This window comes from Streptomyces venezuelae (assembly GCF_008642315.1).
GTDB classification, from domain to species: Bacteria; Actinomycetota; Actinomycetes; order Streptomycetales; family Streptomycetaceae; genus Streptomyces; species Streptomyces venezuelae_D.
Genome location: NZ_CP029192.1, coordinates 8353848 through 8582887, shown reverse-complemented (window position 1 = coordinate 8582887; position 229040 = coordinate 8353848). Strand labels below are relative to the sequence as shown.

At 72.1% G+C, this 229040-nt stretch carries 194 protein-coding genes, 1 pseudogene and 2 riboswitches (2 of these 197 cut by a window edge); of the genes and pseudogenes, 100 read left to right on the top strand and 95 right to left on the bottom strand.

Annotation, left to right across the window (positions count from 1 at the left end):
* Positions 1–1085: the 5' portion of a Tm-1-like ATP-binding domain-containing protein gene (locus DEJ48_RS37900; protein WP_150220623.1), read on the bottom strand. Its footprint begins 169 nt before the window's first position; only the first 1085 of its 1254 coding nucleotides appear in the window; the start codon lies at positions 1083–1085; its stop codon lies beyond the left edge, outside the window.
* A gap of 119 nt (positions 1086–1204) precedes the next feature.
* On the opposite strand from DEJ48_RS37900, the gene DEJ48_RS37895 reads away from it, so the two are divergent.
* From DEJ48_RS37895 to DEJ48_RS37885, 3 genes are all read left to right on the top strand, one after another.
* The gene (locus tag DEJ48_RS37895) at positions 1205–2659 is read left to right on the top strand and encodes a PLP-dependent aminotransferase family protein (RefSeq protein ID WP_190537847.1); all 1455 of its coding nucleotides are present in this window, start codon (positions 1205–1207) and stop codon (positions 2657–2659) included.
* 61 nt (positions 2660–2720) lie between these two features.
* The gene (locus DEJ48_RS37890) at positions 2721–4568 is read left to right on the top strand and encodes an ankyrin repeat domain-containing protein (RefSeq protein WP_150220621.1); all 1848 of its coding nucleotides are present in this window, start codon (positions 2721–2723) and stop codon (positions 4566–4568) included.
* Positions 4569–4614: 46 nt separating this feature from the next.
* Positions 4615–5490, top strand: a complete 876-nt coding sequence (locus DEJ48_RS37885) for an AraC family transcriptional regulator (RefSeq protein ID WP_150220620.1) — start codon at positions 4615–4617, stop codon at positions 5488–5490.
* 3 nt (positions 5491–5493) lie between these two features.
* Here the strand turns inward: DEJ48_RS37885 and DEJ48_RS37880 are convergent, their stop codons facing one another.
* Positions 5494–6273: a hypothetical protein gene (locus tag DEJ48_RS37880; protein ID WP_150220619.1), complete on the bottom strand. Its 780-nt coding sequence runs from the start codon at positions 6271–6273 to the stop codon at positions 5494–5496.
* A gap of 378 nt (positions 6274–6651) precedes the next feature.
* Here DEJ48_RS37880 and DEJ48_RS37875 point away from each other — a divergent pair, with 378 nt between their 5' ends.
* From DEJ48_RS37875 to DEJ48_RS37865, 3 genes are all read left to right on the top strand, one after another.
* Positions 6652–7041: an STAS domain-containing protein gene (locus DEJ48_RS37875; RefSeq protein WP_150220618.1), complete on the top strand. Its 390-nt coding sequence runs from the start codon at positions 6652–6654 to the stop codon at positions 7039–7041.
* A gap of 187 nt (positions 7042–7228) precedes the next feature.
* Positions 7229–8008: a DUF1206 domain-containing protein gene (locus tag DEJ48_RS37870; protein ID WP_223832353.1), complete on the top strand. Its 780-nt coding sequence runs from the start codon at positions 7229–7231 to the stop codon at positions 8006–8008.
* Positions 8009–8152: 144 nt separating this feature from the next.
* Positions 8153–8755, top strand: a complete 603-nt coding sequence (locus DEJ48_RS37865) for a TetR family transcriptional regulator (protein WP_150221635.1) — start codon at positions 8153–8155, stop codon at positions 8753–8755.
* Between the two features lie 92 nt (positions 8756–8847).
* Here DEJ48_RS37865 and DEJ48_RS37860 read toward each other — a convergent pair whose 3' ends face one another.
* The 17 genes from DEJ48_RS37860 to DEJ48_RS37780 all read right to left on the bottom strand — a co-directional run bounded on the left by DEJ48_RS37860 (position 8848) and on the right by DEJ48_RS37780 (position 29290).
* Positions 8848–9396, bottom strand: a complete 549-nt coding sequence (locus tag DEJ48_RS37860) for a tellurite resistance TerB family protein (protein ID WP_150221634.1) — start codon at positions 9394–9396, stop codon at positions 8848–8850.
* 44 nt (positions 9397–9440) lie between these two features.
* A complete protein-coding gene (gene dctA, locus DEJ48_RS37855) occupies positions 9441–10880 on the bottom strand; it encodes a C4-dicarboxylate transporter DctA (RefSeq protein WP_150220616.1) in 1440 nt (479 codons plus the stop codon).
* Between the two features lie 26 nt (positions 10881–10906).
* Positions 10907–11962, bottom strand: coding sequence for a tartrate dehydrogenase (locus DEJ48_RS37850; RefSeq protein ID WP_150220615.1), 1056 nt, complete (start codon positions 11960–11962; stop codon positions 10907–10909).
* Between the two features lie 82 nt (positions 11963–12044).
* Entirely contained in the window at positions 12045–12926 is an 882-nt protein-coding gene (locus tag DEJ48_RS37845) for a LysR family transcriptional regulator (RefSeq protein ID WP_150220614.1), read from the bottom strand.
* A gap of 71 nt (positions 12927–12997) precedes the next feature.
* Positions 12998–13684: a PepSY domain-containing protein gene (locus DEJ48_RS37840; RefSeq protein ID WP_190537842.1), complete on the bottom strand. Its 687-nt coding sequence runs from the start codon at positions 13682–13684 to the stop codon at positions 12998–13000.
* A 65-nt stretch (positions 13685–13749) separates the two neighbouring features.
* On the bottom strand, positions 13750–16098 hold the full coding sequence (gene secD / locus DEJ48_RS37835; RefSeq protein ID WP_150220613.1) for a protein translocase subunit SecD: 2349 nt from the start codon (positions 16096–16098) through the stop codon (positions 13750–13752).
* 114 nt (positions 16099–16212) lie between these two features.
* Positions 16213–16584, bottom strand: coding sequence for a hypothetical protein (locus tag DEJ48_RS37830; RefSeq protein ID WP_150220612.1), 372 nt, complete (start codon positions 16582–16584; stop codon positions 16213–16215).
* Positions 16585–16718: 134 nt separating this feature from the next.
* Positions 16719–17711, bottom strand: coding sequence for a LacI family DNA-binding transcriptional regulator (locus tag DEJ48_RS37825; protein WP_150220611.1), 993 nt, complete (start codon positions 17709–17711; stop codon positions 16719–16721).
* Between the two features lie 336 nt (positions 17712–18047).
* Positions 18048–18920: an ROK family protein gene (locus DEJ48_RS37820; RefSeq protein WP_150220610.1), complete on the bottom strand. Its 873-nt coding sequence runs from the start codon at positions 18918–18920 to the stop codon at positions 18048–18050.
* Positions 18917–20650: a class I mannose-6-phosphate isomerase gene (locus DEJ48_RS37815; protein ID WP_150220609.1), complete on the bottom strand. Its 1734-nt coding sequence runs from the start codon at positions 20648–20650 to the stop codon at positions 18917–18919. Before DEJ48_RS37815 ends, DEJ48_RS37820 begins: the two co-directional genes overlap by 4 nt.
* 54 nt (positions 20651–20704) lie before the next feature.
* Positions 20705–23932 carry a glycoside hydrolase family 38 C-terminal domain-containing protein gene (locus DEJ48_RS37810; RefSeq protein WP_150220608.1) on the bottom strand — a complete coding sequence of 1076 codons (3228 nt, stop codon included), beginning with the start codon at positions 23930–23932 and terminating at the stop codon, positions 20705–20707.
* Between the two features lie 33 nt (positions 23933–23965).
* The gene (locus tag DEJ48_RS37805) at positions 23966–24778 is read right to left on the bottom strand and encodes a carbohydrate ABC transporter permease (protein ID WP_150220607.1); all 813 of its coding nucleotides are present in this window, start codon (positions 24776–24778) and stop codon (positions 23966–23968) included.
* Between the two features lie 13 nt (positions 24779–24791).
* Positions 24792–25766 (bottom strand): carbohydrate ABC transporter permease, encoded by a 975-nt coding sequence (locus tag DEJ48_RS37800; protein ID WP_150220606.1) that lies wholly within the window; start codon positions 25764–25766, stop codon positions 24792–24794.
* Positions 25763–27049: an ABC transporter substrate-binding protein gene (locus tag DEJ48_RS37795; protein ID WP_150220605.1), complete on the bottom strand. Its 1287-nt coding sequence runs from the start codon at positions 27047–27049 to the stop codon at positions 25763–25765. Before DEJ48_RS37795 ends, DEJ48_RS37800 begins: the two co-directional genes overlap by 4 nt.
* Positions 27050–27195: 146 nt before the next feature.
* Positions 27196–27954, bottom strand: a complete 759-nt coding sequence (locus tag DEJ48_RS37790; protein ID WP_150220604.1) for an aminoglycoside adenylyltransferase family protein — start codon at positions 27952–27954, stop codon at positions 27196–27198.
* Positions 27955–28097: 143 nt separating this feature from the next.
* Entirely contained in the window at positions 28098–28568 is a 471-nt protein-coding gene (cynS, locus tag DEJ48_RS37785; RefSeq protein ID WP_150220603.1) for a cyanase, read from the bottom strand.
* A 110-nt stretch (positions 28569–28678) separates the two neighbouring features.
* On the bottom strand, positions 28679–29290 hold the full coding sequence (locus tag DEJ48_RS37780) for a carbonic anhydrase (protein ID WP_223832352.1): 612 nt from the start codon (positions 29288–29290) through the stop codon (positions 28679–28681).
* 137 nt (positions 29291–29427) lie between these two features.
* On the opposite strand from DEJ48_RS37780, the gene cynR reads away from it, so the two are divergent.
* The 4 genes from cynR (at position 29428) to DEJ48_RS39985 (ending at position 31708) form a co-directional block, all read left to right on the top strand.
* The gene (gene cynR, locus DEJ48_RS37775) at positions 29428–30348 is read left to right on the top strand and encodes a transcriptional regulator CynR (protein ID WP_150220601.1); all 921 of its coding nucleotides are present in this window, start codon (positions 29428–29430) and stop codon (positions 30346–30348) included.
* 96 nt (positions 30349–30444) lie between these two features.
* Positions 30445–30960, top strand: coding sequence for a lytic polysaccharide monooxygenase auxiliary activity family 9 protein (locus DEJ48_RS37770; protein ID WP_150220600.1), 516 nt, complete (start codon positions 30445–30447; stop codon positions 30958–30960).
* Positions 30961–31164: 204 nt separating this feature from the next.
* Complete coding sequence (locus DEJ48_RS37765) at positions 31165–31512, top strand: PRC-barrel domain-containing protein (RefSeq protein WP_042820572.1); 348 nt, start codon at positions 31165–31167, stop codon at positions 31510–31512.
* 40 nt (positions 31513–31552) lie between these two features.
* On the top strand, positions 31553–31708 hold the full coding sequence (locus tag DEJ48_RS39985) for a DUF6131 family protein (RefSeq protein ID WP_190537839.1): 156 nt from the start codon (positions 31553–31555) through the stop codon (positions 31706–31708).
* Positions 31709–31822: 114 nt separating this feature from the next.
* On the opposite strand, the gene DEJ48_RS40855 is transcribed toward DEJ48_RS39985, so the two are convergent.
* A complete protein-coding gene (locus DEJ48_RS40855) occupies positions 31823–31951 on the bottom strand; it encodes an LPFR motif small protein (RefSeq protein ID WP_263398772.1) in 129 nt (42 codons plus the stop codon).
* A gap of 142 nt (positions 31952–32093) precedes the next feature.
* Here DEJ48_RS40855 and DEJ48_RS37760 point away from each other — a divergent pair, with 142 nt between their 5' ends.
* The 5 genes from DEJ48_RS37760 to DEJ48_RS37740 all read left to right on the top strand — a co-directional run bounded on the left by DEJ48_RS37760 (position 32094) and on the right by DEJ48_RS37740 (position 35423).
* Positions 32094–32474 (top strand): VOC family protein, encoded by a 381-nt coding sequence (locus DEJ48_RS37760; protein ID WP_150220599.1) that lies wholly within the window; start codon positions 32094–32096, stop codon positions 32472–32474.
* Positions 32475–32537: 63 nt separating this feature from the next.
* Positions 32538–32873, top strand: coding sequence for a hypothetical protein (locus DEJ48_RS37755; RefSeq protein WP_150220598.1), 336 nt, complete (start codon positions 32538–32540; stop codon positions 32871–32873).
* A gap of 48 nt (positions 32874–32921) precedes the next feature.
* Positions 32922–33413, top strand: a complete 492-nt coding sequence (locus DEJ48_RS37750; RefSeq protein WP_150220597.1) for a hemerythrin domain-containing protein — start codon at positions 32922–32924, stop codon at positions 33411–33413.
* Positions 33414–33658: 245 nt separating this feature from the next.
* Entirely contained in the window at positions 33659–34540 is an 882-nt protein-coding gene (locus DEJ48_RS37745) for an SGNH/GDSL hydrolase family protein (protein WP_150221632.1), read from the top strand.
* A gap of 76 nt (positions 34541–34616) precedes the next feature.
* Positions 34617–35423 (top strand): endo alpha-1,4 polygalactosaminidase, encoded by an 807-nt coding sequence (locus DEJ48_RS37740; RefSeq protein WP_150221631.1) that lies wholly within the window; start codon positions 34617–34619, stop codon positions 35421–35423.
* A 23-nt stretch (positions 35424–35446) separates the two neighbouring features.
* Here DEJ48_RS37740 and DEJ48_RS37735 read toward each other — a convergent pair whose 3' ends face one another.
* The 6 genes from DEJ48_RS37735 to DEJ48_RS37710 form a co-directional block, all read right to left on the bottom strand.
* A complete protein-coding gene (locus DEJ48_RS37735; RefSeq protein WP_190537837.1) occupies positions 35447–36346 on the bottom strand; it encodes an energy-coupling factor ABC transporter ATP-binding protein in 900 nt (299 codons plus the stop codon).
* Positions 36343–37092, bottom strand: coding sequence for a cobalt ECF transporter T component CbiQ (gene cbiQ / locus DEJ48_RS37730; RefSeq protein WP_150220596.1), 750 nt, complete (start codon positions 37090–37092; stop codon positions 36343–36345). Before cbiQ ends, DEJ48_RS37735 begins: the two co-directional genes overlap by 4 nt.
* Before the next feature lie 6 nt (positions 37093–37098).
* A complete protein-coding gene (locus DEJ48_RS37725) occupies positions 37099–37500 on the bottom strand; it encodes an energy-coupling factor ABC transporter substrate-binding protein (RefSeq protein ID WP_150220595.1) in 402 nt (133 codons plus the stop codon).
* Positions 37500–38273, bottom strand: coding sequence for an energy-coupling factor ABC transporter permease (locus DEJ48_RS37720; protein WP_150220594.1), 774 nt, complete (start codon positions 38271–38273; stop codon positions 37500–37502). Before DEJ48_RS37720 ends, DEJ48_RS37725 begins: the two co-directional genes overlap by 1 nt.
* A 29-nt stretch (positions 38274–38302) precedes the next feature.
* Positions 38303–38487, bottom strand: a riboswitch (cobalamin riboswitch).
* A gap of 133 nt (positions 38488–38620) precedes the next feature.
* A complete protein-coding gene (locus DEJ48_RS37715) occupies positions 38621–40195 on the bottom strand; it encodes a PTS ascorbate transporter subunit IIC (RefSeq protein ID WP_150220593.1) in 1575 nt (524 codons plus the stop codon).
* 56 nt (positions 40196–40251) lie between these two features.
* Positions 40252–41031: a PTS sugar transporter subunit IIA gene (locus DEJ48_RS37710; RefSeq protein ID WP_150220592.1), complete on the bottom strand. Its 780-nt coding sequence runs from the start codon at positions 41029–41031 to the stop codon at positions 40252–40254.
* Positions 41032–41210: 179 nt separating this feature from the next.
* Here DEJ48_RS37710 and DEJ48_RS37705 point away from each other — a divergent pair, with 179 nt between their 5' ends.
* On the top strand, positions 41211–42206 hold the full coding sequence (locus DEJ48_RS37705) for a DUF3048 domain-containing protein (RefSeq protein WP_150220591.1): 996 nt from the start codon (positions 41211–41213) through the stop codon (positions 42204–42206).
* A 99-nt stretch (positions 42207–42305) separates the two neighbouring features.
* Here the strand turns inward: DEJ48_RS37705 and DEJ48_RS37700 are convergent, their stop codons facing one another.
* Both DEJ48_RS37700 and DEJ48_RS37695 read right to left on the bottom strand, forming a co-directional pair.
* A complete protein-coding gene (locus tag DEJ48_RS37700; RefSeq protein WP_150220590.1) occupies positions 42306–44525 on the bottom strand; it encodes an MMPL family transporter in 2220 nt (739 codons plus the stop codon).
* A gap of 396 nt (positions 44526–44921) precedes the next feature.
* Positions 44922–46340, bottom strand: coding sequence for a tetratricopeptide repeat protein (locus DEJ48_RS37695; protein ID WP_150221629.1), 1419 nt, complete (start codon positions 46338–46340; stop codon positions 44922–44924).
* 265 nt (positions 46341–46605) lie between these two features.
* Between DEJ48_RS37695 and DEJ48_RS37690 the strand changes: the two genes are divergently transcribed.
* Positions 46606–48717, top strand: coding sequence for a M6 family metalloprotease domain-containing protein (locus tag DEJ48_RS37690; RefSeq protein ID WP_190537835.1), 2112 nt, complete (start codon positions 46606–46608; stop codon positions 48715–48717).
* Between the two features lie 59 nt (positions 48718–48776).
* Here the strand turns inward: DEJ48_RS37690 and DEJ48_RS37685 are convergent, their stop codons facing one another.
* Complete coding sequence (locus DEJ48_RS37685; protein WP_150220589.1) at positions 48777–49934, bottom strand: epoxide hydrolase family protein; 1158 nt, start codon at positions 49932–49934, stop codon at positions 48777–48779.
* 102 nt (positions 49935–50036) lie between these two features.
* Entirely contained in the window at positions 50037–50180 is a 144-nt protein-coding gene (locus DEJ48_RS39980; RefSeq protein WP_190537834.1) for a hypothetical protein, read from the bottom strand.
* A gap of 149 nt (positions 50181–50329) precedes the next feature.
* Between DEJ48_RS39980 and DEJ48_RS37680 the strand changes: the two genes are divergently transcribed.
* Both DEJ48_RS37680 and DEJ48_RS37675 read left to right on the top strand, forming a co-directional pair.
* Complete coding sequence (locus DEJ48_RS37680) at positions 50330–51112, top strand: arylamine N-acetyltransferase family protein (protein ID WP_150220588.1); 783 nt, start codon at positions 50330–50332, stop codon at positions 51110–51112.
* 100 nt (positions 51113–51212) lie between these two features.
* Positions 51213–51689 (top strand): VOC family protein, encoded by a 477-nt coding sequence (locus tag DEJ48_RS37675; RefSeq protein ID WP_150220587.1) that lies wholly within the window; start codon positions 51213–51215, stop codon positions 51687–51689.
* A 20-nt stretch (positions 51690–51709) separates the two neighbouring features.
* Here DEJ48_RS37675 and DEJ48_RS37670 read toward each other — a convergent pair whose 3' ends face one another.
* Together DEJ48_RS37670 and DEJ48_RS37665 are read right to left on the bottom strand one after the other, a co-directional pair.
* Positions 51710–52159: an ester cyclase gene (locus DEJ48_RS37670; protein ID WP_150220586.1), complete on the bottom strand. Its 450-nt coding sequence runs from the start codon at positions 52157–52159 to the stop codon at positions 51710–51712.
* Between the two features lie 62 nt (positions 52160–52221).
* A complete protein-coding gene (locus DEJ48_RS37665) occupies positions 52222–52971 on the bottom strand; it encodes a class I SAM-dependent methyltransferase (protein ID WP_150220585.1) in 750 nt (249 codons plus the stop codon).
* A 151-nt stretch (positions 52972–53122) separates the two neighbouring features.
* On the opposite strand from DEJ48_RS37665, the gene DEJ48_RS37660 reads away from it, so the two are divergent.
* Complete coding sequence (locus DEJ48_RS37660; RefSeq protein ID WP_150220584.1) at positions 53123–53956, top strand: hypothetical protein; 834 nt, start codon at positions 53123–53125, stop codon at positions 53954–53956.
* A 46-nt stretch (positions 53957–54002) separates the two neighbouring features.
* Here the strand turns inward: DEJ48_RS37660 and DEJ48_RS37655 are convergent, their stop codons facing one another.
* On the bottom strand, positions 54003–54500 hold the full coding sequence (locus DEJ48_RS37655) for a GNAT family N-acetyltransferase (protein ID WP_150220583.1): 498 nt from the start codon (positions 54498–54500) through the stop codon (positions 54003–54005).
* 37 nt (positions 54501–54537) lie between these two features.
* Positions 54538–55065, bottom strand: a complete 528-nt coding sequence (locus DEJ48_RS37650; protein WP_150220582.1) for an ArsR/SmtB family transcription factor — start codon at positions 55063–55065, stop codon at positions 54538–54540.
* Positions 55066–55123: 58 nt separating this feature from the next.
* On the opposite strand from DEJ48_RS37650, the gene DEJ48_RS37645 reads away from it, so the two are divergent.
* Entirely contained in the window at positions 55124–56089 is a 966-nt protein-coding gene (locus tag DEJ48_RS37645) for a S41 family peptidase (protein ID WP_150220581.1), read from the top strand.
* A gap of 12 nt (positions 56090–56101) precedes the next feature.
* On the opposite strand, the gene DEJ48_RS37640 is transcribed toward DEJ48_RS37645, so the two are convergent.
* A complete protein-coding gene (locus DEJ48_RS37640; RefSeq protein WP_150220580.1) occupies positions 56102–56512 on the bottom strand; it encodes a hypothetical protein in 411 nt (136 codons plus the stop codon).
* Here DEJ48_RS37640 and DEJ48_RS37635 point away from each other — a divergent pair.
* The 4 genes from DEJ48_RS37635 to DEJ48_RS37620 all read left to right on the top strand — a co-directional run bounded on the left by DEJ48_RS37635 (position 56507) and on the right by DEJ48_RS37620 (position 59826).
* Positions 56507–56950 carry a DUF3093 family protein gene (locus DEJ48_RS37635; RefSeq protein WP_150220579.1) on the top strand — a complete coding sequence of 148 codons (444 nt, stop codon included), beginning with the start codon at positions 56507–56509 and terminating at the stop codon, positions 56948–56950. The genes DEJ48_RS37640 and DEJ48_RS37635 overlap by 6 nt on opposite strands.
* Before the next feature lie 15 nt (positions 56951–56965).
* Complete coding sequence (locus tag DEJ48_RS37630) at positions 56966–58156, top strand: pyridoxal-phosphate dependent enzyme (RefSeq protein ID WP_150220578.1); 1191 nt, start codon at positions 56966–56968, stop codon at positions 58154–58156.
* Between the two features lie 322 nt (positions 58157–58478).
* A complete protein-coding gene (locus DEJ48_RS37625; RefSeq protein ID WP_150220577.1) occupies positions 58479–58919 on the top strand; it encodes an SSI family serine proteinase inhibitor in 441 nt (146 codons plus the stop codon).
* 154 nt (positions 58920–59073) lie between these two features.
* On the top strand, positions 59074–59826 hold the full coding sequence (locus DEJ48_RS37620; RefSeq protein ID WP_223832349.1) for a cupin domain-containing protein: 753 nt from the start codon (positions 59074–59076) through the stop codon (positions 59824–59826).
* Here the strand turns inward: DEJ48_RS37620 and DEJ48_RS37615 are convergent.
* Together DEJ48_RS37615 and DEJ48_RS37610 are read right to left on the bottom strand one after the other, a co-directional pair.
* Positions 59811–60233 carry a hypothetical protein gene (locus tag DEJ48_RS37615; protein WP_150220576.1) on the bottom strand — a complete coding sequence of 141 codons (423 nt, stop codon included), beginning with the start codon at positions 60231–60233 and terminating at the stop codon, positions 59811–59813. The two genes, DEJ48_RS37620 and DEJ48_RS37615, sit on opposite strands and share 16 nt — an antisense overlap.
* Positions 60234–60263: 30 nt before the next feature.
* A complete protein-coding gene (locus DEJ48_RS37610; protein ID WP_150220575.1) occupies positions 60264–61484 on the bottom strand; it encodes a CaiB/BaiF CoA transferase family protein in 1221 nt (406 codons plus the stop codon).
* A gap of 80 nt (positions 61485–61564) precedes the next feature.
* Between DEJ48_RS37610 and DEJ48_RS37605 the strand changes: the two genes are divergently transcribed.
* The gene (locus DEJ48_RS37605) at positions 61565–62071 is read left to right on the top strand and encodes a GNAT family N-acetyltransferase (RefSeq protein ID WP_150220574.1); all 507 of its coding nucleotides are present in this window, start codon (positions 61565–61567) and stop codon (positions 62069–62071) included.
* 38 nt (positions 62072–62109) lie between these two features.
* On the opposite strand, the gene DEJ48_RS37600 is transcribed toward DEJ48_RS37605, so the two are convergent.
* Complete coding sequence (locus tag DEJ48_RS37600) at positions 62110–62985, bottom strand: TauD/TfdA dioxygenase family protein (protein WP_150221626.1); 876 nt, start codon at positions 62983–62985, stop codon at positions 62110–62112.
* A gap of 430 nt (positions 62986–63415) precedes the next feature.
* Between DEJ48_RS37600 and lpdA the strand changes: the two genes are divergently transcribed.
* Positions 63416–64819, top strand: coding sequence for a dihydrolipoyl dehydrogenase (gene lpdA, locus DEJ48_RS37595; protein ID WP_150220573.1), 1404 nt, complete (start codon positions 63416–63418; stop codon positions 64817–64819).
* Between the two features lie 140 nt (positions 64820–64959).
* Positions 64960–67128, top strand: coding sequence for an MMPL family transporter (locus DEJ48_RS37590; RefSeq protein WP_150220572.1), 2169 nt, complete (start codon positions 64960–64962; stop codon positions 67126–67128).
* 47 nt (positions 67129–67175) lie between these two features.
* Here DEJ48_RS37590 and DEJ48_RS37585 read toward each other — a convergent pair whose 3' ends face one another.
* Together DEJ48_RS37585 and DEJ48_RS40610 are read right to left on the bottom strand one after the other, a co-directional pair.
* Entirely contained in the window at positions 67176–68483 is a 1308-nt protein-coding gene (locus DEJ48_RS37585; protein WP_223832348.1) for an MFS transporter, read from the bottom strand.
* Positions 68480–69739, bottom strand: coding sequence for an LLM class flavin-dependent oxidoreductase (locus DEJ48_RS40610; RefSeq protein ID WP_223832347.1), 1260 nt, complete (start codon positions 69737–69739; stop codon positions 68480–68482). The genes DEJ48_RS37585 and DEJ48_RS40610 overlap by 4 nt, the downstream gene beginning before the upstream one ends.
* Before the next feature lie 410 nt (positions 69740–70149).
* On the opposite strand from DEJ48_RS40610, the gene DEJ48_RS37575 reads away from it, so the two are divergent.
* From DEJ48_RS37575 to DEJ48_RS37565, 3 genes are all read left to right on the top strand, one after another.
* Positions 70150–71679: an MFS transporter gene (locus DEJ48_RS37575; protein ID WP_150220569.1), complete on the top strand. Its 1530-nt coding sequence runs from the start codon at positions 70150–70152 to the stop codon at positions 71677–71679.
* A 138-nt stretch (positions 71680–71817) separates the two neighbouring features.
* Positions 71818–72234 (top strand): YciI family protein, encoded by a 417-nt coding sequence (locus DEJ48_RS37570; protein WP_150220568.1) that lies wholly within the window; start codon positions 71818–71820, stop codon positions 72232–72234.
* A gap of 37 nt (positions 72235–72271) precedes the next feature.
* Complete coding sequence (locus DEJ48_RS37565; protein ID WP_150220567.1) at positions 72272–73504, top strand: RNA polymerase sigma factor; 1233 nt, start codon at positions 72272–72274, stop codon at positions 73502–73504.
* Here DEJ48_RS37565 and DEJ48_RS37560 read toward each other — a convergent pair.
* The gene (locus tag DEJ48_RS37560) at positions 73474–74406 is read right to left on the bottom strand and encodes a LysR family transcriptional regulator (RefSeq protein ID WP_150220566.1); all 933 of its coding nucleotides are present in this window, start codon (positions 74404–74406) and stop codon (positions 73474–73476) included. The genes DEJ48_RS37565 and DEJ48_RS37560 overlap by 31 nt on opposite strands.
* A gap of 220 nt (positions 74407–74626) precedes the next feature.
* Here DEJ48_RS37560 and DEJ48_RS37555 point away from each other — a divergent pair, with 220 nt between their 5' ends.
* Together DEJ48_RS37555 and DEJ48_RS37550 are read left to right on the top strand one after the other, a co-directional pair.
* Complete coding sequence (locus DEJ48_RS37555; RefSeq protein WP_150220565.1) at positions 74627–75382, top strand: sulfite exporter TauE/SafE family protein; 756 nt, start codon at positions 74627–74629, stop codon at positions 75380–75382.
* Positions 75383–75644: 262 nt separating this feature from the next.
* On the top strand, positions 75645–75929 hold the full coding sequence (locus DEJ48_RS37550) for a hypothetical protein (protein WP_150220564.1): 285 nt from the start codon (positions 75645–75647) through the stop codon (positions 75927–75929).
* Positions 75930–75975: 46 nt separating this feature from the next.
* Here the strand turns inward: DEJ48_RS37550 and asnB are convergent, their stop codons facing one another.
* Together asnB and DEJ48_RS37540 are read right to left on the bottom strand one after the other, a co-directional pair.
* Positions 75976–77817: an asparagine synthase (glutamine-hydrolyzing) gene (gene asnB, locus DEJ48_RS37545; protein ID WP_150220563.1), complete on the bottom strand. Its 1842-nt coding sequence runs from the start codon at positions 77815–77817 to the stop codon at positions 75976–75978.
* 247 nt (positions 77818–78064) lie between these two features.
* Positions 78065–78664 (bottom strand): TetR/AcrR family transcriptional regulator, encoded by a 600-nt coding sequence (locus DEJ48_RS37540; RefSeq protein ID WP_150221625.1) that lies wholly within the window; start codon positions 78662–78664, stop codon positions 78065–78067.
* Positions 78665–78863: 199 nt separating this feature from the next.
* On the opposite strand from DEJ48_RS37540, the gene DEJ48_RS37535 reads away from it, so the two are divergent.
* Positions 78864–79865, top strand: a complete 1002-nt coding sequence (locus tag DEJ48_RS37535) for a DMT family transporter (RefSeq protein WP_150220562.1) — start codon at positions 78864–78866, stop codon at positions 79863–79865.
* On the opposite strand, the gene DEJ48_RS37530 is transcribed toward DEJ48_RS37535, so the two are convergent.
* Together DEJ48_RS37530 and DEJ48_RS37525 are read right to left on the bottom strand one after the other, a co-directional pair.
* Positions 79813–80502 carry a TetR family transcriptional regulator gene (locus DEJ48_RS37530; protein WP_150220561.1) on the bottom strand — a complete coding sequence of 230 codons (690 nt, stop codon included), beginning with the start codon at positions 80500–80502 and terminating at the stop codon, positions 79813–79815. The two genes, DEJ48_RS37535 and DEJ48_RS37530, sit on opposite strands and share 53 nt — an antisense overlap.
* Positions 80503–80504: 2 nt before the next feature.
* The gene (locus DEJ48_RS37525) at positions 80505–81983 is read right to left on the bottom strand and encodes an MFS transporter (RefSeq protein ID WP_150220560.1); all 1479 of its coding nucleotides are present in this window, start codon (positions 81981–81983) and stop codon (positions 80505–80507) included.
* A 186-nt stretch (positions 81984–82169) separates the two neighbouring features.
* On the opposite strand from DEJ48_RS37525, the gene DEJ48_RS37520 reads away from it, so the two are divergent.
* The 4 genes from DEJ48_RS37520 to DEJ48_RS37505 all read left to right on the top strand — a co-directional run bounded on the left by DEJ48_RS37520 (position 82170) and on the right by DEJ48_RS37505 (position 86336).
* On the top strand, positions 82170–83057 hold the full coding sequence (locus tag DEJ48_RS37520; protein ID WP_150220559.1) for a Gfo/Idh/MocA family protein: 888 nt from the start codon (positions 82170–82172) through the stop codon (positions 83055–83057).
* Positions 83058–83491: 434 nt separating this feature from the next.
* Positions 83492–84313 carry a helix-turn-helix domain-containing protein gene (locus DEJ48_RS37515; protein WP_150220558.1) on the top strand — a complete coding sequence of 274 codons (822 nt, stop codon included), beginning with the start codon at positions 83492–83494 and terminating at the stop codon, positions 84311–84313.
* Positions 84314–84441: 128 nt separating this feature from the next.
* Positions 84442–85482: a type III polyketide synthase gene (locus DEJ48_RS37510; protein WP_150220557.1), complete on the top strand. Its 1041-nt coding sequence runs from the start codon at positions 84442–84444 to the stop codon at positions 85480–85482.
* Positions 85483–85547: 65 nt separating this feature from the next.
* The gene (locus DEJ48_RS37505; protein WP_150220556.1) at positions 85548–86336 is read left to right on the top strand and encodes a GNAT family N-acetyltransferase; all 789 of its coding nucleotides are present in this window, start codon (positions 85548–85550) and stop codon (positions 86334–86336) included.
* A gap of 18 nt (positions 86337–86354) precedes the next feature.
* Here DEJ48_RS37505 and DEJ48_RS37500 read toward each other — a convergent pair whose 3' ends face one another.
* From DEJ48_RS37500 to DEJ48_RS37490, 3 genes are all read right to left on the bottom strand, one after another.
* Entirely contained in the window at positions 86355–86912 is a 558-nt protein-coding gene (locus DEJ48_RS37500) for an isochorismatase family protein (protein ID WP_150220555.1), read from the bottom strand.
* A gap of 66 nt (positions 86913–86978) precedes the next feature.
* Positions 86979–88262: an MFS transporter gene (locus DEJ48_RS37495; protein WP_150221624.1), complete on the bottom strand. Its 1284-nt coding sequence runs from the start codon at positions 88260–88262 to the stop codon at positions 86979–86981.
* Positions 88263–88378: 116 nt separating this feature from the next.
* On the bottom strand, positions 88379–88822 hold the full coding sequence (locus DEJ48_RS37490; RefSeq protein WP_150220554.1) for a MarR family winged helix-turn-helix transcriptional regulator: 444 nt from the start codon (positions 88820–88822) through the stop codon (positions 88379–88381).
* A gap of 190 nt (positions 88823–89012) precedes the next feature.
* Between DEJ48_RS37490 and DEJ48_RS37485 the strand changes: the two genes are divergently transcribed.
* Positions 89013–89333: a hypothetical protein gene (locus tag DEJ48_RS37485; protein ID WP_150220553.1), complete on the top strand. Its 321-nt coding sequence runs from the start codon at positions 89013–89015 to the stop codon at positions 89331–89333.
* Here the strand turns inward: DEJ48_RS37485 and DEJ48_RS37480 are convergent.
* Positions 89330–89698, bottom strand: coding sequence for an ArsR/SmtB family transcription factor (locus DEJ48_RS37480; RefSeq protein ID WP_150220552.1), 369 nt, complete (start codon positions 89696–89698; stop codon positions 89330–89332). The genes DEJ48_RS37485 and DEJ48_RS37480 overlap by 4 nt on opposite strands.
* Before the next feature lie 95 nt (positions 89699–89793).
* Between DEJ48_RS37480 and DEJ48_RS37475 the strand changes: the two genes are divergently transcribed.
* The 3 genes from DEJ48_RS37475 (at position 89794) to DEJ48_RS37470 (ending at position 92596) form a co-directional block, all read left to right on the top strand.
* Positions 89794–91794, top strand: a complete 2001-nt coding sequence (locus DEJ48_RS37475; protein WP_150220551.1) for a heavy metal translocating P-type ATPase — start codon at positions 89794–89796, stop codon at positions 91792–91794.
* Positions 91791–91919: a hypothetical protein gene (locus DEJ48_RS40850; protein ID WP_263399472.1), complete on the top strand. Its 129-nt coding sequence runs from the start codon at positions 91791–91793 to the stop codon at positions 91917–91919. The genes DEJ48_RS37475 and DEJ48_RS40850 overlap by 4 nt, the downstream gene beginning before the upstream one ends.
* A 71-nt stretch (positions 91920–91990) precedes the next feature.
* Entirely contained in the window at positions 91991–92596 is a 606-nt protein-coding gene (locus DEJ48_RS37470) for a hypothetical protein (RefSeq protein WP_150220550.1), read from the top strand.
* Positions 92597–92670: 74 nt separating this feature from the next.
* Here DEJ48_RS37470 and DEJ48_RS37465 read toward each other — a convergent pair whose 3' ends face one another.
* Positions 92671–93279: a VanZ family protein gene (locus tag DEJ48_RS37465; RefSeq protein WP_150220549.1), complete on the bottom strand. Its 609-nt coding sequence runs from the start codon at positions 93277–93279 to the stop codon at positions 92671–92673.
* 326 nt (positions 93280–93605) lie between these two features.
* Between DEJ48_RS37465 and DEJ48_RS39975 the strand changes: the two genes are divergently transcribed.
* Positions 93606–93926, top strand: a complete 321-nt coding sequence (locus DEJ48_RS39975; RefSeq protein WP_190537832.1) for a hypothetical protein — start codon at positions 93606–93608, stop codon at positions 93924–93926.
* Positions 93927–93981: 55 nt separating this feature from the next.
* Here the strand turns inward: DEJ48_RS39975 and DEJ48_RS37455 are convergent, their stop codons facing one another.
* A complete protein-coding gene (locus DEJ48_RS37455) occupies positions 93982–94266 on the bottom strand; it encodes a hypothetical protein (protein ID WP_150220548.1) in 285 nt (94 codons plus the stop codon).
* A gap of 596 nt (positions 94267–94862) precedes the next feature.
* A complete protein-coding gene (locus tag DEJ48_RS37450; protein ID WP_150181991.1) occupies positions 94863–96089 on the bottom strand; it encodes an acyl-CoA dehydrogenase family protein in 1227 nt (408 codons plus the stop codon).
* A 164-nt stretch (positions 96090–96253) separates the two neighbouring features.
* On the opposite strand from DEJ48_RS37450, the gene DEJ48_RS37445 reads away from it, so the two are divergent.
* On the top strand, positions 96254–96898 hold the full coding sequence (locus tag DEJ48_RS37445) for a TetR family transcriptional regulator (RefSeq protein ID WP_150181992.1): 645 nt from the start codon (positions 96254–96256) through the stop codon (positions 96896–96898).
* A gap of 19 nt (positions 96899–96917) precedes the next feature.
* On the opposite strand, the gene def is transcribed toward DEJ48_RS37445, so the two are convergent.
* A complete protein-coding gene (gene def, locus DEJ48_RS37440; RefSeq protein ID WP_150220547.1) occupies positions 96918–97457 on the bottom strand; it encodes a peptide deformylase in 540 nt (179 codons plus the stop codon).
* A 152-nt stretch (positions 97458–97609) separates the two neighbouring features.
* On the opposite strand from def, the gene DEJ48_RS37435 reads away from it, so the two are divergent.
* From DEJ48_RS37435 to DEJ48_RS39970, 5 genes are all read left to right on the top strand, one after another.
* Entirely contained in the window at positions 97610–98848 is a 1239-nt protein-coding gene (locus DEJ48_RS37435) for a MurT ligase domain-containing protein (protein ID WP_150181994.1), read from the top strand.
* A gap of 39 nt (positions 98849–98887) precedes the next feature.
* Entirely contained in the window at positions 98888–99616 is a 729-nt protein-coding gene (locus tag DEJ48_RS37430) for a type 1 glutamine amidotransferase (RefSeq protein ID WP_150164120.1), read from the top strand.
* A 178-nt stretch (positions 99617–99794) separates the two neighbouring features.
* Positions 99795–100820, top strand: coding sequence for a 6-phosphofructokinase (locus tag DEJ48_RS37425; protein ID WP_150220546.1), 1026 nt, complete (start codon positions 99795–99797; stop codon positions 100818–100820).
* 107 nt (positions 100821–100927) lie between these two features.
* A complete protein-coding gene (locus DEJ48_RS37420) occupies positions 100928–101878 on the top strand; it encodes a cytochrome c oxidase assembly protein (RefSeq protein WP_150220545.1) in 951 nt (316 codons plus the stop codon).
* Positions 101879–101965: 87 nt separating this feature from the next.
* Positions 101966–102124, top strand: coding sequence for a hypothetical protein (locus DEJ48_RS39970; RefSeq protein WP_167357829.1), 159 nt, complete (start codon positions 101966–101968; stop codon positions 102122–102124).
* Between the two features lie 32 nt (positions 102125–102156).
* Here the strand turns inward: DEJ48_RS39970 and DEJ48_RS37415 are convergent, their stop codons facing one another.
* Positions 102157–102606 (bottom strand): SSI family serine proteinase inhibitor, encoded by a 450-nt coding sequence (locus DEJ48_RS37415; protein WP_150220544.1) that lies wholly within the window; start codon positions 102604–102606, stop codon positions 102157–102159.
* Positions 102607–102833: 227 nt separating this feature from the next.
* Between DEJ48_RS37415 and DEJ48_RS37410 the strand changes: the two genes are divergently transcribed.
* Positions 102834–103580 carry a lysophospholipid acyltransferase family protein gene (locus DEJ48_RS37410; protein ID WP_150220543.1) on the top strand — a complete coding sequence of 249 codons (747 nt, stop codon included), beginning with the start codon at positions 102834–102836 and terminating at the stop codon, positions 103578–103580.
* A 302-nt stretch (positions 103581–103882) separates the two neighbouring features.
* Here the strand turns inward: DEJ48_RS37410 and DEJ48_RS37405 are convergent, their stop codons facing one another.
* Entirely contained in the window at positions 103883–105526 is a 1644-nt protein-coding gene (locus DEJ48_RS37405) for an alpha/beta hydrolase (protein ID WP_150220542.1), read from the bottom strand.
* 281 nt (positions 105527–105807) lie between these two features.
* On the opposite strand from DEJ48_RS37405, the gene DEJ48_RS37400 reads away from it, so the two are divergent.
* Complete coding sequence (locus DEJ48_RS37400) at positions 105808–106077, top strand: hypothetical protein (RefSeq protein WP_150220541.1); 270 nt, start codon at positions 105808–105810, stop codon at positions 106075–106077.
* Positions 106078–106211: 134 nt separating this feature from the next.
* Here the strand turns inward: DEJ48_RS37400 and DEJ48_RS37395 are convergent, their stop codons facing one another.
* Entirely contained in the window at positions 106212–107978 is a 1767-nt protein-coding gene (locus DEJ48_RS37395; protein ID WP_150220540.1) for a putative Ig domain-containing protein, read from the bottom strand.
* Positions 107979–108406: 428 nt separating this feature from the next.
* Here DEJ48_RS37395 and DEJ48_RS37390 point away from each other — a divergent pair, with 428 nt between their 5' ends.
* Positions 108407–111472: a helix-turn-helix domain-containing protein gene (locus DEJ48_RS37390; protein WP_190537831.1), complete on the top strand. Its 3066-nt coding sequence runs from the start codon at positions 108407–108409 to the stop codon at positions 111470–111472.
* Positions 111473–111524: 52 nt separating this feature from the next.
* On the opposite strand, the gene DEJ48_RS40605 is transcribed toward DEJ48_RS37390, so the two are convergent.
* Genes DEJ48_RS40605 through DEJ48_RS37360 form a run of 3 tightly spaced genes read right to left on the bottom strand, consistent with a single transcriptional unit; the run spans position 111525 to position 125736 of the window.
* Positions 111525–118013: a condensation domain-containing protein gene (locus DEJ48_RS40605; RefSeq protein WP_223832345.1), complete on the bottom strand. Its 6489-nt coding sequence runs from the start codon at positions 118011–118013 to the stop codon at positions 111525–111527.
* 2 nt (positions 118014–118015) lie between these two features.
* Positions 118016–122311, bottom strand: a complete 4296-nt coding sequence (locus DEJ48_RS37365) for a type I polyketide synthase (protein ID WP_223832344.1) — start codon at positions 122309–122311, stop codon at positions 118016–118018.
* A complete protein-coding gene (locus DEJ48_RS37360; protein ID WP_190537829.1) occupies positions 122311–125736 on the bottom strand; it encodes a non-ribosomal peptide synthetase in 3426 nt (1141 codons plus the stop codon). The genes DEJ48_RS37365 and DEJ48_RS37360 overlap by 1 nt, the downstream gene beginning before the upstream one ends.
* A 346-nt stretch (positions 125737–126082) precedes the next feature.
* Between DEJ48_RS37360 and DEJ48_RS37355 the strand changes: the two genes are divergently transcribed.
* On the top strand, positions 126083–126859 hold the full coding sequence (locus tag DEJ48_RS37355) for a thioesterase II family protein (protein ID WP_150220537.1): 777 nt from the start codon (positions 126083–126085) through the stop codon (positions 126857–126859).
* Between the two features lie 63 nt (positions 126860–126922).
* On the opposite strand, the gene DEJ48_RS37350 is transcribed toward DEJ48_RS37355, so the two are convergent.
* Complete coding sequence (locus DEJ48_RS37350) at positions 126923–127684, bottom strand: LuxR C-terminal-related transcriptional regulator (RefSeq protein WP_223832343.1); 762 nt, start codon at positions 127682–127684, stop codon at positions 126923–126925.
* Between the two features lie 373 nt (positions 127685–128057).
* Positions 128058–129605 carry a class I SAM-dependent methyltransferase gene (locus DEJ48_RS37345; RefSeq protein WP_150220536.1) on the bottom strand — a complete coding sequence of 516 codons (1548 nt, stop codon included), beginning with the start codon at positions 129603–129605 and terminating at the stop codon, positions 128058–128060.
* Between the two features lie 353 nt (positions 129606–129958).
* Between DEJ48_RS37345 and DEJ48_RS37340 the strand changes: the two genes are divergently transcribed.
* A complete protein-coding gene (locus tag DEJ48_RS37340; protein ID WP_150220535.1) occupies positions 129959–130753 on the top strand; it encodes a YqcI/YcgG family protein in 795 nt (264 codons plus the stop codon).
* On the opposite strand, the gene DEJ48_RS37335 is transcribed toward DEJ48_RS37340, so the two are convergent.
* Positions 130693–131931, bottom strand: coding sequence for a cytochrome P450 (locus tag DEJ48_RS37335; protein WP_190537826.1), 1239 nt, complete (start codon positions 131929–131931; stop codon positions 130693–130695). The two genes, DEJ48_RS37340 and DEJ48_RS37335, sit on opposite strands and share 61 nt — an antisense overlap.
* Positions 131932–132158: 227 nt before the next feature.
* Between DEJ48_RS37335 and DEJ48_RS37330 the strand changes: the two genes are divergently transcribed.
* The 9 genes from DEJ48_RS37330 (at position 132159) to DEJ48_RS37290 (ending at position 151644) form a co-directional block, all read left to right on the top strand.
* Positions 132159–133562 (top strand): peptide synthetase, encoded by a 1404-nt coding sequence (locus tag DEJ48_RS37330; protein WP_150220533.1) that lies wholly within the window; start codon positions 132159–132161, stop codon positions 133560–133562.
* Between the two features lie 72 nt (positions 133563–133634).
* Positions 133635–133865: an MbtH family protein gene (locus DEJ48_RS37325; RefSeq protein ID WP_150220532.1), complete on the top strand. Its 231-nt coding sequence runs from the start codon at positions 133635–133637 to the stop codon at positions 133863–133865.
* Positions 133862–137005: a type I polyketide synthase gene (locus DEJ48_RS37320; RefSeq protein WP_223832342.1), complete on the top strand. Its 3144-nt coding sequence runs from the start codon at positions 133862–133864 to the stop codon at positions 137003–137005. The genes DEJ48_RS37325 and DEJ48_RS37320 overlap by 4 nt, the downstream gene beginning before the upstream one ends.
* A 74-nt stretch (positions 137006–137079) precedes the next feature.
* On the top strand, positions 137080–140133 hold the full coding sequence (locus tag DEJ48_RS37315) for a thioester reductase domain-containing protein (protein ID WP_150220531.1): 3054 nt from the start codon (positions 137080–137082) through the stop codon (positions 140131–140133).
* Positions 140130–145889, top strand: coding sequence for a non-ribosomal peptide synthetase (locus DEJ48_RS40845; RefSeq protein ID WP_150220530.1), 5760 nt, complete (start codon positions 140130–140132; stop codon positions 145887–145889). Before DEJ48_RS37315 ends, DEJ48_RS40845 begins: the two co-directional genes overlap by 4 nt.
* Entirely contained in the window at positions 145886–147382 is a 1497-nt protein-coding gene (locus DEJ48_RS37305; protein WP_150220529.1) for an amino acid adenylation domain-containing protein, read from the top strand. The genes DEJ48_RS40845 and DEJ48_RS37305 overlap by 4 nt, the downstream gene beginning before the upstream one ends.
* 221 nt (positions 147383–147603) lie before the next feature.
* Complete coding sequence (locus DEJ48_RS37300) at positions 147604–149178, top strand: MFS transporter (protein WP_190537825.1); 1575 nt, start codon at positions 147604–147606, stop codon at positions 149176–149178.
* Positions 149179–149263: 85 nt separating this feature from the next.
* Positions 149264–150322: an NAD-dependent epimerase/dehydratase family protein gene (locus DEJ48_RS37295; RefSeq protein ID WP_150220528.1), complete on the top strand. Its 1059-nt coding sequence runs from the start codon at positions 149264–149266 to the stop codon at positions 150320–150322.
* Between the two features lie 149 nt (positions 150323–150471).
* The gene (locus DEJ48_RS37290; RefSeq protein WP_150220527.1) at positions 150472–151644 is read left to right on the top strand and encodes an acyltransferase family protein; all 1173 of its coding nucleotides are present in this window, start codon (positions 150472–150474) and stop codon (positions 151642–151644) included.
* 80 nt (positions 151645–151724) lie between these two features.
* Here the strand turns inward: DEJ48_RS37290 and DEJ48_RS37285 are convergent, their stop codons facing one another.
* Entirely contained in the window at positions 151725–152765 is a 1041-nt protein-coding gene (locus tag DEJ48_RS37285; RefSeq protein ID WP_150221619.1) for a cation diffusion facilitator family transporter, read from the bottom strand.
* Between DEJ48_RS37285 and DEJ48_RS39965 the strand changes: the two genes are divergently transcribed.
* Positions 152676–152882, top strand: a complete 207-nt coding sequence (locus tag DEJ48_RS39965; RefSeq protein WP_190538130.1) for a hypothetical protein — start codon at positions 152676–152678, stop codon at positions 152880–152882. The two genes, DEJ48_RS37285 and DEJ48_RS39965, sit on opposite strands and share 90 nt — an antisense overlap.
* Before the next feature lie 116 nt (positions 152883–152998).
* Here DEJ48_RS39965 and DEJ48_RS37280 read toward each other — a convergent pair whose 3' ends face one another.
* From DEJ48_RS37280 to DEJ48_RS37245, 8 genes are all read right to left on the bottom strand, one after another.
* A complete protein-coding gene (locus tag DEJ48_RS37280) occupies positions 152999–153667 on the bottom strand; it encodes an MOSC domain-containing protein (RefSeq protein ID WP_150220526.1) in 669 nt (222 codons plus the stop codon).
* 76 nt (positions 153668–153743) lie between these two features.
* Entirely contained in the window at positions 153744–154487 is a 744-nt protein-coding gene (locus DEJ48_RS37275; RefSeq protein ID WP_150221618.1) for an urease accessory protein UreD, read from the bottom strand.
* Between the two features lie 77 nt (positions 154488–154564).
* Complete coding sequence (ureG, locus tag DEJ48_RS37270; RefSeq protein ID WP_150220525.1) at positions 154565–155248, bottom strand: urease accessory protein UreG; 684 nt, start codon at positions 155246–155248, stop codon at positions 154565–154567.
* A gap of 102 nt (positions 155249–155350) precedes the next feature.
* Positions 155351–156025 carry an urease accessory protein UreF gene (locus tag DEJ48_RS37265; protein ID WP_150220524.1) on the bottom strand — a complete coding sequence of 225 codons (675 nt, stop codon included), beginning with the start codon at positions 156023–156025 and terminating at the stop codon, positions 155351–155353.
* Positions 156026–156101: 76 nt separating this feature from the next.
* Positions 156102–157823: an urease subunit alpha gene (locus tag DEJ48_RS37260; protein ID WP_150220523.1), complete on the bottom strand. Its 1722-nt coding sequence runs from the start codon at positions 157821–157823 to the stop codon at positions 156102–156104.
* Entirely contained in the window at positions 157816–158127 is a 312-nt protein-coding gene (locus DEJ48_RS37255) for an urease subunit beta (protein ID WP_150221617.1), read from the bottom strand. The genes DEJ48_RS37260 and DEJ48_RS37255 overlap by 8 nt, the downstream gene beginning before the upstream one ends.
* Positions 158128–158176: 49 nt before the next feature.
* Positions 158177–158479: an urease subunit gamma gene (locus DEJ48_RS37250; RefSeq protein WP_150175369.1), complete on the bottom strand. Its 303-nt coding sequence runs from the start codon at positions 158477–158479 to the stop codon at positions 158177–158179.
* A gap of 315 nt (positions 158480–158794) precedes the next feature.
* On the bottom strand, positions 158795–159073 hold the full coding sequence (locus DEJ48_RS37245) for a type II toxin-antitoxin system Phd/YefM family antitoxin (RefSeq protein WP_150220522.1): 279 nt from the start codon (positions 159071–159073) through the stop codon (positions 158795–158797).
* Between the two features lie 184 nt (positions 159074–159257).
* On the opposite strand from DEJ48_RS37245, the gene DEJ48_RS37240 reads away from it, so the two are divergent.
* The 4 genes from DEJ48_RS37240 to DEJ48_RS37225 all read left to right on the top strand — a co-directional run bounded on the left by DEJ48_RS37240 (position 159258) and on the right by DEJ48_RS37225 (position 161880).
* A complete protein-coding gene (locus DEJ48_RS37240; protein WP_150220521.1) occupies positions 159258–159896 on the top strand; it encodes an ATP-dependent Clp protease proteolytic subunit in 639 nt (212 codons plus the stop codon).
* Between the two features lie 8 nt (positions 159897–159904).
* Positions 159905–160213: a hypothetical protein gene (locus tag DEJ48_RS37235; RefSeq protein ID WP_150220520.1), complete on the top strand. Its 309-nt coding sequence runs from the start codon at positions 159905–159907 to the stop codon at positions 160211–160213.
* Positions 160214–160572: 359 nt separating this feature from the next.
* A riboswitch (cyclic di-AMP (ydaO/yuaA leader) is annotated at positions 160573–160749 on the top strand.
* 3 nt (positions 160750–160752) lie between these two features.
* Positions 160753–161226, top strand: a complete 474-nt coding sequence (locus DEJ48_RS37230; protein ID WP_150220519.1) for a C40 family peptidase — start codon at positions 160753–160755, stop codon at positions 161224–161226.
* Between the two features lie 81 nt (positions 161227–161307).
* Entirely contained in the window at positions 161308–161880 is a 573-nt protein-coding gene (locus tag DEJ48_RS37225) for a DUF6328 family protein (protein ID WP_223832341.1), read from the top strand.
* A 45-nt stretch (positions 161881–161925) separates the two neighbouring features.
* Here the strand turns inward: DEJ48_RS37225 and DEJ48_RS37220 are convergent, their stop codons facing one another.
* Positions 161926–162378, bottom strand: coding sequence for an ATP-binding protein (locus DEJ48_RS37220; protein ID WP_150220518.1), 453 nt, complete (start codon positions 162376–162378; stop codon positions 161926–161928).
* Between the two features lie 272 nt (positions 162379–162650).
* Here DEJ48_RS37220 and DEJ48_RS37215 point away from each other — a divergent pair, with 272 nt between their 5' ends.
* Complete coding sequence (locus DEJ48_RS37215) at positions 162651–163514, top strand: helix-turn-helix domain-containing protein (protein WP_150220517.1); 864 nt, start codon at positions 162651–162653, stop codon at positions 163512–163514.
* Between the two features lie 9 nt (positions 163515–163523).
* Positions 163524–163748, top strand: coding sequence for a DUF397 domain-containing protein (locus DEJ48_RS37210; protein WP_150220516.1), 225 nt, complete (start codon positions 163524–163526; stop codon positions 163746–163748).
* Positions 163749–163780: 32 nt separating this feature from the next.
* Here the strand turns inward: DEJ48_RS37210 and DEJ48_RS37205 are convergent, their stop codons facing one another.
* Positions 163781–165022 (bottom strand): 8-amino-7-oxononanoate synthase, encoded by a 1242-nt coding sequence (locus DEJ48_RS37205; RefSeq protein WP_150220515.1) that lies wholly within the window; start codon positions 165020–165022, stop codon positions 163781–163783.
* A 120-nt stretch (positions 165023–165142) separates the two neighbouring features.
* Here DEJ48_RS37205 and bioB point away from each other — a divergent pair, with 120 nt between their 5' ends.
* The 4 genes from bioB to DEJ48_RS37185 all read left to right on the top strand — a co-directional run bounded on the left by bioB (position 165143) and on the right by DEJ48_RS37185 (position 169190).
* Positions 165143–166354, top strand: a complete 1212-nt coding sequence (gene bioB, locus DEJ48_RS37200; RefSeq protein WP_150220514.1) for a biotin synthase BioB — start codon at positions 165143–165145, stop codon at positions 166352–166354.
* Positions 166347–167642 carry an adenosylmethionine--8-amino-7-oxononanoate transaminase gene (locus DEJ48_RS37195; protein ID WP_150220513.1) on the top strand — a complete coding sequence of 432 codons (1296 nt, stop codon included), beginning with the start codon at positions 166347–166349 and terminating at the stop codon, positions 167640–167642. Before bioB ends, DEJ48_RS37195 begins: the two co-directional genes overlap by 8 nt.
* A gap of 1 nt (position 167643) precedes the next feature.
* A complete protein-coding gene (bioD, locus tag DEJ48_RS37190) occupies positions 167644–168378 on the top strand; it encodes a dethiobiotin synthase (RefSeq protein ID WP_150220512.1) in 735 nt (244 codons plus the stop codon).
* A 140-nt stretch (positions 168379–168518) separates the two neighbouring features.
* Entirely contained in the window at positions 168519–169190 is a 672-nt protein-coding gene (locus tag DEJ48_RS37185) for a class I SAM-dependent methyltransferase (protein ID WP_150220511.1), read from the top strand.
* 59 nt (positions 169191–169249) lie between these two features.
* Here the strand turns inward: DEJ48_RS37185 and DEJ48_RS37180 are convergent, their stop codons facing one another.
* Positions 169250–169621, bottom strand: coding sequence for a fic family toxin-antitoxin system, toxin component (locus DEJ48_RS37180; RefSeq protein ID WP_069884487.1), 372 nt, complete (start codon positions 169619–169621; stop codon positions 169250–169252).
* A gap of 4 nt (positions 169622–169625) precedes the next feature.
* Positions 169626–169874, bottom strand: coding sequence for an antitoxin (locus tag DEJ48_RS37175; protein ID WP_150220510.1), 249 nt, complete (start codon positions 169872–169874; stop codon positions 169626–169628).
* Between the two features lie 164 nt (positions 169875–170038).
* Here DEJ48_RS37175 and DEJ48_RS37170 point away from each other — a divergent pair, with 164 nt between their 5' ends.
* A complete protein-coding gene (locus DEJ48_RS37170; RefSeq protein WP_150220509.1) occupies positions 170039–170881 on the top strand; it encodes an ABC transporter ATP-binding protein in 843 nt (280 codons plus the stop codon).
* Positions 170882–170893: 12 nt separating this feature from the next.
* A complete protein-coding gene (locus tag DEJ48_RS37165; protein ID WP_150220508.1) occupies positions 170894–173458 on the top strand; it encodes an ABC transporter permease in 2565 nt (854 codons plus the stop codon).
* A gap of 24 nt (positions 173459–173482) precedes the next feature.
* Here the strand turns inward: DEJ48_RS37165 and DEJ48_RS37160 are convergent, their stop codons facing one another.
* On the bottom strand, positions 173483–173869 hold the full coding sequence (locus tag DEJ48_RS37160) for a hypothetical protein (protein WP_223832340.1): 387 nt from the start codon (positions 173867–173869) through the stop codon (positions 173483–173485).
* Positions 173870–173920: 51 nt separating this feature from the next.
* Here DEJ48_RS37160 and DEJ48_RS37155 point away from each other — a divergent pair, with 51 nt between their 5' ends.
* From DEJ48_RS37155 to DEJ48_RS37140, 4 genes are all read left to right on the top strand, one after another.
* On the top strand, positions 173921–174421 hold the full coding sequence (locus DEJ48_RS37155) for a TetR/AcrR family transcriptional regulator C-terminal domain-containing protein (RefSeq protein ID WP_150220507.1): 501 nt from the start codon (positions 173921–173923) through the stop codon (positions 174419–174421).
* A gap of 61 nt (positions 174422–174482) precedes the next feature.
* The gene (locus DEJ48_RS37150; RefSeq protein ID WP_150220506.1) at positions 174483–174923 is read left to right on the top strand and encodes a GNAT family N-acetyltransferase; all 441 of its coding nucleotides are present in this window, start codon (positions 174483–174485) and stop codon (positions 174921–174923) included.
* A gap of 177 nt (positions 174924–175100) precedes the next feature.
* A complete protein-coding gene (locus DEJ48_RS37145) occupies positions 175101–176435 on the top strand; it encodes a hemolysin family protein (protein WP_150220505.1) in 1335 nt (444 codons plus the stop codon).
* Positions 176432–177445: a hemolysin family protein gene (locus tag DEJ48_RS37140; protein ID WP_150220504.1), complete on the top strand. Its 1014-nt coding sequence runs from the start codon at positions 176432–176434 to the stop codon at positions 177443–177445. Before DEJ48_RS37145 ends, DEJ48_RS37140 begins: the two co-directional genes overlap by 4 nt.
* Before the next feature lie 58 nt (positions 177446–177503).
* On the opposite strand, the gene DEJ48_RS37135 is transcribed toward DEJ48_RS37140, so the two are convergent.
* Complete coding sequence (locus DEJ48_RS37135) at positions 177504–177935, bottom strand: barstar family protein (protein ID WP_150220503.1); 432 nt, start codon at positions 177933–177935, stop codon at positions 177504–177506.
* A gap of 34 nt (positions 177936–177969) precedes the next feature.
* A complete protein-coding gene (locus tag DEJ48_RS37130) occupies positions 177970–178230 on the bottom strand; it encodes a holin (protein WP_150220502.1) in 261 nt (86 codons plus the stop codon).
* Positions 178231–178335: 105 nt separating this feature from the next.
* Here DEJ48_RS37130 and DEJ48_RS37125 point away from each other — a divergent pair, with 105 nt between their 5' ends.
* Positions 178336–179115: an SGNH/GDSL hydrolase family protein gene (locus tag DEJ48_RS37125; protein WP_150220501.1), complete on the top strand. Its 780-nt coding sequence runs from the start codon at positions 178336–178338 to the stop codon at positions 179113–179115.
* A 21-nt stretch (positions 179116–179136) separates the two neighbouring features.
* Here DEJ48_RS37125 and DEJ48_RS37120 read toward each other — a convergent pair whose 3' ends face one another.
* On the bottom strand, positions 179137–180048 hold the full coding sequence (locus DEJ48_RS37120; RefSeq protein ID WP_150220500.1) for a glutaminase: 912 nt from the start codon (positions 180046–180048) through the stop codon (positions 179137–179139).
* Between the two features lie 654 nt (positions 180049–180702).
* Between DEJ48_RS37120 and DEJ48_RS37115 the strand changes: the two genes are divergently transcribed.
* The 4 genes from DEJ48_RS37115 to purB all read left to right on the top strand — a co-directional run bounded on the left by DEJ48_RS37115 (position 180703) and on the right by purB (position 196457).
* On the top strand, positions 180703–184686 hold the full coding sequence (locus DEJ48_RS37115; RefSeq protein ID WP_223832339.1) for a non-ribosomal peptide synthetase: 3984 nt from the start codon (positions 180703–180705) through the stop codon (positions 184684–184686).
* Positions 184686–194003, top strand: coding sequence for a non-ribosomal peptide synthetase (locus DEJ48_RS37110; protein WP_150220499.1), 9318 nt, complete (start codon positions 184686–184688; stop codon positions 194001–194003). The genes DEJ48_RS37115 and DEJ48_RS37110 overlap by 1 nt, the downstream gene beginning before the upstream one ends.
* 45 nt (positions 194004–194048) lie before the next feature.
* Positions 194049–194918 carry a TauD/TfdA dioxygenase family protein gene (locus tag DEJ48_RS37105; RefSeq protein ID WP_150220498.1) on the top strand — a complete coding sequence of 290 codons (870 nt, stop codon included), beginning with the start codon at positions 194049–194051 and terminating at the stop codon, positions 194916–194918.
* A gap of 96 nt (positions 194919–195014) precedes the next feature.
* Complete coding sequence (gene purB, locus DEJ48_RS37100; protein WP_150220497.1) at positions 195015–196457, top strand: adenylosuccinate lyase; 1443 nt, start codon at positions 195015–195017, stop codon at positions 196455–196457.
* 69 nt (positions 196458–196526) lie between these two features.
* On the opposite strand, the gene DEJ48_RS37095 is transcribed toward purB, so the two are convergent.
* The 5 genes from DEJ48_RS37095 to DEJ48_RS37075 all read right to left on the bottom strand — a co-directional run bounded on the left by DEJ48_RS37095 (position 196527) and on the right by DEJ48_RS37075 (position 201683).
* Positions 196527–197363: a SigB/SigF/SigG family RNA polymerase sigma factor gene (locus DEJ48_RS37095; protein WP_150220496.1), complete on the bottom strand. Its 837-nt coding sequence runs from the start codon at positions 197361–197363 to the stop codon at positions 196527–196529.
* 385 nt (positions 197364–197748) lie between these two features.
* On the bottom strand, positions 197749–198414 hold the full coding sequence (locus tag DEJ48_RS37090) for an HAD family hydrolase (protein WP_150220495.1): 666 nt from the start codon (positions 198412–198414) through the stop codon (positions 197749–197751).
* 83 nt (positions 198415–198497) lie between these two features.
* Entirely contained in the window at positions 198498–199739 is a 1242-nt protein-coding gene (locus tag DEJ48_RS37085; RefSeq protein WP_150220494.1) for a cytochrome P450, read from the bottom strand.
* Between the two features lie 138 nt (positions 199740–199877).
* Complete coding sequence (gene lysA, locus DEJ48_RS37080; protein WP_150220493.1) at positions 199878–201254, bottom strand: diaminopimelate decarboxylase; 1377 nt, start codon at positions 201252–201254, stop codon at positions 199878–199880.
* Positions 201255–201284: 30 nt separating this feature from the next.
* A complete protein-coding gene (locus DEJ48_RS37075) occupies positions 201285–201683 on the bottom strand; it encodes an SAV_915 family protein (RefSeq protein WP_150220492.1) in 399 nt (132 codons plus the stop codon).
* A gap of 372 nt (positions 201684–202055) precedes the next feature.
* Between DEJ48_RS37075 and DEJ48_RS37070 the strand changes: the two genes are divergently transcribed.
* The 5 genes from DEJ48_RS37070 (at position 202056) to DEJ48_RS37050 (ending at position 209231) form a co-directional block, all read left to right on the top strand.
* Positions 202056–202844 (top strand): GNAT family N-acetyltransferase, encoded by a 789-nt coding sequence (locus tag DEJ48_RS37070; protein WP_150220491.1) that lies wholly within the window; start codon positions 202056–202058, stop codon positions 202842–202844.
* A gap of 167 nt (positions 202845–203011) precedes the next feature.
* On the top strand, positions 203012–204862 hold the full coding sequence (mutA, locus tag DEJ48_RS37065) for a methylmalonyl-CoA mutase small subunit (RefSeq protein WP_150220490.1): 1851 nt from the start codon (positions 203012–203014) through the stop codon (positions 204860–204862).
* Positions 204862–207063, top strand: coding sequence for a methylmalonyl-CoA mutase (gene scpA / locus DEJ48_RS37060; protein WP_150220489.1), 2202 nt, complete (start codon positions 204862–204864; stop codon positions 207061–207063). The genes mutA and scpA overlap by 1 nt, the downstream gene beginning before the upstream one ends.
* Before the next feature lie 23 nt (positions 207064–207086).
* Positions 207087–208088 (top strand): methylmalonyl Co-A mutase-associated GTPase MeaB, encoded by a 1002-nt coding sequence (gene meaB, locus DEJ48_RS37055; RefSeq protein WP_150220488.1) that lies wholly within the window; start codon positions 207087–207089, stop codon positions 208086–208088.
* Positions 208089–208169: 81 nt separating this feature from the next.
* The gene (locus DEJ48_RS37050) at positions 208170–209231 is read left to right on the top strand and encodes an enoyl-CoA hydratase/isomerase family protein (RefSeq protein ID WP_150220487.1); all 1062 of its coding nucleotides are present in this window, start codon (positions 208170–208172) and stop codon (positions 209229–209231) included.
* Between the two features lie 19 nt (positions 209232–209250).
* Here DEJ48_RS37050 and DEJ48_RS37045 read toward each other — a convergent pair whose 3' ends face one another.
* The 3 genes from DEJ48_RS37045 to DEJ48_RS37035 form a co-directional block, all read right to left on the bottom strand.
* A complete protein-coding gene (locus DEJ48_RS37045) occupies positions 209251–209706 on the bottom strand; it encodes a hypothetical protein (RefSeq protein ID WP_150220486.1) in 456 nt (151 codons plus the stop codon).
* A gap of 69 nt (positions 209707–209775) precedes the next feature.
* The gene (locus DEJ48_RS37040; protein WP_190537822.1) at positions 209776–210522 is read right to left on the bottom strand and encodes an ABC transporter permease; all 747 of its coding nucleotides are present in this window, start codon (positions 210520–210522) and stop codon (positions 209776–209778) included.
* 2 nt (positions 210523–210524) lie between these two features.
* Complete coding sequence (locus tag DEJ48_RS37035; RefSeq protein WP_150220484.1) at positions 210525–211466, bottom strand: ATP-binding cassette domain-containing protein; 942 nt, start codon at positions 211464–211466, stop codon at positions 210525–210527.
* A gap of 109 nt (positions 211467–211575) precedes the next feature.
* Here DEJ48_RS37035 and DEJ48_RS37030 point away from each other — a divergent pair, with 109 nt between their 5' ends.
* From DEJ48_RS37030 to DEJ48_RS37020, 3 genes are all read left to right on the top strand, one after another.
* The gene (locus tag DEJ48_RS37030) at positions 211576–212793 is read left to right on the top strand and encodes a sensor histidine kinase (RefSeq protein ID WP_150221614.1); all 1218 of its coding nucleotides are present in this window, start codon (positions 211576–211578) and stop codon (positions 212791–212793) included.
* A gap of 14 nt (positions 212794–212807) precedes the next feature.
* Positions 212808–213470, top strand: coding sequence for a response regulator (locus DEJ48_RS37025; RefSeq protein WP_150220483.1), 663 nt, complete (start codon positions 212808–212810; stop codon positions 213468–213470).
* A gap of 97 nt (positions 213471–213567) precedes the next feature.
* Positions 213568–214725 carry an ROK family transcriptional regulator gene (locus DEJ48_RS37020; protein WP_150220482.1) on the top strand — a complete coding sequence of 386 codons (1158 nt, stop codon included), beginning with the start codon at positions 213568–213570 and terminating at the stop codon, positions 214723–214725.
* 68 nt (positions 214726–214793) lie between these two features.
* On the opposite strand, the gene DEJ48_RS37015 is transcribed toward DEJ48_RS37020, so the two are convergent.
* Together DEJ48_RS37015 and sigJ are read right to left on the bottom strand one after the other, a co-directional pair.
* Positions 214794–215555: a GntR family transcriptional regulator gene (locus DEJ48_RS37015; RefSeq protein ID WP_150220481.1), complete on the bottom strand. Its 762-nt coding sequence runs from the start codon at positions 215553–215555 to the stop codon at positions 214794–214796.
* A gap of 306 nt (positions 215556–215861) precedes the next feature.
* Positions 215862–216755 carry an RNA polymerase sigma factor SigJ gene (gene sigJ, locus DEJ48_RS37010; RefSeq protein ID WP_150220480.1) on the bottom strand — a complete coding sequence of 298 codons (894 nt, stop codon included), beginning with the start codon at positions 216753–216755 and terminating at the stop codon, positions 215862–215864.
* Positions 216756–216955: 200 nt separating this feature from the next.
* Here sigJ and DEJ48_RS37005 point away from each other — a divergent pair, with 200 nt between their 5' ends.
* A complete protein-coding gene (locus DEJ48_RS37005; protein WP_150220479.1) occupies positions 216956–217786 on the top strand; it encodes an alpha/beta fold hydrolase in 831 nt (276 codons plus the stop codon).
* Positions 217787–217811: 25 nt separating this feature from the next.
* On the opposite strand, the gene DEJ48_RS37000 is transcribed toward DEJ48_RS37005, so the two are convergent.
* Entirely contained in the window at positions 217812–218222 is a 411-nt protein-coding gene (locus DEJ48_RS37000) for a VOC family protein (protein WP_150220478.1), read from the bottom strand.
* A 184-nt stretch (positions 218223–218406) separates the two neighbouring features.
* On the opposite strand from DEJ48_RS37000, the gene DEJ48_RS36995 reads away from it, so the two are divergent.
* The gene (locus tag DEJ48_RS36995; RefSeq protein ID WP_150220477.1) at positions 218407–219987 is read left to right on the top strand and encodes an alkaline phosphatase D family protein; all 1581 of its coding nucleotides are present in this window, start codon (positions 218407–218409) and stop codon (positions 219985–219987) included.
* Positions 219988–220114: 127 nt separating this feature from the next.
* Entirely contained in the window at positions 220115–221581 is a 1467-nt protein-coding gene (locus DEJ48_RS36990) for a GNAT family N-acetyltransferase (RefSeq protein WP_223832338.1), read from the top strand.
* Here DEJ48_RS36990 and DEJ48_RS36985 read toward each other — a convergent pair.
* The gene (locus tag DEJ48_RS36985; RefSeq protein WP_150220475.1) at positions 221541–222815 is read right to left on the bottom strand and encodes a trans-sulfuration enzyme family protein; all 1275 of its coding nucleotides are present in this window, start codon (positions 222813–222815) and stop codon (positions 221541–221543) included. The two genes, DEJ48_RS36990 and DEJ48_RS36985, sit on opposite strands and share 41 nt — an antisense overlap.
* 60 nt (positions 222816–222875) lie before the next feature.
* On the opposite strand from DEJ48_RS36985, the gene DEJ48_RS36980 reads away from it, so the two are divergent.
* On the top strand, positions 222876–223391 hold the full coding sequence (locus tag DEJ48_RS36980) for an Lrp/AsnC family transcriptional regulator (RefSeq protein ID WP_150220474.1): 516 nt from the start codon (positions 222876–222878) through the stop codon (positions 223389–223391).
* Positions 223392–223423: 32 nt separating this feature from the next.
* On the top strand, positions 223424–225142 hold the full coding sequence (locus DEJ48_RS36975; RefSeq protein WP_150220473.1) for a DUF885 domain-containing protein: 1719 nt from the start codon (positions 223424–223426) through the stop codon (positions 225140–225142).
* A 21-nt stretch (positions 225143–225163) separates the two neighbouring features.
* Here DEJ48_RS36975 and DEJ48_RS36970 read toward each other — a convergent pair whose 3' ends face one another.
* On the bottom strand, positions 225164–225685 hold the full coding sequence (locus DEJ48_RS36970; RefSeq protein WP_150220472.1) for a rhodanese-like domain-containing protein: 522 nt from the start codon (positions 225683–225685) through the stop codon (positions 225164–225166).
* Between the two features lie 449 nt (positions 225686–226134).
* Between DEJ48_RS36970 and DEJ48_RS36965 the strand changes: the two genes are divergently transcribed.
* On the top strand, positions 226135–226872 hold the full coding sequence (locus DEJ48_RS36965; protein ID WP_150220471.1) for a S1 family peptidase: 738 nt from the start codon (positions 226135–226137) through the stop codon (positions 226870–226872).
* Between the two features lie 116 nt (positions 226873–226988).
* Complete coding sequence (locus tag DEJ48_RS36960) at positions 226989–227435, top strand: Lrp/AsnC family transcriptional regulator (RefSeq protein WP_150220470.1); 447 nt, start codon at positions 226989–226991, stop codon at positions 227433–227435.
* A gap of 13 nt (positions 227436–227448) precedes the next feature.
* On the opposite strand, the gene DEJ48_RS36955 is transcribed toward DEJ48_RS36960, so the two are convergent.
* The 3 genes and pseudogenes from DEJ48_RS36955 to DEJ48_RS36945 all read right to left on the bottom strand — a co-directional run.
* Complete coding sequence (locus tag DEJ48_RS36955; protein ID WP_223832337.1) at positions 227449–228249, bottom strand: SAM-dependent methyltransferase; 801 nt, start codon at positions 228247–228249, stop codon at positions 227449–227451.
* Positions 228250–228358: 109 nt separating this feature from the next.
* Positions 228359–228565, bottom strand: a pseudogene (locus DEJ48_RS41195) (exonuclease); the annotation flags it as partial.
* 122 nt (positions 228566–228687) lie between these two features.
* Positions 228688–229040 carry the end of a tyrosine-type recombinase/integrase gene (locus DEJ48_RS36945; protein ID WP_150220468.1) on the bottom strand. It continues 1324 nt past the right edge of the window, so 353 of the gene's 1677 nt are visible here — the last part of the coding sequence; the start codon falls outside the window, past its right edge; the stop codon is at positions 228688–228690.

The following is a 229040-nucleotide window of genomic DNA, read 5'->3' as shown; positions in this document are numbered from 1 at the left end:
GGGTCGGCGAAGGGCGCGTCCGGCATGTCGACGGCCGAGAGTCCGCGCAGGGGCCAGAAGAGTTCGGCGGGCCCGCGGGCCGCGGCGAGCTTGTGGCCGAGCATGGCGCCGAGGGCCGCCATCTCGCGTGCGGTGGTGCGCATCAGGGTGACCGTCGGGTTGTGGACGAGGAACCGCCGGCCCGCGAAGCGCTCGGGGATGCTCGCGGCGGGGCCGAAGTTGACCATGTCGAGGGCGCCGGGCGCGACGACCTGGGGGATGGCGGCGGCGCCCGCCGCGGTGAGCCGGTCGGGGCCCGCGCTGAGCACTCCCCCGACGAGTTCGTCGGCGAGTTCCGTGGTGGTCAGGTCGAGGACGCCGTCCAGCAGGCCGTCGGCGGCGAGCTTCTCCACGGCGCGGCCGCCCGCTCCGGTGGCGTGGAAGACCAGGACCTCGTAGCCGAGTTCGGCGAGGCGGGCGCGGGCCGTGTCGACGGCGGGCGTGGTCACGCCGAACATCGTGGCGGCGACGACCTTGCGGCGCGGGCCCGCGAGCTCCTCGTGACTGCGCTCCTGGCGGCGGGCCATGCCGGCCGCGGCCGCCGCGGCGTTGCCGAGTATGTGGCTCGACACGGAGTTGATGCCGGAGACGTCGACGACGCTGTACATCATCGTGAGGTCGCTGCTGTCGACGTACGGTGCGACGTCGCCGCCCGCCATGGTGCTGACCAGGACCTTCGGCACGCCGATGGGCAGGGCGCGCATGGCCTGCGAGGCGATGGCCGAGCCGCCGCTGCCTCCGGCCGCGAGCACCGCGTGCAGCTTGCCCTGGTGGTGCAGGTCGAGCACGACACGGGTCAGTCCGTCGGCCATGGCGGCGACCGCCGCGCCGCGGTCCCCGGCGGCGCGCAGCGATCCGAGGTCGTGTCCGGCGGCCTGTGCCACCACGTCGGCGGGAACGTCGGGCACGGGCGCGTGGGCGGGCGGCGGCAGGACGCCGACGTCGACCAGCAGGACGTCGCTGCCGTACTCCCGGAGCCGTTCGCGCAGCCACGCGTACTCCTCGCCCTTGGTGTCCAGCGTGCCGACGAGGACCACGGTCGCCATGTACTCCACACTCCTTCAGGTGCTCGGTGCTGTGATCCTGCGACCGGTATGCGCCCCGGGCAACGGCCAGTGGGACCCGATTGGCCTGCGCGGCCCGGGAGTAGGCGAAGATGAAGGGCATGGCGAAGATCCCGACGGCCCGATTGTCGCGGCTGCTCACCGGCTGGTCATCGGAGGGCGCGGCTCCACTTCCGCGCAGGCTCGCGGACGCTCTGCGCGAGCTCGCGGAGCGGGCGGACGTGGCTCCCGGCTCGACCCTGCCCTCGCAACGCGAACTCGCGGGCGTACTGGGGGTGAGCCGCTCCACGGTGACCGCCGCGTACAGCCTCCTGGAGGCGGAGGGGTGGCTGGAGAGCCGCCGCGGCAGCGGTTCCCGGCTGCGCGGCTCGGGCGCGCTCGAGCAGTCCCCGGACGAGGAGCGGCACGGGGGCGAGGGGCGGCTCGCCAGTTTCGACGCGCGCATGAGCGGCGCCGACCTGTCGAGCGGCGCGCTGGACGGCCTCGGCGCGGTGGCCGACACGGTCGGCGCGCTGTCGGGTGCCGAGCTCGCGCCGCTGCTGCGCGCGGACGGCTATCTGACGCACGGGCTGCCGGAGTTGCGCGAGGGCATCGCGGCGTACTACCGCGGGGCCGGGCTGCCCACCGAGCCGGAGCAGATCCTGATCACGGCGGGATCGCAGCAGGCCGTGTGGCTGGTCGCGCAGTCGCTGGTCGAGCCGGGCGACACCGTCGTGGTGGAGAACCCGACCTACCGGGGCGCCCTGGAGGCGCTGCGCTCGCGCGGCGCGCGGCTCGTGCCGGTCGGCGGGGACCGGCCGGGGGCGGGCGGCGCGGGATCGGACGCGGCGGCGCTACGGCGTCTGGGCGCGAAGGTGCGGCCGCGGCTCGTCTACCTCCAGCCGTCCGTGCACAATCCGACCGGCCGCAGCCTGGACGGGGCGGCGCTGCGGGAGTGGGCGTCGGCGCTGGGCGAGCGCGAACTGTTCACCGTCGAGGACACCGCGTGCGCGGAGCTCGGGCTCGCCGACAACGGTGCGCCCGTGCCGCTTTCGGCCCGCCTCCCGGTGACGTCCACGATCACGGTGGGGACGCTGTCGAAGCTGTTCTGGGGCGGGCTCCGGGTGGGCTGGGTGCGGTCGTCGCCGCACATCGTGGCGCGTCTCGCGAAGATCAAGACGTCGGTGGACCTGTCGTGTTCGGTCGTGGACCAGCTGGTGGCGTCGCGGCTGCTCGCGAGTCTGCCGCAGGCGCGGACCGCTCGCCGCGAGGTACTCCGTGAGCAACTGGCGGGCGCGGAGAAGCTGTTGCGCTCGCGTGCCCCGCACTGGGAGTGGGACCGGCCCGCGGGCGGCCCCGCCCTGTGGGTCCGGGTGCCGGGCACCGACACGGAGGCGCTGGCGCAGCTCGCGCGGCGGCGGGGTGTGGCCGTCGTGCCGGGGTCGGCGTTCTCGGCGGTCGACGGGTTCCGTGACCGGCTGCGGCTGCCGTACGCACACGGCGTCGACCTGCTCGAACGGGCGCTGCCTACGCTGCTCGACTGCGCGGAGCGAAGCCGGGTGCCCGCCGGAGGCTGAGCCTCCGTCACCGGGGATGTGGCGCGGGCCCGTTGTCAGACCCTGCTGACAGCATGACGGCATGGGATTTTTTGACGACTTGGTGTACCCGGCCGGGGAACGGCTCGACGATGTGTCCGACGAGCCGTCGGAGGGTCCGTCCGGGGCACCCGCCGAAGGGCGCGGTGAGGCAATCCGGCTGGGTCCTCCGGGCGAGGACGCGGCCCGGGAGCGGCCACCGCTCGACTGGTTCGCCCCGGCCTCGGTGCCGCAGCCCGCGGTGGCAGGGGCCGGTCCGACCGTCAAGGTCCTGCTGACCGGCTGGTCCGTGTGGCCCGGATCCGTCACGCTGCACCTCGCCGTGCACCGGACGGTCCACCGGCAGCACGAGGGCCGGCCCGACCAGTCGGGGCTGCGCGTCGGGCTCCTGCTGGGCGACGGGCGGCGCGTCACCTCCCTCGACACGGACGGGGCGAACTCCACGCGGGTGCTCGGTCCGGCGGCGCGCCTGGCCGCCGTGCAGTCGGGGAAGCCGACGGGGCTGATCCCGCTGGACTCCGGCGGAATGCGGGACTCACTCTTCAGGACCGACGTCGACCTGTACCTGCCGGAACTGCCCCCGCCCGGCGAGGCGCGGCTGGTGGTGGAGTGGCCGGACGAGGACGTCCCGGAGACGAGTACGCCGGTCGACGCCGATGCCCTGCGTGCCGCGTCCACCCGTGCCGTCGAGGTGTGGCCCGGCCTGCCGACGCCCCGCGCCACCGGGGACCGGTTCCTCGTCTTCGGCCGGTGGGGCGGCCCGCCCGGCTTCCTCGCCCGCCCGATGTCCGCGCACGAACTCGGCGTCCTGCGCGACCGGGAGGAGGCACGGCAGCGGTACGTGCCGCGGGCCGACTGGGAAGGCATCGGGTACGAGGGGTGGTGCGACGCGGCGCTGATCCGGGCTCGGCTCGACGGAGGCGCGTCCGCCGACGCCGACGTCTGGTCCGGCCGCACCCCGCTGCACCTGGCCGCCGAGCGGGGCGGCGCGGAGTCCCTGAGGCTGCTGCTCCCGCATGTCACGGACATCGACGCGCCCGACCGCGAAGGGCACACGGCGCTGTGGCACGCCACCTGCGCCGGCGACGAGGAGTGTGTGCGTACGTTGATCGGTGCGGGCGCGGACGTCTGGACCCCGCAAACCGGGCCCTGGTCGCCGGGACGGCTGCTCCTGACGACACCGCTCGCTCCGGTCGTCGCGGAGCTGCCGGGCGCGGTGGCACTGCCGGACGAGGAGCTGGCGGCCTTCCGCGCCGCCGACGCGCTCGTCGCGGCCTTCACCGACGCGAACAGGTGGACGGAGGGGCTCGGCGTCGCCTTCGTGCGCGGTCTGGGCGGGGCCGAGGTCGTCCGCCGTCTCGGCGCCGACCCGGCGCTCTGCCCCGAAATCCTCCCGAAGGACGCCTCGTTCGAGGAGGACGACGGATTCGCCGAGGACGACGGGACGGACGCGGACGACTGGGAGGACGAGGACGGTTGCGACAGGGCCCTCCGCTTCGTCTCGGTGACCGAGGTTCCGGGCGACCCCGGCGGCTGCGTGATCACCCAGGACGGTTACCTGCCGAGCGACGAGACCCTGCTGGGCGCGATATCCGCCGGCACCACCGCCTTCGGGCTGTACTTCAACCCGAAGGGCGGCACCCACGGCACGCTGGCGCGGGACGGCCGGTGCGTGGAGCACGAGGAGGTCGGCCTCTCCCCCGAGGCCACGGACCCGTCCGCGTACTGGCGCTTCCGTTTCTGGCAGACCGGTCCTGGCGTGCCGTACGACGCCCGCGAGCTTGCCTACGCCTGTGCGGCGGCCGGTCTCCGCGTCTCCGACGGGTGCGCGGCCCTCGACGGCACCGCGCCCCGGCGCCGGGTGGAGCTGCCCGTGGAGCTCGTGCGCTGACCTCGGGCCTCTAGGGTGGTGATCACGGAACAGGAAGGAGCCGAGGGTGCTGGAGCGGCTCAATGAGGCCATGGAGTACATCGAGCGCCACCTCGGCGGGACCGTCGACGTGGCCGAGGCGGCCCGGATCGCGGCCACTTCCGAGTACCACCTGCGCCGGATGTTCTCCGCGCTCGCGGGCATGCCGCTCTCGGAGTACGTCCGGCGCCGACGGCTCACCCTCGCGGGCGCGGAGGTGCTGGCGGACCGTGACACGCTCCTGGAGATCGCGGTCCGCCACGGCTACGGGTCGGGCGAGGCGTTCGCGCGGGCGTTCCGCTCCATGCACGGCGTCGGGCCCGGTGAGGCCCGGCGTTCCGGCGCCGAGCTCAGCTCCCAGTCCCGGGTGACCTTCCGTCTCACCGTCGAGGGCAGCAGCGACCTGCGGTACCGCGTGGTGGACAAGCCGGGCTTCACCGTCGTCGGGCCCAAGGCCCGGGTGCCGCTGGTGCATTCGGGACCGAACCGGTCGATCATCGACTTCGTGCGCGGGATCGCGCCGGAAGACCTGGAGCGGCTGGAGAAGCTGTCGGACCAGGAGCCGCACGGCATCCTCGCCGTCTGCGACGGCCTGGACCCGAGCCGCGCCGAGGGCACCGAACTCGACTACTACCAGGGGGTGATCACGACCTCGGCCGCGCCCGCGGGCACGGCCGTGCTGCCCGTGCCCGCGGGGACGTGGGCGGTGTTCACGACGTCGGGCCCCGCCCCGGAGGCCATCCAGAACCTGTGGCGCGACGTGTTCATGGAGTGGTTCCCGTCGAACCCGTACCGCAGCCGCCCGGGGCCCGAGATCCTGCGCACGCGCGGGGCGTCGTCCGTTGCCGAGACGGACGCCGAACTGTGGCTGCCGGTCGAGCGGGACCCGGGCCGGCCCTCGTAGGGCTCAGTCCGCGGCGGCGGTGACGAAGCCGCGGGTGACATGCGTGCCCGCGCCCGCGTTCTCCGCGTGGTAGCCGGACTCGCCCACGCAGTCGCTGTACTCGTAGTTGGCCCGCGCCGTGCCGCTCAGGCCGCCCGCGTCGGTGGACGTGGGGCCACCGAGGACGACGTCGGACCTGGGCATCTCGGCACAGCTGGGGATGCCCGCGTAGTACTCGACGAAGCCGCCCTGGGAGCCGCGGAGGTTTCCGCTGCCCGCCGGAAGCGTGTACGTGCCGAGGTGGGTCTCCTTGCCGGTCACCGTGTCCCGTGCGGTGCCGGTCCAGGTGTCGGTCCCTTCCCGCTCGACCCTGATGTCGTAGCGGTGGCCGTAGACGGCGTCGAAGTCGACCGCGCAGGTCACGCCGGGGCCTCCGTCCGCTCCCTGGTGGCACAGGGGGCCCGTGGTCGTCGAGCCCGCGACGAAGTTGGAGAAGCGGGCGGAGAGCCGTTCGCTGCCGCCGCTGTTCGCGCGGGGCTGCAGGCCCGTGTATCCCACGTCCGCGGCGTTGGTGAAGCCGAACTGCTGGGCGAAGTAGATGCCGTCCTTGTGGGCGGTGGCCGGGTTGACCGTCATGGGGAAGGTGATGTCGCGCAGGCCCTCGGTGGGGGTGCCGGGGATGGACCAGCTGATCGACACGTTCCCGCCGCCGACCGCCGCGGCGGCCTGACCGGGGAGCATCATGGCCAGTCCGGCGGCTGCCGCGACCGCGCCGCCGCGGCGCCGAATGCTGAGAGCAGACATGTGCTGTTCCTCCTGGGTGGGGGGCGGAGAACAGTGCGGGGCGCCCACAGTGTCGTCCCCGCCGCCCGCGCTCCCGCCATGGACAATCGCGGCGCGGCCTTGGACTCTTGCCCCTTCGCCGTGGAGCACGGCCGAGCGCCGGAGCGGAACGCCGGAAGCACACACAGTGTTACGATTACTCTGCGTAATCGTCGACTTGACACCCCATCAACTCCGCTTTCCAGTCAATCACATCACCACACGAGGGTACGAACGGCTCTGAGCGGGAACTATTGACACATGACCTCGGTGCCGCCCAGGACCTCGGTGGCGTCCGGCGCCGGTCTTCGTACGCCACGCCACCAACATTTTGATTACTCTCCGTGAAGGGAAAAGACACTGCTGGACTGGGAAACGGGCACCGCCGACTTCACCTTCGGCCTGCAGCACCGCGTGGTGAACGGCACTGATGTCCTTGCGTTTTGGGGCGAACTGGACGCCTGGGCCGACCAGGAGCTCGCCCCCCGTGTCATGGCCCTCATGGACCGGGCCGGCCCTCGGGTCGTCGCGGACCTGCGGGAAGTGACGTTCATGGATGCCGGCGGCCTCCGGCTGCTCGTGCGGATCCGGAAGCGGGTCTCCCCCGACCGGGGCACCTTATGGCTCGTACCGGGCAGCGCGCGCAACCGACGACTGCTGCGCATCACCTCACTCGACAAGGCGTTCACAATTCCGGCCGGCGCGCCGGTGCCGTGTACGCGCACCGGCTCCCGGAGCGGGTTCCGCTGACGCGGGCCCGGATCCGTACCTGCGACCGAGCCCCACGTCCGGGGCTCACAGAGGTCGGCATGAGGCAGGGCACCGGGGGCATCCGGTAGCCATGCATCTCCGATCCAAGCGCCTCCCTTCCGTGCGTCTCACGTCGGCCACCGTGCGCGGCAAGGGCAAAGCAAGGCGCGCAGCCAAGGGACGAGGCGTGGCCGCGGTGGCACGCGCCGGTTTCGTCGGACGTGGTGTCCTGTATCTCCTGGTCGGCGCACTGGCCCTGCGCATCGCGTTCTCCGACGGCGGCGACGGCCGCCAGGCGGACCGGGGTGGCGCCCTGGCCGAGATCGCGGAGCGCCCGTTCGGGCACGTCATGCTGTGGCTGCTCGGCGGCGCCCTGGCGGGCATGGCGCTGTGGCGGCTCTCCGAGGTCTTCTTCGGACAGGCGGGGCCGGACGGAAACACCGCGGGCAAGCGGGCCATGGCCGCCGCGCGTTGCCTCTTCTACAGCTTCGTGACGTACTCCGTCATCGCCTACGCCGCGGGCGACCAGGGCAGTGGCAGCGGATCGAGCGACAAGCAGACCCAGGACGCGACGGCGAAGGTGCTCGACTGGCCCGCCGGTCAGTGGCTCGTCGCCGCCGCGGGCGCCGGCGTGCTCGTGGCGGGGGTCTGGATCGCGGGCCGCGCGCTGCTCCGCAAGTTCCGCGACAAGCTGCGCGTCTCCGAGATGCCGCGCCGGATGCGGCAGGCGACCGACGTCCTCGGCGTCACCGGCGGGACGGCACGCGGCATCGTGTTCGGCGTCGCGGGCGGCTTCGCCATCACCGCGGCGCTGCGCCACAAGCCGGGCCAGGCCAAGGGCATGGACAACACACTGCGCTCCTTCGCCGACACCGGCGCGGGGCCCTGGCTGCTCGCGCTGATCGCCGTCGGTCTCGTCGCCTTCGGACTCTTCTCGTTCGCGAGCGCACGCTGGCGCAAGTTCTGACACCCGGCCGGTCGGACCGGCCGACGCCCGGCAGGGCGGCATTCCCCGCCACGAGCGGCACAGAATGCCGCCCTGCCCCCGAGTGACACCGAAGGCATCCGAGTACCCGGCCTGTACGATGAGCGGGTGACCTCCCAGCCCCGCATGAGCCTGGCCGAGCGCAAACGACGCCTCGTCTCGGACGAACTGACCGAGTCCGCGCTGCAGTTGCTCGCGCTGAAGGGGTACGACGCGGTCACCATCGACGAGATCGTGGCCACCGCCGGGGTGTCCCGGCGCACCTTCTTCCGGTACTTCGCGTCCAAGGAGGACGTGGTCGTCCAGTTCCTGGCCGACATGGGCACCGGCATGCGCGCGGAGTTGGCCGACCGCCCCGCCGGCGAATCACCCGCGGAGGCGCTGCGGAACGCCGTCAAGGTCCCCCTCGCCGCCTGTTCCGCACGCTCCGACCAGGCCCAGCGTGCGCTGATCGTGGTGCAGTTGATCCTGCGGACACCCGCCCTGCTGGCCCGCTTCCTGGAGCGGCAGGCGCAGTGGCGTGACGACCTGACGGAGGAGATGGGCCGCCGCACGGGGCTCGACCACGAGGCCGAGCTGTACCCGCGCATGGCCGCGGGGATGGCCCTCACCGCGTTCGACGCCGTGCTGCGTCGGTGGAGCGACAGCGACGGCGCCGAGGACCCGGCCGAACTCCTCGACCGGGCCTTCGACGTGATCGGCCCGGCCCTCGACACCGTGGCGGCGTAACCTCTACCGGTCACCGGCCCCACCGGTTACCGGCACTGCCGAACACCGGCCCCGCCGGTTACCGGCACCGCCCGGTCAGACCCGAACCAGGCTCAGAGCCCGAACTCCTGCGGCGACACGTTCAGCGCCGCGCACGCCTCGCGGAGGACCTGCTCCTCCGCCGGTGCGATGTACCCGTCCGCGCCGGCGACGACGAAGCCGGTCTGCACGACCGCCTTGGCCTCCATCGGCTTCTTTGCCGCTTTGGCGATCTCCTGCATCGCCTCGGTCTTGCCCTGCTGGAAGTTGAGCGACAGCTGGTCCACGTGCTTGTTGAACCGCTGCCGCAGCTGGTCAGGCGGGAAGTTCTGCAGGACGTCGTTCTGCACGATCAGCGACTCCACGTGCTGGCGCTCGGCCGGGTCGACCGAGCCGTCGGCCGCCGCGACCAGGGCGCACATGGCCATGCTCGCGTCGCGGTAGGCACCGCTCTTGAGCTCGGTCTTCAAGGAGGCCAGCTGGGTCTTGAGCACGCCCACGAGCTGCGCCTTCGATCCCCCGCCGGAGCCAGAACCCGGTCGTCCGTGGCCGCCGGAGCCGCGCGACCCCTGCGACTGCTGCAGACCCTTGGCCTGGTCCTTGATCCGGTCCCACATCGCCATCCGTGCCACCTCGACTGCTTCGCTCGTCCACGCGCTTGTGCGCGTCACTCCGCCAACGCCTTCCCCGCCGTCGAAGTTCCGCGCATGCCCGACTCGTTCGAGGGCTCCTTCAAGGACTCCTTGGAGGGCTCCTCCAGGGACTCGGTCGATGGCTCCGTGGAGGGCTCGGGAACTCCGCTCCGCAGCACCCTGTTGACGCGTGCCGTGTCGAGGACGCCCTCCCACCGTGCGACGACGAGCGTGGCGACGCTGTTGCCCGCGAGGTTCGTCAGGGCCCGGCACTCGGACATGAACTTGTCGATGCCGAAGATCAGCATGATGCCCGCGGCGGGCACGGTGCCGACGGTGGAGAGCGTGGCGGCCAGGGCGATGAACCCGGCGCCCGTGACGCCCCCGGACCCCTTGGACGTCAGGATCATGACGGCGAGCAGACCGAGTTGCTGGCCGAGGGTGAGCGGGGTGTCGGTGGCCTGTGCGATGTAGACGGCGGCCAGGGAGAGGTAGATGGAGCTGCCGTCGAGGTTGAAGGAGTACCCGGTCGGCACGGTCAGGCCGACGATGTCCCTGCGCACGCCGAGCCCTTGCAGCTTGTGCATCACCCGCGGCAGCACGCTCTCCGACGACGACGTGCCGAGGACGATGAGGAACTCCTCCCGCAGGTGGTGCAGGAGCCGGAAGATGTTGATCCGCAGCAGGGCGAGCACGCCGCCCAGGACGACCACGACGAAGAACAGCGACGTGCCGTAGAACAGGCCGATGAGCCGGCCGAGGCTGGTGAGCGTGGAGATGCCGTACTTGCCGATGGTGTAGGCCATGGCGCCGAACGCTCCGACGGGAGCGGCGAGCATCACGTAGTGCAGGATCTTGAACACGACCGCGCTCAGCCGGTTGACGCCGTCGACCAGGGGTGCGCCCGCGGGTCCCACGGCCTTCAGCGCCACACCGAACAGGACGGCGAAGAAGATGACTTGGAGGATGTTCCCCTCGGCGAACGCCCCGACCGCGCTGGACGGCACGATGTCGGTGAGGAAGTGCCACCAGCTCTGGTCCTCGCCGTCCTTGACGTACTGCGCGGCGTCGCCGGAGAGCCGCAGGTCGCCGGGGTGGGCGTGGACCCCGGCGCCGGGCTGGAAGAGATTGACCGCGATGAGTCCGACGGCGAGGGCTGCGAGGGTTCCGGCCTGGAAGTAGAGCAGGGATTTCAGCCCCACCCTGCCGACCCGGCGCAGACTGTCGACACCGCCGATGCCCGCGACGATCGTCAGGAAGACGATCGGGGTGATCAGCATCTTGATCGCGGAGACGAACGTGGTGCCGACGGGTTCCAGGGCGACGCCCACGGAGGGCATGAGCCAGCCGGTCAGGATGCCGGCGACGATCGCGGTCAGGACCCAGAAGTACAGCTGCCGGTACCAGGGGGTCGAGGGTTCGGACGGTGGTGCGGTCGGTGGGGTGCCGGAGGTGGTGGACGCGGTTGCTGCCATGGCGTTACTCCTCGCCGGGGAACGTGTCAGAGCAGTTCGAGGAGCTTCTCGGTGAACGCGGTGGTCGTGCTGTCGCCGCCGAGGTCCGGGGTGCGCACATCGGTCTTGGCGAGCACCGCGGCGATCGCGGCCGTGATGTCGTCGGCCGCCGCGCGGTGTCCGAGGTGGTCGAGCATCATCGCCGCCGACCAGATCGCGCCGAGGGGGTTGGCGGTGCCGCGGCCCGCGATGTCGGGGGCGGAGCCGTGGACCGGCTCGAACATCGAGGGGAACTCGCGCTCCGGATTGAGGTTGGCGGCCGGGGCGATGCCGATGGAACCGGCCACGGCGGCGGCCAGGTCGCTGAGGATGTCACCGAAGAGGTTGGAGGCGACCACGACGTCGAAGCGGGCCGGGTCGAGGACGAACTTCGCGGCCAGCGCGTCGATGTGCTCCTGGTCCCACTCCACCGCCGGGTGCGCCGCGCCGCGTTCGGCGACCAGCTCGTCCCAGAACGGCAGGGTGTGCACGATGCCGTTCGACTTGGTGGCCGAGGTGAGCCTGCCGTCGCGCCGCGCGGCCAGGTCGAAGGCGTATTCGAGGACGCGGGTGACTCCCGCGCGCGTGAACACGGCTTCCTGGACGGCCATCTCCTCCGGGAAGCCGCGGTTCAGCCGTCCGCCGATCTCGCTGTACTCGCCCTCGACGTTCTCGCGTACGACGACGAAGTCGACCTCGCCGGGCGCGGCGGCCCGCAGCGGGCTCTCGACTCCCTCGAAGACCCGGATCGGCCGCACGTTGACGTACTGGCGAAAGCCCCGCCTGATCGGGATCAGCAGCCCCCACAGCGAGACGTGGTCGGGCACGCCCGGGTAGCCGACCGCGCCGAGCAGGATGGCGTCCTTGTCGCGCAGCTGGTCGAGTCCGTCTTCGGGCATCATGGCGCCCTCGCGGGCGTAGCGCTCGCACGACCAGTCGTACGTCGTATAGGCGCAGGTGAAGCCGTGGCGGGCGCCGACCGCGTCGACGACCCGCTGTGCGGGAGGCAGCACTTCGGTGCCGATGCCGTCGCCTGGGATGAGTGCGATGTGGTGGTGGGTCATGCCCTGATTGCAGCAACGGGGGTGTTCGGGCGTCCAAGACGCTCTGCCGATCTGCCTTATAGGGCACGCCTATATGCACGCGCTACCTGGACTCGGCCAGCGCGCAGGTGAGGAACGTCCGCGCCGCCGGCGACTGCTCGGCCCTGCGGCTCACCAGCGCGATCCGCAGCGTCGTGCGCGGCTCGATGTCCAGGACCAGCGCACCGGCCCGTTCGGCGGTCGTGCGCCAGGACTCGGTGACGACGGCGAGGCCGACTCCGGCGAGCACCAGCGGCAGGATCGCCACGCGGTGCTCGGTCTCGGCGGCGATGGCGAAGTCGATGCCGCGCTCGCGCAGCCCGTCGACGTACGCGCGCATGCCGGTGCCCCGCTGTCCGACGATCAACCGCCGTCCAGCGAGCTCCTCGCGGGCCACCGGGCGGCCCGCGGGGAAGGGACCGTCGGGCGGGGTGACCAGGACGAACCGCTGCTCGCCCACGTCGTGCGAGAGCACTTCCCTCTCGGCGAGGGGGCCGGAGGTGGCGAGCAGGCCCAGTTCGGCGGCGCCGGTGCGCACCATGTCGATGACGTCGCGCGAGGTGAACGCCGCCCGGATGTTCACGGACACGCCGGGGTGGCGGCCGGTGAAGCCGCGGACCATCGTGGTGAGCGGTTCCACCGCCTGGGAGGGCATGGCGGCGATGTCGAGCCGCCCCTCGCGCAGCTCGTGCACCGCGGCGACGCTGGCACGGGCCGTCTCCAGGCTGCGTACGGCCGCCCTGGCGGGTTCGATCAGCGCCGTGCCCGCCTCGGTGAGCACGGCACGGCGGCCGATGCGGTGGAACAGGCTGCTGCCCAGGTCCCGTTCGAGCGCCCGCACCGCCTGGGACAGCGACGGCTGGGAGAGGTAGAGGGCCGACGCCGCCCGGTTGAAACCGCCGTGGTCGACGATCGCGAGGAAGTACTCCAGCTGACGAACATCCATGCGCCCATCCTCGCGCCGGTGTCACCGCCGCCCGGCCACGAGGTCCTCCGACGGTGGGGGCCGGCCGGGAGTCAGTCCCGGTCGACGTGCTCCCGGACGATCTTGCGGTTGGTCGCGTCGATGTCGTAGGTCGTCTTGTTCCAGTCGTCGGTCGTCACGACGTCGACGGACCACAGCACCATGTCGCCCTTGTCGGAGTCGTCGAGCTCCACCGAGGTGACGGTGCCCTTCTTCTTGTCCGTGGCGGTCTGCGCGGCCTGCTGCGGGGTGACGGTCGCCTTCTTCAGCCAGTCCGCGAGCTCGCGCTTGTCGTCCTGGTCCTGGTCGTTGTCGGCGCGTGCCTGCCCGGCCTTGCCGGTGACCGCGTCGACGTCGACGTCGTGGGAGGCGCCGTCCGCGGTCGCCACCTCCGCCTTCCAGACCGGCTTGTCCGGCGTGCCCTTGAGCTCGATGGAGACCGGCTTCGACTTGTCGACCGTCGCCACCGCCGCGTCCAGCGCCTTGTCGTAGCCGACCTTGGCCTTGGGCACGAGTTCCTTGCGCTCCCGCTGGTCGTCCGTGAGGTTGCCCCCGTCGGACGACGAGGGCGACGCCGCACGTCCGGCCGTGGAGGAGTCGGACTTCGCGGTGTCGCCGTCGTCGTTGCCGCAGCCGGTGAGCAGCGCTCCGGCCGCGGCCGCGACACAGATCAGGCCCGTGCCACGGGTGAGCGCGGGGCGTCCACGCCTGACAGCTGATGCATTTCGTTTTGTGACCATATGGGTACGTTAAGCGAGATACCCGTTCGGCACCTGCGGAGGCGGGACGCGCAGGACGGTACGCCTCAGACGACCGCGCCGGTCCCCCGCTCCCTCCTCCTGCGCGCCTCCAGGGGGCTGTACCCGTCGGGTACGTCGCGAGGGCCGCCCGTGCCGCCCGACCGGCCCGGGCGCGAGGGCGGCGCCGCCGGATTGCCGCGTTCGAGCGCGACGGCGATCGGGACGGCCGTGAAGACGGTCGATGCCATGCCGACCAGGACCCCGGCGATCAGCGCGAGCGAGAAGTCCGCGAGCGAGTCGCCGCCGAGCACCGCCAGGGCGGTGAGGATGAACAGCGCGCCCATGCCCGTGTTCACGGTGCGCGGGAGCGTCTGCACGACGGCCTGGTTGGCGGTGGCTTCCAGGTCGCCGCGCGGATCGCGGCGGCGCACCTCGCGCACGCGGTCGAAGACGACCACCGTGTCGTTGACCGAGTAGCCGATCACGGTGAGCAGGGCGGCGAGGAAGACGCTGTCGACGGGCTTGCCGAGCCAGGCGAACAGGCCCACCACCAGCAGCACGTCGTGGACCATCGCCGAGACGGCCGCCACCGCGAGGGTCCAGCGGAACCGGACGCTCAGATAGATCAGCTGGGCGGCGACGGCGATGCCGAGGGCGATGAGCGCCTTCTGGCGGAGCTCATCGCCGAGGCTCGGCCCGATCATCTCGTCGCGCTCCACGGTGACCGTGCCACCGGGCCCTTCCAGAGCCTCCTTGACGCGCTGCTGTTCGGCGTCGGTCAGCCGTTCCGTGCGTACGGAGATGTCGCCGTCCCCCGACTCCTGCACCACCGCGCGCGGGAAGCCCGCGTCGGACACGGCTTCGCGGGCGGTGTCGGCGTCGACGGACCTGCTGGTGCTGTACTCGACGAGGCGGCCGCCGGTGAACTCGACGCCGAACTCCAGACCGCGCAGCACGATGCCCGCGACCGCCACGACCACCAGGAGGGCGCTGGCGCCGAGCCAGCGGCGCCGGTGGCGCACCAGGTTCGGCCTGCGGCGGGCGAGCCAGGCGCGGACGCGGCCCGTGGAGGCGATGCCCGTCAGACCGGGCCGCTTGCGCACGAAGTCGCGGCCCACGGCGAAGTCGGCGAGGACGCGGGTGATGACCAGTGCCGTCACCATCGACGCGAGGACACCGATGGACAGCGTGACGCCGAAGCCCTTGACGGGTCCGGTGGCGAAGAAGAACAGCAGGCCGGCGGCGAGCAGCGTCGTCACGTTCGAGTCGACGACCGCGCTCCACGCCTTCGCGAAGCCCGTGCGCACGGGCTTGGCCAGGTCGGCGGAGCGGACGCCGAGGTACTCCTCCCGTGCGCGTTCGAAGACGAGCACGTTGGCGTCGACGGCCATGCCGATGGCGAGCACGAACCCGGCGAGGCCGGGCAGGGTCAGCGTCGCGCCGAGTGCGACGAGCGCGGCGTACGAGATGAGGCCGTACAGCGCGAGGGCGAGGGCGGCGAGCGCGCCCATGAGCCGGTAGACGGCGGTGATGAACAGAGCGGTCAGGGCGATGCCGATGACGGCGGCCGTGGCGCTGGCCTCGATGGCGTCGGCGCCGAGCGTCGCGCCCACGGTGCGCTGCTCGACGACGTCGACGGGCACCGGCAGTGCGCCGCCCTTGACGAGTGCGGCGAGGTCGCGGGCCTCGGACTGGCTGAAGTCGCCGGTGATCTGGGTGGTGCCGCCGGTGATACCGGTCTCGCACGGCACGCCCTGGTTGACGCCGGGCGCCGAGATGATCTTGTCGTCGAGGGTGATGGCGACGCGGCGCTCGGGGGCGTTCTGCGGTGCGCAGGCCGCGTCACCCGTGATCTTCGCCCAGGTGTCGCCCGCCTCCTTGCGGAAGTCGAGGGTGACGAGCCAGCCGGCGAGGGACTGCTGGTCGAGCGTGGCCTGGGCGTCCTTGACGCCCTGACCGGTGAGCGCGGTGGGGCCGAGCGTCAGGTAGCTGCCCTTCCGGTCGGGGTCGGGCAGGGTCCGCGATCCGTCGGCGGCGGGCTTCGCCGTGCCCTTGTCGGCGGACTCCCCCGTGACGGGGTGGACGGTCAGCTGGGCGGTGCGGCCGATGACCTCGGCCGCCTTGCGCGGGTCCTGGACTCCGGGGAGTTCGACGATGATGCGTTTCTCGCCGGACCGTGCGATGCCGGGCTCCGAGACGCCGAGAGCGTCGACGCGCTGCCTGAGGACTTCCAGGGCGCGGTCGGTGGACTCGGCGTCCGCCTCGGTGGTCGGTGAGTCCTTGGTCTCCAGGACGATCTGTGTGCCGCCGCGCAGGTCGAGGCCGAGGCGGGCGGACTGGGTGAGGGCGATGTAGAGGGACAGGGCGACGGCCGCGAGCGCGACGATCGCCCGCCACAAGGGCGCGCGGGACATGGGTTCTCCACGATGAGGGCCACGATGAGGGCAGGGCGGAAGGACACCTGACCGGGGCCTCGCGGAAGCGGGTCGCGTGCGGGCCGGGTCAGGCGTCGGGAAGGGTCTGCGTGCTCATCGCCGGGGCGGTCCGCGCGGGGCGGCCGCCGTGCCGGCCCGGCGCGGAACGGCGGGTGCGGCCTCGGGGCGGGCGTCGGGCCCGCCCAGGGCGCGGTGCGGCGCCGTGTCGACCGCCGTGCGCGGCGGTCCTACCGGCTGCGGTCCGGGGAGGTGGGCGTCGAGTCGGTGCGTGACGGTGACGTGGAGCGCCGGGACGTCGTGGGGGGCGGACTGCTGCTCCGCGTGCGCCACGACGGTGTGCCGGGCGAGCGGTCCTTCGGCCGGTGCCCCGAACGCCGCCGCGGAGGGGACGAACAGGGCCAGCACGGTGACGACGAGGGACACCGCGGATGCGGCAAGACGCGCGGGACGGCTCGGCTGCGACACGCGTGCCCCCGTCCCCTCGGCTCTTTTCCGGGTGCGCACGGCGTGGCCCCCGCACTGCTCAACGTACGGACCGACGGGATTCGTTCCACGTCAAGGGCGGGTCTCGTTCCGCGTCGAGGTCGGGGTTCCGCGTCTCACCTGCCGTACTCCACCAGGTTGGTGGGCACCACGATCTGGCGCGGCCGCGCGGGCGCGGCCCGGTCGTGCAGCCGGTCGGCTAAGAGCCGGCCCGCCGCACGCCCGAGTTCGTCGCTGTCGTACGCGACGAGTGTGAGGGGCAGACCGAGCGCGTCGGCGAGTTCGAAGTCGTCGAACCCGGCGAGGGCGACGTCGGCCCCGCCGACACCCCGTGCGCCCGCGTCCCGCAGCGCGCGGAACGCGCCTATCGTGTTGCGGTTGTTGGAGCAGAACAGCGCGGTCGGGGGCGCGGGCAGCGCGAGGAGTTCCGCGGCGGCGCGCGTGGCCTGCCGGGGCTCGGTCTGGCCCTGGCGTACGAGGCGTGCGTCGACGGCGATTCCCGCCTCGGCGAGGGCCGCCGCGTACCCGCGGAGCCGTTCGGTGCCGGTGTGGACGGCGGGCGGCGAGCCGAGGAAGCCGATGCGGCGGTGGCCGCGCTCCAGGAGGCGGGCCGTCGCGGCGCGGGCGCCGCCGAAGTCGTCGACCAGGACGCAGTCCGCCGCGAAGCCCTCGGGCGGGCGGCTGGCGAGGACGACGGGCACCCCGTCGGCCACGGCGGACGCGAGGTGCCGCTGGTCGGCGCCCGCGGGCACGGCGATGATCCCGTCGACGCGGCGGGCCACGAGGTCGGCGACGAGTTCCCGTTCGGCGTCCAGGTCCTGGCCGGTGTTGCCGATGACGGTCTTCAGGCGGTGCTCGCCGACCACGGAGTCGACGCCGAGGGCGAGGCGTGAGTAGAAGGGGTTGGCGAGGTTGGTGACGACGAGGCCGACGAGGCCGGTACCGCGGCCGAGCCGGAGACTGCGGGCGACCTCGTTGGGGCGGTAGCCGAGGACGGCGGCCGCGGCGCGCACGCGTTCGCGGGTGGCGGGCAGGACCTGCGGGTCGTCGCGCAGCACGCGGGACGCCGTCATCGCACTGACCCCGGCCCGCTCGGCGACGTCCCGCAAGGTGGGCTGCCCGCGCTGCGCGTCGCGCGGAGCGCGGGAGCGAGCGTCGTCCGGTGGCCGACCGCTCCGCGCATCACCCGACGGCCCGCCGCCCCCCGGGACTCGCGCGGGCGGCCCGCCTTGCGGATCACCCGCCGATCCACCGCCCCCCGGGCCGCCCCGCGGCCGGTCACCCTGCACATCACGCGGCGGTCGGCCGCCGTCGGGGTCTCGTGGTGCGGGCATGGTGCGGGTCCTTCCGGTTCGTCCGTTGTGCTGTCCCGGCGCGGCGGGGACGGGGCTGTCTCAGCCCCTGCCGGGCGCCCGGCGGGTGTGGGGGCCGGTGGTGCCCGTCCCTCAGCGCACCGCCGCCGCGTGCGCCGCCGCTCCGACGAGTGCCGCGTCCTCGCCGAGTCCGGCGGGGCGCAGTGTGACGGGAGTATCCCCCAGGCCTGCGCGGAGCGCGGGGCGCAGCAGGTCCCAGGAGGCGGCCACCGCGCCGCCGACGACGAGGACGGTCGCCTGGAAGTCGCGCAGATGCGGGGCGAGTACGGCGCCGAGGGTCGTGAAGGCCTCGTCGAGCACGCGCCGCGCCCGCCGCTCCCCCGCGCGTGCCCGGTCCGCGACGTCACGCACGTCCAGCTTCGGATCGGGGGGCAGGTCCGCGCCCTCGTACCGCGCCAGGATCGCGCGTCGGGACACGGTGTCCTCCAGCGGTCTGCCGCCCGCCTCCACGAGGTCGATGCGGCCCTGCGGCGGTACGCCCGGCCCCTCGTGCCGCACGTGTCCGGCCACCAGGAAGGCGGAGCCCACTCCCGTGCCGAGGGTGATGCCCGCGCAGCGGTCGTGGCCGCGCGCCGCGCCCGACCGCCACTCGCCGAGGAGGAAGGCGTGCGCGTCGTTGAGGAACACCGCGTGCGCGGGGCGCGGCCACACCGCGTCGAGGAGGACCGCGCGCACGTCGACGCCGTACAGGTCGTCGAACTTGCCGACGCCCGTGAAGCGGGCGATGCCCTTGTCGTGGTCGAAGGGTCCGGGGACCGCGACGCCCCACACCTCCCCTGCGGGCGCGTCCAGTTCCCCGGCGCAGCGGACGAGCGCGCCGAGGATGTGGTGGGCCGAGTCCCGGGCGCGGACCGGCTCGCGCACCCTGCGCAGCACGGTCGCCGTGCCGGGGTCCGCGAGGGCCGCGGTGACGTGGGTGCCGCCGAGTTCGAGGACGGGTCTCATGTGTCCCCTCGCGGGCCGGTCGGGCCGGGCCGTGCCGCGCGGACCAGGGCCTTGACGACCTTGACCGGTGCTGCGCCGACCGCGGCCAGCCGGTAGGCGCCGACGGCCGCGGGCACCGTCAGCGTCTCCGAGCGGAAGAGCATGTGCCGCTCCCCCGCCGCGGTGTGCAGCGCGACGCCTTCGCCCTCCACCACGTTGAGGACGTGGAAGCGTCCCGCGGTGTCGTCGTCGGCCTCGGCGCCCACGTCGAGCGCGTGGCGCCGCACCTCGTAGAACATCTCGTCCAGCGTGCCCAGGAGCTCCTCGCGCCAGCCCGGAGCCTCGCGCAGCGTGCGCGGTTCCTGGACGAGCTCCCGTGCGACGGCGTCGCCGCGGCGTCCGGACTCCAGGTTGGCGAGACCGTGCTCGTAGGGGAGTTGGCGGGGGCGGCCGTCGGCGTCGGGGCGCAGCCAGTCGTAGAAGCGCAGGGAGTAGAGGTACGGGGTGGCGCTGATCTCCAGGACGACGTGTCCGGCGCCCGAGGCGTGCGGGGTGCCCGCCGGGATCATGAAGAGGCGGCCCTGTTCGGCGGGGAACGTCAGGATGTGGTCCTCGGGGTCCATCGGCACCCCGTCGTGCGCGGCCTCCTCGACCTCCTTGCGGAAGAGGTCCAGGTCGACGTCCTCGCGCAGGCCCAGGAAGACGCGGGTGTCGGGGCTGCCGAGGGCCATGTAGTACGTCTCGTGCTGGGTGTAGGACCAGCCGAACCGCTCTTCCATGTACCGCGCCTTGGGGTGGCAGTGCACGGAGAGATTGCCGCCGCCCAGGGTGTCGAGATAGTCGAAACGGATCGGGAAGGAGGTCCCGAAACGGGCGGCCACTTCGGGCCCCAGCATCGCTTCGGGGTGCAGGACGCACAGCAACTGGAAGGGCACTTCGGCCTGTTGCCCGGGGTGGGTGCCGATGAGGACGCCCGCTTCGGGGGCGATGAGTTCGTAGCCGAGCGCGGTGTTGCGTGTGGTGGGGTCGAAGCCGAGGCGTTCCTGGGCCCAATGTCCTCCCCAGGGCGTCGAGTTGAAGTAGGGGCGGGTCCGCACGGGTCGGCGGGCGAGGCCGGTGAGGGTGGCGCGCAGCCCGTCGCCGTCGATGTACGTGGGGCGCTCGGGGTCCTGGACGTCGAGCCACGCGTCCAGGCGGGGCGCGAGGGCGTCCCGGTGGCGGTCGAGCACGGGCCAGTCGATGAAGAAGAGCCTCCGCAGGCTCCCCCTGTCGTCCGGGAGCCCGAGGTTGCGGCCGGAACCGGCGCTCACGGCCGCTTCGGCGTGCCGCTTGGGCAGGTCGGCGTACCAGAGCACGTCGTGCGGCAGGAGCGAGGCGCCGGGGCCGTGCACGAGGAGCACCTCTCGGCCCTTCGGCGGCCGGGGCCTCGGAAGGTCGTCGAAGAGGTCGCGCAGGGAGTTCCCGGCGAGCCTGGCGTAGTAGGGGTCCTCGGTGTCCGCGGCGGATTCGGTGCGGCGGCGCACCTCGGCGGGCGGGGCGTGGTGGGCGCGCAGGTCGAGGGTGCGCACGGCGGCGCCGCGTGCGGTCAGCTCCTCGGTGAGCCGTGCGGCGAGGTCGTCCCAGGCCGCGGTCGGCGGGCCGTCCACGGCGACGGTGGCGGGGCCCGTGGGCAGGCGCGCGGCGACGGCCTGCCAGCCGGTGGCGAGGACGGCCCCGGGCGCGGGGGCGTAGCGCGGGTCGAGCCGGTACACACGTTCTCCTTCGTGCGGGCATGCGGGCAACGCCGGGAGGCGGGTTTGCGGAACTCAGGGGCGTACGAGCCGCGGAGGGCCGGGAGGGTCTGCGGGCGAACCCGCGTCCGCGCGCTCGAAGAGCACGGCCGTCGTGCCGAGCGCCGGCACATCGAGGGTCGTCGCGTCGTCGGTGCGGGGCAGTCGGTCGGACGCGGTGCCGAGGAAGTCCGCCCGGTACGCGGCGACAACCGCGAAGCGGGTGCGGATACGGCAGGTCAGGGGCTGTTCCGCGAACGACTGGAGGCGCAGCAGGACGTGGCCGGGGCGCGGCGTGGTGGCGCCGACCAGCCGGACGCGCGGGTCGTCGATCTCGACGAAGGAGTGGGCACCGGGCAGGTCCGGCGCGCCGTCCGAGCTCCCCCGGGCTCGAACGGCGCGCATCGGGCGGCTCCAGGCGGCGGCCGTCTGTGGCCCGAGGCCACCGGCACCGGAACCGCTGGCCAGGCTGTAGCGGTAGGTGAATTCGAAGCCCTGCTCAGCGGGGAAGTTGGTGTCCCACAGATTGTTGTGGATCCAGGAGAAGACGGTCGCGGGCTCGTCGTGGCCCATCGTCTTCGGGAACGGCGCGTAGGGCAGGGCGATGTTGCCGAACTGGACGAGCGGCGCGTCCTGCGTCGACCAGGCCACCGTCAGCTCGTCGTCGCCCAGCGTCACCCAGCGGCGCACCGCCCGCATGTGCAGCGCGGAGCCGGGCACGACCGGCAGCCCGCTGCCCGTGACGCCGCCTGACGCCTCCATGCGGACGACCGGGTCGTCGAAGGCGAAGGGGAACGCGAAGTAGGCGCTTTCCTTGCCGGTTCTGGCGTCTTTGTCGAGGCGGTTCTCGATGTCGAGGCGCGGCACGCCGTGCCGCAGGGTCAGTGTGGTGCGCAGCCGGTTCGCGCCCGCCGGGCGGGTCTCGTAGGTGATCGACTCGGCGGTGGGCGTGGAGCGGCGTGCGATGAGCGCGGCGGGCGGGGGGACGGCTCGGGCCCCGAGGTGTTCGAGGCGGTCGGACGCCGTGGTGCGGCTGGAGTTGTGGTTGAAGGCTCCCGCGGTGGTGTAGCTGTCGTGGAGGTAGCCGTTGAAGCCGGTGATGGCGTCCTGGCGGACGAGTTCGCGGCCGGTCCGCCTGTCGGTGATGGAGGCGACGCAGGCGTGCGCGAGGTCGACGCGGACCGCGAAGTACTCGTTCTCCAGGAGGGTCGGTTCAGGGTGCGCGAGGGCTTCGGCCGCGGTGTCCGCCGGGTTCTCCCGTTCGGTGCCGCCGGTCGGGTTCCAGCCGGTGGCGGCCTTCACCGTCGTGGTCCGCGCCTCCTCGTGCGGCTCGGCCGGCTCGGCGAGGACGTCGAGGCGCACCGATCCGGCTGGGGGCACGTCGTCGACGCGGACGAGCAGGAACCGTCCCGCGTCGCGGTGGTCGTCGTTGGTCTGCGGCTGCTCCTCGTACGGGAGGCGGCGTCCGTCGCGGGCGTCGCGGACGGTGACCCGCCGGTCCTGCGGCACGGTGCTCTCGGGCAGGAAGACGCGGACGACGTCGGTGCGCGTCCAGGAGCAGGTGTTGAGGATGTGGTACGTCGCCGCCGCGTCCGGTGCCGCGGCGAGCCGCTGTCCGAGGCGGGCGCTCGCGCGGGCGAGGAGCGCCTCGCCGTCGTCGTGGGCGCGCATCGCCTGCCCGTACTTCCAGTGCCACTGGTGCTCTCCGGAGTGGCCGCCCTCGTCGCCGTGGGTCCACGGGTCGCCGGCGCCCCAGGTGTGCTCGTCGAAGAGCGACACCGCTTCGTAGACCCCGGCGGCGTCCCTGCTGTCGTCCTCGGCCCCCGTGGCGCCGAGGAGGGCGGCGAACGTGCCGATGGTCTGGGCGTCGGCGACCGTGGACTGGGCGGTCCTGGCCAGGGACAGCGGACGCGCCCCCGACCCGACCCCGTCGACCCACCAGTCGGTCCAGTCGCCTTCGAAGGTGCGGATCTCGCCGCCGAGCCTGGCCTCGGCGTCGGTGAAGAAGTCCTCGTTGCGGGAGAGCCGCAGCCGCGGGTAGGCCCAGGTGTCGTTCCAGCGGCGGACGGTGTCGGCGATGACGCGGCGGGGCGGCGCGTTGTCGCCGAACTTGCCCTGGACGCGCAGGTGGAGGATGTCCCACGGGTAGGGCTCGCGTTTGACCTCGGTGTGGTCCATGGCCCAGCCGAAGATGCCGCCGCGGTAGGGGTAGGGGTTGGTGGCGAGGGAGGTCAGGTAGGCGGGGAGCAGCTCGTCGACGTCGGCGTGGTCCGTGTCGAAGCCGAGGAGCGGGCCTTCCATGTAGGCGAGGCCGTGCGGGGTGTCGGTGACCCACACCAGGACGCTGTTGCCGCTCGGTGCGCGCCACCGGAAGAGGCGGGGCAGCTTCTCCCCACCGACCAGGTGCGGTACGGAGCGGCCGGCCCAGTTGTGCGCCACCGACAGGTACTTGACGCCCGCGGCGGCGAGGGCGTCCACGAGTCCGACGACCGCGCCGGGCACGTCGGTCTGCATGGCGGAGGTGAAGTCGACGCCGTGTTCGTCGCGAACGGTGCGGGCGAGCCGCAGGAGTTCGTGCAGCTCGTCCGTGGAGCAGGTCTCGGTGTGCAGGTTGAACGGCAGCGCCGTCAGCTCGATGCGTCCCTCGCGGACCCTGCGGACGAACTCCTCGACCTGCTCGGCCGGCCGCGCGTCGGCCCACTGCCGGAACGACCACAACGACTCGACGCACCACCGGAACTGCGACGCGGCGGGCCAGTCGTCGGTGGCGCGGGTGAGTTCCAGGCAGGAGTCGAGGAAGGACAGGTGCTCGGCGAGGACGCGGCCCTGCGGATCGGTGTAGCCGATGTCGAGGTGGGAGTGGTGGACGAGGTGGAGGGTCCAGCGGCGCTGCGGGGTCAGGCGTACGCCGACGCCGTCCCGCGTGTCGGGGAGGCCCACGGTGACGCGGGTCGGCGCGTCGACGGCGGGCAGCAGCAGCCGTACGGAGCGGCCGGGCCCGGCGACGCGCTCGCACCGCAGGGCCGCGCCGCATTCGGTGCGTACGCTCAACTCGCCCGGCGGCGCCGCCCCGTTGACGGTCTCGACTCTCAGGGACTGGAGCAGCGTGCCGTCGTCGGCGTGGCGCATGAGGGGTTCCTCGGTGAGCCGCAGGGCGGTGCCGTCCGCGAGCGTCCCCTCGGCGCTCACGACGTCGGCGCGCAGGCTCTCGCGGATCCGGTCGTTGTCCCAGTCGGTGGTGCGGACCAGAGCCCGTGTCGTCATGCGGATCTCTCCCGGGGAAGGGGGCGTGTCGGGTCAGCGGGCGGATGCGGTGATGCCGCGCAGGAACAGGCCGCGGAACACCAGGAACAGGAGCAGGGTCGGCACGGACACGATGAGTGCGCCGGCCAGGATGACGGGCGGTCCCGTGGACGAGTAGGCGTTGTTGAGGGTCGTCAGGGCGGCCATGACGGGCTGTACGTCGGGGCTGCGGCTGAGGGTGATGCCGAGGAGGAGGTCGTTCCAGACGGCGGTGAACTGGAAGATGAAGGCCGCGCCGAGCCCGGCCTTCATCAGCGGCACGTGGATGCGCCAGAAGATCCGCCCGAACGACGCCCCGTCGATCAGCGCGGCCTCGGTCAGCTCGGGCGACAGGGTCGTCATCTGGTTGCGGATGAGGAAGAAGGCGAAGGGCACGGCCCACGCCGCGTACACGAGCATCAGGCCGAGCCTGGTGTCGTACAGGTCGGCGTCCGCGTACAGGCCGAAGAGCGGCGCGAGGAACATCTGCAGCGGGAACAGCGTGCCGGAGTAGATCAGCCAGAACCAGAACGCGGGCCTCGGGATGGGCAGGACGACGACGGCGAACGCCGCCATGGCCGCCACGAGGACGGCGACCAGGCCGCACACGACGGCGTACAGCAGCGAGGCCCGGAAGCTGTCGCCGATGCCCGCCACGTCCCAGGCGGTCCGCACGTTCTGCCACAGGTCGAAGCCCTGCACGGTCCACTCGGGCTTGCCCGCGTACTCGGCCGCCGGGGTCAGGGCGTTGACGACCAGCAGGTACAGCGGGATCAGCCAGAGCACCACGCATCCGGCGACGAAGAGGTTGCGTACCGCGCGTCCCATGGGGCTCCCCTCCTCAGCTCTTGCCCGTGCCGGTGTCGGGCATCTGGCGGCGCAGGTACATCCAGGACGAGGCGACGACGATCACGGAGAGGACGAGCGCGATCGCCGAGCCGTAGCCCACGTGGAACAGCCGGAACGTCTCGCGGTACATGCTCAGCGCGAGGGTCTCCGAGGAGCGGGACGGGCCGCCCTTGGTGAGGATCCAGATCATGTCGAACGCCTTGAGGCTGTTCACGATGGCCATGCCGACCACCACGACGGTCACGGCGCGCAGTCCGGGCAGGGTGATGTGCCGGAACATGCGCCAGCCGCTCGCGCCGTCCAGTTCGGCGGCCTCGACGGTCTCGCGCGGGATGGCGCGCAGGCCGATCGCGAAGAGGACGACGTTCAGGCCGGTGGCCTGCCAGGTACTGGCGACGATCATGGCGAGAGTGTTCTGCGGCCACTCCAGGAGCCAGGTCTGCGTCCAGCCGTCCAGGCCGACTCCGCGCAGCATCTGGTTGACCGCTCCGTCGGACGTCAGCATGAAGTTCCACAGCACGGCGGTGGCCGCTCCCGAGATCGCGAACGGCAGCACGATGATCAGCTGCGCGACGCCGCCGAACCGCATGCGGTGGGTGGCGACGGCGATGAGGAGTCCGGCGAGGACGGGCAGCAGCAGTGTCCCGGCCACCCACATCAGGGTGTTGAGGACCGACCGGCCGAAGATCGGGTCGTCGGCGAGCCGGGCGTAGTTGTCGAGACCGGTGAAGCTGCTCGTGAAGCCGTTGTCCTCAAAGAAGCTTCCGTAGACACTGCGGAAGAACGGATAGACGAGCAGGACACCGACGAGGGCGAAGGCGGGCAGCGCCCAGGGCAGGGCGGCGAGGGGGCCGCCGAGCCTGCCGCCGCCCGCCTTCGCGGCCTGGTGCGGGGTGCGGGCGGGCACCCTGCGGCGTATGCGAACGGGCTTCGTCGCGCCGTGTGCCGGGGTCGCGGTTCCTGTCATGTCTCCTCCGCCTCCCGCCATACCCGCCAGGCGTCGTCGGCACGGTCCTGCATGGTGCGCAGCGTCTTGCGGTACGAGGACGGGTTCAGGAGGAATCCGGCGAGGTCGTCGACGGTCGCCTCGACGAGTTCGGGCGGGCCCTGTTCCCAGAAGCGGTTGAGGAGCCACAGCTCGTCGCCGCGCACCTTCTCGGCGAGGCCTTTGATGACGGGGTTGGCGGGTGCGACCTTCGGGTTGGGGCAGCCGTCCTGGAGCGCCCCGGAGAAGGCCCGCATGACCGCGGGGTGCAGCCAGGACCCGGTGGCCCCGACGGCCTCGTCGTGGTCGGCGCCCTTGACGGTGGCGACGAGCGCGCTGGACTCGAAGACGACGCTGGGGCGGGCCCCCGGGTCCGCCATCGGCAGTACGAACGCCCCGACGTTGTTGCCCGGTTTGCCGCCCGCAGCCGCGAGCGTCGAGCCGAGCCAGGTGCCACAGGCGACCATGCCCACCGTGCCGCGCACCAGGGCGGCGGCCGCGTCGGTGTGGCTCAGGTCCATGGGAGTGAACCAGTCCTTGTCGAAGAAGGAGGCGATGGTGCGCAGCGCGCGTTCGGCCCGCGGATCGGTGTACCGCGCACGGCCGTTCATCAAGTCCCGGTAGAACAGCGGGTCCTGGCGGCTGAGGATCTCCTGGAACCAGATGAAGGAGGGCCACCGGTCGGCCGCGGTGCCGTGCAGCGGTGTGATGCCCGCCTTCTTCAGGCGCCCGCACGCGCCGAGGAACTCGTCCCAGGTCTCCGGGGCCCCGATGCCGTGCTCGTGGAAGACCCGCGGGTTGTAGAAGATCACCCAGTAGGCGAGGTTCATCGGGAGGCCGTACACCCGCCGCCGGTAGGTGAACGCCTCCCGCAGCGAGGGATCCACCCAGCCCCTGGCGAGAGCCTTGTCCCACTGACCCGTCAGATCCTCGATGCCGCCGGTGCGGGCCAGGTCCTGGAGCCGGTAGCCGGACCAGTACTTGAGCAGGTCCGGCGTCTTGTTGGTGCGCAGCGAGGACCGCACGATCTGCTCGAACGATTCGAGGGACGGGTTGACCTCGGGCACCAGGCGCAGCGCCGCGACGGATTTCATGGCCGCCCCCGCGGCGGTCATGGGCTTCTCCCAGGCGGTGCTGTCGCCGAGTACGGCCACCTCGCCCGAGGGCAGTCCCTCAGCGGTGGCGCAGGCGGTCGCGAGGGCTCCGGCCGCGGCGGCCACGAGCAGGGTGCGGCGGTCCATCGACGGGTGACGACTACCTGACATGGATGACTCCCTCAGGTGTGCCTGCCGCCCGTTGTTAGCGTTAACACGGGCGACTTGGAGCTTCACCGGGGGCGCGTCGGATGTCAATGGTGTGGGAGCGGCTCAGAACATGAACTCGCCCTGGGATACGTCGGGTTCAGGTGAGCTCAAGCCTGCGGGGACAGCCGCTCGATCTCCCGGACGACGTACTGGGCATGCGGCTTCACCTGCGGGAGGAGGTCGTCCCAGCGCTCCTCGTCGAGGCCGAGGTAGACGGCGCGGGCACGGGCCAGAACAGGCCGGTGCTCGGCCGGAACACGGGCGAGGACCCAGTCGGCCGCCGCGTCCTTGGAGATGATGTCCCCCGTCGCCAGGGTCGTCCAGATGCGGGCGAGGGTCAGCAGGACGTTGCGGGTGTCGGTGTCCAGCTCGGCGAGCAGGTCGGGGACGCCGGCGACCATCGCGCGGGTGACGTCTTCGCGCGGGACCGGGTCGAGGACGTGGTCCGGGGACGGTCCCAGCAGAGCCGTCCTCCCCCGGAGCACCATCGTGAGCAGGAGCGCGAGGTCCGGGTCGGGTCCGGGTTCCGGCGTCCGGCCGCGCAGGTACGCCTCGCGCAGCCACTCCCCGTACTGGAATTCGCTGCGGGGCGGGTACGTCCAGGGGCGGATGTCGCCCTGGACGGCGACGGTCAGCTCGACGGGGCGCGGGGTCTCGCCCGGGGCGCCGCTGAGAGCGAGCAGTCCGTCGGTCAGGGCCTGGCGCTGCCCCGCGGTGGTGCGGCGCCGGACGACGACGAACAGGTCGAGGTCGCTGTGTGGGCGCAGGCCGCCGAGGACGGCCGAGCCGTGCGGGTAGACGCCCACGAGGTCGGCGTCGCCCAGCACGTCGCGCACCAGGAGGATCACGTCGTCGGTCTGCGTCACTCGTCACTCCGTCCGTCCCGCGTTGCCCGCCCGCCCGCATCGTAGGCACGCGGCGGGCCCGGCCGTCACGCGGCCGGGCCCGCCGGGTCACGGGATACGGGATACGGGATACGGGATACGGATCAGGGGTTACGGGTTACGGGTCAGAACGGCTTGGTGGGCAGGTACTTGCCGTCCAGAGTGATCACAGCGCGCTCACCGCCCTCGGGGTCGGCGACCTTCCGCACGTCCAGCTTGAAGTTGATCGCGCTGATGATGCCGTCGCCGAACTGCTCGTGGACCAGGGCCTTCAGCGTGGTGCCGTACACCTGGAGCATCTCGTAGAAGCGGTAGATCGTCGGGTCGGTCGGGATGCCGCCGGGGATGGAGCCGCGGGTCGGGATCGTCCGCAGCAGCTCCGCCGCCTCGTCGTCCAGACCGAGGAGCTCGGCGACGGCCTTCGCGGCGGGTGCGGGCAGTGCGTGCTGGCCGAGCACGGCGGCGGTGACGAAGGCGACGGAGAGGCCCGTCGCGTCGGCGATCTGCTGCCAGGACAGGTCCTCGCGCACCTTGGCCTCGACAGCACGGACTGCGAGGTCCTGGCGGGCGGCGGGGTCGAACTGGGCGTGGATCATGAGGATGTCCTTTCGGGGGCGGTCCGGGGCTTCCGCGATGCGGAGCTCCGGGATTCGGGGGGGTTCCGGGATTCGGGGTTCCGGGATTCGGGGTTCTGTGCGAAGGGGTGTCACGCCGCCGTAGCCACGGACGCCGTGAGGTTCTCGACGGAACCGGTGGCGATGTCGTAGACCCAGCCGTGCAGGGTCAGCTCGTCGCGGGCCAGGGCGCGGGCGACGGAGGGGTGAGTGGTCAGGCGGGTCAGCTGGGCGCGTACGTTCTCGCGCACCAGGGCCGGCACGCGGTCCGCCGAGGTCACGGAGTCGGGGGTGCGGGCGACGGCGTCGTCCGCGTGGCGCAGCCATTCGGCGACGGCCGGGGCGCCGCTGAGGTCGTGCCCTTCAGCGAGGGCCGTCATCGCGCCGCACGCCGAGTGGCCGCACACCACGATGTCGGTGACACCGAGCACGGCCACCGCGTACTCGACACCGGCGGCGACCCCGTCGGCGGCGAACGGAGCGTGCGCCGGTACGAGGTTGCCCGCGGTGCGGATGACGAACAGTTCGCCCGGCTCGCGCTGGGTGATCAGCTCGGGCACGACGCGGGCGTCCGAGCAGCCGATGAACAGCGTGTCCGGGGCGTGGCGGGCGGCCAGGCCCGCGAACAGCTCCGCCTTGGCCGGGAAGACGTCCTGCTGGAAGCGTCTGAGCCCGGCTGCGAGGTCTTGCGTGGAATCTTGCACGGTCACTCCCGTCTCGTGAGGCTCTTGAGGTTCGTGAGGCTCTTGGGGTTCGTGAGGACAACCCTGCATGACCTGCACCTATAGTGTCCAAGACGCAGTAGCCATGACTTCCATCGATGCCATCTATAGTCGAGGGCATGGCCCCTGAACTCCGTCACCTCCGCTATCTGCTCGCCGTCGCCGAGCACGGCAACTTCACGCGGGCGGCCGAGGAGCTGCACATCTCCCAGCCGACGCTGTCGCAGCAGATCCGTCAGCTGGAGCGCGCGGTGGGCGTGCCGCTCCTGGACCGCAGCGGCCGCGCGGTGCGCCTCACCGACGCCGGCGCCGCCTACCTCCCCCACGCCCGGCGCGCCCTCCAGGACCTGGCGGCGGCCGAACGGGCCGTGCACGACGTGACGAACCTGTCCCGCGGGACCCTGCGCCTGGCCGTCACACCCACCTTCACCGCCTATCTCGTCGGCCCGCTGACCGCCCTGCTCCAAGCCCGCCACCCCGGGATCACCCTGTCCCTGCGGGAACTGCCCCAGGAGCGCATCGAACCCGCCCTGCTCGCGGACGAGCTCGACCTCGGCATCGCCTTCCACGGCGCCCACCTGCCGGGTCTTGCCGCGGCGGACCTGTTCACCGAGAGCCTCAGCCTCGTGGTGGGCGATCCGCACCCGCTCGCCGGGCGCACCGCCCCCCTGCCGCTCGACGAGCTCGGCGCCGCCCGACTCACCCTGCTCACCGGCGACTTCGCGACCCGCGTGCACATCGACGCCCATCTCGCACGGCACGCGGTACGGCCGGACGTCGCCGTGGAGGCCACCTCGATCAACGCCCTCACCGAGATCGTCCGGCACTCCCCGCTGGCCACGGTCCTGCCCGACGCCCTCACCCGGAACCGCCCCGACCTGCACACCGTCCCGCTCGACCCCGCCCTGCCCGCCCGCACCGTCACCCTGCTGCACCGCGAGAACGGCTACCGGACCGCCGCCGCGCGCGCCTTCACCGACCTGGCCCACGAGTGGTCCCACGCGCAACACCCGACCCACGAACATCAGTTGAAGGGTTGACGGAATCCCGACAATCAGTAAGGTCTAGGCCAATGAGTCGACCGAGGCGCCCGGTTGCTCTTCCCCCTCATCCCCCCACCCCCAGAGGGAGCAGAGATGCATGCGAAGCGGAAAGTGGCGGCGGTCCTCGGTGCGGCGTTCGCGCCCGTCCTCGTCCTGACCACGGTCTCCCCGGCCGGCGCCCACGGCTACGTCAACTCGCCCCCGAGCCGGCAGGCGCAGTGCGCGGCCGGAACCGTGGCGTGCGGCGAGATCACCCACGAGCCGCAGAGCGTCGAGGGCCCCAAGGGCCAGACGACGTGCAGCGGAGGCAACGAGCGGTTCGCCGAGCTCGACGACGACAGCAAGGGCTGGCAGACCACCGACGTGGGCTCGTCCCAGGAGTTCAGCTGGAAGCTGACGGCCCGTCACAGCACCAGTACCTGGCAGTACTTCGTCGGCGGCAACAAGATCGCGGAGGTCGACGACGGTGGCGCCAAGCCCGGCGAGACCGTCACGCACAAGGTCGACTTCGGCGGACTCACCGGCAAGCAGAAGGTTCTCGCCGTGTGGAACATCGCGGACACGTCGAACGCGTTCTACGCCTGTATCGACGTGAACATCAAAGGCTGACACTCAGCCGATGTGAGCGGCAGAGAACGCTCACCCCGCCCCGCCAGGACCACGATCGGTCCGGGCGGGGCGGGCTTTTTTTATTTCGCTCGCAAGGTTTGACTGGGCCGCCTCAGGACACCCGGAGTCCAGGAGCGGTTGATCATTGTGACTCCCTCCGATATTAAGCATCCTGCGTTTCAGGTATCGATCAAGGAGTCCTGAATGAACAACGAAATGTGGAGCTACGTTCCGACCGCCGGGCACGGCCCCGACAGCGACCTGACCGGTTACAAGGTCGAGGCGGCGGACGGCCACATCGGCAAGGTCGACAAGCACTCCGACGAGGTCGCCAACCAGTACATCGTCGTCGACACCGGTGTCTGGATCTTCGGCAAGGAGGTTCTCCTCCCCGCCAGCACCGTGACGGCGATCGACAACGAAGAGCGGCGCATCCTGGTATCGCTCACGAAGGAGCAGATCAAGAACGCTCCCGAGTTCGACAAGGAAAAGCACCTCGGCGACCCGGCCTACCGCGATCAGCTCGGCGGCTATTACGGCTCGGGTCACTGATCAGGCGTACACTTTAATCGTTCCGAGGGTTGGAGGATCCATGATCGCACTCGGTCTCATTCTGCTCGTCATCGGTCTGTTGACCGGTATTTCCATCCTTTGGACCATCGGCGTCGCACTTCTTGTCATCGGTGCGGTTCTTTGGGTCCTCGGTGCTGTCGGACACTCGGTGGGCGGCCGAAAGCACTACTGGTAACCGGGCGCGGTAGATACGCAGCAGCGGGAAAAAGGAAACATGGGAAGGGGGCCCGGGCAGTAGCCCGGGCCCCCTTCCCATGTTCTGTGCTGAAACAGTTTTTGCGGCTTACGTTCAGTGGTGACCGTGCGCCGTGTCGGAAGCACCGCCGAAGAGTCGTGCGACCGCACGGAACGGCAGAGTGACCACCGTGGCGATGGCTCCGCCAATGGCTCGGAGAACGTCTGCAATGGCCTTCAGCATGATCGGGCCTCCAAAGAGCGCTGGCTCAATAGCTGTTTTCCGCTGCGCGGTGTCCGCACAGCTCTTGCACCCCCTCGGTTGCCCCGCGAAGCCCGGTAAAAACAGTGCTGCTCCGACGGGCGGCGACAGTAGGGTGCCGCCCATGGCATGCCGAATCACTGAACTGGTCATCGACGCGGCCGACCCCGAACGACTGGCCGCGTTCTGGCGCGACGCCCTCGGCTACATCGAGCTGGGAAGGGAGGACGACGGGAGCATCGAGATCGGTCCCGAGAGCGGCTTCGGCGGCCCGCAGCCGACGCTCGTCATCGGCCCCACGCAGGACCCCCGCAACGGCAAGCTCAGGCTCCACATCGACGTCAACGCCACCGACCGCGACCAGGACGCCGAGCTGGAGCGGCTGCTCGCCCTCGGCGCCACCCGCGCCGACGTCGGCCAGTCCGGCTCCGAGAGCTGGCACGTCCTCGCGGACCCCGAGGGCAACGAGTTCTGCCTCCTGCACAGGAGGGTGCGGCCCGTGTGACGCCGCTACTCCCTCTGCGGCCGACCGGAGGCGAAGACCGCAAGGCATGGCCAGGATGACCCCATGGCCAACAGCACAGCACGCACCGAAGCCACCACCACCCCGCGGGCCGACGGCCTCGACGCCGTCACCACGCGCTGGACCGCACGCGACACCTCCTCGCCGCACGGCCGCCTGCGCGACGCCCTGATCTCCTGGCGGACCTCGCTCCCCCCGTCCTTCACCGCCCCGCCCCCGGAAGCGTCCGGCGAGCACGTGCGGCTCGTCGTCGCGCCCGCCGCCCCGGGCACGCCGGAGGACGCGCTGCTCCTCCACCTCAACGCGGGCGAGGTGGAGCGGCTCATCGAACGGCTCGTGGACGACAGTGATCCCCGCGGACGGGGTACACGGCTCCCGTAACGCCCACCCGGACCCCGGGAACCGCGACCTCGAGAAAGGCAGACCCCGATGGCACCGACGAAGGACGTCGTCGAGCTGATCCTCCAGGACCACCGCACGATGGAGGACCTCTTCCGCAGGATGCGCAGTGTGGAGGCCGACCGGGCGGCGGCGCTGAGCGAGTTCGCCGACCTGCTCATCGCCCACGCCCTGGCCGAGGAGGCGGAGGTCTATCCGGCGCTCCGCCGGTTCAAGAACATCGACGACGAAGAGGTCGAGCACGGCGAGGAGGAGCACGAGGAGGGCAACAAGGCGCTGCTCGACCTGCTGGAGGTCGAGGACGTCGGCTCGGACGAGTGGGATGAGAAGCTGGAGGACCTCGTCGAGGCCGTGAACCACCACACGGACGAGGAGGAGCGCACCATCCTCAACGGCGCCCGCGAGAACGTCCCCATGGAACGGCGCGAGGAGCTCGGCACCGCCTTCCTCGCGGAGCGCGAGAAGCAGCTGGCGGCGGAGTGCGGCAGCGCCGACAACATCCGCCGCATCCTCAAGGACTGACTCCGCCGCCTCCCGGGCGCCCGGTCGGGGCGTCCGGCACCGCACCGGCCCGGTGCCCAGGAGCGAACAGCGCTGACCCGCTGCTCGCCCCCTGGGCATCGGGCCGTTCGTGTGGTTGTCACCGACGTGCCAAGACTCCGGGCGGGGATGCGCATGCGCACACGTAGTGAGTTGCAAGATCGTGAACTACGTTGCACGAGCTCCACCCCCCACGCCCTCTCCCCCGGAGGAGAACCCTCATGCGTATGCCCAGACCGCAGCGCTCGGTGGCGGCCCTCGCCGCCGTCACGGGAATCGCCGCTCTCGGCCTCGGCGCGGGGCCGGCCGTCGCCGCTCCCGGCACCGGTGACCCGCTGCGCTACGTCGCCCTCGGCGACAGCTACAGCGCCGGGTCGGGCGTGCTGCCCCTCGACCCGGGCGCCCCTCTCCTGTGCGCCCGCACCTCGCTGAACTACCCGCACCTCCTCGCCCGCTCCCTCGGCGCCCGCCTCACCGACGTGACCTGCGGCGGCGCGCAGACGAAGCACTTCACCGTGTCCCAGTACCCGGGCGTGGCCCCGCAGTTCGACGCGCTGAGGAGCGACACGGAACTGGTGACGCTCACCATCGGCGGCAACGACAACAGCACGTTCATCAACGCGATCCTCGCCTGCGGCAGCGCGGGCATCCTCTCGGGCGGCAAGGGCAGCCCCTGCAAGGACCTCCACGGCAACAAGTTCAAGGACCAGATCGACGCGACGACGTACCCGGCGATCAAGAACTCCCTGAACCAGATCAAGGCCAAGTCCCCGCGGGCGAAGGTCGCGATCCTCGGCTACCCGTGGATCACTCCCGCGAAGGCCGTACCGGGCTGCTTCGCCAAGATGCCCATCGCCGACGGGGACGTGCCGTACCTCCGTGACCTGCAGGCGCACTTGAACGGCGCCGCACAGCGGGCCGCCGCGGAGACCGGCACGACGTTCGTCGACATGGCCGCCGCGTCCGACGCCCACGACGCGTGCCGCCCGGCGGGGCAGCGGTGGATCGAGCCGGTCCTCTTCGGCACGAACTTCGTGCCCGTACACCCCAACGCGCTCGGCGAGGCCGGGATGGCGAAGCAGACGGCGGCGGCCCTGAAACTGTCCTGACCGCGCGTGCTGCGATCATGATCGGGTGAACGGAACAAAGTGGCACAGCAGCAAGAACCGCACCCTGCGGACGGGGATGGGCGGCGCGCTGCTGCTCGCGCTCCTCGTCGGGTGCTCGACCGCCGGATCCGGCACGTCCGCCGGATCCGGCGAGGACGACGTGCGACAGCCGCCCGTGAACGCGACCTTCGACTATCAGCTGGGCGGCCCCTACAAGCCCCCCGCGAAGGTGCGCGCCGTCTCGCGTGACCGCACCGCCGACCCGGCCCCGGGCCTCTACAACATCTGTTACGTCAACGCCTTCCAGGCCCAGCCCGGCAAGCAGGCGGCGCGCTGGTGGCAGCGCGAGCACAGCGATCTCGTCCTCCGCGACAAGGACGGGCGGACGGTCGTCGACGAGGACTGGCAGGAGCCGCTCCTCGACATCTCCACGCCCAAGAAGCGCGAAGCGCTCGCCGAGATCGTCGGGGAGTGGATCGACGGGTGCGCCGAGGCGGGCTTCGACGCGGTGGAGCCCGACAACCTCGACTCCTACGAACGCTCCGACGGCCTGCTCACCACCGATGACGCGGCCGCCTTCGCCCGGCTCCTCGCCCGGCGCGCCCACAGCCAGGGCCTGGCCATCGCGCAGAAGAACACCACCGACCTGCTGGACCACCGGAAGCGGATCGGCTTCGACTTCGCGGTGACCGAGGAGTGCGCCCACTACAAGGAGTGCCCCGACTTCACGTCCGCGTACGACGGGAGGGTCTTCGACATCGAGTACGTGACGAAGGACTTCGACGCGGCGTGCCGCGCCTGGGGCAAGAAGCTCTCCGTCACCTTGCGCGACCGTGATGTCCGGCCGAGGGGCGAGGACGGATACGTGTACCGGCACTGCTGAGGCACCGGCACCCCGCACAGCGGTCAGGCCTCGTCCGCCCCACCTGCCCGTCCCGCCACCAGTGCCGCCAACTCCTCGGCCGTGCGCGGGCCTTCGGGCGTGCCGGTCGGCAGGCCGTGGGCCCGGAGGAGTTCGCCGACCGCGATGCCCCACGGCAGGTGCAGGCCGGCCTGGACGAGGAGGTCGCGGCGGGCCAGCATCTGCGCGGCCGGCCCCGTCCGTACGCCGGAGGGGGTGAGCAGCGCCACGTCGTCCGCCCAGCGCAGGGCCAGGTCCACGTCGTGGGTCGCCATGACCACGGTCGTACCGGTGTCCCGCAGTCCTTGCAGGGTGTCGAGCAGGCGTTCCTGGCCGTCCGGGTCGAGCCCGGCGGTCGGCTCGTCGAGGATGAGGACGCGGGGGCGCATCGCGACGGCTCCGGCGATGGCGGTCCGCTTCCGCTGGCCGTAGGAGAGCAGGTGGGTGGGCCGGTCGGCGAGCCGGGTGATGTCGAGGGCGGCGAGCGCTTCGGCGACCCGGGTCCGGACCTCCGGGTCGGGCAGGCCGAGGTTGAGCGGGCCGAACGACACGTCCTGCTCGACCGACGCGGCGAACAGCTGGTCGTCCGGGTCCTGGACGACCAGCTGCACGGTGGTGCGCAGTCGAGTCAGGCCCTTGCGGTCGTACGTGACCGGGGTCCCCTCAAGACTCAGGCTTCCCTCGGCGGGGCGCAGTCCGCCGCTGAGCAGACGCATGAGGGTCGTCTTGCCGCTGCCGTTGCGCCCCAGCAGCGCGAGCGCGCGCCCGTCGACGACGTCGAAGTCCAGGCCGCTGAGGACGGTGGGCCCGTCCTCGTACGCGTAGGCCGCCGCGCGCAGGGCGACGAGGGACGCGTGCGGTCCTGCGGGAGCGTCCGGCTCACGCAGAGCCCTCGGCTCGCTCATGGGAGGAACCTTTCCAGTACGAGGGTGAGGGCCGCCAGGCCCACGAGAAGTGCCGCACCCGCCGCGATGAACGGGCGGGAGATCCGGGCCTCGGGCACGAGGACACGCAGGGTGCCGTCGTAGCCGCGCCCGGCGAGACCGGCCTGCAGGCGGCTCGCCCGGTCGAAGGCGCGCACGAACGCGGTGGCGCCGAGACCGGCGAGCGAGCGCCAGGTGGCGGCGCGGGTGGTGTGGCCGAGACGCGCGGCCTGCGCCTGCCGGATGCGGCTCATGGAGTCCAGGAGCAGGAAGCTCATCCGGTACGTGACGAGTGCCACGTCCACGACGGGTGCGGGCACGCCCGCCTTCACGAGGCGCGGCAGCAGGTCGGACATGGGGGTCGTGAAGGCGAACAGGAGCACGCCGAGCGAGGCCGCGGAGGTCCGCAGAAGCAGTCCGCCCGCACGCGCCGGGCCGCCTTCCGCGAACGTCACGAACCCGTCGGGGCCGCCCACTTGGACGAGCAGGGTGAGCGCGCCGCTGACGCAGAAGCCGAGCGGCACACGGTAGGCGCGCCACAGTTTGCGGGGCGGGACGCCCGCGGGGCCGAGCAGCAGGACGAGTGCGGCGGCCAGCACCAGGACGGCGCCCGGCCAGGGCGGCAGCGAGACGGCGAGAACGGTGAGGCCGAGTCCCAGCACGGCCTTGTCCACGGGGTGGCGGCGGCGCCAGCGACTGCTGTGCGCCGCCGCGTCGATGGGCAGCACGCCGGGTCAGACCTGCTCGGTCTCGGCCTGGCCGCCGTCCGCGACGACCGGCTCCCGCTCCCCGGAGGACTCGGCCCGCGTCTCGGCGTGTGCCTGCTCGGCGCGTGCCTGTTCCGCGCCCTGCTTGCGGCCCTTGCGGAGCCCGAAGTAGTAGGCGAGGACGCCCGCTCCGAGGGCCGCCTGGAGGGCGAAGAGCGCCGACTCGACCTCGCCGGACGGGGGTTCGTACAGCGGCGAGAACCACGGCTCGTAGTCCGGCTTGATCTCGGTGATCGCCGTCTCCGCCTGGGCGTCGGCGCCGGCGAACGGCTCCTCCTCGTCGTCGCCGAGTCCGAGCGCGAGGGGCAGCACGGCGAGTGCGGCCACGATGAGGAGCAGCACAGTGTTGATCTTGGCATTACGGCTCATCAGGCACTGGCCCCCGTCTGCGTCTCGGTCGGCTTGGTCGACCCCTTGGGCTCGGCCGACTCCGTGGGCTCGGCCGACTCCGTGGGCTCGGACGTCACGGTCGGCTGCTTGCGCTGCAACAGCACGCCGAGGCGGGTGAGTTCGCCCTTGCTCGACTGCACGAGCAGCCGCATCACGAGGACGGTGAGCAGGCCTTCGCTGACCGCGAGCGGGATCTGCGTGACGGCGAAGATGCCGCCGAACTTGCCCAGGGCGCCCAGGAAGCCGCTGCTGGGGTCGGGGAACGCCAGGGCCAGCTGGACGCTGGTGACGCAGTACGTGGACAGGTCGGCGACGAACGCGCCGAAGAACACGGCGACCATGAGCGGCACGTCGTACCGCTTGAGGAGCCGGTAGACGGCGTATCCCGCCCAGGGCCCGACGATCGCCATGGAGAAGACGTTGGCGCCCAGGGTGGTGAGCCCGCCGTGGGCGAGCAGCAGCGCCTGGAAGAGCAGGGTGATCGTTCCGAGCACCGTCATGATCGGCGGCCGGAACAGGATCGCCCCGAGCCCGGTCCCCGTCGGGTGTGAGCAACTGCCCGTCACGGAAGGGATCTTCAGGGCGGAAAGGACAAAAGTGAAGGCCCCGGAGGCGCCGAGGAGCAGCGTGCTCTCCGGGTGTTCCTTGACTTCACGGGTCAGGGAGCGGACTCCGTGGACGACGAACGGCGCGGACGCTACGCCCCAGGCGATCGCGTGCGCCGGTGGGAGGAAACCCTCGGCTATGTGCATGGCTCGGCAGACCCTCTCCAGCACCTCGTGGATGGACAACGCGCCTTGGCCGGTCTCCTGGCTGACGGGTCGTACCGACCGGACTCCGCCTTCCCGGGTACGTGCGTACCCAGTGGCTGCCGCGAGGGCTGGAGCCGGACTTCCCGATCACAGTGGCGAGGGCCGCACCGGCATCACACCGGATTTCCCGTTCACCAAGGCGTGGCGACATTAGTGCGCATCAGACGTGCTGACAACTTGCGCGCCGGTCGCGTCGGTGGCAAGCACGAGCGCGCACACCGTCGCGTACGCCCCTGTTCAGCAGCTGTGACGGGTCGGACGGGGCCCGGGCGCGGGCCTGCGGACGTTCAGGCTCCGGTGTCCGGCGGCGGGGGCGGCTTCGGTGCTCCGCGCGGGGGTGCGATCTTCGCGTAGGAGATCGGTGCGCCGTCGGCCGCCGGGGCGTTCTCCGTGGCGCGGGGTTGGTCCGGCGGCAGCAGGGCGTCGCGGCGGGCGCCGGGGTCCCAGCCGGTCTCCACGACCCGCTTCTGGACGACGATGGCGCCGACGAGCACGGCCGCACCGGTCAGCAGCATCAGGACGATGCCGCCGGTCTCCCCCGTTTTCGCCGCGTAGCCGACGAGCGTGCCGAACCACCCGAAGTCGGCGTCGCCGAAGGTCGTGTTCTCGTCCCCGAATGCGCCGAGGACCTTCAGGAGGAGTGCGGGCAGGAACGTGATGAGGACGCCGTTGACGAAGGCGCCGACGGCCGCACCCCGGCGGCCGCCGGTCGCGTTGCCGTAGACGCCGGCGGCGCCGCCGGTGAAGAAGTGCGGGACCAGGCCGGGCAGGACGAGCGCGAGCCCGAAGGCGGGATGGAAGATCCAGGCGAGCAGGCCGAGGCTGACGAGGCCGCCGACGAAGCTGGAGATGAAGCCGACGAGGACGGCGTTCTGCGCGTAGGGGAAGACGATGGGCGCGTCGAGCGACGGCACCGCGCCGGGCACCAGTTTCTGGGCGATGCCCTGGAAGGCCGGGACGAGTTCGCCGAGGATCGTCCGGACGCCGAAGAGGATCACGGCTACGGCGATGCCGAACTGGAGGCCCTGCATGACGGACTGCATGACGTAGTCGCCGACGCCGCTCGCACCCGCCGCCCCGCTCTCCCCGAAGGCTTTGAACGCCTCCTCCTTGCCCACCTTGGCCAGGAAGACCAGCGACATGATCAGGTAGATCAGCACCATGGACAGGGCGGTCGCGACCATCGAGTCGCGCAGGAAGCGCAGGCCTTCGGGGAGGTCCATCTCCTCGGTGCTGCGGCTGCGGCGGCCCACCAGCTGCCCCGTCGCGCCCGCGGCGATGTACCCGGCCGTCCCGAAGTGTCCGATCGCCACACTGTCGTTGCCGGTGACGCGCTTGGTCCAGGGGTGCGCGAAGGCGGGCAGGGAGACCAGCAGGATGCCGAGCAGGACGCCTCCGACGACGACCACGACCCACGAGGACTGGCCCGCGATGGCCAGGACCATGGTCAGCAGGGTGGCCATGAACAGCATGTGATGGCCCGTCAAGAAGACGTAGCGCAACGGGGTGAAGCGGGCGAGGAGCAGACTGATGGCGAAGCCGAGGATCATCAGCCAGGCGACGCGGGCGCCGTACTGCTCCTGGGCGATGCCGACGATCGCCTCGTTGGTGGGGATCACGCCGTGCGCCCCGGTGGCTCCCTGGATCATCTCGCCGAGCGGGGCGAGGGCGCCGACGACGAGGGTGGCGCCGGCTCCGATGAGCAGGAAGCCGAGCGTCGCCTTGATGGCTCCGCCGACGATCTGCCCTGCCGACTTCTTCAGCGCGATGAGGCCCGCGGCCGTGATGAGGCCGATGAGATAGGCGGGTTGGCTGAGGATCTCGTTGACGAGAAACTCGGCGATCGACACGAGCCAGTCCATGGTGGGTTCTCTCTCCTTGCCCGGTCCGCCGGTGCCACGGCGTCCGCGGCGTCCGGTCAGACGTCGTAGGTGTCCCTCAGGACGCGGTCGGCCTCCGTGGCGCTGGTGAAGTCCTCGACGACCTTCACCGGAACGCCCACGTCACCGAGGGTCCTTGCGATCTCCCGCGAGGTGAGGATGGCGACGGCCTCGTTCGCCTTGCCCTTGGCCGAGATGGTGTCGGTCGCCTCGACGGTGACGTACCGGTCCCATCCCCAGCGGTCCAGGACGCCCTCGACGGTCTGCTTGAGGAACAGGCTCGTGCCGACGCCGTTGCCGCACACGGTCAGGATCTTGTGCAGGTCCCCGCCGCGCGCGGCCCCCTTCCGCGGCGCCTGCTCCGCTCTCCCGCCCCCGCCGAGGATGGCGTGCACGGCCTGCGGGGTGGGTGCCTCGCGCAGGGCTCTCGCCGTGTCGGGGTCGGCGAGCAGCCGGGCGAGCGCGCCCATCGCCGCCGTGTGTTCGGAGGCGTCGCGCGCGGCGAGGCCGACGACGAGCTCGACGGGGTCGTTCGTCTCGTGGCCGAACTCGACGGGGGCCGCGAGCCGCACCCAGGACATGCCGGTGCGCAGCACGGCGGGCGAGGGTCTGGCGTGTGCGAACGCAAGGCCGGGCGCGATGACGATGTACGGCCCGTTCTCCTGGACGTTCTCGATCATCTCCGCGGTGTACGTGTCCGTGGCGGCGCCCGTCGCGACCATCAGGTCACCGGCGCGCCGGACGGCCTCGCGCCAGTCGGCCGCGGGGACGTCGAGGGACACGGCTTCGACGGGGAGGATCTCGTTCAGCGCTGCCATGCCCATGATTCTCTCCGACGCGCACGGCCCGGCACGTCCGCAGCGCCGTTCGGGGCGGCGCCACGCGGGCCGTCCCCCGAAAAGAGTGACCGGGCGTCGGTGGATGGCCCAGGCGTGATTGGCCCTACCGGCGGCCGAGGTACATCTGCGGCTGCCGCCCCGCCACGAATGGAGACGCCTTGAAGGCAGCATCGAGAGCCCGGGCCACCCGCCGCACCCGCATCGGCGCGAAAGTGCTCGCGCTGGTCGCCACCGCCTCGCTCACCGTGGGAGCCCCCTCGTACGCGAGCGCCCCCTCCCCCGAGGACGCCCCGGCGCCCCGGACCACCTCGCCCTTCACCGGACAGTCGGCACGGCAGAACCCGGTCCTCGCCGTGAAGTTCGACAACGCGCGCCGCGCCCGGCCGCACACCGGTCTCGACCGCGCGGACATCGTCTACGTGGAGAAGGTCGAGGGCGGCATGAGCCGTCTGATGGGCGTGTACTCCAGCAAACTGCCGAAGGCCGTCGGGCCGGTGCGCAGTGCGCGCGAGTCGGACATCGAGCTGCTGCGCCAGTTCGGGCGGCCCGCTCTCGCCTACTCCGGGGTGCGCAGCGCCCTGCAGAAGGTGCTGCGGAACTCGCCGCTGTACGCGCGCTCGCACGGCCGCGTGCCGGGCGCGTACTTCCGCCACAGCGGGCGCCCCGCGCCGCACAACCTCTTCGTCCGCCCGAAGGCCCTGCTGCGCTCGGCGCCGCGGGCCACCCGTCCGGCCGACATCGGCTTCCGGTTCGGCCCGGCTCCGGCGGGCGGCGCCCGCACCGCCGCGCGGACCGTCAGGTACGCGTCCGCGAGCCACACCTTCCGCTGGTCGCCGCGGCAGGGCCGCTGGCTCGCGTCCTTCGACGGCGCCCCGGCCCGCAGTTCGTCGGGGCGGCAGCTCGGTGCCCGCACCATCGTGATCCAGTACGTGAACATGCGTCCGTCGCGCTTCAAGGACGTCAACGGGGCGGTGACGCCGTACATCGAGACGGTCGGCCGCGGAAAGGCGACGGTGCTGCGCAACGGCAAGCGGTACGCGACGCGCTGGGAGCGTTCCACGGCGACGGGGGGCACCACGTTCACCCGGCCGAACGGTGAGCCGATGCCCTTCGCCCCCGGCCAGGTCTGGATGGTCTACGCGGACCGCCGCTGACTGCCGGGCCGCGCCCCGGGAACGACCGAGCGGGCCGGTCGGGACTCCCCCCACTTGTGGGGTGTCCCGACCGGCCCGCTCAGCGAGGACCGCGGTGGGTCAGCGGCCCGCGGGGGCCAGTTCCCGGTCGGTCTCGGCGTCGGGCGCCGGGGTGTCGCCGAGGTTCCTGTGGAGCTTCTCGCCCTCCACGTCCACGTTCGGCAGCGCCTTGTCCAGCCAGCGCGGCAGCCACCAGGCGGACTTGCCGAGCAGCGCGAGGACGGCGGGCACGATCGCCATGCGGACGACGAAGGCGTCGAAGAGGACGGCGATGGCCAGGCCGAAGCCCATCATCTTGATCATGTCGTCGTTCTCCATGATGAAGCCGGAGAAGACGCTGATCATGATGATCGCGGCCGCGGCCACGACCCGTCCGCCGTGGGTGAAGCCGGTCACGACCGACTCGCCGGGGCGCGCCCCGTGGACGTACGCCTCGCGCATCCGGGTCACGAGGAAGACCTCGTAGTCCATCGCCAGACCGAAGACCACACCGATCATGAAGATCGGCATCATGCTCATGATCGGGCCCGGCTGGTCGACGCCCACGATGTCGGCGAGCCAGCCCCACTGGAAGACCGCGACCACGGCGCCGAGCGCGGCGGCCACCGAGAGCAGGAAGCCGAGGGCCGCCTTGAGCGGGACCAGGACGGAGCGGAACACCAGCATCAGGAGCAGGAAGGCGAGTCCGACGACCAGGCCGAGGTAGGGCAGGAGTGCGTCGTCGAGCGTCTGCGAGAAGTCGATGGTCATCGCGGTCTGGCCGGTGACCAGGATCTCGGAGCCTGTGTCGTCGCCGATGCCGTCGGCGGTCGACCGGATCGACTTGACCAGTTCCTCGGTGTCGTGGTCGCTCGGGCCCGTCTTCGGGATCACGTTCAGGATCGCGGTGTCGCCCGCCTTGTTGGCCTGGGCGGGGGTCACGGCGGCGACACCGTCGATCTTGGCGATCGAGTCGCCGACGGTCTTGGCCGCGTCGGCGACGCCGGAGTCCTTGCTGACCGTGACCATCAGCGGGCCGTTGAAGCCGGCGCCGAAGGACTGGGACAGCATGTCGTACGCCTTGCGCTGCGTGGTGTCCGGCGCGGACGAGCCCTCGTCGGGCAGGCCGAGCTCCAGGCTCGCGGCGGGCACGGCCACGGCACCGAGGCCGAGGACGGCGACCAGGAGCACGGAGAGCGGGTGGCGCAGGACGAAGCGCGCCCAGCGGGTGCCGAGCTTCGGCTTGGCGTTCGGGTCGGACAGTTCGCTCGCGGACTTCTTGCGGTCCTTGCGGCGCAGCACCTTGCGGCCCGCGAAGCCGAGCAGCGCGGGGATCATGGTGAGCGCGATGAGGACGGCGATCACGACGGTGCCCGCTGCGGCCAGACCCATCTTGGTGAGGATCGGGATGTTGACGATCGCGAGGCCCGAGAGGGCGACGACCACGGTGAGGCCGGCGAACACGACGGCGGATCCGGCGGTTCCGGTGGCCCGGCCCGCGGCTTCCTCCGGTTCGCGGCCCTCGGCTATCTCCGCTCGGTAGCGGGAGACGATGAAGAGGGCGTAGTCGATGCCGACGGCGAGGCCGATCATCATCGCGAGCGTGGACGTCGTGGCGGAGAGGTCGAGGGTGCTGCCGAGCGCCGCGATGCCGGAGATGCCGATGCCGACGCCGATGATCGCGGTCAGGAGCGGCATGCCCGCGGCGACCAGCGAACCGAAGGTGAGGATCAGGACGACCGCGGAGATGGCGATGCCGATGAGTTCGGCGCTGCCGCCCATCTCCTGCTCGGCCATGACGGCGTCACCGCCGGTCTCGACCGTGAAGCCCGCGTCGCGGGTCTTGTCGGTCGCCGCGGTCAGGGCGTCCCTGGCCTTGTCGGTGAGCTCGGAGGCGGTGACCTTGTAGGTGACCGAGGCGTAGGCGGTGGTGCCGTCCTTGCTGACGGCGTTGGCCTTGAAGGGGTCGTCGACGCTCGACACCTGCGGGCCCTTGCCTATGGTGTCGACGAGCCGGTCGACCTCGCTCTTCTGCTGCCCCTCGGTGAGCTTCTCGCCCTTGGGGGCGCGGATCACGACGCGGGCGCTTGCTCCGTCGGCGCTGGCGTCGGGGAAGTGCTCCTCAAGGCGGTCGAAGGCCTTCTGCGACTCCGTTCCCGGCATGGAGAAGGAGTCCTCGGGCGGGGCGGGAGCCGCCGAGGAGGCGAAGATGGCCCCCGCCAGGGCCACGACCCACAGCAGCGCCACGTAGCGGCGCCGCCGGAAGGCAAGGCGGCCTAGTTTGTACAGGAACGTAGCCACGGCGAAGGGGACTCCCGTCGGGTTCGGCAGGCATGGATGACCCACTGCCGAGGCGATCGCCACACGTCAGGGGGTCCAGCAGGATTTCCCCTCAATCTTCACCGCCCTTTGAGGTGAGCAAGTCCGCCTGCGAGCCGGACTATCGACCCACGCTCGCTGTACTGCGTCGCGCGGAGTGTCATCCCCTGGGAGGAGAGCGGATCTCGCTTTCTAGGCCACAGGGTGCAGTCACGTGTCAACGGTTTCTTCACCATTGGCGCGGAATATGCGACTCCCCTTGTGCCGCGCCGCAGCTCGGCCCGCATACCTGCACTACACACACATCTGCGCGGCGAGGCGACAGATACGGCCGGTGGCCGGAATTCGCCGCTGTGGCTCGCCCGAGCCGTCCGCGCGTCAGCGTTCGAGGACCGCCGCGCCGTCCGCCGCCTGCTCGTCCGCCCTGGCGCGGGCCACCGCGGCCCGCGCGTCCTCGCCCAGCGCGTCGGCGAGGCGGGCCTGGGCCAGCCAGTTGTACGGGCAGACCGGGCGCAGGCTGATGCGCTCGCTCAGCAGGGTGCGGGACAGCTCGTGGCGGCCGGCGCGCAGCGCTGCCTCCAGCAGCGTCTTGTGCACGGCGTCGCGCTGGGCATGACTCCCTCCGTATTCGCCCAGGCGGTGCCGTACGGGGAGCAGGAGGTCCACGGCCCGGTCGTAGTGGGCTTCCCCGTACGCGATCAACGCGCGGCACACGGGCAGCCCGATGTCCGCGGTCATGGCGTGGTTGGACACGCCGGAGCCGCCGCACGCGACGTACCGCTCACGCGCGCGCACCAGCCGTTCGGCGTCCGCGCTACGGCCCGCGCCGACGTACGCCATCACCGCGTGCACGTCGTTGAAGGCGTAGTACGCGCCGTCGTGACGGGCGGCCCAGGCGTCGGCGAGCGGCCCCCATCGGTCCCCCGTGTCCTGCCCGGCCAGCCGCAGCCGCCACAACAGGGCGGCCGCGTCCAGGAGTTCCATCGCCGCTCCCGTCGACTCCGCGTGGTGCAGGGCCGCGTCGTAGATCTCCAGGACGCGCGTGGTGTCGCCGGCCTCGAGGGCGTAGAGGCAGTAGTGCCACCAGTTGTGCACATTGAGGTAGTTGCCGGTCGCCCAGTCCGCGGTGCGGGCGTCGAGGTAGCGGATGCCGTCGGCGAACCGGCCCTGCATCTCGTAGGTGTGCACCACGGCGTGGATGCCCCAGACGTCGTGCGGCCTGCGCTCGACGGCGGCGAGTCCGATCTCCCGCGCCTGTTCGTAGTGGCCCGACTCCTCGAGCCCGAAGGCGTACATGCCGAGGACGGGGCCGTACTGCGGGTCCGACGCGTCCCAGGCGGACAGGGCGCCGCCGATGCGGTCGCGCAGGCGCCCCGCGTTGCCGGTGAAGAAGTCGATCTGGTGGCCGACGGCCAGCGCCAGCACGTCGCGCGGGTACTCCACGGAGATCTCGCCGAGCACCCGGCCCGCCTGGTGGAGGTCGCCCCTGAGCCAGGAGGTGGCGGCGGCGACGTGCATCCGCTCGCGCGGTGTCATCTCGCCCCGGTGCACATGCTCCTTGAAGCGTTCGAACACGGCGCGGGCGTCGGCGGCCTCCTTCTCCTCGGTGCCGAGCAGGCCGAGGTGGGCGGCGAGTACGTGGCCCATGACCGAGCGGGGCGCGGCGGCGAGCAGCTGCCGGGACGTGTCGGCCACGTCGGCGCGGAAGAACAGGAGGTGTTCCAGCGCCTGTTCGTAGAGGGCCACGGCCTCGGTGCCGGTGCGGGACATGGGGTGGCCGTGCCGGTCGCCCGCCATGGTCGGCTTCGTTGCCATGGTCGGCTCCTTCCGCGGGGAGACGCCGGACGGTCCGGTGGGCGGCCGCCGGGTGGGAGCACCAATCCTGCCCGCCGCGAGGGCACTTGACGCCCCGCCGCCGACGCGGAACCCGTCTCGGGGCGCCCTGGAGGCACTCTGGCATCACCGCTTCGGGCGGCCTACCTTGGCAGCGGTTGACGCACCACTCGAACGGCTTGTCACGCACTTGTCCCTTTTTCTTCCGGCAAGAGGCACGAGGTGAGCCATGTTCCTCCGTCACAGACGCCCCAGACGTACCGTCCCTGGATCCGCCACCACCCGTCCGCGTCGCCGCCCGGCGCGTCGCGCCACCGTCCTGGTCGCCGTCCTCGCCGCCATGGCGACGGCCGCCGTGGGGACCGCCCGCGCGACGCCCGACGCCACCGAGCGCGCCGCCGACCGCGGCCGGCCGTCCCTGGTGCGGCCCATCGACCCGCAGAACTGGCGCAATCCCGACGACATGACCTGGAACGAGTACCGCTCCGTGCCCGGCACCGACTGGGCGAACCCCGACATCGAGCCCACCGACCGGACGTTCAAGGGCGCTCTCGTCCTCCTCGACTATCCCGACGAGGAGTTCACCCTCAGCAGGCCCGCCGGGTCGACCGTCTTCGGCAATCCGCAGAGCACCGCCTCCGACGTCCCACGCGACCGTCTCCCGCAGTTCTACGAGGACTTCCTCAACAAGCCCGGCGCCCTCAACCGCGGCCACACCATCAACGAGTACTGGATGGAGGACTCCGGCGGCCGCGTCGGCGTCGACCTCAAGGCCTTCGGTGTGTACCGGATGCCGTTCAAGTCCTTCCAGTACGGCATCGAGCCCGGCATGAATCCGGGCGCCTGCCCCGTCGACAGCACGTGCGGCAAGGACATCCGCGCCAACGGCAAGGCGGCCTGGATCGCGCAGGTCGGCGAGGCCGAGGCGGCGAAGTACGACTTCGTCTTCTATCTCACCGCCGGGCAGGACGAGTCCTCCACCTGGCAGGAGTTCGGCCAGATGAAGTTCGGCTCGGAGGGTCAGGTGCCGGGCACGTGGGGCCCGCCGTCCCCCATCCTCTCCGGCGGCAACGCCGCCACGACGCGCTACGTGCCGTGGACCTCCTGGCAGGCCGCCGCCCGTATCTGGCCGAACGCCGTCACCGGCTCGTCGACCCAGGCCGAGAGCTCGGGCATGGGGGTGTACGCCCATGAGCTCAGCCACATACTGGGCATCGGCGACAACTACAACAACCCCTACGGCAAGCCCCTGAGCCGCGCCTACACCGGCATCTGGAGCATGCTCTCGCGCGGCTCGTTCAACGGCCCCGGCGGACCGCACACCCGCTGGAAGATCCCGGCCACCGAGGGCGGTTCGATGGGCTCCCAGCACATCCTGCGCGACAAGCTGAAGCTCGGCATCGTCGACGAGAAGAACGTGCTGCGCCTGGACCGCGACGCGCTCGACGAGTCCGGCGTGGTCGTCGCCAAGGTCACCGCCCGGTCCGCGCCGCCCGGCGAGCGGGGCCTGTCCGGCGTCAACATCGCCATGTCCCGCGACCTCTCCCCCGCCTGCGACCGCGCCACCGACCCCCTGTGCGACGGCGGCGGCTACGAGAACTACACGGTCGAGGTCGTGGACCGGATGGGCATGGACTCCTTCACCCCGGACAACGGCGTGCTGATCACGAAGACCAAGAACCAGGACCGCGCCCCGTTCGCCTGGGTGGTCGACGCCCACCCCGAGGACATCGACATGGTGGACTTCACCCGCCCCGACGGCACCGAGCAGAAGATCACCATGGGCGACTACCGGCAGCTCAGCGACGCCCTCTTCCACGCGGGAACGGACTCCGGCAGCTCCTACGAGTACGTCGACCGCGCCAACCGTCTGCACTTCTACGTCAGCGACATCCGGCGCGACCGCGCGGGCGTGCTGTCGTACACGATCGCCGTGAAGTCGCTCGACGGTGCGGGCCCGCAGCGCCGCGGGGCCGCGCTGCACCGCGGCGAGGCCTCGGGCAACCCCGTGAAGGGCCGCGCGACCTGCACCTTCCCGCTGACCAACACGGGCCGCGCCCTCGCCGACCCGCCGGGTGAGCACCCCGAGAACGCCGCACGCTATCTCGACTCCGACGTCTACCGGCTCTCCGCCGAGGCCTCGGGCCGCGGCTGGTCCGCCTGGCTGCCCAGCGAGCTGGCCACGGCCAGGGCGGGCTCCACGGTCGACGTGGACGTCGCCGTCTCCGCGACGGCGAAAGCCCACGCGAAGGGCCGCCTCACCCTGACCGCCCGCTCGGTCAGCGACCCGCACAAGACGGCCACGGCCACCTGCGCCGTCAGCAAGAAGGGCGGCCGCTGACGGAAACCCACGCGAGTTCTTCCGCCGCCAGCCCCGCGGTCCGTCAGTCCGGCTGTCCGTCAGTCCGCGGGCCGCAAGGGGCGGAAGAACTCGCGCAGTTCACGGGCGACCTGCTCGGGTTCCTCGTGCGCCATGAAGTGACCGCCGCGCCCCGGGGTGCTCCAGTGCCGCAGGTCGGTGAAGACGCGCTCGGCGAGGCTCTTCGGGTAGTGCGCGAACGCCGGTTCGTGGCTGAGGGTGATGGCCCCCGGCACGGTGATGGAGCGCACGGGGGTGTGGTGCCGTACGTAGTCGTAGTACTGCCGGAAGGACGAGCCGATGCTGCCGGTGGCCCAGTAGAGGGTGGCGACGGTCAGCACGGTGTCCTTGTCCCATCGCGCCTCCAGGTCGCCGTCGCAGTCGCTCCAGTCCCGGTATTTGTCGACGATCCAGGCGAGCAGTCCCGCCGGTGAGTCCCGCAGCGCGGCGGCGAGCGTGTCGGGGCGGGTGCACATGATCTCGCTGTAGCCCTGGTCCTCGGCGTCGTACGCGTCCAGGTGGTCGAGGTAGGCCTGCTCCTCGGGGGTCGGCGGCCGCGTGTCGAAGTCCGCGGGGAGCACCGCGGAGGTGACGTGCACGCCGACGACGTGGTCCGGGTAGCGGGCGCCCAGCCACTGGGTGACGCCGCCCCCGATGTCCCCGCCGAAGGCGCCGAAGCGCGCGTGGCCGAGGATGCGGGTCATCAGCTCGTGCCAGATCCCGGCGACGCCCCTGCGGGTGAACGGCCCTTCGGGCAGCCCGGAGTGGAGGAAGCCGGGCAGGGACGGCACGACGACGTCGAACGCGTCGGCGGGGTCGCCGCCGTGGCTCCCCGGGTCGGCGAGCCGCCGCGCGAGGGGCAGCATCTCGACGTAGCTGCTCGGCCAGCCGTGGCTGAGGACCAGCGGCAGCGGCGCGGGGGCGCCATCGGGCCGTACGCCGCGCAGGTGCACGAAGTGCACACGGGCGCCCGCGATCTCGGCGACGCGGTGCGGGAAGGTGTTGAGCGCGGCCTCGGCGGCGCGCCAGTCGAAGCCGTCCGCCCAGTAGGAGACGAGTTCGCTCAGGTAGCGGGGGTCGGTGCCCGCGGCCCAGTAGGTGGAGTCGGAGGCCGCGGTGTAGAGGGTGCGGCGCAGGCGGGTGCGCAGGTCGTCGAGGACGTCGTCGGGGACGGAGACCTGAAAGGGCGTAGCGTTCACGGTGGAGCGGTTCCTTTGCTCAGGAGGATGCGACGTTCGGTCGCGGGGGGCTCTCCTGGCGGGGGCGTCGCGTCTGCGATGCAGGGTGTCCGGCGTGGGACGTCAGACGAGGTCGCGGACGCGGGCCGCGGGCAGGAGGGCCCGGACGGGGTGCTGCGTGCTGTGTCGCGCGGTCATCGGGCTCACCTCCATGCGTCTCTCGTGCCGCTTCGCGCCGGGTGCGGCGCGTGCGTCGTCGGCGATCATACACACGTACGACCGTGCGCCACCGGTGAATTGGCACCCGCTCCCGACGGCGCTCTCGCCGTCCTACGGAAGTCCTAGGACCCCCGGACGGCGCCGATGCCGTCCGGGGTCCGTGGCCGCGGCACCGCACCCCCACCACACTGGTGCGCATGGACACCGAACAGATCGACGCCTACCTGCGGCGCATCGGCGCCGAGCGCCCCGCCGCCCCGACCTCGCGGGCCCTCCGCGACCTGCATCTGGCGCATCTGCGCAGCGTTCCCTTCGAGAACCTCTCGATCCACCTCGGCCAGGACATCGAGCTCACCGACAAGGCGCTGGTGAGCAAGGTCGTGGACGCCCGCAGGGGCGGCTTCTGCTACGAACTCAACGGCGCTTTCGCCGCGCTCCTCAAGGCCCTCGGCTTCGACGTCACGCTGTTGCAGGCCCGGGTGTACGACGACGCCGGGGAGCTCGGCATCCCCTTCGACCACCTCGCCCTGCGCGTGCGCACGGAGGACGGCGGCGACTGGCTCGCGGACGTCGGCTTCGGTGCCCACAGCGAACGGCCGCTCGCCTACGCGGACCGGGGCGAGCAGGCGGACCCGGCGGGCACCTTCCGCATCACGGAGACTCCGGACGGCGACCTGGACGTCGTCAGGGACGGCAAGCGGCAGTACCTGGCCGAGCCGAGGCCGCGCGCGCTGGCCGACTTCAGGGCAGGCGCCTGGTACCACCGCACCTCGCCCGATTCGCACTTCACGCGGTCGCTCGTCTGCTCCCGCCTCACCGAAGGCGGCCGCGTCACGTTGAGCGGGCGCACCCTGACGACGACCGCGGGCGGCGAGCGCGACACCATCGAACTGGCCACGGAGGCGGAGGTCCTCGCCGCGTACGAGCAGCACTTCGGCATCGTGCTGGAGCGGGAGCCGCAGGTACGCGGAGGCGAGTGACCGGTTCGCCGTGTGGCGATGAGTTCCGGGCGGTGCGACGGTCCACCTAGGCAGACAGGAAAAGCGGACGGGACCGCCGCGCACACATCAGGAGAGTGCCATGCCCACGATCACGCCAAGCCTCTGGTTCGACCTGCGGGGCGAGGAGGCGGCGAACTTCTACGTCTCGGTCTTCCCCAACTCGGAGATCACGAGCATCTCGTACTACGGCGAAGGCGGCCCGCGCCCGGCGGGCACCGTCCTGACCGTGGAGTTCGTCCTCGACGGGCGGCCCTACACGGCGCTCAACGGCGGGCCCGACTTCACGTTCAACGAGGCCGTCTCCTTCCAGATCCTCTGCGCCGACCAAGCCGAGGTCGACCACTACTGGTCCAGGCTCTCCGAGGGCGGCGAGGAGGGCCCCTGCGGATGGCTGAAGGACAGGTTCGGCCTGTCCTGGCAGGTCGTCCCCACGGTGCTCAACGAGCTCCTCACCGACCCGGACGCAGAGCGGGCCCGGCGCGCCATGCAGGCGATGCTCGGCATGAAGAAGCTGGACGTGGCGGCGCTGCGGGCGGCCGCCGACGGCAAGGCGTAGCGCCCGCCGTCGGCACCGCCTCAGGCCGTCCCGCCCCGGCCGGACATCGCGCCGATCTGGCGCATGACCGACAGGACGTCGACGACCGCCCAGGTCTCGGCCACCCGCCCGTCGACGAAGCGGGCGATCACGATCTCCTCGTAGCTGACGGACTTCCCGGTGGCCGCGACACCCAGATAGGGCCCTTGATGGGTGCCGGTCACCGTGTTCCTGCACACGACCTTGTCCCCCTCGGCGATCACGTCCTGGACGGCGACGTGCAGATCGGGAAAGGCCCGCAGCAGGAGCCCCCACACGTCCTTCATCGCCTGCTTCCCCGCCGTCCCGGTCGGCGCCGGCGTCCCGATCCGTACGTCCGGCGCGAAGAACTCGTCGACCGCGTGGTCGACGGCCTCCTTGTCGCGGCTGTTCATCGCCGCGTGCAGACGGCCGAAGGTGTCCTTGTTCCTGGCTGCCAGGTCTGCCGGCATGTCGTGCCTCCTCGTCCGGGCCACGCACACGGAGGCGCGGTCTCACCGTGGAGACGGAGGTGCTACCGCTTTTGTGACACGACCAGGCGCCAGTTCGGGCTGCCGTCCGGGCGGCGACCGAAATCCTCCAGCGGCAGCAGACGCACGTCGAAGCCCGCGTCCGCGAGGTCCTCGCGCACCCCGCCGAGCGGGAAGGTCCGGTAGTACATGACGAACGGCGGGCGCCGCACGAGGTTGCGGGCGCGCATCACGCCGTCGAAGCCGAGCAGCGCCCAGTACCAGGGCGACGTGAAGGGCTGCGGGGCGCCGATGGGGAACGCGAAGAGGCCGCCCGGGCGCAGCGCCCGGTGTACGCCTGCGAACAGGGCGGGGCGCTCGGCGGGCAGGAAGTGGCCGAACGCGCCGAAGCTGACGGCGACGTCGAAGCCGGCGTCGAAGCCGCCGCAGGACGGGAGGGCGCGGGCATCGGCCCGTACCCAGTCGACCGTGGGCCCGCCCGGGCCGCCGGCGTCGCCCGGCACCGCTTCCTCTGCGGCGGCCAGCATGCCCGCGCTGAAGTCCACCCCGGTGACCCGCTCCCGGCACAGCGGCAGCAGCGCCTCGACGCCCGCGCCGGTTCCGCAGCACACGTCGAGGCCCGCGTCGAAGGGGCCGAGGGGGCGCAGCGCGGCGGTCGTCGCCGCCAGGAATCGGCCAGGCGTACGGAAGGGTGTGCGGTCGAACTTGGGGGCGAGCAGATCGTACCCGTGCTCGGTGGACGACAACGCCTGAACGGCGAGCTCGCGCAGCGTGGGACCCTGGGAGGAGAACATCGTCTCCAGGGTAGTCAGCGGGGCGGTGGGCCGGGTCCGCGGCGGGGTGGTGCCGTGGCCGGATACCGCCACGAGGTCTATCGGGGGTGGCGAGGGTCCGGTAGGAGTGCACGTCTGCCCCAGACCCTTTCCTCGCTCCCGGAGGTGCCCCATGGCCGCAGACCGGCACAGGACAAGCAATGCGTCGGGCAAGACCCGGTTCGACGACATCTACGACCAGCCGGACCCGCGTGCGTACTTCCGGACGCTGGCACCCTTCGCGTACGAGATACCGCAGCACGCCCAGTCGGTCTTCCGCCGCACCCGTGATCTGCGCGCCCGGGCGGCCTGCGACGGAGGCCCGGTGACCGTCCTCGACCTGTGCTGCTCGTACGGCATCAACGCGGCGCTGCTCAACCACGACCTGACGCTCGCCGACCTGTACGCGCATTACACCGGTGAGGAGGCCGCCGCGCTGACTCCGGCGGAGATGATCGAGCGCGACAAGGACTTCTACGCCTCGCGTCGGCGCTCCGACGCCACCCCGGTCATCGGTCTCGACATGGCGGCGAACGCGACGCGCTACGCCCTGGACGCGGGCCTGCTGGACGAGGCGTACGCGGAGAACCTGGAGCGGCATCCGCCCAGCTCCGGGCTGCGTCGCGCGATGGCCCGCACCGGTCTGATCACGGTCACCGGGGGCATCGGCTACATCTCGCACCACACCTTCGACGCGCTGCTCGACTGTGCACGGCTGCCGGTCTGGGTCAGCGCGTTCGTGTTGCGTACGGTGCCTTACGGGCGCATCACCGAGACTCTCGCGGCACACGGCCTCGACACCGTCACCGACTCGTCGCGGACCTACACGCAGCGGCTCTTCACCAGCCCCGAGGAGCAGCGTGACGCCGTGCGGCAGGTGGTCCTCGCGGGTGAGGATCCCGAGGGATACGAGTCGGAGGGCCGGTATCACACGCGGCTCCACGAGTCGCGGCCGCGCACGGCTTGACCCCGCCCGCGCGACCCTCGGCACGGCAGGGCCCGCCCCGCAGGCCTCAGAGCGTCAGGGCGTAGCTGATCCCCGGGCGGCCGTCGAGGCGGATGTTTCCGACCGGTACGAAGCCGGCCCGCGTGAGCACGGTCTGCGAGGCGGGGTTGTCGAGCGTCGTCGCGGCGCGCAGCCCGGTGAGACCGTACGCGGTGCCGGCGAGGCCGCACAGCTGCCGGACGGCCCAGGTGGCCAGCCCCTGCCCGGCGGCCTTCTCCGCGATCCGGTAGCCGAGCTCGGCACCGCCGTCCGCCACGTCGACCAGGTTGACCCGCCCGAGGATCTCCCCGCCGTCGCCCACCAGGACGTGGAAGAAGCAGTCACCCATGGCCTGCTCGGCAAGACGGGCGCGGCACGTCGCGTCGAAGTCGCGGAAGAAGGCGTCTCCTCGGTCGGGGACGGAGGCCGCGAAGTAGGCGCGGTTGGTCTCCTCGAAGGCGCGCAGCGCGGGCACGTGGTCGGCGCGGAGGAGTTGCAGGTCGGGGCGTGTCTCGGGGCCGGGCATGGGAGAACTGTAGTGAGCCTTGCCGAGCGTGCCCGGGTCAGTCCGCGTCCGACGGCTGCGCGTGCTCGTACAGCGCCACCAGCACGCCGTGCACCGGCTCCCCCGCCGCGTCCTCCTCGGTCTCGTCGACCAACCGGGCCAGGGTCTCGCCGAGTTGGCGTGCCTTGTCCGGGCTGAGGCGGACGTGGCGCAGGGACAGTGTCGTCCGCTCGGACCTGCCGAGTTCGTGGGCCACGGCTCCGAGCATCGCCGCCGTCCCCTCGGCCCGCGGTTCGGCGACGTCCATGCGCTCGCCCACCCGCTGGTAGTACTGCTCGGTGCCGCCTCTGACCTTGCGGGTCTCGGCGACGTGGACGAGCCCGGCGGTCCGCAGCACCTTCAGGTGGTGGGCCACATTGCCCTTGCCCGTGCCGAGCCGTGCGGCCAACTGGCTGATGGTGGCGGGGCGGTGGCCGAGCAGGAAGAGCAGGCGCTGCCGCATGGGATGCGCCAGCGCGGCATGCTGTTCCGGTGACTCGATCGCGAGGACTGGTTGCGGTGGGGACTGCTGTTGCTGCTCGGGCATGCGTCAAGTGTCCAATCTTCTTGACGCTTTGGAAAGAGTCCTGCTGTACTCCCCTGCCATGACGACTGCCACGCACCACCTCGACGTCGCCCCCATCATCGAAGCGACCGGTCAACTCCTGCTGGATCACTACGTGTTCCCCGAGACCGCCGAGCAGCTCGCCGCCCTGCTGAGACGCCGCCTCGCCGACGGCGCGTACGACGTCGAGGACTCCGCCGCGCTGGCCGGTCTGGTCACGGCGGACCTCCAGTCCCTCAACGGCGACCTCCACCTGCGCCTCAAGCACCACGCCGGCCCGGTGCCCACCGAGCAGGGTGCGGCCACTCTGGCGAGGATGCGCGAGGAGTTCGACTCCACCCTGGGCGGCGCGCCCCGCGTGGAGCTGCTCGGGGGCGGCGTCGCCCTGCTCGGACTGGCTCCTGCCCTGTTCCCGCTGTCATGGTCCGCCGAGCCGCTGGGGGCCGCGCTCACCCTCGTCGCACCCGCCGACGCCCTCATACTCGACCTGCGGGCCAACACCGGCGGGGACCCGGACACCGTCGCCTTCGTCTGCGCTCACCTGTTGGACGGACGCACCCACCTGAACTCCATGTACTGGCGCGACGGCGACCGCCTCGAACAGTCCTGGAGCCCTGCGCACGTGCCGAACGCGCGCTTCGGCGGCAGCAAGCCACTCTACGTCCTGACGAGCGCCCGCACGTTCTCCGCCGCCGAGGAACTCGCCTACGACCTCCAGCAGTTGGGCCGGGCCGTCGTGGTCGGGGAGACGACGGCCGGCGGCGCGCATCCGCGCGAGGGCTGGACCGTGCATCCGCACCTGGAGGCGACGATCCCGGTGGGCCGGGCCGTCAACCCCGTGTCGGGCACCAACTGGGAAGGCACGGGCGTACGCCCCGACGTGCCCTGCGCCGCCGAGGAGGCCCTCGACCGTGCGCACGCGCTGGCCGAGGCGAGGCTCGCCGCCGAACCGGCCGACGAGCCCCACCCTGCGAAGGTCACCCCGGAGCAGGAGCAGACAGCTTGAGCGCCGCCTGCGCTACGACGCGTCGCGGACCGTGCCCGTGATCACCGGGCCCGGCTGCGGCCGCCATCCCGTGTCGTAGACGTAGAGCTGGGCCTTGAGGGACTCCTCCGGCTCGCTCACCTCGCCCTTGAGGGTGGGGACGGTGACTTCGGCGGACGTCTCACCGGCGGGCACGCTCACGAACACACCCCGCGCCTGCCCAAGTTTCGAGATCCCCCTCTCCGGCCGGGGTTCCGCGCCGAGCTCATTCCGCAGCCACTGTGGGTCGACGTACAGCGTGCTCAGCTCCGGCGCCGGATCGTCGTTCAGCGCCATCACCCCGCCCCGGCAGGAACCGACCACCACACCCCGCACCGCCTTGACCAGCGCGTCGTGCCCGGTGTCGTAGTCGTAGCGGTTGCCTGCCAGGATGCGGTCATGCACATCTACGAAGAGCGGCTGAGCGTCCCCCGCTCCTGGTGGGGTCTCGTCGCCCTCGGCGGAGTGGGTCTTGCCGTGGCGGCGATCCCCTTCGGCGCGCTCGCCGCGGCGGTCGCGGCCGCCCTAGGCATCGCGGTGTCCGCCACACTCGTGCACCTGCACGGCAGGGTGCGCATCCTGGTGACGCCGGGGTCCCTCGTCGTCGGCAAGCGGGTCATCCCCATCGAGGCGCTCGGTGCGACGGAGATCCTCGACGAGCGGGAGGCCTTCGAGTGGCGCACGGCCAGGGCGAACCCGTACGCGCTGCTGCTCCTGCGCTCCTACGTCCCCACCGCGCTCCGCATCGAACTGCCCACCGCCTGGGGCGGCGCGCCGTACGTCTATGTGTCGACGCGACAGCCGATGAACCTGGCGGCCGTGCTGGCCTTCTCCCGGGGGTGACCGCACGCTGGTGCCGTGACGGATCAGGAGAACGACCTCAGCGCGGCCCGACTTCCCGCTCCGCTTCCCTCGCCCCTCCCCTGGTACGCACGGCCCGCCGCGCGCGCGTGGACCTGCGCCGCCCCCTCGCCGGACGCCCGCGCGTTCCACGCGTCACTGCCCCGGTACGCCTCCACGACCCTGCATGAACTCCCCTTGCTCGCCGCTGAGTTGACGGTGGCCAGGGTCTTCGTGAAGGACGAGTCCTCGCGGTTCGGCCTGCCCGCCTTCAAGGCGCTCGGCGCGTCCTGGGCGATCGACCGGATCCTCGCGCGCGACGCGCACCGCGCACCGGGGCCCGGCGGCGCGCGAACACTCCGGTTCGTCACCGCGACCGACGGCAACCACGGCCGTGCCGTGGCCCGGATGGCCCGGCAACTGGGCAGGCGTGCACATGTCTTCGTGCCAGATGGGGTGCATCCGGCCGCCGTGGCCGCCATCGAGGGTGAGGGCGCCGAGGTCACGGCGGTGGCCGGTTCGTACGACGCGGCGGTGCGCGACGCGCGGGCCGCGGCGGCCGCGCCGGACGCGGTGCTCGTCCAGGACATGGCGTGGGACGGGTACGAGGAGATTCCGGCACTGGTCGTCGAGGGGTACGCGACCCTGTTCGCCGAGGTCGACGCGCAACTGGAGGCGGCGGGCGCGGAGTCGCCCGCCCTGGTCGCCGTGCCCGTGGGTGTGGGGTCGTTCGCCCAGGCGGCGGTCACGCATTACCGCAGCAGGGCGACTGTCGGTCTCCGCAGCGGGGCGACTGCCGGTCTCCGCAGCGGCCGCGGCATGGAGACCGCGCTGCTGGCGGTGGAACCCGTGGGCGCCGCTTGTGTCCTGGCGAGTCTCCGCGCCGGTCGGTTCACGCGCGTACCGGCAGGTGTCACGGCGATGGCCGGGCTGAACTGCGGGACGCCTTCCTCGCTGGCGTGGCCGGTGCTCCGCGACGGCCTGGACGCGGCCGTCGCCGTCACCGACGCCGAGAGCATGTCCGCCGTTCGCGACTTGGCGGAGCTGGGCGTCTCCGCGGGACCGTGCGGCGCCGCCTCACTCGCCGGAGTGCGCGCCGCCCTCACGGGAACCGGCGGTGCCGAACGCCGCGCCGCACTGGGGGTCGGGTCCGACGCGACCGTCGTCCTCATCAGCACCGAGGGAGCAGCCGCCAATCCAGGGCTGTAGCCGCCGAAATGCCAAGGATTCGTATGGATGACGGGCGAATCAGCGATGATTTCCGGACGATGCAAGTAGTCGAAGCAAGAACCAATTTTACGTTTCCGCAGGTCAGCGGTTGGTTCTTGGTTATACCATTGCCTTTCGTCCACATGCTGGACAGGTGACACGGAACCGCTCCCACCACCCCTGAGCTGCCCGAACGAGCGTACGGTCACCGCTCACTGGAACGCCACATCCGGAAATCGACCATCCGTATGGCAATCACTCTCCGCACCGGCAAGACTCCTCACCGCAGTCACCAACCGCATCGATCGAAGGAGAGTTCACCATGCGTCGCACCCTCAAGGCCGTGGGAGCAGCCGCGGCGGCGGCCACCTGCGTCCTCGCCGCGACGGCAGGCACCGCGCAGGCCGAGGCCCCGAAGACGGAGAGCCTCTACGCACCGTCCGCCCTCGTGCTGACGGTCGGCCAGGGCGAGAACGCCGAATCCGCGGCGGTGGAGCGCGCCGTGACGCTCACCTGTACACCCCGGCCCGGCGGCACCCACCCGTCGGCGGCCGCGGCCTGCGCCGAACTCGCCAAGGTCAACGGGCAGTTCACCCAGCTCGTCGGCGCCTCGTCCGACGCCATCTGTACCAAGGAGTGGCGTCCGGTCACCGTGTCCGTCGCCGGTGTCTGGAACGGCAAGCACGTCAACTGGACCAGCACCTTCGCCAACCAGTGCACGATGAAGGCGGGTCTCGGGGAGGGTGCGGCACTGACCTTCTGACGGGATCACAGACCCTGACCACACTCAGGGGAAGTCCCGGTGACCTTTCGTGGGGGAAGGCGGCCGGGACGCGGGGCGGCCCCCGGTGTCGGGCGACACCGGGGGCCGTAGTGTTTCCACCGGTACCAGCCCCCGGCGACGTCGCGAGGAGTCCATGGTGAACCAACCGCACCGAACGCGGGCCATGCCCGTCCCGTACGAAGGACTCCCCGGCGGCATCGGGGTCTCCCGGCTCAGCGTCTACGACTGGCCTGCCGTCGACGGCAGGCGCGGCGGAACTCCCCATCTGCACCTGACCTGTTCGGAGGGGTACGCGGTCACCGGCGGGAGCGGCGCCGTGCAGACCCTCACCGCGGACGGTTTCCAGGAGACCCCCCTCTCTCCCGGCGCCCTGGTGTGGTTCACCCCCGGCACCATCCACCGCCTGGTCAACGACGGCGGACTGACCATCGACGTCCTCATGCAGAACTGCGGACTCCCCGAGGCCGGCGACGCCGTCCTGACGCTGCCGCCGCCGCTGCTCGCCGCCCCGGAGACCTACCGCGCCGCCGTCGCCCTGCCCGCCGAAGGAAGCGACGCCGAGCTCGCCGCCGCGGCCCGGCACCGACGCGACCTGGCCGTCGAGGGGTTCACCGCGCTCGTCGAGGCGACCGAGGCGGGGGACCCGGAGCCGCTGACCGCCTTCCACCGCGCCGCCGTCGCCCTGGTCCGGCCGCTGGCGGCGGCCTGGCGGGAGCGCTGGCGTGCGGGTGCGGCCGCCGCCGCGGAGGCGACCGGCGCCCAGCTCGACCGGCTGGAGCGCGGCGACGCCGACTATCTCGCGCGGGCCACGGTGCGGGCCGAACAGCCCGCGGCCCGCGGCCGGTTCGGGATGTGCGGACGGCTGGACGTCTACGACGTGGCGTGAGTGGGCGCCGACCGCACGCCGTTGCCCCTTTCGGCGAGCCTGTGGAGCACGCGGGTGCGCAGCAGTTCGTACTCCTCGCGGCAGAAGCGGATCTCCGGCGGCCGGGTGACGGCGACGCCCTCGGTGAGGGACTCGCCCGGCAGGAACTGGTCGCCGGTCAGGTCGATGTCGAACCCCGAGTCCAGCCGGTTCCACCAGTGGTACCCCGTGCGTGCCCCGTCGACGTGGACCTCGGCGCATATCAGCTCGCCGCCCAGCAGGTCGTTCAGGACGAGCGCGGTGACGCCGCACTGGTCCCGCTCGGGGTTGCCCGGCAGCCAGGGCTCACCGGAGCGGGGATCGGCCGTGTCCGCACCCCAACTGTCCCGCAGCGCCGCCTCGATGTCGGTGAGTCGCAGTGGTGTCATGCCGGACACCCTCGCACCCGCCACTGACAATCACGCGTCGTCCTTGATGGCAGGCGCCCGTACCACCCCACGTACGACCGCTCCTTCGATCGCCTCCTCGTCGAACCCCCGGGCCGCGAGCACCTCCCGCGTGTCCGCCCCCGCGCCCCGCACCTCGGCCCGCACCTCGGCGGGTGTGCGGGACAGGGAGACGGGCGAGGCGAGACCGCGGTAGTCGCCGTCCTCGACGACGAGGCCGCGGTGGCGCACCTGGGGTGCGGTGAGCGCCTCGGCGACGTCGTGGACGGGCGAGGCCGGGATGCCGCGCGCCGTGAGGAGCGCGGTGAGCTCGGCGCGGGGGCGGACCGCGATGGCCTTCTCCAACTCGGCGCGCAGCTCCCGCTGGTGGCGCACGCGGTCCGGGTTGGTGCAAAAGCGCGGGTCCCTGGCCAGCTCGGGCACGTCGAGGACGTCCGTGAGCGCCCCGAACTGCCGGTCGTTGCCGACCGCGACGAAGAGCGGCCCGTCGGCCGCGTCGAAGGCGTCGTAGGGCGCGATGCTGGGGTGCGCGGAGCCGGTGCGGCGCGGCACGCCGCCGTCGGCGAGCCACGACGCGGAGTGCGGGTGGAGGAGGCTGATCACGGTGTCCAGGAGTGTGCAGTCGACGAGCTGGCCCTGTCCGGAGCGGTGGCGTTCGTGCAGGGCCAGCAGGATGCCGGAGAAGGCGAGGATGCCGGTGACCTGGTCGACGACCGGCACGCCGACACGCATCGCCGGTCCGTCCGTCTCGCCGTTGACGCTCATGAGGCCGCCGTAGGCCTGGAGGACCGCGTCGTAGCCGGGCCGGCCGCCGAGTGGTCCGTCGGTCCCGAAGCCGGTGATGCGGCAGTGGACGAGGGCGGGGAACCGGCGGCGCAACTCGTCGTCCGGGTAACCCCATTTGGCGAGGGTGCCCGCCTTGAAGTTCTCCACGAGCACGTCGGTGCCGAGCAGGAGCGTGTCGAGGATGTCGCGCCCCTCGGGCACGGACAGGTCGACGACGACGTTCTTCTTGCCGCGGTTGAGGTTCCGGTAGTAGGCGGAGGTGTCGGGCGCGACGAACGGCGGGCCCCAGCCGCGGGTTTCGTCCCCGGCGGGCGGTTCGACCTTGATGACGTCGGCCCCGTGGTCGGCGAGCAGCTGGGCGCAGTAGGGTCCGGCGAGGACGCGGGACAGGTCGAGCACCTTGACTCCGGCGAGGGCGCCGCCGTGCGTGCCGGGGGTGTGTGTCATCAGCTGCTCCCAGTTCGGTCGAGTTCACCTATTCGTATACGCGTGCGGCGTGGCGCGGACGGGATCGGCACAATGCACCCATGATCCCCACCGATTTCCGCACGGACCGGCTCGACCTCGTACCGCTGCGCGTCGAGCACGCCGACGAGATGGCCGCCGTGCTCGGCGACCCCGCGCTGCACACGTTCATCGGCGGCGCGCCCGACGACGTCGAGGCGCTGCGCGCCCGTTATCGCCGGATGCTCGCCGGTTCCCCCGATCCGGGCGTCTCCTGGTGCAACTGGGTGCTGCGGCTCCGTGCCGAGGACCGTCCGGGCCTGGTCGGGACGGTGCAGGCGACGGTCACTCCGGAGGGCCTCGCGGAGATCGCCTGGGTGGTCGGGACGCCGTGGCAGGGGCGCGGTTTCGCGTCGGAGGCGGCTCGTGGCCTCGTGGAGTGGCTGGCGCGACGGCACGTGCGTACAGTCGTCGCGCACGTCCATCCCGACCACGCGGCCTCCGCGGCCGTGGCGAGGTCGGCGGGGCTCGCCGCCACGGATGTGGTCCAGGACGGCGAGATCCGCTGGGAGGCGAGGCTCGGGGTCTGAGCCCCGGCCCCGCCCTTGTCAGCGGGCCCCGGCTCGGCTCAGTACGGCAGGTCGCCCGCGATCGCGACGCGCTCCGCGACCCTCCGGTGCGGGGCGTAGTCGTCGACGGCGTAGTGCTGCGTGGCGCGGTTGTCCCAGAAGGCGACGTCGCCCGCCTGCCAGTGGAACCGCACCTGGTACTCCGGCACATGGGCCTGCCGCACGAGGTAGCCGAGGAGCCGGTCGCTCTCCTCGCGTTCCATGCCGACGATGTGCGTGGTGAAGGACGTGTTCACGAAGAGCATGCGCCGCCCGGTCTCGGGGTGCGTGCGCACCACGGGGTGGGTGACGGGCGGGAAGCGGTCCTGGAGCGGGGCGAGCCGGTCCGGGCCGTAGAAACGGGCGAATCCGGGGATGAAGTCGTGCACGGCGCGGGCGCCGTCGATGCGCGCCTTCACGGTGTCGGGCAGGTTGTCGTACGCCGCCGCCATGTCCGCCCACATCGTGTCGCCGCCGAACGGCGGCACCTCGTGCAGCTGCAACACGGCGCCCAACGCGGGACGTTCGCGGAAGGTGACGTCCGCGTGCCAGACGTTCTCGTACGTGGGAGTGGCGCTGCCGCCCTTGTCGAAGCGGACGACGTCGTCGGCGGCGCCGCGGGCGAGCAGCGGATTGGTCTCCAGGTCGCCCCAGTTGAGGGCGAAGGCGCGCTGCTGCTCGGAGGTGATGCGGGCCCCGCGGAAGAACAGGACCTTCCACTCCAGCAGGGCGCGGTTGAGCTCCTCGCGCAGGGCCGCCGTCAGCGGGCGGGCCAGGTCGACGCCGCGGATCTCGGCGCCTATGACGCGGCCCTGGGGCACGACGTCGAGGAGTTCGTAGGGGCGCTCCTGCCAGTTCTCGGGCAGGCGGCGCAGGGTGCGGCGGCCCTCGTACATGCCGTCGGCGGGAACGCGCGCCTCACGCAGGGCCGCGGTGGTGCGGGGCTGGGGTACGACAGTCGTCGGGTCTGTAGTCATCGGGTCTGATCCTTCGGATACGGGAGCGGACGGGCAGGGTGGCGCGGAGCACGGCTCCGTACAGCTAGCGGCCCGATCGCTCGCACCCGCGCCGCCAAGGGACGTTGAACGTCCGTACGGCGGCGGTCAGGTGCTGGATCATGATCGTCATTGTGGGACGTGGGTCGCTCCGGGTCAACCTTCCGTTGCGGCTCGGACCGGCGGGTGTGCCCGGCTCCGGCCCAGGGCAGATGCGGGGCGAGCCCTGTGGTCTGCCTCACCCGCCGCACGTCCGGGCCCGCGCATGACGGATGATCGGGGCAGAGCCATCCGCACCACCGGATCCGTACCACCCAGAGAGGACCTCCCCATGGAAGACCGCTTCGACGTCGTCGTACTCGGAGCAGGACCCGGCGGCTATGTGGCCGCCATCCGCGCCGCCCAGCTGGGCAAGCGGGTCGCGGTCGTCGAGGAGAAGTACTGGGGCGGTGTCTGCCTCAACGTCGGCTGTATCCCGACGAAGGCCCTGCTGCGCAACGCCGAGCTGGCCCACCTCTTCACCCACGAGCAGAAGACGTACGGCATCAAGGTCGACGGGCAGGTCTCCTTCGACTACGGCGAGGCGTTCAGCCGCAGCCGCACGGTCGCGGACGGCCGGGTCAAGGGCGTCCACTTCCTGATGAAGAAGAACGGCATCACGGAGTTCGACGGCCGGGGCACGTTCCTGGACGCGAACACACTGCAGGTCGCGAAGTCGGACGGCACGACCGCCACGATCGGCTTCGAGAACTGCGTCATCGCCACGGGTGCCACGCCCCGGCTGCTTCCCGGCACGAGCCGCAGCGAGCGCGTGGTCACGTACGAGGAGCAGATCCTCGCCGACTCGCTGCCGCGCTCCATCGTGATCGCGGGCGCCGGCGCCATCGGCATCGAGTTCGCGTACGTCCTGCACAACTACGGCGTGAAGGTCACGATCGTCGAGTTCCTCGATCGGGTCGCGCCGCTGGAGGACGCGGACGTCTCCAAGGAGCTGGCGAAGCAGTACCGCAAGCTCGGCATCGACGTGCTGACCTCGACGCGCGTCGAGTCGATCGACGAGTCCGGCGAGCAGGTCCGCGTCACCGTCACGGGCAAGGACGGCAAGCAGCAGATCCTTGAGGCGGACAAGGTGCTCCAGGCGATCGGTTTCGCGCCGAACGTGTCGGGCTTCGGTCTGGAGGCGACGGGCGTGGCGCTCACCGAGCGCGGCGCGATCGAGGTCGACGGCCGCTGCCGCACGAACGTCCCGCACATCTACGCCATCGGCGACGTCACCGCGAAGCTGATGCTCGCGCACACCGCCGAGGCCATGGCTGTGGTGGCCGCGGAGACCCTCGCGGACGCCGAGACGATGGAACTCGACTACCCGATGATCCCGCGCGCCACGTACTCGCAGCCGCAGATCGCCAGCTTCGGCTGGACGGAGGCGCAGGCCAAGGAGAAGGGCTTCGACGTCAAGGTCGCCAAGTTCCCGTTCCAGGCCAACGGCAAGGCGCACGGTCTCGGTGACACCGTGGGCTTCGTGAAGATCATCAGCGACGACACGCACGGCGAGATCATCGGCGCCCACCTGATCGGCCCCGACGTCACCGAGCTGCTGCCCGAGCTCACTCTGGCCCAGCAGTGGGACCTCACCGTCCACGAGGTGGCGCGCAACGTCCATGCGCACCCGACCCTCGGCGAGGCCGTCAAGGAAGCCGTGCACGGCCTGGCCGGGCACATGATCAACTTCTGATCGGCCGGCGGCGCCACGGGCGCCCCAGCGTGCGCTCGAGTGGCCGGAAACGAGTCACACGAGTGGCGGGGGCGCCCGCTCCGGTTGATCCTGGGCGGAACACGACTGTTTGCCTCGGGGGCGAGGAGAGGCAGTAGCCGATGTTCTCTGGCCTGGGCCGATTCGTGGTGCGCCGCCCCTGGTGGATCATCGTGGCGTGGGTGATCGCGGCCGGTGCCGTGATCTCGCTGGCGCCGAAGCTCACTTCAAGCAGCGACGAGGCGAGTTTCCTTCCGGATCACTACGAGTCCATTCGCGCCGCCGACGTCCAGGAGAAGGACTTCCCCGAACAGCAGAACGTCGGCGCGATCATCGTCTTCCAGCGCTCCGACGGCGGGAAGCTGACGGCCGCCGACTCCGCCGACGTGGCGCGCGTCTCCAAGGACCTGCAGAACCGCAAGATCCCCGAGGTGCAGGCCGTCGTGCCGGGCGAGGTCTCGCCCAACAAACAGGTGCAGACCTCCGTCGTCGCCATGCCGAAGATCACCAACCCCGAGGACACCGCGCAGCAGGACGCCGTCAAGGATCTGCGGGACGGCCTCAAGCCGGAGTTGAAGGGCACGGACCTCTCCGCGGGGATCACCGGCTCCGCGGCGCAGGCCCTCGACGAGAGCGACGCGTCGAAGAAGGCGGGGCTGCTCGTCGGCGTCGGCACGATCGTGATCATCGTCGTGCTGCTGCTCGTGATCTTCCGCAGTCCCATCATCGCGCTGCTGCCCGTCGTCCTCATCGGGCTGATCTCGCCGATGGCGACCGGTCTGATCGCCTCCGCCAACAAGGCCTTCGACATGAAGGCCGACTCCTCCATCCAGGAGCTGCTGACCGTCGTCCTGTTCGGCGTCGGCACGGACTACATCCTGTTCCTGCTCTTCCGCTACCGGGAGGCCCTGCGCGCGGGCGAGGATCCCAAGAGCGGCATGGTGCACGCCGTGGAGCGGGTCGGCGAGGCGATCACGTCGGCGGCCGGCGCGGTCATCGTCGCCTTCGCCGCGCTGACGCTGTCCTCGCTCGGCATGCTGCGGTCGATGGGCCCCGCCCTGGCCATCGCGGTGTTCGTGACGCTCCTCGCCGGTCTCACCCTCGTCCCCGCCGTGGTGTCGCTCCTCGGCACGAAGGTCTTCTGGCCGTCGAAGTCCTGGCAGCGGGAGCCGCACGGCACGGGGTTCGCCAAGCTCGGCGCGTCCATCGCCCGCAAACCCGCCTTCTGGGCTCTGGTGTCCGCACTGTTCATGGGCGCCCTCACGCTCGGCGCGCTCGGCTACAAGGCCAACTTCGACCTGGCGGGGTCCTCACTGCCCAAGGACAAGGAGTCGATGGTCGCCCTGGACGACCTACAGAAGGGCTTCCCGGCCGGCAGCACCGACCCGACGTCGGTGTACCTCACCTCCACGAACGACGAGGCGGTCACCGAGGCGCGGGCCGCCGCCTTCCGCAAGCAGCTGGCCGACGTCTCCGGGGTGGGCGAGGTGGCGGCGCCGCGGCTGAGCCCGGACCGTACGACGGCCTCGTACTCCGTGATCCTCTCGGACCCGCCCGCCTCCGACAAGGCCCTGGAGACCGTCAAGGACCGGCTGCGCCCCGCCGCCCACGAGGACGCCCCCTCCGGCACCGAGGCGCTGGTCGGCGGCACCACGGCCGTGTACGTGGACATCAACAAGGCGGTCGACCGCGACTATTCGGTGGTCTTCCCGGTGGCCGCGCTCGCCATCATGGTGATCCTCGGGCTGCTGCTGCGCAGTCTGGTCGCGCCCTGGTACCTGATGCTGTCCGTCGCACTCGGCTTCGGCGCGACGCTCGGCGCGACCTCCCTGATCTTCCAGCAGATCGGCAGCCAGCCCGGCCTGATGTTCATGCTGCCCGTGATCATGTACTTGTTCGTGGTGGCGCTCGGCACGGACTACAACATCCTCATGGTGTCGCGACTGCGCGAGGAGGCCCGTGAGGGACGGTCCCCGCACGACGCGGCGGGCACGGCGGTGCGCCACTCGGGACCGACGATCGGCTCGGCCGGCGTGATCCTCGCGGGTACGTTCGCGACGCTGATGCTCGCGGGCAACTCGACGCTCTCCCAGATGGGTTTCTCGCTCTCCTTCGGCATCCTCATCGCCGCCTTCGTCATGGCGATGATCTTCACCCCGGCGCTGACGGCGCTCATCGGGCACGCGGCCTGGTGGCCGGGGCACGGGGACGAGCAGCGGGACAAGCGTGCCGGGGCGGCCCGGTCGTCGGACGAGGAGGCCTCCGGCAGCGGCGCGACGCGTTCCGGGTAGGCGCCCGGGAGTCGGGGCGTCCGGGTAGGCGCCCGGGAGTCGGGGCGTCAGGCGGTCTCCGTCGCCGACTCGGGCGACTGCGCCTCCGCCGTACGGAGCGACGCCTCCGGCGACCGGTCCCGCACGATCCCCGTCAGCGTCCCGCTCAGCGCCACGCACACCACGCCCGCGCCGACGGCCAGGCACACCTCGGCCACCCCGAACCCGGCCGCGGCCGCGGTGACGGCGGCCGCTCCGAGCGGACCGAGCGAGTAGTGCGTGGTCCAGAACGCGGCGGTGACCCGCCCGAGCAGGTGACCCGGCGTCACCTCCTGTCGCAGGGACATGGAGCAGATCCCGGCGACGCCGGTGGCCAGCAGCATGGCCGCCGAGAGCGCGCCGATCACCGGCACGCTCCCGGTCAGCCCGAGGCAGGCGACGGCGACACCGGCGAGCGTGACGGCGCCGATCCAACTCGGCCCGAACCCCAGGCCTTTGCGCAGACGCGCGACGAGGAAGGAGGCGAGGAACGTGCCGACGGTGCCCGCGCTCAGCACATAGCCCACCGTGCCGTCGCCGTGGCCCAGGTCCTCCTTGACACGGAAGATGATGACGTCGGTCATGCCGTGCGTGAGGAAGATGAACAGGGACAGCAGCACGGTGAGCGGGCGCAGCACGGGGTGCGCCCACAGGAAGCGGAAGCCGGCGAGGAACTCGTCGCGCACGCGCCCGCGTTCGGCGCCCCGTCCGGGGCCGCCCTGTCCTTCACTCCCGGCAGGCCGCGGGGTCGGCCGCAGCTGGACGAGGAGGAGCCCGGCGGCCGACACGGCGAACGTCACGGCGTCGATCCCTAGCGCGGCCACGGGGCCGAACGCCGCCGCGACGAGGCCCGCGAGGGCGGGCCCACCGACCGTCGCCACCGCGTAGGAGCCGTACAGGTGGGCGTTGGCCCTGATGATCTGGCCGGGCTCGACGATGGCGGGCACCACCGTCACGTACGTCACCTGGAAGAGCATCGCGAAGCCGCCGGTGAGCGGAACGACCGTGTAGATCAGCCACATCGGAGTGGCGAAGAGCCAGACCAGCGGGATGAGCCCGTACAGCAGGCAGCGCGCCATGTCGGAGAGCATCATGAGCCCGCGCCGGTCGAACCGGTCGGCGATCACACCGGCGAAGAGGCCCGTGACGATGGACGCGACGCCGGTCAGGCCGGTGACTAGGCCCATCTGGACGACCGATCCGGTGCTGTGCAGCACCAGCAACGGGATGGCCACGAACGAGAACGAGTCCCCGAGGGCGGAGAGCGTCTGGATGACGACGAAGATGCGGTAGTTGCGGTTGCTCCACAGCGAGGTGGTCGGCGCCGGGTCGGTCACGGCTGCCCGCCCGCGCGTTCCGCGGCCAGCGCCTCGGTGACGGCCCTGCGGCCCGCTTCGCGGAACACCCACTCGTTCGCGTCGACTTCGTGCACCCAGGCGCGGTGCACCCGCACGGTACGGGCCTCTCCTGCGAGCGCTTCCCGGACCCCCTCCTCCAGGGCCGTGGCGAGACTCGCGTCGAGGACGTCCGTGCCGAGGGAGTTGAGGAAGGCGTACGCGGCCGGCTCGCGTTCCAGGTCGAGGGTGACCCTGGCCCATCCGCCGCAGCCGGTCTGGTTTCCGGCGGTGGCGGTCCGCCGCACCGGAAGCTCGCGCCGCGCCAACTCGGCCGCCTGGGCCGCCAGTTCGTACTGGGTGCGCCAGTCGGTCTCGGGAAAGCTGAGGACGAGCCTGTCGACTCCTGCGCGTGCGAACTCGACGATCTTCTCGGCGGCTCGCTCCGGTGTGCCGTCGACCGGCATCGCGGACGCCCGTTCGGCGTCGATGCCGTAGCGGCGGAGCACCGTCGGGGCGGGCGGTTCGCGTCGCGCGCGCGTTCCGGGGGCGAGCAGGGTGGACGGGACGGCGACGCTCACCGCGGGCCGGACGACGCGGCCCGACTCGGCGCCCAGTCGCGCCAGGCGGGACAGCACGCGGGCGACGTACGCCGGAGAGGCGAGGTTCGGGAACCAGGCGCCGTGCCGGACCGCGCGCCGCAGGTCCGCGTCCGATTCGCCGCCGATGAGGAACGGCGGCCAGTTGACGCGCGGCCGCAGAGCGAGCCCGGCGGCGTCGCCGACCTCGGCCGGGACGGCGACGAGCAGGCTTCTGAGCTGTTCCAGCACCTGGTCCGTCCGCTCGTGCCGCTCTTCGTACGGCACGCCGGCCGCCGCCCACACGGGCGAGTCCGCCGACCCGCCGCGCCACTGCGCCCAGGCGCTCCCTCCGGTGTCGGCGCCGACCAACAGCCGCCCCTCGGAGAGGAATTGGAGGCTCTGGAGCTGCTGGGCGAGGTGGGCGACGGGGTGGACGGGGACCGTCAGGACTCCGTAGCCGACCTTGACGCGGGTGGTGGCCGCCGCGGCCATGGCGAGGGTGACCGTCGGGTCCAGCATGGGCACGCACCCCGTCAGATGGCCGCCGGCCCACACGGACTCGAACCCGAGCTCCTCCGCCCTGCGGGCCGCGGCGACGGACTCCCCCGCCTGCCCCTGCCCTTCCGCAGACAGCAACGGCAGGAACACCCCGATGTCGATGGCCACTGTCTCCCCCATTCCGATGCAGAGGGTGCACGTTAGCGCGAGTTGCCTTTTCGTGAAAAGTGTGAGCACAGCAAGCACCCCCACCGTCCTTTCCATTGCTCACAGCCGCAGCGAAAATGCAAGTGGAATCCATAAAGTCATCAAAAGTCGGCAGCCTAGGAAAGGGAGCGAAAAGTCAAGCCGTTCGACAGATGTGCCGAGATTTGTTTTTCACGGCCCCGACCAGCGGTTTTGGGGTGTTAGTGTTTTTACTCGTCCCGAGCCGGGCCGCATGTGAACCGGCGCACCGCTCGGATTGCGCTACGGCGCACCGCCCCTTCGCGGCGGCCGCCGTCGCCCTTCACACCGGAATGGAATAAGGCCTCCCAGGTCTGAATGCCGTTCCGGCGGAATGTGTCCACGTCTCGCCCTGGAGATCCTTCATGTCTGCTGACAGCACGGCTGTCACCACGCCCTCGCCCGCGGCCACCGCCGCCGCGCCGCCCGGCGGCCGGCATCTCGGCCTTGCCCTGTTCGTCATCGCCGCGGCCCAGCTCATGGTGGTGCTCGACGGCACCATCACCAACATCGCGCTGCCGAGCATCCAGACCGCGCTCGACGTGTCCGACGCGAATCTCGCCTGGATCGTCAACTCCTATGCGCTGGCCTTCGGCGGTCTTCTGCTGCTCGGCGGCCGGGCCGGTGACCTCTTCGGCCGCAGGCTGATGTTCCAGGTGGGCATCGCCCTGTTCACGCTGGCCTCCCTGCTCGGCGGGCTCGCCCCGAACGAGGGCCTGCTCATCGGCGCGCGCGTCCTCCAGGGCGTCGGCGCGGCCGTCGCCGCGCCCAGCGCGCTCTCCCTGATCGCCACGACGTTCCCCGAGGGCAAGCCGCGCAACAAGGCGATGGGGGTCTACGCCGCCATGGCGGGCATCGGCGCCACGGTCGGTCTGCTGCTCGGCGGCGTCCTCACCGACGCCCTGGACTGGCGGTGGGTGTTCTTCGTGAACATCCCCATCGGCCTGGCCGTGCTGGCCGGGACGAAGACGCTCGTCGAGGCGGAGCGCCACCCCGGGCGGCTCGACCTGCCGGGCACCGTCACCGGCACGGGCGGCCTGATCGCCCTGGTCTACGGCATCACCCGCGGCGGCGAACACGGCTGGACCGACGCCCTGACCCTGTCCTGCTTCGCCGTCGCCGCCGTGCTGCTCGCCGCCTTCCTCGTCATCCAGAGCCGGACGGCGAACCCGATGATGCCGCTGCGGCTCTTCAAGGACCGCAACCGCTCCGGGTCGTTCGCCACGATGCTGTTCATCGGTGCGGGAATGATCGCCACCTTCTACTTCCTCACCCTCTACATGCAGCTGATCCTCGGCTACAGCGCGGTGCGGACGGGCTTCGCCAACCTGCCGTTCAGCCTGGGCATGGGGGTCGCCGCCGCGCTCAGCGCCAAGCTGGTGACGCGGCTCGCGCCGCGCGCCATCGCCGGACCGGGACTGCTCGTCGCGGCGGGCGGCATGTTCTGGTTCGCCACCCTGACGCCGGACTCGTCGTACACCGGGCACCTGATGCCCGCGATGTTCGTCACCGCCCTCGGTCTGGGCCTGGGCTTCGTCCCGATGACGCTGGGCGCGGTCAGCGGCGTCGAGCACCAGGACACGGGCATCGCCTCCGCGCTCCTGAACACCGCCCAGCAGATCGGCGGCGCCCTGGGCCTCGCCGTCCTCGCGACCGTCTCCACCTCGGCGGCCGACGACCGGCTGCCCGACGCGGCTGCCTCCCTCTACCGCGGCCTGGCCACGAAGGACCACGGCCTGGTGGCCGAGGCGGCCGACGCCCTGACCCACGGCTACACGCTGGCCTTCGTCGGCGCGGGCGTCATGTTCCTGGCCGGTCTCGCCGTCACCGCGCTGGCCGTCAACGCCCGCAAGCAGGAGACGGGCGAGGGCGCGGCGCCGGTGCACATGGGCTGACCCCGCTGCGGGATCCGCCGCGGAACACAGCCCGCCGGTAAAATTCTTTCCGCGAGGTGTCGAGAACGCGTCGCGTGCGCCGACGTCCCCTGTGAGAGTCGCCCGCGAGGGGTGACCGCGCAGCCGAGGAGCGAAGTCATGAAGTATCTGGTGATGGTCCAGGGTTCGCAGGCCGACTACGAAGCGATGTCCGGCAAGCCGTCCGAGTCCAGCCCGACCTGGAGCGAGAAGGAACTGCAGGCGATGTTCGCCTTCATGGGCGAGCTCAACAACGACCTCGCCGAATCCGGTGAGCTCGTCGACGCGCAGGGCCTCACCGAGCCCTCGCAGACCCGGTTCGTCAGCCGGGACAAGGACGGACGCCCCGTGATCACGGACGGTCCCTACGGCGAGACGAAGGAGGTTCTCGCCGGGTACTGGGTGCTCGACTGCGAGAGCCTGGAGCGGGTCACCGAGATCGCCCTGCGCATCAGCGAGTGCCCGGGCCCGGAGGGACTCGTGGAGCCGCCAGTGGTGATCCGCCCCATCGCGGACGCCTCGGGGGGCGAGTGCTGAGACGCACCGGGCACGCCGTGAGACGTACGAGCGCGCCGTGAGACCCACGACCGGGACCGAGGACCTGCTGCGCCTGCACGCGCCGCAGGTCCTCGGCGCGCTCGTCCGCCGGTACGGGCACTTCGGCGCCGCCGAGGACGCCGTACAGGAAGCGCTCCTCGCGGCCGCGCGGCAGTGGCCCGACCAGGGCGTGCCGGAGAATCCACGCGGCTGGCTGATCAAGGTCGCCTCGCGGCGCCTCATGGACCAGCTGCGCGCCGACGACGCACGGCGGCGGCGCGAGGAGGACGCGGCGCGGCTGACCCCGCGGGACGCGTTCACCGCTCCCCCGCCTGGTGAGAGCCGCGCCCCCGCGGACGACGACACCCTCACGCTGCTGTTCCTGTGCTGTCGTCCCGAGCTGACTGCCGCGGCCCAGGTCGCCCTGACACTGCGCGCCGTCGGCGGCCTGACCACGGCCGAGATCGCCCGCGCGCACCTGGTGCCGGAGGCGACCATGGCGCAGCGGATCAGCCGCGCGAAGGCGAAGATCAAGGGGGCGCCCTTCCGGCAGCCCGGCCCCGCGGACCGCGACGCGCGGCTCGCCGTCGTCCTCCAGGTCCTCTACCTGATCTTCAACGAGGGCTATACGGCCACCTCCGGCGACGCCCTGCACCGAGCGGACCTCGCCCGCGAGGCGATCCGTCTCACGCGTTCGGTACGCCGCCTCCTGCCCCGCGAGGGACCGGTGACGGGCCTGCTGGCGCTGATGCTGCTCACCGAGGCGCGCAGCGCCGCGCGGACCGGGCCGCACGGCGAACTGATCCCCCTCGAAGAGCAGGACCGCGCTCTCTGGGACCGGCGGGCGATCGCCGAGGGCACGGCACTGGTCGTGGAGGCTCTGGGCCAAGGGCCGCCCGGGGCCTACCAGTTGCAGGCGGCCATCGCTGCCCTGCACGACGAGGCGGCCGACGCGGACGCCACCGACTGGCCGCAGATCCTCGCCCTGTACGACGTTCTCGTACGCCTCGCCCCCGAGCCCATGGCCGAGCTGGGCCGTGCCGTCGCCTACGCGATGGTCCACGGGCCGCGGGCCGGCCTCCAGGAACTGAAGTCGTTCGAGGACGCGTTGAGGGGCCACTACCGTCTCGAGGCCGTCCGCGCCCACCTTCTGGAGAGGGCCGGAGACGCCGAAGGCGCCCGGGCCGCCTACCGGTCGGCGGCCCGTGGCACCCTCAGCCACCCCGAGGCCCACTACCTTCAGACACGCGCCGCCAGACTGGCGCCCTGAACCGGCACCTGCCCGGGCGGTGCGCAGTGGTCGGCGACGGTGTCGGCGAAGGCACGCGCCAGCGGGCTCAGCGCGTCCCATCGGCGCACCGCCCACCCCACCGGCAGCGGCGGCAGCTCCGGCACCGGCACGAGACGCAGGCCCGGAGGCCCGCACGCACGCCAGCCCGGCAGCAGCGGCACGACGGCCCGGCCGAGCCCCAGCTCCGCGAGGAGGACGGCGGTGTCCCAGTCGGCGACGCTGGTGACCGTCCGCAGCGCCACGTCCAGCTCGCCGAGCCGCGCATCGAGGCGGGCACGGGATGTCGACCCGTTCGGTGGCGTGATCAGCTGGCCCTCGGCCAGTTCGGCGGGCTCGACGCGCGGCCGCCCGGCGAGCGGGTCGTCGGCGCGTACGGCGAGGACCCAGGGCAGTTCCACGGCGGGCCGCTGCTCGATGCCGCGCACGGGCTCCCCGACGGTGATCCACGCGAGGTCGAGGTCGTCGGCGGCGAGCGCGTCGAAACAGCCGCGGCTGGAGCTCGTGGTCCGGAACTCCAGGCCGACGCGCGGGTAGCGGTCCCGGAAGTCGACGACGGCCTCGGCCATGAAGTGCCGCACGGAGGTGGCCCCGGTGGTGATCCGCACCGTCCCGCCCTCACCGCGCACCTGCTCCCTGAGGCGGCGCACGGCGAGATCGATGCCGCCGATCCCGTCCGAGGCGGCGGCCCGCAGGGTCCGCCCGGCCGAGGTGGGCACGACACCCCGCGCCCGCCGCTCGAGAAGACTCACACCGAGCTCCCGCTCCAGGCGTTTGACGTGCTGGCTCACGGCGGACTGCGTACAGGACAGCTCACGGGCGACGGCACTGAGGCTGCCCGCGCGGCACACGGCGATGAAGATCCGAAGGTCGTCGAGGGTCACAGCGGATGAAGTTATCCCTTGGGGGGATACAAGGAAACCCGAGGATTGACTGGGGTTTTGACCGTGCACCAAGATCGATGAAGGCCCGGGCGGCGACCCGGCGACGGGCGTCGACCCGGGGGCCACGGCCACGCGTCGAAAGCATGTGGAACAACGGCAACACCGGGCTTCGGGACGTGCGGAAGTTCGGGAACTTCGGGAACTTCGGGAAAGGTGACGCGTGGAAGCGCTCGAAATGCTGGCCGTAGGGGCCGCCGGTATCGCGGCCGGCGGGCTCAACGCGGTGGTCGGGTCCGGCACCCTCATCACCTTCCCCACGCTGCTGGCCTTCGGCTTCCCGCCGGTGCTCGCCAACGTGTCGAACAACCTCGGCCTCGTGCCGGGCACCCTGAGCGCCGCGTACGGCTACCGCCGGGAGATGAAGGGCCAGTTCAGGCGACTGGTGCGGTTCGGCACGGCCTCGCTCATCGGGGGCCTGATCGGCGCGCTGCTCCTCCTGGAGCTCCCCGACGACGCCTTCCAGGCGGTGGTCCCCGCGCTCATCCTGAGCGCCTGCCTCCTGGTGCTGCTCCAGCCGTGGCTCGTCCGCAGGCTCCGGAACCGCGAGGACGGCGGCAAGACGGACGGCGGCATCCCGATGTGGTGCGGAGTCCTCGCCACCGGCGTCTACGGCGGCTACTTCGGGGCGGCACAGGGGGTGCTGCTCATGGCCCTGTTCGGCACGTTCCTCCTGGACGACCTGCAACGGCTGAATGCCGCGAAGAACGTGCTCGCGTCGATCGTCAACGGCGTCGCCGCCGTCGTCTTCATCGTGGTCGCGGACGTCGACTGGACGGCGGCCGGGCTGATCGCCGCCGGTTCGACGGTGGGCGGCCTGGTGGGCGCGCGCTACGGGCGCAGGCTGCCGCCGCTGGCGATGCGCACCTTCATCGTGGTCGTGGGAACCACGGCTTCGATCATCATGCTCGTCCGGTGAGGGACGGAGGGCGGGTCGTCCGGACGCCGTCGGCACCCATACCGAGTGCCGCAGCTCACACGGATCGGGCCCTCACCTCGGAACTCCACCGCATGGTTTATCGTTGAACATGATGTGGCCCCGACCGCGATTCCCCCGTCCGGTCGGGGTCACATCCATTTCACGCCGCCTTCATGTGTGCGTCTTCCCCGGTTTTCACGCCTTCGAGGTCGAATATGCCAACCTCAGCGCGTCACATACGCCCGGGCGGCATCATGCGTCCATGGACGGTGCCAAGCCTGTGCAGGTCTTGTTCACGCCCGACGAGTACGCAGCGATCCTGCGCCATGCCGACCGGCTCGGGGTGCCGGTGGACGAGTTCATCCGCCGCGCGGTGACCGTCGGAACCGAGGAGTCGTCCGGCCCGAGCCAGACGTCCGACACCCGGCGCGGGGCCTGTGTCCCGCCCGTCCAGCGGGGCCTCGGCCCGGACGGGACACCGGCGCTCCGACGGTTCCTCGACACCCTCGCCGCCTCGGCGGACACCGAGGACCAGCAGGGCCGGTGACCGGGGAGAGCGACGCGCGGGTCAGGTCAGGTCAGGTCAGGTCAGGTCAGGTCAGAACGATCTCCGGGCGGTACATGTCCAGCCAGAGCGCCAGGTCGAGCGTCCGTTCCAGGCCGCGCCGCGAGGCCTGGGTGATCTGCGGCGCCTCGCGCCCGGCGGCCCGCGCGGCCTGCTCCCGGTCCACCAGGTCGAAGACGGGGTGCCCGGGCCGCGCGAGCAGATCCTTGACGTGCCCCTGGAGCGCGACGGCGTACTTCGGGTCCTGCGTGGAGGGGTACGGGCTCTTCACCCGGTCGTACACCGACCGCGGCAGCACGTCGGCGGTCGCCTCGCGCAGCAGGCTCTTCTCCCTGCCGTCGAAGGACTTCAGCGCCCAGGGCGCGTTGTAGACGTACTCCACGAGCCGGTGGTCGCAGAACGGCACGCGCACCTCCAGGCCGACGGCCATGCTGGCGCGGTCCTTGCGGTCGAGCAGGACGCGGACGAACCGGGTCAGGTGCAGATACGAGATCTTCCGCATCCGGAACTCGAAGTCGCTCTCGCCCTCCAGGCGGCGGATGCCGGTGACGGCTCCCGCGTAGCTCTCCTTGACGAAGGCGGGCAGATCGAGCGCGGCGGTCAGGTCGGGGCGCAGGATGCCGGCGTCGTCCCCGAAGTGGTCGGCGAACCGGACCAGCCAGGGGAAGGTGTCGGCCGTGCGCGCCGTCTCGTCGAAGAACTGCAGGTAGCCGCCGAAGACCTCGTCCGCGGACTCCCCGGACAGCGCCACCGTGGAGTGCTCGCGGATGGCGCGGAAGAGGAGGTAGAGGGAGGCGTCCATGTCGCCGAAGCCCATGGGGATGTCCCGCGCGCGGATCATCTCGGCGCGCACGTCCGGGTCGGCGAGGGCGTGGGAGTCCAGGACGATGTCGCGGTGATCGGTGCCGGCCGACTTGGCGACGTCGTGGACGTAGGGGGTGTCGGGGGTGCCGCGCAGTTCGTCGGCGACGAAGTTGTCGGCCTGACCGACGAAGTCGACGGCGAAACTGCGGACCGTCTCGCCCGCCTCGGCCAGTTGGCGGGCGGCGATCGCCGTCATCGCCGAGGAGTCGAGGCCGCCGGAGAGCAGCGTGCAGCGCGGCACGTCCGAGACGAGCTGACGGCGCACGATGTCGTCGAGGAGCCCGCGGACCTTCGCGACGGTGGCGTCGCGGTCGTCGGTGTGCGGGCGTGTCTCCAGGGACCAGTACACGTGGCGGCGCAGACCGGAGCGGTCCACCGTGACGACGGTGCCGGGCTCGACCTCGCTCATGCCGTCCCACACGGCGTGACCGGGCGTCTTGACCAGGGCGAACACTTCCCGGAGCCCGTCCAGGGCGACCCGGCGCCGGGCGAGCGGGTTGGCGAGGATCGCCTTGGGCTCGGAACCGAACAGGACGCCGTCGGCCGTCTCGTAGTAATAGAAGGGCTTGATGCCCATGCGGTCGCGGATCATGACGAGCTTGTCGTGCCGGGCGTCCCAGATCGCGAAGGCGTACATGCCGTTGAGCCGCTCGGCGAGGGCCTCGCCCCATTCGAGATAGCCGCGCAGGACGACCTCGGTGTCGGACTCGGTGGTGAAACGGTGGCCGCGTCCCGCCAGTTCGCGGCGGAGCTCGGTGAAGTTGTACGTCTCGCCGGAGTAGACGAGCGCGACGGCGCCCTGCGGTGTCTCGACGGCCATGGGCTGGCGTCCGCCGGGCAGGTCGATGATCGCGAGCCGTCGGTGTCCGAGTCCGGCGGGACCGTGGGTCCAGGTGCCGCGGTCGTCGGGGCCGCGGCACGACATCGTCTCCGTCATGGCGTCCAGGGTGGTGGACTCGGCCGTCAGATCACGGTCGAAGGAGACCCAGCCGGTGATGCCGCACATGCGCTTTCCTTCCGCTCGCCAACTAGGTGTAACTAGCACCTATGCGTGCAGCGTGCTCCTGCGTTTGCGTACGGTCAACGCCCCCTGCGGGCGGCACACTTCACTCACCCCGGCGATTTCGGCCGCGCTTTACCGGCAGCAGAGCCGTGACTCGTGTCAGTGCGAGCCTCCACCCCGCCCCACACCGGGGCCTCCCCCATGGGGAGTGCCGCCGGAAGGAATCATTCCGGCCACGGGCAAAGACTTGTCAACGATGCCCGGACGCCCGCGCCGCAGCGGCGTCCAGCAGCGCCTCGGCGTCACCGCGCGCCTGATCGATGGCGCCCGGGAACACGCGCAGGCCATGGGCGACGAGCGCACCCTCGTGCAGCAGCATGAGCGTGCGCCCGAGCCGCGCGGCCGCCGCCCCGGACGACGCGACACCCCCGGCGAGGTCGGTGAACAGCCCGAGCATCCAGGCCTTCTGACCGGCGATGATCGAGTACGCGGGGTGGGCGGGGTCACTGATCTCGGCGTGCGCGTTGACCATGCTGCACCCCTTGGCCAGATGCCCCTCGACCCCGTCGACCCCCTCGGCCCAGCCGCGCAGGGCGTCGAAGACGGCGAGAATCCGGGCACGGGGCGTCTCCGCGGCCTCGACGTACGGGGCGAGGAAGGCCCGCCAGCGTTCGTCGCGGTCGGCCAGGTACTCCACGACGATCTGCTCCTTCGAGCCGAAGCGGTCGTAGAGGGTCTTCTTCGTGACCCCGGCCTCGACGGCGATCAGGTCCACGCCGACGGCATGGATGCCGCGCTCGTAGAAGAGGCGCCCGGCGGCACCGAGGGCGCGGCGGGCAGCCGGCGTCATGACGATGCGGTGCGGCGCCGCGGCGGCGGCGCCGTCTTCGGTATTCGGCGTGTGGTCACCCATGCACCCCATGGTAGACCGACCGGTATACCTGGCGCCTATACCGATCTGTATACTCCATCGGAGAGGTAGACAGATTGGTTTACTCACCCACGACGGGCTGCCGTGCCGCATCGGAGGCCCGGGACGGGAGAACCCCATGAACTTCCTGCTGTCGACCGCCTTCGTGCTGACCTGGAGCTCCGGGTTCATCGGCGCCAAGCTGGGCGCGGGCAGCGCGTCCGCCGTGACGGTGCTGATGTGGCGCTTCCTGCCGTTGGCCGTTGTCCTGGGGCTGGCCGCCCTGCTGCTGTCCCGAGCGGCGTGGCGTGGCCTGACGGCGTGCGACGTCGGACGGCAGGCGGCCGTCGGCGCGCTGTCGCAGAGCGGCTATCTCCTCACCGTGTACCTGGCGATCCAACTCGGCGTCTCCAGCGGTACGACCGCCCTGATCGACGGCACCCAGCCCCTGGTCGCGGGCGCCCTCGCCGGACCGCTGCTCGGGCAGTACGTCTCGCGCACGCAGTGGACCGGTCTCGGCCTCGGTGTGGCCGGGGTCGTCATCGTCACCGCCGCCGACTTCTCGCAGGGCGGCGCCACCCCTGCCTGGGCCTATCTCGTACCGTTCCTCGGCATGCTCTCGCTGGTGGCGGCGACGTTCCTCGACCGGCGTGCGCCCCGCCCGGTCGCCCCTTCGGTGGCCATGACCGTCCACTGCGCCACCAGCGCCGTCGTCTTCACGGGCCTCGCGCTGGCGTCCGGCGCCGCGACGCCGCCGGCCGAGGCGTCGTTCTGGGGTGCGATCGCGTGGCTGGTCGCGCTCTCTACGTTCGGCGGGTACGGCCTGTACTGGCTCATCCTGCGGCGCTCCGGGGTCACGCAGGTCAACACGCTGATGTTCCTCATGGCGCCCGTGACCGCACTGTGGGGCGCGCTGATGTTCGGCGAGCCCTTCGGGCCGCAGACCGTGGCGGGACTGGCGGTCGGGCTCGCGGCGGTGGTGGTCGTACGGCGAGGGGGACGGGCAGCCCGCGCGGGACAGGAAGCGGGACGGGAAGCGCGGAACTCGGCGCCGCACGCCGCTCCGACCCCCTCCCCGGGGAGGGGGCTCAGCGAGGAGGAGTCAGCAGCGCCTGCACCCCGGGTGCGTACCGGTCGGTGATCTCGTCGATCTCCGTGGCACGCAGGTGCGGGCCCCGGGCGATGCCGTACATCACGCCGAGGCCGAGCAGCATGCCCACGGCGAGCTCGGCCCGCAGCCCCGCGTCCGGCCCCGACAGCCGCTCGCTCAGCCGCTGGGCCACCTGTGCGCGGAAGTTGGCGCGCAGGATGTCGCCCTGCTCTCCGTGGAGCGGGGCGAAGACGATGCGCAGGATCGGATCGGCGCCGCGCTCGGCCTGGCCGGTGAGCAGGTGCCGGACCATGTGGCGGGCGAGGTCGTCGACGGGGGCGTCGAGGAACGTGTCGGCGTCGGCCTCGAACGACATGACCTGACCGAACAGGGCGTCCTTGTTCCCGAAGTACTTCAGGATCAACGGGGCGCTGACGCCGGCCCGGTCGGCCACGGCCTTGAGGGTGATGTCCCCGTGCGCGTGCCGGGCGAGCAGGTACCGGGCAGCACGGATGATGGCCCCCTTGCTCGCCTCGGCGTCCCGGCGCCCGACGGACGCAACGTGCTCGGGCCGCTCGCGAGGGCTGGCGGTGTCCCGGGGGGTGTCGGTCGCCGGGGACGCGTCCTCCGCCCGGCCGTCGGCCTCGTCGTCCAGCCGTCCGTCCGTCTCCGTGCGAACCTCCCCCATGGTCAGCTTCCTTCCAGAGCGGATTCCTGTGCGGGTCCCTCGCGGCCTGCACGCCTCTGGCCGTTCCGTGGGGCCTCGGCCGTGTCCGAGGGTATGGCCAGGGCCAGGCCGCAGGCGATGAGCGCCACCGTACCGGCCAGGGTGAAGGCGAGTTGGTAGCCGTCGAGCGTGGGGAACTCCGTACCTCCGGCGGACGCGGTGTGCCGGACGAGCACCGCGGCGACCGCCGCGCTCGAAACGCTCTGACCGATCGTCCGCATCAGGACGTTCACACCGTTCGCCGACGCGGTCTGCTCGACCGGCACCGCCCGCAGGATCAGCGTGGGCAGTGCCGAGTACGCGAAGGTCGTCCCGGTCGAGACGATCGCGGCGCCCAGCACGATCACCCACAACTCCCGGCTGTCCACGATGCGTACGGCATAGCCGAGCGCCATGACCGCGCCGCCGAGGGCGAGGGTCACCCGGGGGCCCCGCGCCGTGGAGACGCGGGCCGAGAGCGGCGAGAGGGCCAGCATGACGACCCCGTTGGGGAGCAGGCACAGGCCGGTCGCCACGATCGACAGCTCCAGGCCGTAGCCGCTCACGGCGGGCGCCTGCACCAGCTGCGCGGTCACCAACGAGTTGGCGTAGAAGGCGAATCCGGCGAGCAGCGCGGTCAGGTGCGGCAGGGCGACGCGTCGCCCCGCGGCCAGGCGCAGGTCCACCAGTGGCTGCTTCGCGCGCAGCTGCATCCGCCACCAGAGGGACAGGACGACGACCGCGGCCGCGAAGAGTCCGAGGACGGGGCCACTCCCCCACCCCCACTGGCCGCCCTGCGAGACCGCGAGCAGCAGACAGACGAGCCCGGCCGCGAGGCCGACCGCGCCCCACGTGTCGAACCGCCCCGGGGAGCGCACCGGGGACTCCCGCACGGCCCACCGGGCGAGCAGCAGCCCTGCCGTGCTCAGCGCGGCCGTCGCCCAGAACATGGCGTGCCAGTCGGCGTACTGCACGATGAGCGCGGCCAGCGGCAGCCCGAGCGCGGCGCCGATGCCGACCGTGGAGCTCATCAGGGCGACGGCGGAAGCGGTGCGCCGGGGCGGGAGTTCGTCGCGCAGGATGCTGATGGACAGCGGCACCACCGAGGCGGACGCGCCCTGCAGGGCGCGCGCCGCGATCAGCTGCCGGATGTCGGACGTGAGCGCGCAGAGCACCGATCCCCCGGCCATGAGGCCGAGGGCGAGCAGCAGGACGCGGCGCTTCCCGTACATGTCGCCGGCCCGGCCGAGCACGGGGGTGAGGACCGCGCCGGCGAGGAGGGTCGCCGTGACCAGCCAGGACACGGCTCCGGGTGAACTGTCCGTCAGGCGGGGCAGATCGGGGAGCAGGGGGACGACGACGGTCTGCGTGACGGCCATGAGGATGCCGCCGAAGGCGAGCACGGGGACCGTCAGCCGGGCGCGCAGCCCTCCCCCGTCGCCGGGTGCCGGAACCGACGCCATGACATCTCCCCCGGGATGCGGTGAATTCAAATTCACCGTAGTGGGTGAATGGGAATTCACCCAGCGGGATGCGAAAAGGTCATGGACGGTTTGTTTCGCCCGGCCGTGGCCGTGAACCGTCCCGGCCCACCACGTCCCCCTGCCGCGACCGGTCCGCCCTCGGCGGTTTCGGTCATACTGCGGCCCATGAACCGACTCCGCACCGGCCTGGTCGGCACCGGCCCCTGGGCCTCCGCCACGCACGCCCCCGCGCTGTCCCGTCACCCCGGCGTGGACTTCGTCGGCGTCTGGGGCCGCCGCGCCGAGCCCGCGGCCGCGCTCGCCGCCGAACACGGCACCAGGGCGTACGCGGACGTGGACGAGCTGTTCGCCGCGAGTGACGCCGTGGCGTTCGCCGTGCCGCCCGACGTGCAGGCGCCGCTCGCCGCGCGGGCCGCGGCGGCCGGGTGCCACCTGCTCCTGGACAAGCCGGTGGCGACGACGACGGCGGGCGCGCGGGACCTCGCCGCGGCGGCCGAGCGGGCGGGCGTCGCCTCCGTGGTCTTCTTCACGCTGCGCTTCACCGCCGCCTCGGCACGCTGGCTGGCCGAACAGAGCGCCACGGGCGGCTGGTTCACCGGCCGCGCCGACTGGTACGGCTCGTTCTACGCGCCGGACGGCAGCGCCGCGTTCTCGTCACCGTGGCGCGCGAGCCGCGGTGGCCTGTGGGACGTGGGCCCGCACGCCCTGTCGATGCTGCTGCCCGTGCTCGGCGACGTGACCGCCGTGACCGCTGCCGAGGGCCCCAGGGACACGGTCCACCTGATCCTGCGGCACGAGAGCGGCGCGTCCAGCACGGCGACGCTGAGCCTGACGGCCCCGCCGAAGTGCGAGGGCATCGCCGTGGAACTGCGCGGGGAGAGCGGCACGGTGGCGCTTCCGCCGTGGGACGGCGCGGGCGACGCGTTCGGGGCGGCGGTGGACGCGCTCGTCGAGTCCGCGGCCACGGGCACACCACATCCGTGCGACGTACGGTTCGGGCTGCGGGTCTCGGAGATCCTGGCGCGGGCGGAGGAGCACATCACGGCCACCTGACGCGCCCGGAACAACCACGGGCGGCCGGTACCGTGGCCGCTACGTAATGGCGAGTGACGGCACCGACCGCAGCCGGTGGTCCTACGGAACCGGCGGAGGAAGCCGAGCCGTGCGGTCCTGCGCTGCTCCGATTCCGACCACTCGGATCGGAATGCGAACAGTTGTCCCACACGCTTCCCACATCGGGCCCAGTAGGCCTGGGGGGTACCCAATGCCGGGGAATTTCAGCCATTCTCGAGCTCCCCGGACAAGATGCCCCGCTGTTGCGCACGGCTGTCATCCGACGTTCAAACCTGCAGGTCGGTGACCCCGCACTCTCCATCATGCCCGAGCGACTGATCGTTTTCTTCGGGCAATGTTTACTACCAAAGCCGATGTGAATATTTAGACTGATCACGCTCCAACTCGGCGTGCACCAAGAGGGATTACCCACCATGAACAAGACGGCGCTCCGCGCTCTGCTCCGCGAACGACGCGCCCTCATAGCCCCCGAATCGCACGGCTTCGCCCGCCCGACAGGCCAGGGACGGCGCGCACCCGGGCTGTCGCAGCACCAGGTCGACCAACTGCTCCACCGCACGTTCGGGACGTATCACCGGCTCGAATCAGGCAATTACCCCAACCCGCCGACCTCTCTGCTGCGCGACGTGGCACGCCTGTTCGGGCTGAACGAGCAGGAGTGGGTGTCCCTCTGCCGTTACGCACTGCTGCAGGACCCGCCGGGACCGCTCCACCTCTCCTCCGGCAAGGAGGTCCCGGGCGTCTGGCAGGAGGCGGTCGACGGGATCGGACACATGGCCTACGTGACCGACGCGTCCTGGGAGACGCTCGCGTACAACAGCGCCTTCGCCGGGATGTTCCCGGGTGGCAGGGTCCCCGGCAACACCCTGCGCTGGATGCTCCTGGACCCGAGCGGCCGCGAGACCCTGATGAACTGGCACACCGCGTGGGCCCCGATGGTGCTTCCACAGCTGCGGGCCGCGCTCGCCACCAGGCCCGACGACGACATCCTGCGGCAGATCGAGAAGGAGATCCTGGCCGACCCCGAGACCGCGGACCTCTACGCCGCCGGCAACTCCCACCCCCACCCCGACGGCGACGAGCGCCCCTTGATGCACGCCTTGGAGGGCCCCGGCTGGGTCACCATGTGCGCGGCGCAGCCCCTGACGGCACCCGGCTCCCGGCTGATGATCCTCGTGTTCCACCGCGGCTCGCAGCGCATCCAATCGCGCGCGCCCACTCTCCGCTCGGACTGACCGCACGCGGACGCGTCGGCATATCGTACTTACGTTCGACTTAGCGCCTCATAACAGGGCACTCCCGGCACAGTGCAGTAATTTGGCCACATCCCCACTCGCACCGCCGATCCACGGGGAGCCGCCTCATGACTGCCCACGTACTCCGACCCCAGACCGTCTTCGGCGACCACAAGGTCACCACGGCCGAGATAGCCGACGACGTGAGCGCGCACCACGCCGACCATCCACGGCTGCGCGCCATACTCCGCGTCATCGGCAACTGCGGCGTCGAGACCCGCCACTTCACGCGTCCGCTCGACTCCCCCACCGTGTCCGGCACCGCCGACGTCGGGGAGCGCGCCCGGGTCGCCTTCTCCGACGCGCTCGACATGGCCGAACGGGCCTGCGCCAGGGCCCTGGACAGCGCCGGTCTCACCGCGCGCGACATCGACGCCGTCGTCACCACGCACACCACGAGCTGGGCCGTCCCGAACCTGGACATCCACCTCGTCACGCGGCTCGGCCTCCGACCCGACGTGCGCCGCGTCGCACTCACCTCGGTGGCCTGCCCGGGCGGCACACAGGCCCTGACCCGCGCCGCCGACCTCCTCTCCGCACGGCCGGGCAGCACGGTCCTGGTGGTCGGCGCCGAGGTGCTGTCCAGCATCTACCACCACAGCGACACCGCCGTCGAGTCGATGATCTACAAAGCACTGTTCGGCGACGCTGCCTCCGCGACCGTCGTCACCGACGCACCGCTGGGCCCCGGACTGGCCGTCGACGACACCTTCGAGTACGTCCTCCCGGACAGCCTCGAACGCCAGCGCGGCAGAATCGCCGAGGACGGCATCCACTTCGACTCGACCAAACAGGTCCTGGCCGCCGTCACCGACGTGACGCCGCCCCTCCTGGACTGGCTCGGGCCCCGGCGGCCCGACTTCGCCGTCATCCACCCCGGCAGCCCGCGCATCATCGACGACACGGCGGCCGCGCTGCGCCTGGACGAGCACGCTGCACGGCACTCCACGGACACACTCAGCCACGAGGGCAACCTCGGCGGCGTGAGCATCCTGCGCGTCCTGGAACGCACCCACGCCGACCCGCCGGACGACGGCGCGTACGGCGCGGCGATCGCCTTCGGTCCCGGCTTCACCACGGCGGCCCTGCGCTGCCGCTGGCGCTCCTAGGGCCTGCCGGTCGCGACGGAGGAAAACCGGTTGCCGCCGCCCCGGCCCGCTGCTGAGGTGACCGCATGGATCACGCAGCGGTACTGGCCGCGTACGACCGTCAGCTTCGGCACGACACCACGGGCGAGGGCGGTGACACCCGGGTCGAGCGCACCGGGGACGTCGTGCGCGTCACCGGCTCCGCGCACGACTGGAACGGCGTCCTGTGGACCGACGTCGACGCGTCGACCGCGGACGCCGTCATCGCGGAGCAGGTGCGCCATTTCACCGACGCGGGGCGCGAGTTCGAGTGGAAGCAACACTCGTACGACCGTCCGGCGGACCTCGGCGAGCGCCTCCTCGCGGCCGGGTTCGAGGCCGAGCCGACGGAGACCGTGATGGTCGCCGAGGCCGCCGCCCTGCCCGCGGGCCCCGAGCTGCCGGACGGCATCCGGCTGGTCCCGGTGACGGACGCGGAAGGCGTACGCCTCATGGCAGAGGCGCATCTGGCCGCCTTCGGCGAGGGCGACGCGGCGCTGAGCGAACACCTCGCCCGCCGGGTGCTCGCCCAGCTCACCGAGACGCCGGACGACATCGTCGCGGTCGTCGCGATGGCCGACGACCGGCCGGTGTGCGGCGCGCGCATGGAGTTCCGGCCGGGCACCGACTTCGCCGGGCTGTGGGGCGGCGGCACCGACCCGCGGTGGCGCGGCAAGGGCATCTACCGCGCGACGGTCGCCCATCGCGCCCGCATCGCCGTCGAGCGCGGCTACCGCTATCTCCAGGTCGACGCCTCCGACGACAGCCGCCCGATCCTGGACCGGCTCGGCTTCGCCACGCTCTGCACGACCACGCCGTACGTGTACCGGCCGTAGGACCCGCGGGACCGGAGCTCAGCCGCGGCCGAGCAGTTCGGTGATCGCTTCGGCCGTGTCCGTCTCGCCGAGCCGCGGGAAGATCTTCTCCACGCTGTTGCGGTGGGCGTCGGCGTCCATGTCGGTGACGGCGTCGACGGCGACGGTCACGTGGTAGCCGTGCTCGTGCGCCGCGCGGGCCGTCGACTCCACGCCGATGCTCGTCGCGATGCCCGCGAGCACGACCTGGGTGACGCCCCTGCGGCGCAGCTGCAGGTCGAGGTCGGTGCCGTAGAAGGCGCCCCACTGGTGCTTGGTGACGACGACGTCCGTGTCCGTGCGCCCCAGTTCGGGCTCCAGGTCCGCCCAGTCCGCGGGCACGTCGCCGCCGCGCGCGGGTCCCTCGGTGCGGCCGGGGGCGCCGCCCGTCACCCGCACCAGGACCACGGGCAGCCCACGCTCGCGGAAGGCGGCGGCGAGGGCGGCGGACCGTTCGACGATCTCCTGGGAAGGGTGGGCGGTGGGCAGCGCCGTGATGCCTTTCTGGAGGTCGACGAGGATGAGGGCGGTGGTGGGGTCGAGGACGGTGGCGGTCATGGGTGGTGCCTTTCTCTGGCTGTACTGCTGGTTGCTTGCGTACGTGATGGCTGTGGCGCCTGCCGCCTACTCGGCCGGGCTGCGGCGCAGCGCGCGGTCGGTGACGGTCAGGACGACGAGGGCCAGGGCGAGGACGGCGCCGACCACGGCCATGAGGTGGAGCCCGCCGTCGTCGGCGCGCTGCCCGTAGGCGAGACCGATCAGGCCGGAGGCCGTGATGGCGCCGATGTACTGCGCGGTGCGCTGGAGTCCCGCCGCGGACCCGATGGCCTCGGCGGGCGCGAACTGTTGCACGGCCGCCTGGTTGCCGGTGCCCATGAGCCCCTGCGGGATGCCGAAGCAGGCTCCGGCCAGGAGCAGGACGGCGAGCGGCGTGGACCCCGTGGTGAAGAGGAGCAGTGCGCTGCCCGCTGCGAGGAGCACGGCGGCGACGGTGAGCGGCGCGCGGATGCCCTTGGTGCGCGCCCCGATCAGGGAACAGGCCAGGGCGGCGAGGGACATCGGCAGCATGACGAGTCCGGTGTGCAGCGAGGAGTAGCCGCGCTCCTCCTCCAGCCACTGGGTGAAGCCGTACATCACGCAGTACACGACGAGGTAGCTCAGTCCGTGCCGCAGGTAGGTGCGGGCTAGCGCGTGGTTGGCGCCGAGCATGCGCAGGTCGACGAAGGGATGCGGGTGGCGCAGCTGCCACCGGGTGAGCAGGGCGGAGAGCAGGACGACCGGGGCGAGCAGGGGCCACATCGGGTGGCGCAGGTCGAGCAGGAACACGACGAGGCAGCTCAGCGCACCCGTGAAGAGCACGATGCCCAGCGGGTCGAGCGTCCCCTTCGGCCCGGCCGCCGCCCTGTCCCGCGGTGTGTCCTTGGGTATCCAGCGCAGAGCGGTGGCGTACGCGATGACCGCGACCGGCACGTTGACGGCGAAGACGGCGCGCCAGCCGGCGGTCGCGACGAGGAGGCCGCCGAGGGTCGGGCCGATCGCCGCGCTGCCGAGCGCCGCGAAGGAGAGACGGCCGAGCACGGTGCGCGGGGTGGGGGTGCCGAGCCGGGTCGACTCGTCGCGCAGGACGGCCATCGCCGCGGGGTACGCGGCTGACGTGCCGATGCCGAGGAGCGCCCGGGAGCCGAGCAGCCAGCCGAACGCGGGGGCGAGCGCTCCGATGAGGCCCGACGCGACGACGAGGACGAGTCCGCCGAGGAAGACACGGCGCGGGCCGATGCTGTCGGCGAGCTTGCCGAGCACGGGCTGGGCGACGGCGCTCGCGAGGTAGAGCACGGAGACGAGCCAGGCGGTGTCGGAGGCGCCGACGCCGAAGTCGTGACCGATCGCCACCAGGCCGGTGGAGATCATCGTGGTGTTGAGTGGGTTGAGCAGGGAGCCGAGGAGCAGGGGCGCGGTCAATCGCGCTCCGAAGCCGGTCCGTTCCCGCGCGGGGCGCCGTTTCGTCCGGGCGAAGGACGTGGCGTTCACTTCTGCACCAGTCGCTCCAACAGCGCGACGGCGTCGGCGAGTTGACGCCGCTCGGCCGGGTCGAGCTCCTCGGAGACCGCCTCCGACAGCCAGCCTCGCTTGGCCGCGCGTCCGTCGGCGAGGGTATGGCGGCCCTGGTCGGTCAGGGAGAGGACGGACTGCCGCCCGTCGTTCGGATCGGGTGCCCGCTCGATGAGTTCCATGGATTCCAGGGCGCTCACGGTCATCCGCATCGACTGCGGCCGCACGAACTCGGCACGGGCGAGCTCCGCGGTGGTGGTGGGGCCGCCCCGGTCGAGGCGTGCGAGGACGGAGCGCTGCGAGGGGCTGAGCCCGTTCATGGGCGACGCGCCGCGCAGTTTCCGTACGAGACGTCCGACGACGTGCGTGAGGTCGGCGGCGACTTGCTCCGGGGTGGGCTCTCCAGGGTGTCCGCTCATGAGGCGACGGTACGAGATGGAAAGGAAAACTTGCAAGCCTTCCTTCCCATCTTCCCTCCCGAGAGCGTCGCGCCCGTTTCGCCGCGGAGACTCCTTGCACCCGTTACATCCCTTATGGGTCGACTTGATGTCGAGTACGTAGGTTCGTGGATATTCCACACGACCCGGAGCGACCCAGAGGAAAGAGATCATGTCCACCCGCGTGCGCTTGAGGGCCCTCATGATCGTCATCGCGGCTCTCGCCGCCGTCGCCATGCCCACGGCGGCGGCGTTCGCCGACACCCCCCGAACCCACCACGCCACGACCGGACCCCCGCCCCACCTCTCCCCGCGCGAGGAGATCCAGCCCGCCGCCCACATCGTCGGCGACCTGGCCCGCAAGAGCGCGGAACGCTCGACGGGCCGGCCCATCGGAATGCTGCCCGAGCAGTCCAGGGACACGGCGTGCGATCCCGTCACCGCGGCGAGGGCCGCGAAATCAGCGGCCGGGCAACGGCAGTCGGCGCCCTAGCGTCCGGTGACGAGCTCGTCGCGCAGGCCGAGCCGCAGGTGCTCGACGTGGAAGAGGGCCTGTTCGAGCAGTTCGGCGACGTGACTGTCGTAGAGGGCGTAGACGATGGAGCGGCCCCGGCGCTCGCCCGTGACGAGTCCGAGATTGCGCAGCAGGCGGAGCTGGTGGGAGCAGGCGGAGGCCTCCATGCCCACGGCCTCGGCGAGGCCGCCGACCGCGCAGGGCCCTTCCTGCAGGCGCGCCAGGATGCGCAGCCGCGAGGGGGTCGCCAGGGCCTGCAGGGTGGCGGCGACGTCAGTGGCTCCCACCACGTCAAGGCGCTCGCGGGGGGTGGCGTGATTCCTGGCGTCGGCTCCATGACCCATGGCGCCCATCATACTGACGACACATGAAGACCTGTTCAGATGTTCCTGTACGGTAGGCGCGTCGCCGTCCTCCACCCCGAAGGGGTTGCCTCGCCATGCCCTCCGACCTGCTCCCGCGCCCCGACCGGACCGCTCAGGCCGCCCCGCGCACCGAGAGCAGACGCCGCACCCGGGTGTTCGCCCTGCCGGAGGCGCGCTGGGCCGCCGCGGCGCTGGTGCTGTTCCTGATCGCGCTGCCGCTCCAGCTGACCGGCGCGTCCGCCTGGTCGTGGGGAACCCTGTACGCCGCCGCCTACGTCACCGGCGGGTGGGAGCCCGCATGGGCGGGGCTGACGGCGCTCCGTGAGAAGACCCTCGACGTGGATCTGCTGATGATCGTCGCCGCCGTCGGCGCGGCCTCGATCGGGGAGACGATGGACGGCGCGCTGCTGATCGTCATCTTCGCCACCTCCGGCGCCCTGGAGGCCCTGGCCACCGCCCGGACCCAGGATGCGGTGCGCGGCCTGCTGGACCCCGCACCGACCGTCGCCACCCGACTGTCCGACGACGGCAGCGAGTCGACGGTCCCGACGCGGGACCTGCTGGTCGGGGACACCGTCCTGGTCCGCCCCGGTGAGCGGGTCGGCGCGGACGGCCGCGTCCTGTCCGGGGTCAGCGACGTGGACCAGTCCACCATCACCGGTGAGCCGCTGCCGGCCGCGAAGAGGGCGGGGGACGAGGTCTTCGCCGGCACCCTGAACGGCACCGGCGCCCTGCGGGTCAAGGTCGAGCGGGACGCCTCGGACTCGGTGATCGCCCGGATCGTGGCGATGGTCGAGGAGGCCTCCGAGACCAAGGCGCCCACCCAGCTGTTCATCGAGAAGATCGAGCAGCGGTACAGCCTGGGCATGGTCGCCGCGACGCCGGCGGTCTTCCTGGTTCCCCTCGCGTTCGGCGCGGAGCTGACCTCCGCACTGCTGCGGGCGATGACCTTCATGATCGTGGCCTCGCCGTGCGCGGTGGTCCTGGCGACGATGCCTCCGCTGCTGTCGGCGATCGCCAACGCCGGACGTCACGGCGTCCTGGTGAAGTCCGCGGTGGTGATGGAGCGGCTCGGACAGGTCGACGCGGTCGCCCTGGACAAGACCGGCACCCTGACCGAGGGCACCCCTCGCGTCACCGACATCCGACCGGTGGCCGGCTCAGGTCTGACCGAGGACACCCTGCTGGCACTGGCGGCCGCCGCCGAGCACCCCAGCGAACACCCCCTGGGCCGTGCGATCGTCGACGCCGCCCGCACCCGCGGCCCGGCCATCGCCGACCTGCGGGACTTCACCTCCACGCCCGGCGTCGGCGTCACCGCCACCGTCGCCGGCCACACGGTCACGGTCGGCGCGCCCGCCCGCCTCCTCGGCCGCGACGACGACTCCGCGACGACGGGCGCCGCCGATATCGCGGCCGAGCTGGAGGACGGTGGCCGTACGGCCGTCGTGGTCCTGCGCGACGAGGTCCCGGTCGGAGTGCTGGGCATCGCCGACCGGCTGCGCCCCGGTGCCGCCGCGACCGTCGCCGACCTGACCGGCCTCACCGGTCGCACCCCGATGCTGCTGACCGGCGACAACCCCCGCGCCGCCACCCGCCTCGCCGCCGAGGTCGGCATCACCGACGACGAGGTCCACGCCGGGCTCCTGCCCGAGGACAAGGTCGAAGCCGTACGGCGCCTGGAGGCGCGCGGGCACAGGACGCTGGTCGTCGGCGACGGTGTCAACGACGCCCCTGCCCTCGCCGTCGCCCACACCGGGATCGCCATGGGCCGGGCGGGCTCCGATCTGGCCCTCGAGACCGCCGACGCCGTCATCGTCCGCGACGAACTCGCCACGGTCCCCAAGGTCATCGCCCTGTCCCGGGCGGCCCGCCGCCTGGTGGTGCAGAATCTGGTCATCGCCGGGGTGTTCATCTCCGGCCTGGTCCTCTGGGACCTGGCGGGCGATCTGCCCCTGCCGCTCGGCGTGCTCGGCCACGAGGGCTCGACCGTCATCGTCGGCCTCAACGGGCTGCGCATGCTGCGCGACGCCGCCTGGACCGCCACTCCCCACCCGACAAGGAGCACGCCGTGACCACCGTGGCCCTGTACCTCCCCGGCTCCGGCGCCCTCCCGCGCTGGGCGCAGATCGCCGTCGGCGTGGTGGTTCTGGGGCTGGTCGCGACACGGATCTGGCTGACCTTCCGCCGCCGAAGGTAGCCGCACTCCCTCTCCCCCGCCTACCGCTTCTTCCCTACGGCGTCCCAATCAACTCAACCCTGGGGGCACACATGCGGACTCGCGCCACCGCGGTCGCGGCCCCCCTGCTTCTCGCCGCGCTCGCCGCGTGCGGCAGCGGCGACGGCGATCACTGCGCCGGTAAGGACGGCTCCGGTACCGGTGGTGACAGGACCGATGGGCGGGCGGCTGACCTTGAGCTCGGTGAGCCGGCGCAGACCATCGGCGACGGCGGGGCGGGCGTCCTTCGGATCACGCCGAACACTGTCGTGTACGCGCGGGAGGGCAGTGGGGAGAAGGCGGCGAACGGCACCTTCGCCGTGATCGCGATGAAGGTCCAAGCGATGACCGGAGCGCCGGCGGAGCAGACCACGCCAATCACGGGCGACGGATGGAAGTGGATCGCCCCGGACGGCGAAGCGATCGGCTTCGACAGCGGCAATTCCACGATGATCAGCATGGACAAGTACAACAGCGGCGGTGCCGTGCAGCCCGGTACCTATGAGTGGGACGCCGAGGCCTTCGACCTGACGGAGGCGCAGGCAAAGGGCGGCACGCTCCTCTATACCGACGGCGATGGCACCGCTTACCGGTGGAAGATGCCCACCACCGACACGGGGCCCGACGTCGCGGAGCTGAAGAAGGAACTCGCAGGCTGAAACGGAAGATGCCCCCGGCTCCTCGGCGACAACCGGTGGACGGCCCGCGCCGCACCTTCCAGTGGCCGGTCGGGTCAGTCCCTGAGCTGCGCCAGCCATGACCGCAGCGGATGCGTCCGGGCTGCGTGGCGCCGCACGTCCTGGCCGGCACCCCGCCCTGTGACCCTCCAGGCCGCGCTGCCCAGCAGGCAGCCAATCAGGGCTCCCGCCGTGTTGAAGATGACGTCGTCGACATCGACGACACGGCCGGCGTTCATCACCAGTTGCACTGCTTCGATCGTGACACTCAGCGCAGTACAGCCCAGCACGATCACGGTCGGGGAGGGGGCTCGAGCCGCCGTGTAGGCGAACAGGCCGAGCGGCACGAACATGGCCGCGTTGGCGACCTGCAGAACGAGGATCATGTGCCGTTCGCCGGCGAACATTGAGTCGGCAGCGCTTCCCCACAGACCCTCCCCCGGGATCATCGCCACGTAGGGGACACCAGAGCCGATCGGCCGGTCCGGGACCACCGTGGCGGCCAGCGCCGCAACCAGACACGCCCCCCACAGCAGCCGGGCCGCCCGGCGCTGCCGACGCGGCGACGCCCGCCGCCACACGCCCAGCCCCACGGCCACCCCAGCGACAGCGGCGAGGAACAGGGACACCGTCCACGTATTCACGTAGAAGACGATGCGCCACACGCTGAGCTCCCCTGCCCTGTCGGGTCAGCAGTCAAGGTATTTGGAGATGTAGAACTTGCCACGGTGCTTCATCTTCGCGCGGATACACGCGTCGTCGCCCATCGGGAGGCGCTTGGTGAAGGCGGCATATCGCCTGCCTGGTAGGGGCCAGCATCTGGGGTGGAGCGAGCGGAAGGCCAGCGCCACTCCGGGAGGTTCACCCGGCCGTGTGCACGGCCGACGGTCAGGACCGATCCCCACGTGCTCGTAGAGATCAACGGCGAGCCTGGTGGCGGGCGGTGCAGTCGCGGCCCCGAATCACACCGTGCTCCGCACGGGCTTCGGTCGTGCCGTCCTACCTGGCCGAGGTAGCTGATTTGCAGGACGGTGACGATTTTGAGGGTGCGGCCGACGAGGAGGACGGCGAATGCGTGTTCGGTGACGGATATTCGCATGATTCCGTCGTCTTCGCCGTAGGGCTCTGTGGCGCCGAGAGGGTCGCCGCAGGCGGCGGCGAGGGCCTGGCTGAGCCGTTCGCTGACCTGTGTGGGAAGTGCGTCGTGGACGGCCTCAACCCCAGGGTCGTACTTCAGCCGGTAGATCACGTCTCGTCCTCGATTCCGGGCACCCTGAAGGGCGCGATGAAATCACTGGACGGCGGGCAGTGACTCTTTCGGGACGAAGCGTAGTGCTCGACCCGTCGGCGGGGCGCCGTTTCGAGTATCAGGCGGCGCCGCGGGCACGTGCCCGTTCGGCTTCGGCGAGAACGCGGTCGGTGACGTCGATCCATTCACCGGGGGGCTCTTCGCCACGGGCGTCGTAGGCGGCCAGCTCTCGCCCGCGTTCTACGGCGGCGAGGTTGTCCTTGGCGATGCGTTCCCACTTGGCGAAGACGCCGAGGAGTTCGTGTGCGGGTGCCTTGTTGATCTCGCTGGGGAAGCGTTGGGCGAGCAGCGGGTTGCCGAGGGCGTCACGGATGGACTCGATGGTCCACGGCTGTTCGCTCATCGCAGGCTCCTCGACACCGCTTCCCCAATGAGTTCACGGATTGCAACGCGGATTGGGTTCGCGCATACCAACAACGAATAACCAAGTGGATGCACCGTAGCGCAATACGTGTTGCGTAGAGTCTGCCTGTCAAGCTGACCTGTGACCTGCAGTTTCTTCTGCTGGCGTGACTGTCTGGCGGGACCTGCGTCGATCGGCCGCGGATGAAGGGGCGTGGTCCGTGGGGCGAGAGCCCGCGAGGGGATCAGGCCAGTCCTGGGCATGGAAGGGCTGACGCCGCACGGGCTGCGGCACTCGCAGAAGGTCTGGCTCGATGAGAGGGGTCAACTGGCAATGGAGCCGGCGATCGCTGCGGACCTGCAGCGTCAGTGGGAGCAGTCCCTCAGGGTCGTGGTGAACCGCCGGAGGTGCGGCGCCTACGCTCCGCTGACGCCGGCCGGGGGACCATTTCCGGAAGCGGCGACATCGCAATCGATCTCCCGAAATTGCCCCAGAAGTCAGTTGATCTTCTTTTGGGTGCCTGAAAGAGCCCGCTTCCGGGATGGGGGCGGGCTCTCGAAGGGGATCGCTCCATGCGCGTCCCCGTGCTGGCTTTCCTAGCGGATCGGCATCCCCGAAAGAGTCCGGGCGATGACCAGGCGCTGGATCTCGCTCGTGCCCTCGAAGATGGTGTAGATGGCCGCGTCGCGGTGCATGCGCTCCACCGGGTACTCGCGGGTGAAGCCGTTGCCGCCGAGGATCTGGACCGCCTGCGCGGTGACCTTCTTGGCGACCTCGCTCGCGTAGAGCTTCGACATGGAGCCCTCGGCCGACTCGAACTTCTTGCCCGTGGTGGCCATCCAGGAGGCGCGCCACACCAGGAGGCGGGCCGCGTCGATCTGGGTGCGCATGTCGGCGAGCTGGAAGGCGATGCCCTGGTTGTCGATGATCGGACGGCCGAACTGGGTGCGCGTCTTGGCGTACTCCAGGGCCTCCTCGTACGCGGCGCGCGCCGTGCCCACGGCCATGGCGCCGACCGCCGGGCGGGACGCCTCGAACGTGGCCATCGCCGCGTTCTTGACGCGCTCGCCGCCGGACTTGGCGCGCTCGCGCGCGCGGGCCATGCGCTCGTCCAGCTTCTCCTTGCCGCCGAGCAGGCAGTGGCCGGGGACGCGGACGTCCTCCAGGACGACCTCGGCGGTGTGCGAGGCGCGGATGCCGTGCTTCTTGAACTTCTGGCCCTGGGACAGGCCGGGGGTGTTCGGCGGGACGATGAAGGACGCGTGGCCCTTCGAGCCGAGCTCGGGGTCGACGACCGCGACGACGACGTGGACGTTGGCTATGCCGCCGTTGGTCGCCCAGGTCTTCGTGCCGTTGAGGACCCACTCGTCCTTGGCCTCGTCGTAGACGGCGCGGGTGCGCATGGCGGCCACGTCTGATCCTGCGTCCGGCTCGGACGAGCAGAAGGCGGCGACCTTGACGTCGTTCACGTCGCCGTACATCTGCGGGATCCAGGTGCCGATCTGCTCCTCGGTGCCGTTGGCGAGCACGCCGACGGCGGCCAGGCCCGTGCCCATGATGGACAGGCCGATGCCGGCGTCACCCCAGAAGATCTCCTCGGTCGCCATCGGGATGCCGAGTCCCGAGGGGTCGAAGAATTGCTGGGCGTAGAAATCGAGCGAGTAGATCCCCAGCTTCGCCGCTTCCTGGATGATGGGCCACGGGGTCTCTTCGCGCTCGTCCCACTCGGCGGCCGCGGGGCGGATCACATCGGCGGCGAACCCGTGGAGCCAGTCCCGGACCTCCTTCTGTTCGTCGTTGAGCTCCATGGTGAACTCGGCCATGACCCCTCCAGGACCTGCGATCATCTGCGACGTTACTTGCGGTAACCGCAGTCTGTTACCGGCCAGTAGTCCATGTCAACTCCCGGTGGCCCGTTCGATCCGGACGGGACGACGGGTGTTACGTTGCGCGGGCGTCACCGATTCAGCACGGGCGGGGAGAAACAATGGAGACCACGCAGCGGACCGATCAGCAGCGGTCCGCGGAGCACCGGCGGCGAGAGCTCCTCGAGGCCGCGGACCGGGTCGTGCTCCGCGACGGCCCGGGCGCCTCGATGAACGCCATCGCCGCCGAGGCGGGCATCACCAAGCCGATCCTCTACCGCCACTTCGGCGACAAGGGCGGCCTGTACGCGGCACTCGCCAAGCGCCACACCGACGCCCTCCTCGAAGCGCTGCGCGCCGCGCTCGACGCCCCCGCCGAGCGCAGGGAGCGGGTCGAGGCGACGCTCGACACCTACCTCGCGGCGATCGAGGCCCGCCCTCAGGTCTACCGCTTCCTCATGCATCCGTCGGAGGCACCCTCCCCCGGCGAGCAGGGCTTCGACGTCGGGCTCCACTCGGCCCCCCTGCTGCGCCGGCTCGGCGAGGAGCTCGCGGAGGTCATCGAGGAGCGCGTCGACCTCGGCCCGGAGAGCGCCGAGCTCGCCCGGGTGTGGGGCCACGGCATCGTCGGCATGATGCACGCGGCGGGCGACTGGTGGCTCGGCGAACGGCCCTGCCCCCGCGCCCAGTTGGTGCGCAGCCTGGCCGACCTGCTGTGGGGGCGGCTCGCGGCCGCGGGCAACCGTGTCGGGGGGCCCGGTTTTTGAGAGCTTGTCTTTGAGCCCCTCAGGAATTCCAGGGTGCCTTCGCGGCGGCCCGCAGCACCCTGCGGCGCCGCCAGCCCGTGACGCGGTCGGTGTAGACACCCCCGTCGAGGTGGTCGCACTCGTGCTGGAGACAGCGGGCGAACCAGCCCGTCCCGTGCACCTGGACGGGCTCTCCCCGCAGATCGACGCCTTCGACGACGGCGTGGTCGAAGCGCGGCGTGCCCGCTTCGAGTCCGGGCAGCGAGAGACAGCCCTCGGGGCCGCGCACCGTCACGCCGTCGGCCTCGACGAGCCTCGGATTGACCACGTGCCCGAGGTGGCGGACATCCTCGTCGTCCGGGCAGTCGTAGACGAACACCCGGCGGCCGACGCCGATCTGGTTCGCGGCGAGACCCACGCCCCGTGCGGCGTACATCGTCGCGAACATGTCCTCGACGAGTTCCGCCAGTTCGGGGCCGAAGTCGGTGACCTCCTCGCACGGCGCGTGCAGCACCGGGTCGCCGAGGAGGGTCAGAGGTCGTACGCGCCCCGAGGCGCCCGGGATCGTGCCGTGTCGCATGGCGGCAAGAGTACGGTCCAAGGGACGGAGCGGCACCGCCGAGGTGCCGAGGTGGTGCCGCAATTCGGGCTCGCAGATGGATCTGGATAGGCTGAGCAGCGAAACGATGCCGGGGGCAGGCGCGGCGCCGTACGCAAGGAGGATCTCGACAGATGTCAGGCAACACGGACCCGCTGTCGCCGCGGGCCAAGCTGGCCGTGACGGCGGGCAAGGCGGCCGCGGCGGTGTCCCGGGCAGCGGGCCGCGGCAGCGGATCGGTGATCGGCGGCAAGGTCGCGCTCAGGCTCGACCCCGAGCTGCTCGGACGGCTCGCCACGCACCTGGACGTCGTCCTCGTGTCGGCCACCAACGGAAAGACGACCACCACGCGCCTGATCGCCGAGGCGCTGCGGGCCAGCGGCCCGGTCGTCTCGAACGCGCTCGGTGCGAACATGCCCGCCGGAATCACCTCGGCGCTGGCCGGTGGCTCGGACGCCAGGTTCGGTGTGATCGAGGTCGACGAGAAGTACCTCGCGGGCGTCGCCCGTGACGTCGACCCCAAGGCGATCGCGCTGCTCAACCTCTCGCGCGACCAGCTGGACCGCGCCGCGGAGACCCGCATGCTCGCCGAGAAGTGGCGCGAGGGCCTGGCCGGCTCCAAGGCCGTGATCATCGCCAACGCCGACGACCCGCTGGTCGTCTGGGCGGCCTCCTCCTCGCCGAACGTGGTGTGGGTGGCGGCGGGCCAGGAGTGGAAGGACGACGCCTGGTCGTGCCCGTCCTGCGGTGGCGTCATGCAGCGCCCCGGGGACGACTGGTTCTGCGGCGAGTGCGGTTTCCGCCGTCCGGCGCCCAGCTGGGTGCTCTCCGGCGACCACGTCCTCGACCCGCACGGCTCGGCGTGGCCGATCCACCTGCAGCTGCCGGGCCGGGCGAACAAGGCGAACGCCGCCTCGTCGGCCGCCGTGGCCGCCGTCTTCGGCGTGCCGCCGCAGGTCGCCCTCGAGCGCATGTACCAGGTGCAGGCGGTCGCAGGACGCTACGACGTGGTGCAGTTCCAGGGCCGCGACCTGCGTCTGCTGCTCGCCAAGAACCCCGCGGGCTGGCTCGAAACGTTTTCGCTGATCGACCCGCCCCCGACCCCGGTGATCCTCTCCGTGAACGCGCGCGGCGCCGACGGCACGGACACCTCCTGGCTCTGGGACGTCGACTACACCCGGCTCGCCGGTCACCCGATCTTCGTGCTCGGCGACCGCAAGCTGGACCTCGCCGTGCGCCTCGAAGTGGCGGGCCTGGACTTCCGGGTCTGCGAGAGCGTCGACGAGGCGGTGCAGTTCGCCCCGCCGGGACGCATCGAGACGATCGCGAACTACACCGCGTTCCAGGACCTGCGCCGCCGCGTCGGCAACTGACCCGCCCGGCCCTCTAGATCTTCGTAGGGACAAATGAGCATGAGCGACAACAGCCTGCGGCTGGTGTGGGTCTACCCCGACCTGCTGAGCACGTACGGAGACCAAGGCAACGCCCTGGTCGTGGAGCGCCGGGCGCGTCAGCGCGGCCTCCAGGTCGAGCGCTACGACGTGCGCAGCGACCAGCCGGTGCCCACCTCCGGTGACATCTACCTGATCGGGGGCGGCGAGGACCGCCCGCAGCGGCTCGCGGCCGAGCGGCTGCGCCGCGACGGCGGCCTCCAGCGCGCGGTCGGCAACGGCGCGATCGTCTTCTCGGTCTGCGCCGGTTACCAGATCCTTGGCAACGAGTTCATCAACGACCTCGGCCAGCGCGAGCCGGGTCTCGGCCTCCTCGACGTGGTCTCCACCCGCGGCGAGGGCGACCGGTGCGTCGGCGACGTGCTCGCCGACATCGACCCGCAGCTCGGCCTGCCCCCGCTGACCGGTTTCGAGAACCACCAGGGCATCACGCACGTCGGCCCGGCCGCGCGGCCGCTCGCCCGCGTGACGCTCGGGCGGGGCAACGGGACGGGGGACGGGACCGAGGGGGCGTACAACGGGACCGTGTTCGGTACCTACATGCACGGCCCCGTCCTCGCCCGCAACCCGCTCATCGCGGACCTGCTCCTGAAGCTGGCCCTCGACGTGAACGCGCTGCCGCCGACGGACGACCGCTGGTACGAGGCGCTGCGCAACGAGCGCATCAACGCCGCGCAGCAGCCCGCGTAACACCGCTGAAGCGCCCCGTCCGAGGGCCCCTCTGACGCCCCGCCCGCACATGTGAGCGGGGGCGTCCAGCCCTCGGACGCCGGGTGCGGCCCGGCCCCCCGGCGCCTATAGGGTGGCGGGGATCCAGCCGGACGACGTGGTCCGGTCATCGACCCACGTTGCAAAGGTATTCCGGGCCATGCGCATTGGTGTCCTGACCTCCGGCGGCGACTGCCCCGGCCTCAACGCCGTCATCCGCTCCGTCGTGCACCGCGCGGTGGTGGACCACGGCGACGAGGTCATCGGCTTCCACGACGGCTGGAAAGGCCTCCTGGAATGCGACTACCGCAAGCTGGACCTCGACGCGGTGGGCGGCATCCTCGCCCGCGGCGGCACGATCCTCGGCTCCTCGCGCGTCCAGCCCGCGCACCTGCGGGACGGCGTGGAGCGCGCCAGGGGACACGTCGCCGAGCTCGGCCTCGACGCGATCATCCCGATCGGCGGCGAGGGCACCCTCAAGGCGGCCCGGCTCCTCTCCGACGCGGGCCTGCCGATCGTCGGCGTCCCCAAGACCATCGACAACGACATCGCCGTCACGGACGTCACCTTCGGCTTCGACACGGCCGTCGGCGTGGCGACGGAGGCCCTCGACCGCCTCAAGACCACCGCCGAGTCGCACCAGCGCGTGCTCATCGTCGAGGTGATGGGCCGGCACACCGGGTGGATCGCCCTGCACTCCGGCATGGCCGCGGGCGCGCACGCGATCGTCGTCCCCGAGCGCCCCTTCGACATCGAGGAGCTGGCCGCGAAGGTCGGCGAACGCTTCTCCGCGGGCAAGAAGTTCGCGATCGTCGTGGCCGCCGAGGGCGCCAAGCCCCGTGAGGGCTCCATGGAGTTCGACGTGGGCGGCAAGGACGTCTACGGCCACGAGCGGTTCGCGGGCATCGCCCGCCAGCTCTCCCTCGAACTGGAGCAGCGCCTCGGCAAGGAGGCCCGTCCGGTCATCCTCGGCCACGTCCAGCGCGGCGGCACCCCCACCGCGTACGACCGCGTCCTCGCGACCCGGTTCGGCTGGCACGCCGTGGAGGCCGTGCACCGCGGCGAGTTCGGCAACATGACGGCGCTGCGCGGCACGGACATCACGATGGTGCCGCTCGCGGAGGCCGTGGAGACGCTGAAGACGGTGCCCGAGGAGCGGTACGCCGAAGCGGAGTGCGTGCTGTAGTCCGCTCCCCCGTCGAACTCCTGCCCCCGGTCGCGTCAGCGGCCGGGGGCAGTTCTACTCTGGTGCCGACACACGTCGCACAATCCGCACGAATCAGGAGCCACTGGATGGATCACAGCGGGCACGGCATGAACATGGATCTGCCGCCGTTCACGCTGGGGCGAGGCCTCGAGCTGTCGGCCGACCCCTTCTTCCTCATCGGCTGCCTGGTGGCCCTCGCCCTGTACGGATGGGGCGTGGCGCGGCTCGTGCGGCGCGGTGACAAGTGGCCGGTCGGCCGCACGGTCTCGTTCGTGCTCGGCATCCTGACCGTGCTCCTGGTGATGTGCACCAAGCTCAACGACTACGGCATGGTCATGTTCAGCGTGCACATGGTGCAGCACATGGTGATCAGCATGCTGTCGCCGATCCTGCTGCTGCTCGGCGCGCCGATCACGCTGGCGCTGCGTGCGCTGCCGGCGGCGGGGCGCGGCCGCAAGGGCCCGCGCGAGTGGCTCCTCCGGCTCCTCCACAGCCGCTACATCAAGATCATCACGCATCCCGCGTTCACGATCCCGCTGTTCATCGCGAGCCTGTACGCGCTCTACTTCACGCCGCTGTTCGACACGCTGATGGGCTCCAAGGCGGGCCACATCGGGATGATGGTCCACTTCCTCGCCGTCGGCCTCGTCTTCTTCTGGCCGATCATGGGCGTCGACCCGGGACCGCACCGCCCCGGCTACATCATGCGGATGCTGGAGCTCTTCGCGGGCATGCCGTTCCACGCGTTCTTCGGCATCGCACTGATGATGGCGAGCCAGCCGATGATCGGCACGTACATGCACCCGCCCGCCTCGCTCGGCATCGACGCGCTCGCCGACCAGGAGGCCGCGGGCGGCATCGCCTGGGCGTTCAGCGAGATCCCGTCCGTGGTGGTCCTGGTCGCCCTCCTCTTCCAGTGGCGGCGCTCCGACGACCGCGAGGCGCGCCGCAAGGACCGTGCCGCGGACCGCGACGGCGACAAGGAGCTGGAGGCGTACAACGCCTATCTGGCCTCACTGGCCGCTCGCGGACGCTAGCGCCAGAGGGTCTTCCCGGGTCACGATGGTCTTCGGACCGCGGTCTGGACGCGTGAGCGCCGCAGGCTGCCGGGAGGAGGCTGAGCGATGCCCGGTTCCACGAAGACCATGGGTGGGTTCACCATCGGAGGCCTCGTCATGGTGACGGCCTACACGGTGGCTCTCGGAAGCAACGGCTGGTTGTGGTTCGGCTGGGTGGTGCTCGGTCTGATCACGCTGGCGATGGTGCTGTCGCGGGCCACGTGAGCGTGGCGGCGCACGTCGGGCCCCCCGGGGTTTCAGAAGCGGAACACGACGCCCGTGTCCGCCGCCAGGGCGCAGGCGTTCGGGTACGTCTTGTGCCAACTGATCGCCTTGCCGTCGTACGACCCGGTCGCCGTCGCCGTGACCGGGTCGAACTCCTTCGTGCAGGCGCGCGGGTCGTCCGGCAGCTCGTCGAAGTCTCCACGGGCCAGAGCCAGCGCCTCGCACGCCTCGGCCGCCCGCGGATGGGCCCCGGCGGGTTCGGGCACACAGTGCAGCAGCACGCCGCGCACCCAGGTGTTCTCGGCGCCCGAGACGGTGAGGAAGAGCCCGCGCTTCGGGGCGGGCGTGGCGGCGTGGGCGGGCGCGGCGGCGTCGGCGGCGTGGGCGGGCGCGGAGGTATGGGCAGGCGCCACCGCATGGGCCGGCGTGAGCCCTCCGAGGGCCAGCAGGCCGACGGCGGCCGCGAGAGGGAGCGAGCGCATGGGAGACCTCCGGGGTACGCGTCGGACGGGTCGACGGCGGTGACGTTCCGTGGCGTCGGACGACACCGGGAAGTAGCCACGGCACCCCTCTCCGGCGGCGCGCGCCGCACCGCCACGCCGCTCGTTCACCCGTCCGGCGGCACGCAAGGGCCCGTACGGGCTCTCGCATCCGCGCCGTCGATTGACTACTGTGCGTCGGCACCGGGACCAGGGGGAAGGCGGCCGCCATGTTCTACCTACTGCTCAAGCACGTGATCCTCGGCCCGCTGCTCCGGCTGATGTTCCGGCCCAGAATCGAGGGCCTGGAGCATGTGCCGGACGGCGGCGCGGCGATCGTCGCGGGAAACCACCTGTCGTTCTCCGACCACTTCCTGATGCCGGCGATCATCAAGCGCCGCATCACGTTCCTCGCGAAGGCCGAGTACTTCACGGGGCCCGGCCTCAAGGGCCGCCTGACCGCCGCGTTCTTCCGCAGCGCGGGTCAGATCCCCGTGGACCGCTCCGGAAAGGAGGCGGGCCAGGCGGCGATCCGCGAGGGCCTCGGCGTGCTGCGCAAGGGCGAGCTGCTCGGCATCTATCCGGAGGGCACCCGCTCGCACGACGGACGGCTCTACAAGGGCAAGGTCGGCGTGGCGGCGATGGCGCTCAAGGCGCAGGTGCCGGTGGTCCCGTGCGCCATGATCGGCACCTTCGAGGCGCAGCCGCCCGGCCGGAAGTTCCCCAAGTTCAAGCGGGTGACGATTCGTTTCGGCGAGCCGCTCGACTTCACGCGCTACGTGGGCATGGACGGCGAGAAGGCCGTCCTGCGGGCCGTCACCGACGAGATCATGTACGCGATCCTCGGGCTCTCCGGACAGGAGTACGTCGACAAGTACGCGGCCGTCGTGAAGGCGGAGGAGGCGGAAGCGGAACGTGAGCGCGCGGCGGCCGGGGGGAAGGAACCCCGGAGGCGGCCGCGGATGCCGTTGAGCTGAGGAGGCCGGCACGGGTGAGCCGATGAGGTCGGCACGGGGTGCGCCGCCTGAGGCGGCACACCCCGCCGTCGCTGTCCCCCGTCGCCATCCGGAGAACACCGCGTGCGGAACCGTGGCCCCGCCGTACACCCCGCCGCCGCCCGGCATCATGATGCACTCGTCGTCCGGCGGGTTCTCCATGACCCATCGGAACAGCAGGACGTGACGGGGCCCATGGCCGCTCCCCCGGGAAGGCACCCGAAAGGAGCGGCGGCCGCCGCGTGCGCTCCGGGGGCACGCGGCGCATGACCAACCGCTCTCCGCTACGGCTTGGGAGTGGCGTGCGGGCCGCAGGTGACGTCGGAGGCGTCGACCTTGCCGGTCAGCAGGTAGGTGTCGACCCGGTCGTTGAGGCACGGGTTGGCGAGGTTGGTGATGCCGTGCGAGCCGGCGTCCTTCTCCGTGACCAGGCGGGAGCCCTTGAGGCGCTTGTGCAGCTCGACGGCGCCGCGGTACGGCGTCGCGGCGTCACGCGTGGACTGCATGATCAGCGTCTTCGGCAGACCCTTGTGCGTACGGACCTCGACCGGGCGCTGCTGCTTGCTGGACCAGGTGGCGCAGGGCAGGTTCATCCAGGCGTTGCCCCAGGTCATGAAGGGGCTGGTCTTGTGGATGCGGGTGTTGTCGCGGTCCCACTTCTGCCAGCTCCGCGGCCACTTGGCGTCGGCGCACTCGACTGCGGTGTAGACCGCGTTGCCGTTCTCGCTCGCGATGTTGCCCGCGGTGTCGGACAGGTCGGGGCTCGCCGCCTCGATGAGGGGCTTCGGGTCGCCGGCGACGTACTTGCTCCAGTTCGTGGCGATCTCGACCCAGGAGGAGTCGTAGTACGGCGCGCTCTGGAAGTACGAGTGCAGCTCGGCCGGGCCGACGACACCGTTCAGGGGCTGCTTCTTCGCGGTGGCGCGGAGCTTGTCCCACTGGCCGCGGACTTCGGCGTAGGTGTCACCGAGGTGGAAGGCGGCGTCGTTCTTCGCGACCCACTTCATCCAGTCGATGAGGCGCTTCTCGAAAGCGACGTCCTGGTCGAGGTTGACCTCGTACCAGATCTTGTCCGTGCGCGGGTTGACCACGGAGTCGAAGATCATGCGGCGCACGTGCGTCGGGTAGAGGGTGCTGTAGACCGCGCCCAGGTAGGTGCCGTACGAAACACCGAGGAAGTTCAGCTTCTTCTCGCCGAGCGCGGCGCGGATGACGTCCAGGTCGCGGGCGGTGTTGGGCGTCGTCATGTGCGGCAGCATGCGGCCGCTGCGCTCCTGGCAGCCGTCGGCGTACTCGGCGGCGAGCTTGCGCTGGGCGCGCTTGTCGGCCTCACTGTCGGGTATCGGGTCGAGCTTGGGCGCCTTCACGAACTCCTGCGGGTCGACGCAGGAGATGGGCGCGGAGTGCCCGACGCCGCGCGGGTCGAAGCCCACGAAGTCGTACGCCTTGGACGTCTTCTCCCACAGCTTGCTCTTGGTCGTGACACGGCGCGGGAAGCGCATGCCGGAGCCACCGGGGCCGCCCGGGTTGTAGACGAGAGCGCCCTGGCGCTCGTCCTTGGTGCCGGTGCTGCCGATACGGTCGACGGCGAGCTTGATCTTCTTGCCGTCGGGCTTGGCGTAGTCGACCGGGACGGTGACCCAGCCGCACTGGATGGGCTTCTCGAACCCCCAGTCCGCCGGGCAGTCCCGCCAGTCGATACCGGCCTTCGCGGCGCGCTGCGCGGCGAGGGCGGCGCCGCGCGTCTCGCGGTCCTTGCCGGAACGGGCCGCGTGGTCCCGCACCGCCGAAGCCGCGTCGGCGTTCGCCGTCGGGGCCGCGACGGCGCCCGCTATCAGCGTCGCGGCGACAAGAGCCCCCGCGGATCCGAACACCGCCGTCCGCCGTCTGGTCCCTGGGGTCCTTCTCAAGTCGGGCCTCCCGCACATCGATTCGAGCAGATTCGAGCAGTACGGGGGATCTTTGCGTCTGAGGGGTGGCTGAGAACAGATGGGATGGGGGTTCTTTACCAATCCGATAAACGGTTCGGTGCGTACCGGTGAGCGGCCAGGGCGGGTCGGCCGCCCGGCACGGGCGCGGCGCTCGGCCAGGGGGTGGTGCGGGGCTTGTGCGGGAACTGGCCGTATAAGGACGGGAGTTCGGGGCACTCGAGCGTTAGTCCGGTCGCTTGAGACCGGTTCTTGGAGCGACCGACCCGAAGGAGTGGGAGATGAGTACGCAGTACGGCAACCAGCCGGTCGGGCAGCACCACGCCACGGCCAGGAGCGGCGCCGCCAGCGAGAACGTTCTCAGCATCATCGCGATCGTGATGGGCGCGATCGGTCTTCTCTTCCTGCCGATCGTTTTCGGGCTGGGCGGCCTGATCCTGGCCGTCGTCGCCAAGTTCGCCCGGCACGAGCGGCTCTCCACCATCGCCCTGCTGGTCGGCGCCGTCGGCCTGATCGGCGGGATGATCCTCGGTGCCGTCGTCGCCGGTTAGCAGGGTCTGCCTGACACAGCCCGGTGTCGCTTCGGCGGCCCGGAGCCCGCATCGCACGCCGGGCTCCGGGCCGCCGAAGCTGTTCGCGGTTCCGGCCTCGCGTGGCGCGTGCTGCTCCGCGTCACGCGCCGCGGTCAGGACCAGACCGTGAAGATGACGGTCACCGACGCCTTCTTGCCCGCGGCGTCCGTCACGGTCAGCGTCGCGTTGCGGAAGCCCCAGCTCGTCGGGGTGCCGGAGATCAGACCCGTGGTCGACTGGACGGTCAGGCCCGCGGGGAGGTTCGTCGCGGAGAAGGTGTACGGGGCCGTGCCGCCGGTCGCCTTCAGGGGCAGGCTCACCGGGCGACCGAGGTAGACGTTCTGGTTGCCGGGGTTCGCCAGCTGCGGGGCGCCCGTGCCGGGGGCGGTCACCTTCCAGGAGAAGGACGTGGACCCCTTCTTCCCGGCCGCGTCCGTCGCGGTCACCGTGACCTGGGACGTGCCGGTGGCCGTCGGGGTGCCCGTGACCGTGCCGGTGGACGAGGAGATGGAGAGCCCCGCGGGCAGGCCGGAGGCGCTCCACGTGTAGGGAGCCGTGCCGCCCTCCGCGCTGTTGCGCAGTTCCACCGGGGTGCCGGTGACGCCGGTCTGCGCGGACACTGCCGCGACGGTGACGTCGCCCGGCTGCGGAGTCGACGTCACCAGTCGGGCGCCGAACTTGGCCAACGCCTCGCCGACCGGCTGGAAGATGGTGAACTTCTCGCCGCTCCCGCCGCTGCACGTGGCGCTGCCGCCGCCCGAGTGCAAGCCCACCGCGCGCCCTCCGGCCGCCGTGACGTAACTGCCGCCGGAGTCGCCGCCGGCCGAGCAGGCGCTGGAGTAGGACAGCCCGTCGATCACCACGTTGCCGTAGTCGACGCTCTGGTCGACCTTGGTCACCTCACCGCACTGGTACCCGGTCGTCTGGCCCGAGTGGCACACGGCCGTCCCCACGACCGCCTCCGCCGAGCCCGTCACGGCGACGTCCCCCTTGCCCCACCCCGCGACCTTGGCCGCCAGTGACCAGCCCGACTGGTCGACGTCGACGATCCCCATGTCGCCCTCGCGGGCGTTCACCGATCCCGAGCCGTTGCTGTTCGACGTGCCGACGCGCGTGCCGTCCTTCCCGTACGCGGGCTGGTTGACGTCGTTGGTGCAGTGCCCCGCCGTCAGGAACGCCTTGCCGCCGCCGCTCGTACGCGTCACGGGGAAGCCGATCGAACAGGGCGATTCGCTGCCGGGCGTCCACTTCTCGCCGCCCACCACGTCACCGCCCTGCTGGCGGGGCACGTCCCGGGACTCGACCACGCGTATGAGACCGCCGAGGGAGGCCAGCTTGCTGCGCAGGCCACGGGTGGCCGCGGTCGACACGGCGGGGTCGACGACGACCTCGACGCGTCCCGCGCGGGCGTCCGGGCCCCACGAGCGCACGCCGGGCACCCCGCGACTCCACGCGCCGACGGTACGGGCCGTCGCCGCCAACTCCGCCCGCGTGCTGTGTGCTTGGTGCGGCACGGCACCGGCGGCCCTCGCCTGCGCGGCGGCCCGTTCCGTCGTGACCGCCGCGTGCAGGCGGCCTTCGGCCGCGTCGAACCACAGCGCCGTGGCCCGGTCCCCGACGGTGGCGCGGACGGCCGTCGCCGCGCGCTGGGCCCGGCTCTCGTCGGCCAGGCGTTCCCGGACTCCCTCGGCGTCGAGGCCGAGGTCGCGTGCCAGGGCGGCGCGCAGTCCGGCGGGCAACGAGGGCCGGGCCGTGGGGGCCGGTGAGGGAGGTGCGGGGGTCTCGGCGTGTGCGGTGGGGGCCGGTACGGCCGCCGGCCCGGCCAGGACCGCGGCGGCCACGAGGCCGGTGAGGAACGGCCGGTGGGAGTGAGAGCGCATGGGGTGGGTGCCTTTCGGGGAGGGAGAGCGGGCCCGTCGGTGACGGGTGATCGGGTGTGATGTGGTGCGGCGCGCCGAGCCGTCGGGGCGTAGGCGCAGACGTAGGCGTACGCATAGCTGTGTCTGCATGGCTGTGCATGCGGGGGTGTGCATGCGTGGCTGTGCATACGTGGGTGTCGGGGTATCCGTCCGGGCTCCACAGGTGCCGTCGAGGACGTGCGGTGCGCAGTCCGGGACGGGCCACAGCGTCCTGGTGCCGGGGCGTCGGCGGTATCCGGGAAGGCCCCTGCTCTCGGCCGCTGCGGGAACGCGTGACGACTTGGGAGGGGCGACAAGGTCGCGCAGGTGTCAGGGAGTTCCCTTGTCCGGCACGCGGGTCGTGTCCGGGGGCGTTGTGGCCGGGCGGACGTGCGCTTACGGTGCCCGGTGTGCGAGAACGGACGGGCGCGGACGGCGACGTGGGCGCGGCGCAGGACGGCTGGGCCGCGGTGGTCCACGAGGCCGCCGCGCTGCTGGAGCGCCACGGGCGACTGGCGGTCAGCGGGCCCTGGGGTGCGGGCAAGAGCACCCTTCTCGACGCGCTGGCCGAGCGGACGCGGGGTGAGGAGCTCGGCCGGGCGGCTCGACGCTGTCTTCGGGTCCGTACACAGGAGGAGGACGCGGCCATCGCCCACGGGGCGCTGGTCCAACTGCTCAGCGCGGCAAGGGCGGAGGGAGCCGGTACCGATGGGGTGTGGACCAGTGATCCGTGGTCCTCGGCCCCGGCACCGGCTCCGGGTCGAGGTGTTGGCGGCCTCGACCTGCCCGGCCCGCCCGCGACATCATCCATGCGACCCGTGCCCGAAAACCCTGGTCTTCGCACCGCCGGGCCGACCTCTCCGGTGCCCGTTCCGGCGTCGCACACGACGCCTCCGGATCAGGTCCGACTACCCGGTCCCGCCCGGACACCCGGCGGCACCGACGATCCGCTGCGGTTGCGTCTGGCCCTGACGCGGCTGCTCGACGAAGGGCCTCCGGTCCTCCTCCTGATCGACGGCGCCCAGTGGCTCGACCCGGCCAGCGCGGCGCTGATCGGGTACGCCGTGCGTACGCTCCCTGCGGCACGGCTCACCGTCGTCGCCGCCGAGCGCACCGGCGGTTACCCACGTGCCGCGGCCGCCCTGCTCGGCGGGCACCCGACCGTGCTGCCCGTACCCTCCGCCGACCTCGCCGAGACGACCGCGGCCTGCGCGCGCCTCGGGCTGCCCACGCGCTGGGCCGCGCCCGTGCACCGGCACTGCGGCGGCCACCGGGCCCTGCTCGACGCATGGTTCAAGGCCCTGCCCACCGACAACCGGTCCGGCGGCGACGCGGCCGGCGTCACGGGACCACCCGCCCCGGGACGGCTCGTCCCAAGACCACTCGTCCCAGGGCCACCCGTCCCAGGACCGCCCGCCCCGCCGCGCCAGGTGCGCGACCTGGCCGCCGCCTGGCTCGCCTCCGTCCCCGCCGACGTCCACACCACGCTCCAGGTCGCGGCGCTCGCGGGCAGCTGTGACGTCGACCTGCTGCGGCACAGCGGGCGACGCGACGCGGAAGACCACCTCGCCCACGCCCTGGACGCCGGGCTCCTCGCCGCCGACGACACCCCGCAGCACGCTCCGGCCGGCGCCGCCCCGCCCCACCGGTTCGCCGCGGCGGCCCTCGCCGACGCCGCGGCCGCCACGGTGACCCGGGAGCGGCGCACCGCCACCCACCGCGCGCTCGCGGTCTGCTGCCACGACCCCGTGGCCCGCGCGCTGCACACCGCGCTGGCCCAGGAGTCCCCGGACCGGGCCGTCGCCGAGGACACCGCGCAGGCGGCCGTCGCGGCCGGGGCGGCGGGGCAACGCCCGCGCGCGGCCGAGCTGTTGTTCCTCGCCGCCCGCCTCACGCCGGCCGACCGGCCCCGCCTGCGCCTCGACCGCCTCGCCGAGGCCGCGCGGGAAGCCGCGGCCGCCGGGTCCGCGACCCTGACCAGGCTGGCGGCGGACCGGATCGTGGCGGAGCACGGCACCGCCGCCCAGCAGGTGCACGCCCTGCTGGCCGTCGTCGACGCGCACGGCCAGGACACCGCGGGCATCCGCCCGGTGCTCGCCGCCGCCCGCGGGACCGCCGCCGACGATCCCGCGCTGCTGGCCGCCGTCGAACTGCGCGCCGCGGTCCAGGAGAACGTCTCCGGCGACGACTTCGCCCGGGCCCTGCACCACGCCCAGGTCGCCACCACGCTCGCCCGACAGGCCCGTGCCGTACCGCTGGAGGCCGCGGCGCTGACGATGACCGCCCGCATGCAGCGCGTCCTGGGCCGTCTCGACGCGGCGTCCTCCGCGCTGGAGCGCGCCCTCGCGCTGGACGTGCCCCCGGAGCGGCTGGGCATACGGAACAGCCCGCAGTACCTCGCCGCCCGCCACGCGGTCTTCGACGCCCGGCCGGCCGAGGCCCGCGAGCTCCTCCTTCCGCTGCTTCCGGTCGCCGAGGAGTCCGGGGAGGCTGAGGACCTGGTGGATCTGTGGCGCAGCCTCGCCGAGGTCGACGCGGGGCGCGGCGCCTGCGGACAGGCGCTGCACTGGTCGGCCCGTGCCGTCGACCTCACGGCGGCCGCCGGGTTGTCCCCCGGTCCCGCCTGGTACACCGCCGCGCTGGCGCAGACCTGCGGCGGCACCTTCGCGCGTGCGCTGAGTCTCGCCGCCCACGGCGTACGCGCGTCCCGCGAGGAACGCGACGCCCTGCACACGGCGCGCGGTCTCTGGATCCTCGGGGCGACCCAACTGCACACAGGCCGCGTCGAGGAAGCCGCCGGGACCCTGGCCGAGGTAGCGGAACTGGAGTCCCGGTCCGGGGCGATCGATCCGGCCCTGCTGCGCTGGCAGGCCGATGCCGTGGAGGCGTACGCGCTCAGCGGGCGCATGGACGAAGCCCACGAACTGCTGGAACACATGCAGGAGCGGGTGGGCCCGCACCCCGCGCACGCCGCCCTGCGGGCCTCGCTCACGAGGGCTCGCGGGCTCTGCCGTCATCTCGGCGGCGCGGGCGAAGAGGCCGCGGAACTGCTCGCCGACGCGGCGGACGTCTTCGCCGGACTCGGTCTGCCGGTCGAGGAGGGCCGCACGCATCTGCTGCGCGGCCGTGTCGAGCGCCGCAGACGGCGGGCCGCCGCGGCGCGCTCCGCGTGGGAGAGTGCGCGTGAGCTGTTCGACGGTGCTCAGGCGCGCCCGTGGAGCGCGCTCGCGGTCGGCCATCTGGACCATCTGACGGGCCGGGCGTCCGCGCCCGGCTCCCCCGGCGGGCCTGCGGTGCACGGTCTGACCGAGCACGAACTGCGCCTGGCCGAGCTCGTGCGCGCGGGCGCGACCAATCAGGAGGCGGCGCAGCGGATGTTCATCTCCGTGAAGACCGTGGAGACGGTGCTGAGCCGGGTCTACCGGAAGCTCGGCATCCGCTCGCGGACCCAGCTCGCCGCCGCGCTCACCGGATGACCGGGCTCCGCAGGCCACCTCCTCGGTCGCTGGTGGGTTTCGAGTGCCGGTGTCAGCGCGGGCGTCGGCGGCTCCGGGCGGACTGGCGGCGGTCGGCCCGCGCCTGGGCCGCGGCTCGGGTGGGAGGCGGCGTCGCGGGGGTCTCCAGGAAGGCCGCGAGGCTCGCGACCGTGGGGTGGCGGAAGAGGTCGACCATCGAGAACTCCCGTTCCAGGGCCGCCTCCAGGAGGTTGTGCACGCGGGCGAGGTGGAGCGAGTGTCCGCCGAGGTCGAAGAAGTTGTCGTGCGGGCCCACGCGGTCCACGTGCAGGACGTCGCGCCAGGTGCGGACGACCAGTTCCTGGGTCGGGCCGGCCGGAGCGCCGGCGGCGCCGGACGGCGACTCTCCCCCGGCCTCGGTCAGGACGCAGCTCGTCGGGTGGCCGTAGCGGTCGGACAGTACTGCCGGGGACTGCGCCTGCGGTGCCGGGGTGTGGGCGCTCAGGCGGTGGACCAGTCGCGCGGGAGCGTCGAGACGGCTGCGGATGAACGGCTTGGACGCGTCGAGGCCGATCAGTACGTGCGGGCGGTCGTGCCGCAGGGCGTGCAGGAAGGCGCGCAGTCCCTCGCCGCGGCCGATGGGGTGGTAGCCGCGGGCGCGGCTGGGTTCGGTGAGGTGACGGCCCCTGCTCATGCCGGTCTCCTCCCACAGGCTCCAGGCGAGACTGCGGACGCGCAGGCCCTCCGACCGGTGCGCCCTGGCGTCCAGGTGGGCGTTGGCGGCCGCGTACCCGCTCGCCAGCGCCGCGCCGAGCGCGCCGTTGACGGAGGAGAAGCCGATCAGAACGGTCTCCCCACCGCCCTCGGCGAGACAGTCGACGAGGACCTGCGTGCCGGTGGTCTTGGGTGCGAGCACTTCGGCGAGTTCGTCGACGCTCTGTGTGAGGAAAGACTGCTGGCGGAAGCCGCCCGCGAGGTGGAGCACGGCGTCGGGCTCGCATGACCAGCGCGCCCGGGCCAGGTCCAGGGCGGCACGTGTCCGCTCGGCGTCGCAGACGTCGGCCGCGGCGTACAGGACGTCGCCGCCACGGGCCCGCAGCGCCCGCAGGGTCTCCACGCGTGCGCGGGCCACGGGATCGTCGGCCGTCGTCCCGGCATCCTCCGGCAGCGGGGTGCGGCCTAGGATCAACAGCCGGGCGTCGTAGGCGTCGAGCAGATGCGCGCAGATCTCGGCGCCGAGCCCGCCGAGTCCGCCGGTGACGACGTACACCCCTCGGTGCCGCAGCGGCGGACCCGACTCCGCGGGGACGGCGGGCAGTTGGGCGATGCGCGGGGCGAGGCGGCGACCGTCGCGTACTGCGGCCTCCGGCTCACCGGGGCGGGCGGTCAGTTCGGCCAGCAGGTGCGGCAGGTCGGTGCCGGGGGTGCCGTCGTCGGGCAGGTCGAGGTGGGAGCCGGTGAGCCAGGGGATCTCCTGGAGGAGGCTGACGAGCAGGGCCAGGCGGGCCGCCCGGTCGCTGTCGGGCTCGTCTCCGGGGACCGCGTGCTGGGTGTGGCGCCCCGCGACGCGCAGGGTGCGGTGGCCGCCGTCCTCGTCGCGGTGGGCGTCGAGGGCCTGTACGAGGTGGACGAGGAAGACGGTTTCGGTGGGTACGGGCCGATCCGGTCCCTCCGTGGCGGGCGGCGCGTAGGTGGTGAGGTCGAGGATCTCGCCCGGGGTGAGGCCGTCGGCGTCGAGCGCGTCGAAGAGCCAGTCGTGGTCGTCGCGGTGGTCCGGGCGTACGCGGTAGTGGCCGGCGGCGAGCCTGGCGCGCTCCTCGCCGAGGTCGACGCGGGCGGCGCGGCGCCCGTCCGCGTCGAGCAGGGGCAACAGGCCGTCGGCCAGGCCAAGGCGGTCGGCGAGAACCAGCACGGTGGCATCGGAACGGGGGCCCTGCTGCGGCCGGGCCGGGGTCCAGCGGCGTTCGTGGAACCAGTTGGGCAGGGTCCGCTCGTTGCCCAGGGCGAGGTCGGTGGCGCGGATCAGCTCGGTGAAGTCCCCCGCGTGGAAACGGTCGCGCAGCTTGGAGCGCTGGATCTTGCCGATCTCGGTCTTGGGGATCTCCTCGCGGTCCACGGGCAGCACGTGGCGGGGGTTCAGGCCGGTCCTGCGCACGAGGTGGGAGCGGATCTCGCGAATCGCCTCCGCCGGGTCGGCCGGACCGCCCCTCAGGTGGACGAAGAGCACGAGTCCGTCGGTGGTGGCGCCGGGGTCGCGGACCGCGCACGCAGCGGTGAAGGAGTTCTCGACGCCGTCGAGTTCCTCCACCACGGACTCGATCTCGTGGCAGTAGTGGTTGACGCCGTTGATGATGAGGACGTCCTTGGCGCGCCCCGTGATGGTCAGGGCGCCGTCGCGGAGCACGCCCAGATCGCCGGTGTCGAACCAGCCGTCGGCCGTGAACGCGGCGCGATTGGCGTCCGGGTTGTCGTGATAGCCCGACGTGACCGTGGGCCCCTTCACCAGCAGGCGCCCCGGTACCCCCTCGGGCAGAGTGCGCTCCTGCGCGTCGGCGATGCGCAGGGTCGTACCGGGAAGCGGACGGCCGACCTCGGTGAAGGGGTCGTCGTCGCCGGTGGATTCGAGGGTGAAGGCGTCGGAGTACGTGACGGCCGACGACGTCTCGGACATGCCCCAGGAGGGACGCATGGCGGTGGCGGGCAGGCCGTGGGGGGCGAGCGCGGACAGGAACCTGCGGGCGACGCGGGGCATGATGGCCTCACCCGCGTTCTGGATGAACCGCAGGCACGACAGGTCCCAGGCCGCCCCGGCGGCTTCGGCCACCCGGTCGTTGACGAGGCCGAACGCGAAGTTGGGCGCCCAGGTCAGCGTCACCCGGTGGGTGTCGACCGCCTCCAGCCAGCGCAACGGCTCCTGCAGGATCCACGCCGTGGGTGCGTGGATCTGACGGCAGCCGAGGTAGACGTCCCGCACGTGGAACATCACGATGCCGCCGACGTGGTCCAGAGGCATCCAGTTGAAGGACACGTCGTCGGGGCCGAAGCCGTTGGCGGCGCCGGTGGCCGCGCAGCGGGCGAGCACGTTGCGGTGGCGCAGGGCGACGGCCTTGGGGGCGCCGGTGCTGCCCGAGGTGAGCAGCAGCAGCGCCACGTCGTCGGGGTCGGCGGGGTGCGGTGTGCCGGGGGCCGCGGTGCGCAGTTCGTCCAGGACGCCGATGCGTACCGGAGTGGTCCAGGAGCGGTGGGCGGCGGCCTCTTCGACCGCGGCGGCGGTCGTGGTGTCGGTCAGGACGATCGGCGCGCCCAGGAGTTCCAGGGCTCCGGCGAGCCGGTCGACGGCGGGGCCGTCCTGGGCCGGGGAGACGGGTGCCAGCGGTACGGGAACGATGCCGCCGAGCACGCAGGCCCAGAACGCGACGAGGAAGTCACGGTGGTCGGGGCATTGCAGGAGGGCGCGGTCACCGGCGGTCAGGCCGGCCGCCCGCAGTCCGCCGAGCACCCGTCCGGCGTCGTCGGCGAGCGCCGCGTACGCCAGTTCGCGCTCCTCTCCCTGCTGGTCGACGAGCAGGATGCCGCCTTCGGCGGTGGCGGCGGCGCGGTGCAGCGCCTCGGGGAGGGTCGTCACGTCCGGTACCGCGCTGCCGGGGCCGGTGAACAGGGCGGGGCGGGTGTCGTCGCCGGGCGCCGTGTGCGGTGCGGCGGAGTCGGTGGTCCTGGCCGGGTCTCCGTCGTCCGCGGGACGGTCGGTGAACTGCCCGGGGATGTCGGTGTGGACGCGGTCCTGCGGGATCGCGGCGGTGTCCTCGGTCAGGGTGACCTTCGCCGAGGGCAGGGCGTCCTCCCACCGGCGGATCAGTTCCTCGTCGAGCACCGGCAGGGCCCGCAGGGCGGCTTCGTCCAGGTGTCCGGCGCGGGTGCGGGGCAGGGAGGTGACCGCGACGTAGGAGCCGGGGACCAGTGCGGCGGGCAGGAGCGCCGCCGCGTGGGCGCGCAGCCGTGCGGGGTGGAAGGGGCCGGTGGGCACCACGTACGCGACGAGTTCCTCGACCCCGTCGGTGGTGGTCAGGGGCAGCACGGCGCAGGCGGCGAGCGACTCCTCGCGCAGCAGCGCGTTCTCGATGTCGGCGGGTGCGGCGCTGCGGCCGTCGCGCCGCAGCCGGTCGGCGGTGTCGTCGAGGGAGAGACGGCCTGCGGGCAGCAGGCGACCGCGCCAGGTGACGGGCTGCCGCGACCCGGGGGCGTGCAGGGGTCCGGGGATGCCGGTCGCGAGCGGCCGGGAGCGGGTGTCGACGGGGACGACCGGGCGGTTGCCCGGCTCCGCGTTGCTCAGCTCCTGGTCGGTCAGGCCCGGTGCGCAGTGCAGCGCCGCGGCGTAGCCGCCGGCTTCGGGGAGCGGCCACAGGCGGTGCAGCTCGGCGTCGCCACGGGCGTGGAACCGGCCGGCGAGGCGGGCGGTGAGCCGTCCGCCGTCGGTGAGCACCAGGCGCAGGCGCGCGGGTGCGGTGGCCAGCGCGGTGGGCGGCAGGAACGCGACGGTCGCCGAGGTGTGCTCGGCCGACCCGGCCGCGTGCGCGGACGCGCCGTGCAGCAGCGGCCACAGCAGAGCGTGGACGGCGGAGAGCAGCGCGTCGGGCCGGTGGTGCAGCACGGTGTCGTCGGCGGTGAGCGGGGTGCGCCGCTGCAACCAGTCCACGGTGTCGCAGAGTTGGGCGTGGGTCACCGGGACGGGTCCGTGGTCGCCGTGGACGACGACGGCCGGGTCGTCGGGGCGTACGAGCGGGGTCTCGGGTTCGCGGGCGCCCTCGGCGGCCGGCAGGTCGGCGAGGTCCAGCGTGGGCAGGGTGAGCGGCCAGGGCGGCGCGCCGGTGGTGAGCAGCAGCCGCGTCTCGCTGTCGGCGAGGAAGGCGTGCGCCGCGGCCTCGGGCAGTGCGGATTCGAGCGGGACCCAGACCGCGCCGAGCCGCAGCAGGGCGAGCGCGGTCGTCACGGAGGTGTCCCCGGGCGGCAGGCACACGGCGACTCGCTGTCCGTGGCGCACCCCGTGAGAGCGGAGTCGCACGGCGGTGGCCTCGACGCGTTCGGCGAGGTCCTCGTACGCGTACCGGTCGGTGTCGGTCGTGAGAGCCGTGGCGTGCGGGGTACGGAGGGTCTGCGCACCGAGACGTGCCGGGACCGTGTCGGGCGCGAGGGCGGCCGGGGCGGGGAGGGCGGCCGTGTCGTCCAGCGGCAGGTCCGCCACGGGGCGTTCGGGGGTGCGGACCGCTTCGGCCAGGAGGCGGTGCAGGTGGCCGGTGAGGCCGCGTACCGTCGATTCGTCGAAGAGGTCGGTGCTGTACACGATCGTGCCGCGCAGCTGTCCCGCGTCGAGCCACAGGTGGAACTCGAGGTCGAACCGGGTGGATGCGCGTGGCAGTGCCTCGGCGCGCAACTGCGCTTCGGGCAGGGCGCGTTCGGTGTCAGGGCCGCTCTGCAACGCGAAGAGGGTCTGGAACAGCGGCGTGCGGCTCGCGTCGCGCTCCGGCTGGATGTCCTCCACGAGCTTGTCGAGCGGGACGTCCTGGTGGGCGAAGGCGTCGGTGCACATCTGGCGTACGCGGCCGAGCAGTTGGGCGAAGGAGGGTTCGCCTTCGAGGTCCGCGCGCAGCACGAGGGTGTTGACGAACAGACCCAGCAGGGCTTCGGTCTCGACCTGCTCGCGGCCCGCCACCGGGGAGCCGATCAGCACGTCGTCCTGCCCGGTGTAGCGGTGCAGCAGTGCGCTGACGCCCGCGAAGAGGGTCATGAAGAGGGTCGCCCGGTGGGTTCGGCCGAGCGCGGTGAGCGCCTCGGTCAGCTCGGCGGGCAGGGTGAGGTCGACGCGGGCGCCGCGGAAGGCCTGCTCGTCGGGGCGCGGGCGGTCGGCGGGCAGCTCCAGGGCCGGCAGGTCACCGGCCAGCTGCGTGCGCCAGTAGGCCAGTTGGCGTTCGAGCTCGGGTCCTTCGAGGCGGTCGCGCTGCCACTCGGCGAAGTCGGCGTACTGGATCTCCAGCTCCGGCAGTCCGGTGGGTTCGCCGGTGAGGTGTTCGCGGTAGAAGGCGGTCAGCTCCCGGGTCAGGAGGTTGAGCGACCAGCCGTCGGTGACGATGTGGTGCTGGCAGAGGACCAGCAGGTGCCGGTCGGGTCCCGTGGTCACGAGCGCGGCCCGCAGCAGCGGCCCGCCCGTCAGGTCGAAGGGCCGGTCCACCCAGTCCAGGGCCCACTGCCGCTCCCGCTCGGGCGGCACGTCCGCGGTCTCCAGGGCCACTGTCCCCGAGGGGGCCACGACCTGGAGCGGTTCGCCGTCCTCCGTGGCGAAGGTGGTGCGCAGGATCTCGTGGCGCGCCACCACCTGTGCCAGGGCGGAGCGCAGCGCCGCGACGTCGACACGGCCCGTCCACCGCAGCGCGAGCGGGATGTTGTAGTACGGGTTGTCCCGCTGCAGTTGGTGGAAGAACCACATGCGCTGCTGGGCGTACGAGGCGGGGAAGCGCAGCGGTCCGGCGTCGGCGTGGGTGGTGGGCTCGGGGTGCTCGGCCAGGGACACGGCTACTCCGTCTCGGTCTTGGCGTGCTGCTCGGAAGGGTCGCCCTGGGCGGGCGCGGGGGCCGCGGCGGCGGGCCGGCCCCGGCGGGCGCTGCGGCGGATGCGGCCCGCGGTGGCGGGCGCGGCCTGCTCCAGGAGGAGGACGAGGTCGGCGACGGTGGGGGCGTCGAAGATGCGGCGCAGCGACAGTTCGACGCCGCACCGGTCGCGCAGCCGCGCCATCAGCTGCATGGCCAGGAGCGATTCGCCGCCCAGGTCGAAGAAGTTGTCGTGGATGCCGATGCCGTCGATGCCGAGCACGTCCTCCCAGACCGCGACGACCTCCTTCTCGCGCGGGGTGGTCGGTGCGGTGTGGGCCACGGACAGTTCGGGGCGCCGGTTGAAGGAGCGGCCGACGGCGGCGGTCCGGGGGGCGGCGGTCCTGTCGTCGGCGCGGGCGGCGGTGCCGCGGCGGGCGACGACGAGGGTGTGGTCGCCCGCGTCGTCCGTGGCGGAGCGGGGGAAGGTGGTGACATCGGTGAGGCCCTCGGAGCGCAGCAGGTCCTGCCACACCTCCTTGCCGACCAGCGGGGAGCCTTCGCGCAGGTCGTCGTCGAAGTACCACCAGCCCTCGTACAGGCCCGTGGTCATCAGCGACCAGCGCTGCTGCCGGGACGCCTCGAGAAGCATCGTCACCCCGTCGGGGACGAGGAGGCCCGCGGCGTGGCGCACGGCCTGGCGGAGGTCGGGGGTGGCGTGCAGCACGTTGAAGGCGAGGACCAGGTCGAAGGAGCCCGCCGGGTAGCCCTGCGGCGCCGGATCACGGGTGATGTCGAGGACACCGAACTCCATCCCCGTCAGCTCTCGTTCCTGTGCCTGGCGCTGTCCTTCCAGGACGAAGGAGCGCCCCAGGTCGGTGAAGTGGTACTCGACGCCCGGCAGCGAGCGCAGCTCTTCGGCGACCTCCCAGGTGAGGTAGCCGCGTCCGGCGCCGATCTCCAGGATGCGCAGCGGCCGCCCGCCCGACTCCGCGGCCAGCCTGGCGACGGTACGGGCGATGAGTTTGCGGTAGAGCGGGATGTCGCTGAAGGCCAGCCGACGGTCGATCAGGGCGCGTTGGCGCTCGTCGCTTCCCTCGGGCAGCAACACCTCGGTGCCCGCCAGCGCTCCGGACAGGACCTGGGGGTAGTGGCGTACGCAGTGGTCGAGGTAGGCGAGGTCCTCGGCCTGGTCGGGGTGGTCGCGGACGATGGCGGCGGTGAGCGCCGCCGGGTCGCCCACGGCGGCGACGGCCGGAGTGAAACGCAACTGGTCCGCGTCGTCGGTCAGCAGGCCGTCGTCGACGAGCAGGGCCAGCAGGGCGTCCACGAGCGGCCGGTAGGCCGGGACGGTGCGGAACGCCGCGTGGACGGCAGTGCGTTCGACGACGGCGCCGGGTGTGGTGGGGAGGCCGGCCCGGTGCAGCAGCGCGCGGACGTGGGCCGCGGCCAGGGCGTCGAGGCTGCGGGTGAGTTCTGCGGGCAGCCTGCGGGCGGCGTGCTCGGCGCCGAGCTGTTGCGCGGTGACGGTCATCCAGTCCAGGTGCGCGGAGAGTGTGGCCGGGACCCGCGCCGCCGGTGGGGCGGCGAGCGGCTGGACGTCGATCCAGTGCCGGGTGCGGGCGAAGGGATAGCCGGGCAGGGGGACGCGGCGGGGGTACGGCCCGGTGGGCAGGGCGTCCCAGGTGACGTCCGCGCCGTGGCTCCAGGCGTCCCCCACGGCCTGGAGCAGGGTGCGCCGGTCCGGCTCCTGGGCCTGCGGGTGGCGCATCAGCGGCAGCACCGGCGTACCGGGGCCCGCCTGGGCCCGGGCCAGGGTGGCGAGGGCGCGGCCGGGGCCGACCTCGAGGACGAGCGGGTCGTCCTCGGCGAGCAGGGTGCCGAGCCCGTCGGAGAACCGCACCGGCTCGCGGGTGTGGCGTATCCAGGCGGCGGGGTCCGTGGCCTGTTCGGGGGTGACCCAGGTGCCGGTGAGGTTGGAGACGTACGGGATCTCGGGGGCGTGGAGGGTGACGGTCTCCAGCGTCCGGGCGTAGGTGTCGAGGACCGGGTCGAGCAGGGCGGAGTGGGCGGCGGCCCCGAAGCGGATGCGCCGGTGGTCGACACCCTGTTCCGCCAGCCGTTGTCCGACGCGGGCCAGCGCGTCCTCGGGCCCCGCGACCACGCACGCGCGTGGTCCGTTGACGGCGGCGAGCGACAGCTCGGGGTCGAGCCGAGCCGCCTCGGCCTCGTCGAGCGCGACGCCCATCATCCCGCCGCTTCCGGCGGCCCGTTCGAAGAGTTCCTCACGCCGCACGACCAGCGGCAGGGCCTCTTCCAGACGCAGTACGCCGGACACGCAGGCCGCGGTGTACTCGCCGAGGCTGTGGCCGAGCAGCGCGGTGGGACGCAGGCCCCAGGACATCACGAGGCGGGCCAGTGCGTACTCGGTCGCCACCAGGGCCGGGAACACCCCGCCGGTCGCGGGCTCCTCCTCGTACAGCATCGTCCGCAGGTCGGTGGGCAGGTGCGGACGGAGGATCTCGGCGCACCGGTCGATCTGTTCGCGGAACACGGGTTCGCGCTCGTACAGGTCGCGGCCCATGCCGAGGTGCTGGGATCCGGCGCCGGGGAAGAGGAAGACCACGGGGCGTCCGGGGGCCGCCCGGTGGGACGGGCCGCCGGGGGCGAGGGCGCGGGCCCCTTCGAGGGTGTCGCGGGCGACGACGGCGCGTCGGTACGGGTGGGCGCGGCGGCCGGAGCTCAGGGTGTGTGCCACGTCGGCCAGGGCCAGTGCCGGTTCGTCCCGCAGGCGCTCGCCGAGCCGCTGCCCGAGGTCGTCGAGGGCTTCGGGGGTGCGGGCCGAGAACACGAGCAGGTGTTCGGCGGTGTCCTCGGAGCGGGGCGCGGCGGCGGGAGCTTCCTCCAGGACGACGTGCGCGTTGGTGCCGCCGATTCCCAGGGAGCTGACGCCGGCGCGCCGGGGGTGGGGGGCGGCGGGCCAGGGGCTGGTCGTGGTCGGCACGTAGAAGGGGGTCGTGTCGAGCGACAGGTGCGGGTTGGGGTTGCGGAAGTTCAGGCTGGCCGGGACCGTGCGGTGTTCCAGGGCGAGGACGGCCTTGATGAGTCCGGCGATGCCGGCCGCGGCGTCCAGATGACCGATGTTGCTCTTGACCGAGCCGAGCGCGCAGAAGCCGGTGCGGTCGGTATCGAGTGCGAACGCCCTGGTCAGCGCGGCCACTTCGATGGGGTCGCCGACCGGGGTGCCGGTGCCGTGCGCCTCGATGAGGCCGATGGTGTCGGCGTCCACTCCGGCCAGGGTGCGGGCGGTGACGAGCACTTCGGCCTGACCGGCGACGCTGGGGGCGGCGAAGCCCACCTTGCGGTCGCCGTCGTTGTTGATCGCGGTGCCCTTGATGACGGCGTGGATGTGGTCGCCGTCGGCGAGGGCATCGGCCAGCCGCTTGAGGAGGACGGCGCCCACTCCTTCGCCGCCGAGCATGCCGTTGGCGTCGGCGTCGAAGGGGCGGCAGTGCCCGTCGCGGGAGAACGGTCCGTCCTGTACGTAGCGGTAGCCCTGGCGCAGGGCCGGGTTGAGGGAGACGCCGCCGGCCAGTGCGACGTCGCAGCGCTCGTCCAGCAGGTCCTGGCACGCGAGATGCACCGCGACGAGCGAGGTGGAGCAGGCGGTCTGCACGGAGAGGCTGGGGCCGGTCAGGCCGAGTTCGTACGAGACGCGGGTGGCGAGCGTGCTGGTGACGTTGCCGAGCTGCGCGTGGTGCTGGGCCAGGGTGTCCCCGGCGCGGACGCGGGGGTGGACGTGGTCCAGGTAGTAGCGGCTCTGCTGCGCTCCGGCGTACACGCCGACCGGTCCCTGGGTGGTGCCCGGTCCGTAGCCGGCGTGTTCCAGGACGTGGTGCGCGCATTCGAGGAAGAGGCGCTGCTGCGGGTCGAGGAGTTCCGCTTCGGCGGGCGGGTAGCCGAAGTACTCGGCGTCGAACTCGTCGATGCCGTCGACGACCGAGGCCATCTTGACCAGGTAGGGGTCGTCGAGCCGGGCGGGGTCGCCGCCCGCGGCGAGGTATTCGGCGTCGTCGATCGGGGCGACCGACTCGCGCCCCGCCGTCAGGTTGTCCCAGAAGGCCGTCAGGTCGCGTGCGCCCGGGAAGCGTCCCGCCATGCCGATGACGGCGATGTCCGTGTCGGCGTACGCCTCGTCGGGCGTCTCGGCGACGTCCGTGACGTCGCGTCCCTCGTCGGGCGTCTCGGCGTCTGCTGCCAGTGCGTTGTCCACAGTCCTCATCACGTCCTCTCACCGGGGCCCTCGTGGGTCCCGGCCGTGCCCGCCGCCCCTCGGCCCGCGCGCCGTTTGCGGCGCCGGGCCCGGTCCCGTACGCGCGCCAGCTCCGGATCTCCGCCGTCGTCCGGGTCCCGGGCCAGGTGCGCCGCGAGCGCGGCCACGGTGGGGTGGTCGTACAGCTCGACCAGGGGGATGTCCCTGCCCAGGCGGCGCCTGTACAGGGTCTGCGCGCGCACGAGCAGCAAGGAGTGCCCGCCCACGTCGAAGAAGTTGTGCCGGGTGCCGATGTCGGTCCGGCCGAGCAGCTCGGCCCATACGGCGGCGACCTCGCGTTCCAGGTCGCTCTCGGGGTGGACGAGGGCGACGGCGGGTGCGGGGGCCGGCTCCAGGGCGAGGAGGGCGGCGCGGTCCGTCTTGCCCGCCGCGGTCAGCGGCAGCGCGCTCAGCAGGTGAAGTTCGCCGGGCACCGCGTAGTGCGGCAGCCGGGCCGTCAGCCATGCCCGCAACTCGCCCTCGTCAACGGGCCGTTCGGGTACGCACCAGACGGCGAGGCGGTCGCCGCCCGGCGCCGAGGAGCGGACCAGTGCCACGGCCCTGCGCACCGCCGGGTGGGCGCCGAGGGTGGCCTCCACCTCGCCCAGTTCGATACGGAAGCCGCGGACCTTGACCTGGTGGTCGGCGCGGCCGATGAACTCGACGCGCCCGTCCTCGCGGTAGCGGGCCAGGTCCCCGGTCCGGTAGAGCCGTCCGCCGGGCTCGATGCCGAACGGGTCCGGCACGAACGCCGCCGCGGTGCGCGCCGGATCGTTCAGATAGCCGCGGGCCAGCGGCATCCCTCCGATGTGGATCTCCCCCACCACGCCGACGGGGACGGGCTGTTGGGCGGGGTCGAGCACGTACAGGCGGGCGTTGGGGTTGGGCCTGCCGAGGGTGACGACCGCGCCGTCCTCGTCCTCGTCGAAGACCTGGCAGCTGATCCCGATGGTGGTCTCCGCCGGACCGTAGCCGTGGTACATGGTGGCGTCCAGGCTGTCGCGGAAACGCCGGTAGAGCGCGGGGGTGAGTGCCTCGCCGCCGCACCACAAGTGGCGGATCGAGCGGGCGGAGCGGTTGATGTCGTCGCGTTCGAGGAGGACCTCCAGCATCGAGGCCACGATGTAGAGGAAGGTGATGCGCTCCCGCTCGATCAGTTCGGCCAGGTATCCGACGTCGCCGTGGGCGCCGGGGTCGGCGAGGACGAGGCGGGCGCCGTTGACCAGGGGCAGGAAGATCTCGTTCACCGAGATGTCGAAGCCCATGGGCGCCTTGTGCAGGACCCGGTCCTCCTCGGTCATGCCGAGGAGCGCGGACTGCCACACCAGGCGGTTGGCGATGGCCTGGTGACGGATCATCACACCCTTGGGGGTGCCGGTCGAGCCGGAGGTGTGGATGACGTAGGCCACGTTCTCCATCGCGGGTTCGCCGCGGGAGGGGGCAGGGGCGTCGAGCCGGGGCAGGGGTTGTGCCAGGTCCAGCACGGGAACGTCGAGCGGCGGAGGCGCCGCGGTGTGCCGGCTGTCCGTCAGCACCAGTCGGGGACGGCTGTTCTCGACCACGGAGCGCAGCCGCAGAGCGGGCCAGTCCGGCTCCAGCGGCATGAACGCGCCGCCCGCCTTCAGGACCGCGAGGAGCGCCACCACCAGTTGCGGGGTGCGCGTCAGGTGCACGCCGACGATGCGCTCGGGGCCCACCCCGTCGGCGCGCAGCCGATCGGCCAGCCCGTCCGACCGGGTCTCCAGTTCGCGGTACGTGAGGGTGGTGGCGCCCGCGACGACGGCGATGTTGCCGGGGGTGCGGGCCGCCTGCTCCGCCACCAGTCGGTGCAGCGGGCGGTCCTCGGCGGGGTCCTCGCGCGAGCGGCTCCACTCGGTCAGCGCCCGGTGTTCCTCGGTCTCCGTCAGGATCCGCAGGGTGCTCAGCGGGGTGTCCGGGCGGGCCGTCGCGTCCCGCAGGAACGTCAGGACGTGGCCCAGCATCCTGTCCAGGGCCGTCGGCGAGAAGAGGTCGGCCCTGCCGGTGAGGCCGAAGGCGAGCCCGTGGGGGGACTCCCGCACCTCGAGGACGAGCGGGAAGCGAGCGGTGCCGTTGTGGTGCGGGTGTTCGGCGAAGCTCACGGTGGGGGTGTCCACCCGCCGGGGCTGTGCGGTGACGAAGGAGAACACCACGTCGAACAGGGGGGCCTGGCCGACCGCGTCGGCGGGCCGCAGCGCCTCGACGACCCGGTCGAACGGAACGTCCTGGTGGGCGAAGGCGTCGGCGCAGACGTCCCGGGTGCGGGCGAGGAGCGAGCGGTAGGACGCGGCGCCCGCGAGGTCGGTGCGGAGCACCACGGTGTTGCCGAAGTTGCCGACGACGTCCTCGAACTCGGTGCGGCCCCGGTTGACGACGGGGGAACCGACGGCGATGTCGCTCTCGCCGCTCCAGCGGTGCAGCACGGCCTGGTAGCCGGCGAGGAGGGCCGTGAACAGCGTGGCGCCGCTCGTGCGGGCGAGGTCGCGCAGGGCGTGGCTCTCCTCGGCGCCGAGCAGCGCGTCGCGGCGGACGCCGTCCGTGTCACCGCCGGTGTCGCCGTCTGGGCGCGGGTGGTCGGCGGGCAGGGCGAGGGTGGCGGGCCGCTGCCCCAGGCGGCCCTTCCAGTAGTCCAGTTGACGGTCCCAGGTACCGCCGCCGCGCTGGTCGCGCTGCCTGCGTTCCCACCGTGCGACGTCGGCGTACTGCACGGACGGGCGGGCGGGCACGGCGCCGTGCCCGCCGCTCGCCACGGCGTAGCGGGCGGCGAGCTCGTCGAGGACGCGGCCCCAGGACGTGTCGTCGAAGGCGATGTGGTGAACCGTGAGCGTGAGCAGGTGGTCGGTCGGGGTGAAGCGCAGGAGCCGCAGGCGCAGCGGCGTCTCCTCGTCGAGCCGGAAGGGCCTGCGCCCCTCCTCCTCGATGGCGCGGTCCGCCGCGTGCGTACGCTCGTCGTCCGGCAGGTCGCCCAGGTCGGTCAGGTCCAGCGGGACCGTGTCCGGCGCGGGCAGGACCTTTCGGACCGGCGCTCCGTCGTCCCCGGCCGGGTAGAGGGTGCGCAGGATGTCGTGGGCGGCGGTCAGGCCGGTGACGGCCTCGGTCAGGGCGCCGGGGTCGAGGGCACCGGTGAGGCGTATGCCGCCGCAGAGGTTGTACGCGATGTCGTCCGGTCGCAGATGACGCAGGAACCACATGCGTTCCTCGGCGGCGGTCAGCGGCGCGGGCACCGACTCGGCGTCACCGTCTTCCGGCTCGTGGGCGGCGACGGGGGCGAAGGCGGAATCCGGCTGCCCGAGTCCCGCCTCCGCCAGCAGCAGCCGGGTGAGTTCGCGCCTTTGTTCTTCGGGGGATATCTCGGTGCGGTCATCGGTGCTCGTCACTGCGCGGGTCCCCTGTTTTCTCTCTTCGGAACAGTGAGCCGGATGCCCCGACAGGCATTCCCGGAATTCCCGGAGCCGTTGTTCTCCGATGGTGCCGGTAACCGACTCCCCCGGCCCGGACCGAACGTAGCAGCGGGGTGCGCGGCCGTCTTCCAACTCCGGTAGCCATCGCAGACTCCAACTGTGGTTCCGCCTCGCGCACCGGCGTATCCCCGGCCTTGTCCATAGGCAGGAGCATATGTACGATCGCGGCTCCCCTGGCGGCCGGGAATTACTCGGAGAGAGCCGGACGAAAGACGATGTCCCTTTGGGGCGCCACAGCCAAAAGACATGCGGGAGAAGGAGCATGACGGCCGAAAAGACAGATCCCGGGCGGTGGCTGCGCCGCCATCCGGGGGAGCCCGGGGCGCCGCGCCTGGTGTGCCTCCCCCATGCCGGCGGCGGCGCCAGTTCCTACCAGGGGTGGGCACGGGAACTCGCACCCCGGGTGGAGGTTCTGGCGGTGCGCTACCCCGGGCGCGAGGACCGGTTCGAGGAGCCGCCCGCACCGAGCGTCGAGGCGCTCGCGGACGAGATCGCCGCGGCGCTGCCGGTGTCACGGGAGCGGCCACTGGTGCTGTTCGGGCACAGCATGGGCGCCGCCGTCGCCTTCGAGGTGGCCCGGCGGATCGAGCGGGATTGTCCGGGCGGGCTCGCGCGGCTCTGCGTGTCGGGGAGTCCCGCGCCGCACGCGGCCCCGCCGTCCGCGGTGCACCTCCTGTCGGACGACGCCATCGTCGAGGACCTGCGGGCGATGGACGGCACGTCGCGCGACATTCTCGACAGCGCCGACTTCCGGTCCCTTTTCCTGCCCGGAATCCGGGCGGACTACCGATTGATCGAAACGTACCGGCCCGATCCCGGAGCGCGGATCTCCGCCCCGGTCTCGACGTTCTGCGGCACCGACGACCCGCATGTGAGCCCCGGGGAAATGCTGCGCTGGGGCGAGGTGACCGACGGCGGTCTCAGCTCCCGCGTCTTTTCCGGCGGGCACTTCTACCTGCACGAACGGCTTTCGGAAGTGATCGGGGAGGTGACCGGGGTGCTGGGCCTGGCGCGACGGCAGGACGCGCCTTCGGCGTAAGGGGCACCAAGTGCCCGCCGTGTGACCGGCGGTGCGGGGCGCCCTCTCCGGCGCCCCGCACCGTCAGCCGGCGACGCTGGTTTCCGAGACCGCGCCGGCGACACCCATCTCGTACGCGAGGATCACCGCGTCGACCCGGTTGCGCAGGGCGAGCTTGCGGCAGATGCGGTTGAAGTGGGACTTGACCGTCGCCTCCGAGAGCACCAGCACATCGGCGATCTGCTGGTTGGTCAGCCCCTGGGCGACGAGCTGGAATATCTGCATCTCACGGGGTGTGAGCAGGGCGAGTTCCCCGGAGGGCCGGAGCGCGTCGAGCCGGTGGGTGCGCCGCAGCGCCTTGAGCACCTGGCCGACGATGCCCGGGCTCATGGCGGCGCCGCCCCAGGCGACGTCCCGGACGCCCGAGACGATCTCGGACGACTCCCGCTTGAAGAGGAAGCCGCGCACACCCGCGCGGGCGGCTCCCAGCACGCTCCCGTCGGCCAGTCCGCCCTCGGACGCCAGGAGCACCACGCCGGTGCTGCCGTCGAGACGGTCACCGACCAACCGGCGCACCACGTCGAGCAGATCGGGGCCCGGCAGGTCGGCGTCCATCAGCACCATGTCGGGCCGGTGGGTGCTCGCCAGTTCCAGCAGCGAGGCCCCGTTGGCCGCCTCGCCCTGGACCCGGAAAGCCGGGTCGTTCTCGAAGAGCGCGCGCAATCCACGCCGCACCAAGGGCTGTTCGTCACCGAGCAGCAGCTTGATGCGGCCGTTGCGCACGCCTGGTCTGGGCCGCGCCGGCGTCAGCCCCTCTCGGCCGTCGGCAGCCTGTATGGCACTCACGCATCCCATCGCCAGTTCCCCCATCAGACAAGTCATCCATCCGCCGGTGCGCCTGCTACGCACAAAAAGCGTGGTCTGTTATGAGCCACAGCCTAAGTGAGGCTTACACAATTTTGCCGGAATTTAATCTTCCGCTTTTATGTTGGCGCGTTTTTCCCTCCCGTCGGGACGTCGGGAGTCCGCACCGGAGGCGTCACTTCCGCTCCAGCCCTGCGCTCTCAAACCTTTTGCGATATGAAAACTGTTATCACGTCGATCTGTGGGTACCCTTATTCAGCCACAGAATTCCTGCCCCTTACCGATGCCGGACGGCCGGACCAACTCGTGCATATGGCACGAAGTTGGACCGGGCGCCCTCTAAACGTCGCCCGGATCACGCCCATTGAATCGAGCGCAACGCGCCTTCGACGGACACGCCACCGGGCTGGTCCGGCAGCGACTCCAGGAGCACGAAACGCCCCGGCAGCACGGACTCGCCGCCCTGCGCGCGCACATGGGAGCGCAACTTGACCGGGCTCAGGTTCTCCACCCGCCCGTACCACGGCCGGTTGACGGGGCGACGCGGCGGGGCCGGCTCCTCGGGGAAGCGGACCTCCGGCGCCACCGCTCCGCCGTCCACGCGCACCAGGCTCACGTCGAACGCCCCGTCGGGCAGTGAACGGGCCCAGCTGAGACGGACCGCGTAAGGCAGGTCGTCACCGAGCGACCAGATCTCCTCCGGCTCCACGCCATGGGCGGACTCGGCGTCGGCGCGGGCGCGCACCTCCCCCGCCACGGACGGGCGGTCAGGACGCGCGAGGAGTTCGGCGGCGACGTGGTCGGCGAGCACCCGCGCGTTGGGCACACCGAGCAGCCCGAGCACGGCGGGGCGCTCCGCCTCCAGGTGACGGCGGAGTTCGGCCGCGCCCCAGCGGTCCCGCTCCCAGGGCTGCCACTCGGGCACCACGGCCTCACCGCCCGGCAGGCGGTCGAGGCGTATCACCACGTCGTAGCGGAACCGGTTCATCTCGGTGCGGCGCGTCCCCCGCCGCAGCAGCACCGCCACGTGCGCGACGCGCGGCAGCCGGCCGACCAAGGCCGTGAAGTAGCCGGGGTCGATGATGAGCTCGGTCCCGGTGCAGCAGCGGCGCTCGACGAGGGCCTGCACCTTCTCGCTCGGCGCCCGCTCCGGGGCGCGGGCCAGCTCGAGGCCCGCGCCGAACGCCCGGTTCAGCGCCGCCGAACGCACGTCCCCGATGAAGAGGAACCCTCCGTCGTCCACCGCGTCGACGGCCTGGCACACGACCCGGTCCAGATACTCCTCGTCCGGGAAGTACTGCGACACCGAGTTCACGACGAAGCCGTCGACGGAGCGCGGGGGCACCGCGGACATGTCGTCGGCGGGCGCCTGGAAGACCTCCACACCTTCCGGCAGTTGGCCGCCGAAGGCACCGCGGATGCGGTCCACCGCGCCCGCCGAGATGTCGCTGGCCAGATAGCGCTCGGTGCCCGGAGCCAGCCGGTGCAGCAACAGGCCGGTGCCGCAGCCCACTTCCAGGAGGCGCCGCGCGCCCAGGCCCTTGATGCGGGTCACCGTGCCGTCCAGCCAGGCCCGCATGTCGTCCTCGCTCAGCTCGCCGCCGGTGTAACTGCTCAGCCAGCCACGGATGTCGAAGGTCGGGTCGTCGGACGTCGGCTGGGCGTAGACGTGGTCGTACACGCCCTGCCACTCGGCGACGTACTGCCGGCCGAGGGCGACGCCGTCGTCCTGGACGACCTCGTTGCGGCGCGGCACCACATACGCCGTGCGCACCGGCACACCGTCCGGCGCCACCTCGGTCAGGACGGTGCAGTGTTCGACACCGGGGTGGGTGCCGAGGATGCGCTCCAGCTCGTCGGCGGCCGCCGCCGCTTCGGAAGTCACCGCGTCGAGAGCGGGCATGTGATTCTCCTTCTCTGGGGGCCATGGCAGGCCGGCAGCGGCAAGCCATCGGAAGTGCGGATTCACGCGATCGGCCACGGGAATGCGGAAAGGCGGTTCGGGTGCGCCCGTATCACCACCGGAAGATGTCCACATGCTATCGATCGGCATTGTCCACCGGAAGGCGATTGTCTGCCGAGCGGTGCACTACATCCCACGGTTTACACGGCATCCGCTTCTTGCACACTCGGTTGCAGAGCGGATTGCCTACTCGAGTTGGAAGACCCGCTCCACGGAACGCTGGTAGCGTCCTCGCCGATCGGTGCCCGGGGCCAGGGCAGCGCAAGGAATAGCTACCGTCGGGGTGAATTCACATGGCAGAGAACGTCATCGGCGAAATACCCGAGTGGGGTCCCGAGTGCATTCGGGATTTGCAGGAGACGCTCCTGTCGAGCACATCGCCCTTCCCCTGCACTTTCGCGGTGTCGGGGACCAAACGGGACAGCCTGCGCTTCGGCTTCGTGGAGTCCCTGGACGACCGGAGCACCTGGGACGCACTCGGGGACACGCTCGACGCGTATCTGTCCGGGTACAAGGAACTTGGCCGGGAGACGTCACTGATCGTCTTCTTCCGGCCGGACGGCCGCACCCGCACGATGGAGGAGTACCGGGCGAAGTTCTGGTCGGTGCTCCAGCATCTGCACGACACGGACGAGAGCCCGTGGCCCGCGGAGGTGCCCCACGACACGGACGACCCGTGGTGGGAGTTCAGTTACGGCGACACCCCGATCTTCGTGGTCTGCAACACCCCCGCGCACGTCCTGCGCCGCAGCCGGCACAGTCCCGTCTTCTTCATCACCTTCCAGCCGCGCTGGGTCTTCGAGGAGTTGGGCGCCGACACGGCTCCCGGTGCCGCGGCGCGGCGCATCATCCGCAAGCGGCTCAGCCGTTACGACGCCGTCGAGGCGTCCGAGGAACTCGGCTCGTACGGCGACCCGGACAACCGGGAGTGGCGCCAGTACTTCCTCGCCGACTCGTCGGACGCCCCGGAGGCCGAAGCGGGCCGCTGCCCCTTCCGGCCCCGCGACGGCGAACGCGTCACCGCCGGTCAGGCCACCGGGCTCGACAGCACCATGCGCTTGGAGCCGAGGACGGTGGGCGACGTGTAGGGCACCGGCGGCTCGGCGAAGCGCAGGTCGGCGCATCGCTCCAGGAACATCCCCAGCGCGATCCGGGCCTCCATCCGGCCCAGCGGGGCCCCGATGCAGAAGTGGACGCCGTGACCGAAGGACAGGTGCGGGTTGGGGCTCCGCGTGATGTCGAAGGTCTCGGGGTCGGTGAACTGCCGCTCGTCGTGGTTGGCCGAGAGCACCCAGGAGGCCACCATGACGTCCGCCGGGATGTCCACCCCGCCGAGCGTGGTGTCACGCGTGGTCAGCCGGTACGCGAGCGGGGCGGGCGGGCTGTAGCGCAGCACCTCCTCCAGGGCTCCGGGGACGGCCGCCGGGTCCTCGCGCAGGGCGGCGAGAGCGGTCGGATTCTCGTCGAGACACACGAGGCTGTTGCCGAGGAGCAAGGTGGTGCTGATGTGTCCGGCGAGCAGCATCATGAGAGTGATGGTGAACACCTCGGACTCGCTGAGGCGTTCGCCGTCCACCTCGGCGGCCACCAGTCGGCTGAGCACGTCGTCGGACGGCCTGCGGCGCCGGTGCGCGGCGTGGTCGAGAATGTAGTCCTGCATCTCCAGCAGCAGCGCGTTCATGTTCTCGGGCACTTTCAGCCGCTCGGCGTCGACCGCGCTCGCGTCGTGGTTGGCGGCGACGAGGTCGTCGGCCCAGCTCCGGAACATCGCATGGTCCGACGCAGGGACGCCGAGCAGTTCCGCGATGACGGTGACCGGCAGCGGGTTGAAGAACCCGGTGACCATCTCGACCTCGTCGCGGCCCGCCATGGCGTCGAGGAGCCCCGAGGTGATCTCGGTGATCTTCCCTTCGAGCGCGAGGACGGCACGCGGGGTGAGCGCCTGGGCGACGAGCTTGCGCAGCTTGCTGTGGCGCGGCGGATCGGTGACGCTCAGGTGTCCTTCGAGCAGGTTCGGCACCGGGCGCCCGTCGGCCGTGGTCGCGGCCTCCCCCGTGGGCGGCGGCACCAGTCTGCCGAAGTCGGATGAGAAGGTCTGCGGGTCCTTCAGCATTTGCTGGGTTTCGGCGAAGCCGAATACCTGGCAGGAGCGCGTGGCCTCGTCCCAGTGCACCGGGTTCTCCCGACGGTTTCGGGCCAGCCATTCGCGCAATGGCCGTCCGCCGTCCTCGCTTCCGGGCGGCGGGCTGGTCACGGTCTCGGTCATCGGTCCACTCCCCATTCACGGCCGTGGTCGGGTTCACAAGTCGGCCGGCCCGATCACCATAACCACGGTGGCGGCGCCTTGCCCAGGACTCTCAACTGCGGGTGGTAGACGGGGTTTCCACCCCTGGTTGGACGACTCCCGCCGAGGTCCGTTGTTAGCTTCATATCCGCTCGAGGTCGCGCGCGAACAGTGCGTCACCATCGGCGCCGAAGAAAGGGAAAGAATTCATGTCCCCTGTCTCGCGTATCAAGAGCGCCCCGGACGACCCCAATGGAATTGTCCGGCGATACGCAGCCAATAGCCCTTTCCGCAGTGCGACGGCGGAAGAACTGGTCAACGAGGACAACCCGTTCAGGCGGCCGGTCCGCCCGCACGACCTGGGTTTCCTCGACTACGGCACGCCGCTGACCGCCGACCGCGTCCTGCGGCTGAGCGCCCTCCTCGGCCACCGGATGCTGCGTACCGTGCACGACGCCGACCTGCTGTTCGTGCCGGCCGGTGGTGCCGGTCACCCCAGCGCCGACGACGCCGAGGCGTTCCGTTCGGTGGAGAACCGCGTCCTGGCACTCCAGGCGGGCCAGGTACTCGAACACCACCTCTTCCACTGGCTGGGCGAGCAGCACACCCCGGTCGAGGGCGGGACCGACGCCGTCGTCCGCCATGTGCAGGGCGTCCTGGAGGAGCGGCGGGCCCACCCCGGCAAGGCCCTCGACGTGGCCGGGTCCACCCGTCACCGCGCCGACGCGGCGACGTACCTCCTGGCGCAGCTGACCGCGGCTCGACCGGCCGTCCAGAGCGCCGTGGGCCGTGGCCTGCTCGGCGACTACGGCACCGCGCACCCCGCGCTGCGGGAGCTGCTCCTCGACGACCTGCGCGAGCGCGCGGCCCGCCTGCCGCACTACGAGGCGCTGCTGGGCGGCGCGGAGCTGTCCGCCGAGCCGTACGCGTACTGGCAGTTCCTGCTCGGCTCGTCGCTGGCGGGCGCCAACCACCTGCACTCGGTGGCCCGCGACCACGCGCGCCTCGGCGAGTTCCTGGGCGCCTGGGTCCACCACCGCCTGGACGAGTCCGTCACCGCGGCCGCGTACGGCGAGGTGTTCCGGGAGGCGTTCGGCGAGGACGGCGCCGCGTACTTCACCGGTGTGCCGCAACTGACCGGTGAGGGCATCGCCGAACTGACCGGTGCGCTGCTCGGGCCGCTCGTGGAGCGGTTCGGCGCCGAGGGCGCGCTCTCCTTCCACCGCGGCTTCGAGGACGCGCGCCGGCTCGCCGCGGTGTCCGACGGCGATCTCGCCGTGCAACTGGACTGGGCGGACCGGCTCGACGAGTACAAGGACAAGGCGGAGAAGCTCGACGCGCTGATCGCGGCGAACAACATCGAGGTCGACCTCGAGACGTTCGTGGAGTCCCACGAGGAGACGTCCACCACCCACGTGCACGACGACCACCGGCTCGTCGTCGTGGAGGTCGGGCAGATGCACTTCTGGAACAACGTGGGCCAGATGATCCCCATGAACGAGGGCGACAAGCTGCTCATCCCCGCCGAGCGGCTGCACGGGTCGATGGTGCGGTCGGGGACCTGCACGTACCACCAGCCCGTCATCTCGGAGGAACTGCTCGGCCAGGTCTGAGCCCGCCGTCCCCCGCCCACCCCAGCACGCCGTTCCACGGGCCGGCGCCCGGTACTTCGCGAAGGACTTCCGGTGACACTTGCGGCAACACAGGAGCAGGACGGCAGCGCGTACCGCGTCGTCGTCAACGACGAGGAGCAGTACGCGCTGTGGCCTGCCGACCGGGCCGACCCGCCCGGCTGGCGCCGCGAAGGAACCACGGGGACCCGCGCGCGGTGTCTGCGCCGCATCGAAGAGGTCTGGACGGACATGCGCCCCGCGTCGCTGCGGCGCCTGATGGACGGGCGGGCGACGGCACAGTGAACGCATACAGCCACGACGACGCGTCCCTGGAGCGGGGCGGCGAGGACGAGCGCAGCGACGACCGGATCGCGGTCGTCGGTTTCTCCGGCCGCTACCCGGGCGCGTCGTCGCCGCGGGAGTTCTGGGCGCTGCTCCGCGACGGCAAGGAGGCGCACACCGAGTTCACCGATGAGCAGTTGCGCGCCAGTGGTGTTCCGGAGGCGCTCCTGACCGATCCCCGGCTGGTGCGGCGCCGTCCGGTCCTCGACGGGGTGGAGCTCTTCGACGCCGCCTTCTTCGGCTGCACCCCGCGCGAGGCCGAGCTGATGGACCCCCAGCAGCGGTTGTTCCTGGAGTGCTCCCTGGAGGCGCTCCAGTCGGCCGGGTACGACCCAGCGGCCTTCGACGGTTCGATCGGGGTGTTCGGCGGCGGCGGGCCGACCTCCTACTGGCAGCGCCACCTGTCGGCCGATCCGGCCTACCTGCACGAAGTGGGCGAGTTCCAGGCCCTGTTGGGCAACGAGAAGGACTTCCTCGCCCCCCGGGTGTCGTACCGCCTCGATCTGCGCGGGCCGAGCATGAGCGTGCTCACGGGCTGTTCGTCGTCCCTGGTGGCGGTGCACCTCGCGGTGCAGAGCCTGCTCGGCGGCGAGAGCGATATGGCTCTCGCGGGCGGCGTCACCGTGTACTTCCCGCAGCGGGCGGGCTATGTGCACAACGATGGGGGCGTCAATTCGCCCGACGGCCGCTGCCGGGCCTTCGCCGCCGACGCCAACGGCACCGTGCCGGGCGACGGCGCGGGCGTGGTCGCCCTCAAGCGTCTCGCGGACGCGCTGGCGGACGGCGATCAGGTGCTCGGCGTGCTGCTCGGCACGGCCGTGAACAACGACGGCGCGCACAAGGTGGGCTTCACCGCGCCGAGCGTCGGCGGGCAGGCCGAGGTCATCGCCGAGGCGCTGGCCGTGGCCGACGTCGAGTCCGAGTCGATCTCGTACGTCGAGACACACGGCACGGGCACCCCGCTGGGCGACCGGGTCGAGGTCGCCGCGCTGACGGAGGCGTTCGGGACGGAGAAGCGCGGCTTCTGCACGCTCGGCTCCCTGAAGCCGAACATCGGCCACACGGACACGGCGGCCGGTGTGCTGGGCCTCATCAAGGTGCTGCTCTCGCTGCGTCACGAGGAGATCCCGCCGGCCGTCAACTGCGCGGAGCCGCACCCCGACATCGACTTCCCGAACACCCCGTTCCGCGTGAGTTCCCGGCCCACGCCGTGGCCGCGCGGCGGCGAGGCGCGGCGCGCCGGCATCAGCTCCTTCAGTGTGGGCGGCACCAACGCCCACATCGTCGTGGAGGAGCCGCCCCTGCCGGGTCCCTCCGCCGCCGACGAGGGCCCGCAGCTCCTCGTGCTCTCCGCCCACGGCGACGCGGCGCTGCAGCGTTCCGGGGCGGCGCTCGCGGACTGCCTGCGCGCCGATGAGGCTCCGGCGCTCGCCGACACCGCGCACACCCTGCGGGTCGGCAGGCCGGCCTACGCGCACCGCATGGCGCTGGTGTGCCACGACCGCGCCGAGGCCGTGTCGGCCCTGGACGGCACGGGTGTCACTCCCGTCGCCGTGGGGCGCACCGATCCCACCGGGCCCGCCCCCGACGTCGCGTTCCTCTTCCCCGGCCAGGGCAGTCAGCGTCTCGCCATGGGGCGCGGGTTGTACGGGACACAGCCCGCGTACCGCGCCGTCGTCGACGAGTGCGCCGCACTGCTCGCGCCCGAGCTGGGCGAGGACCTGCGCGCGGCGCTGTACCCGGACACCGACGACGCCGGTGCCCTGGACCGCGCGACGCGGCGCCTCACGGAGACACGGCTCGCCCAGCCCGCCCTGTTCACCACGGAGTACGCCCTCGCCCGGCTGCTCGGCACCTGGGGCGTGCACCCCGCGGCGCTGCTCGGGCACAGCGTCGGCGAGTTCACCGCGGCGTGCCTCTCGGGTGTCCTCGCGCTGCCGGACGCGCTGCGCATGGTCGCCCTGCGGGGCCGGCTCCTCCAGGACTGCCCGCCGGGCGCGATGGCTTCGGTGCCGCTCGCCGCCGAGCGGGTGCGGGAACTCCTCGACCCGGCGGGCGAGGTGACGGTGGCGGCCGTCAACGCCCCGGAACAGACCGTCGTCTCGGGTCCCGTCGCGGCCGTCGAGGAGCTGACCGGCCGACTGGTCGCCGCCGGGCACCGCGTCACCGCGCTGCGGACCTCGCACGCCTTCCACTCGGCGCTGACCGCCTCGGCCGTGGAGCCGTTCACCGCGGCGATGGCCGGTGTGCGGCTCGGTGCGCCGGAGGTGCCGTACCTGTCGAACGTGACGGGCACCTGGATCACCCCGGAGCAGGCCACCGACCCCGCCTACTGGGGACGGCAGTTGCGCGAGCCGGTGCTGTTCGGCGCGGCACTGCGCACCCTGCGTGACGCGCCCGCCCGGACGCTGCTCGAGGTCGGCGCGGGCAACACCCTGCGGGCTCTCGCGGGGCGCGGCACCGGCCCCGGCAGCGCTCCGGTGGTGGCCACGCTCGGCTCCGGCGAGGACGCGGCCGACGCGGCTCCCCTGTTGGACGCCGTGGCCCAGCTGTGGGTGCGCGGCGTGCCGGTGGACCTCGCCGCGCTCGGCGGGGACGTGCCGCGGCACCGGGTGGCGCTGCCGACCTACCCCTTCGAGCGGCAGCGCTACTTCGTCGACGTGCCCACCGGCGTCGTCGGCACTCCCGTGGCCGGGCCGCCCGCCTCCGCCGCGACTACGACCCCCGAGCCGACCGTGCCGGCCGAGACGCCGGAGGAGCCCCGGCCCCGCCTCACCCGGTACGACCGGCCCGAGCTGCCCACCGCGTACACCGCGCCGCGCACCCCGCTGGAGGAGACGGTCGCGGAGGTCTGGCAGGACGTCATGGGCGTCACTCCGGTCGGGGCGCACGACAACTTCTTCGATCTGGGCGGGCACTCGCTGCTCGCGGCGCAGGTGGTCGCCCGGCTCCAGGCCCTGCTGCCGGTCACCCTCACCGTCACCGATCTGCTCTCGCAGGCGCAGACCGTCGCCCAGACGGCCGAGGCCGTGGAGCGGCGGCTGCACGAGAAGTTGCTCGACATGTCCGACGAGGACGCCGCCCGGCTGCTCGGCGAGTGACTCCGGTGCCGCCCTGCGGCACACCAGAACATCCCAGCGCCCGCTACCGGGCACGAGCGAAGGTTGACGCCCCCATGGTTCCACCTGGTTCCCGCGCGGACGGCGCGGAGCTGTCCACGACGAAGCAGCGGCTGATGGAGAAGTGGCTGACCGGAGGCGCCGGGCCCCAGGCGCCGCGGATCCCGCGCCGGGGCCTGGCCACGGCCGACCTGTCGTTCGCGCAGGAGCGCCTGTGGTTCCTCGCCCAGCTGCACCCGGAGAGCGCCTACCACCACATGGTGGAGGCGATCCGGCTCCGCGGCCCGCTCGACGTGGACGCCCTGCGGCACGCCCTGGAGCAGGTCGTACGCCGTCATGAGGCGCTCCGCACCGTCTTCCACGTACAGGAGGGCGAACCCCGGCAGGTCGTCCTCGCGGAGCAGCCGCTCGCCTTCGACGTGGACGACCGGGTGCGGGGCGAGGACGAGGCGGTAGAGCTGCTGCGGCAGGACTCCGACCGGCCCTTCGACCTCACGAAGGGCCCGCTCATCCGCTTCCGGCTGACGCCGCTGGGTGGCGACGAGCACGTCCTGATGGTGACCATGCACCACCTCGTGGGCGACGGCATGTCGATGGGCATCCTCTTCCGGGAGCTGTTCGCCTTCTACGCCGCCCGGGTCGAGGGGAAGGACACGGTCCCGCTGCCCGAACTCCCGGTGTGCTACCCGGACTTCGCCCAGTGGCAGCGCGATCTGCTGCGCGGCCCCGAGCTGGAGCGGCGTCTCGCGCACTGGAGCCGGGCGCTGCGTGAACCGCTGCCCACCCTGGACCGGCTCACGGACCGGCCGCGCCGGGGCCGTACCAGTCTGCGGGCCGTCAGCCGGGCCTTCACGCTCGACGAGCCGGTGGCGGGGCGGCTGCGCGCGCTGGCCCGCGAGCACCAGGCGACTCTCTTCATGGCGCTGCTCGCCGGTTTCAACACGCTGGTGCATCTGCGTTCGGGAGACGAGGACATCGTCACCGGGTCGGTGGTGCACGGCCGTGACCAGCCCGAGGTGGAGAACCTCATCGGCTTCTTCGCCAACACCCTGGCGCTCCGCTTCGACCTGCCGGCCGGGCTCACCTTCGCGCAGGTGCTGGGACGGGTGCGGGAGACCTGCCTGGAGGCGTACGCCCATCGCGACACGCCGATCGAGGTGGTCGCCGCCGAGTTGCGCCCCGGGCGCAACGGGGGCGACAACCCGCTGTTCCAGGCGGCCGTGGTGGGAGAGAACCCGGCCGGGGCCGCGCGCATGGGCGACCTGGAGGTGGCGGCCTTCGACTTCGGGCTCGACACCTCCGAGTTCGACCTGGTGCTGCACTACTGGGAGACCGACGGGCGCATCGAGGGCGGGGTGCGCGGCAGCGTGGACCTGTTCGACCCGGAGTCCGTCGACCGGTTCACGGAGGACCTGCAGCGGCTCTTCGCCGCGGTGCTCGACGCGCCCGACCTGCCGGTGGCCGAACTCGGCCTCCTCGAAGCCCCGGTGGAGCGGACCGCCCGGCCCTCCCCGGTCGTGACCGAGGCCGCGACCGACGAGGCTTCCGTCGCGACGGCGGACGGCGACGCGGCGCTCACCGCCACCGAGCGGGAGGTCGCGGCCGTCTGGCGCGAGGTGCTCGGCCTGCGCGAGGTCGACCCCGACGAGGACTTCTTCGAGGCGGGCGGGCATTCGCTGCGGGCCGTGCGGGTCCTGCTGAGGCTGCGCGAGCGGCTCGGCGTCGACCTGCCCGTCCAGGTGTTCTTCGACGCGCCCACGGTGACCGAGCTGGCCGCCGTGTTCGACCGGGCACGCGCCGGGGACGCCGGGGGCGCGCAGGAGGAGACGGCCGACGCCGACGCGGCGGAGCTGCGGGCCGACGCCGTCCTGGCGGAGGACGTCGTCGGCGCCGGCGCTCCGGTGGACCCGGCACGCGTGGCCGCGCCGGAACACCTGTTCCTGACGGGCGCCACCAGCTTCCTGGGCGCCCATCTGCTGGCCCGGCTGCTGACGGTGACCGAGGCCCGCCTGCACGTCCTGGTGGACGCCGAGGGCCCCGGCGAGGCCGAGCGAGCACTGGCCCGCGCTCTGACGCGCTTCCGCCTCGACGTGCCGATGGACCGGGTGACCGTCCTCGCGGGCAGTCTGCGCGAACCGTTCCTCGGCCTGTCGCCGATGACGTTCGCGCGCCTGGCCGGGACCGTCGACGCGATCCACCACGTCGGCTGCGAGGCCAACCTGGCCCAGCCGTACCGGCAGTTGAAGGCGGCCAACGCGGGCGGCACGGCGGAGGTGCTCAGGCTCGCGGCGCGTGCCCGCACCAAGCCGGTGCACTACGTCTCGTCGCCCGGCGTGCTCTTCGCGCGCGGCGCCGAGCCGGGAGTCCTGCGCCCGGACGGCAGGGTGCCCGCGGACGCGGTCCTGCCCTCCGGTTATGTGCGCAGCCGTTGGGTGGCCGAGGAACTGGCCGACGAGGGCAGGCGGCGCGGGATACCGGTGTCGGTGTACCGGCCGGGACGGCTCGGCGGCGATTCGGTGACCGGCAGCGGTGACCCCGACGCGGCGTTCTGGCGGTTCATCGGTGCCTGCGTGGAACTGGGCGCGGTGCCCGACTTCGGGGCGGACGCCGACTTCGACCTGGTACCCGTCGACTTCGCCGTCGCCGCGCTCACCCAGCTGTCCCTCACGCCCTCGGCGCTGGGCGGCACCTATCACCTCGCCAACCCGGAACGGACCCGGCTCGACGCGGTCGTGGCCAGGCTGCGTGCGGCCGGGTACCGGCTGGCGTCGACCGACGCGGACCGCTGGGCGCGGCTGGTGTCGGAGGACGTCCTCGACGCGGGCGGCGACGAGGGCTCGGTGCCGGTGGCGGCACTGGCGGGAGCCTCGCACGGCATGCCCGGCTTCGGCAGCCTGCGCCTCGACGTCTCCGGCACGCTCGACGCGCTCGCCGGCTCCGGGGTGCGCTGCCCGGTCGTGGACGGACCGCTCCTCGACCGTTACGTGGACCACCTCGTCGGCGCGGGCCTGCTGCCCGCACCGGACCGTGCGGGCCCCGCCCCGCACTCCCCCGGCACCCTCCCGGCCCCCCGCGAGGCCCAGGACTTCCGATCGGAGAACACCGTATGAGCACCGGCCTCGCCCGTGAAACCGGCGCCGCGGTCCCGCGCGGCCCCCGCCTGCCCCTGTCGCCGCAGCCGTCCGGCGGCGCCCGCGCGGACCATCGCGTCCACGTCGACCCCGGGGTGTGGCGCGGGGTCACCGAGGGGGCACGTGCCGCGGCCCTGGACACCACCGCCGTGCTGCGCACCGCTTTCGCGGAGATCCTCGGCCTGTGGTCGCGGGACCCCCGGTTCACGCTGCGCGAGCGCACCGCGGACGGCTGCCGAACCCTGGTGGCGGACACGTTGGCGAAGGGCGGGTTCGCGGGCCGTGCCGCCGCGCCCGCCGGGGCGGTCGACGCCTCGGGCCCGGACGTCGGTCCGCTGGTCGAGTTCGTCGACGCCCTGGACGCCGACCCGGCGCCGGCACCCGCGGGCCCCGACCCGGTCCTCGCGCTGCGGGTGTCCCGGGCGGACGGCAGGGTGGAGGCCCGGTGGGAGCACGCCGACGGCGCGCTGCCCGACGGCATGGTCGCCGACCTGGCGGAGTCCTGGCTGGACCTGCTCGCCTCGCTGGCCCGGCGCCCCCCGGCCTGGACGGCGGCGGTCACGCCGGTGCGGCTGCCCGCCGCGCAAGAGCGGCAGCGCACGGAGGTCAACGCGACCGAGGCGCCGCTGCCCGAAGGGCTCCTCCAAGAGGCGGTGGCCCGCGCCGCCGCACCCCGCCCCGGGCACACCGCCATCGTCTCGGGCGAACACCGCGTCTCGTACGGCGAGTTGATGGGCCGGGCGCGCCGCATCGGACGCCGCCTCAGAGAGCTGGGCGCACGCCCCGGAGAGCCGGTCGCGATCTGCATGGAGCGTGGCTGGGAGCAACCCGTGGGGCTGCTCGGCGCGTTGGAGTCCGGGGCCGCCTGGATGCCGCTCGACCCCGCGCTGCCCGCCGACCGCCGGGAGCGGCTGCTCGACATGACCGGCGTACGCCTCGTCCTCACCCAGCGGAAGGTGGCGGGGCGGTGGGAGTGGCCACGCGACGTCACCGTCCTCGCGGTGGACGACGACGCGGCGTGGGCGGACGTGGACGACAGTCCGCTGACGGCCGCGCAGAGCCCCGAGGACCCCGCCTACATGTTGTTCACCTCGGGTTCCACCGGCACCCCCAAGGGTGTCCTGGTGCCGCACCGGGGTGCCCTCAACACGCTGCTCCATGTGATCGAGAAGTACGGCGTGACGGAGCGGGACCGGGCCATCGGCCTGTCGGCGATGAGCTTCGACCTGTCCGTCTGGGACATGCTCGGCACGCTGTGCGCCGGAGCCACCCTGGTCCTGCCGGACGCCGGGACCGACCGGGACCCCGGACACTGGCTGGACCTCGTCCGCCGGGAGGAGATCACCACCTGGCTGGGCGCCCCCGCCCTGTTCGAGCTGTTCTGCGAGCAGGTGGAGCGCGACCCCGAGCCGTGGGTCGCCTCGCTGCGCCTGCTGGTCCTCGGCGGCGACTGGATCCCGCTGTCCCTGCCCGAACGCGCCAGGGACATCGCACCTGACGTGCGGTTCGTGGGGCTCGGCGGCAACACCGAGGCGTCGATCCTCTCCAGTACGTACGACGTGGACGAGGTCGACCCTGCGTGGTCCAGCATTCCGTACGGCACTCCCCTGCCCAACCAGACCCTCCACGTGCTCGACGCGGCGCTGCGCCCCCGGCCCGTGGGCGTGCCCGGTGACCTGTACATCGGCGGTGCCGGGCTCGCGCTGGGCTACTGGCGCGACCCCGAGCGCACGGAGCAGGCCTTCCCCGTCCACCCGGTGACCGGCGAGCGGCTGTACCGCACCGGGGACATGGCGCGGTTCCTGCCGGACGGGAACGTGGAGTTGCTCGGCCGCGAGGACTTCCAGGTGAAGCTGGACGGCCACCGGATCGAGCTGGGCGAGATCGAGACGGCGCTGCGCTCCCATCCGGCGGTCGGCACCGCGGCGGTCGTCGCCCTGCCGCGCCAGGACGGCGAGTTGGGCAACCAGGCGCTCGCCGGATACGTGTCCCCCGCTGCCGACGTGCTGCCCTCGGCGGCGGAGCTGCGCGAGCACATCGCCGGACGCCTCCCGCACTACATGGTGCCCGCGCACCTCCTCGTCATGGCGGCGCTGCCGCTGACCGCGCACGGCAAGGTGGACCGCGCGGCGCTGCCCCGGCCGGGCAGCGCGCAGCCCTCGGCGGCGGACACGGGCGCGCCGCGCTCCGAACTGGAGGAGCTGGTGGCCGGCCTGTGGTCGGAGCTCCTCGGCGTGGACCGGGTGGGCGTGCACGACACGTTCTTCGAGCTGGGCGGCAACTCGCTGCTCGGGATCCGCGTGATGAACCGGCTGCGCGAGCGGCTCGGCCTCGACCTGGACCCGCACAGCGTGTTCCGGCACCGCACGGTGGCCGAGCTGAGCCGGGCGATCGAGTCGGAGCGCGGCGGCTCCGACGACGACAGGGACGGCGCACCGCTGCCCGTGGTACGGCCCGATCCGGCGGCGGCGCACGAGCCGTTCCGGCTCACCGACCAGCAGCAGGCCTACTGCGTGGGCCGCACCGGGTCGCTGTCGTCCGGGAACGTCTCCGCCCACATGTACCTGGAGTTCGAGGGCGAGCACCTGGACGTGGAGCGGTTCCGTGCCGCCTGGCAGCGGGTGGTGGACCGGCATCCGATGCTGCGCGCCGTGGTGCTGCCCGACTCGATGACCCAGCGGGTCCTCGCGTCGGTGCCCCCGTACGAGATGCCGGTCGTCGATCTGCGCACGGCGGACGACGACAAGGTGCGCCGGGGACTCGCGGAGATCCGTGAGCGCTACTCGCACGAGGTGCGTCCCGTCGACGTCTGGCCGCTCTTCGACGTCGTCGTCGCCGAGCTGCCCGGCGACCGGTTCCGGGTGCACTTCAGCATCGACGCGCTCTGCGCCGACTTCGCCAGCATCCGGGTCCTCTGGGACGACCTGACCCTGTTCTACGGCGATCCGGACGCGGACCCGGCGCCGCCCGCCATGGACTACCGGGACTACGTCCTCGCCACCGCGGATCTCTCCGGCACGGAGGCGCACCGGCGCTCGGCGGAGTACTGGGAGCGACGGCTCGTCGATCTCGCGCCCGCGCCCCGGCTGCCGATGGTGCGCACGCCCGAGTCGGTGGAGCATCCGCGGTTCGTCCGGCGGTCGGTGCGGCTGACGGCGGACCGCTGGCAGCGCGTCACCGACCGGGCCGCCGAGGTGGGGCTGACGCCCGCGGGGCTGCTCCTCGCGGCGTACGCCGAGGCACTCTCGCCCTGGGCGCAGGCCCCCCGGTTCACGCTGAACGTCACCAACCTCAACCGCATCGGCGCGCATCCAGATGTCGACGGCACCGTCGGCGAGTTCGCCTCGTTCGCCCTGGTGGAGGTGGACTCCGCCACGCCCGGCGGCTTCCTGGACCGCGCGCGCCGCGTGCAGGAGCAGCTGTGGAACGACCTGACGCATTCCTATGTCAGCGGCGTCCATCTGCTGCGTGAACTCATGCGGCTGCGCGGCGGGTTCGACGGGGCGTTGATGCCCGTGGTGTTCACCAGCGCGGTCCCGCTGAGCGGCGGCAGGGGCACCCTCCTCGACGGCCTGCTGGAGCAGACGGGCGGCATCACGCAGACGCCGCAGGTCTGGATGGACCTCCTGACCGAGGTGCAGGACGGCGCTCTGGTCGTCAACTGGGACGTGAACGAGGCCCTGTTCGACCCCGCCATGGTGGACGAGGTCTTCACCGGGCTGAGCTCGCTGCTCGACAGGCTGGCCGACGATCCGGCCGCCTGGGACGAGCAGGAGCCCCTGGTGGCTCCGGTGCCGCTGGGTGCGGACGGCAGGGAGTTCGGCGACGGCGGCATCCGTCCGCTGCCGGACCGGCTCGTGCAGGACGACTTCCTCGACCAGGTGGCCGCCCGCCCCGACCAGGTGGCGGTCGTCGCCGACGGCCGAACGCTCAGCTACGGCGAGCTGCACCGCGAGGCGTGCCGGGTGGCCGCGTGGCTGCTGGCGAACGGCGCCTCGCGGGACAGGCCCGTCGGCGTGGTCCTGGACAAGGGCTGGGAGCAGGTCGTCGCCGTGTACGGCGTGCTGTACGCCGGGGCTCCCTATCTCCCCCTCGATCCGGAGGTCTCGCCCGAGCGCGCGGCCGGCCTGCTCGCCCGGTGCGGGGCGGACCTGGTCCTCACCCGGCAGGGCCTGGCCCCCCTCGCGGGCGAGCGGCGCGTCCTGTGCCTGGACGCGCTACCCGAGGACGTGCGCGAGGTGGAGCACGCCCTGCCGGACGCGTCGGCCCAACCGTCCGATCTCGCCTATGTGTTGTTCACCTCCGGCTCCTCCGGGCAGCCCAAGGGCGTGATGGTCGAGCACCGGGGCGTGGTCAACGCGCTGCGCGAGACCCGGGAGACCTTCGCGGTCGGTCCCGGCGACCGGGCCCTCGCGCTGACCGCGCTCCATCACGACATGTCGGTCTTCGACCTGTTCGGGGTGCTCGGCGCGGGCGGCACGCTGGTGCTGCCGCGGGCGTCTGAGCGGCGCGAGGCGGCGCACTGGGCCGACCTCATGACCGAGCACGGCGTCACCGTGTGGAACTCGGTGCCCGCGATGATGGAGATGCTCGTGGAACATCTGGGTCCGCAGCAGGGCCCGTTGGCGGCGCTCCGGCTCGCCTTCCTCGGCGGTGACTGGCTGAACGTGGCGACGGTGCGGCGCCTGGTCGAGGGGTCGGACGTGCGGGTGGTGAGCGTGGGCGGGCCCACCGAGACGACGCTCTGGAACATCTGGCACCCCGTGGACCGGCCGGACCTCGACCGCCGCAGCATCCCGTACGGCAAGCCCGTCGCCAACACCCGCTACCGCATCCTGGACGACCGCATGCGGGACCGCCCGGTGTGGGCGACCGGCGAGATGTACTGCTCCGGCGTGGGGTTGGCCCGCGGCTACTGGGACGATCCTGAACGGACCGCGGATTCCTTCGTCACGCACCCGCGCACCGGTGAACGCCTTTACCGCACAGGCGACTTGGGACGCTTCCTGCCGGACGGGACCATCGAGTTCATCGGCCGTGCCGACTTCCAGGTCCAGGTGAACGGGCACCGGATCGAGCCGGGCGAGGTGGAGGCCGCGCTGCTCACGCACCCGGACGTCGCCGCCGCCGTCGTGGTGGGACAGGAGCGCGCGGGACGCGCGGGCCACCGGGGACTGACCGCGTACGTCGTGCCGGGCGCCGGAACCACGGCACCCGCGGACCTCGCGCTGCGGGAGCACCTGCGGGCGACGCTGCCCGAGCACATGGTGCCGTCGGTGTTCGTGACACTGGACGCGCTGCCGCTCAACGCCAACGGCAAGGTGGACCGGGCGGCGCTGCCCGAGCCGCGCCCGGAGCCCTCCGGGGCCGCGCAGGACGCACCGCGCTCGGCTGTCGCCGAGGTGTGCGCGCAGGTGTGGGCGCAGGTGCTGGAGGTGGAGGAGGTCGGCGAGCAGGACAACTTCTTCGCCCTGGGCGGCGATTCGGTCCTCGCGACCAGGATCGTGACCCGGTTGCGTCAGGTGTTCGCGTCGGACGCGGTGACGCTGCGCACGGTGTTCCTGTCGCCGACGGTGGCGGGGCTCGCGGCGGGCGTGGTCGCCGCGGAGGAGGTGCCGGGCCGGGCCGAGGCCATGGCCGATGTGCACCTTCGGGTGGCCCGGATGTCGCCCGAGGAGGTCCGGCGGGAGCTGTCGGCCCGGCGGAACGCGGCCGGAACGGCGGCGGACGCGTGAGCGCGGGTGCGGCGCGCCACCCGCTCATCCATGAACTCGTGGCCCGTCAGGCGGCCCTGACCCCGGACGCGGAGGCGGTCGTGGCCGGCCGCGAGCGGCTGAGCTACGGCGAGCTCGAGGAGGCGGCACGGCTCCTCGCCGGGCATCTGCGCGGGCTCGGCGCGGGTCCGGAGACCCTGGTGGGCATCTGCCTGGGCCGGTCGCCGTGGATGCTGGTGGCGATGCTCGCGGTCCTGAAGGCGGAGGCGGCCTACGTGCCGATCGACCCCGCCTTCCCTCTCGACCGCCGCCAGTTCATCCTGCGCGACAGCGGCGCGGAGCTGATCGTCACCGAGGAGGCGCTGCGGGACAAGTGGCCGGACCGTCCCTGCACGGTGGTCTCGCTCGACCGTGGCTGGGACCGCATCGCCGCCGCGCGGCCGTGGTCGGCGGCGGACACGGGCGGGGACAGGCACCTGGCGTACGCGCTCTACACGTCCGGGTCCACCGGCCGGCCCAAGGGCGTCGCGGTCGAGCATCGCAGTGCGGCCGCTTTCCTGGCCTGGGCGCTCGAGTGCTTCTCGCCGGACGAGCTGCGGTACACCCTGGCCTCCACGTCCATGTGCTTCGACCTGTCGGTCTTCGAGCTGTTCGCGCCGCTGGCGGTCGGCGGCACGGTGGTCCTCGCGGATACGGTGTTCCATCTGCCGGTGGCCGCCGCGGACCGGCCGGTGACGCTGGTGAACACCGTCCCGAGCCTGCTGCTCGACCTGCTGCCGTGCGGGGCGCTGCCGCCCTCGGTGGTGACGGTGAACCTGGCCGGCGAGGCGCTGCCCGCCGCGCTGGCCCGGCAGTTGTACGCGACGGGGACGGTGCGCAAGGTCTACAACCTGTACGGGCCCTCGGAGGACACCACGTACTCGACCTGGAGCCTGGTCGGGCGTGACGTGGACAAGCCGTCGATCGGCCGTCCCGTCACGGGCACCACCGCCCATGTCCTGGACGCCGAGGGGCGTCTGGTCGTGAACGGCGAGGCCGGGGAGTTGCATCTGGGCGGCGACGGGCTCGCGCGGGGCTATCTGGGGCGACCCGGCCTGACGGCGGAGCGGTTCGTGCCCGATCCGTTCTCGGACCGCCCGGGTGCGCGGCTGTACCGGACCGGCGATCTCGCGCGGTGGCTGCCGGACGGCGAGCTCGACTATCTGGGGCGCGCCGATCAGCAGGTGAAGGTCCGGGGGCTGCGCATCGAGCCGGGCGAGATCGAGCAGGTGCTGATGGAGCACCCAGACGTCCGGCGCGCGGCGGTGGTCGCGCGGTCCGGGAGCGCGGACGAGTCCGGCCTGGTGGCCTATGTGGTGAGCGGGGAGGGCGTCGATCTCCCCTCGGTGCGGCGGTTCCTGCGGGACCGGCTGCCGTCGTACATGGTGCCGGAGCGGTTCGTGCCGGTGGCGTCCATCCCGCTCACGGTGACGGGAAAGGTCGACGTCGGGGCGCTGCCCGCCGTCGCGTCATGACCGGGGGCCTGCACAATTTCACCGCACACGGGGAAATCATTTCATTTTGATGCGCCCTTCAAAGCGCTGGAAAACGAGTGCTACACTCACGCAACCATGCGCGGTAAGGTAAGCCTTACCCTGAATGGCGGCACTGTTCCTGAATTGCATTGGAAACGGTTTTCAATGCACCGCGCACGGTCGGACGGGGCCGCCGCACCACGCCTTCGGAAGAGGAATTCGTGAGCGCCACGGATACCACGACGAGCTCCCAGGCTCGTATCGTCCTGATTATCACCGTCGTAGCGTCGGCGCTATTGGTTATCGATATCACCATCGTTTCCGTAGCGTTACCCGAGATCCAGTCGGACCTCGGGGGGTCGCTGGCCGCCCTGCAGTGGATCATCATCGGCTACACGGTCACCTTCGGCGCCTTCCAGCAGGCGGCAGGCTCGCTGTCGGACCGGCTCGGCCGACGAGCCATGTTCATGGGCGGCATCGCCCTGTTCACCCTGTCGTCGCTGGCCTGCGGCATCGCCCCGAACGCCATCGCGCTCGACATCGCCCGCTGTGTGCAGGGCATGGGTGCCGCCTTCGTGCTCGCCAACGCGATGCCGCTGATCGCCCAGGTCTACGAGGGACAGGCCCGGAACATGGCCATCGCCGTCTGGGGCACCACGCTCGGCGCCTGCGGTGCCGTCGCCCCGGTCGTCGGCGGTCTCCTCGTGGACCTCACCGAGTGGCGCTACCTCTTCCTGATCAACGTGCCGGTCGGCGTGGTCGCGCTCTTCCTGTGCCGCACCCGCCTGCCCCTCGACCCGCCGCGCAGCTCGCTCGCCGGCATCGACTGGACCGGCGCCGGCCTGCTCGTCCTCACGCTCGGCCTGGTCAACTTCGCGCTCACCCGGGGCGAGGACCAGGGCTGGGGTTCGGCGGCCACCCTCGTCCAGCTCGGCGTCTCCGCGGTGCTCCTGGCCGGCTTCCTGTTCCTGGAGCGGCGGGTCGCCGCGCCGACCCTGGACCTGTCCCTGTTCAAGGTGCCGACCTTCGTGGCGGCCACCCTGATCGCCTTCTTCTCCCGCTTCGCCACCATCGGCGGTTCGGTCTACTACATCCTGTACTTCCAGAGCGCCCGTGGGCTGAGCCCGCTGCAGACCGGCCTCATGATGATGGCCATCTTCGCGCCGCAGCTCGGCATGGGCCTGGTCGCGGGCAAGCTCCAGGCCAAGTACTCGCCCTCGCACATCATCGGTGCTGGCTTCGGCATCCTGGCCCTGGGCGGGCTCGCCATGTCCTGGTCCTTCGACCTGGACCAGGCGATCTGGGTGGCGCTCCCCGGCCTCCTGCTGTGGGGCGTGGGCGGTGGCCTCGCGGGCAGTCCGTCCATGTCGCTCGCGGTCAACGTGGTGCCCAAGCAGCGGGCCGGCATGGCGTCCGGCGCGATCAACAGCCTGTTCATGTTCGGGGCGGGCATCGGCGCCGCGATCTTCGGTGTCCTGTTCCGCAGCCGGATCGAGGACCAGGCGGGCGGCGGTCTCCGTACGGGGTCGGCCGACCGGGACGACGTCATCTCCGCCGCGGCGCAGGGCGACATCTCGCGGGCCGTCAAGCACGTCCCTGACGACCTCGCCGGCCAGGCGCGGAGCACCCTGGAATCCGCCATCGCCGACGGTGCCTCGTTCGTGATGCTGTGGGCCGCGGTGGTCTGCGTCGGCACGGCGGCCGTCGCGCTCACCCTGGTCCGCAAGAAGGACCTGCTCACCGGCGCCCCCGAACCCGCCAAGGAGGACGACAAGGCGGCGCCGGAACCGGCCTGACGCAGTGGGGCGGCCCCCGGCCACGGGGGCCGCCCCACACCCGTCTCCCACCTCCCCCGTACGCACGCCTGCCAGGAGCCCCGCGATGTCCCCCAGTCCCCCCACAGGCCCGCCGCTGCGACTGCTGGTGCTCGGCGGTACCGGTTTCGTCTCCGGCGCCGTGGCGGCGGAGGCTCTCGCACGCGGCCACGACGTCACCTGTGTCGCCCGGGGCACCGGCGGCGCGCAGCCGCCCGCCGGGGCACGGCTCCTGCGGGCCGACCGCAATGCGCCGGAAGGCCTCGCCCCGCTGCGCGGCATCCGTTTCGACGCGGCCGTCGAGACCGCGACGCTCTCCCTGCCCTGGGTCCGCAGGGCCCTGCGCGACGTGAGCGCGGAGCACTGGACGTTCGTCTCCTCGATCAGCGTGTACGCCGACACCTACACGCCCGGCCAGACCGCTCGCACCGCACGGCTGCGCCCCGCCCTGACGGACGTCGGCACCTATGACCCCACCGTCGACCCGGAGCCCTCCCAGGCGACGTACGGCGGCGTGAAGCTCGCCTGTGAACAGGCGGTCCGCGAGGCCACCGGCGACACGGCCTTCGTGGTCCGCCCCGGCCTCGTCGTGGGCCCCGGCGACGACGTCGGGCCCTTCGGCTACTGGCCGCTGCGCATGGCGCGCGGCCGCGCCGCGGCCGTGCCCGCGGCGCACGGCGCCGACGGCCTCGCCCTGCCCGCTCAGTGCGTCGACGTGCGGGACCTCGCCGCCTGGATCGTCGACCGGGCGGCGGCGCGCGCGTCCGGGGTGTACGACGCGGCAGGCCCGCCCGTGCCCCTGGAGTCACTGCTCCACGAGGTGGCCGACGCCGTGGGCCACAGCAGCCTGGAACTCGTGCCGGTGCCCGAGGGCGTGCTGCGCGAGGCCGGGGTGCGGCCGTGGACCGGGCGCCCCTCGATGCCCCTGTGGCCGCCCCGCGAGCTGTACGGCGCCCTCAGCCGCGACGTCTCGTCGTCCTTCGACGCGGGCCTGCGCGTCCGACCGGTCTCCGAGACCGCGCAGGCGGTGCTCAGCGACCGCCTCGGCCGCGGCGCGGGCACGCCTCCGGTGGCGGGCCTCACCCCCGTGGAAGAGGCCTCGCTGCTGCGCCTCGCGGGCGTCTGAGACCTCCTCGGACGGGGCCGTCGACGCTTCCCGAAGGCCCGCCAAGAGCCCCTTGTGCAACCGGGGTTGGACGGCACGATGCCATCTCGGGGTGGCATACATCCGGCCATGTCCGTTGATACGTTCGGCGCGTTTTTGACGCTTCGAACATGTCAGGAGACGCCGTGGCCACGGCCGTGCCGTTCCTTCCGTCCGCCGCGAGACTTCCCTCGCTGACCGGCCTTCGCTTCGTCGCCGCGTTCGCGGTCTTCGCCTCGCACGCCTATCTGGCGATCTGGTTCGACGGGGTGTGGGAGGACAACACTCCGGCCATGGTCGCGCTGATCACGGCGCGTTCCGGGGTCGGGTTCTTCTTCCTGCTCAGCGGGTTCGTCCTCGCCTGGTCCGCACGGCCCGGCGACAAGGCGGTGTCCTTCTGGCGCCGGCGCGCGGCGAAGATCTACCCGGTGCACGCGGTGACCTGGTTCGTCGCGCTCGTCCTGATCAACTGGACGGGCGGTCAGGTCGCGGCCCGCCAGGCCGTTCCCAATCTCCTCCTCGTGCAGTCCTGGACCTCCACGTTCGACGTCTACGACAGCGTCAACGGCGTGTCCTGGTCGCTGTCCTGCGAGGCCTTCTTCTACCTGGCCTTCCCGCTCCTCATCCACCTGATCCGCCGCATCCCCGCCCGCATGCTGTGGGCCTGCGCGGCCGCCGCGGCCCTCGCGGTGATCGCCATGCCGCTGGTGGCCACGGTCGCGTTCTCCTCCGAGCCCAAGTTCTTCTCGTTCCCGGTGACGCTGCACCAGTACTGGTTCATCTACACGTTCCCGCTCACCCGGCTGCTGGAATTCGTGCTCGGCATCCTGCTGGCCCGTGCGGTCCTGGAGGGCACGCGGGTGACCGTCCGCTTCCGGCACGCCCTGCCGGCGCTCGCGGTCGGCTATCCCCTCGCGCTCCAGGTGCCGTTCCTGTACGCGATATCCGCGGTCCTCGTCGTCCCGATGGCGCTGCTGGTGCTGGCGGGGGCGGGGGCCGACATCCGCGGTTCGCGCTCGCCGGTCCGGTCGCGGCCCATGGTGTGGCTCGGGGACATCTCGTTCGCGTTCTACATGGTGCACATGCTCGTACTGACGCATGTCTACCGCCTGATCGACGAGGAGCACACCGCGTCCGGCGCCGTGCGGGCCGGTTCCGCCGTGCTGATCTTCGGGCTCTCCCTGCTCGCGTCGTGGGCGGTGAACGTCCTGGTGGAACGCCCGGCGACGCGGCGCTGGGGATCGGGCAGGGCCGTACGGCCTGCCGCCGGGGCGCCGCGCGACGAGAAGCCCGTCGCCCCCTGATCCGTGCGGACACGGGTCAGGGGGCTACGGCTGGACCGCCCCGTCGGGGGAAGGCCGGGGCGGTCCGGATCGGGGAGGAATCAGTGGACCGGTGATTCCTTGCGGAGCACGGTGCCGTGCGGCTCCTCGCAGTGCTGTCGAGCGTCCGCGGCCGCTCCGGCGAGCCGCTCGGGGGCGTGGTCGACCTCCAGCGTGGCGTGCGTGATGCCGTGGTCCTCGCGCAGCCGGGCCTGGATGCTCTTGCGCACGGCATGGCAGTCGCCGCCGGGCTCGACCAGCACATGGGCCGAGAGGACCGGCTGACCGGAGGTGATCTCCCAGATGTGCAGGTCGTGGATCTCGACGACGCCGTCGAGGCCGACCATGTCACCGCCCACGTCGTCGGGGTCCAGGTCGGCGGGCGCGGCCTCCAGGAAGATCCGTCCCGAGGCCCGGACCAGCGAGACCCCCGAGCGGAGCATGAGCACGACCACGATCATCGAGGCGATGGAGTCGGCCCTCGCGAAGCCGGTCGTCATCACGACGGCACCGGACACGGCCGTCGCGATGAAGCCGTAGAGGTCGGTGAGGATGTGCTGGAAGGCGCCCTCGACGTTGAGCGACGAGCGGTTGGCCTTCGACATGCACCAGGCCGCGGCGATGTTCACCACCACCCCCGCGAGCGCGGTCACCAGGACCAGGGTCCCGCCGACCTCCGGCGGGTCGAGCAGCCGCTCGACGTTCTCGTACGTCAGCCACGCCGAGAGCAGCAGCAGCGTGAGTCCGTTGGCCTGGGCCGAGAGGATCTCCGCGCGCTTGAAGCCGTAGGTGAAGCGGCCGCGCACCGGCCGGCTCGCGAGCTTCATCGCCCACAGCGCGAGCGCGATGGCCGCCGCATCCGAGAGCATGTGCGCCGCGTCCGCGAGGAGGGCCATCGACTGCGCGGCGAACGCGACGACGACCTCCACCGCCATATAGCCGACGATCAGGGCGAGCGAGAGGGATAACCACCTGCGATCCGCGTCGTCCGCGACCGCGTGACTGTGCCCCGCGTGGCTGTGCCCCGCGTGGCTGTGCGCGTGCCCTTTGTCGCCATGGTGATTCGATGCGTGGGAATGCCCGTGGTCATGCCGGTGATTCATCGAATTCCCATCACTTCGCGTGTCGTGGACAAGCAAAGTGAAGCGCATCATTCACTCAATTTCAAAGGCTGCAATGAAGACGATTATCAATTACCGGATCCTTTTGTCATTGCATGAGGAATCCGACCGGTCGACACATGGATGTACCACCCCCGTATGGCCGGAAACCGGTCCGAGAAGGGCAAGAAAGCACCGGTCGAAGGGCAGCGCGGGGTCACGCGCACCACCGCCGATCAGGATCCGTACTTCTCCGTGTAGGCGCGGGCGATTCCCAGTTGCTCCCGCTCCATCCACTCGGCGGCCACCAGCACACCGGGAAGCTCGGTCCGCTCCACCGTCAGAGCACGGAACAGCCGGGAGACGGTGACGTCGTGGGAGGGCCGGTGCACGACGTCGACGGCATCCCCGGCACGGACCTCGCCGGGCTCGATCACCCGCAGCATCACCCCCGGGGACGCGGCGCGGGTGAAGCGCGGCAGCCACCGCCGCTCCCCCAGCCAGGCACCGAAGGTCCGGCACGGGAGACGGCCTCCGGTCACTTCGAGCACGGCATCGCCGCCGATGCGCCAGCGCTCACCGACCAGGGCGTCGCGCAGCTCGATGCCGAGAGTGGTGAGGTTCTCGCCGAACGCCCCGTGCGTGAGCCCGCGCCCCAGCTCGCGCCCCCAGCCGTCCAGGTCCTCGCGCGCGAAGGCGTAGACGGCCCGGTCGTCACCGCCGTGGAAGCGCAGGTCGCACACCGTGTCGCCGGACACTCCGCTCGCGCCGACCCCCGCGGGGCCGGGGCGCTCGACCCGTACGGGACCGTTGACCGGCCGCTTGTCGATGCCCGTGGTCCCGGACGGGGCATCGGTGTAGTCGACCGGTCTGGCCCTGCCGACGTTGACGCTCAAGATCTTCATGACGCCGCATCGTACGTCCGCCGGGAGGCGCCGCAGGAGCCGGCGGCATCGCGGGGCGGTTCGCCCGACGGCCGCTTCAGCCGAGCTGCCGCAGCGCCTCGTCCATGGCCCGGCGCACCAGGAGCGCGTCCGGCGCGACCGCGGTGACCAGGACCCCGGGCCCGGCCAGGGGCGTGAGCGCGGCCCACTCCCCCAAGAGCGCGGGCTGCGGCTTGTCCCGCACGAACTCCGGTCGTACGACGATGAGTTGACCCACCGAACGCTGGCCGGCGAGGACGGCGGGACCGTCCCAGCCGCCGGGGGCACCGGGACCGCACGACAGCTCCTGGTCGAGCAGGAGCCGGCCCGCGCGGCGCACGGTGAGGCGGCTGGTGAGGCGGCCGGGGGCTTCGCCAGTGCGGCCCAGGACCTGTTCCTCGCGCAGGACGAGGCGGGCGTCGGCGCCCAGGTCGGCGCGGGTGGTCACGCGCAGATCACTCTCGCGCACGGAGATCAACTGCTCGGGTAGCCAGCGCAGTTCGGCGCCGTCCGCGACGGTGAGGCGCACGTCGTAGCGGGCCGTCGGCTCGGTCTGGCCCGGCAGCGCGATGGTGGCCGCCGCCGAGTCGACGTGGAGCACCGCGCCCTCGTGGGCCGTGGCCTCGACGGTGAGGTGGTCACCGCCCAGCGGGCCGCTCATCGCGCCGACGAGCGTCACGCGTGCCGCCGGGCCAGTGGAGCGGGTGCGGCGCAGGGCCAGCGGCCCCTCGCCGTCGAGGACGGGCAGAGTCGTGCGGCCGCGGTCGTCGACCCGCGCCTCGATCCGGGAGGTGGCACGGATGCCCGCGCCACCGGTCCGGGGTGCGGCCCGCCGGGGGCGGCCGGGTGCCGTGCCGGCCCGCTCGGCCAGGTCCACGCTCACTCCGACGCGGTCCACGCCGCGTACTGCGCGCGCACCCACGCGGCCACGGGGCCGACACCTTCGTCGGAGCGCAACGACTGGAAGGCCACGGGGAGTTCGGCGCGCTGGGCCTTCGCGTCGGCGGCCATCCGGGCGAGGTCGGAGCCGACGTGCGGGGCGAGGTCGGTCTTGTTGACGACGAGCAGGTCCGCCGTGGAGACGCCCGGGCCGCCCTTGCGGGGGATGTCGTCGCCGCCCGCGACGTCGATGACGAAGATCTGCGCGTCGACGAGGCCCTTGGAGAAGGTCGCCGTGAGGTTGTCGCCGCCCGACTCGACGAGGATCAGGTCGAGCGGACCCACCTCGTCCTCCAGGTCCTCCACGGCCTCCAGGTTGGCGGAGATGTCGTCGCGGATCGCGGTGTGCGGGCAGGCCCCGGTCTCCACCGCGGTGATGCGCTCGGGCGGCAGGACGGCCTCGCGCAGCAGGAACTCGGCGTCCTCGCGGGTGTAGATGTCGTTGGTGACCACGGCGAGGGACAGTTCGTCGCGCAGGTCGCGGCAGAGCGCGGCGACGGTCGCGGTCTTGCCTGAGCCGACCGGGCCGCCGAGCCCGATGCGCAGTGCGCGGCGGCTGCCGTCGGGGCGGTGGGCGTCGGCGGACACGGCGGCGGGGCCGTCGTGCGAGTGGTCGAGGTGCATGTTGCTGCTCCTTCGTGTGGTGCCGGTCGAGCGGATCGTGCCGGTCGTGCCGGTCGTGCGGAAAGAAGGCGGGGTGCGGTGACCCGTACGGGTCACCGTCCGCTAGGAGGCGAAGAGCCGCACGGGCCACGCCGCGTGGGCCTCCGCGTTGATCTCCAGAAGCGGCGCGGACGCCGCGGGCAGCGCGTCGACGCCCTCGTCGACGACGCGTCTCGCGGTCTCGGCGGCCCGGTGCGCCACTTCGTCGACGTCCGGGGCGAGCCGGGCGAGGACCGCCGTGGCGTCGAAGGGGTCGAGGCTGAGGAGCCGGACGGTGGCGGTCGCGGGACCGCTGATCCCTTCGTACGCCGAGCAGTACGCGGCGTCCTCGGGGCCGAGTCCGGCGGCACGGGCGGCGAGCCCGAGGACCACCGGCTGGTGAGCCCCCTTGGGGAACCGCCCCGCCAGCGCGTCGAGCTCGGAGTGCGGCCAGGTCGCGCGGGCAGCCCGCATCATCTGCCGGCCGAGGCGCCGCGCGGCGGTGCGCAGGGCAGGGGACGGTGTGCGGGCGTCCGCCGCCGCGTCCAGGGCGACCGGGTCGACGCCGAGGGCGGCGGCCGCCGCGAGGGCGGCCGCCACGAGGCCGGAGGTGTGCAGCCGGCCCCGGCAGAACGCCTCCAGGCTCGCCGCACCGGTGACGCGGCCCGCCTTGACGGCCGCTTCGGCCCCGCCCGAGTGGGCGTGCCCACCGGCGGGGAAGCGGCCGTCGGCCAGGACGAGGAGTGCTGCTCGTGACATGTGATCGTCGCCAGGCTCGTCAGGGGTCGGAATCGGGATCGGGGTCGGGATCGGGCCTCGGGCCGTCAGCGGGCCGTCAGAAGAGGAAGTACCGCTGCGCGAGCGGCAGTTCGGCGGCCGGTGACGGCTCGACCAGTTCTCCGTCGATGGTCACGGCGAAGCTGTCGGCCGCGACCTCGACACGGGGCAGCGCGTCGTTCTCGCGCATGTCGGCCTTGCTGCGCCCCCGCGTGGAGCGGATCGCGGCGAACGGCTTGTCGAGGCCCAGGCGTTCCGGCAGGCCGTCGTCCAGGGCCGACTGCGTCACGAAGTTGACCGAGTTCAGGGCCGGGGCCCTGCCGTGTGCGCCGTACATGCGTCGGGGCAGGACCGGCTGCGGGGTCGGGATGGAGGCGTTCGCGTCGCCCATCTGCGCGTAGGCGATCTGGCCGCCCTTGAGGACGAGCTGCGGCTTGACGCCGAAGAACGCCGGCTCCCACAGGACGAGGTCGGCGAGCTTGCCGGACTCGACCGAGCCGAGCTCGTGGTCGATGCCCTGGGCGACGGCCGCGTTGATCGTGTATTTGGCGACATAGCGACGTGCGCGGCGGTTGTCGGCGCGGGTGTCCCCCGGCAGGAAGCCGCGGCGTCGCTTCATCACGTGCGCGGTCTGCCACGTACGCATGATCACTTCACCGATGCGTCCCATGGCCTGGGAGTCCGACGACATGATCGAGATGGCGCCGAGGTCGTGGAGGATGTCCTCCGCCCCGATCGTGCTGGGGCGGATGCGGGACTCGGCGAAGGCGAGGTCCTCGGGGACGGCCGGGTTGAGGTGGTGGCAGACCATCAGCATGTCGAGGTGTTCCTCGACGGTGTTGACGGTGTGCGGCCGGGTGGGGTTGGTGGAGCTCGGCAGCATGTTCGGCAGCGAGACCGCCGTGATCATGTCGGGGGCGTGCCCGCCGCCCGCGCCCTCGACGTGGAAGGCGTGCAGGGTGCGGCCCGCGACGGCGTCGAACGTGGCGTCGATGAACCCGGCCTCGTTCAGCGTGTCCGTGTGGACGGCGAGCTGGGCACCGGTCTCCTCACAGACGTTCAGACACGCGTCGATGGTGGCGGGCGTCGCACCCCAGTCCTCGTGGATCTTGAAGCTGACGGCGCCGGCGCGCAGCTGGGCGTGCATCGACTCGGCGTTGACCGTGTTGCCCTTGCCGAGGAACCCGATGTTGACCGGGCTGTTCTCCAGCGCGGCGAACATCCGGGCCAGGTGCCAGGCGCCGGGCGTGATGGTCGTCGCCTTGCTGCCCTCGGCGGGGCCCGTACCGCCGCCGAAGAGCGTGGTGACACCGGAGGCGAGCGCCTCGTCGACGATGGTCGGCGAGATGAAGTGGATGTGGGTGTCGATGCCGCCCGCGGTGAGGATCTTGCCGTTGCCCGCGATGACCTCGGTCTCGGGGCCGATGACGAGATCGGGGTGGACACCGTCCATGGTGTCCGGGTTGCCGGACTTGCCGATGCCGGTGATGCGGCCGTCGCGGATGCCTATGTCGGCCTTGACGATGCCCCAGTGGTCGATGACCACCGCGCCGGTGATGACGGTGTCGGGCGCGCCTTCCGCGCGGGTGGTGCGGGACTGGCCCATCGACTCGCGGATGACCTTGCCGCCGCCGAACACGGACTCGTCGCCGGAACGGCCGGGTCCGCCCGAGCGGTCCTCCTCGATCTCGATGAGGAGGTCGGTGTCGGCGAGCCGGATGCGGTCACCCGTCGTGGGGCCGAACAGATCGGCGTACGCGGCACGGGACAGCTCAGGCATCGAGGGCACCTCCGGTCTCGCCGCGCAGACCGGGCACGACACGCTTGCCGGCCAGCGGGACGAGTTCGACGTCGACGGGGATTCCGGGCTCGAAGCGCACGGCGGTTCCGGCGGCGATGTTGAGCCGCTTTCCGTGCGCGGCGCCGCGGTCGAAGTCAAGACCCGGGTTGGCCTCGGCGAAGTGATAGTGGGAGCCGACCTGGACGGGCCGGTCGGCTGCGTTGAGGACGGTCAGGCGGGTGACCTCGCGGCCCTCGTTGTAGGGGACGGGCTCATCGGCGAAGAGGATCTCTCCGGGGACCAGCCCTTGTCCCGTGCCGTGCGGAGCGGCATGCATGCGGCGCTAACTCCCGTCAGACGATCGGCTCGTGGACGGTGACGAGCTTGGTGCCGTCCGGGAAGGTGGCCTCGACCTGGACGTCGTGGATCATCTCGGCGATGCCCTCCATGACGTCGTCCCGGGTGAGGATCCGCCGCCCCGACGACATGAGCTCGGCGACGGTGCGGCCGTCGCGGGCGCCCTCCAGGATGTGGGAGGTGATGAGGGCGATCGACTCGGGATGGTTCAGGAGCAGTCCCCGCGCCCTTCGCTTCTCGGCCACGTCAGCGGCCACATGAATGAGCAGTCTCTCCTGCTCGTGCGGGGTCAGTTGCACGGTTCCCACCTCACAGTCCTCGCTCCGAACCATGCGGGGTCCGGTTGCCGCGGCCACCGCGACGGATATAGGTGTAACACACATCGAACGCACGCGATCTTGCGCACCCCGGACAGGAAAACCGCTGGTGGCGTGGCACGGGAGGGTAGTTGGGAGGAGTTTCAACGAGGTTAACCAGTCGTTGACCAACGCATGACTGTCCGCTGGCCTGGGCCATACCTGTCGATGCCCTGGGCAACTTTTGGGGACCCCGGGCGCAACTCGAGGCAGAGGCGCAACCGTTACGTCGCCCGGGTCCGCGGAGCGCGACCGGCGCTACGTCGCCCGGGGGCCTCGATGCTCGGCCGCGATGCCGAACCGCTGCTGCTCCGACGGCGCGGGCGTCACGGACCCGACCGACGTGACCGTGGTGACCGTCTGCTCCTCCACGGCCGCCGCGAGCCCTTCGAGACGCTCCAGATCGGCGGCGGACACGAGCGCCACGAGGGGCTTGCCGTGCCGCGTGACGACGACCCGCTCGCCTCCGTAGACGACGCGGTTGATCAGCTCGGCGAGCTCTGCGCGGGCTTGCGTCACCGGAATCTCGTAGGCCATGCGTCCAGCTTAGAGCCTGTTTCACACCCCCGGCCGGATCGATGGGTGGCCGCCGACGCGGGGAATCGCGCGGCATCGAAGCGTACGTCCTGTACATTTTTCACAGAGACCGGCGACCGGACCGGATCGCCCGACGACCGGCGATCGGCGACCGGCGACCGGCGACCGGAAAGAGAGGCGTGCCATGAACCGTCCACTGTCCGCCCGTTACGTCCTGCCCGAGTTCACCGAACGCACCAGTTCGGGGGCCCGGACCATGGATCCGTACTCCAAGCTCCTCGAAGAACGCATCGTCTTCCTCGGCACCCCCATCGACGACACCTCGGCGAACGACGTGATGGCGCAGTTCATGCACCTCGAGTACCAGGCACCGGACCGCGACATCTCGCTGTACATCAACTCCCCCGGCGGCTCGTTCAGCGCGATGACGGCGATCTACGACACGATGCGGTTCGTCAGCTGCGACGTGGAGACGACCTGTCTCGGCCAGGCGGCCTCCGCCGCCGCCGTCCTGCTCGCCGCGGGCACCCCCGGCAAGCGGTCCGCGCTGCCCGGCGCGCGCGTCCTCATCCACCAGCCCGCCGTCGCCGAACCGATCAGGGGGCAGGCCACGGACCTCGCGATCCAGGCGGACGAACTTCTGCGCACGCGCAGCCTGTTGGAGGAGATGCTTGCGCGTCACACGGGACGGAGCGGGGAGCAGATCGCCGCGGACATCGAGCGGGACAAGATCCTCGACGCCCCCGCCGCCGTCGAGTACGGCCTCGTGGACCGCGTCGTCCCGAGCCGCAAGACATCGCTCGCCGCCCGCGACCCGAGGTGACCCCGCCGATGCTGCCGCCCGAACTGCCGCCGCTGCCCGCACTGACCCGTGCCGAGGGGGAGCTCGTCGACCGCTATCTCGAGGTCGTCGACCTGCTCGGCCGCATCAATCCGGCCCGCGCCGAGCTCACCTACGGCGGACTCCGCGCCGCCCAGGCCCTCGTCGGCCGGGCCCGCGCCCTGCGCGACGCGCTCGCCCTCATGCACCAGCGGGGCGAGAGCGAGGTGCACGCGCCGACGCTCGCGCAGGCCCTGCGCGTCCTCGACGGGGAGCGACGGGCCACAAGAGTCACCGTGCCGCCCCCGCAGGGCGGCTGAGACACCGTCGGCCGCCTGCGTCCCGCGACACGTCGACGTCCGGGGGCACTTCGAAACGGACCAGTCGGGCTACCCCGGACGGCGTACCAATACGTCGTTACTCGCAGCGGTGAAAGTTGCGTTCCGCGAGTACAGCACCGGCGGAATTGTGCATTCCGCTGCTGGTCGAGCGGTCGTCGGACCACGCCGTCGGGGACCGATTTCGGCAGTGTCCACCTGAACAGGTCAGTCGTGAGGAGCCTCACAAAACGCCGTTTCGGCTCGGTTTTTCGACCCATCTCGGGTCAAGATCCCTTCCGACGACAAGCCCCCGCCACAGCGGCGGGGCGGTCCGGGCGGACGCCGAGTCCTGCCGCCACCCGGATGACCGGTCGACATCTGTGCAACGGCAGGAGTGGAGGACCCAGGTACGACGGGCCCGTCCGGGAAGTCCGGACGACGCCCTTGGGGTGAAGCCGCAGAGCACCACGCGGCCGGGCATCTTCGCCTGCCCGAACCCGACAGGTCATCTTTCACAGGCGGCTGACGAAGGGTTGCGCATGACCGCGCTGAATCATGTTCCGTCGCTGCTCACCAGGACCGGTGCCGCATCGGTCCTCACGCTCGCCGTCGTAGGCGGCACCGTCGTGGCCCCCGGGCTCGCGTCGGAGGCCGAGGCGGCCACCCACGGGACGAAGGCGCTCAAGATCGCGGCGTCCAAGAAGGGCTCCCCGTACGGCTACGGCTCCGCGGGACCCAACCGGTTCGACTGCTCGGGTCTCACGCTCTACTCGTTCAAGAAGACGGGCAAGAAGCTCCCGCGCACCGCCGCCGCGCAGTACAACAAGACCAAGCACATCTCCCGGTCCAACCGGACCCGCGGCGACCTGGTGTTCTTCCACTCCGGTCGGAACGTCTACCACGTCGGGATCTACGCGGGTAACAACCGTATCTGGCACGCTCCGAAGCGGGGAACCGTGGTGCGCCTGGAGAAGATCTGGTCCAAGAGCGTCTGGTACGGCAGGGTCCGCTGACCCACCGCGGCCGGTACGGCGCACTCCACGGACCGTCAGGTGCCGGTGCGTGGGGTGCGCCGGCGGGGATACCCGTAGGGGATGTCCGACGACTATGCCTGTACCGCCCGCAATGAGACACCGCTGGAGCGCGCCGACCGCAACTTCGCGGAGCTGCTCCAGGAGCTGCGGGTGACGCAGACGGGCGTCCAGATCCTCTTCGCCTTTCTGCTCACCCTCGCCTTCAGCCCGCGCTTTCCGTCGCTGGACGGGATGCAGCGCGGCACCTACGTCACGACGCTGCTGCTCGCGGTGCTCGCGGCGGCGCTGTTCACGGCGCCCGCCGCGCTGCACCGCTCGCTGTTCCAGCAACGGGCCAAGCCGCTCATCGTGCGGGTGTCGTCCCGGCTCGCCGCCATCGGGCTCGGCGTTCTCGTCCTGACCCTCGCCGGTTCGGTGCTGCTCGTCGTCGATGTGACGTCGGGCCGGACGGAGGGCGTGCTCGCGGGCGCGGGGACGCTGCTGGTGTGCGTCGGACTGTGGGGCGTACTGCCGCGGCTCGCGGGGCGCCCCCTCGCTCGGGTCGAGGCGGCGCTCGCCGAGGAGACCGACGCCAGGACGCCGGGGGCCCGAGGGGGTGCCCCACGCCCGCTGCGCAGGGAGCGGTGCAGGTAGCGGTGCAGATGGCGCGCGAGGCCGTAAGGCGTCGCGGCCCCGGAGTCAGTGGGCGGCGTCGCGGGGGGTGCGGCGGACGGGGGCGCGCCAGGGGAGCGCGATCCACACGGTCTTGCCTCCCTCGTCGGTGGGGCTGACCGAGAGCCTGCCGCCGCATTCGGCGGTCAGCCAGCGAATGATCACCATGCCGCGGCCGTTGTCCTGCTGGACGGCCGCGGGGAGGCGCTTGGGATAGCGCGGATGGCTGTCGGTGACGCCGATCCGCAGCTGCTCGTCACGTTCCAGTTCGACGTCGACCGTGAAGGTGGGCGACTGTCCCAGGGTGTGCTGCACGGCGTTCGTGGCGAGCTCGGAGACGATCAGTCTGATCGTCTCGGCCACCTCGGCTTCGCCGGGCAGGCCCCATTCCGCGAGCACGCGCGAGACGTATTTCCGGGCGGCGGGGACCGAGGCAGGATCGCTCGGCAGGGTGACGGAGGCTTCCTGGTGGTCTGCCATGACGGCGCTGTCCCTTTCCCACCGGGACCGGTCTCCGACCCGCGGCGGATGACTCGAGGACAGTCCCGGACTGGTGCTTCGCGCCAGCCTGCCACTCCTTGGCCGGTCACGGGTGGCGATCCACCGAGATGTGCATATATCTGTCGCTCGAAGCGGTGAACTCTGCTACGGCAGACCGTATTTGGGCGGGAGAGCGGTACTTCCTCTAATCTCGCCTACTGCCCCGCCCCGCCGCCGGGAAATCCGACGGCTCCGTCCGAAAGGAGACGGGCATGCAGTACGGCCCCGCGGTGCGCCGTCGTCAGCTCGGTGCAGAGCTCCGCGCGCTGCGCGTGCAGGCGGGACTGACGAGCAGCCAGGCCGCCGCCAGGGCCGGCTGGCACCAGTCCAAGGTGAGCCGGATCGAGACGGGACGCAGCGGTGTGAAGGCGGCCGACGTGCGGCTGCTCCTGGAGGTGTACCAGGTACAGGACCCGCAGCTCAGTGAGCTGCTCATAGCGTTCACCGGCGTCGACGACCCGGGGGCGGGACGCCACCACTGGTGGAAGGCGTACCGCGATCTGCTGCCCGCGACGTACCGGGACTTCATCAGCCTGGAATCGCAGGCCAGTTGGATGCGCACCCTGGAGACGGCGGTGGTGCCCGGCCTGCTGCAGACGCCCGCGTACGCGCGTGCGGTGACCCGGGCCGCGCTCGGCGGAGTGCCCGAGAAGCAGGTCGACGCGCTGGTCGAGGTCCGTCTCGCCCGTCAGGACGTGCTGCGCGCGGATCCGCCGCTGCGTCTGAACGTGATCATGGACGAGGCGGTGCTGCGGAGGCCGGTGGGCGGGGCCGAGGTCTTCGCAGAACAGTTGAATTGGCTACGACAAGCATCCCTTCTGCCCCATGTCGAGCTGCAGGTACTGCCGTTCGCCGCAGGTGAGCACGTGGGCCTGATCGGTTCTTTCGTTATTTTTTCATTTCCGGACATTGCTGATCTGGATGTGGTTGTTCTCGACCATTTGACGAGTAGCCTCTACCTCGAACGGAAAGAAGACCTCCAGGCGTACTCGGAGGCCTACTTGTCCCTTCAAGTACAAGCGCTCTCACCCGAGGACTCAACGGAATTCATCGCCGGGCTATGCGACGGCGCGTGAGGAGGCACCATGACCGCACTGCCTCGGTTCGTACCTTCCAGCACGACACTTCAAGGTGCGCGGTGGCAGCGCAGCAGTTTCAGCAATGGCATGAACAACTGCGTCGAGACCGCCACGCTCGACTCGGGTCCGCTGACCGGCCTGCGCGCCGTGCGTGACTCGAAGAACATCGCAGGGCCAGCCCTGCTCGTCTCCCCCGGCCCCTGGGAGTCGTTCCTCAACAGCCTCCGGTAGTCGCCTCCCGGCCCCTGACGGGGCCCGGCACGCTATCGGTGCGCACTGCGGCTGATCACCCGTACGGCACCGGCGATCTGTGCGTCGGTGAGGTCCGCGCGGGCGGTCAGCCGCAGCCGCGAGATGCCGTCCGGCACCGACGGCGGCCTGAAGCACCCCACGGCAAGGCCCGCGGCCCGGCAGTCCGCTGCCCACCGCACGGCCCGCTCCGGCGACGGCGCGCGCACCGAGACGACGGCGGCGTCAGGACGTACCGCCGAGAGCCCCTCGGCCGTGAGCTGCCGATGCAGTGCGGCCGCGACCTCGCGGGCGCGCGCGGCGCGTTCGGGCTCGCGGCGCAGCAGGCGCAGGGCGGCGAGCGCGGCACCGGCCGCGGCGGGCGCGAGACCCGTGTCGAAGATGAACGTGCGGGCCGCGTTCACCAGGTGCTCGATGACACCGGCGGGGCCGAGCACGGCGCCGCCCTGGCTGCCCAGGGACTTGGAGAGCGTGAGGGTGGCCACCACGTCGTCCGCTCCCGCGAGCCCCGCCGCGTGCGGGGCTCCCCGACCGCCGTCGCCGAGCACGCCGAGACCGTGGGCGTCGTCGACGATCAGCCCTGCCCCGAACTCCCGGCACACCGCCGCCTGTTCGGCGAGCGGCGCCATGTCGCCGTCGACCGAGAACACCGAGTCGGACACCAGCACGGCGGGTCCTTCGTGGGCGTCCAGCGTCTTGCGCACCGCTTCGGGGTCGGCGTGCGGCACCACCTGGGTGGCGCCCCGTGCGAGCCGGCACCCGTCGATCAGGGACGCGTGGTTGCCCGCGTCGGAGACGATCAGCGAGCCGTGCGGGGCGAGCGCGGTGACGGCGGCGAGGTTCGCCGCGTAGCCCGAGGAGAAGACGAGGGCCGCCTCGAAGCCGCAGAACTCGGCGAGCTCCCGCTCCAGTTCGGCGTGCAGCTCCGTGGAGCCGGTGACCAGGCGCGATCCCGTCGCTCCGCCGCCCCACCTGCGGGCCGCGGCGGCCGCGCCCTCGGTGACCTCGGGGTGCCGGGTCAGGCCGAGGTAGTCGTTGCCCGCCAGGTCGAGGAGGCCGTCTGGGTCCGCGGAGCGCGGGCGCAGCGTGCGGACGAGTCCGGCGTCCGCACGCAGCCGCGCCTGCTCGCCGAGCCAGCCGAACGCCGCGCCCGAGGAGGTGCTCGAAGCCGCGCCCGACGTGGTGACCGAAGCGGTGCTCGACGCCGTGCCCGGCGCGGCGGACGCGCCCGTCAGGGGGTGCCTGTTTGTAGACATTGCACAGACCTTAGCCGCCGGAACCCCTGGCCAGGATGTGGCAATACCCACACCTCAAACCGTTTCTGTTGTGCGAAACCTCCTTGGCCGGGGAGGCTGCCGTGCGTAAGGATCAGCGCCATGGACCTGCTGAACACGCTGGTGGACAAGGGGCTTCGGCGCGAGCTGCCGACCCGTGAAGAGGCGCTGGCCGTACTGGCCACCTCCGACGACGATCTCCTGGACGTAGTGGCCGCAGCCGGGAAGGTGCGGCGGCACTGGTTCGGGCGACGGGTCAAACTCAACTATCTGGTCAACCTCAAGTCGGGCCTGTGCCCGGAGGACTGCTCGTACTGTTCGCAGCGTCTCGGCTCCAAGGCCGAGATCCTCAAGTACACCTGGCTGAAGCCCGACGAGGCCTCGCAGGCCGCGGCGGCGGGGGTCGCGGGCGGCGCGAAGCGGGTGTGCCTGGTCGCGAGCGGACGCGGGCCGACCGACCGCGACGTGGACCGGGTGGCGCAGACCATCGCCGCGGTGAAGGAGCAGAACGAGGGCGTCGAGGTGTGCGCCTGCCTCGGTCTCCTCTCGGACGGGCAGGCGGAGCGCCTGCGGGGTGCGGGCGCCGACGCGTACAACCACAACCTCAACACCTCGGAAGCCACGTACGCGGACATCACCAAGACGCACACGTACGCCGACCGCGTCGACACGGTCCAGAAGGCGCACGCGGCGGGCCTGTCCGCCTGCTCGGGGCTGATCGCCGGCATGGGCGAGAAGGACGAGGACCTCGTCGACGTCGTCTTCTCGCTGCGTGAACTCGACGCGGACTCGGTGCCGGTGAACTTCCTGATCCCCTTCGAGGGCACGCCGCTGGCCAAGGAGTGGAACCTCACGCCGCAGCGCTGCCTGCGCATCCTGGCGATGGCCCGCTTCGTCTGTCCGGACATCGAGGTGCGCATCGCCGGTGGCCGCGAGGTGCATCTGCGCTCCCTGCAGCCGCTCGCCCTGAACATCGCCAACTCGATCTTCCTCGGCGACTACCTGACCAGTGAGGGCCAGGCGGGCAAGGACGACCTGGCGATGATCGCGGACGCCGGCTTCGAGGTCGAGGGCACGGACCAGGTGACGCTGCCGCAGCACCGCGTCGACGCGGCCGCGGCAGCGAAGGGCTGCGGCTCGCACGGGGACAGTGGGTGCGGCAGCCACGAGGGCGGCGGGTGCGGGCCCTGCGGTTCGGGCGTGACCGCCGCCGAGGCGGTGGACGCGCCCGTGGCGGATTCCAACGAGGCGCGCACAGACCTGGTGGCGGTACGCCGCCGGGGCGCGGGAACGGACCTGGCGCCCAATGCCTGACCTGTCCAGGCCGGCCGCGGAGCACCTGCTCGCCCTCGACCGGCAGCACGTCTGGCACCCCTACGCGCCGATGCCGGGCCGCCAGGAACCCCTGGTCGTCGAGTCGGCGAGCGGCGTCCGGATGCGTCTCGCGGGCGGCGACGAGCTGATCGACGGCATGTCGTCCTGGTGGTCGGCGATCCACGGCTACAACCACCCGGCCCTGAACGAGGCGGTGCGCGGCCAGCTCGACCGCATGAGCCACGTGATGTTCGGCGGGCTCACCCACGAGCCCGCCGTCTCCCTCGCCAAACGTCTCGTCGACATGACGCCCGACGGCCTGGAGCACGTCTTCCTCTCCGACTCGGGGTCGGTCGCGGTCGAGGTCGCCGTCAAGATGTGCCTGCAGCACTGGCGCTCCCTCGGCCGCCCGGAGAAGCAGCGGATGCTGACGTGGCGGGGCGGCTATCACGGCGACACCTGGCAGCCGATGGCCGTGTGCGACCCGAAGGGGGGCATGCACGAGCTGTGGCAGGGCGTCCTGCCGCAGCAGGTGTTCGCGGACGCGCCGCCGAGCGGGTTCGACGCGTACGAGGAGTCGTACGCCGAGCATCTCCACGAGCTGATCGGGCGGCACGCCGCCGAGCTCGCCGGAGTGATCGTCGAGCCGGTGGTGCAGGGCGCGGGCGGGATGCGCTTCCACTCCCCCGGCTACCTCCGCGCGCTGCGGGAGGCGTGCGACGCCCATGACGTCCTGCTGGTCTTCGACGAGATCGCGACGGGCTTCGGCCGCACGGGCGCGCTGTTCGCCGCCGACCACGCGGGGGTCACACCCGATGTGATGTGCATCGGCAAGGCGCTGACCGGCGGATATCTGTCGATGGCCGCGACGCTGTGCACCTCCCGGGTCGCCGACGGGATCTCGCGGGGCGAGGTGCCGGTCCTGGCGCACGGCCCGACGTTCATGGGCAACCCGCTGGCCGCCGCGGTGGCGGGCGCCTCGATCGACCTGCTGCTCGGGCAGGACTGGCACACCGAGGTCAAGCGGATCGAGTCGGGTCTGCGGGAGGGGCTCGCCGAGGCGGCCGCCCTGCCCTCCGTCCGTGAGGTCCGTGTCCTCGGGGCGATCGGCGTCGTCCAGCTCGACCACCCGGTCGACATGGCGGCGGCGACACGGGCGGTGGTGCGCGAAGGCGTGTGGGTGCGGCCGTTCCGCGACCTCATCTACACGATGCCGCCGTTCATCACGGGCGACGACGACGTGGCACGGATCGCGCGCGCGGTGTGCGCGGCGGCGAAGGAGGGCTGACGTGACGGTGATCGTGGTGTCCGGCACGGGCACGGAGATCGGCAAGACGGTGACGACGGCCGCGGTGGCCGCCGTGGCCCGCGCGGCAGGCCGCAGCGTCGCCGTGCTCAAACCGGCGCAGACCGGGGTCGCCCCCGGTGAGCCCGGCGACGCCCAGGAGGTCGTACGTCTCGCGGGCGACGGCATCGCCACGCGTGAACTCGCCCGCTATCCGGAGCCGTTGGCGCCCGATGTGGCCGCGCGGCGGTCAGGACGTGCCCAGGTCCACCCTCAGGAGGTGGCGGACGCGGCGGCGAAGCTCGCGACCGAGTACGACCTGGTCCTGGTCGAGGGGGCGGGCGGGCTGCTCGTCCGTCTCGACGACGAGGGCGGCACCCTCGCGGACGCCGCCCGGCTCCTCGGGGCGCCGGTCCTCGTCGTGGTGTCGGCGGGCCTCGGCTCGCTCAACACGACGCAGCTGACGGCGGAGGCGCTGCGGGCGCGTGGCGTGCGCCAGCTGGGTCCGGTGATCGGCAGCTGGCCGGCCGCCCCCGACCTGGCGTCCCGCTGCAATCTCGCGGACCTGCCGAAGGACGCGGGCACGCCGCTGCTCGGTGCCATTCCGGAAGGTGCCGGGGCGCTCGACGGCGCCGACTTCCGTGCGGCGGCCGCGAGTTGGCTGGGCCCGGAGCTCGGCGGCACGTGGGACGGGCTGACCTTCACCGAACGGGAGGCGCCTGCGCCGCGGGCGCACTGACGCGGTGAGCGGGGCGGCGGGCGGGTGACTCCGGGGGCGCGGTCGGTGAGACGCGTCCGCCGTTCGGGGTCGCCCGCCCGCCGCCGGGGCACCATGGCGGTATCCCCTCGATCCGCCGAGATCTCCACCCGGGAGGACCCATGTCGCCGCGCTCAGCCAAGCCCGTCTCCCGGGACGCCGTGCACCACCCGGTCTTCGCCCGCTTCTACGCCCGGCAGAGCGTGGCCGCCGAGCCCGTGCTCGGCGCCCACCGCCGTGAGCTGCTCGGCGGTCTCTCCGGCCGGGTCATCGAGGTCGGGGCGGGCAATGGACTCAACTTCGCGCACTACCCGGGCGCGGTCTCCGAAGTGGTGGCGATCGAACCCGAGCGGCTGCTGCGGCGGCTAGCGGTGTCGGCGGCGCTGCGCGCGGACGTACCGGTGGACGTCGTGCCTGGCGCCGCCGAGGCGCTGCCCGTCAAGAGCGAGGCGTTCGACGCGGCCGTCGTCTCCCTGGTGCTGTGCAGCGTGCGGGACGTGCCACGGGCGCTCGGCGAGCTGCGGCGGGTGCTGCGGCCCGGCGGTGAGCTGCGGTTCTTCGAGCACGGCAGGGCGCCGGGCAAGCTGATGGCGATCACGCAGCGCGCCTTGGACCGCACGGTGTGGCCGCCTCTGTTCGGCGGCTGTCATGTCGCGCGGGACACCTTGACGGCCCTGCGCGGGGCAGGGTTCGCGATCGGTGCGCACCGGCGGCTCCTGGTGCCGGCGAAGGGGCCGCGGCTGCCCACGTCGTACTGCGTGCTGGGCAAGGCGTTCCGACCCGACGACTCCTGACGCACCCGCCATGCCCGGCCGGGCCCTCGAACGCGGGCTCACGGACTCACTCACGCACCTCACAGGCTCCACAGCCGCAGCTGGTCCGCGATGGCGTGCACGCTCGCGCCGTCCTCCTTCACCAGCCGGGCGAGATCACGCACCTGCTCGGGCGATGTGACGACCTTCAGGCCGCTGGAGACGAGGTAGGCGTAGGCGACGGAGGAGGCGAAGAGGGCGTTGGAGCGTTCGAGCGCCGGGATGTGGAGGAGGACCTGGAGGAGCGCCGCGGCGCGGTCGTGCGGGGTTTCGTAGACGGGCACGCCGAATATCTCGGCCTCGTGTCTGCTCACGGCGGCGACGAGTGCGCCCCAGTCGGTGACCTGGGGGTCTCCGGGCGTCTTGTGCTCGGCGATCATCAGGAGCCAGGCAAGGTCGATTCTGAGGTTCAACGGCTCAGCGACGACCTTCACGCAGCGGGCGGCTGCCCTCGCGCTCCATGCCGAACTCCTCGGCGAAGACGGATTCGTACTGCTTCATGAAGTCGGCGGCGGCCTCGACGAAGGTGTGTCCGACTTCCCCGGCGTCCTGTTTGACCAGTTCTTCTATGTAGCGGTTCACGCTCATGCCCCGGGCCAGGGCGCGCTCCCGCGCCGCCCTGGCGGTGTCCTCGTCCACCCGTACGTTCAGCTGAGTCTTCGCCATACCGTCAAGCTAGCGGCCATGTGCTAGCACGACAAGACCGCAAGGACCTTGTCCCTTACATACGTCCCGGGGCCCGACCTCGGAGGGATACCGGACACCCGGGCAGCCCCACTACTCTCTGCGGAATTACGGGAGTTGGTACGGCCACAACCCAGGAGGCCGCCTTGTCCACACCTGCTTCGGTGCCGTTCGCGGACCGTTCGGAACCCGCCGGGATCGCCGCGCGCGCCCGCGGCCTCACCAAGGCGTACGGCTCGGGCGAGACGACCGTCCTCGCCCTCGACTCGGTCGACGTCGACGTCACGCGCGGACGCTTCACGGCCGTCATGGGTCCCTCGGGATCGGGCAAGTCGACCCTGATGCACTGCCTCGCCGGGCTGGACAGCGTGTCCGCGGGCCAGGTGTGGCTCGGCGACACCGAGATCACGGGTCTCAAGGAGCGCGAGCTGACCCGGCTGCGCCGCGACCGCATCGGCTTCATGTTCCAGTCCTTCAACCTCATTCCCACCCTCAACGCCCTGGAGAACATGACGCTCCCGATGGACATCGCGGGGCAGCGGCCCGACCGCGACTGGCTGGAGCACGTCATCGACACGCTGGGCCTGCGGGACCGGCTGAAGCACCGGCCCGCGCAGCTGTCCGGCGGTCAGCAGCAGCGGGTGGCCTGCGCGCGGGCGCTCGCCGCGAAGCCCGAGCTGATCTTCGCCGACGAGCCGACGGGCAACCTGGACTCGCGGGCCGGGCTCGAAGTCTTCGGCTTCCTGCGCGACGCGGTGGACCAGCTCGGCCAGACCGTGGTCATGGTGACCCACGACCCGAGCGCGGCCGGCCACTCCGACCTCGTCCTCTTCCTGGGTGACGGACGCATGGTCGACGAGATGGAGCGGCCGACGGCGGACGCGGTCCTGGAGCGCATGAAGCGGTTCGACGCGTCGCACACGGCGGCGCCGGGCGTGCCGGGTACGCCGGGTGCGCCCGGGGACCGTCCGTCCGAGCAGCAGAGCTGAGCGGGGGCTGCGGTGCTGAAGACCACGCTCAGAAGCTTCCTCGCGCACAAGGGCAGGCTGGCGCTCTCCGCGCTGGCCGTGATCCTCTCGGTCGCGTTCGTCGCGGGCAGCCTGATCTTCTCGGACACGGTCACCCGCACCTTCGACCGCCTGTTCGCCTCCACGTCGGCCGATGTGACGGTGGCGCCGAAGGAGGACCTCGACGAGGCGGTGCCGTCCGGGCAGACGCCGACGCTGCCCGCGAGCCTCAAGGACCGGGTGGCCGGGGTCTCCGGGGTCGCGGACGCGCACATCGACGTGTCCGTCGACAACGTCACCATCGTCGACCGCGACAACGAGTCCGTCGGCTCCACGACGGGCGCTCCGACGGTCGCCACGAACTGGTACCCCACCGACCGCAGTCCCGTGGAGCTCACCTCGGGCCACGCGCCGCGCGGCGACGGCCAGGCGATGATCGACGCGGACACGGCGGACAAGAAGGACGTGAAGATCGGGGACACCCTCACCGTCCTCGCCCGTCCCGGCTCGTTCGAGGTCGAGGTCGTCGGCATCGCCACCTTCACCACCACGAACCCCGGCGCCGCGCTCGTCTTCCTGGACACCGCGAGCGCCCAGCGCGAGCTGCTCGGTTCGACGAAGGCGGCGACGAGCATCTCCGTGACCGCCGACGACGGGGTGAGCGACACCGCGCTCAAGCGCCGCGTCGGCGCCGAACTGGGCTCCGGCTACGACCTGGAGACCGCCGACGAGCAGGCCGAGTCCGCGGCGTCCGAGCTCGGCGGCTTCCTCGACGTCATCAAGTACGTGATGCTCGGCTTCGCCGGTGTCGCCGTCCTCGTCGGCATCTTCCTGATCGTCAACACCTTCTCGATGCTCATCGCGCAGCGCACCCGCGAACTGGGGCTGCTGCGCGCGCTCGGTGCCGACCGCAGGCAGGTGCGCCGTTCCGTGCTCGTCGAGGCGCTGCTGCTCGGCCTCGTCGGTGCGACGCTGGGGCTCGCCGCGGGCATCGGGCTCGCCCTCGGCCTGATCGAGCTCATGGGCCTGCTCGGGATGAACCTGAAGTCCACGGAGATGGTCATCGGATGGGGGACGCCGGTCGCCTCGTACGTCGTCGGGGTCGGCGTCACATTCGTCGCGGCGTACCTCCCCGCCCGGCGCGCCGCGCACGTCTCGCCGATGGCCGCGCTCGCGGACGCCGAGATCGCCGGTGTGGGACGGCCGTTGAAGGTGCGGGCGGCCGCCGGCGCGCTCGTCGGGGCGGCCGGCGCCACCGCACTGGTGGGCTGCGCCACCGCGGAGAAGACGTCGTCCGCGGCGTCACTGCTCGGCCTGGGCATCGTCCTGACCCTGATCGCCACGGTCGTCGCGGGGCCACTCCTGGTGCGGCCGGTGATCCGGGTCCTCGGTGGCGCGTTCCCCGCGGTCTTCGGCTCCGTCGGCCGGATGAGCCAGCGCAACGCGCTGCGCAATCCCCGCCGCACGGGCGCCACGGCGGCCGCGCTGATGGTGGGGCTCGCACTGGTCGGCGGCCTCTCGGTGGCCAGCGCGTCCATGACGAAGTCGTTCGACCGGCAGATCGACCGGACGCTCGGCGCGGACTTCGTCGTGCAGAACAGCAACTTCATGCCGTTCTCCTCGGAGATCACCGGGAAGGTCGAGAAGACGGAGGGCGCCGGTCTCGTCGTACGCCAGCGCTTCACGCCCATCGAACTGGCGCTGCCCGACGGCAAGAACGTCGAGTCGACCGCCGCGGGCTACGATCCGCGGCTCGACGACGTCGCCAAAGTGACGTACGCGCAGGGCGGTTCGCGGGACGCGCTCGCCGCGGGCCGGATCGGCATGGACGTGGACTTCGCGAAGAAGCACGAGGTGCGGGTGGGTGACACGCTGCCCGCGACGTTCCCGGGCGGGCGCGGGACGAAGCTGACCGTCGGCGCGCTCACCGACCAGGACTCGCCCGAGGGCTTCGGCGTCGAGGGCGGGCTCTTCCTCGGGTTCGGCACGGTCGAGAAGTACGTGCCGGGCGGCCAGGACTCCGCGCTGTACGTCAACGCGGCGCCGGGCACGAACGCGGACACCCTGCGCGCCCGTCTGGACAAGACCCTCGACCCGTATCCGCAGGTGCAGGTGCGCGACCAGGCCGACTACAAGGAGCTGATCCGGCAGCAGATCGCCGTGATGCTCTACCTCGTGTACGCCCTGCTCGGTCTCGCGATCGTCATAGCGGTCCTCGGCGTCGTCAACACCCTCGCCCTGTCGGTCGTGGAACGCACCCGGGAGATCGGACTGCTGCGCGCCATCGGCCTCGGCCGTCGTCAGCTGCGCCGGATGATCCGCCTGGAGTCGGTGGTGATCGCGGTGTTCGGGGCGCTGCTCGGCCTTGCGCTCGGAATGGTCTGGGGCGTCGCCGTGCAGCAGGTGCTCGCGCTGCAGGGCATGAAGGAGCTGGCGTTCCCCTGGACGACGATCATCGCGGTGGTGATCGGTTCGGTGGTCGTGGGCCTCGCGGCGGCGCTGCTGCCGGCGCTGCGCGCGTCACGCATGAACGTACTGGCGGCCATCGCGCACGAGTGAGAGCGGCACCCGCGCGCCGGACGCTCAGTGGCGGGCCCGCGGGAGCCGACCCGCAACACGCGGCCGGCTCCACAGGAACACGACCGCCAGGAGCGCCGCCATGCTCGGCGCCATCCCGGCCCACCCCAGCGCCGGTGGCAGACCGGTCTCGCCGGACGTGTCCGTGGTGAGCAGCCCGGTCAGTCCGACGGTGGCGGCGCACACGAACAGCACGAGCGCGGCGGGGCGGGCCCACCGCCTGCCCGCCTTCACGGCCCGGGCGGTCCCGAGCCACGCGACGGCGCCGAGCGCTCCGATCACGGACAGCAGGACGAGGTAGGTGGTGACGGCCGCGTCGATCCGTGACGGGGTGTACCCGGGATAGCCGTCGCGGATGTGGTCGGCCAGCAGGTGGGTGGTGACGCGGTCCACGTACGGGAGGACCGTCGCGGCGACGGTGAGGCCGAGGCCAGGACGAAAGACGTGGCCAGACGGACCCAGGGCACCTCGGCGGGGCTCGACCGCGCCCGGAGTGACGCGGTGTCCGAGGCGGTGCTCGGCGAGGTGGCCGTCGGCGCGGACGAGGGCGCGCCCCGCCACTGGGAGGACATCGCCCGCCGGACGGCCCACCGCTATCGCGACATGGCCTACCGGCACCCCCGCGTGTTCCCGGTGCTGGTGACGCGGGCCCAGACCTCGCCGGTCGCTGTCGCCGCCCTGGAGGAGCTGGTCGCCGCGATGCGTGCGGCGGGGGTGCCCGACCGGGTGGCCGCGGACGCGCCCATGGTGCTGTTCGGCTTCCTCAACGGCCATCTGCTGGCGTGCACCGCCGACGAGCCCGGCGCCGTGCCCGCGTTCGACGCCGCCGCGCACCCGGGCATGGCCGCACTCGCTCCCCTGATGGAGGGCTTCGGGTCCCGGGCGGAGTTCGACCGGATGCTAGAAACCGTCCTCGCCGGGATCAGACTCTCGTCCGCATCCTGACTCTCGTCCACATCCTGAAATGTCCGTGCGTCACCGCTTCGGCCGGTGGTGGGATGGCCGTATGGATGATCTTCGGATACGGGCCGCGGCGCCCGATGAGCTGGACGCGGTGCTGGCCTTCTGGAAGGTGGCCGCGGAAGGCACGAGCATCAGCGACGACCGCTCCGGCGTGGAGCGGCTCGTCGCCCGCGACCCGGAGGCGCTGCTCGTCGCCGAGCTCGGCGGGGAGCTCGCGGGGACGGTCATCGCGGGTTTCGACGGCTGGCGCTGCCACCTCTACCGCCTCGCGGTGCACCCGCACCACCGCAGGCGCGGCGTGGGCTCGGCGCTGCTCGCCGCGGCCGAGGAGCGGTTCGTGCGGCTCGGCGGGCGCCGCGGCGACGCGATGGTCCTTGACCACAATGAGCTCGCCCACCACGCCTGGCACGCGGGCGGATACGCTCCCGAGCCGCAGTGGAGCCGGTGGGTGAAGCCGCTGGGTGAAGCGCCCCCGGCGGGGTAAAGGGGTAGCTCCTGCAGATCTCGACAGAGGTTCGAGTGGCTTTGCTGATCCTTTACCATGGACGCAATACTCGTATCCAACTGAAAGGTGTGAGCGTCCGCCCATGGGCGAGCCTCCTAGTACCCGACATCGCGCATTCCTCCTGCCCCTGCCCGATCATGGGACGGAGGTGACCCGATGACCGAAGTGCTCCTGCTCCTCGTGGCGGTGCTGCTCTGCCTGGCGTGCGGTGTGTTCGTCGCCGCGGAGTTCTCCCTCACGACGGTCGAGCGCAGCGAGCTCGAGCGGGCCGTCGAGCGCGGCGAGCGCGGTGCCGCCGGTGCCCTCAAAGCCGTCAAGAACCTCACTTTCCAGCTCTCGGGCGCGCAGCTCGGCATCACCGTCACCAACCTGGTCGTCGGCATGCTCTCCGAGCCGTCCATCGCCGCCCTGATCGCGGGCCCGCTGCGCGACCTCGGCATACCCCGGTCCGCGGCGTCCTCCGTCGCCCTCGTGATCGGAACGGCCCTGTCGACCGTCTTTCTGATGGTCATCGGTGAGCTGGTGCCCAAGAACTGGGCGATCTCCTCGCCGCTCGCCGTCGCCAAGCGCGTGGCGACGCCGCAGCGGCTGTTCAGCGCCGCGTTCCGGCCGTTCATCGCGCACCTGAACAACACCGCGAACCGTTCCGTACGCCGCTTCGGCATCGAGCCCGCCGAGGAGCTCGCCTCCGCGCGCGGCCCCAAGGAGCTGATCGCCCTGGCCCGCCACTCCGCCAAGGAGGGCGCCCTGGAGGCGGACACGGCCGAGCTGTTCGTGCGCACGCTGAACCTCGCCGACCTCACCGCGGAGAACGTGATGACGCCCCGTGTGCAGGTCATGGCCCTGGAGACGCACGCCACCTGCGAGGACGTCGCGAACGCCACGCGCGCCACCGGCCTCTCCCGCTTCCCCGTGTACCGCGGGAACCTCGACACGGTCGTCGGCGTCGCGCACATCAAGGACGTGCTCGCCGTCCCCGCGGAGCGCAGGCAGCGCGTCTCCGTCGCCGAGCTGATGCGCGAGCCGCTGCTCGTGCCGGAGACGCTCACCGTCGACCGGCTCCTCGACCGGCTCTCGGGCAAGCGCACGATGGCCGTGGTCATCGACGAGTACGGCGGCACGGCCGGCGTCGCGACCCTGGAGGACATCGTCGAGGAGGTCGTCGGCGAGGTGCGGGACGAGCACGACCCGCACGAGACGCCCGACATCTCCCACGAGGGCACCGACGACGACGGCAGGACGCTCTACTCCGCCGACGGCTCCGCCCGCACCGACCAGCTCGCGCGGGTCGGCCTGCGGGTGCCCGACGGGCCGTACGAGACGCTCGCCGGCCTCGTCGCCACCGAACTCGGCCGCATCCCCGCCGTCGGTGACGGCGTCGAGGTGGGCGGCTGGCGGCTCGACGTCGTGGACGCGTCCGGGCGGCGTGCCGCCCGGGTCATGCTGCACGCCCCGCTCGACGCCGACGGCCACGAGGAGGACGTCCGATGATCGCCGTACAGTTGCTGATCGGTCTGGCGACGCTCGTCGTCAACGCCTTCTTCGTGGGCGCCGAGTTCGCCCTGATCTCCGTGCGCCGCAGCCAGATCGAGCCGCACGCGGAGGAGGGCAACCGGCGCGCCAAGAGCGTGATGTGGGGCCTGCAGCACGTGTCGGCGCTGCTCGCGGCGGCGCAGCTCGGCATCACGCTGTGCACCCTGGTCCTCGGTATCGTCGCGGAGCCGGCGATCGCGCATCTGCTGGAGCCCGCCTTCGACGCGGTGGGCGTGCCGCACGGTCTGGTCCACCCGATCTCGTTCGTCATCGCGCTGACCCTGGCGACGTATCTGCACATGCTCCTGGGCGAGATGATCCCGAAGAACATCGCCCTCGCGGAGCCCGTGCGTTCCGCGCTGCTGCTCGGGCCGCCGCTGGTGGCGCTCGCTCGGGCGCTGCGGCCCGTGATCTTCGCGATCAACGCGTTCGCCAACGGTCTGCTGAAGCTGTTGCACGTCGAGGCCAAGGACGAGGTGTCGGCGAGCTTCTCCGACGACGACCTCGCGCGCATGGTCAAGGACTCCGGAGACGCGGGGCTGATCGACAACCGTGCGCAGGAGCGGCTGCACGACGCGCTCGAACTGGGCCGCCGTCCGGTCCGGGACGTGGTCCTGCCTCTGGAGGCCGTCGTCTACGCGCGCGTGGGCGTCACCCCCGAAAAGCTGGAGCAGCTCTCGGCCGAGTCCGGGTTCTCCCGCTTCCCCGTGGTCGACGACGGCCGCCGGATCGTGGGCTATCTGCACGTGAAGGACGCGCTGGACCGGGCACCGCGCGATCTGCCGTTCCGGGTGCCGGACATGCGCAAGATCGCCCAGGTGCGCGAGACGACGCCGCTGGACGACGTCCTGACGGCCATGCGCGGCAGCCGCACGCATGTGGCGGCGGTACTCGGCTCGGACGGCCGCCTCGCCGGCATGGTCACGATGGAGGACGTCCTGCAGAAGCTGTTCGGGCAGCCTGTGTAAGGGCAGGACGGTGAAATCCCGAGGGGCCGCACACGCACGTGCGCGGCCCCTCGCGGCGTCAGTCCAGAGAGCGCGCGGCCGGAGCCTGAGCCGGGGCAACGTACACGGAGACCTGTGTCGGCCTTCCGCCGGTGCGTCGGACGTCGGCGAGGGACCCGGTCACATCACGGAGGATCTCCAGCGCGATCCGGAATTCACCCTCGGCGCCCGCGACGGGCCCCGCATCGGGCCAGACGATGACCACGCGGGAGGACGTCAGCTCGTGGAGACCGCCCCAGAGGGAATCCGAGAGGGCGTCCCACACCATGCGGTGGGTCCCGAGCGGCGGGTCCAAGGGAAGCGTCTCCCGTACCGCCCCGAAGAACGCCTCCTTGTCGGTCCGCCCGTCGGTGGAGAGCGTGAACACGGGGACCCCCCGGCGGGCGGCCTCGTCGAGTACGCCGGGGATATCCGCGCCGGGAACCTCGTGGAAACCGCTGTCGATCACCATGCGCAGAACCGTACCGGTGCGTGCTCCCGCCACCTCACCCCGCCGACTCCCCCGCTCCCGCGCGCACCCGCTTCGTCGGCTCCTCCGTGAGGCCGGGGCCGGACGCGCCCACCTCCGAGGCGCCGATCGCCGTCAGGACCGCCAGGACCGCGGCGAGGCCCGCCGTCGCGAAGGCCGCGCCCCACTCCACGTCCAGGAGACTGGTCGCCCCCGCCACCAGCACCGCGGCCAGCGCTTGTGCGAACGTGCGGATCGCGCGTTCCGCGGTGGACTTCCAGAATGCTGCGTTCCACATGGCGGGCTCGCTCTCTCGTGACGACGGCGTGCCTATGACATACCGCCGTCGGGCCACGCTGCCCAGATCCACCGGCCGGGGCGCCAGGTTACGATCGTCTCTGCCATGCAGATGAATGCTAACTACACCAGTCTCGTCGCGGTGGGCGACTCCTTCACCGAGGGCATGTCGGATCTGCTGCCCGACGGCACCTACCGCGGGTGGGCCGACCTCCTCGCCGCCCGGATGGCCGCGCACACCCCGGGCTTCCGCTACGCGAACCTGGCCGTGCGCGGCAAGCTCATCGGGCAGATCGTCGACGAGCAGGTGGACCTCGCGGCCGCGATGCAGGCCGACGTGGTCACTCTGGTCGGCGGCCTCAACGACACGCTGCGCCCCAAGTGCGACATGAACCGTGTCCGCGGCCTGCTGGAAGAGGCCGTCGAGCGGCTCGCCCCCTCGTGCAAGCAGCTCGTCCTGATGCGCAGCCCGGGACGGAACGGCCCGGTGATGGAACGTTTCCGTCCGCGCATGGAGGAGCTCTACTCGTACGTCGACGACCTCGCGTCCCGGCACGGCGCGATCGTCGTGGACCTGTACGGCGCCGCCGTACTCGGCGACCAGCGCATGTGGGACGTGGACCGTCTGCACCCGACGGCCGAAGGGCACCGCAGGATCGCCGAGGCCGTGTGGCAGGCGCTCGGTTACGACCCCGAGGACGACTGGCAGACGCCGCTGCCCGCCGCCGTGCCGCCGGGCTGGGCCACCCGCCGCGTCGCCGACGTCCGGTTCGCCAGGCAGTACCTCGGCCCGTGGATCGGCCGCCGCCTCACCGGCCGCTCGTCCGGCGACGGACGCGCGCCGAAGCGACCCGACCTGCTCCCGTACGACGGCCCGCTCCCCTAGGGCCCGCCCGAAGGATCAGGGCTAGAACACCGACCAGCCCGTCACCGTCGTGAAGTGGTCGAGCGCGGCCACGCCGGCCACGGAGTTGCCGTACGAATCGAGGCTCGGGCTCCACACGCACAACGTGCAGCGGCCCGGAATCACGGCGACGATGCCGCCGCCGACGCCACTCTTGCCCGGCAGTCCGACGCGGTAGGCGAAGCTGCCTGCCGCGTCGTACGTCCCGCAGGTGAGCATGACCGCGTTGACCTGCTTCGCCTCGCGCGGCGGCAGCAGCCGCGTGCCGTCGTTGCGGAGCCCGTGCCGCGCCAGGAAGGCCGCCGAGAGGGCGAGATCGCGGCAGCTCATGCGGATCGCGCACTGCCGGAAGTAGTGCTCCAGGACCGTGGACACGGGGTTGTCGAGATTGCCGTAGCTCGCCATGAAGTGGGCGAGGGCGGCGTTGCGGTCGCCGTGCTCGGCCTCCGAGGCCGCGACCACCGGATCGAAGGCGACGTCCGGGTTGCCGCTCTCCGCGCGCAGGAACTCCAGCGTCCTCGTGCCCGCGTCCCCGGTGAGACTCTGCAGCCGGTCCGTGACGACCAGCGCACCCGCGTTGATGAAGGGGTTGCGCGGGATGCCGTTCTCGTACTCCAACTGGACCAGCGAGTTGAAGGGGTTGCCGGACGGCTCCGTGCCGACGCGGTCCCAGATCCGGTCACCGCCCTCCGCCAGCACCAGCGCGAGGCTGAACGCCTTCGAGATGGACTGGACGGAGAACGGTTCCTGCCAGTCCCCCACGCCGTGCACCTCGCCGTCGACATCGGCGACCGCGATCCCGAAACGCTCGGCGTCCACGTCCGCGAGCGCCGGGATGTAGCCGGCGACCTGACCGCGGCCCACCAGGGGCCGGGCGAAGGCGGCGACTTCTTCGAGAACGGCCTGGTAATCCACAACCCAGCTTTCTTCGGATACGTGATCGGCGTTGTGCGCGACTTGCGCGATATGCATGTGATGCAAGACATGGCCCGCTGCGACCGTTTCGCACAGGAAAGCCGCTGGATACGGGCTATGTCGTCGGCCGCGGCCACAGGATAACGCCTGGCCGGGAGGCGCCCCCGTCCGGGACGTCACGCATGCCAGAGTCTTGGTGGAGCGTCGACGGCCAACGGGCGGACGGCCAACGGGGGAAGCCAAGAGGACCGGTCCTCGAACGCTCCTCCATGCCCGGACCATGTGGCATCACGCCACGCGAGGGTCGAGCGCGTCGCCCGTCCGGAGCGGGATGCGCGGCGTCCGTGCCCGAAGGGTCGTCCTCGATGCCCGGGTTGCTGTCCGGAGTGCCCAAACGGGCACCAATCGGGCCTCAGGCGCCCGTTGACACAGGGAAGAAGCGGGGCGAATGATGGTGGCTGGCCGGACCCCCTGACCCTCTGACCAGGCCTGACGATGGCTCGCGATGCGATGCGCTGCGATTGTGCCCGCGCCGCACGCGCCGCACGCGCCGTTCCCCTCCTCCACCTCACCAGCCTCACCCGCCCCGCGGCGACGCCGCGCCCGGGCTCTCGTCGGCATCGATCGTTCACCTCACGGCAGAAGGACCGCTCCTTGACGGCGATACGCACCCCCCACCCCGTGTCCTCCTTCGGTCAGCAGCGTCTGTGGGCGCTGGCGCAGGCCGAGGGCTCCAACGCCGCGTACAACGAGCAGTTGGCCTACCTCATCGAGGGAGACCTGGACCGCTCGCTGCTCGCACGCGCCCTCGACACCGTCGTCGCACGGCACGAGACGCTGCGCACCCGATTCGTGCCGGTGGAGGGCGAGGCGCGGCAGGACATCGCGCCGCCCGATGCCGGGTTCGCGCTGCGTTCGGAGGATCTGTCGGGTCGGCAGGACAGCGACGAACTGCTCATCGCCCGGCAGCGGGAGGAGTGCGAGACCCCCTTCGACCTCGGGGCAGGGCCGCTCGCCCGGGGGCAGCTCCTCACGCTCGCACCCGACCGGCACGCGCTCCTCCTGACGCTGCACCACTCCATCCACGACGGCCTGTCGGTGGGGCTCCTGCTGACCGAGGTGAGCACCGTCTACGCCGCCCTGCTGCGCGGCGAGCCGGACCCGCTGCCGCCACTGCCCGCCCAGTTCGTCGACCATGCCGCGCGCCAGCACGCGTGGGTCGGGGGCGAGGAGGCCGAAGCGCAGGCCGACTACTGGCGCGAGCAGTTGGCGGACGCCCCGGCGCTGCTCGCCCTGCCCGCCGACCGGCCGCGCCCGATGCTCCAGGACCACACCGGCGGCCGCGTCCCGGTCCGCCTCTCCCCCGCGCTCACCGAGACGTTGGAGAGCGCCGCACGGGCGCAGGACGGCACGTTGTTCACCGCCGTCCTCACGGGCTGGCACGTGCTTCTGAGCCTGCTCTCCGGGGAGGCGGACACGGTCGTCGGCATTCCGGTCGCGGGGCGGCGCCGGCCGGAGGACGAGCGCCTGATCGGATTCTTCTCCAACTCCCTCGCGATACGCGCCGATCTGTCCGGCGATCCGACGGGCACCGAGGCGCTCGGGCGGGTGCGCGCGGTGCTGCGCGAGGCGCTCGACCACCAGGAGCTGCCCTTCGAGCGGGTGGTGAACGCGGTGAACCCGCATCGCAGCCTCTCCCACAGCCCGCTGTTCCAGACGATGTTCGCCTGGGGCATCACCTTCCGCGGCTGGCTCCGGCTTCCCGGGGTCCGGGTCGAGACCCTCGACATCCCGCACGCCCCCGCGAAGTTCGACCTCACGCTGATCCTGCACCGGGAGGACGGCGGCGTCGTCGGGCATCTCGACTACGCCCGCGCCCTGTTCGACCACGACACGGTCGAGCGGTTCGTCCGCTACTTCACGCGCGTGCTGGAGCAGCTGGTCATGGAACCCGAACGCGAGATCACCGCGTACGAGCTGCTCGACCACGACGAACGCGCCGCGCTGCTCGCCGAGGGGCGCGGGCGGGTCACGTCGGGTCCTGTCGTCGGGCCCGTCGAGCGGTTCGCCGAACAGGTGCGTCTGCGGCCCGACGAACCGGCGCTGGTCAGCGGCGGTACGCGACTGACGTACGCCGAACTGGACCGGCGGGCCAACCGTCTCGCGCACGCCCTGCTCGCCCGGGGCGTACGGCCCGGACAGGTCGTCGGCCTGCACTGCGGGCGTACGGCGGAGTTCGTCGTCGGCATGTGGGGCGTCCTGAAGGCCGGCGCCGCATATCTGCCGCTGGACGCCGGACAGCCCCACGGCCGGCTCCGGGCGATCGTCGAGGAGGCCGCGCCCGCCCTGGTGCTCGGCGACGTGGCGGACCCGCCGGGCGACTGGGCGCAGTTGACCGAGGTGGAGGCCGAGGGCGGACGCGACGACGCGCCCGCGCGGCTGCCCACGCCGTCGCAGCTCGCGTACGTCATCTACACGTCCGGGTCGACCGGCCGCCCGAAGGGCGTGGCCGCGACCCACGGCAACATCGCCAACCTGCTGGAGAACTGGCTCCACGCCTACGGAGCCCTGCCCGGCGAGCCGTCCTCCGCGTGGGCCAGCTTCGGCTTCGACGCGTCCGTGCACGAACTGTTCCTGCCGCCGACCACCGGTGGCGTACTGCATCTCGTGCCCGAGGAACGCCGGGGCGACCCCGAGGCGCTGCTCGACTGGATGCGGGAGCACCGGATCGCGCACGCGTGGCTGCCCGCCTCGTACATCTCCTGGATCGACGAGGATCCGGGCGCACGCCTCGAAGGCCTGTCGCTGCGTCAGCTGGCGACGGGCGCCGAACCGTTGCCGGAGCGTGCGCTGTGGCGGCTCTGCGAGGCACTCCCCGGTCTGCGCGTCTGCTACGTCTACGGGCCGACCGAGACCACCGTCTACAGCATCACCCACAACGACCCGGGGGACCTGGACCGCCGCTCCCCCATCGGACGGCCGGTCGACAACACCCGGATCTACCTCCTCGACCGGCGCCGTGAACCGGTGCCTCCCGGGGTCGTCGGAGAGCTGTACGTCGGCGGGGCCGGCGTCACCCAGGGATACCTCAACCGGCCCGACCTGACCGAGGAGCGCTTCCTGGCGGACCCGTTCGTACCGGGCGAGCGGGTCTACCGCACGGGCGACCTGGCACGCCGACTGCATGACGGGTCCTACGAGTTCGTGGGGCGCGCCGACGACCAGGTCAAGCTGCGCGGGTTCCGCATCGAGCCCGGCGAGGTCGCGGCGGCGCTGCGGGAGCTGCCCGGCGTCCAGGAGGCGGCCGTCCTCGCCGACCGGGACGAGGCCGGGGAGCTGTGTCTGGTCGCGGGCATCGGCCGGGGTGACGCCCCCGAGTCCACCCCCACTCAGTGGCGCGCCGCGCTCGCCGAGCGGCTGCCCGAGTACATGATTCCGTCGCTCTTCGCCGAGTTCCCGCGGCTGCCGCTGAACCGCAGCGGAAAGCTCGACCGCGGGGAAGTCCTCGGACGTGCCCGCGCGTCGCGGTCCGACCAGGTCAACACCCTGGCGCCGCGCGACCGGCTCGAAATGGCGCTGTACCGCATCTGGCGCCGGGTACTGCTGCACCGCGACATCGGCATCACCGACGACTTCTTCGCCGTGGGCGGCACCTCACTGTCCGCGATCAAGGTGGCGCACCTGATCCGGGAGGAGTTCGGCCGGACGCTGCCGACCCGCGACGTCCTGCAGTACCCGACCATCGAGCGGCTGGCCGCGCGGCTGCGCGGGCAGACGCCGGTGACGCCCGACAACGGGCTCGTCGAGATCAGGGCGGGCGGGGGCGGACGCCGGGTGGTCTGCGTCCACCCGGCGGGTGGCACCGCCTTCTGCTATCTCCCGCTGGCGGGCGCCCTGCCCGACGGCATCCACGTGCAGGGGATCCAGGCCCGCGGCATCGACCCCGGCGAGGAGCCGCTGCGGTCGGTGGAGGAGATGGCGGAGCACTACCTGACGCTGCTGCGACCCGAGCCGGACGAATCCCTGGTGATCCTCGGTCTCTCCTTCGGAGGTCTCGTCGCGCACGAGATGGGGCGGCGGCTCGCGGACGCCGGGCACCGCGAGGTGTCCGTGGTGCTGCTCGACACGCACGGGACGGACGACCCGGCGGAGCGGCAGCGGTTCGCGCCGGTCGACGCCGCCGAGTTCCGCGACAAGCTGGTCCGTTTCAACGGCATGTACCCAGGGATCGACGACGCGCAGGTCGACCGGTACTTCCGCATCTACAACCTCAACCGTGAGGCCGCCGGCGACTACGTGCCGGGGCCCTCGAAGGCTCCGCTGCTCCTCGTGCAGGCCGCGGAGGCAGAGGTGGCGGACGGCTCCGACCCCGAGGCCGCCGGCGAGGCACTGCGGCGGTTCTGGCTCGACCGTGCCGGTGCGGGACTCACCGTGGAGGTCGTCGACGGCGGCCACTGGGACGTCCTGGAGGGCGAGCGGATCCCGCTGATCGCCGGCCTGGTCGCGGAGCGGCTCGACCGGCCCGCGCCGCCCGCCGCCACCTCGACGGAGCCTGCCCCTACGGGCACCCGCACCTCTGCGACTGCACCGACTGCACCGACTGCACCGACTGCACCGACTGCACCGACCGAGGACTGATGCACACCTCATCCCGTTCCGCCGGCCTGGCCCGCGCGGTGTACGAACAGAGCCTGCGCACCCCCACGGCCCCCGCAGTCGTCGACGGCGACCGCACCCTGAGCCACACCGCGGTGGACGCATCCGCCGCCACCGTCGCGGCCGGGCTGCGGGCCCACGGGATCGGCCCCGGCGACGCCGTCGCCGTCGGCCTCCCCCGATCGTGGCAGCTCGTCTGCGTCATGCTGGGCGTGCTCCGGCTCGGTGCCCGTGTCGTCCCCGCCGACCGGCTGAGCCCCGCCGACCGCCTCGGGCACATCCTCGACGACTCCGGTGCCCGGCTCCTCGTGCACGACGACGCGTTACGGCACGGCCTGCCGGACGGGGTCACCCCCGTCCCGGCGGACGCGCTGCTCGACGCGCCGGTGGACACGGCGGACGGTCCGCCGCCCGCCGACCCCGCGCCGGCCTCCTTCACCTTCTACACGTCGGGCACCACCGGGCGCCCCAAGGGTGTGGAGGTGCGCGACGCGGGAATCCTGCGCCTGGCCGACCCGGCGTTCCTCCCGGACTCGCAGGGCGCCCGCTTCGCCTGCCTGTCGAACCCCGCCTTCGACGCGCTGAGCTTCGAGGTGTGGGTACCGCTGCTGACCGGAGGCTGCTGCGTCATCCTCGCCGACGAGGACGTGCAGTCCCCCGATCGGCTGGCCGCGGTGCTCCGGCGGGAGCGCGTCCACACCGCCTTCGTCACCACGGCCCTGTTCAACGCCGTGGTGGACACGGAGCCCAGCTGCTTCTCCGGGCTCACCGAGCTGCTGGTCGGCGGCGAGCAGCTCAACGCGCCGCTCATCCGGCACTGGTACCGGCACAACGCCGCTCCCGGCAGCCGCACCCGGCTCCACAACGTCTACGGCCCCACCGAGTGCACGACGTTCGCGCTGCACCACCCGGTCCCCCGGGACTTCGACGGCTCCGTCGTGCCCCTGGGCCGGGCCCTGCCCGAGACCGGCATGGCGTTGGTCGCGCCGGGCACCATCCGGCCGGCCGCACCCGGTGAGGACGCCGAACTGCTCCTGTCCGGTGCCGGGGTGGCGGCCGGGTACCGCAACCTGCCCGAGGAGACCGACCGCCGTTTCGTGACGCTGCCCGGCGACGACGGCACGCGCACCACGTACTACCGCACCGGCGACCTGGTGCGGCGCTCGGCCGACGGCGACCTGACGTACGTCGGCCGCGCCGACCGGCAGGTCAAGGTGCGGGGGTTCCGCATCGAGCCCGGGGAGGTGGAGCGGCACATCGCCGAGCACCCCTCCGTGCGGCAGGTGTACGTGTGCGCCCACCGGGACGGGCGGGGCGGCCCGGCGGAGCTGCTCGCCTACCTCGTCGCCGAACAAGGCCTGACCTGGGCTGAGTTCGAGGGTCACCTGGCGGCGGGGCTGCCCGGTTACATGCGCCCGCACCACCTGCACCGCGTCCCCGCTCTCCCGCTCACCGCCAACGGAAAGGTCGACGAGGCGGTGCTCCGCGCGAGCGCCGGCGCACCATGGCGCCCCGAGGCCGCGAGCCAACCGGCAGCCACCGCCCCGGGGCACGCCGACGAACCGCTGCGCGTCGTCCTCGACCTCGCGGGCGAGATCCTGGGCGTGCCGGAGCCGCGTCCCGAGGACCGGTGGATCGCGTGCGGCGGCGACTCGCTGAAGGCGCTGCGACTGCGCCACGAGATCCGGCGCCGCCTGCACTGCGAGGTCACCGCGCACCGCGTGCTCCACGGCGACCTCGCCGATGTCGCCGCCGCCGTCCGCGAAGCCCTGGCCGACAGCGCGCCCGCGCTTCCGCAAGCCACCGCGGCCGGAGCCCTGTCCGGGCCCGCGACCGGCGAACAGGAACGTCTCTGGTTCCTGCGGCAGCGGTCCCCGGACTCCCGGGCCTACGACGTACGGCTGGCCTTCGCCGTATCGGGGCCGGTGCGCCAGGACGCCCTGCGGACGGCTCTCGCCGCTCTGGTCGCACGTCATCCGGCACTGCGGACGGGTTTCGCGGCGACGGCCGAGGGGCTGCGGCAGCGGATGGGCGAGCCGTACGACCCGTGGACGACCGCCTCCGAAGACGCAGACGGAGACGGAGACGGTGACAGTGACGGGAGGCACGATCCTGAGGACGCCTTCTTCTCCGTACCGTTCGACCTCGCGGTGCCCAGGATGCTGCGCGCATGCTGGCTGCCGTCGGGGGGCGGCGGCACGCTGCTGCTGCACCTGCACCACATCGCCGTGGACGGCTGGTCGGTGAACGTGCTGCTGCGCGACCTGTCCGCCGGGTACGCGGCGGCCGTCGAGGGTGCTCCGGTGCTGACCGGCTCCGCCGGGGCGCCCACACCGCTCGACTTCGCCGACTGGCAGCGCAGTTGGCACGCGAGTGAGGCGTACGCGACACAGCGGGAGGAGCTGTCGGCTGTGTACGCCGACGACTCCCCGGGTCCCCGAGCGACGGCGCAGCCGCTTCCGCTGCCCCGGTCCGGGCGCGGCCCGGCGGGACGGTTGCTCCTGGACCCGCTGGACGCGGGCGGCCGGGCGGCGCTGGACCGGCTCTGCGGCGAACTCGGTCTGACGCGGTTCGAGTTGCTGGCCGGTGTCTACGCCTGGGCGCTGTACGGCGTGACCGGCCTGACCGGGCTGCGCGTCGCCGCGCCGGTCGCCCACCGGCCCGTGCGGGAGTTCGCGGACAGCGTCGGCATGTTCGCCAACACCGTGCTGCTCCCGCTGTCCGTGGACCCGCGGGCGGCCGTGCGGGACGAGGTGATGCGGACCGCGGCCGTCGTACGTGCGTTGCTGGCGCATCAAGACGTGGCGCTCACGGACGCCCTGGCCGCCCGCTCGCACACCGCCGCGGACGACTCGCCGTTCGACTTCCTCCTCGTACTGGAGAACACCGACTACGACTCCCTCGCGCTGCCCGGCTGTGCCGCGCGCCCGCTGTGGCCGGTGCCCGCGGAGGCCAAGTGCGCGGTGACCCTGACGGTCGTCGAGCGCCCCGAGGGGCTGGAGTGCCTCTGGGAGTACGCCGACGACCGCCTCGACGCCGAGCGGGCGGCCGCCCTCGCCCGCCTCTTCCGCGAGGGTCTCGCCGCGCTGTCCGCGAACCCCGGCACCACACCGGCTGAGCTGGTCGCGCCCTACCGCGACACGCTTCCCGAGCCCGGCCGGGGCGCGCCCGCGGAACCGCCGTGGACCACGGTCGCCGAGGGCTTCGCACACCAGGCGGCCCGGACCCCGGCCGCGCCGGCCCTGCGCACCGCGACGGGCACCGTCGACTACGCGACGCTCGACCGGTACGCGGCCGCCCTCGCCACGGAACTGACCACGACGCTGCGGCTGCCGGATGCGTACGAACAGGGCCACGTCGCGCTGTTCCTCCCACCGTCCGTCGAGCACGTGGTGGCGCTCCTCGCACTGGCCCGGCTGAACCTGACGGCGGTGCCGCTCGACCCGTCCTACCCGCCCGCGCTCCTGCGGCAGGTGCTGGAACAGACCGCACCGCTGTGCGTCCTCCTCCCACCGGGGGGTGGTGCGGCGTTCGACGGGCTGGCAGCCGGTGACGTACCGCGCATGCAGGTCGAGCTGTCCGAGACGGACACGGCGGCCGACGGCGCCGGACCGCTGCTCCCTGCGCACCGGGCCACGCGCCCGCTGTACACCCTCTTCACCTCCGGCTCGACCGGCCGGCCCAAGGGCGTGCGGGTCTTCGACCGTACGTTGAGCAATCTGCTGCACTGGCAGTCGGGCCCCGGCGGTCTCGGCACGCCCGCGCTGACCCAGCAGTTCTCCATGCTCTCCTTCGACGTCTCCTTCCAGGAGGTCTTCGGCACCCTGTGCACCGGCGGCTGCCTGCGGCTCATCGACCCCGCCCTGCGGCGGAACGTCCCCGCGCTGCTCGACCAGATGGAGTCGGAGGGCATCGAGCGGCTCTTCCTGCCGTATGTGGCACTGCAGTTGCTCGCCGAGCACGCCGTGCACCTGGGCCGCCACCCGTCCCGGCTGCGCGAAGTGATCACCGCGGGCGAGCAGCTGGTCTGCACGGAGGCCGTCCGCAGGTGGTTCGCCGGCATGCCCGGCTCACGGCTGTTCAACCACTACGGGCCGACCGAGACGCACGTCGTCAGTGGCCTCTGCCTGGACGGCGATCCGGCCGACTGGCCGGACCGGCCCGCGATCGGGCACGCGGTGTCCGGCGCGGTGCTGCGCGTCGTCGACGAGGCGGACCTGCCGGTGCCGCCCGGCGGTGTCGGCGAGCTGCTCATCGGCGGTGTGACGGACGAGCCCTGCTATCTGGGCGAGACCCCGTTGAACGAGGAGCGGTTCGTCCGGCTGCCCGGCGACGGACTGTTCTACCGCAGCGGCGATCGCGCACGGTTCGATCACGACGGGCTGCTGCACTGCCTCGGCCGCGCGGACGACCAGATCAAACTCAGCGGCCACCGCCTGGAGCCGGGGCAGGTCGAGGCGGCGCTGCTGCGGCACGAAGCCGTCGTCGGGGCCGTCGTCGGCGTCGACGGGGCCTCGCTCGTCGCCTGCCTGGAGTGCCGGGGCACCGCGCCGACGCCCGCGGAGTTGCGGACGCATCTGGCCGGGCTGCTCCCCGGGCACATCCGGGTCGAGCGTTTCCGCGTCATGGAGCGGCTGCCGCGCACCCCGAGCGGCAAGCTCGACCGGGAGGCCGCGCTCGGTGCGCCGGGCCGGGATCCGGCGGGCACCACCGGCCGGGGCACCCGGGCTCCGTCCGCCAGGGAGGCGCACCTGGTCGCTGTGTTCGAGGAAGTCACCGGTCTGCCCATCGCACCCGACCAGACCTACTTCGAGGCGGGTGCGTCCAGTCTCGGCCTGATGCGTTTCCACCTGCGCTGCACGGCGGGGCTCGGGCTCCGCTTCACCGTGGCCGATCTCTTCGAGCACGTGACGCCCAGGGAGTTGGCGGGGTTCCTCGACCGCTCGGAGCCGGGGCCGGCCGCGGTGCCCGCAGCCGCTCCACCGGTGGCGGACGACCGCGTCGCCGTCGTCGGGCTGGCCGTCCGCGCGCCCGGCGCACCGGACCTCGCGGCCTTCTGGGACCTGGTCGTCGCCGGGCGCAGCGGCATCGAGCACTTCGACGCGGCGGACGGCCTGGTCGGGGCGCGCAGTCAGCTGGACGGAATGCTGGACTTCGACCCCGCGCGGTTCGGCATCAGCCGTCAGGAAGCACGGCTGATGGATCCGCAGCAGCGCCAACTGCTCATGACCTGCGTCGAGGCGCTCGCCCACGCGGGCATCGCCGACCCCGGCGCGGCGCGGACCGGCCTGGTCGCGGGAGCAGGTGAGAACACCTACTTCCGGGCGATGCTCCGCGACACCGATCCCGCCGCGCTGCCCGACGACTTCCAGCTGGCCCTCCACCACGAGAAGGACTTCCTCGCCACCAAGGTCGCCTTCCACCTCGGGCTCAGCGGTCCGGCGTTCGCCGGGCAGACCGCGTGCTCCAGTTCACTGGTCGCCGTGCACCTGGCCGCGTCGCTGCTGCGCCTGGGCGACGCGGACGTGATGCTCGCGGGCGGCGTACTCGTCGACGCGGAGCTCACGGACGGCTACCGGTACCGCCCGCAGCACATCTTCTCCGCCGACGGCCACTGCCGGCCCTTCAGCGACGACGCGGGCGGCACCGTCGGGGGCAGCGGCGCCGGGGTGCTCGTGCTCAAGACGCTGGCCCGCGCCCGGCGCGACGGCGACACCGTCTACGCGGTGATCAGTGGCTCCGCGGTGAACAACGACGGCGCGGCCAAGCTCAGTTACAGCGCGCCGTCCCTGGCCGGGCAGCGCGAGGTGATCCGCAGCGCCCTCGCGCGCAGCGGTCGTACGGGGGCCGACGTGGCGTACGTCGAGGCCCACGGCACCGGTACGCGGCTCGGCGACCCGGTGGAGGCCGGAGCCCTGCGTCAGGCTCTCGGCGTGGCCGAGCCGGACCGCTGCGCGCTCAGCTCCGTGAAGAGCCAGATCGGCCACCTGGGCGCGGCCGCCGGCGTCGTGGGTCTGATCAGGGCGGTGCTCGCCGTCCACCACGGCCGGATTCCGCCCACCCGCGACTTCCGCGCGCTCAACCCGGAGATCGGCCCCGACCCCGCGCCGTTCTACGTACCGACACAGGTGCTTCCCTGGCCCGAGGGCCGGGAGCGGGTCGCCGCGGTGAGCAGCTTCGGCATCGGCGGCACCAACGCGCACGTGATCGTGGAAGCCGCCGCCCCGTCGACGCACCCGGCTCCGCGGGAGGCCGCGGACTCCGAGGTCGTGCCGCTCGTCGTGCTGTCCGGGGTGAGCGAGGCCCAGCTCGCCGCGGACGCCGAGCGCGTCGCCGCCCACCTCACCGACCGTCCCGACCGCTATGCGCGCACGCTGCGGCACCTGCAAGCGGGCCGCCCGCAGGGGTCACTGCGGGCCGCCGCCGTCTGCCACGATGCGGCCGCCGCCGTCGCCTGGCTGCGCACGGCGGCCGCGACCGCGACACGCCCCGAGCCCGTTCCCGGACCCGCCCTGGAGACCCGGGGCCGCCCGGCGGCGGACCTGGCCGCCCACTGGCTCACGGGCCGCACGCTCGCCTGGCCCGACGGCCCGGCTCAACCGCCGTGGGACTTCCCGGCCCCGGCCTTCGACCTCGCCCCCTACGACTGCCGCCGTGCGGAACCCCGACTTCCGGCGCCGCGGTCGGCAGATGCGAAGGCCACGCCCGACACCGTGGCGATACCGGCCCGGCTGCCCGAGACGGAGTGGCTGCACCAGCCGCAGTGGACCCGGCTGCGACGGGCCGCGACGGGCGCTCCGGAGCCGTGCGCACGGACGATGGTCGTCGTGGCCGACGGGCCGGCGGACGGCCCGGCCCCGCTCGCGCTCGCCTCGGGCCACCGCCGCGTGGTGTGGGTCCGGGCGGCCGAACACTTCGCCCGCCCGGAGCCCGACCGTTTCGAGGCGGACCCGGCCGACCCCGGGCAGCTGCGGCGCATCCTGCACGCGCTGGCCGAGGAAGGCCGTGCGGAGGTCGACTGGCTGCATACGCTGCCGCTCGGCATCGACGGGCCGCTCGGCGACAAGGCGCTCGACCGGGCGGTCTGGGCCTGCCTCGATACACCTGCCGCCGTGGTCCAGGCCCTCCGGACGGCACCGCCGGAGCTGACCGTGCGTCCGTGGTGGCTGTCGTGCGGGGCCCGTCCGGTGCTCGGCGCGGTCACCCGCCCGGAGGGGGCGCTGCTCGCCGGTGTCACCGAGGTCGCGCCGCAGGAAGGTGGCCCCGACGGACACTGGGTGGACGTCGAGGCCCCGGACGACTGGGCTCCGCAGGTGTCCGCGCTGCTGTCCGCGTCGGCCGCCGCGTCACCGCCGCGTCACCTCACGCTGCGCGACGGCTTCTGGTGGGAGCAGGTGACACTGCCCGTACGGGCGGGAGATCCGGACAGCGTGACGGCCCGCCCCATGAACGGCGACCACGTCGTCCTCGGCGGCACCGGAGGCATCGGCACCGCCCTCGCCACCTGGCTGCTCGAACACACCGGGGGACGTGTACTGCTGCTGTCCCGCAACCCCCGGCTGCCCGCGGAGCTGACCCCCTGGACGGACCGCGTCGACCTGGTCGAGGCGGATCTCGCCGTCACACCGCCGAAGGACGTGGCCGCCCTGATCGCCGCCCGCACGACGGCGCTTGCCTGCGTGGTGCACGCCGTCGGGGTGCCTGCGGGCGGCCTGTTGTCCCGTCGCGAGCCGGGCCGCGCGCACACGGCGCACACCGCCAAGGCGCGCGGCGCGCTGGTGGTGGAACTCCTCGTCGAACAGTTCAGGCCGGACGTCGCGGTCTACTGCTCGTCCATGTCGGCACAGTTCGGAGGCGTCGGCCAGTACGACTACGCGGCGGGCAACGCCCTGCTCGACGCATTCGCCCAATACGACGGTGACGGGACAGACAGGACGGACGAGACGGACGGCGCGGGCGGGACCGCGCGGATCGGTATCGGCTGGGACGTGTGGAGCGAGGCCGGCATGGCGTTGCGCGCGCCGCGCGGCGACAGCAGGCACCAGGCGCACCTCGGGGTCGGACTGACCGTGGCGGAGGGGCTGCGCACATTCGCGCGGGCGCTCGAACTCCGGCTGCCGCACGTGTTCGTGTCCACCACCGACCTGGAGCAGTCGCGCGTCTTCTACGCGGGACCGGCGCCCGGCACGCCCCGTCCACCACGTCAGGAGACCGCACCGACCGAGAGGCCGGGCGAGCTGCTGGCCGACTGGGCGCGGGCCGCCCTGGACATCGAAGACCTCGCCCCGGACACGTCGCTGTACGACCTCGGCGCCGACTCACTCACCCTCCTGGACCTGATCGAGAAGATCGACCAGCGCTTCGGCGTGGAGCTGGACCTCGCCTCCCTGAGCCACCGGGCCAGCATCGCCGAGATCGAGGCCCTGCTGGCCGAGGAGCGGGGCGAGCCGTCGAGCCGAGGCGGTACCGCGGACACGTACCCCGACATGCACGCCGCCGCTGTCCGCGCCGACGACCGCCACACCGACGAGGTCGCGGTGGAGGTGTGGCAGGAGGGCACTGGCAACGATGTCGTGTGCCTCGTGCACCCGGTCGGCGGCGACATCCAGTCCTACCGTGCGCTGGTGGCCGCCCTCGGTCCGGTTCCGACCGTCGCCCTGATCGCCGACCCCGGCCTGCGGCAGAACGCCCCGGCCGGATCCTCGGGATGGACGCTGCGCGAACGCGCCCGCCGTTACGCGTCGGCCGTGAGGGCCCGCTTCCCCGAGAGCACGTGGTGCCTGCACCTGGCGGGCTGGTCCTTCGGGGCGTGGGTCGCCGCGGAGATGGCGGCCGTGGCCGAGACCGCCGGGCGGCCGGCCGGCTCGCTGCACCTGGTCGACCCGCCGCCGCCCGGCAGCGGCCCGGTCTTCGAGGCGTACGACGACACACAGTTGAGCGCGGTGTTCGCCGCCGAGCTCGGTGTCGCAGGTGACGGCCGGGCCGGGCAGCAGGCCCGCGCGTACGCCGACCGGCTCGCCCGGTGCTGCCGGGCCAACCTGCGCAGCTTGGCCGCCCACGAGGTGCCACGGATCGACGCCACGCCCACCCGGCTCTGGCAGGCCGAGCACCCTTTCGCCGGTCTGCCGGCGCTCGGCAGCCCGGCGGAGCAGCGCGCCCGGTGGCGCTCCCACCTTCCGGACTCCACCGAGTGGGGCGTGCTGGCCACGGACCACTACGGCGTCGTACGGCAGCCGCACGCCGGAACGATCGCGGAGGCGATCAACGCCGGGATCACCACCGGCGCCCGACACACCTGATACGCCGACCCACCGACCCACACCCCACGACCCCAGGAGGACCCTGTGGAGCAGTACGAGCTTGACGCCCTCGAAGCGATCACGACCAGGCCGCCGAGGGGCTACCAGGAGATATCCGTCGCCCCGCTGACACCCGTCATCGGCGCCGAGGTCACCGGCGTGGACCTCGGCGAGCTGTCCGACGCGCAGCTGGCCGAGGTCAGGACGGCCTTCCTCGACCACCACGTCCTGGTCTTCCGCGACCAGGACATCACCGAGGAGGAGCACAAGCGGCTCGCGGGGCACTTCGGCGAGCTGCGCCCGGTGAACCCGCCGCCGCCGGAGGGCGACCCGTACGTACTGGAGATCAAGACCAGCTCGGCCGCCGCGAACGTCGCGGGGAACGCCTGGCACGCGGACGGCACCGCGGACGCCGAGCCCTCCCTCGGCTCGATGCTCTACATCACCGAGACCCCGGCGGGCGGGAGCGGCGGCGACACCCTGTTCGCCAACATGCACCTGGCCTACGAGATGCTCTCCCCCACCTGGCGCGGGCTCCTCGACGGCCTGACCGCCGTGCACGACGGCGAGCAGAGCTTCCGCGGCTACACCGTGCCGCCGAACTACGAGATCCCCGTCAACGAACACCCGCTCGTGGTCCGGCACCCCGAGACCGACCGCCCGATCCTCTACGTGAACCCGGCGTACACCTCCCGCATCCCGCAGCTGTCGGAGGACGAGAGCCGCGCGGTGCTCGACATGCTCTTCGCCCTCGTGACGAACCGCCCGCTGCTGACCTGCCGCGTCCGCTGGACCCCGAACACCCTGGTCTTCTGGGACAACCGGTGCGTGCAGCACCACGCGACGTACGACTACTATCCGCTGACCCGCTACGGTCGGCGCGTCGCGATCAACGGCGGCCCGCTCAAGGGCTGACCCTCGTTCGCCGGGCCTCCAGGTGCTCTGACCTGGAGGTTCCTACATACGCGGATGGTTCGGAGCCTGTATGGACGCCCGGTAAACTCCGTACACGTGACTGCCGCGCCCGCAAAGCCCCGTATCCCGAACGTCCTCGCCGGACGTTATGCCTCCGCCGAGCTCGCCACCCTCTGGTCGCCCGAGCAGAAGGTGAAGCTGGAGCGTCAGCTCTGGCTCGCCGTGCTGCGTGCCCAGAAGGATCTCGGGATCGAGGTTCCCGACGCCGCCATCGCCGACTACGAGCGCGTGCTCGACCAGGTCGACTTGGCCTCGATCGCCGACCGCGAGAAGGTCACGCGGCATGACGTGAAGGCCCGCATCGAGGAGTTCAACGCCCTCGCCGGGCACGAGCACGTCCACAAGGGCATGACCTCGCGCGACCTCACCGAGAACGTGGAGCAGCTGCAGATCCGGCTCTCCCTCGAGCTGATCCGCTCGCGTACCGTCGCGGTCCTCGCCCGGCTCGGCAAGCTCGCCGGTGAGTACGGCGAGCTGGTCATGGCCGGTCGCTCCCACAACGTCGCCGCGCAGGCGACGACGCTGGGCAAGCGCTTCGCGACCGGCGCCGACGAGCTGCTCGTCGCCTACCGCCGCCTGGACGAGCTGATCGGCCGCTACCCGCTGCGCGGCATCAAGGGCCCGGTGGGCACCGCCCAGGACATGCTCGACCTGCTCGGCGGCGACGCCGCGAAGCTCGCCGACCTGGAGCAGCGGATCGCCTCGCACCTGGGCTTCGAGTCGGCCTTCACCTCGGTCGGCCAGGTCTACCCGCGCTCCCTCGACTACGACGTCGTGACCGCGCTCGTGCAGGTCGCCGCCGCGCCCTCCTCCATCGCCAAGACGATCCGTCTGATGGCGGGCCACGAGCTGGTCACCGAGGGCTTCAAGCCCGGCCAGGTCGGCTCGTCCGCGATGCCGCACAAGATGAACACCCGCTCCTGCGAGCGCGTCAACGGCCTCACTGTCATCCTGCGCGGCTACGCGTCGATGACCGGTGAGCTGGCGGGCGACCAGTGGAACGAGGGCGACGTCTCGTGCTCCGTGGTTCGACGGGTCGCGCTGCCCGACGCGTTCTTCGCGCTCGACGGTCTTCTGGAGACGTTCCTGACCGTGCTCGACGAGTTCGGCGCCTTCCCGGCGGTCGTGGCCCGCGAGCTCGACCGCTACCTCCCCTTCCTCGCCACCACCAAGGTCCTGATGGCCTCGGTGCGCGCGGGCGTCGGCCGCGAGGAGGCCCACGAGGCCATCAAGGAGAACGCGGTCGCCTCCGCCCTCGCGATGCGTGAGCAGGGCGCCGAGCGCAACGAGCTGCTCGACAAGCTGGCCGCCGACTCCCGCATCCCGCTGGACCGCGCGCAGCTCGACGAACTCATGGCCGACAAGCTGTCGTTCACCGGCGCCGCGAGCGACCAGGTCACCACGGTCGTCGCACAGATCGAGGCCCTGCTCAAGGAGCACCCCGAGGCCGCGGCGTACACGCCCGGCGCGATTCTGTAGCGGCGCTCGCTCCGCACCGGCACAGCGGCCCGTCCACCGATGCGGTAGGCGGGCCGAGCTGTGTCGCGGTCAGGCCGCGCGGGCCGCCGGGCGGCCGTCGGCCTCGGCGCGTACCCGGGCGCAACTGGTGCTGATCAGGCGCGAGACGTGCATCTGCGAGATGCCGAGCTCCTCCGCTATGCGGCTCTGCGTCATGTCCTCGAAGAAGCGCAGGTAGAGGATGGTCCGCTCGCGCTCCGGCAGCTTGCGCAGGCCCCGCTTCGCCGCCTCCCGGTCGGTGACGATGTCGTACGCGGCGTCGGGCGCGCCGAGCGTGTCGGCGAGGCTGAAGCCGTCGGGGTCGGTGGACGAGATCTCGGCGTCCAGCGACAGGGCGCTGTAGCCCTCCATGGCCTGCATGCCGTCCTTCACCTCGTCCTCCGTCAGGCCCGCGTGCGCGGCGATGTCGGCGAGGGAGGGTTCGGGGCCGCTGCTGCCCGGCAGGTCGCGGAGTTCGCGCCGGGCGACACGGACCTTGTTGCGCAGGTCCTGGACGCGGCGGGGGACGCGCACGTCCCACATGCGGTCGCGGAAGTGCCTGCGCAGTTCACCGGTGATGGTGGGCACGGCGTAGCTCTCGAAGGCACCGCGGCCCGGCTCGAAACGGTTGACGGCCTTGACCAGACCCATCGCGGCGACCTGCCGCAGGTCTTCGAGGCTCTCGCCCTTGTTGCGGTAGCGGGCGGCGAGACGGTGGGCCATGGGCAGCCATGCCTCGACGATCTCCGCGCACAGGACCTCCCGCTCCGGGCCGTCGCCGAGAGCGGCGAGCCGGGCGAACTCAGCGGTGGTGTCGGGTGCGTCGTGGTGCGTGTGCCGGGCCGCGGTGCGGCGGCGAGCGGAGTATTCATTGAGGTTCGTAAGCATCGGTTCGCTCCTCAGCGATGCGCCAACAAGGACCGCGAGGAAACGGGCCACCCCGGTATCGGGCATCCACCAGGAGCAAACACACCGCTCCCCGCAAACGCGCCTCCGGTCCGAAGCACGACGTTCGCCTGCCCCTGCGTCGAACCACCAAACAGGTGTCCGCACATGGATGTGGCGAACGGCCCGTGAGCCCGACTGCGGGATTCCGCATGTGCGTTCGCGACGTCACTCGATCTGTCGGTGCCTTGCATGTACCGGCGTGCGCGGGGCACACGGGACGCGGGGTGCGCGGCGTCGGAACGGCCATCGGGCGCACGCATCGCCGACCGGCCGCATTGGGGTGCGGCCGGTCGGCCCTCCTCCCCCCGCCTTCTCGCCGGGCGGGTCACTTCTCGCCGGTGAGGACCTCACTGTCCAGGCGGCTCAGCATGTCGGCGGGGTCCGCGAACACGGCCGATGCGCCCGCCTCCTCCAGGTCGCCTCGGGGGATGCCGCCGCAGAGGAGCGCGACGCTGCGGACGCCGGCACGGGACGCCGCCTGCATGTCCCACACGGTGTCGCCGACGAACAGCGCGTCCCCCGGGGCGCATTCGGCGATCTCCAGGGCGTGGTGGACGGGGTCGGGGGCCGGTTTGCCGGCGGACACGTCGTCCGCGCTGGCGACTCCGGCGATGACGTCGTCGGCGTCGATGGCCCGGCGCAGCGCCCCGAGCTCCTCGCCGCCCGCCGAGGTCGCGAGGACGATGCGCCATCCGCGGTCGTGCAGCGCGTGGAGCAGGTCGCGGGCTCCGTTCAGCGCGGGCAGCCGGTCGAAGTACGTGCCGTACAGCGTCTTGTGCGCGGCGCTGATCTTCTCGTCCTGGTCGCGGTCGCGGTCCTCGCCGAGGAGCCGGGCGATGAGGTCGGTCGAGCCGAGGCCGATGGACCGGTGGATGTCGTGCATGGCGACCTGTTGTTCCGCTTGGCGGAACGCCTCCCACCAAGTGGTCACATGCAGGTGATTGGTGTCGGTGAGTGTTCCGTCCACGTCGAACAGCGCCGCTCGGGGCATGCCTCGCGCCTTTCCGTAGGTGTGTTCCGTGCTGGTGTTCCGTGCTCTTGTTCTGTCCCCGAGGCCGAATTCAGCCGATCGGCTCAGCGCACTCCGGTGATGACGAAGCCGCTGCGGGGCCTGGTCGGCATGCGGTGCAGGGTGATGCGCAGGTCCTGCTGGGGGACGTCGTAGTCGAGCCGGGCGAGGTGCGGGAGCAGGGTGCTCAGGACCGCGAGGGTGACGTCCTCGCCCGGGCAGCGGTGCCCCTCGGAGACCTCTCCACCGCCCTGGGGGACGAGTTCGTCGCGGCCGGGCTCGCGGCCGTCGAACCGGTCGGGGTCGAAGACGTACGGCGAGTTCCACAGCTCCGGGTCGTGGTTCTGTCCGTAGAGGTCGAGGAGGACCATCGCGCCCTCGGGGATGGGCTCGCCGTGCCACTCGATGTCGGCGGGGGCCAGACCCGCGACGAACGGCGCGAACGGGTAGAAGCGCCGCACCTCGTGGGCGAACGCACGCGCGTACCCCTCCTCCCGCGCGGCGAGGCGTTCCCGCAGGCCCGGATTGCGGTGCAGGGCGTGCGCGCCGAACACCGTGTACCAGGTGACGGCGACGGTGGGCCGGAGGATGTTGAGGATCTCCACGGCGGCCGTACGCGGATCGAGCAGCTCGCCGTCGGCGTCCCGGTGGAGGGCCACGGCGCCCACCACGGACGGCGGCCGCCCGTCCCCGTCGGACGCCTCTCCCCCGGTCGACCGGAGGTCCTCGACGAGGCGGGCGAGCCTGCCCTCCTGGCGCTGCCTGGCGCGCCGCGCCTTCCAGTGCCGGGGCCCGGCGGTGGCGAACCCGTCGACCATCGCCACCAGGTCCCGGGCGGTCCGCCGTGCCTCGTCGTCGGGGTGCTCGGGCAGCGGCACGCCCGCCCAGGTGCACACGGCCCGCGTGATCAGCAGGCTCACCTCGTCGAACAGCGTGACCTGCGAGCGGCCCGTCCACTCCTTGGCCGACCGCTCCCACTCCCGCTCGACATGGCGCGCGAGCCCGGCGACCCCTTCCGTGTCCTTGAGGACCCTCACGAAGAGCGCCTTGCGCTGCCGGTGCTCCTCCCCGTCGAGCGTGTGCACCGCGCCCTTGCCGAAGAGCGTGCTCAGCACGGGCTCGGGCAGGGCCGTGCGGCGGCGGACGTGGTCCTCGTCGTAGAAGAACCCGACGGCCGCGGGCCCGCGCAACGCGACGACCGGTTTGCCGAGCAGCCGGGTGCGGACGGGCCCCGGCCCGTTGCGGCGGCTCAGGTCGGGGAGCCACGCGTAGCCCTTGGTCAGCAGCTGCAGCGTGTTGTCCGGCATGGGTCCTCCTGGGTGGACTCCTGGGTGGCAAGGACGCAGGCCGCAGGAGTCGACGTACGGAACGGGATCCTCGTGGCCTGCCGATCACTGCTCACGGGTTCCCCGGCTCCACCTCCGCGAATCAGGGCGAAAGGTCCTCTAGAGGCCGATGTCCCGGCTCCTGAAGTCCTCCAGGGACTCCCGGCGGACCAGCAGCCGGGCGTGTCCGTCGGACACGGCGACCACGGGCGGGCGGCCGACGAGGTTGTAGCCGGACGCCATCGACAGGTGGTACGCACCGGCGACGGGGACACCGAGCAGGTCGCCGGGCCGCACGTCGCCGGGCAGCGCGACGTCCGAGGCGAGGATGTCGCCGGCCTCGCAGTGCCTGCCGACGACGGTGACCGCGGCGGGTTCGGCCGTGGAGCGGCGCCCGACGAGCCGGGGCAGGTAGCGCACGCCGTACAGGGCGGGGCGCGGGTTGTCGCTCATGCCGCCGTCGACGGCGACGAAGGTCTGCCCGCCGGTGCGCTTGACCGCGAGAACCCGGTAGAGCGCCACACCTGCGGGGCCCGCGATGGCGCGTCCGGGCTCCACGGTCAGGCGGGGCACCGGCAGGTCCGCCGCCGCGCAGCTCCCGGCCAGTTCGGCCCGCACCCTGCGGGCGAGCACGGCGATGTCGAGGGCCTCCTCGCCGGGGCGGTACGCGATGCCGTGCCCGCCTCCGAGGTCCAGTTCGGGCAGGGCGAGCCCGTGCTGGTCCTTGATGCGGGCCATCAGGCCGACCAGGCGGCGCACGGCGGCGAGGAACGGCTTCTCGGCGGTGATCTGGGAGCCGAGGTGGCAGTGCAGGCCCACGAGTTCGAGGGTCGGCTGGCCGAGGATGCGGGCGACCGCGTGCTGGGCGGAGCCGTCCGTGAGCGAGAGGCCGAACTTCTGGTCGTCGGTGCCCGTGCGGATCTTGGCGTGGCCGCCCGCGGCGATGCCGGGCACCACCCGGACCATCACCTTCTGGCGGCTGCCGGGCGGCACGGCGGCGGCGAGCCGCGCGATCTCCGAGGCGCTGTCGATGACGATCCGGCCCACACCGAGCCGGAGGGCGGCCGCCAGGTCATGTGGGCTCTTGGCGTTGCCGTGCAGCACGATGCGGTCCGCGGGGAAGCCCGTGGTGACGGCGAGTTCCAGTTCCCCCGCCGAGCACACGTCGAGTCCGAGGCCCTCCTCCTCCACCCAGTGCGCCATGGCGCGGCACAGGAACGCCTTGGCGGCGTAGAGGACGTCGGCGTCCGGGAAGGCGCGCCGGTACGTGCGGCAGCGGGCGCGGACGTCGGCCTCGTCGATGAGGTAGGCGGGAGTGCCGAAGCGCTCCGCGATGTCGGTGAGCGGGACGCCGCCGACGGTGAGGTCGCCGTGGGCGGGCCGGGTGGTGGTCGTGGGCCAGACGGACAGGTCGGTGTCGAGCGGGGCCGCGGGGGCCGGTGCCGGGAGCGGGGCGGGGGGCTGTGCCGGGAGCGGGGGAACGCGCAGTGTGGTCATGGCAGCTTCTCTCTTCGCCTTGTCTCGTCCTCAGCCGTTCCGCGTGATCAGGGCCCGCAAGGGCTCGCTCGTGCCGGTGGCACTCGGAGCGCCGACGGGACGGAGGTCCGGTTCCCGTCGGACGGTGGTGCGGGGCGGTCCGACGGGGTGGGCGGCGAGCCGGGGGTCGACGGTGACCTCGCGGACGCCGAGCGGCTCGGCGAGGGACCGGAGCGCCGGTTCGGAGAGCCTGATCCACGGCTGTCGGGGGCCGAGGGCCGCGCTCAGGAGCCGGGGAGTCGTGAAGGCGACGGCGGTGCGGCCGCCGACGGGTGTGCGGAACAGGCGGGCGACGTGGCCCGCGGGTCCCGGCCGGACGGGGACGAACAGCGGTCCGGCCGGGCCGGGTTCGCAGGGCTCGGGGTCCTCGTCGTACAGGAGCTCGGCCATGGGTTCCTCCAGGGAGACGGCAAAGGATGGCGGCAGGGAACGTGGAACGGAGACCGCGGTTCCGGTGGGAGTCCGACGGCATACGGTGACGTTATGCCCGGCACCGGGTGTCAACCGACCCTCCATGACGCGACGTTGACGCAACCGCGCCGCCCTCTGACGCGATGCCTGCGCCGGAGGCCGCCCGGCCCCGCACCGTCCCGCCGTAAGGGAGGCGTCGATTCCGCAAAGGCGCTCTTGAGCGAGCGGCCCGGGGCCAGTTGGATGTCGTACGGAACGGGAACCCGGCGCCCAGGCAGCCGGCCACCGGTCACGGCCCTGCCGACCGGTGCGCCCCGTTCACTCGAAGGTCTCACTCCGGAGGAGCGTCTGATGATGCAGCTTCCCTCGCACCACCTGCCCGCCGTGCCGCGCTGGTTCGCGCCCGGCTCCCCCGGGCCCGCGTCGCTCCCCGAGCACGTGACCACCACGGGCGTCGGCCACTGGTGGGCCGACCGCGCCCTCGATCCTCGGGCCGTGGCGGTCTCGTGCGCCGGCCATGTGCTGCTCAGCGGCGACCCGGGCGGCGTCGCGCCCGACCTGCTCGCGCCGTTCGCCCGCAGCCATGTGGAGGCCCCCGCCCGCTTCCTTCCGGTACTCGGCGCCGCCTTCGACCGCCTCGTACCGGACGAGCGCATGGTGTACGTCCACCGCGAACCGGTGCCGCCGCCGCGGACGCCGCGCGGTGTGACCGTGCGCCGTCTGGCGGCCTCCGACGCGCCCGCGCTCGCCGCGCTGTCGCCCGACTCGACGTGGATCCACGACAGTTGGGGCGGCCCCGAGGGTCTCGCGGACTCCGGGCACGCGTGGGCGGCGGTGGACCGGGGCGGCCGTGTCGCCGCGGTGGCCTGCAGCTACTTCACCGGGCAGACGTACGAGGACGTGGCCGTGCTGACCGCCCCCGAGCGCCGCCGCGAACGACTGGGCCTCGCCTGCGTCACCGCCCTGTGCGCGGACATCGCCGCGCGCGGCCGCACGGCGAGCTGGTCGTGCAGCCGTGACAACCGTCCCAGCCGTCTGCTGGCCTGGACGGCGGGGTTCCGACTGCACCGCGAGTACGTGCAGTACGTCACGGGAAAGGCGATCGCACCGCCCCGGACCTCCAGCGACGTCCCCGCCTGACGTCTCACTGCCGCGATATCTGCCGCCATGCCCGACTTGGTGCCGGACTCGATGCCTCCGGCAAGCAATAGCCCTCCGCTCGTTTGAGATCAAGAGCCATCGGAAGAGGGCAAGGTCACAGCCATTCATGGCACCCCGTGCCATGAATTGCGCCCTAGCATCGGGGCATGACGGTCCTGCCTGACGACGGGCTTTCGCTGGCCGCCGAGTTCCCTGATGCGACCCATGAGCAGTGGCACCGCCTGGTGGAAGGCGTGCTGCGCAAGTCGGGTAAGGACGTATCGGGGACGGCCGCAGAGGAAGCGCTGTCCACCGCTCTCGAGGACGGGCTCACCACCCGCCCCCTGTACACCGCGCGCGACGCCGCGCCCGATGCCGGGCTCCCCGGCTTCGCCCCGTTCGTCAGGGGTTCCGTTCCCGAGGGCAACACCCCGGGCGGCTGGGACGTCCGGCAGCGGTACGCGAGCGCCGACCCCGCGCGCACCAACGACGCCGTCCTCACCGACCTGGAGAACGGCGTCACCTCCCTCTGGCTGACCGTGGGCCACGCCGGCCTCCCGGTCACCGGCCTGGAGCGCGCCCTCGATGGCGTCTACCTCGACCTGGTGCCCCTCGCGCTCGACGCGGGCGACCAGGCAGGGCCCGCCGCTCGGGAACTCCTGCGCCTGTACGAGGCCGCGGGGGTCGCCGACGACGCGGTGCGCGGCACGCTCGGCGCCGATCCGCTCGGGCACGAGGCCCGCACCGGGGACACGGCGGCTTCCTTCGAGGGAGTCGCCGAGCTGGCCCGGCTGTGCGGCGAGCGCTACGCCGGGCTGCGCGCCCTGACCGTGGATGCCCTGCCGTACCACGAGGCGGGCGCCTCCGCCGCGCAGGAGCTCGGCGCCTCGCTCGCCACGGGCGTCGCGTACCTGCGCGCGCTCCACGAAGCCGGTCTGAGCGTCGACAAGGCCTTCGCGCAGCTGGAGTTCCGGTACGCGGCCACCGCCGACCAGTTCCTGACCATCGCCAAGCTGCGGGCCGCGCGCCGCCTCTGGGCGCGCGTCGCCGAGGTGTCCGGGGTCCCGGCGGCCGGGGCGCAGCGGCAGCACGCGGTGACCTCTCCCGTGATGATGACCCGCCGCGACCCGTGGGTGAACATGCTGCGGACGACCGTGGCCTGCCTCGGTGCGGGTGTGGGCGGCGCGAACGCCGTCACGGTCCTGCCGTTCGACCACGAGCTCGGCCTGCCGGACGCGTTCGCGCGCCGCATCGCCCGCAACACGTCGACGATCCTCCTGGAGGAGTCGCACCTGGCGCGCGTCATCGACCCGGCGGGCGGCTCCTGGTACGTGGAGAAGCTCACCGACGAACTCGCCCACGCCGCGTGGGACTTCTTCAAGGAGATCGAGCGCGCGGACGGGCACGGCGCGGCCCTGCGCTCCGGGCTCGTCGGCGACCGGATCGCCGCGACCTGGGCCGCGCGCAAGAAGAAGCTGGCCAAGCGCCGCGAACCCATCACGGGCGTCAGCGAGTTCCCGCTGCTGACGGAACGTCCGGTGGAGCGCGAGCCCGCTCCGGTAGCGCCCTCCGGCGGTCTGCCCCGGGTGCGCCGCGACGAGGCGTACGAGGAGCTCCGCGCCCGCTCGGACGCACACCTGGAGACGACCGGCGCCCGCCCCAAGGTGTTCGTCGCCGCGCTCGGCCCGGCCGCCGCGCACACCGCGCGGACGACGTTCGCCGCCAACCTCTTCATGGCGGGCGGGATCGAGCCCGTGCACGACCCGGTGACGGTGGACGCGGACACGGCCGCGGAGGCGTTCGCGGCGAGCGGCGCCGCGGTGGCGTGCGTCTGCTCCAGCGACGCGCTCTACGCAGAGCAGGCCGACGCGGTCGCGCGGGCCCTGAAGGCGGCGGGCGCGCTGCGCGTGTTCCTCGCCGGACGCGGGGAGTTCACCGACATCGACGAGTACGTCTTCGCCGGCTGCGACGCGGTCGCCGTGCTCACCTCCACCCTCGACCGCATGGGAGTGGCGTAATGCGGATCCCCGAGTTCGACGACATCGAGCTGGGCGCGGGCGGCGGGCCGTCCCCGTCGGCCGAGCAGTGGCACGCCGCCGTCAAGGAGTCCGTCGGCAAGTCCGAGGCGGACCTGCTGTGGGAGACGCCCGAGGGCATCGCGGTCAAGCCGCTGTACACCGGGGCGGACGCGGAGGGCCTCGACTTCCTTCAGACGTACCCGGGCGTCGCGCCGTACCTGCGCGGCCCGTACCCGACGATGTACGTGAACCAGCCGTGGACGATCCGGCAGTACGCGGGATTCTCCACCGCCGAGGAGTCCAACGCGTTCTACCGCCGCAACCTCGCGGCCGGCCAGAAGGGCCTGTCGGTCGCCTTCGACCTGCCCACCCACCGCGGCTACGACAGCGACCACCCGCGCGTCACCGGTGACGTCGGCATGGCGGGCGTCGCCATCGACTCGATCTACGACATGCGGCAGCTGTTCGACGGGATCCCGCTGGACAAGATGACGGTGTCGATGACGATGAACGGCGCGGTGCTGCCCGTGCTCGCGCTGTACATCGTGGCGGCCGAGGAACAGGGCGTACCGCCCGAGAAGCTGGCCGGGACCATCCAGAACGACATCCTCAAGGAGTTCATGGTCCGCAACACCTACATCTATCCGCCGAAGCCCTCGATGCGGATCATCTCCGACATCTTCGCGTACACCTCGCAGAAGATGCCGCGCTACAACTCGATCTCCATCTCCGGCTACCACATCCAGGAAGCGGGCGCGACGGCCGACCTGGAGCTCGCGTACACCCTCGCCGACGGCGTGGAGTACCTGCGCGCGGGCCGGGACGCGGGGCTGGACGTGGACGCGTTCGCGCCGCGGCTCTCCTTCTTCTGGGCGATCGGCATGAACTTCTTCATGGAGGTCGCCAAGCTCCGCGCGGCGCGCCTGCTGTGGGCGAAGCTGGTCAAGCAGTTCGACCCGAAGAACGCCAAGTCGCTCTCCCTGCGCACCCACTCGCAGACGTCGGGCTGGTCGCTGACCGCACAGGACGTGTTCAACAACGTGACGCGCACGTGTGTCGAGGCGATGGCCGCGACGCAGGGTCACACGCAGTCCCTGCACACCAACGCGCTCGACGAGGCGCTCGCCCTGCCGACCGACTTCTCGGCGCGCATCGCCCGCAACACGCAGCTCCTGATCCAGCAGGAGTCGGGGACGACCCGGACGATCGACCCGTGGGGCGGCAGCGCCTACGTCGAGAAGCTCACGTACGACCTGGCGCGGCGCGCCTGGCAGCACATCGAGGAGGTCGAGGCGGCGGGCGGCATGGCGCAGGCCATCGACGCGGGCATCCCGAAGCTCCGCGTCGAGGAGGCCGCGGCGCGCACACAGGCGCGCATCGACTCAGGGCGCCAGCCGGTCATCGGCGTCAACAAGTACCGGGTGGACAGCGACGAGCAGATCGACGTCCTGAAGGTCGACAACTCCTCGGTGCGCGCCCAGCAGATCGCCAAGCTGAAGCGGCTGCGCGAGGAGCGCGACGAGGCGGCGTGTCAGGACGCGTTGCGCGCGCTCACCGCGGCCGCCGAGCGCGGCCCCGGCCAGGGCCTCGAAGGCAACCTGCTGGCGCTCGCGGTCGACGCGGCCCGCGCGAAGGCGACGGTCGGTGAGATCTCCGACGCACTGGAGACGGTGTACGGGCGGCACGCGGGCCAGATCCGTACGATCTCCGGTGTGTACCGCACCGAAGCAGGCCAGTCCCCGTCCGTCGAGCGCACGCGCGCGCTGGTGGACTCCTTCGACGAGGCCGAGGGGCGCAGGCCGCGCATCCTGGTCGCGAAGATGGGCCAGGACGGGCACGACCGGGGCCAGAAGGTCATCGCCACCGCCTTCGCCGACCTGGGCTTCGACGTCGACGTCGGCCCGCTGTTCCAGACCCCCGCGGAGGTCGCGCGCCAGGCCGTGGAGGCGGACGTGCACATCGTGGGCGTCTCGTCCCTGGCCGCCGGTCACCTCACCCTCGTACCGGCGCTGCGCGAGGAGCTGGCCGCCGAGGGCCGCGAGGACATCATGATCGTCGTGGGCGGCGTCATCCCGCCGCAGGACGTCGAGGCCCTGCACGAGGCGGGCGCCACGGCGGTGTTCCCGCCCGGCACGGTGATCCCCGATGCGGCGTTCGACCTGGTGAAGCGTCTGGCGGCCGATCTCGGCCACGAACTGTGAGTCGGTGAGCGGCGAGAAGAGCCATGCCTGTGACGATCGACATCGATACGTATGTGAAGGGCGTCCTCGACGGGAAGCGCGCGTTCGTCGCGCGGGCGATCACTCTCGTCGAATCGACCCGTCCGCAGCACCGCGCGCTGGCGCAGCAGCTGCTCACCGAGTTGCTTCCGCACAGCGGGCGGGCGCGACGGGTCGGCATCAGCGGCGTGCCGGGCGTGGGCAAGTCCACGTTCATCGACACGCTCGGCACGATGCTGACCTCGCTCGGGCACCGGGTCGCGGTGCTCGCGGTCGACCCGTCGTCGACGCGCACGGGCGGTTCCATCCTGGGCGACAAGACCAGGATGGAGCGGCTCGCGACGGATCCCGCCGCTTTCGTGCGGCCTTCTCCCTCGGCGGGGACGCTCGGCGGGGTCGCCAAGGCCACGCGCGAGTCCATCGTGGTGATGGAGGCGGCGGGGTACGACGTGGTGCTCGTGGAGACCGTGGGCGTCGGGCAGTCGGAGACGGCGGTCGCGAACATGGTCGACACGTTCCTGCTGCTGACCCTCGCCCGCACCGGCGACCAGCTCCAGGGCATCAAGAAGGGCGTACTGGAACTCGCCGACGTCATCGCCGTGAACAAGGCGGACGGCCCGCACGAGCGGGACGCGCGGTCGGCGGCACGTGAACTGGCCGGTGCGCTGCGGCTGATGCACCCGGCCGACGCGGCCTGGACTCCCCCGGTGCTGACCTGCAGCGCACGGGAGTCCAGCGGCCTCGACACGCTGTGGGAGCGGATCGAGCAGCACCGCGCCCTGCTCGACTCGACGGGCCGTCTCGCCGCCAAGCGCCGCGACCAGCAGGTCGACTGGACCTGGTCGATGGTGCGCGACGAGCTCCTCGGCCGGCTTCTCGGCCACGCGGAGGTCAAGCAACTCGCCTCGGACCTCGAACAGCGCGTCCGCGAAGGCACCTTGACGGCCACGTCCGCCGCCGAGCAGATCCTCGACGCGTTCCAGGGCGGCGACCGCGACCGCCCCTGACCTCGACTGGCGTACACCCCCGTGATCCGCGTACGTTCCCCGTGATCCGCGTACGCCCCCGTGAACGGAGCCACCCGCACCATGACCGCCACGCCCGACGCGCCCGTCGACGCCCCTGTCCTGCACCACCGGGAGGGCCGCGCCGGGCACCTCGTCCTGAACCGGCCGCGGGCCATCAACGCCCTGAACCACGAGATGGTCCGGATCATGGCGGAGACGCTGGACGCCTGGGAGCGGGACGAGTCGGTGGCGACGGTGGTGGTCACCGGGGCCGGGGAGCGCGGGCTGTGCGCGGGCGGCGACATCCGCTCGATCCACGACGACGTGCGCGCGGGCCGCGCGGCGGCGTCGGCCGCGTTCTGGCGCGACGAGTACCTCCTCAACGCGCGCATCGCCCGCTTCCCGAAGCCGTACGTGGCCGTGATGGACGGCATCGTGATGGGTGGCGGTGTCGGTGTCTCGGCCCACGGGGACGTCCGGGTGGTCACCGAGCGGTCGCGGGTGGCGATGCCGGAGACGGGCATCGGCTTCGTGCCCGATGTGGGCGGTACGCATCTGCTGACGCGGACGCCCGGCGAGCTCGGTACGCATCTGGGGCTGACGGGGACGCCGGTGGGCGCGGGTGACGCGCTGCTGTGCGGGCTCGCGGACCATTACGTGCCGTCGGAGCGGCTGCCGGAGTTCACCGCGGCGCTCGCCGACACGGACGTGGTGGATGTCGTGCGCGAGTTCGCGGCGACGCCTCCGGCCGGTGAACTGGCCGCCCGCCGCGAGTGGATCGACCACTGCTACGCCGCGGACTCCGTCGAGGAGATCGTGGACCGGCTGCACGCCAGTGGCGACCGGCACGCGAAGGAGGCGGCCGAGACGATCCTGTCCAAGTCCCCGACCTCCCTGAAGGTCACGCTGGCCGCGCTGCGCAGGGCGCGTGAACTGCCCACCCTGGAGGCGGTCCTCGAACAGGAATACCGCGTGTCCTGTGCTGCCCTGGCCTCGCCCGATCTGCCCGAGGGCATCCGGGCCCAGGTCGTCGACAAGGACCGCAGGCCGCGCTGGTCGCCCGCCGAGCTGTCGCGGGTGACGGAGGCGGACGTGGCCCGCTTCTTCGAGCGGACCGGCACGGACTCGCTCGGTCTCGTCTGACGGGGACCGCACGCCGTGGTCACGGCGGGTCCGTCTCCGTGACCACGGCGAGCAGCTGGAACGGCTGTTCCTTGTCCCACTGGGCGACACCGAGGGCTATCCAGCGGCCGTCGACCCGCCACAGGTGCAGGTCCGGCACGCAGGAGCTCAAGTGGGCCCACGGCTCCGGTATCTCCTCGTCCGCGTCGCCGAAGTCCGCCGCCGTGGAGCGTTCGAAGAGGCTCGCCAGGCTGAACTGCTGGGGCGGCCCCCAACGGTCGGCGAGGAGCACGGTCAGGGCATCGCGCTCGGCGTCGTACTGCTCCTCCGCCAGGTGCCACCGCGTGCCGTCGTCCTCCCAGAAGGTGTCACTCGTCAGTAACTCCGCGATGTGGAACCCGGGCCCCTGTGAGCCGTGCTCGGACCTGCCGTGCTCCGCGGGGAAGTCCCGGGAGCGCAGCAGGTCGATCACGGCGAGGTGGTGTGCGCTGCTCATGACGTCCAGTAAAGCGGCCGCCACTGACAACGCGTCATGCGTCGCGTGTCCCGCCCGATGCGTCGCACGTCACGCGTCACGGCGGCGCACGGCCCACCAACCGGCGAGCAGCACCGCGGCCGTCCAGGCCGCGCTCACCGCGAGCCCGGCCCACGGACCGAGACTCCCGGTCGGCGTCTCGTGCAGCACCTGCTGGCCCGCCTTGTCCGGCAGGTATCCGGCGGCACCGCTCGCCACGTCGCCGACGACGAACGACACGATCAGCGTGAAGGGGATCAAGATGCTGAGGACGGCCACGCCGCTGCGCAGTACCGCCGTCAGGCCCGCCGCGAGCAGCGCCATCAGCGCGAGGTAGATGCCGCCGCCGACGCAGGCGCGCACGGCGCCGGGGTGGTCGAGCCCGATCGCGTACTCCCCCATGAAGGCCTGACTGGTCAGGAAAGTCGCGAAGCCGGTGACGAGCCCGGCGAGCAGCGCGAGACCGCCGACGACCAGCATCTTGGAGCCGTAGAAGAGCCCGCGGCGCGGCACGGCGGCGAGCGAGATCCGCAGGGCGCCGCTCGTGTACTCCGAGGACACGGCGGTCGTTCCGAAGCTGATGGCCGCGATCTGGCCGAAGTTGAAGGCGTAGAAGGCGTCGAAAAGCGGCTCGGCGTCGGGGTTGTCCGCCTCGGCCCGGCCGATGGTCGCGGAGGCGAGCACGGTGACGGCGAGGGTCGCGGCGAAGATGACGAGCAGCGAGATCAGGCTCGCCCGCAGCGACTTGATCTTGATCCACTCGGCGTGGGTGACGGGCAGTACGGCGGAGTTCGCCATGGTCAGGCCTCCTGTCGGGATGCGGGGACGGTGGCGCTGCCTGCGGTGAACTCGGCCGCGTCGGCCGTCAGGGCGAGGTAGGCCTGTTCCAGTGAGGTCTGTTCGTCGGCGAGTTCGAGCACCTGGACCCCGGCAGCTGCGGCGATCGCGCCGATCTCCTCGGCCTTCGCCCCGTCGACCGTCCAGCGGCCCTCGACCGGCTCCCCGAGGACGTATCCCCGGCTCGCCAGCAGTTCACGGAGCAGTTCGGGGTCGGTCGTGCGTACGCGGGCCCGTGCCCGGCTCTGCGACGCGATGAACTCGGTCAAGGGGGCGTCCACGAGCAGCCTGCCCCGGCCGAGGACGACGAGGTGGTCGGCGAAGGTCGCGGTCTCGTTCATGAGGTGGCTGGAGACGAGGACCGTGCGGCCCTCCGCCGCCAGGCGCCGCATCAACTCGCGGATCCAGATGATGCCTTCGGGGTCGAGCCCGTTCGAGGGCTCGTCCAGCATCACGACCTCGGGATCGCCGAGGAGCGCGGCCGCGATGCCGAGGCGTTGCCGCATGCCCAGCGAGAACGTCTTGATCCGCTTGTCCGCGACAGTTGCCAGCCCGGATTCGTCGAGGACCTCGGCCACGCGCCGCGCGGGGAGCCGGTTGCTGACCGCGAAGGCGAGGAGATGATTGCGGGCGGTGCGCGAACCGTGGGCCGCCTGCGCGTCGAGGAGCGCCCCTACGTGGCGCAGCGGTTCGGCGAGTTCGGTGTAGCGGCGGCCGCCCACTGTGGCCGTGCCCGAGGTAGGGCGGTCCAGGCCGAGGACGAGGCGCATGGTGGTCGACTTGCCGGCGCCGTTGGGGCCGAGGAATCCGGTGACCCGGCCGGGGCGGACGCTGAACGTGAGGGCGTCCACGGCGCGGGTCGTGCCGTACTCCTTGGTCAGGTCTTTGACGTCGATGCTGGTCATGGGCATCAGCCTGGCCGTCACCGGCCCGCCGGGTCTTCCCCCGCCCGGGGAGATCGTCTCCCCCTCACGGGGGAGTCCTGCGGTACGGGAGGCCTGGCACGATGACGCCATGCCCGGCTTCCTTCGACCGCTGACGCGTGCGGTCACCTACACGCGCTGGCTGCACATCTTCTTGGGGTCGGCCATCGCCTGGGTGATCGCCGCGATCTATCCGGGGCTCTCCGAGCCCTCTTCCCTCGACTGGGTGCTCGTCGGACTCACTCCCATACCCTTGCTGGTGGCGGCCGCCCTGGTGCCCGTCATCCGCAGGGCCGAGGGGCTGCAGGCCCGGATGATGCTGTTTCCCGGTCACCACGCGCCCGTGCCGGGCGGCGAGGTGGAGGAATCCGGCATCTCCGTTGCCCCTTCCGCCTCCTGGCGGGACCGGGTGCGGACCGCCCTATGGCTGGTGTTCCGCCTGGAGACAGGCATCGCCCTGGTTCACCTGACGGGTCAGCTCATCGGGATGGTCTTCGCCCTGGTCGGTGCGAACGACCAGGCGCCGGAGACGGACGGTCTGTTGCTCACCCCGCCCGACACGGCCTGGATCAAGGCACCGCTGAGCCTCCTGCTCGTCCTGGCGGAACTCGGCGTGCTGCTGGCGGCGGGGCATCTGACGGCCGTGGTGGCCCGGCGCCTCCTCGGCCCCTCAGCCGCCGAACGCCTCGCCGTCATGGAGGAACGCACCGAGCAGCTCCTCGAACGCAACCGCATCGCGCGCGAACTGCACGACTCCATAGGCCACGCCCTGACCGTCGCCGTCGTCCAGGCGGGCGCCGCCAGGGCCGCGTCCGACCCGGAGTTCACCGCACGTGCCCTGGAAGCGGTGGAGGAGACCGGGCGGGCCGCGCTGGAGGACCTGGAGCGGGTCCTGCGCGTGCTGCGCGAGGACGAGCAGCCGGTGAGCGGACGGCCCACGCTCACCGACGCCGACCGGCTGCTTCAGTCGGCGCGTGCCTCGGGCGCGAAGGTCGACGTCGAGGTGACGGGTCCGGTGGAGCGGCTGCCGGGACCCGTCTCCCGCGAGGGCTACCGCATGCTCCAGGAGGCGCTGACCAACGCCCTGCGCCATTCCGGCCCCGTGCCGGTGCGCCTGCGCATCGCCGTGGACGACGCCCGCCTGGTGATGAACGTGCGCAACGCGCTGCCGCATGCCACCGGTTCGACGGGGCGCGGCGGCAGCGGACTCCGCGGCATCCGGGAACGCGCCACTCTGCTCGGCGGCCGGGCCACCACGGGACCGCACGACGGCGAGTGGCAGGTGCACGTCGAACTTCCGCTGAAATGATCTACGCTGACCGAATGCCGGTCACAGTGCTCCTCGTCGACGACGAACCCCTCGTACGCGCGGGCCTGCGTGCCGTCCTGGAGGCGCAGCCGGACATCCGCGTGGTGGGCGAGGCGGCGGACGGCGCGGCGGTGATCCCCCTCGTCCGCGAGCTGCGCCCCGACGTGGTCGCGATGGACGTCCGCATGCCGCTGCTCGACGGCATCGAGGCGACCCGCGCGGTGCTGCGTACCGTGCAGGATCCCCCGAAGATCCTGGTGGTGACGACCTTCGAGAACGACGAGTACGTGTACGAGGCGCTGCGCGCGGGCGCCGACGGGTTCCTGCTGAAGCGCGCCAGGCCCGCGGAGATCGTGCACGCGGTGCGGCTCGTCGCCGAGGGCGAGTCGCTGCTGTTCCCCGCGGCGGTCCGGCAGCTGGCCGGCGAGTACGGGGCGGAGCGCGGCAATCCGCAGGCCCGGGACGCCCTGGAGAAGGCCGCGCTGACGGAGCGCGAGGCGGAGGTGCTGCGGCTGATGGCGCGCGGTCTGTCGAACGCGGAGATCGCCACCCGCCTCGTCGTCGGCACGGAGACGGTCAAGTCGCATGTCAGTGCCGTCCTCGCGAAGCTCGGGGCGCGGGACCGGACGCAGGCGGTCATCGCCGCGTACGAATCCGGTTTCGTCGCACCGGGGTGACGGCCGTGTGTGCGGTGCAGGCGGGCCCGGCCCTCGCCGCCGTACCGTCCTGCGAGTACGATCCGGCCATCACGCGCACGAGCAGGGAGGACGGACGTTGGGGCAGCTGAGCGGCGGGGACCCCTCTCTGTTGCGGCGTATCAACTCCGCGGTGGTGCTGCACGCGCTGCGCGCCGCGGACTTGGCGACGCTCACGGAGATCACCCGCGTGACCGGGCTCTCCCGGCCCACCGTCGAGGGGGTCGTCGAAGGGCTCATCGAGGCCGGGCTCGTGGTGGAGTCGGCGGCCGAGGACGGCGGCGCGCGGCGCCAGGGCCGGCCTGCACGGAAGTTCCGGTTCCGGGCGGAGGCGGGACATCTGCTCGGGCTGGAGATCGGCCCCCACCGGGTGGCCGCCGTGCTCTCGGACCTGGACGGCAAGATCCTCGGGGCGGCGTCGAAGGCCGTCTCCGCGGAGGCCTCGGCGGACGACCGGCTCGAACGTCTGCGGACGGCGGTCGCCGATCTGCTGCGCCGCGCCGGGATCGCCCGCAGTTCGCTGCGGGCCGTCGGAGTGGGCAGTCCAGGCATCCTGGACGCGGACGGCACGGTGCGGCTGAGCACGGCGCTGCCCGAGTGGACGGGGCTGCAGCTGGGCGAGCGGCTGCGCCGGTCGTTCAAGTGCCCGGTCCTCGTCGAGAACGACGCCAACGCCGCGGCCGTGGCCGAGCACTGGAAGGGTGCGGCGACCGACACGGACGACGTGGTGTTCGTCCTCGCGGGGCTGAGCCCGGGGGCGGGATCGCTGATCGGCGGGCGGCTCCACCGGGGGTACGGCGGCGCGGCGGGCGAGATCGGCGCGCTGCACCTGCTGGGCCGCGAGGTCACTCCGGAAACGCTGCTCTCGACGACGGACGAGCCGCTGCACCCCTTGGACGAGCAGGCCGTCGCCGACGTCTTCGCGCACGCGCGCGAGGGCGACGAGCGGGCGCGGGCCGCCGTGGAGCGATTCATCCAGCGGCTCGTGCACGACGTGGCCGCCCTGGTCCTCGCCCTCGATCCGGAGCTGGTCGTCGTGGGCGGCTGGGCGGCGGGGCTCGATGGTGTGCTGGAGCCGCTGCACCGGGAGCTGGAGCGCTACTGCCTGCGGCCGCCCCGGGTGGCGCTGTCGTTGCTGGGCGAGGCGGTGGTGTCGACCGGGGCGCTGCGGCTGGCGCTCGACCACGTCGAGGAGCAGCTGTTCGCCGTCGAGGGGACCGTCACCGCACGACGGTGAGACGGTCCCCTCGATGAGGCGAAGACGCCGGCGACGCGATCGACGCGGACCGCGCGGGCGGGGCAGCGTCAGGAAGCGCGGCGCTCGGCGTCGTGGTGGATCTCCACGCCGCCGGAGTCCCCGAACGTGAGGCGGCAGGTGTCGGCGCGGTAGGTGGCCACGGAGACCGCCGCCGTGCGTCCCTCGGCGAGGAAGCGGGTCGTCACGACGAGCACCGGTGCGCCGGGCAGGCGGTCCAGGGCCTTGGCGTCGTCCGCGCGTGCCGAGCCGAGTTCGACGGCGCGGTCCTGTCCTTCGAGGCCGAGCCGGGACAGCTCACGCAGGACCACACGCGCGCGTGCCGCACCTGACGGCTCGTCCATGCCGGTCAGCTCGGCTACCGAGGACGTGGGCACGTACAGCAGCTCGGCGGCCACGGGCTGGCCGTTCGAGACACGGGTGCGGCGCACCACGTGCACCTGCTCGTCCGCGATGGTCCCCAGCATCCGGGCGACGTCCGCCGGCGGGACCGCCGGGGCGCAGTCCGCGAGCTGCCAGGCGTCGCCGACCGCGCCCGGCCACGAGCCCTGCGCGGATCCGACGGCCACGCCCATCCGCGGCGGAGCGACCGTGGTGCCCACTCCGCGGCGGCGCTGGAGCCTGCCTTCGAGTTCGAGCTGTTCGAGAGCCTGCCGGAGGGTGGCGCGGGCGACGCCGAAGCGGGCCGCCAGATCGCGCTCGTTCGGCAGGATCTCCCCGACGGAGAACTCGGAGTCGAGCGCCTCACTGAGCACGGTCTTCAGATGCCAGTACTTCGGCTCCGGCACCGTTTCGAGCTGCGTGGTCCCCACCCTGTCCTCCGCAATCGCCGTGACCGGCGGCGTTTTAGCGCCCTTGTTTATTAAAGGTTCCTGCACTATCCCTGCGACCATAGGCCCGCACCCACCCTTGGTCAAGACCAATCCTCGATCCGTTACTGCCTGCACAGGGACGATGCCACAGAGCATTCATGCGGTGTTCGCGCGGGGCCAAGCAGGCGTAATCGGCCAGCCGTTCATGAACGGCCGGCAAAGAGCGCACGACAGAGCCCCCGTCCGCCGGGACGGGGGCTCTGAACTGGGGCGATGCGCCGCCGACTGTGACGCGGAGGCGGAAGGCTACGGGATGAGCGACACGAGCTTGTCCGGATTGCGGACGATGTAGACGTCCTGAATGAGGCCGTCTACGACGTCCAGCTGGAAGATGCTGTCGGGCATGCCGTCGTAGAGGACGAAGAGGCAGTCCGCGCCGTTCACCTCGATGAAGCGGACCTCCAGGCGGCCCCCCGCCTCCCGGACCGACTTGCCGACGGCGCCGTGCAGGAAGCGGCCCACCTTGTCCGCGGTCTCCAGGATGCGCACCGGCGCCTTCGACTTGCCGCCGCTGTCGCCGACCAACCGGACGTCCGGCGCGAGGAGGGACATGAGCCCCTCCAGGTCGCCCTCGGTGGCCGCGGCGAGGAAGCGCTCGGTCAGGTCGCGGCGCTGCGCGGGGTCCACCTTGTAGCGGGGGCGGCCCTCGTGGACGTGCTTGCGGGCCCTGCCCGCGAGCTGGCGCACGGCGGCCTCGGTGCGGTCGAGCGTGACCGCGATCTCGGCGAACGGGAATCCGAACGCCTCGCGGAGCACGAACACCGCCCGCTCCAGGGGCGAGAGGGATTCGAGGACCACGAGGACCGCGAGGGATACGGACTCGGCGAGCACGGCCCGCTCCGCGGTGTCGGGCACGGACGACCCGAGGTCGGTGACGTAGGGCTCGGGGAGCCACGGACCGACGTACGCCTCGCGCCGGGACTGCAGATGGCGCAGGCGGTCGATGGCGAGCCGTGTGGTGACACGCACCAGGAAGGCGCGCGGTTCGCGCACCTGGTCGCGGTCGGACTCCGACCAGCGCAACCAGGCCTCCTGGACGACGTCCTCCGCGTCGGCCACCCGGCCGAGCATGCGGTAGGCGACGCCCATCAGGACGGGTCGGTGCTCTTCGAAGACGTCGGTCATGGTGTCGGTGGCCACGCTCCTATCCCAGCCCACCGAGCAGCGTCTGTCCAGGCACTTTGGCTGCGGCACGCGGCACATTCGGCGTCGCGGCGACCCCGCGCTCGAAGCGACTCGGGCCGCCCTCTTGAACTGGGCCCTACTGAACGGTAATTGTTGCTGACAGCGCGTCTAACACATCGGGAATCCGTCGTCCGGCGGCGGGGACAGGAGCAGTCATGGCCGCAGAGGTCTCCTTCAGCGTCACGTCGCCCGGCGGCCCGCACACCGTGACGATCTCCTACGAACGGGCGGGCACAGGCGAGCCGTTGCTCCTGCTGCACGGCATCGGCCACCACCGGCAGGCCTGGGACCCGGTGTTCGAGATCCTGGCCGCCGAGCACGACGTGATCGCGGTGGACCTGCCGGGCTTCGGGCGCTCCCCCGCGCTGCCCGAGGAAATGGCGTACGGGCTGCCCGCGGTCGTCCCCGCGCTCGGCGCGTTCTGCGAGACGCTGCAGATCGAGCGGCCGCACGTGGCGGGCAACTCCCTGGGCGGACTGCTCGCCCTCGAAATGGGCCGCGAGAAGCTGGTCCGCTCCGTCACCGCGCTCTCCCCGGCCGGCTTCTGGACGGCCGCGGAACGCCGCTACGCGTTCGGCACGCTCCTCGCGATGCGGCGGGGCGCGCGTCTGCTGCCGCGTCCCGCGATCGAGCGGCTGTCCGCGAGCGCGGCGGGGCGCACGGCGCTCACGAGCACCATCTACGCCCGCCCTTGGCGCCGCTCCCCCGAGGCAGTCGTCGCCGAGACGCTCGCGCTGCGCGAAGCCACCGGGTTCGAGGCGACGCTGCTGGCCGGACGCGACGTCCTCTTCCAGGATGACGTGACGGGCCTCCCTGTGACCGTGGCCTGGGGCACGAAGGACCGTCTGCTCCTGCGCCGCCAGGGGATACGCGCGAAGCACACCATTCCCGGCGCACGGCTGGTCCGGCTCCCCGGCTGCGGCCATGTGCCGATGAACGACGACCCCGCGCGCGTCGCCCGCGTCATCCTCGACACCTGCCGCTGACCGGCGCCCGTCGCCGGGCCGCGGATCAGGCGTTGGACCACGCGCGCGTGGAGAGCACCAGCCGGTACCCGTCGGGGTCCTCGACCGTGACGCCCCATTCGTTCCAGTACGGGTTCGGCGACTGGACCCGCTTGCCGCCGTGCGCCTCCAGCCGTGCCACCAGCTCCTCGGGCACCTCGTCGTCGAGATAGACGACGAGCAGGTCCTCCTCGGTGGGGCGCGGCAGGACCGGCGCGGACGCCTCGTGGACGAGTTCGAGGTGCCACGAGGCGTCCGGCCTGCCCACCATGAGGAGGTCGTGCTTGCCGGGAGCCCGGCCGCCCTCCGCCCGGTACAGGACGCCCAGTCCCAGGCCGTCCACCCAGAACCGCTCGGCTGCCGCGAGATCGCGGGACGGGCGGGCGATGCGGATGTGACTCTGACCGGTGAACGGCACGTGACTCCCCCTCGACAGCGACGCGCCCGGCGGCGCGCCGTCGACGCCGAGCTTATGCAGTCGCCGCGCGGCGGTTCCCCCCGGCCTGTGGGGAGTTGTTCACTTGGGCTTCGTGTGGGCGCTGTGGCGCGGTGCCGACCGCGCGCCCGCACACTGGTCGCACCCGTCAACTGGAGGCGCATTCATGTCGCAACGTCAGCCGAGCCCGTCCCCCCGCCGCCGCAGCGTGCTGCGCGGATCGCTCGCCGTACCGGCGGCGCTCACCGTGCCCGCACTGGCCGGGGCCGCGCCGTCGCTCGCCCTGTCGGGTCGTCCGAAGGCCGGATGGGGCGTACAGGCCGGAGACGTGACGGCGCACTCGGGGCTCGTCTGGGTACGCTCCGACCGGCCCGCCCGGATGATCGTGGAGACGTCCGCCACCGAGTCGTTCCGCGATCCGCAGCGGTGGCGCGGCCCGCTCCTCGGCCCGGACACGGACTTCACGGGGACGACCAGGCTGCACGGGCTGCCCGCGGGCGAGCAGATCCACTACCGGGTGCTGCTCGCCGACCCCGACGATCCGCGCCGCACGGGCAGACCGGTCACCGGCACGTTCCGCACGACGCCGAAGGCCCGCAAGCAGGACGTGCGCTTCCTGTGGTCGGGTGACATCGCGGGCCAGGGCTGGGGCATCAACCCCGACCGGGGCGGCTACCGCATCTTCGAGGAGATGCGCCGGCGCGACCCGGACTTCTTCCTGTGCAGCGGTGACAACATCTACGCCGACGGCCCCATCCTGCCGAGCGTCACGCTGCCCGACGGCACCGTGTGGCGGAACGTCACGACGGAGGAGAAGTCCAAGGTCGCCGAGTCCCTGGCGGAGTTCCGCGGCGCGTTCCGCTACAACCTGCTCGACGACAACCTGCGGCGGTTCAACGCCCAGGTGCCGTCGATCGTCCAGTGGGACGACCACGAGGTGCGCAACAACTGGTACCCGGGGCAGATCCTGGACGACGCCCGGTACACGGAGAAGAACGTGGACGTCCTCGCGGGCCGCTCGCTGCGCGCGTTCAGCGAGTACTTCCCCGTCTCCACGCTGCCGCCGGGCGACGAGGACGGCCGCGTCCACCGCGTGCTGCGGCACGGCCCGCTCCTGGACGTGTTCGTCCTCGACATGCGCTCCTACCGCAACGCCAACTCGCCCAACAGGCAGCCCGACGACGCCACCGGCATCCTCGGCGCCCGGCAGCTGGCCTGGCTCAAGCGCGAGCTGTCCCGCTCGCGGGCCGTGTGGAAGGTCATCGCCTCCGACATGCCGCTGGGCATCGTCGTGGCGGACGGCAGGGAGAACTTCGAGGCCGTGGCGCAGGGCGACCCCGGCGCGCCGCTGGGCCGCGAGCTGCAGATCGCCGAACTGCTGCGGCACATCAAGCACCGCAAGATCACCGGCACGGTGTGGCTGACCGCCGACGTGCACTACACTTCCGCGCAGCACTACGACCCCTCGCGCGCGGCGTTCAAGGACTTCGCGCCGTTCTGGGAGTTCGTGTCCGGGCCGCTGGCGGCGGGCGGCTTCCCCGCGACGAAGCTCGACGGGACGTTCGGCCCCGAGCAGAAGTTCATCAAGGCGCCGAGCCGCGCCAACACGTCACCGGCCGAGACGCCGCAGTACTTCGGCGAGGTCGACATCGACGGCGGCAGCGGGGAGTTGACGGTGCGGCTGCGCCAGGAGGGCGGCGGCGTGCTGTTCACCAAGGTGCTGCGGCCGGGCCGGGTGGGGCAGTGAGCGGCGGCCGCTGACCCGCGCCGACGGAATCGCCGCCAAAGGGGCAGATGACCTCTTTACCCATCAGTCACAGGGCGTTCGTGATCACGAAACACCGGTCCAGCACAGTGAACGTATGAGAGCTGACATGCCTGACGTGACACGGACCAAGCACGGACGCCCGGTTCATCACTGGCGGCGCGACGTGGTCGAGCTGGCGGCGCTGTTCACCGCAGTGGCGGTGGCCGACGCCGTCGCGAACATGGTGGGGCACGGACCCGACGGTCCCGCCCTGCTGGTCGTCTCGGCCGTGGTGCTGCTCGCCACGGCCGGTTTCCACATCTGGTGGGCCAGGCGCCACGGCCACGCCCCGCCGGCGCACGATACCGCCGCCCGGCCGCCCGCCGAGGCGGAGCAGGCCGGGCGCGCCACGACCACCACCCACGCCTCCGGGACCACTCCCGCGAGCACCGCCGAGGCCGATGCGCCCTCGACGCTCCCCGGCACGACCACCCTGTGGCGGATGCGCACGACCGTCCGGGACGAGCCGGGCTCCCTGGCCGCCCTGTGCGTGACCCTCGCCGAGCGCCGCGTCGACATCCTCAGCCTCCAGGCCCATCCGCTGGCCGAGGGCACCGTCGACGAGTTCCTGCTGCGCGCTCCCACGGACCTCGCCGGTGCCGAGATCACCCGGTCGATCGCGCGGGCGGGCGGCGAGGGCACCTGGATCGAGCGCGCCGACGCCCACGATCTGGTCGACGCCCCCACCCGCATCCTCGGGCTCGCCACCCGCACCGCGCTCGACGCGGCCGAACTCCCCCTGGCTCTGCGCCACCTCCTGGGCCGCTGCACCATCCGCTCCCTGCCCGCCGCCGCGCGCACGGGGACCCGCAAAGACGACCCCGCCCGTTCGGAGTCGGTCCCGGTCGACGGCGTACTCGACGGCACGGTGCTCAGGCTGAAGGGCCCCGACGGCGAGGTCATCACCGTGGAGCGCCCCTACCTGCCGTTCACTCCCACGGAGTTCGCCCGCGCGCGGGCCCTCGTCGAGCTCGACACGCGGCTCGGCCCGCGCATCCCGCGCAGCCAGGACGTCCTGACGCTCCCCGAGGGCAACTCCATCACCGTGCGGCGGGCCGACACCTCCGACATCGAAGCCGCCAAGGCCATGCACGAGCGGTGCTCACCGGGCACCCTCGACAAGCGCTACCACGGCCCGGTGCACGACGCCGACCGCTACCTCAACCACCTCCTCAGCCCCCGGTTCGGCCGCACCCTCGCGGTGCGCACCGCGTCCGGGCGGATCGTCGGCATCGGCCATCTCCTGTGGGACGGCGACGAGACCGAGGTCGCGCTGCTCGTCGAGGACGAGTGGCAGCGCCGCGGCATCGGCGGCCAGCTGCTCGGCCGCCTGGTGGCGATGGCGGTCGAGGCGGGCTGCGAGAGCGTGTACGCGGTGACACAGGCGTCCAACACCGGCATGGTGGCCGCGATGCGTGGGCTCGGCCTGCCGCTCGACTACCAGATCGAGGAGGGCACGCTGGTGATCACGGCCCGCCTCGACGCGACACCGGTCAGTTCGCGGCTCCCGTACGACCACGCACGGCGCCCCTGAGCCCTTCGGCGGCCGCGGCGCCCACGGTCCCTGTGGCCACCGGGGCGGGGATGGTGACCGGCACGGGGCCGAGCGCCCGGTCCAGGTCGTGCCAGAGGTCGTCGACGTCCTCGAGACCGCACGACATGCGCAGCAGCCGGTCGCTGACGCCGGCCGAGCGCCGGTCCTCGACGTCCACCACGCGGTGGCTGATGGAGGCCGGGTGCTGGATGAGCGAGTCGACGCTGCCGAGGCTGACCGCCGGGGTGATCAGCCGTACGCCCGCGATCACCCCGTGCGGGTCGCCGCGCACCTCGAAGGCGACCATGGCGCCGCCCATCCGCGGGTAGTGGACGCGCTCGACGCGCGGGTCGGCCGCGAGGCGGCGCGCCAGCTCCGCCGCGTTCGCGGAGGCCGCGCGCACCCGGACGGGGAGCGTGGACAGGCCGCGCAGCAGCAGGTATCCGGCGAGCGGATGCAGCACCCCGCCCGTGGCGAACCGGACCTGGCGCAGCCCTCGGGCGAGCTCCTCGTCGCACGCCACGACGCCGCCGAGGACGTCGCCGTGCCCGCCCAGGTACTTGGTGGCGCTGTGCAGCACCAGTCGGGCGCCGCTCTCCGCGGGCCGTTGCAGCACGGGCGTCGCGAAGGTGTTGTCGGCGAGCAGCGGCACGGTGCCGCAGGCGCGGGCGACCTCGGCCAGGTCGAGTTCGGCGAGCGTGGGGTTGGCGGGCGACTCGACCATGACCAGGCCGGTGTCGGGCCGGATGGCATCGGCGATGTCCTCGGGGTCCACCCAGGTCACCTCGGTGCCGACGAGCCCCGCGGAGAGCAGGTGGTCGCTGCAGCCGTACAGCGGCCGGACGGCCACGACGTGGCGCAGGCGCGCGGATCCTCGTACGAGAAGCACCGCGGTCAGCGCCGCCATGCCGCTCGCGAACGCGACCGCGCTCTCGGTGCCTTCGAGGCGGGCGAGTGCCGTCTCGAAGCGGGCGACGGTCGGATTGCCGAGGCGTGCGTAGACCGGCGGCCCGCCGTCGAGGACCCCTTCGGCGGCGAACGCGTCGATGCGGGCGGCCTCGCCCCGGCTGTCGCGGGAGGGGTAGGTCGTGGAGAGGTCGATCGGCGGGACGTGCAGGCCCATTTCGGCCAGATCGTCCCGTCCCGCGTGCACGGCTTCGGTGGCCAGGGCGCGTGACGGCGAGGCGCTGTCCGCGGAGGGTGTGTGCGGTGCTGTCCCGGTGTTCGCTTCCATGCCGCACAGGCTGAACATCGCACGGGGGCAAGGGGAGACACCCCGTGCTACGTTCGGCCGATGGCCGATTCCGTCGCACTGGACCCGGTGGATCTCCACATACTGCGCGTGCTGCAGAACGATGCCCGGACCACCTACCGAGACCTGGCGGCGCAGGTCGGTGTCGCGCCGTCCACGTGTCTCGACCGCGTGACGCGGCTGCGGCGCTCGGGGGTCATTCTCGGACATCAGCTGCGCCTGGACCCGGCGAAGCTCGGCCGCGGGGTCGAAGCGCTCCTCTCCGTGCAGGTCCGGCCGCACCGGCGGGATCTCGTCGGGCCGTTCGTGGAGCGCGTTCGGGCGCTGCCGGAGTCGCTGTCCCTGTTCCACCTCACGGGCCCGGAGGACTTCCTGGTGCACGTGGCGGTGGCCGGGCCCGCGGATCTGCAGCGGCTCGTCCTCGACGAGTTCACCGCGCGGCGTGAAGTGGCACGCGTGGAGACCCGGTTGATCTTCCAGCAGTGGGCGTGCGGTCCGCTGCTGCCGCCCGACGCCCCGCCCGACATCTCGCAGGATCCGCCGGGTGAATCATGGTGACGCGAACCGCTTCTCTGTACGACGATGTCCGCATGTCAGCCACCGAGAACCCGCATACGAACACCGGCCCCCTGCCCCGCGCCGTCGCCGACGCCTACGTCGACGAACTGATCGCCCTCGACCCCATCACGGGCACCTACCTCGGTGTCGAGGAGAGCAACAGCAGGCTCCCCGACACCTCGCCCGAGGGCCAGGAGGCCCTCGCCCGGCTGGCGCGCACGACCCTGGCGCGGCTGGACGAGGCGGAGCGCAGGCCCGGCGCGGACAGCGAGGCCGAGCGCCGCTGCGGGCGGCTCCTGCGGGAGCGGCTGACCGCGCAGCTGGCCGTCCACGAGGCCGACGAAGGGCTGCGCGCGGTCGGCAACCTGCACACGATGCCGCATCAGGTGCGGGAGATCTTCACCGTCTCTCCCATGGAGACGCGGCAGGACTGGGCGGCGATCGCCGAGCGGCTGCGTGCCGTGCCGGCGGCGCTCGAAGGGTATCGGGCGTCCCTCGAACTCGGCCTGGAGCGCAAGCTGTTCGGGCCGCCGCGCCCGACCGCCACCTTCATCGGGCAGCTCACCGAGTGGGCGGGCGAGACCGGCGACCACCCGAGCGGGCGCGGCTGGTTCGACGACTTCGCGGCGGCGGGTCCGGACGCCCTGCGGGCCGACCTGGACAGCGCCGCGCGGGCCGCCACCGCCTCGGTCGTGGCGCTGCGCGACTGGATGCGTGACGTCTACGCCCCGGCGATCGAGGGCGCCCCGGACATCGTGGGCCGCGAGCGCTACGCCCGGCTGTCCCGCGAGTGCAACGGCACCGACCTGGACCTGGACGAGGCGTACGCGTACGGCTGGTCGGAGTTCCACCGGCTGTTCGCGGAGATGAGGACCGAGGCGGAGAAGATCCTGCCGGGCGCGGCCACGCCGTGGGTGGCCCTCGCCCACCTCGACGAGCACGGGACGCACATCGAGGGCGTGGAGGAGGTCCGGCTCTGGCTGCAGGAGCTGATGGACGAGGCGATCGACGCGCTGGACGGCACGCACTTCGAACTCGCCGAGCGGGTACGGAAGGTGGAGTCCCACATCGCACCGCCGGGCGGCGCCGCGGCCCCCTACTACACGGGCCCGTCCGAGGACTTCTCCCGGCCCGGCCGCACGTGGCTGCCGACGATGGGCGACACCCGCTTCCCCGTCTACGACCTCGTCTCCACCTGGTACCACGAGGGCGTGCCGGGCCATCACCTCCAGCTCGCCCAGTGGGCGCACGTGGCGGAGAACCTCTCCCGATACCAGGCGACCGTCGGCATCGTCAGCGCCAACGCCGAGGGCTGGGCGCTGTACGCGGAGCGGCTGATGGACGAGCTCGGCTTCCTGACCGACCCCGAGCGCAGGCTCGGCTATCTCGACGCGCAGATGATGCGCGCGCTGCGGGTCATCGTCGACATCGGCATGCACCTGGAGCTGGAGATCCCCGCGGACTCCCCCTTCCACCCGGGCGAGCGCTGGACGCCGGACCTCGCCCAGGAGTTCTACGACGCGCACTGCAGCCGTCCCACGGAGTACGTGGCCAGCGAGATGACCCGCTATCTGACCATCCCCGGTCAGGCCATCGGGTACAAGCTGGGCGAGCGCGCCTGGTTGCTCGGCCGGGAGAACGCGCGGACCCGGCACGGTGCCGCGTTCGACGCCAAGGCGTGGCACATGGCCGCCCTGTCGCAGGGTTCCCTGGGTCTGGACGACCTGGTGGAGGAGCTCTCCGCGCTCTGACGACGTCAGGACGTCGGGAGATCAGCAGCCGCAGTCCCCGGCGTCGGTCGGGGCCGTGAGCGGGTCGGCGTCGCGCCGCTCACGGCCCTCCCACGTCTCGAACTCGAACCCTTCGCGGGCCCAGTACTCGAATCCGCCGAGCATCTCCTTGACCTGGAAGCCCAGTTGGGCGAGGGCGAGGGCGGCGCGGGTCGCGCCGTTGCAGCCGGGTCCCCAGCAGTAGGTGACGACCGGCACCGCCCGGTCGAGGAGCGCCTCCGCCTGCTCGGGGATCAAGGCGGTCGGCAGGTGGACGGCCCCGGGGACGTGGCCCTGGTCCCACGAGGCGGTGGAACGGGTGTCGATCACCACGAAGCCGGGGTCCCCGTCCCCGGCGAGCGCGGAGGCCACGTCGGACACGTCGGCGTGGAAGGCCAGACTGGCGCCGAAGTATGCGGCCGCGGCGGCCGGCGACGCCGGCGGAACCCGCAGCACCGGGTTCCGGGCGGTAGCGGGAGTGTGACCTGAGGCGGGGGCGCTGAGCTGCGCGTTCGTGTTGTTCATGGCGAAAAATCTACGGGTGGCGCACGGAACTCTGAAGCGGTGATTCCCGGCGTCCGTATGGGCCGACCGGCGAATCATCGGTAGTTCGGCGTTCTACGACCCCATTCCCCTGTGGCCCCTCCTCCCCTTGGGCCCAACAGGGTTGTCGCGAAAGCGCGTTGCCAGGAGCACGTCAGGTCCGTCGACAATGGTCCGGACCAGGAATTGTTTTGAACATGCACTGATCCGCAAGCCCAACCACAGCCGCACTGTCGCCACGGAAGCCTTCACCGACCCCTTGCGCCGCCCACAGCTCCTCTGCCAGATTCTCTCCCGCCAGATATGGCATGCACGCGCCAGGAGATACCCGCCTTCTCGGCGTGCGCAGTGACTGCATACCTATGCGGTCCCGTCCTCAACAAGGACGCTTCATCGCCACACAGCTTCATCCCCACACAATGGAGACGAACGTGCGAATATCCAGACTCGTCCCCGCGCTCGCGGCCACCGCCCTCGCCGTCCTGGGGCTCGCGCCCACCGCGGCGGCCCAGAGCGCGACGCGCGCGGAAACGCCCGCCGTGGCTTCGGCCAATGGCCCCCAGCCGATCATCGGCGGCGGCTACGCCAGCAACGCCCCCTGGGCGGCCAGGCTCTTCTCCAACGGCCGGCAGACCTGCAGCGCGACGATCATCGCCCCCACCTGGATCCTCACCGCGAAGCACTGCGTCAGCGGCGGCGGCCTGTCGTTCCGCATCGGCAGCCTCGACCAGACGTCCGGCGGCACCACGGCCAACGGCATCAGCGTCACCAGCCACCCGTCGTCCGACCTGTCCCTCGTCAGGCTGGACCGCTCCGTCCCCGGCACCTACGCGCGCCTCGGCTCCCCCGGCTCGGTGTCCGTGGGCCAGACCGTCCAGGTGTACGGCTGGGGCGCGACGTCCCAGTGCGGCCAGGAGATCAACTGTCAGTCCCGGCTCCTCAAGGTCGCCGACGTCGTCGTGACCGGCGGCTGCCGCGACGCCTACCAGGGCCAGGCCATCTGCGCCCGGCGCGGCAACGGCATCACCGCGGGCGGCGACTCGGGCGGCCCGATGATGGCCAACGGCGCACAGGTCGGCGTCGCCTCCACCAGTGACCGCCAGACCACGACCGCGTACACGAACGTGACGGCGTACCGCTCCTGGATCCAGAGCATCGCGGGCGTCTGAGCCCGGCCACTCGTCCGCACCCGTTTCTGCTCGCTCTCGCTCGCCTTTGCGGACGAGTGGCACAAATCCCCGGCCGCCTCTTGATCGGCCGGGGATTTCCCTGTTACCTCTCGGCCATGACCGGTTATTCCACGGACGCCACCGACTGGCGCATCCTCGATGTCCTCCAGCGGGAGGGCCGCGCCAGCTACGCGGAGCTGGCGCGCGCCGTCTCGATGTCGGCGAGCGCCGTCACGGAGCGGGTGCGGCGCCTCGAGGAGGCCGGCGTCATACAGGGGTACGCGGCCGTGGTCGACCCGGAGCGGCTCGGTCTCCCCATCCTCGCGTTCGTGCGCCTGCGCTATCCGAACGGCAACTACAAGCCGTTCCACGACCTGGTCGACGCGACCCCCGAGATCCTGGAGGCGCACCACGTGACGGGCGACGACTGCTTCGTCATCAAGGTCGCCGCACGCTCGATGCAGCACCTCGAAGAGGTGTCGGGCAGGATCGGCGCGCTGGGTGCCGTGACGACGAGCGTCGTCTACTCCTCTCCCCTGCCGCGCCGACCCCTGGGCCGCTGACCGCAGGGTCGCCTCAGCCGGCCTTGCGCGCCACCCCGCCGTAGATCCCGATCGCCTCGGAGCCGACGGGCGACGGAGCGTCCGGACGCCAGAACGGCACCTGGGCCAGGCCGGGTTCGACCAGCTCGAAGCCGTCGAAGAACCTCATGACCTCGGGCTTGGACCGGAGGTTCAGGCTGGCGGTGGCCTGGTTGTAGACGGCCTCGGCGTCGCGGCGGTCGGCGAAGTCGCTCGTGGCGTGCGAGAGGACCAGGTAGCTTCCGGCCGGCAGCGCGTCGCGCAGGGTGGCGACGATCCGCTCGGGCTCGTCCGCGTCGGTGAGGAAGTGGACGATGGCCACGAGGAGCAGGGCGACCGGCCGGTCGAAGTCGATGATCCGGCGGACGTCGGGGTGGTCGATGATCGCCCGTGGGTCGCACAGGTCGGCGAGGACGGTGCCGGTGGCGCCGGAGCCGCCGAGCAGCGCTTCGGCGTGCGTGTTCACGATCGGGTCGTTGTCCACGTAGGCGACGCGCACGTCCGGCGCCAGTTCGTCGGCCGTCTCGTGCACGTTCGGAGAGGTGGGAAGGCCGGTGCCGATGTCGAGGATCTGCCGGACCCCCTCGCCGACGACGTGGCGGACGGCGCGGCGCATGAAGTCGCGGTTGGCCCGCACGCCCAGCCGCACCTCGGGCGCGGCGGCGGCGAGTGCGTCCCCGGCGCGGCGGTCGACCTCGTAGTTGTCCTTGCCGCCCAGCAGGTAGTCGTAGATCCGGGCCGGATGCGGCCTGCTGGTGTCGATCTCCTCGGCGAGGAAGCCGCCGTCCTGTCTCACACTTCGCCCCTTCCGACGACCGTCACGGCCCCTGTCCCGCGCCCGGCTCGCGACAGCTTGCCACATCAACTCCCCTGCGCAGCAGGGGGTTCCGGGCTGCCGGACCTCCTCACGCCCCGCCCCGTCGGCGCACCGCCGAACCGGCCCGTCCCTTCACCACCTCCAGCTGCGCGTGCACGCGCCGTCGCAGGTCGGCGACGTGGCTGACGATGCCGACGCTGCGGTCGCGTTCGCGCAGGGAGTCGAGGACGTCGAGGACCTCGTCGAGGGTCTGGTCGTCGAGGCTGCCGAAGCCCTCGTCGATGAAGAGGCGGTCGCAAGTTCGACAACTGCGGGGGTAACCCCATCTGATCAGGCAAAACAGGGCAGAAAAGAGCCCCCGTTGATTGCTTCGGGGGCTCTTGATCGTGGCCGGGGGACGTGCGGGGGACAGCGCGCTCAAGCGGCGTTTTGCGCCTGGTCTCCGCGGTGGATACGTACTACGTGCAGGTGTCGTTCTTCTGGGTTTGCGGCGGAGGCGACTGCCTCATCCTGTGCTTCTGCTCCGGGAGGAACCGAAGCCGCGGCCTGCTCGTGGTCTATCTCTGATGCGGAGGTCTGTTCACCTTCGGGCTTCTCCACTCCGTTGCGGCGTGGCACGAGTTCAAGCGGGGCGTTGGCGGCGGCATGCTCGAACTGAGGCAACAGGCTGGTGTAGGTGTCAGCCGTCAGTTGGTAGCTGCTATGCCCGAGCAGGGCTTGGATGGCCTTCATGGAGAGGCCGGCAGCCAGGCTAAGTGAGGCTGCGCAGT

Bases quoted from the DNA above. Each gene is read 5' to 3' on its own strand.
- DEJ48_RS37895 (WP_190537847.1), top strand. From the start codon at position 1,205: ATGGCGAAGATCCCGACGGCCCGATTGTCGCGGCTGCTCACCGGCTGG.
- DEJ48_RS37890 (WP_150220621.1), top strand. From the start codon at position 2,721: ATGGGATTTTTTGACGACTTGGTGTACCCGGCCGGGGAACGGCTCGAC.
- DEJ48_RS37880 (WP_150220619.1), bottom strand. From the start codon at position 6,273: ATGTCTGCTCTCAGCATTCGGCGCCGCGGCGGCGCGGTCGCGGCAGCC.
- DEJ48_RS37865 (WP_150221635.1), top strand. From the start codon at position 8,153: ATGAGCCTGGCCGAGCGCAAACGACGCCTCGTCTCGGACGAACTGACC.
- DEJ48_RS37860 (WP_150221634.1), bottom strand. From the start codon at position 9,396: ATGGCGATGTGGGACCGGATCAAGGACCAGGCCAAGGGTCTGCAGCAG.
- dctA (WP_150220616.1), bottom strand. From the start codon at position 10,880: ATGGCAGCAACCGCGTCCACCACCTCCGGCACCCCACCGACCGCACCA.
- DEJ48_RS37850 (WP_150220615.1), bottom strand. From the start codon at position 11,962: ATGACCCACCACCACATCGCACTCATCCCAGGCGACGGCATCGGCACC.
- DEJ48_RS37845 (WP_150220614.1), bottom strand. From the start codon at position 12,926: ATGGATGTTCGTCAGCTGGAGTACTTCCTCGCGATCGTCGACCACGGC.
- DEJ48_RS37840 (WP_190537842.1), bottom strand. From the start codon at position 13,684: ATGGTCACAAAACGAAATGCATCAGCTGTCAGGCGTGGACGCCCCGCG.
- secD (WP_150220613.1), bottom strand. From the start codon at position 16,098: ATGTCCCGCGCGCCCTTGTGGCGGGCGATCGTCGCGCTCGCGGCCGTC.
- DEJ48_RS37820 (WP_150220610.1), bottom strand. From the start codon at position 18,920: ATGAGACCCGTCCTCGAACTCGGCGGCACCCACGTCACCGCGGCCCTC.
- DEJ48_RS37810 (WP_150220608.1), bottom strand. From the start codon at position 23,932: ATGACGACACGGGCTCTGGTCCGCACCACCGACTGGGACAACGACCGG.
- DEJ48_RS37805 (WP_150220607.1), bottom strand. From the start codon at position 24,778: ATGGGACGCGCGGTACGCAACCTCTTCGTCGCCGGATGCGTGGTGCTC.
- DEJ48_RS37800 (WP_150220606.1), bottom strand. From the start codon at position 25,766: ATGACAGGAACCGCGACCCCGGCACACGGCGCGACGAAGCCCGTTCGC.
- DEJ48_RS37795 (WP_150220605.1), bottom strand. From the start codon at position 27,049: ATGTCAGGTAGTCGTCACCCGTCGATGGACCGCCGCACCCTGCTCGTG.
- cynS (WP_150220603.1), bottom strand. From the start codon at position 28,568: ATGATCCACGCCCAGTTCGACCCCGCCGCCCGCCAGGACCTCGCAGTC.
- cynR (WP_150220601.1), top strand. From the start codon at position 29,428: ATGGCCCCTGAACTCCGTCACCTCCGCTATCTGCTCGCCGTCGCCGAG.
- DEJ48_RS37770 (WP_150220600.1), top strand. From the start codon at position 30,445: ATGCATGCGAAGCGGAAAGTGGCGGCGGTCCTCGGTGCGGCGTTCGCG.
- DEJ48_RS37765 (WP_042820572.1), top strand. From the start codon at position 31,165: ATGAACAACGAAATGTGGAGCTACGTTCCGACCGCCGGGCACGGCCCC.
- DEJ48_RS39985 (WP_190537839.1), top strand. From the start codon at position 31,553: ATGATCGCACTCGGTCTCATTCTGCTCGTCATCGGTCTGTTGACCGGT.
- DEJ48_RS40855 (WP_263398772.1), bottom strand. From the start codon at position 31,951: ATGCTGAAGGCCATTGCAGACGTTCTCCGAGCCATTGGCGGAGCCATC.
- DEJ48_RS37760 (WP_150220599.1), top strand. From the start codon at position 32,094: ATGGCATGCCGAATCACTGAACTGGTCATCGACGCGGCCGACCCCGAA.
- DEJ48_RS37755 (WP_150220598.1), top strand. From the start codon at position 32,538: ATGGCCAACAGCACAGCACGCACCGAAGCCACCACCACCCCGCGGGCC.
- DEJ48_RS37750 (WP_150220597.1), top strand. From the start codon at position 32,922: ATGGCACCGACGAAGGACGTCGTCGAGCTGATCCTCCAGGACCACCGC.
- DEJ48_RS37745 (WP_150221632.1), top strand. From the start codon at position 33,659: ATGCCCAGACCGCAGCGCTCGGTGGCGGCCCTCGCCGCCGTCACGGGA.
- DEJ48_RS37740 (WP_150221631.1), top strand. From the start codon at position 34,617: ATGGGCGGCGCGCTGCTGCTCGCGCTCCTCGTCGGGTGCTCGACCGCC.
- DEJ48_RS37735 (WP_190537837.1), bottom strand. From the start codon at position 36,346: ATGAGCGAGCCGAGGGCTCTGCGTGAGCCGGACGCTCCCGCAGGACCG.
- DEJ48_RS37725 (WP_150220595.1), bottom strand. From the start codon at position 37,500: ATGAGCCGTAATGCCAAGATCAACACTGTGCTGCTCCTCATCGTGGCC.
- DEJ48_RS37720 (WP_150220594.1), bottom strand. From the start codon at position 38,273: ATGCACATAGCCGAGGGTTTCCTCCCACCGGCGCACGCGATCGCCTGG.
- DEJ48_RS37715 (WP_150220593.1), bottom strand. From the start codon at position 40,195: ATGGACTGGCTCGTGTCGATCGCCGAGTTTCTCGTCAACGAGATCCTC.
- DEJ48_RS37710 (WP_150220592.1), bottom strand. From the start codon at position 41,031: ATGGCAGCGCTGAACGAGATCCTCCCCGTCGAAGCCGTGTCCCTCGAC.
- DEJ48_RS37695 (WP_150221629.1), bottom strand. From the start codon at position 46,340: ATGGCGGGCGACCGGCACGGCCACCCCATGTCCCGCACCGGCACCGAG.
- DEJ48_RS37690 (WP_190537835.1), top strand. From the start codon at position 46,606: ATGTTCCTCCGTCACAGACGCCCCAGACGTACCGTCCCTGGATCCGCC.
- DEJ48_RS39980 (WP_190537834.1), bottom strand. From the start codon at position 50,180: ATGATCGCCGACGACGCACGCGCCGCACCCGGCGCGAAGCGGCACGAG.
- DEJ48_RS37680 (WP_150220588.1), top strand. From the start codon at position 50,330: ATGGACACCGAACAGATCGACGCCTACCTGCGGCGCATCGGCGCCGAG.
- DEJ48_RS37675 (WP_150220587.1), top strand. From the start codon at position 51,213: ATGCCCACGATCACGCCAAGCCTCTGGTTCGACCTGCGGGGCGAGGAG.
- DEJ48_RS37670 (WP_150220586.1), bottom strand. From the start codon at position 52,159: ATGCCGGCAGACCTGGCAGCCAGGAACAAGGACACCTTCGGCCGTCTG.
- DEJ48_RS37665 (WP_150220585.1), bottom strand. From the start codon at position 52,971: ATGTTCTCCTCCCAGGGTCCCACGCTGCGCGAGCTCGCCGTTCAGGCG.
- DEJ48_RS37660 (WP_150220584.1), top strand. From the start codon at position 53,123: ATGGCCGCAGACCGGCACAGGACAAGCAATGCGTCGGGCAAGACCCGG.
- DEJ48_RS37655 (WP_150220583.1), bottom strand. From the start codon at position 54,500: ATGCCCGGCCCCGAGACACGCCCCGACCTGCAACTCCTCCGCGCCGAC.
- DEJ48_RS37650 (WP_150220582.1), bottom strand. From the start codon at position 55,065: ATGCCCGAGCAGCAACAGCAGTCCCCACCGCAACCAGTCCTCGCGATC.
- DEJ48_RS37645 (WP_150220581.1), top strand. From the start codon at position 55,124: ATGACGACTGCCACGCACCACCTCGACGTCGCCCCCATCATCGAAGCG.
- DEJ48_RS37635 (WP_150220579.1), top strand. From the start codon at position 56,507: ATGCACATCTACGAAGAGCGGCTGAGCGTCCCCCGCTCCTGGTGGGGT.
- DEJ48_RS37625 (WP_150220577.1), top strand. From the start codon at position 58,479: ATGCGTCGCACCCTCAAGGCCGTGGGAGCAGCCGCGGCGGCGGCCACC.
- DEJ48_RS37620 (WP_223832349.1), top strand. From the start codon at position 59,074: ATGGTGAACCAACCGCACCGAACGCGGGCCATGCCCGTCCCGTACGAA.
- DEJ48_RS37615 (WP_150220576.1), bottom strand. From the start codon at position 60,233: ATGACACCACTGCGACTCACCGACATCGAGGCGGCGCTGCGGGACAGT.
- DEJ48_RS37610 (WP_150220575.1), bottom strand. From the start codon at position 61,484: ATGACACACACCCCCGGCACGCACGGCGGCGCCCTCGCCGGAGTCAAG.
- DEJ48_RS37605 (WP_150220574.1), top strand. From the start codon at position 61,565: ATGATCCCCACCGATTTCCGCACGGACCGGCTCGACCTCGTACCGCTG.
- DEJ48_RS37600 (WP_150221626.1), bottom strand. From the start codon at position 62,985: ATGTACGAGGGCCGCCGCACCCTGCGCCGCCTGCCCGAGAACTGGCAG.
- lpdA (WP_150220573.1), top strand. From the start codon at position 63,416: ATGGAAGACCGCTTCGACGTCGTCGTACTCGGAGCAGGACCCGGCGGC.
- DEJ48_RS37590 (WP_150220572.1), top strand. From the start codon at position 64,960: ATGTTCTCTGGCCTGGGCCGATTCGTGGTGCGCCGCCCCTGGTGGATC.
- DEJ48_RS40610 (WP_223832347.1), bottom strand. From the start codon at position 69,739: ATGGGGGAGACAGTGGCCATCGACATCGGGGTGTTCCTGCCGTTGCTG.
- DEJ48_RS37575 (WP_150220569.1), top strand. From the start codon at position 70,150: ATGTCTGCTGACAGCACGGCTGTCACCACGCCCTCGCCCGCGGCCACC.
- DEJ48_RS37570 (WP_150220568.1), top strand. From the start codon at position 71,818: ATGAAGTATCTGGTGATGGTCCAGGGTTCGCAGGCCGACTACGAAGCG.
- DEJ48_RS37550 (WP_150220564.1), top strand. From the start codon at position 75,645: ATGGACGGTGCCAAGCCTGTGCAGGTCTTGTTCACGCCCGACGAGTAC.
- asnB (WP_150220563.1), bottom strand. From the start codon at position 77,817: ATGTGCGGCATCACCGGCTGGGTCTCCTTCGACCGTGATCTGACGGCC.
- DEJ48_RS37540 (WP_150221625.1), bottom strand. From the start codon at position 78,664: ATGACGCCGGCTGCCCGCCGCGCCCTCGGTGCCGCCGGGCGCCTCTTC.
- DEJ48_RS37535 (WP_150220562.1), top strand. From the start codon at position 78,864: ATGAACTTCCTGCTGTCGACCGCCTTCGTGCTGACCTGGAGCTCCGGG.
- DEJ48_RS37530 (WP_150220561.1), bottom strand. From the start codon at position 80,502: ATGGGGGAGGTTCGCACGGAGACGGACGGACGGCTGGACGACGAGGCC.
- DEJ48_RS37525 (WP_150220560.1), bottom strand. From the start codon at position 81,983: ATGGCGTCGGTTCCGGCACCCGGCGACGGGGGAGGGCTGCGCGCCCGG.
- DEJ48_RS37520 (WP_150220559.1), top strand. From the start codon at position 82,170: ATGAACCGACTCCGCACCGGCCTGGTCGGCACCGGCCCCTGGGCCTCC.
- DEJ48_RS37515 (WP_150220558.1), top strand. From the start codon at position 83,492: ATGAACAAGACGGCGCTCCGCGCTCTGCTCCGCGAACGACGCGCCCTC.
- DEJ48_RS37510 (WP_150220557.1), top strand. From the start codon at position 84,442: ATGACTGCCCACGTACTCCGACCCCAGACCGTCTTCGGCGACCACAAG.
- DEJ48_RS37505 (WP_150220556.1), top strand. From the start codon at position 85,548: ATGGATCACGCAGCGGTACTGGCCGCGTACGACCGTCAGCTTCGGCAC.
- DEJ48_RS37500 (WP_150220555.1), bottom strand. From the start codon at position 86,912: ATGACCGCCACCGTCCTCGACCCCACCACCGCCCTCATCCTCGTCGAC.
- DEJ48_RS37495 (WP_150221624.1), bottom strand. From the start codon at position 88,262: ATGATCTCCACCGGCCTGGTGGCGATCGGTCACGACTTCGGCGTCGGC.
- DEJ48_RS37490 (WP_150220554.1), bottom strand. From the start codon at position 88,822: ATGAGCGGACACCCTGGAGAGCCCACCCCGGAGCAAGTCGCCGCCGAC.
- DEJ48_RS37485 (WP_150220553.1), top strand. From the start codon at position 89,013: ATGTCCACCCGCGTGCGCTTGAGGGCCCTCATGATCGTCATCGCGGCT.
- DEJ48_RS37480 (WP_150220552.1), bottom strand. From the start codon at position 89,698: ATGGGTCATGGAGCCGACGCCAGGAATCACGCCACCCCCCGCGAGCGC.
- DEJ48_RS37475 (WP_150220551.1), top strand. From the start codon at position 89,794: ATGCCCTCCGACCTGCTCCCGCGCCCCGACCGGACCGCTCAGGCCGCC.
- DEJ48_RS37470 (WP_150220550.1), top strand. From the start codon at position 91,991: ATGCGGACTCGCGCCACCGCGGTCGCGGCCCCCCTGCTTCTCGCCGCG.
- DEJ48_RS37455 (WP_150220548.1), bottom strand. From the start codon at position 94,266: ATGAGCGAACAGCCGTGGACCATCGAGTCCATCCGTGACGCCCTCGGC.
- DEJ48_RS37450 (WP_150181991.1), bottom strand. From the start codon at position 96,089: ATGGCCGAGTTCACCATGGAGCTCAACGACGAACAGAAGGAGGTCCGG.
- DEJ48_RS37445 (WP_150181992.1), top strand. From the start codon at position 96,254: ATGGAGACCACGCAGCGGACCGATCAGCAGCGGTCCGCGGAGCACCGG.
- def (WP_150220547.1), bottom strand. From the start codon at position 97,457: ATGCGACACGGCACGATCCCGGGCGCCTCGGGGCGCGTACGACCTCTG.
- DEJ48_RS37435 (WP_150181994.1), top strand. From the start codon at position 97,610: ATGTCAGGCAACACGGACCCGCTGTCGCCGCGGGCCAAGCTGGCCGTG.
- DEJ48_RS37430 (WP_150164120.1), top strand. From the start codon at position 98,888: ATGAGCGACAACAGCCTGCGGCTGGTGTGGGTCTACCCCGACCTGCTG.
- DEJ48_RS37425 (WP_150220546.1), top strand. From the start codon at position 99,795: ATGCGCATTGGTGTCCTGACCTCCGGCGGCGACTGCCCCGGCCTCAAC.
- DEJ48_RS37420 (WP_150220545.1), top strand. From the start codon at position 100,928: ATGGATCACAGCGGGCACGGCATGAACATGGATCTGCCGCCGTTCACG.
- DEJ48_RS39970 (WP_167357829.1), top strand. From the start codon at position 101,966: ATGCCCGGTTCCACGAAGACCATGGGTGGGTTCACCATCGGAGGCCTC.
- DEJ48_RS37415 (WP_150220544.1), bottom strand. From the start codon at position 102,606: ATGCGCTCGCTCCCTCTCGCGGCCGCCGTCGGCCTGCTGGCCCTCGGA.
- DEJ48_RS37410 (WP_150220543.1), top strand. From the start codon at position 102,834: ATGTTCTACCTACTGCTCAAGCACGTGATCCTCGGCCCGCTGCTCCGG.
- DEJ48_RS37405 (WP_150220542.1), bottom strand. From the start codon at position 105,526: ATGTGCGGGAGGCCCGACTTGAGAAGGACCCCAGGGACCAGACGGCGG.
- DEJ48_RS37400 (WP_150220541.1), top strand. From the start codon at position 105,808: ATGAGTACGCAGTACGGCAACCAGCCGGTCGGGCAGCACCACGCCACG.
- DEJ48_RS37395 (WP_150220540.1), bottom strand. From the start codon at position 107,978: ATGCGCTCTCACTCCCACCGGCCGTTCCTCACCGGCCTCGTGGCCGCC.
- DEJ48_RS37365 (WP_223832344.1), bottom strand. From the start codon at position 122,311: ATGAGGACTGTGGACAACGCACTGGCAGCAGACGCCGAGACGCCCGAC.
- DEJ48_RS37355 (WP_150220537.1), top strand. From the start codon at position 126,083: ATGACGGCCGAAAAGACAGATCCCGGGCGGTGGCTGCGCCGCCATCCG.
- DEJ48_RS37345 (WP_150220536.1), bottom strand. From the start codon at position 129,605: ATGCCCGCTCTCGACGCGGTGACTTCCGAAGCGGCGGCGGCCGCCGAC.
- DEJ48_RS37340 (WP_150220535.1), top strand. From the start codon at position 129,959: ATGGCAGAGAACGTCATCGGCGAAATACCCGAGTGGGGTCCCGAGTGC.
- DEJ48_RS37335 (WP_190537826.1), bottom strand. From the start codon at position 131,931: ATGACCGAGACCGTGACCAGCCCGCCGCCCGGAAGCGAGGACGGCGGA.
- DEJ48_RS37330 (WP_150220533.1), top strand. From the start codon at position 132,159: ATGTCCCCTGTCTCGCGTATCAAGAGCGCCCCGGACGACCCCAATGGA.
- DEJ48_RS37315 (WP_150220531.1), top strand. From the start codon at position 137,080: ATGGTTCCACCTGGTTCCCGCGCGGACGGCGCGGAGCTGTCCACGACG.
- DEJ48_RS40845 (WP_150220530.1), top strand. From the start codon at position 140,130: ATGAGCACCGGCCTCGCCCGTGAAACCGGCGCCGCGGTCCCGCGCGGC.
- DEJ48_RS37295 (WP_150220528.1), top strand. From the start codon at position 149,264: ATGTCCCCCAGTCCCCCCACAGGCCCGCCGCTGCGACTGCTGGTGCTC.
- DEJ48_RS37290 (WP_150220527.1), top strand. From the start codon at position 150,472: ATGTCAGGAGACGCCGTGGCCACGGCCGTGCCGTTCCTTCCGTCCGCC.
- DEJ48_RS37285 (WP_150221619.1), bottom strand. From the start codon at position 152,765: ATGAATCACCGGCATGACCACGGGCATTCCCACGCATCGAATCACCAT.
- DEJ48_RS37280 (WP_150220526.1), bottom strand. From the start codon at position 153,667: ATGAAGATCTTGAGCGTCAACGTCGGCAGGGCCAGACCGGTCGACTAC.
- ureG (WP_150220525.1), bottom strand. From the start codon at position 155,248: ATGCACCTCGACCACTCGCACGACGGCCCCGCCGCCGTGTCCGCCGAC.
- DEJ48_RS37265 (WP_150220524.1), bottom strand. From the start codon at position 156,025: ATGTCACGAGCAGCACTCCTCGTCCTGGCCGACGGCCGCTTCCCCGCC.
- DEJ48_RS37260 (WP_150220523.1), bottom strand. From the start codon at position 157,823: ATGCCTGAGCTGTCCCGTGCCGCGTACGCCGATCTGTTCGGCCCCACG.
- DEJ48_RS37245 (WP_150220522.1), bottom strand. From the start codon at position 159,073: ATGGCCTACGAGATTCCGGTGACGCAAGCCCGCGCAGAGCTCGCCGAG.
- DEJ48_RS37240 (WP_150220521.1), top strand. From the start codon at position 159,258: ATGAACCGTCCACTGTCCGCCCGTTACGTCCTGCCCGAGTTCACCGAA.
- DEJ48_RS37235 (WP_150220520.1), top strand. From the start codon at position 159,905: ATGCTGCCGCCCGAACTGCCGCCGCTGCCCGCACTGACCCGTGCCGAG.
- DEJ48_RS37230 (WP_150220519.1), top strand. From the start codon at position 160,753: ATGACCGCGCTGAATCATGTTCCGTCGCTGCTCACCAGGACCGGTGCC.
- DEJ48_RS37225 (WP_223832341.1), top strand. From the start codon at position 161,308: ATGTCCGACGACTATGCCTGTACCGCCCGCAATGAGACACCGCTGGAG.
- DEJ48_RS37220 (WP_150220518.1), bottom strand. From the start codon at position 162,378: ATGGCAGACCACCAGGAAGCCTCCGTCACCCTGCCGAGCGATCCTGCC.
- DEJ48_RS37215 (WP_150220517.1), top strand. From the start codon at position 162,651: ATGCAGTACGGCCCCGCGGTGCGCCGTCGTCAGCTCGGTGCAGAGCTC.
- DEJ48_RS37210 (WP_150220516.1), top strand. From the start codon at position 163,524: ATGACCGCACTGCCTCGGTTCGTACCTTCCAGCACGACACTTCAAGGT.
- DEJ48_RS37205 (WP_150220515.1), bottom strand. From the start codon at position 165,022: ATGTCTACAAACAGGCACCCCCTGACGGGCGCGTCCGCCGCGCCGGGC.
- bioB (WP_150220514.1), top strand. From the start codon at position 165,143: ATGGACCTGCTGAACACGCTGGTGGACAAGGGGCTTCGGCGCGAGCTG.
- DEJ48_RS37195 (WP_150220513.1), top strand. From the start codon at position 166,347: ATGCCTGACCTGTCCAGGCCGGCCGCGGAGCACCTGCTCGCCCTCGAC.
- DEJ48_RS37185 (WP_150220511.1), top strand. From the start codon at position 168,519: ATGTCGCCGCGCTCAGCCAAGCCCGTCTCCCGGGACGCCGTGCACCAC.
- DEJ48_RS37175 (WP_150220510.1), bottom strand. From the start codon at position 169,874: ATGGCGAAGACTCAGCTGAACGTACGGGTGGACGAGGACACCGCCAGG.
- DEJ48_RS37150 (WP_150220506.1), top strand. From the start codon at position 174,483: ATGGATGATCTTCGGATACGGGCCGCGGCGCCCGATGAGCTGGACGCG.
- DEJ48_RS37145 (WP_150220505.1), top strand. From the start codon at position 175,101: ATGACCGAAGTGCTCCTGCTCCTCGTGGCGGTGCTGCTCTGCCTGGCG.
- DEJ48_RS37140 (WP_150220504.1), top strand. From the start codon at position 176,432: ATGATCGCCGTACAGTTGCTGATCGGTCTGGCGACGCTCGTCGTCAAC.
- DEJ48_RS37135 (WP_150220503.1), bottom strand. From the start codon at position 177,935: ATGGTGATCGACAGCGGTTTCCACGAGGTTCCCGGCGCGGATATCCCC.
- DEJ48_RS37130 (WP_150220502.1), bottom strand. From the start codon at position 178,230: ATGTGGAACGCAGCATTCTGGAAGTCCACCGCGGAACGCGCGATCCGC.
- DEJ48_RS37125 (WP_150220501.1), top strand. From the start codon at position 178,336: ATGCAGATGAATGCTAACTACACCAGTCTCGTCGCGGTGGGCGACTCC.
- DEJ48_RS37110 (WP_150220499.1), top strand. From the start codon at position 184,686: ATGCACACCTCATCCCGTTCCGCCGGCCTGGCCCGCGCGGTGTACGAA.
- DEJ48_RS37095 (WP_150220496.1), bottom strand. From the start codon at position 197,363: ATGCTTACGAACCTCAATGAATACTCCGCTCGCCGCCGCACCGCGGCC.
- DEJ48_RS37090 (WP_150220495.1), bottom strand. From the start codon at position 198,414: ATGCCCCGAGCGGCGCTGTTCGACGTGGACGGAACACTCACCGACACC.
- DEJ48_RS37085 (WP_150220494.1), bottom strand. From the start codon at position 199,739: ATGCCGGACAACACGCTGCAGCTGCTGACCAAGGGCTACGCGTGGCTC.
- lysA (WP_150220493.1), bottom strand. From the start codon at position 201,254: ATGACCACACTGCGCGTTCCCCCGCTCCCGGCACAGCCCCCCGCCCCG.
- DEJ48_RS37075 (WP_150220492.1), bottom strand. From the start codon at position 201,683: ATGGCCGAGCTCCTGTACGACGAGGACCCCGAGCCCTGCGAACCCGGC.
- DEJ48_RS37070 (WP_150220491.1), top strand. From the start codon at position 202,056: ATGATGCAGCTTCCCTCGCACCACCTGCCCGCCGTGCCGCGCTGGTTC.
- mutA (WP_150220490.1), top strand. From the start codon at position 203,012: ATGACGGTCCTGCCTGACGACGGGCTTTCGCTGGCCGCCGAGTTCCCT.
- scpA (WP_150220489.1), top strand. From the start codon at position 204,862: ATGCGGATCCCCGAGTTCGACGACATCGAGCTGGGCGCGGGCGGCGGG.
- meaB (WP_150220488.1), top strand. From the start codon at position 207,087: ATGCCTGTGACGATCGACATCGATACGTATGTGAAGGGCGTCCTCGAC.
- DEJ48_RS37050 (WP_150220487.1), top strand. From the start codon at position 208,170: ATGACCGCCACGCCCGACGCGCCCGTCGACGCCCCTGTCCTGCACCAC.
- DEJ48_RS37045 (WP_150220486.1), bottom strand. From the start codon at position 209,706: ATGAGCAGCGCACACCACCTCGCCGTGATCGACCTGCTGCGCTCCCGG.
- DEJ48_RS37040 (WP_190537822.1), bottom strand. From the start codon at position 210,522: ATGGCGAACTCCGCCGTACTGCCCGTCACCCACGCCGAGTGGATCAAG.
- DEJ48_RS37035 (WP_150220484.1), bottom strand. From the start codon at position 211,466: ATGACCAGCATCGACGTCAAAGACCTGACCAAGGAGTACGGCACGACC.
- DEJ48_RS37030 (WP_150221614.1), top strand. From the start codon at position 211,576: ATGCCCGGCTTCCTTCGACCGCTGACGCGTGCGGTCACCTACACGCGC.
- DEJ48_RS37025 (WP_150220483.1), top strand. From the start codon at position 212,808: ATGCCGGTCACAGTGCTCCTCGTCGACGACGAACCCCTCGTACGCGCG.
- DEJ48_RS37005 (WP_150220479.1), top strand. From the start codon at position 216,956: ATGGCCGCAGAGGTCTCCTTCAGCGTCACGTCGCCCGGCGGCCCGCAC.
- DEJ48_RS36995 (WP_150220477.1), top strand. From the start codon at position 218,407: ATGTCGCAACGTCAGCCGAGCCCGTCCCCCCGCCGCCGCAGCGTGCTG.
- DEJ48_RS36990 (WP_223832338.1), top strand. From the start codon at position 220,115: ATGCCTGACGTGACACGGACCAAGCACGGACGCCCGGTTCATCACTGG.
- DEJ48_RS36985 (WP_150220475.1), bottom strand. From the start codon at position 222,815: ATGGAAGCGAACACCGGGACAGCACCGCACACACCCTCCGCGGACAGC.
- DEJ48_RS36980 (WP_150220474.1), top strand. From the start codon at position 222,876: ATGGCCGATTCCGTCGCACTGGACCCGGTGGATCTCCACATACTGCGC.
- DEJ48_RS36975 (WP_150220473.1), top strand. From the start codon at position 223,424: ATGTCAGCCACCGAGAACCCGCATACGAACACCGGCCCCCTGCCCCGC.
- DEJ48_RS36970 (WP_150220472.1), bottom strand. From the start codon at position 225,685: ATGAACAACACGAACGCGCAGCTCAGCGCCCCCGCCTCAGGTCACACT.
- DEJ48_RS36960 (WP_150220470.1), top strand. From the start codon at position 226,989: ATGACCGGTTATTCCACGGACGCCACCGACTGGCGCATCCTCGATGTC.